This window comes from Hungatella effluvii, assembly GCF_003201875.1.
Lineage (GTDB): Bacteria > Bacillota > Clostridia > Lachnospirales > Lachnospiraceae > Hungatella > Hungatella effluvii.
The window spans coordinates 230,685-426,090 of record NZ_QJKD01000005.1; the positions used below are offsets into that span (position 1 = coordinate 230,685).

At 50.0% G+C, this 195,406-nt stretch carries 170 protein-coding genes and 3 tRNA genes (1 of these 173 running past the window's edge); 33 read left to right on the forward strand and 140 right to left on the reverse strand.

The genetic code is table 11. The features are described from left to right. The 11 genes from DFR60_RS11500 to DFR60_RS11550 form a co-directional block, all read right to left on the reverse strand. Window positions 1-479 carry the 5' end (the start) of a nucleotidyltransferase domain-containing protein gene (locus DFR60_RS11500; protein ID WP_110323036.1) on the reverse strand. It extends 559 nt beyond the left edge of the window, so 479 of the gene's 1,038 nt are visible here — the first part of the coding sequence; it begins with the start codon at window positions 477-479; the stop codon falls past the left edge of the window. A 126-nt stretch (window positions 480-605) separates the two neighbouring features. Continuing rightward, window positions 606-1,820 carry an ATP-binding protein gene (locus tag DFR60_RS11505; RefSeq protein ID WP_110323037.1) on the reverse strand — a complete coding sequence of 405 codons (1,215 nt, stop codon included), beginning with the start codon at window positions 1,818-1,820 and terminating at the stop codon, window positions 606-608. 224 nt (window positions 1,821-2,044) lie between these two features. Then, window positions 2,045-3,700, reverse strand: a complete 1,656-nt coding sequence (locus DFR60_RS11510) for a plasmid pRiA4b ORF-3 family protein (protein WP_110323038.1) — start codon at window positions 3,698-3,700, stop codon at window positions 2,045-2,047. Window positions 3,701-3,837: 137 nt separating this feature from the next. Beyond that, the gene (locus DFR60_RS11515) at window positions 3,838-4,239 is read right to left on the reverse strand and encodes a ribosomal maturation YjgA family protein (RefSeq protein WP_110323039.1); all 402 of its coding nucleotides are present in this window, start codon (window positions 4,237-4,239) and stop codon (window positions 3,838-3,840) included. Window positions 4,240-4,408: 169 nt separating this feature from the next. Beyond that, window positions 4,409-5,485, reverse strand: a complete 1,077-nt coding sequence (locus DFR60_RS11520; protein ID WP_110323040.1) for a M24 family metallopeptidase — start codon at window positions 5,483-5,485, stop codon at window positions 4,409-4,411. A 34-nt stretch (window positions 5,486-5,519) separates the two neighbouring features. Further along, window positions 5,520-7,091: an AbgT family transporter gene (locus tag DFR60_RS11525; protein WP_167437580.1), complete on the reverse strand. Its 1,572-nt coding sequence runs from the start codon at window positions 7,089-7,091 to the stop codon at window positions 5,520-5,522. A 33-nt stretch (window positions 7,092-7,124) separates the two neighbouring features. Then, window positions 7,125-8,465, reverse strand: coding sequence for a CoA-disulfide reductase (locus DFR60_RS11530; RefSeq protein ID WP_110323042.1), 1,341 nt, complete (start codon window positions 8,463-8,465; stop codon window positions 7,125-7,127). Then, window positions 8,462-9,793: a cation:dicarboxylate symporter family transporter gene (locus DFR60_RS11535; RefSeq protein ID WP_110323043.1), complete on the reverse strand. Its 1,332-nt coding sequence runs from the start codon at window positions 9,791-9,793 to the stop codon at window positions 8,462-8,464. Before DFR60_RS11535 ends, DFR60_RS11530 begins: the two co-directional genes overlap by 4 nt. 16 nt (window positions 9,794-9,809) lie before the next feature. Beyond that, window positions 9,810-11,087: an L-cysteine desulfidase family protein gene (locus tag DFR60_RS11540; RefSeq protein WP_110323044.1), complete on the reverse strand. Its 1,278-nt coding sequence runs from the start codon at window positions 11,085-11,087 to the stop codon at window positions 9,810-9,812. A 354-nt stretch (window positions 11,088-11,441) separates the two neighbouring features. Continuing rightward, a complete protein-coding gene (locus tag DFR60_RS11545; RefSeq protein ID WP_110323045.1) occupies window positions 11,442-11,864 on the reverse strand; it encodes a penicillin-binding protein in 423 nt (140 codons plus the stop codon). A 25-nt stretch (window positions 11,865-11,889) separates the two neighbouring features. Beyond that, window positions 11,890-12,579 (reverse strand): helix-turn-helix transcriptional regulator, encoded by a 690-nt coding sequence (locus DFR60_RS11550; protein WP_243005047.1) that lies wholly within the window; start codon window positions 12,577-12,579, stop codon window positions 11,890-11,892. Window positions 12,580-12,637: 58 nt separating this feature from the next. Here DFR60_RS11550 and DFR60_RS11555 point away from each other — a divergent pair, with 58 nt between their 5' ends. The 6 genes from DFR60_RS11555 to phoU all read left to right on the forward strand — a co-directional run bounded on the left by DFR60_RS11555 (window position 12,638) and on the right by phoU (window position 18,890). Beyond that, window positions 12,638-14,023 (forward strand): uracil-xanthine permease family protein, encoded by a 1,386-nt coding sequence (locus DFR60_RS11555; protein ID WP_110323046.1) that lies wholly within the window; start codon window positions 12,638-12,640, stop codon window positions 14,021-14,023. Window positions 14,024-14,555: 532 nt separating this feature from the next. Continuing rightward, entirely contained in the window at window positions 14,556-15,488 is a 933-nt protein-coding gene (locus DFR60_RS11560; protein WP_110323047.1) for a phosphate ABC transporter substrate-binding protein, read from the forward strand. A 95-nt stretch (window positions 15,489-15,583) separates the two neighbouring features. Beyond that, window positions 15,584-16,519 (forward strand): phosphate ABC transporter permease subunit PstC, encoded by a 936-nt coding sequence (pstC, locus tag DFR60_RS11565; RefSeq protein ID WP_110323048.1) that lies wholly within the window; start codon window positions 15,584-15,586, stop codon window positions 16,517-16,519. Continuing rightward, complete coding sequence (pstA, locus tag DFR60_RS11570; RefSeq protein WP_110323049.1) at window positions 16,512-17,417, forward strand: phosphate ABC transporter permease PstA; 906 nt, start codon at window positions 16,512-16,514, stop codon at window positions 17,415-17,417. Before pstC ends, pstA begins: the two co-directional genes overlap by 8 nt. Further along, complete coding sequence (gene pstB, locus DFR60_RS11575) at window positions 17,417-18,181, forward strand: phosphate ABC transporter ATP-binding protein PstB (protein ID WP_110323050.1); 765 nt, start codon at window positions 17,417-17,419, stop codon at window positions 18,179-18,181. Before pstA ends, pstB begins: the two co-directional genes overlap by 1 nt. 46 nt (window positions 18,182-18,227) lie before the next feature. After that, window positions 18,228-18,890, forward strand: a complete 663-nt coding sequence (gene phoU / locus DFR60_RS11580; protein ID WP_110323051.1) for a phosphate signaling complex protein PhoU — start codon at window positions 18,228-18,230, stop codon at window positions 18,888-18,890. 246 nt (window positions 18,891-19,136) lie between these two features. On the opposite strand, the gene DFR60_RS11585 is transcribed toward phoU, so the two are convergent. From DFR60_RS11585 to DFR60_RS11630, 10 genes are all read right to left on the reverse strand, one after another. Further along, window positions 19,137-21,368 (reverse strand): YARHG domain-containing protein, encoded by a 2,232-nt coding sequence (locus tag DFR60_RS11585; RefSeq protein WP_110323052.1) that lies wholly within the window; start codon window positions 21,366-21,368, stop codon window positions 19,137-19,139. A 205-nt stretch (window positions 21,369-21,573) separates the two neighbouring features. Next, window positions 21,574-22,713: an N-acetylglucosamine-6-phosphate deacetylase gene (gene nagA / locus DFR60_RS11590; RefSeq protein WP_110323170.1), complete on the reverse strand. Its 1,140-nt coding sequence runs from the start codon at window positions 22,711-22,713 to the stop codon at window positions 21,574-21,576. Between the two features lie 230 nt (window positions 22,714-22,943). Further along, window positions 22,944-25,421 (reverse strand): histidine kinase dimerization/phospho-acceptor domain-containing protein, encoded by a 2,478-nt coding sequence (locus DFR60_RS11595; protein ID WP_110323053.1) that lies wholly within the window; start codon window positions 25,419-25,421, stop codon window positions 22,944-22,946. Then, a complete protein-coding gene (locus DFR60_RS11600; protein WP_110323054.1) occupies window positions 25,393-26,106 on the reverse strand; it encodes a response regulator transcription factor in 714 nt (237 codons plus the stop codon). The genes DFR60_RS11595 and DFR60_RS11600 overlap by 29 nt, the downstream gene beginning before the upstream one ends. Window positions 26,107-26,468: 362 nt before the next feature. Next, window positions 26,469-27,773 carry a TRAP transporter large permease gene (locus DFR60_RS11605; protein ID WP_110323055.1) on the reverse strand — a complete coding sequence of 435 codons (1,305 nt, stop codon included), beginning with the start codon at window positions 27,771-27,773 and terminating at the stop codon, window positions 26,469-26,471. A 3-nt stretch (window positions 27,774-27,776) separates the two neighbouring features. Beyond that, window positions 27,777-28,307, reverse strand: coding sequence for a TRAP transporter small permease (locus DFR60_RS11610; protein WP_055657798.1), 531 nt, complete (start codon window positions 28,305-28,307; stop codon window positions 27,777-27,779). An 11-nt stretch (window positions 28,308-28,318) separates the two neighbouring features. Continuing rightward, window positions 28,319-29,347 (reverse strand): TRAP transporter substrate-binding protein, encoded by a 1,029-nt coding sequence (locus DFR60_RS11615; RefSeq protein WP_110323056.1) that lies wholly within the window; start codon window positions 29,345-29,347, stop codon window positions 28,319-28,321. 551 nt (window positions 29,348-29,898) lie between these two features. After that, complete coding sequence (locus DFR60_RS11620; protein ID WP_110323057.1) at window positions 29,899-30,672, reverse strand: sugar phosphate isomerase/epimerase family protein; 774 nt, start codon at window positions 30,670-30,672, stop codon at window positions 29,899-29,901. Window positions 30,673-30,703: 31 nt separating this feature from the next. Continuing rightward, window positions 30,704-31,045 (reverse strand): hypothetical protein, encoded by a 342-nt coding sequence (locus DFR60_RS11625; RefSeq protein ID WP_110323058.1) that lies wholly within the window; start codon window positions 31,043-31,045, stop codon window positions 30,704-30,706. A gap of 37 nt (window positions 31,046-31,082) precedes the next feature. Then, window positions 31,083-31,937: a hypothetical protein gene (locus DFR60_RS11630; RefSeq protein ID WP_110323059.1), complete on the reverse strand. Its 855-nt coding sequence runs from the start codon at window positions 31,935-31,937 to the stop codon at window positions 31,083-31,085. An 861-nt stretch (window positions 31,938-32,798) separates the two neighbouring features. Between DFR60_RS11630 and DFR60_RS11640 the strand changes: the two genes are divergently transcribed. Then, window positions 32,799-33,749 carry an Rpn family recombination-promoting nuclease/putative transposase gene (locus DFR60_RS11640; protein ID WP_110323061.1) on the forward strand — a complete coding sequence of 317 codons (951 nt, stop codon included), beginning with the start codon at window positions 32,799-32,801 and terminating at the stop codon, window positions 33,747-33,749. Window positions 33,750-33,834: 85 nt separating this feature from the next. On the opposite strand, the gene DFR60_RS11645 is transcribed toward DFR60_RS11640, so the two are convergent. Both DFR60_RS11645 and DFR60_RS11650 read right to left on the reverse strand, forming a co-directional pair. Continuing rightward, on the reverse strand, window positions 33,835-34,782 hold the full coding sequence (locus DFR60_RS11645; RefSeq protein ID WP_110323062.1) for a 3'-5' exoribonuclease YhaM family protein: 948 nt from the start codon (window positions 34,780-34,782) through the stop codon (window positions 33,835-33,837). Between the two features lie 59 nt (window positions 34,783-34,841). Next, on the reverse strand, window positions 34,842-36,158 hold the full coding sequence (locus DFR60_RS11650; RefSeq protein ID WP_110323063.1) for a S1C family serine protease: 1,317 nt from the start codon (window positions 36,156-36,158) through the stop codon (window positions 34,842-34,844). A 168-nt stretch (window positions 36,159-36,326) separates the two neighbouring features. On the opposite strand from DFR60_RS11650, the gene rbr reads away from it, so the two are divergent. The 3 genes from rbr (at window position 36,327) to DFR60_RS11665 (ending at window position 40,615) form a co-directional block, all read left to right on the forward strand. Further along, on the forward strand, window positions 36,327-36,920 hold the full coding sequence (rbr, locus tag DFR60_RS11655; protein ID WP_002601930.1) for a rubrerythrin: 594 nt from the start codon (window positions 36,327-36,329) through the stop codon (window positions 36,918-36,920). A gap of 220 nt (window positions 36,921-37,140) precedes the next feature. Further along, window positions 37,141-39,540, forward strand: coding sequence for an endonuclease MutS2 (locus tag DFR60_RS11660; RefSeq protein WP_110323064.1), 2,400 nt, complete (start codon window positions 37,141-37,143; stop codon window positions 39,538-39,540). A 364-nt stretch (window positions 39,541-39,904) separates the two neighbouring features. Further along, the gene (locus DFR60_RS11665; RefSeq protein WP_002601932.1) at window positions 39,905-40,615 is read left to right on the forward strand and encodes a response regulator transcription factor; all 711 of its coding nucleotides are present in this window, start codon (window positions 39,905-39,907) and stop codon (window positions 40,613-40,615) included. Between the two features lie 95 nt (window positions 40,616-40,710). Here DFR60_RS11665 and DFR60_RS11670 read toward each other — a convergent pair whose 3' ends face one another. The 10 genes from DFR60_RS11670 to DFR60_RS11710 form a co-directional block, all read right to left on the reverse strand. Next, a complete protein-coding gene (locus tag DFR60_RS11670) occupies window positions 40,711-42,270 on the reverse strand; it encodes a sulfatase family protein (protein ID WP_110323065.1) in 1,560 nt (519 codons plus the stop codon). A gap of 56 nt (window positions 42,271-42,326) precedes the next feature. Beyond that, complete coding sequence (locus DFR60_RS11675) at window positions 42,327-44,285, reverse strand: glutaminase domain-containing protein (RefSeq protein ID WP_110323066.1); 1,959 nt, start codon at window positions 44,283-44,285, stop codon at window positions 42,327-42,329. A gap of 19 nt (window positions 44,286-44,304) precedes the next feature. Then, the gene (locus DFR60_RS11680) at window positions 44,305-45,723 is read right to left on the reverse strand and encodes a sulfatase-like hydrolase/transferase (protein ID WP_110323067.1); all 1,419 of its coding nucleotides are present in this window, start codon (window positions 45,721-45,723) and stop codon (window positions 44,305-44,307) included. Window positions 45,724-45,767: 44 nt separating this feature from the next. After that, window positions 45,768-47,405 (reverse strand): extracellular solute-binding protein, encoded by a 1,638-nt coding sequence (locus DFR60_RS11685; protein ID WP_110323068.1) that lies wholly within the window; start codon window positions 47,403-47,405, stop codon window positions 45,768-45,770. A 37-nt stretch (window positions 47,406-47,442) separates the two neighbouring features. Further along, window positions 47,443-48,318 (reverse strand): carbohydrate ABC transporter permease, encoded by an 876-nt coding sequence (locus DFR60_RS11690; protein WP_110323171.1) that lies wholly within the window; start codon window positions 48,316-48,318, stop codon window positions 47,443-47,445. Between the two features lie 26 nt (window positions 48,319-48,344). Beyond that, the gene (locus DFR60_RS11695) at window positions 48,345-49,286 is read right to left on the reverse strand and encodes an ABC transporter permease (RefSeq protein ID WP_110323069.1); all 942 of its coding nucleotides are present in this window, start codon (window positions 49,284-49,286) and stop codon (window positions 48,345-48,347) included. A 149-nt stretch (window positions 49,287-49,435) separates the two neighbouring features. After that, a complete protein-coding gene (locus DFR60_RS11700; protein ID WP_110323070.1) occupies window positions 49,436-51,721 on the reverse strand; it encodes a helix-turn-helix domain-containing protein in 2,286 nt (761 codons plus the stop codon). Between the two features lie 31 nt (window positions 51,722-51,752). Continuing rightward, window positions 51,753-53,117: a sulfatase family protein gene (locus DFR60_RS11705; RefSeq protein ID WP_243005063.1), complete on the reverse strand. Its 1,365-nt coding sequence runs from the start codon at window positions 53,115-53,117 to the stop codon at window positions 51,753-51,755. Beyond that, the gene (locus DFR60_RS30880) at window positions 53,033-53,209 is read right to left on the reverse strand and encodes a hypothetical protein (protein WP_243005064.1); all 177 of its coding nucleotides are present in this window, start codon (window positions 53,207-53,209) and stop codon (window positions 53,033-53,035) included. Before DFR60_RS30880 ends, DFR60_RS11705 begins: the two co-directional genes overlap by 85 nt. Window positions 53,210-53,257: 48 nt before the next feature. Beyond that, window positions 53,258-54,721, reverse strand: a complete 1,464-nt coding sequence (locus tag DFR60_RS11710) for a sulfatase family protein (protein WP_110323071.1) — start codon at window positions 54,719-54,721, stop codon at window positions 53,258-53,260. Window positions 54,722-55,279: 558 nt separating this feature from the next. Here DFR60_RS11710 and DFR60_RS11715 point away from each other — a divergent pair. Further along, window positions 55,280-55,693, forward strand: coding sequence for an entericidin EcnAB (locus tag DFR60_RS11715; protein WP_110323072.1), 414 nt, complete (start codon window positions 55,280-55,282; stop codon window positions 55,691-55,693). Between the two features lie 209 nt (window positions 55,694-55,902). Beyond that, window positions 55,903-57,309 (forward strand): sensor histidine kinase, encoded by a 1,407-nt coding sequence (locus tag DFR60_RS11720; protein ID WP_110323073.1) that lies wholly within the window; start codon window positions 55,903-55,905, stop codon window positions 57,307-57,309. A gap of 87 nt (window positions 57,310-57,396) precedes the next feature. Here DFR60_RS11720 and DFR60_RS11725 read toward each other — a convergent pair whose 3' ends face one another. The 11 genes from DFR60_RS11725 to DFR60_RS11780 form a co-directional block, all read right to left on the reverse strand. Continuing rightward, window positions 57,397-57,891, reverse strand: a complete 495-nt coding sequence (locus tag DFR60_RS11725) for a tRNA (cytidine(34)-2'-O)-methyltransferase (protein ID WP_110323074.1) — start codon at window positions 57,889-57,891, stop codon at window positions 57,397-57,399. A gap of 7 nt (window positions 57,892-57,898) precedes the next feature. Beyond that, the gene (locus DFR60_RS11730; RefSeq protein ID WP_110323075.1) at window positions 57,899-59,068 is read right to left on the reverse strand and encodes an aminotransferase class I/II-fold pyridoxal phosphate-dependent enzyme; all 1,170 of its coding nucleotides are present in this window, start codon (window positions 59,066-59,068) and stop codon (window positions 57,899-57,901) included. Continuing rightward, window positions 59,065-59,547: an Lrp/AsnC family transcriptional regulator gene (locus DFR60_RS11735; RefSeq protein WP_006771113.1), complete on the reverse strand. Its 483-nt coding sequence runs from the start codon at window positions 59,545-59,547 to the stop codon at window positions 59,065-59,067. The genes DFR60_RS11730 and DFR60_RS11735 overlap by 4 nt, the downstream gene beginning before the upstream one ends. Window positions 59,548-59,588: 41 nt before the next feature. Then, entirely contained in the window at window positions 59,589-60,152 is a 564-nt protein-coding gene (locus tag DFR60_RS11740) for an AIR synthase-related protein (RefSeq protein ID WP_002601952.1), read from the reverse strand. Between the two features lie 12 nt (window positions 60,153-60,164). After that, window positions 60,165-61,733 carry a VanW family protein gene (locus DFR60_RS11745; protein ID WP_110323172.1) on the reverse strand — a complete coding sequence of 523 codons (1,569 nt, stop codon included), beginning with the start codon at window positions 61,731-61,733 and terminating at the stop codon, window positions 60,165-60,167. A 44-nt stretch (window positions 61,734-61,777) separates the two neighbouring features. After that, window positions 61,778-61,888 carry a hypothetical protein gene (locus tag DFR60_RS11750; protein WP_002601954.1) on the reverse strand — a complete coding sequence of 37 codons (111 nt, stop codon included), beginning with the start codon at window positions 61,886-61,888 and terminating at the stop codon, window positions 61,778-61,780. A gap of 14 nt (window positions 61,889-61,902) precedes the next feature. Beyond that, window positions 61,903-62,610 carry a 3'-5' exonuclease gene (locus DFR60_RS11755; RefSeq protein WP_110323077.1) on the reverse strand — a complete coding sequence of 236 codons (708 nt, stop codon included), beginning with the start codon at window positions 62,608-62,610 and terminating at the stop codon, window positions 61,903-61,905. Between the two features lie 167 nt (window positions 62,611-62,777). Then, window positions 62,778-63,434, reverse strand: a complete 657-nt coding sequence (nth, locus tag DFR60_RS11765) for an endonuclease III (RefSeq protein ID WP_110323079.1) — start codon at window positions 63,432-63,434, stop codon at window positions 62,778-62,780. Window positions 63,435-63,495: 61 nt separating this feature from the next. Beyond that, window positions 63,496-65,241 (reverse strand): B12-binding domain-containing radical SAM protein, encoded by a 1,746-nt coding sequence (locus tag DFR60_RS11770; protein ID WP_110323080.1) that lies wholly within the window; start codon window positions 65,239-65,241, stop codon window positions 63,496-63,498. Between the two features lie 7 nt (window positions 65,242-65,248). Continuing rightward, window positions 65,249-65,743 carry a deoxycytidylate deaminase gene (locus DFR60_RS11775; RefSeq protein ID WP_025529060.1) on the reverse strand — a complete coding sequence of 165 codons (495 nt, stop codon included), beginning with the start codon at window positions 65,741-65,743 and terminating at the stop codon, window positions 65,249-65,251. Between the two features lie 77 nt (window positions 65,744-65,820). Next, window positions 65,821-66,912: an L-threonylcarbamoyladenylate synthase gene (locus DFR60_RS11780; protein WP_110323081.1), complete on the reverse strand. Its 1,092-nt coding sequence runs from the start codon at window positions 66,910-66,912 to the stop codon at window positions 65,821-65,823. 290 nt (window positions 66,913-67,202) lie between these two features. On the opposite strand from DFR60_RS11780, the gene asnA reads away from it, so the two are divergent. Beyond that, on the forward strand, window positions 67,203-68,210 hold the full coding sequence (gene asnA / locus DFR60_RS11785) for an aspartate--ammonia ligase (protein WP_110323082.1): 1,008 nt from the start codon (window positions 67,203-67,205) through the stop codon (window positions 68,208-68,210). A 213-nt stretch (window positions 68,211-68,423) separates the two neighbouring features. Next, on the forward strand, window positions 68,424-68,777 hold the full coding sequence (locus DFR60_RS11790) for a hypothetical protein (protein WP_110323083.1): 354 nt from the start codon (window positions 68,424-68,426) through the stop codon (window positions 68,775-68,777). An 85-nt stretch (window positions 68,778-68,862) separates the two neighbouring features. Here DFR60_RS11790 and DFR60_RS11795 read toward each other — a convergent pair whose 3' ends face one another. From DFR60_RS11795 to DFR60_RS11820, 6 genes are all read right to left on the reverse strand, one after another. Continuing rightward, window positions 68,863-69,558 (reverse strand): N-acetylmuramoyl-L-alanine amidase, encoded by a 696-nt coding sequence (locus DFR60_RS11795; RefSeq protein WP_110323084.1) that lies wholly within the window; start codon window positions 69,556-69,558, stop codon window positions 68,863-68,865. A gap of 64 nt (window positions 69,559-69,622) precedes the next feature. Beyond that, window positions 69,623-71,068: a metallophosphoesterase gene (locus DFR60_RS11800; protein ID WP_110323085.1), complete on the reverse strand. Its 1,446-nt coding sequence runs from the start codon at window positions 71,066-71,068 to the stop codon at window positions 69,623-69,625. A 32-nt stretch (window positions 71,069-71,100) separates the two neighbouring features. Continuing rightward, window positions 71,101-72,762, reverse strand: coding sequence for a glycosyl hydrolase family 18 protein (locus DFR60_RS11805; RefSeq protein WP_110323086.1), 1,662 nt, complete (start codon window positions 72,760-72,762; stop codon window positions 71,101-71,103). Window positions 72,763-72,940: 178 nt separating this feature from the next. Beyond that, a complete protein-coding gene (locus DFR60_RS11810; RefSeq protein ID WP_243005048.1) occupies window positions 72,941-73,219 on the reverse strand; it encodes a hypothetical protein in 279 nt (92 codons plus the stop codon). 15 nt (window positions 73,220-73,234) lie between these two features. After that, window positions 73,235-73,867, reverse strand: coding sequence for a hypothetical protein (locus DFR60_RS11815; protein ID WP_110323087.1), 633 nt, complete (start codon window positions 73,865-73,867; stop codon window positions 73,235-73,237). Window positions 73,868-73,927: 60 nt separating this feature from the next. Next, window positions 73,928-75,394 (reverse strand): serine/threonine protein kinase, encoded by a 1,467-nt coding sequence (locus tag DFR60_RS11820; protein WP_243005049.1) that lies wholly within the window; start codon window positions 75,392-75,394, stop codon window positions 73,928-73,930. A 205-nt stretch (window positions 75,395-75,599) separates the two neighbouring features. Between DFR60_RS11820 and DFR60_RS11825 the strand changes: the two genes are divergently transcribed. Then, window positions 75,600-76,319, forward strand: a complete 720-nt coding sequence (locus tag DFR60_RS11825; RefSeq protein ID WP_110323088.1) for an adaptor protein MecA — start codon at window positions 75,600-75,602, stop codon at window positions 76,317-76,319. Window positions 76,320-76,394: 75 nt separating this feature from the next. On the opposite strand, the gene DFR60_RS11830 is transcribed toward DFR60_RS11825, so the two are convergent. The 14 genes from DFR60_RS11830 to DFR60_RS11895 form a co-directional block, all read right to left on the reverse strand. Then, on the reverse strand, window positions 76,395-77,285 hold the full coding sequence (locus DFR60_RS11830) for an alpha/beta hydrolase fold domain-containing protein (protein ID WP_110323089.1): 891 nt from the start codon (window positions 77,283-77,285) through the stop codon (window positions 76,395-76,397). 31 nt (window positions 77,286-77,316) lie between these two features. Continuing rightward, entirely contained in the window at window positions 77,317-78,711 is a 1,395-nt protein-coding gene (locus DFR60_RS11835) for an MATE family efflux transporter (RefSeq protein ID WP_110323090.1), read from the reverse strand. 9 nt (window positions 78,712-78,720) lie between these two features. Next, window positions 78,721-79,185: a MarR family winged helix-turn-helix transcriptional regulator gene (locus DFR60_RS11840; protein ID WP_110323091.1), complete on the reverse strand. Its 465-nt coding sequence runs from the start codon at window positions 79,183-79,185 to the stop codon at window positions 78,721-78,723. Window positions 79,186-79,595: 410 nt separating this feature from the next. Further along, complete coding sequence (hydA, locus tag DFR60_RS11845; RefSeq protein ID WP_110323092.1) at window positions 79,596-81,023, reverse strand: dihydropyrimidinase; 1,428 nt, start codon at window positions 81,021-81,023, stop codon at window positions 79,596-79,598. Continuing rightward, the gene (gene agaF, locus DFR60_RS11850; protein ID WP_110323093.1) at window positions 81,020-81,421 is read right to left on the reverse strand and encodes a PTS galactosamine/N-acetylgalactosamine transporter subunit IIA; all 402 of its coding nucleotides are present in this window, start codon (window positions 81,419-81,421) and stop codon (window positions 81,020-81,022) included. The genes hydA and agaF overlap by 4 nt, the downstream gene beginning before the upstream one ends. Then, the gene (locus DFR60_RS11855; protein WP_110323094.1) at window positions 81,418-82,242 is read right to left on the reverse strand and encodes a BtpA/SgcQ family protein; all 825 of its coding nucleotides are present in this window, start codon (window positions 82,240-82,242) and stop codon (window positions 81,418-81,420) included. The genes agaF and DFR60_RS11855 overlap by 4 nt, the downstream gene beginning before the upstream one ends. 7 nt (window positions 82,243-82,249) lie before the next feature. Next, complete coding sequence (locus DFR60_RS11860; RefSeq protein ID WP_110323095.1) at window positions 82,250-83,209, reverse strand: IF-2B domain-containing protein; 960 nt, start codon at window positions 83,207-83,209, stop codon at window positions 82,250-82,252. A 34-nt stretch (window positions 83,210-83,243) separates the two neighbouring features. Then, entirely contained in the window at window positions 83,244-83,999 is a 756-nt protein-coding gene (locus DFR60_RS11865) for an amidohydrolase family protein (RefSeq protein WP_110323096.1), read from the reverse strand. 14 nt (window positions 84,000-84,013) lie between these two features. Continuing rightward, window positions 84,014-84,859: a PTS system mannose/fructose/sorbose family transporter subunit IID gene (locus DFR60_RS11870; RefSeq protein WP_002601978.1), complete on the reverse strand. Its 846-nt coding sequence runs from the start codon at window positions 84,857-84,859 to the stop codon at window positions 84,014-84,016. Continuing rightward, a complete protein-coding gene (locus tag DFR60_RS11875; RefSeq protein WP_002601979.1) occupies window positions 84,859-85,602 on the reverse strand; it encodes a PTS mannose/fructose/sorbose/N-acetylgalactosamine transporter subunit IIC in 744 nt (247 codons plus the stop codon). Before DFR60_RS11875 ends, DFR60_RS11870 begins: the two co-directional genes overlap by 1 nt. 16 nt (window positions 85,603-85,618) lie before the next feature. Then, a complete protein-coding gene (locus DFR60_RS11880; protein WP_002601980.1) occupies window positions 85,619-86,104 on the reverse strand; it encodes a PTS sugar transporter subunit IIB in 486 nt (161 codons plus the stop codon). Window positions 86,105-86,222: 118 nt separating this feature from the next. Further along, the gene (locus DFR60_RS11885; RefSeq protein ID WP_243005050.1) at window positions 86,223-87,032 is read right to left on the reverse strand and encodes an amidohydrolase family protein; all 810 of its coding nucleotides are present in this window, start codon (window positions 87,030-87,032) and stop codon (window positions 86,223-86,225) included. Beyond that, on the reverse strand, window positions 87,019-87,792 hold the full coding sequence (locus DFR60_RS11890) for a GntR family transcriptional regulator (protein WP_110323097.1): 774 nt from the start codon (window positions 87,790-87,792) through the stop codon (window positions 87,019-87,021). The genes DFR60_RS11885 and DFR60_RS11890 overlap by 14 nt, the downstream gene beginning before the upstream one ends. A gap of 246 nt (window positions 87,793-88,038) precedes the next feature. Further along, window positions 88,039-88,239, reverse strand: coding sequence for a DUF1858 domain-containing protein (locus tag DFR60_RS11895; protein ID WP_002601983.1), 201 nt, complete (start codon window positions 88,237-88,239; stop codon window positions 88,039-88,041). A gap of 235 nt (window positions 88,240-88,474) precedes the next feature. Between DFR60_RS11895 and pflB the strand changes: the two genes are divergently transcribed. The 5 genes from pflB to fdxA all read left to right on the forward strand — a co-directional run bounded on the left by pflB (window position 88,475) and on the right by fdxA (window position 92,184). Further along, window positions 88,475-90,517: a formate C-acetyltransferase gene (gene pflB, locus DFR60_RS11900; RefSeq protein ID WP_110323098.1), complete on the forward strand. Its 2,043-nt coding sequence runs from the start codon at window positions 88,475-88,477 to the stop codon at window positions 90,515-90,517. Window positions 90,518-90,548: 31 nt separating this feature from the next. Beyond that, window positions 90,549-90,818, forward strand: coding sequence for a hypothetical protein (locus DFR60_RS11905; protein ID WP_110323099.1), 270 nt, complete (start codon window positions 90,549-90,551; stop codon window positions 90,816-90,818). Window positions 90,819-90,844: 26 nt separating this feature from the next. Next, a complete protein-coding gene (gene grcA3 / locus DFR60_RS11910) occupies window positions 90,845-91,096 on the forward strand; it encodes an autonomous glycyl radical cofactor GrcA3 (protein WP_002601986.1) in 252 nt (83 codons plus the stop codon). 51 nt (window positions 91,097-91,147) lie between these two features. Next, window positions 91,148-91,918 (forward strand): pyruvate formate-lyase-activating protein, encoded by a 771-nt coding sequence (gene pflA / locus DFR60_RS11915; RefSeq protein WP_002601987.1) that lies wholly within the window; start codon window positions 91,148-91,150, stop codon window positions 91,916-91,918. Window positions 91,919-92,013: 95 nt separating this feature from the next. After that, on the forward strand, window positions 92,014-92,184 hold the full coding sequence (fdxA, locus tag DFR60_RS11920) for a 4Fe-4S ferredoxin (protein ID WP_002601988.1): 171 nt from the start codon (window positions 92,014-92,016) through the stop codon (window positions 92,182-92,184). Between the two features lie 69 nt (window positions 92,185-92,253). On the opposite strand, the gene DFR60_RS11925 is transcribed toward fdxA, so the two are convergent. From DFR60_RS11925 to DFR60_RS11970, 10 genes are all read right to left on the reverse strand, one after another. Then, on the reverse strand, window positions 92,254-93,654 hold the full coding sequence (locus DFR60_RS11925; protein WP_110323100.1) for a glycoside hydrolase family 1 protein: 1,401 nt from the start codon (window positions 93,652-93,654) through the stop codon (window positions 92,254-92,256). Between the two features lie 86 nt (window positions 93,655-93,740). Further along, window positions 93,741-94,637 (reverse strand): ROK family protein, encoded by an 897-nt coding sequence (locus DFR60_RS11930; RefSeq protein ID WP_110323101.1) that lies wholly within the window; start codon window positions 94,635-94,637, stop codon window positions 93,741-93,743. A 1-nt stretch (window position 94,638) separates the two neighbouring features. Next, window positions 94,639-96,513, reverse strand: coding sequence for a beta-N-acetylhexosaminidase (locus DFR60_RS11935; protein WP_110323102.1), 1,875 nt, complete (start codon window positions 96,511-96,513; stop codon window positions 94,639-94,641). Between the two features lie 13 nt (window positions 96,514-96,526). Then, on the reverse strand, window positions 96,527-98,008 hold the full coding sequence (locus tag DFR60_RS11940; RefSeq protein ID WP_110323103.1) for a sulfatase: 1,482 nt from the start codon (window positions 98,006-98,008) through the stop codon (window positions 96,527-96,529). A gap of 3 nt (window positions 98,009-98,011) precedes the next feature. After that, entirely contained in the window at window positions 98,012-101,176 is a 3,165-nt protein-coding gene (locus tag DFR60_RS11945) for an alpha-mannosidase (RefSeq protein WP_110323104.1), read from the reverse strand. A gap of 3 nt (window positions 101,177-101,179) precedes the next feature. After that, window positions 101,180-101,947 carry a response regulator transcription factor gene (locus tag DFR60_RS11950; protein ID WP_110323105.1) on the reverse strand — a complete coding sequence of 256 codons (768 nt, stop codon included), beginning with the start codon at window positions 101,945-101,947 and terminating at the stop codon, window positions 101,180-101,182. Window positions 101,948-101,952: 5 nt separating this feature from the next. Further along, entirely contained in the window at window positions 101,953-103,545 is a 1,593-nt protein-coding gene (locus tag DFR60_RS11955; RefSeq protein ID WP_243005051.1) for a sensor histidine kinase, read from the reverse strand. A gap of 321 nt (window positions 103,546-103,866) precedes the next feature. Beyond that, window positions 103,867-105,393, reverse strand: coding sequence for an ABC transporter substrate-binding protein (locus DFR60_RS11960; RefSeq protein WP_110323107.1), 1,527 nt, complete (start codon window positions 105,391-105,393; stop codon window positions 103,867-103,869). A gap of 80 nt (window positions 105,394-105,473) precedes the next feature. Continuing rightward, window positions 105,474-106,403, reverse strand: coding sequence for a carbohydrate ABC transporter permease (locus DFR60_RS11965; RefSeq protein WP_002601997.1), 930 nt, complete (start codon window positions 106,401-106,403; stop codon window positions 105,474-105,476). 50 nt (window positions 106,404-106,453) lie between these two features. Next, window positions 106,454-107,398 carry an ABC transporter permease gene (locus DFR60_RS11970; protein ID WP_110323174.1) on the reverse strand — a complete coding sequence of 315 codons (945 nt, stop codon included), beginning with the start codon at window positions 107,396-107,398 and terminating at the stop codon, window positions 106,454-106,456. A gap of 317 nt (window positions 107,399-107,715) precedes the next feature. Here DFR60_RS11970 and DFR60_RS11975 point away from each other — a divergent pair, with 317 nt between their 5' ends. The 3 genes from DFR60_RS11975 to DFR60_RS11985 all read left to right on the forward strand — a co-directional run bounded on the left by DFR60_RS11975 (window position 107,716) and on the right by DFR60_RS11985 (window position 111,739). Beyond that, on the forward strand, window positions 107,716-109,209 hold the full coding sequence (locus DFR60_RS11975; RefSeq protein ID WP_110323108.1) for a sulfatase-like hydrolase/transferase: 1,494 nt from the start codon (window positions 107,716-107,718) through the stop codon (window positions 109,207-109,209). A gap of 87 nt (window positions 109,210-109,296) precedes the next feature. After that, window positions 109,297-110,991, forward strand: a complete 1,695-nt coding sequence (locus DFR60_RS11980) for an AAA family ATPase (RefSeq protein ID WP_243005052.1) — start codon at window positions 109,297-109,299, stop codon at window positions 110,989-110,991. Between the two features lie 19 nt (window positions 110,992-111,010). Further along, window positions 111,011-111,739, forward strand: coding sequence for a gamma-glutamyl-gamma-aminobutyrate hydrolase family protein (locus DFR60_RS11985; RefSeq protein WP_110323110.1), 729 nt, complete (start codon window positions 111,011-111,013; stop codon window positions 111,737-111,739). Between the two features lie 20 nt (window positions 111,740-111,759). On the opposite strand, the gene DFR60_RS11990 is transcribed toward DFR60_RS11985, so the two are convergent. From DFR60_RS11990 to DFR60_RS12070, 17 genes are all read right to left on the reverse strand, one after another. Continuing rightward, window positions 111,760-112,644, reverse strand: a complete 885-nt coding sequence (locus DFR60_RS11990; protein ID WP_025531855.1) for a DMT family transporter — start codon at window positions 112,642-112,644, stop codon at window positions 111,760-111,762. 78 nt (window positions 112,645-112,722) lie between these two features. Then, window positions 112,723-114,657, reverse strand: a complete 1,935-nt coding sequence (locus tag DFR60_RS11995) for a BglG family transcription antiterminator (RefSeq protein WP_110323111.1) — start codon at window positions 114,655-114,657, stop codon at window positions 112,723-112,725. 30 nt (window positions 114,658-114,687) lie between these two features. Next, on the reverse strand, window positions 114,688-115,503 hold the full coding sequence (locus DFR60_RS12000) for a PTS system mannose/fructose/sorbose family transporter subunit IID (protein ID WP_002602003.1): 816 nt from the start codon (window positions 115,501-115,503) through the stop codon (window positions 114,688-114,690). After that, window positions 115,496-116,284 (reverse strand): PTS mannose/fructose/sorbose/N-acetylgalactosamine transporter subunit IIC, encoded by a 789-nt coding sequence (locus tag DFR60_RS12005; RefSeq protein WP_110323112.1) that lies wholly within the window; start codon window positions 116,282-116,284, stop codon window positions 115,496-115,498. The genes DFR60_RS12000 and DFR60_RS12005 overlap by 8 nt, the downstream gene beginning before the upstream one ends. A gap of 18 nt (window positions 116,285-116,302) precedes the next feature. Beyond that, window positions 116,303-116,782 (reverse strand): PTS sugar transporter subunit IIB, encoded by a 480-nt coding sequence (locus DFR60_RS12010; protein ID WP_002602005.1) that lies wholly within the window; start codon window positions 116,780-116,782, stop codon window positions 116,303-116,305. Window positions 116,783-116,800: 18 nt separating this feature from the next. Next, window positions 116,801-117,220, reverse strand: coding sequence for a PTS sugar transporter subunit IIA (locus DFR60_RS12015; RefSeq protein WP_110323113.1), 420 nt, complete (start codon window positions 117,218-117,220; stop codon window positions 116,801-116,803). A 152-nt stretch (window positions 117,221-117,372) separates the two neighbouring features. Beyond that, on the reverse strand, window positions 117,373-118,464 hold the full coding sequence (locus tag DFR60_RS12020; RefSeq protein ID WP_110323114.1) for an SIS domain-containing protein: 1,092 nt from the start codon (window positions 118,462-118,464) through the stop codon (window positions 117,373-117,375). A gap of 287 nt (window positions 118,465-118,751) precedes the next feature. Then, a complete protein-coding gene (locus DFR60_RS12025) occupies window positions 118,752-119,420 on the reverse strand; it encodes a helix-turn-helix domain-containing protein (protein WP_002602008.1) in 669 nt (222 codons plus the stop codon). Between the two features lie 525 nt (window positions 119,421-119,945). Beyond that, a complete protein-coding gene (dnaB, locus tag DFR60_RS12030) occupies window positions 119,946-121,283 on the reverse strand; it encodes a replicative DNA helicase (protein ID WP_029467553.1) in 1,338 nt (445 codons plus the stop codon). Between the two features lie 12 nt (window positions 121,284-121,295). After that, window positions 121,296-121,742, reverse strand: coding sequence for a 50S ribosomal protein L9 (gene rplI, locus DFR60_RS12035; RefSeq protein WP_025531337.1), 447 nt, complete (start codon window positions 121,740-121,742; stop codon window positions 121,296-121,298). Beyond that, entirely contained in the window at window positions 121,742-123,802 is a 2,061-nt protein-coding gene (locus tag DFR60_RS12040; protein WP_110323115.1) for a DHH family phosphoesterase, read from the reverse strand. The genes rplI and DFR60_RS12040 overlap by 1 nt, the downstream gene beginning before the upstream one ends. 263 nt (window positions 123,803-124,065) lie before the next feature. Then, window positions 124,066-124,563, reverse strand: coding sequence for an NADH-quinone oxidoreductase subunit NuoE family protein (locus DFR60_RS12045; protein WP_110323116.1), 498 nt, complete (start codon window positions 124,561-124,563; stop codon window positions 124,066-124,068). 155 nt (window positions 124,564-124,718) lie between these two features. Continuing rightward, window positions 124,719-126,914, reverse strand: coding sequence for an alpha-galactosidase (locus DFR60_RS12050; RefSeq protein WP_110323117.1), 2,196 nt, complete (start codon window positions 126,912-126,914; stop codon window positions 124,719-124,721). 31 nt (window positions 126,915-126,945) lie between these two features. Further along, window positions 126,946-127,614: a YesL family protein gene (locus tag DFR60_RS12055; RefSeq protein WP_243005053.1), complete on the reverse strand. Its 669-nt coding sequence runs from the start codon at window positions 127,612-127,614 to the stop codon at window positions 126,946-126,948. Between the two features lie 49 nt (window positions 127,615-127,663). Further along, the gene (locus DFR60_RS12060; protein WP_110323119.1) at window positions 127,664-128,488 is read right to left on the reverse strand and encodes a carbohydrate ABC transporter permease; all 825 of its coding nucleotides are present in this window, start codon (window positions 128,486-128,488) and stop codon (window positions 127,664-127,666) included. A 17-nt stretch (window positions 128,489-128,505) separates the two neighbouring features. Beyond that, the gene (locus tag DFR60_RS12065) at window positions 128,506-129,417 is read right to left on the reverse strand and encodes a carbohydrate ABC transporter permease (RefSeq protein ID WP_110323120.1); all 912 of its coding nucleotides are present in this window, start codon (window positions 129,415-129,417) and stop codon (window positions 128,506-128,508) included. Between the two features lie 26 nt (window positions 129,418-129,443). Beyond that, complete coding sequence (locus DFR60_RS12070) at window positions 129,444-130,718, reverse strand: ABC transporter substrate-binding protein (protein ID WP_110323175.1); 1,275 nt, start codon at window positions 130,716-130,718, stop codon at window positions 129,444-129,446. A 324-nt stretch (window positions 130,719-131,042) separates the two neighbouring features. Between DFR60_RS12070 and DFR60_RS12075 the strand changes: the two genes are divergently transcribed. Continuing rightward, the gene (locus DFR60_RS12075; RefSeq protein WP_110323121.1) at window positions 131,043-131,891 is read left to right on the forward strand and encodes an AraC family transcriptional regulator; all 849 of its coding nucleotides are present in this window, start codon (window positions 131,043-131,045) and stop codon (window positions 131,889-131,891) included. A 27-nt stretch (window positions 131,892-131,918) separates the two neighbouring features. On the opposite strand, the gene DFR60_RS12080 is transcribed toward DFR60_RS12075, so the two are convergent. Beyond that, complete coding sequence (locus DFR60_RS12080; protein ID WP_110323122.1) at window positions 131,919-132,662, reverse strand: sialate O-acetylesterase; 744 nt, start codon at window positions 132,660-132,662, stop codon at window positions 131,919-131,921. A 23-nt stretch (window positions 132,663-132,685) separates the two neighbouring features. Continuing rightward, window positions 132,686-133,069, reverse strand: coding sequence for a LytR/AlgR family response regulator transcription factor (locus DFR60_RS12085; protein WP_110323123.1), 384 nt, complete (start codon window positions 133,067-133,069; stop codon window positions 132,686-132,688). 297 nt (window positions 133,070-133,366) lie between these two features. Between DFR60_RS12085 and DFR60_RS12090 the strand changes: the two genes are divergently transcribed. The 4 genes from DFR60_RS12090 to DFR60_RS12105 all read left to right on the forward strand — a co-directional run bounded on the left by DFR60_RS12090 (window position 133,367) and on the right by DFR60_RS12105 (window position 135,784). Continuing rightward, complete coding sequence (locus DFR60_RS12090; RefSeq protein ID WP_110323124.1) at window positions 133,367-134,230, forward strand: AraC family transcriptional regulator; 864 nt, start codon at window positions 133,367-133,369, stop codon at window positions 134,228-134,230. 22 nt (window positions 134,231-134,252) lie between these two features. Then, window positions 134,253-134,732 (forward strand): hypothetical protein, encoded by a 480-nt coding sequence (locus DFR60_RS12095; RefSeq protein WP_110323125.1) that lies wholly within the window; start codon window positions 134,253-134,255, stop codon window positions 134,730-134,732. Window positions 134,733-134,768: 36 nt separating this feature from the next. Next, window positions 134,769-135,278, forward strand: a complete 510-nt coding sequence (locus DFR60_RS12100) for a GyrI-like domain-containing protein (RefSeq protein WP_243005054.1) — start codon at window positions 134,769-134,771, stop codon at window positions 135,276-135,278. Window positions 135,279-135,520: 242 nt separating this feature from the next. Next, a complete protein-coding gene (locus DFR60_RS12105; RefSeq protein WP_110323126.1) occupies window positions 135,521-135,784 on the forward strand; it encodes a hypothetical protein in 264 nt (87 codons plus the stop codon). Window positions 135,785-136,043: 259 nt separating this feature from the next. Here the strand turns inward: DFR60_RS12105 and DFR60_RS12110 are convergent, their stop codons facing one another. The 9 genes from DFR60_RS12110 to DFR60_RS12150 form a co-directional block, all read right to left on the reverse strand. Continuing rightward, entirely contained in the window at window positions 136,044-137,774 is a 1,731-nt protein-coding gene (locus tag DFR60_RS12110) for a carbon starvation CstA family protein (RefSeq protein ID WP_110323127.1), read from the reverse strand. A 334-nt stretch (window positions 137,775-138,108) separates the two neighbouring features. After that, window positions 138,109-139,632: a bifunctional metallophosphatase/5'-nucleotidase gene (locus DFR60_RS12115; RefSeq protein WP_110323128.1), complete on the reverse strand. Its 1,524-nt coding sequence runs from the start codon at window positions 139,630-139,632 to the stop codon at window positions 138,109-138,111. A gap of 2 nt (window positions 139,633-139,634) precedes the next feature. After that, entirely contained in the window at window positions 139,635-140,444 is an 810-nt protein-coding gene (phnE, locus tag DFR60_RS12120; protein ID WP_110323129.1) for a phosphonate ABC transporter, permease protein PhnE, read from the reverse strand. Between the two features lie 15 nt (window positions 140,445-140,459). Further along, window positions 140,460-141,281, reverse strand: coding sequence for a phosphonate ABC transporter, permease protein PhnE (gene phnE / locus DFR60_RS12125; protein ID WP_110323130.1), 822 nt, complete (start codon window positions 141,279-141,281; stop codon window positions 140,460-140,462). Beyond that, window positions 141,278-142,036: a phosphonate ABC transporter ATP-binding protein gene (phnC, locus tag DFR60_RS12130; RefSeq protein ID WP_110323131.1), complete on the reverse strand. Its 759-nt coding sequence runs from the start codon at window positions 142,034-142,036 to the stop codon at window positions 141,278-141,280. The genes phnE (DFR60_RS12125) and phnC overlap by 4 nt, the downstream gene beginning before the upstream one ends. Window positions 142,037-142,135: 99 nt before the next feature. Continuing rightward, window positions 142,136-143,257, reverse strand: a complete 1,122-nt coding sequence (locus DFR60_RS12135; RefSeq protein WP_110323132.1) for a phosphate/phosphite/phosphonate ABC transporter substrate-binding protein — start codon at window positions 143,255-143,257, stop codon at window positions 142,136-142,138. Window positions 143,258-143,298: 41 nt separating this feature from the next. Further along, window positions 143,299-144,273: a LacI family DNA-binding transcriptional regulator gene (locus DFR60_RS12140; RefSeq protein ID WP_110323133.1), complete on the reverse strand. Its 975-nt coding sequence runs from the start codon at window positions 144,271-144,273 to the stop codon at window positions 143,299-143,301. A 166-nt stretch (window positions 144,274-144,439) separates the two neighbouring features. After that, window positions 144,440-145,657 (reverse strand): tryptophan synthase subunit beta, encoded by a 1,218-nt coding sequence (gene trpB / locus DFR60_RS12145; protein ID WP_002602050.1) that lies wholly within the window; start codon window positions 145,655-145,657, stop codon window positions 144,440-144,442. A 96-nt stretch (window positions 145,658-145,753) separates the two neighbouring features. Further along, complete coding sequence (locus DFR60_RS12150) at window positions 145,754-147,976, reverse strand: DNA topoisomerase III (RefSeq protein ID WP_110323134.1); 2,223 nt, start codon at window positions 147,974-147,976, stop codon at window positions 145,754-145,756. A 387-nt stretch (window positions 147,977-148,363) separates the two neighbouring features. Between DFR60_RS12150 and DFR60_RS30885 the strand changes: the two genes are divergently transcribed. Beyond that, entirely contained in the window at window positions 148,364-148,765 is a 402-nt protein-coding gene (locus DFR60_RS30885; protein WP_243005055.1) for a hypothetical protein, read from the forward strand. Window positions 148,766-148,884: 119 nt separating this feature from the next. Beyond that, window positions 148,885-149,085 (forward strand): hypothetical protein, encoded by a 201-nt coding sequence (locus tag DFR60_RS30890; protein WP_243005056.1) that lies wholly within the window; start codon window positions 148,885-148,887, stop codon window positions 149,083-149,085. Between the two features lie 137 nt (window positions 149,086-149,222). Here the strand turns inward: DFR60_RS30890 and DFR60_RS12160 are convergent, their stop codons facing one another. The 4 genes from DFR60_RS12160 to DFR60_RS12175 form a co-directional block, all read right to left on the reverse strand. Beyond that, window positions 149,223-150,308, reverse strand: a complete 1,086-nt coding sequence (locus DFR60_RS12160; RefSeq protein ID WP_025531349.1) for an acyl-CoA--6-aminopenicillanic acid acyl-transferase — start codon at window positions 150,306-150,308, stop codon at window positions 149,223-149,225. Between the two features lie 36 nt (window positions 150,309-150,344). Further along, window positions 150,345-150,803 carry a hypothetical protein gene (locus tag DFR60_RS12165; RefSeq protein ID WP_002602054.1) on the reverse strand — a complete coding sequence of 153 codons (459 nt, stop codon included), beginning with the start codon at window positions 150,801-150,803 and terminating at the stop codon, window positions 150,345-150,347. A gap of 97 nt (window positions 150,804-150,900) precedes the next feature. Next, window positions 150,901-151,689, reverse strand: coding sequence for a DUF3100 domain-containing protein (locus DFR60_RS12170; RefSeq protein WP_002602055.1), 789 nt, complete (start codon window positions 151,687-151,689; stop codon window positions 150,901-150,903). A 240-nt stretch (window positions 151,690-151,929) separates the two neighbouring features. Continuing rightward, the gene (locus DFR60_RS12175) at window positions 151,930-152,826 is read right to left on the reverse strand and encodes a LysR family transcriptional regulator (RefSeq protein WP_110323135.1); all 897 of its coding nucleotides are present in this window, start codon (window positions 152,824-152,826) and stop codon (window positions 151,930-151,932) included. 258 nt (window positions 152,827-153,084) lie between these two features. Between DFR60_RS12175 and DFR60_RS12180 the strand changes: the two genes are divergently transcribed. Both DFR60_RS12180 and larAH6 read left to right on the forward strand, forming a co-directional pair. Beyond that, a complete protein-coding gene (locus DFR60_RS12180; protein WP_110323136.1) occupies window positions 153,085-154,266 on the forward strand; it encodes an NAD(P)-dependent malic enzyme in 1,182 nt (393 codons plus the stop codon). Between the two features lie 4 nt (window positions 154,267-154,270). Beyond that, the gene (gene larAH6 / locus DFR60_RS12185) at window positions 154,271-155,524 is read left to right on the forward strand and encodes a nickel-dependent malate racemase, LarAH6 family (RefSeq protein WP_110323137.1); all 1,254 of its coding nucleotides are present in this window, start codon (window positions 154,271-154,273) and stop codon (window positions 155,522-155,524) included. Between the two features lie 100 nt (window positions 155,525-155,624). Here the strand turns inward: larAH6 and DFR60_RS12190 are convergent, their stop codons facing one another. Then, entirely contained in the window at window positions 155,625-156,068 is a 444-nt protein-coding gene (locus tag DFR60_RS12190) for an EFR1 family ferrodoxin (RefSeq protein WP_243005057.1), read from the reverse strand. A 231-nt stretch (window positions 156,069-156,299) separates the two neighbouring features. Next, window positions 156,300-157,190: a helix-turn-helix transcriptional regulator gene (locus DFR60_RS12195; RefSeq protein WP_110323138.1), complete on the reverse strand. Its 891-nt coding sequence runs from the start codon at window positions 157,188-157,190 to the stop codon at window positions 156,300-156,302. Between the two features lie 83 nt (window positions 157,191-157,273). Here DFR60_RS12195 and DFR60_RS12200 point away from each other — a divergent pair, with 83 nt between their 5' ends. Then, entirely contained in the window at window positions 157,274-158,398 is a 1,125-nt protein-coding gene (locus tag DFR60_RS12200) for a glycoside hydrolase family 88/105 protein (protein WP_110323139.1), read from the forward strand. On the opposite strand, the gene DFR60_RS12205 is transcribed toward DFR60_RS12200, so the two are convergent. The 32 genes from DFR60_RS12205 to DFR60_RS12355 form a co-directional block, all read right to left on the reverse strand. After that, a complete protein-coding gene (locus DFR60_RS12205; protein ID WP_110323140.1) occupies window positions 158,390-159,928 on the reverse strand; it encodes a response regulator transcription factor in 1,539 nt (512 codons plus the stop codon). The two genes, DFR60_RS12200 and DFR60_RS12205, sit on opposite strands and share 9 nt — an antisense overlap. Then, a complete protein-coding gene (locus DFR60_RS12210; RefSeq protein WP_110323177.1) occupies window positions 159,925-161,706 on the reverse strand; it encodes a sensor histidine kinase in 1,782 nt (593 codons plus the stop codon). Before DFR60_RS12210 ends, DFR60_RS12205 begins: the two co-directional genes overlap by 4 nt. A gap of 29 nt (window positions 161,707-161,735) precedes the next feature. Further along, complete coding sequence (locus DFR60_RS12215) at window positions 161,736-162,806, reverse strand: Gfo/Idh/MocA family protein (RefSeq protein ID WP_110323141.1); 1,071 nt, start codon at window positions 162,804-162,806, stop codon at window positions 161,736-161,738. A 20-nt stretch (window positions 162,807-162,826) separates the two neighbouring features. After that, on the reverse strand, window positions 162,827-163,723 hold the full coding sequence (locus DFR60_RS12220) for a Gfo/Idh/MocA family protein (protein WP_110323142.1): 897 nt from the start codon (window positions 163,721-163,723) through the stop codon (window positions 162,827-162,829). 1 nt (window position 163,724) lies between these two features. Continuing rightward, complete coding sequence (locus DFR60_RS12225) at window positions 163,725-164,825, reverse strand: Gfo/Idh/MocA family protein (RefSeq protein ID WP_110323143.1); 1,101 nt, start codon at window positions 164,823-164,825, stop codon at window positions 163,725-163,727. A 314-nt stretch (window positions 164,826-165,139) separates the two neighbouring features. Beyond that, on the reverse strand, window positions 165,140-165,979 hold the full coding sequence (locus tag DFR60_RS12230; protein WP_110323144.1) for a carbohydrate ABC transporter permease: 840 nt from the start codon (window positions 165,977-165,979) through the stop codon (window positions 165,140-165,142). Further along, complete coding sequence (locus DFR60_RS12235) at window positions 165,979-166,914, reverse strand: carbohydrate ABC transporter permease (RefSeq protein ID WP_110323145.1); 936 nt, start codon at window positions 166,912-166,914, stop codon at window positions 165,979-165,981. The genes DFR60_RS12230 and DFR60_RS12235 overlap by 1 nt, the downstream gene beginning before the upstream one ends. A 21-nt stretch (window positions 166,915-166,935) precedes the next feature. Further along, on the reverse strand, window positions 166,936-168,375 hold the full coding sequence (locus tag DFR60_RS12240) for an ABC transporter substrate-binding protein (protein ID WP_110323146.1): 1,440 nt from the start codon (window positions 168,373-168,375) through the stop codon (window positions 166,936-166,938). 224 nt (window positions 168,376-168,599) lie between these two features. Next, the gene (locus DFR60_RS12245; protein WP_110323147.1) at window positions 168,600-170,648 is read right to left on the reverse strand and encodes a GGDEF/HDGYP domain-containing response regulator; all 2,049 of its coding nucleotides are present in this window, start codon (window positions 170,646-170,648) and stop codon (window positions 168,600-168,602) included. Between the two features lie 30 nt (window positions 170,649-170,678). Further along, the gene (locus DFR60_RS12250) at window positions 170,679-171,035 is read right to left on the reverse strand and encodes an Hpt domain-containing protein (RefSeq protein ID WP_110323148.1); all 357 of its coding nucleotides are present in this window, start codon (window positions 171,033-171,035) and stop codon (window positions 170,679-170,681) included. 212 nt (window positions 171,036-171,247) lie between these two features. After that, window positions 171,248-175,165: a carboxypeptidase regulatory-like domain-containing protein gene (locus DFR60_RS12255; RefSeq protein ID WP_278321384.1), complete on the reverse strand. Its 3,918-nt coding sequence runs from the start codon at window positions 175,163-175,165 to the stop codon at window positions 171,248-171,250. Window positions 175,166-175,198: 33 nt separating this feature from the next. Further along, entirely contained in the window at window positions 175,199-177,028 is a 1,830-nt protein-coding gene (locus DFR60_RS30895; RefSeq protein WP_243005059.1) for a right-handed parallel beta-helix repeat-containing protein, read from the reverse strand. A 54-nt stretch (window positions 177,029-177,082) separates the two neighbouring features. Beyond that, entirely contained in the window at window positions 177,083-177,934 is an 852-nt protein-coding gene (locus tag DFR60_RS12260) for a carbohydrate ABC transporter permease (RefSeq protein ID WP_110323149.1), read from the reverse strand. Window positions 177,935-177,937: 3 nt separating this feature from the next. Continuing rightward, window positions 177,938-178,831, reverse strand: coding sequence for a carbohydrate ABC transporter permease (locus DFR60_RS12265; protein ID WP_243005060.1), 894 nt, complete (start codon window positions 178,829-178,831; stop codon window positions 177,938-177,940). Between the two features lie 102 nt (window positions 178,832-178,933). Next, window positions 178,934-180,319, reverse strand: coding sequence for an ABC transporter substrate-binding protein (locus tag DFR60_RS12270; RefSeq protein ID WP_243005061.1), 1,386 nt, complete (start codon window positions 180,317-180,319; stop codon window positions 178,934-178,936). A 165-nt stretch (window positions 180,320-180,484) separates the two neighbouring features. Next, window positions 180,485-181,993: a response regulator transcription factor gene (locus DFR60_RS12275; protein WP_110323152.1), complete on the reverse strand. Its 1,509-nt coding sequence runs from the start codon at window positions 181,991-181,993 to the stop codon at window positions 180,485-180,487. Between the two features lie 2 nt (window positions 181,994-181,995). Next, the gene (locus DFR60_RS12280) at window positions 181,996-183,750 is read right to left on the reverse strand and encodes a sensor histidine kinase (RefSeq protein ID WP_110323153.1); all 1,755 of its coding nucleotides are present in this window, start codon (window positions 183,748-183,750) and stop codon (window positions 181,996-181,998) included. Continuing rightward, window positions 183,713-185,779, reverse strand: coding sequence for a glycosyl hydrolase 115 family protein (locus tag DFR60_RS12285; protein WP_341457945.1), 2,067 nt, complete (start codon window positions 185,777-185,779; stop codon window positions 183,713-183,715). Before DFR60_RS12285 ends, DFR60_RS12280 begins: the two co-directional genes overlap by 38 nt. A 183-nt stretch (window positions 185,780-185,962) precedes the next feature. Beyond that, complete coding sequence (gene rpsR, locus DFR60_RS12290; RefSeq protein ID WP_002602079.1) at window positions 185,963-186,229, reverse strand: 30S ribosomal protein S18; 267 nt, start codon at window positions 186,227-186,229, stop codon at window positions 185,963-185,965. 45 nt (window positions 186,230-186,274) lie between these two features. Next, window positions 186,275-186,727, reverse strand: coding sequence for a single-stranded DNA-binding protein (locus tag DFR60_RS12295; protein WP_006771650.1), 453 nt, complete (start codon window positions 186,725-186,727; stop codon window positions 186,275-186,277). A gap of 22 nt (window positions 186,728-186,749) precedes the next feature. Further along, window positions 186,750-187,037 carry a 30S ribosomal protein S6 gene (gene rpsF, locus DFR60_RS12300; RefSeq protein ID WP_002602081.1) on the reverse strand — a complete coding sequence of 96 codons (288 nt, stop codon included), beginning with the start codon at window positions 187,035-187,037 and terminating at the stop codon, window positions 186,750-186,752. Window positions 187,038-187,190: 153 nt separating this feature from the next. Further along, a complete protein-coding gene (locus DFR60_RS12305; RefSeq protein WP_110323155.1) occupies window positions 187,191-187,388 on the reverse strand; it encodes a DUF951 domain-containing protein in 198 nt (65 codons plus the stop codon). 24 nt (window positions 187,389-187,412) lie between these two features. Next, window positions 187,413-188,402, reverse strand: a complete 990-nt coding sequence (locus DFR60_RS12310; protein WP_110323156.1) for an aldo/keto reductase — start codon at window positions 188,400-188,402, stop codon at window positions 187,413-187,415. 73 nt (window positions 188,403-188,475) lie between these two features. Continuing rightward, complete coding sequence (locus DFR60_RS12315; protein ID WP_110323178.1) at window positions 188,476-189,207, reverse strand: NAD-dependent protein deacylase; 732 nt, start codon at window positions 189,205-189,207, stop codon at window positions 188,476-188,478. Between the two features lie 208 nt (window positions 189,208-189,415). Beyond that, window positions 189,416-190,054, reverse strand: coding sequence for a type I phosphoribosyltransferase (locus DFR60_RS12320; protein ID WP_055657990.1), 639 nt, complete (start codon window positions 190,052-190,054; stop codon window positions 189,416-189,418). A gap of 89 nt (window positions 190,055-190,143) precedes the next feature. Continuing rightward, on the reverse strand, window positions 190,144-191,196 hold the full coding sequence (locus tag DFR60_RS12325) for a GNAT family N-acetyltransferase (RefSeq protein WP_110323157.1): 1,053 nt from the start codon (window positions 191,194-191,196) through the stop codon (window positions 190,144-190,146). Next, complete coding sequence (locus tag DFR60_RS12330; RefSeq protein WP_110323158.1) at window positions 191,193-192,119, reverse strand: DUF2156 domain-containing protein; 927 nt, start codon at window positions 192,117-192,119, stop codon at window positions 191,193-191,195. The genes DFR60_RS12325 and DFR60_RS12330 overlap by 4 nt, the downstream gene beginning before the upstream one ends. 47 nt (window positions 192,120-192,166) lie before the next feature. After that, window positions 192,167-192,574, reverse strand: coding sequence for a hypothetical protein (locus DFR60_RS12335; RefSeq protein WP_110323159.1), 408 nt, complete (start codon window positions 192,572-192,574; stop codon window positions 192,167-192,169). Between the two features lie 108 nt (window positions 192,575-192,682). Next, window positions 192,683-194,575 carry a sensor domain-containing diguanylate cyclase gene (locus DFR60_RS12340; protein WP_110323160.1) on the reverse strand — a complete coding sequence of 631 codons (1,893 nt, stop codon included), beginning with the start codon at window positions 194,573-194,575 and terminating at the stop codon, window positions 192,683-192,685. A gap of 239 nt (window positions 194,576-194,814) precedes the next feature. Continuing rightward, window positions 194,815-194,885 (reverse strand) — tRNA-Cys (locus DFR60_RS12345). Window positions 194,886-194,930: 45 nt separating this feature from the next. Then, a tRNA-Glu gene (locus DFR60_RS12350) sits at window positions 194,931-195,002 on the reverse strand. 47 nt (window positions 195,003-195,049) lie between these two features. Beyond that, window positions 195,050-195,122, reverse strand: a tRNA-Asn gene (locus tag DFR60_RS12355). Window positions 195,123-195,406: the final 284 nt, after the last annotated feature.

Sequence of the window (195,406 nt, forward strand, 5' to 3'; positions counted from 1 at the left end):
TCCTCCGAAGCCATCCGGTCCCTTGCCAGCGCATTCTGAAGCCGCCTAAGCTGCTGGTCCGCATATCCCCCGAAGGACTGGATCGCCCTCTTTGAAAGGAATAAACGGCGATTGGCAAGAAGCTCCCTCCCGATCGGGGATAAATACAAATAATGCTCTTCATTCAGCCCCAACAGCTCACAGGTATTGGGATTGCACTCCAGCAATAGCCGTATGATCTTGTTAAACGCATAGATCACCGTATCCGTATTCTCATCTGTATACTGGTCATAGGAGGTCATTCCAATCAGATCGGACCTCCTGTTTAATGTCACGCCCCTGACATCGATGTCACTGTTCTCATTGTTGGTTCCATAGGAATAACTGCCCGCCAGCCCCAGCAGGATAATATGTTTTCCCAGGTGGGGATCTGTTTTCAAAAAACCGTACTGCGGTTGTGTCAGAAGCTGCTGTGTTAAATGCTGCTCTGTTTCACTCATGGGGTTCCCCCTTTCCTGCATATATAATACTTATAGTATAACTGCTCCCCGGAAAAATGCCAACAAGCGTTTAAAAATACCCGATTTTTCCATATCCGGGAACCATCGGGTACTGCATAACCATATCTATTCACTTTTCTTTAAGAGCCATTCAAGCACATTTCTTTTTTTAATTCCTTCATAATCCACATTGTTAAACAATTCATCCAGTGTTAAGAGATACTTGGGATAATTGTCCTGGATTTTTCTGAGAGGTGCAAGTTCCCTTTCCAGAGTCGATTCCTCCAATGTGGTTGCCGCCACCTGATAATAGATGGTTTCCTCCGGACTTATCGCCACAAAATCCACTTCGCCGTCATTCAACTGTCCGACATAAACCCGGTACCCGCGGCGCAGCAGCTCCAGATAAACAATATTTTCCAGAATGTGTCCCACGTCGCTGTCCTTTCCACGCACAAGGACGTTTCGCAGACCGATATCGACCGCATAGTATTTGCTTTGCTGCGTTAAATACTGTTTCCCCTTTATATTGTAACGCCCCGCCTCGTATAAAAGAAGGCTGTCGGTCAGACCGCGAAGATATTTGTCCACAGTTTTCTGATCCACTTTTGTCCCCTGCGATTTCAGCGTATTGGCTATCTTTGTGGGGGATACCAGATTCCCAATGTTATGCAGCATAAATTTTGCTACATTTTCCAAACTGGTAACATCAGATATATTGAGCCTGGCGACCACATCTTTCAAGAGAACCGTGTGATAAATATCCATCAGATACTCTTTTGCATCCCTTTGTTCCAGTCCCAGCCTCGTAACATACGGAAATGAACTAAATTCCAGATACCTGGCAAACTTCTGCTGCATGGAAAGGCCGGTCTCGGTCAGAGCACCACAGAATTCGGAAAAGGAAAGAGGCAGCATCTTAAGTTCCACATATCGGCCAGACAGAAGTGTCGCCAGTTCTCCCGACATAAAGTATGCATTAGAACCTGTAATATAAACATCGCAGTTTTCCTTGATGAAAAGACTGTCCACAGCTTTCTCAAAATTAGCTACATGCTGAATTTCATCCAGAAATATATAGTTCATCTGATCTGGAAGCAAGCGCTCATTCATATAATGATACAGTTTTTTATAGTCTGTCAAATCCTCGTAATCAATATTCTCAAAATTGAGCATGGTAATCTGCTCCTGGCGAACACCGTCATTCAGTAAATAACTTCGGAAAATATCAAACATCGTCGACTTTCCACAACGGCGCACCCCTGAAACCACTTTTATAATCTGCCGTCCTCTCCATCGGATCAGCCAGTCTAAATATTCAGAACGGTTAATTCTCACCATATGTCTCCCCCTCTCATACATCTCATTATATCCATTTTAATCCTAATTTATTCCACAGTCAACAAAAGTTAGGATTTAATTCCTATTTTTTTAATTTTCATATCTTTTAAGGATTATTTTCCTGATTATTCTTAAAAAAGCGGAAACCGCCTTCTTCAATCCGGCCGTTTCCGCTTTTCCACACATTATCTTCTATTTTTCCAATCCCATCTCAATACCATTTCCTACCGCTTCTTCCCGCAGCACTTCTTATATTTCTTCCCGCTTCCGCAAGGACACGGATCGTTAGGATAGATTTTCTGAACGTTCCTGCGCGGTTCCGCGGCCTGACTGAAGCCTCTGGTCACCATCTCATGGGGCGTATACCCGCGGTTCAGCACCATGCGCGTGCTGTTCCACACATCCATGATCTGGCTGGTGAACTTCTCCAGTTCCTCCTGCCCGCGGAATATGACTCCATAGGTCTCAAGCTCGTCTACCACGGTCTGCAGATCGGAGCCGACGCTGATGGCAGACTGGACATCCCGTAAAATATACGGGATCCGCTCGTCCCCGACACCTAATTCTTTTGTTAAAAATTCTCCAAAATGCTGCAGCTCCCTGCTCATCAGGAACCCGCCGTTGTCAGCCATCCACTCGATTTCCCGCAGATTCGGAATGTAGTAAGGGACGTTCCGCTGTCTGCTGTACAGTTCGTCATACGACTTCTGCTCAGCCAGCACACAGTCCACGAACCGGCCTTCGATCAGTTCCACCTCGGGACGGGCCGCATACAGCATCCTGTATGCGTCTGTCAGTTCCGCTTCCGTCAGCTTTTTCGCTTCATACTTATTGAATATCTCCAGAACCAGGGAGGCCGGCGTCACCGCGTACAGCGAGTTGGCGGCGCACAGATAATCTCCGATGCGGCTGATACGCCTCCTTACCGCCTGAAACGCCTCCGTATTGATTGCTTCATACGCCTGCTTCACATCGTCGGCTACTGTATAGAGTTCAGGGCTCATCTCCATTGTCACATAGCCCCCGGCATAAAGATAATCCATATTTTCCTGTTCAAAATAGGGGATATGGCCTTCTCCCTGCAGAACCTGTTCAAACAGCCTGATCTCTGCATCTCTCGCACATACAAAGTACTCGCTCATCACCTCCGGGCAGAGCATGTATTCCGCCGTCTTCCGGATCAGTTCTTCCTTTTTAAGCTTCGAATAACCGCTTAAGCCGTGGCGTTTTGCCAGCTCTGTGATACTCTCCTTGTCGTAAAAACGGAAGATATCGGCCAGCTTTACCCCCTCCTGCTCCGGCATACTGCCATCGGAGAAAACCAGCTGTTTAAGCGCTTCATTGACCAGGTCCGCGTCATACTCGCGCATTCCCTGGCTCTCGGCCCACTCTTTATAATCAAATCCATTTTCTTCGTTATACGCGGCCAGTCTCTGCGGGTCCGCCAGCGTATCCAGAAGCTGATAGTATCCGCAGATTCCTCCACAGTCCTCCGGTATGACGTCGCCCTTATACTTCGTCACCCGCGCATACGGCTCTGTATCTTCCTCCAGAACCTTTTCCACCTCGACAGTATGTTCCCAGTTATCTCCCAGATCGTATGTATATGTAAATTTCTTCGTATCAGCCACCAGTTCATCGATAACCGTACCGCTGGAGATGGTTCCGGGCATATCAAAGTCTTCCTCCACCCTGTCGTCTCTCACCCGAATTCCAATTGTACGGAACTCAAACTCATAGAGATGGTAATCCGACCAGCAGAATACGGCCTGAATAATCTGGTGCAGCTGCTCAAACGTAATCCCCTGCGGAACCAGAACCCTTCTCCAGATTGGTGGTTTACTCCCTTTTATAACGATCTTGAACTGATAAGCTCCCATGAAAATTTCCTCCTGCTTTAAATAAAGAGTCCTGCGCCTCATCTCACATATAAAAACGGCGCCATGACAATTTACCACAAATCTACTGCTCCTGTCCAGTCTATTCGCATATTTTTCTTCGAACTGCACGCTCCCGGTTACAATTCACGGGCCACTGAAGGTCTCCGCTCCCAGACACACAAAAGCAGGCAGCCGGCCGCGTAACAGGCCAGATCCTTCACGTCAAACACCGAACCGAGTACAATTCTGGCAAATCTGCTGCCGGACAGCCCCAACAGCGTCACAAGGTCAAAATACTGAAGCACCTCCACGCATGCCGCGAATAAAAATACGTAAAGCGGCATCAGCCGCACCTTCACCGGGACAAAGATTCTGACGAAACAGTATACCACGAGAACCACCAGCATGTCCCCCACATAGGGACGTATCACTTTGTCGTGAACGTACAGGGCAATCAGCGTTTCCACCGCCATCAGCACCAGAAACGCCGCCCCGTACAACAGACGCAGCTTCTTATTTCTCTCTGTCATTTCCCTCATCACGAAAGCCCCTTTCCTCTTCATATGTACTATCATAGCGGAGAACATGCATGATTGCAACAAAAAAGAATACCGCAGCAGTTTCACGCTTCCGGCCATCTCCGGCCAGCCGCTTCCCTGCTGCGGTACTGTGATTTTTATCCTATTTCCATTCTCTGTAACAGGAGCATCATCCGATGATCTCCATCTCCTTGGAATCCCGGTTCAAGCTTACGGCGCCGTCCGCCGTAATCAGCATCAGATCCTCGATCCTTACCCCCAGCTCGCCCGGAAGATAGATTCCCGGTTCACAGGAAAAGATCATGCCCTCCTGCACAATGTCCTGGTTCGCGGAAGAGACATCTCCTGCGTCATGCACCTCGATTCCAATGCAGTGGCCAAGACGATGTGTAAAGTACGGGCCGTACCCTGCCTCCGTGATGATGTCCCTTGCCACCTTATCGATCTCGCAGAACTTCATGCCCGGCTTCATGGCCGCCTGTGCCGTTAAATTAGCCTTCTTGACGATCTCGTACACTTCCCGGCCCTTTTCACTGGCGCTCTTATAGAAAAACGTTCTGGTCATGTCGGAGCAGTAGCTGTTCTTCTTGCATCCCACATCGAAGAGCACGCAGTCTCCGTCTTTTAACACGGTTCCATCCGGCTTATGATGGCCGATGGCGGCATTGGCCCCAAAGCTTACCAGCGGGCCGAAGGAAGGCCCTTCTGTCCCCAGTTCCTTGTAGATCGCGCACATTCCGGCAGCGACCTCCAGCTCCGTCACGCCCTCCTTTATGAGACCGCGGAAGCGGGCCATGGCCTCGTCATTTAACCGGGATGCCAGAATCATCTTTTCTTTCTCTTCCCCGTCCTTGATCCGGCGGGCTCCATCCACACATTCGGAGGCATTTTTATAGGAGGAACCGGCTCCAAGTTCCATCAGCTCCAGAAGGAATCTGGCCGCCATCTTCTTATCGATCCCCAGCGGCTTCTCATGGTCTGTACAGTCCGCTATCATCCGACAGGCCGGGTCCGTATCGGAAAACCACACCTTTTCGATTCCGATATCGCCGTCCACGGTAAACAGTTTATTGATAAACAGCTTATTGTTTCCATTTTTATTTAAATACAATGCCAGCAAACGTTCATTGGGCAGAATCCATCTGCCGGTCAGATAAAAGACCGACGGCGGATCGCTGATGATCATCTGCTCCAGCCCCATCTCTTCCATATTATGTAAGACGCGGCCTACTCTCTCTTCAAACATATTCCTTCCTCCTTTGTTCCCTTAGAGTACTCCCTTAAACTCCGTAGAATACAGGCGCTCCCGGTCCTAACGGCAGGCCGATGATCATCCAGACAGCTAAAAGCAGAGACCAGAAGAATAAGAATGCCATAGAGTACGGAAGCATGGAGGAAACCAGCGTTCCCCACCCGGTATCCTTGTCGTATTTCTTCATAATCGTCAGGATATACGGAATCCATGCGATAACCGGGGCGATGATATTGGTTGTGCTGTCACCGATCCGGTAAGCCACCTGAGTCAGCTCTGGAGATAATCCCATCTTCATAAACATCGGCACGAATACCGGGGCAAAGATGGCATATTTCGCGGAAGCGGAAGCCATAAACAGGTTCACAAAGCCCGCAACCAGGATAAAGCAGACCACAAGAACTACGGAGTTGACATTTAAGCTCTTTAACAGCTCCGCGCCCTTAAAGGACAGAACACGGCCGATGTTGGTATAGCTGAAGTAATTGGTAAACTGGGCCGCTACGAACGCCATGGCCACGAAACCGGATATGGAAGCGATGGCCTTATTAAAGGAAGACACCACATCCTTATCGGATTTAAAAGTACCGCACAGTTTTCCATATACAAAGGAAGGAATGAAAAACAGCAGGGTGAACAGCGGAATGATTGCATTCATCAGGGTGGAACCATCAATTAAGCTGCCAGTCTCCGGGTTTCTCATAAAGGAATTTTTCGGAATACAGCAGATAACGTAGAAAGCCACGATTCCTACGAATACCCAGTTAGCCGCCTTCAGTGCCTTCTCTTCCTTAGCGGAAATGCTGTCGGACGCCTCGATTAAAGTTCCGTCTCCATTTTCCTTATACGGCCCAAGGCGCGGGATGATCACACGCTCGGTGATATACGTTCCCACAATGGTAATCAGAATGGTCGATACAATCATAAAAAACCAGTTGCCCAACGGTGTAACCGTATAGGACGGATCCAGCGTCTGAGCCGCCGCGGTGGAGAAACCGGATAATGTGGCATCCGCGGAACCGATCAGTAAGTTTGCGGAGAAGCCGCCGGATACACCGGCAAATCCGGCTGCGATACCTGCCAGGGGATGCTTTTTGTACGCCTTGAAAATCATGGCTGCCAACGGGATGAAGACAACGTAACCGGCATTTTCCGCCACGTTTGTCATGACGCCGATAAAGACGACCATCGGAGTCACCAGAGCGGCCGGCGTCACCTTGACCACCTTGCGGATCAGACCGTTTAAATAGCCGGAGCTTTCCGCCACGCCGATACCCAGCATGATAACGATTGTAAAGCCCAGCGGCGCATAGCTGGTAAAGTTGGTAACCGCGGAGGTCAGCATATACTGAAGTCCCTTAACGCTGAACAGGCTGACAATGGATACCGTGGCCTCCTCCACCGTTCCGCTGCCTGAATTGTACATTTCACCTGCGGCGCTCCACCCAAGGGCTGAACCGATACCGGAGACGATAACTACTGCCACTGCCAGATAAAAGAATATGGTGAGCGGTGTCGGGAGTTTGTTCCCTGCGACTTCGATCTTATCCAGAAAGCGCAGGATCCAGGAACGTTTTTTTGTCTTGGTTGTGTTTTTCATACTTTCTCCTTTATACATTATATTATTTACTGCCTATTTCGCAGTATTTGACGCGATCAGCGCGGCATCCCATACGCCGGAAAACGGCGGGGAATAACACAAATCCATAAATCCCATCTCATCCACAGTCAGTCCGGCGTAAATGGCGATGGCGTAATAATTGGCCCTCGGAACCACAATCCCCTGTCCGTACGTCTCCGCCCCCAGGATCTTTCTCGTACCGGCGTCGTAGATCAGCTTGATATTCAGCTTCTCCGTGCCGTAATAGGAAGCGTAACTGTTTCCCGTAATCATGTGAGCCTTATAGTTAAGGCCTCTGGCCTTCGCCTCCTTCTCGGATAAGCCGACCTTGGCCGCGTCGATACCGAACAGCCGCAATGCCGAGCTTCCAATCAGCTTAAATGGCTTCGGCTGCACACCTCCCAGGATATCGCCGATGATTCTGCCCTGTTTGTTGGCATTGGTTCCCAAAGGCGCATACAGATAGTCGCCGGTAACTGCGGACTTCATAATGCTGCAGTCCCCTGCCGCGTAAACGTCCGGGATACTCGTCTCCATCCGCTCATTCACGCAGATCGCCCCGTTTCCGGCCTTCTCCACATTGGTGATAAAGGATGTGGCCGGTGCGATTCCCGCGCTGTTGATCACCATATCCGCCGGGATCTCTTCGGTCTCTTCCCCGCGCCGCAGTACGGCCCGTACGATGCGGCCGTCTTCCTCGACCAGACTCTGCACCATGGTTCCCACGCGCACGGTCACGCCGTTTTCTGCAAGCTCGGCTTCCAGCGCCTCACTGATCTCCGAGTCAAAGGCCGGAAGCACGTGCTCAGCCAGTTCCACGACCGTGACCTCTTTGCCGTAATGTCTGCACGCCTCGGACAGCTCCAGCCCGATGAATCCGGCTCCAACGATGACCACATGGCGCTGGTTCTCATCGAATAACGCCTGTTTCACTCTGGTTCCATCCGCCACGTCGCGGATCTCGAATAAATTGCTGTAAGAACGGTCGAACGGCGGAAAATGGCGCACCCCCGCTCCGCTTCCGATCACCAGCTTGTCATAGGTATCGTCAAACACCTCTCCGCTCTGCAGATTCTTCACGGTCACGGTCCTGGCGTCCGTATCCACGGCCGTCACCTCATGGCAGGTCTTTACCGGAATCCCGCTCTTCGCAAATTCTTCCGCCGTCCTGGCGATCAGTTCCTTCCCCTGTTTGATATGATCGGAAATATAAAACGGGATTCCGCAGGCGCCGAAGGATACCTCTCCGCCTTTCTCATAAACCACGATCTCAACCGCGTCGCCCAGAAGCCTTTTTAACTTGGAGGCCGCCGACATTCCGGCGGCAACTCCGCCGATAATCACTGTTTTCACTCTCTCACCCTTCTTTCTACGATAATCGCATTTGTCATACAGCCGGTTACATTAATGAGTGTTCTCGGCACATCGCCGATGGGATCGATGGCAATCATCGGTCCGAGACCGTTCACCGCGCCTGTGATTCCGCTGCCCATCACGGCTCCGAATTCCGCCATGGTGGCCGTACCCGGAACACCGGTAATTCCATAGGAGACCAGCACGATCACCACCACCAGACCGAACACCAGCGCCGGTGTCATGGTAAGTCCGCTTAAGCCTGCGGCAAATACCGCCGCCATAGCCGGGAACATGGCGCCGCATCCCTGCATTCCTGAAGAGATGGCGTAGGCGGATACCTCGTCGGTAATCTCCTTTTTAAGTCCCAGTCCGGCCGTCAGCGCTTCCTGCGCATCGGGGAGGCAGGCGGAACCGGAACGGGTAACCAGCGCCTTTTTCATCGCCGCCTTTCCCGCCCGGAAAAATGCCGCCGGGCTCACACCGGAAACTGCGCACAGAATGATCTGTACAGCCAGCATGGCCAGAGAGGCCGCGCAGAGAACTGCCAGCATCTTCACCAGCATCAGGAGAAACGCCGGGCCATACGCCGCTGTAAACGCCGCCATGACAGCGGCCGCCCCCATGGGCTTGTAGGCGATAACGGCCTTGCACACACTCGTAATCACAGAGAAAGCGGCATCTGTAACGTCCAGAAACGGCTTTACCGTATCCATATATTTACCGGACATTCTCCGGGCTGCAATGCCAATCAATACGGCAAACACAAAGATTCCCACCACATTGCCGGTAAGGAAATCGAAACCGATTCCCGATGGAATCAGATGCGCAATCGAATCGGTGATCTTCTGTCCCTCCCCGATCTCCCAGGAAAAGACCGCAGTATCTGCTCCCGGCGCCGCGCCCACTCGAAAGCAGAGGCCAAGGCAGGCGCCAATCAGAGCGCTGACCGCAAGCATCAGCGTATTGACCCATTTCTTCCATTTTATCAGCGGCGTCTCTGTCTTTACAAGAGGCGTATGGATAACAAGACGCACCCCTGCAACAAAGATGACCGGAGCGATCAAAAGCTGAAACAGGGAGACGTATCCGTTCCCCACCAGGGAAAACCAGCGGCCCAGATCCGCGGCATATGCTCCTGTGCGGCCGGATAATCCCCATACGATCAGCCCGTATACGGTTCCAATCCCTGTTCCGATCAGCACGCGGGCCGCAAATGTAAATTTTTTCTTCGGCAGGCGGCTGATTCCGAACAGCAGACCGAAAAACACGATCACTCCCGCCAGGCTCTCCACCCTCGTTAATCCTAAAAACTCTATTATATTCATGAATGGTTCCTTTCTGTCAGCATTCCGTCATAATACGGATTATTTCCTTATCGGTCTCTCTCATTCCATCTTTTCCGAGACGGCCCACATTAGTGATGGTATTTTCCACTCCCTTGGACACGATGCCGTCGCCGCCTTTAAACTGCTGACCATTGATATACATATAGTATCCCATAATTCCGGCATCCACCGCGGCTGCGATCTTACCCGCACAGGAGGGCTTGGCGCCGTCACAGATAATGCCCGACACGATGGCAAGGCCGTTGACAAGGGTGTGGGCGATGGTCTTATAATCGGCCCCCAGCAGGAATGCGATTCCGCACCCGGCCCCGCATCCCGCGCTGACCGCTCCGCAGTAGGCGGACAGACGGCCGATTCCCGTCTTCTGGTGGATCGTGATTAAATTCGAGAGCACAAGAGCGCGGTAGAGTTCTTCCTCACTGGAGCCCAGTTCTTTCGCATACTCAATCACAGGCAGGGAAGCGGTCATACCCTGATTCCCGCTTCCAGAATTGATAATAACGGGAAGCTCGCATCCGCTCATACGGGCGTCCGACCCGGCCGCTGCGGCCGCCCTTGCCCTGACGCGGATATCGTCGCCGTAGGCCTTTAACAGGACACTGCCGATATTAGCACCCCAGTCGTTCTGAAGGCCGTCCTCCGAGATCGCGCTGTTATAGGCGATCTGGCGCCCTATGACGTCTCTCACGTCCTCCAAATCCACTGTTTTGGCGAAATCGTAGATATCTTCCACATTTAAGAGACTCCGATCCGCCATCTGCGCCTCCCTGGCGGCCACGGCTCCCACCTTGTAAAGGACCTCTCCATCTTTCTCGATCAGCACAATATTCGTATGATACCCGGCGATCCGCACTTTCACGCAGGAACCGCCACCGGATACCGTCACCACCATGTCGAGGATCTCCTCCGTCTCCAGCGGCCTCACAGAGATCTCCGCATTCTGTAAATACGCCTTAATCTCTTTCTTCTGTTCCTCCGTCACGCCTGCGATAACTTCCAGAATCCTGGAGGCATCCCCTGCTGCAATGCCGGCCGCCGCCGCGGCTTCAATGCCCTTTAATCCGCCTGTGTTGGGAACAATGACACTCTTTACATTTTTCACTATATTGCCGCTGGCTTCCACCACACAGCGTTCGGGAAGGCAGCCCAGTACCTCTCTGGCTTTCGCCGCGCAATAGGCCAGAGCAATCGGCTCCGTACAACCCATGGCAGGCACGAGTTCCTCTTTTAGAATCTGTACATAGGTCGAATACTGAATTCCGGTACGTTCCATGATTTCCCTCCGATTGGTTTATGTATTTTTTATAATTTTATAAGAAAATTTTAACGTATTTTGATCGATATGTCAATGAATTTAATAAAGTTTTTTTATCGTAATAATAATTTATTTTTTAAATCATAAAAATCATTCCTGCAAAAAAAAGAAATCCGGAAATGCTGCTTTCCGGATTTCTTCCCTTTTGAAATAAAGAGTCCGGCTCGCCGGACTCTCGCGCCGGAGCGCGGTCGCTTCAGCGGCCACACTTCCTTAGCGCGAAGTGCGCCTCCTCACGGAGGTTTTTTATTTCATAGGACAACTGTCCTATGAAATAAAAATAATTCACTGCTGTTTTCCTGATTGCCTTTTTTATGTATTAGCCAGGTTTTTCTTTTTACTCCCAAAGGACGACAGAGTCATAATCAGCATACCAAACGATGCGATTAAACATGCAAAATAGAGGAATGCAACAGGTGTGGAAGTCTTTACTCCCTCGATATTCGCATACAGCTTTTCATTAGATAAATAGGCAGTTACGGTGCGGCCTGGTATATAGGGAGCGCTGCTGTGGGTATTTTTCAGTTCATATTCCTTACCGTAATACGATACAAAGACTTCGTACTGCATCTGTCGTTTTCCCAATATCTTCTTATATACCGTTTCGGAGCTTATCACCTTCACCTCAACCTCTTCGTATTCCACATCGGAATTGTCAACAACGCCATGGAGAACCACCGTCGCTATAATACAAAGCACTGTTGCAATCATCAGTATTACTGTTTTCTTACTCATTTAGAATCCCCCTCTCATGTTCTTCTTACGCTTTTTTCTGAATTTTGGACTGATAACGGTAAACACTGGCCTCGGAACAGAACAGATATTCCGCCACTGCTCCTACAGCTCCCTTTAACTGGAACAGGCCGGCACGGTTCAGTTCTCCGATAATCTCGATCTTCTCCTGCTGCGTCAGACGCTCCCTTACCTTAGGCTCACTGGAACCCACGACTGAAATGACGGCTTTTTTCATCATATCTCCGATTACGTCCTCAGAAAAATTCTCCACAGGGCCTGAGCAGACGATTCCGGCATTAACGCCCTCACTCATCATCCCAAGACCGCTCAACTGGCGGAGACTTTCCATTACCTGCTCATACGGCGTCATGTCAATATTGACACAAAGCTGTCCCACAAGCATTCCTTCCTCCCGGATAAAATACGTCGAAGAACGCAGCCTCTTATCAGGTGCCGCCTTCCCCTCATAGTTCACTACGTAATCCTTTTCTTTCCATTCTTCGTTCGCCAGTATGGACAAAGTAAAATCCGTGATAGGCGCTCCAATCGTACGGCCGCTGACGTGTCCATTGGCAATGGCAATAATATCATGGTCCGGTTTGCGGCAGTCTCTCAGCACGACCTCCGCGTTCTCTCCCAAAACCTCTCCCAGAAAATCAACCAGTTTTTTATAATAATCCAGTATGTCCAATTCTATAATTCCTTTCCCCAGCATTCAAAACTCTTTTTCATTATAACAGAGGAAAAACCGTTCCGCAACCGATTCCGCCTGCCTGGACGGAAAGCTGCCGCTTAAAACAGCATTCCCGCTGGGCCTTCAGCATGTTCTCGCCATGTTCGCAGGAAACTTAACACCAATCCTTTTAATCGCAGGCGCATGCGGAATTACGGCCGGTTCTCCGGAACAGGTGGCAATTCTACAGAACGCCATGCTGGTAGCCGGTATCGTCACACTGGTTCAGCTCTTCTCCATCGGTCCGGTGGGTGGCAAGCTTCCGATAGTCATGGGTACCAGCTCCGGTTTCATCGGTGTATGCCAGAGTGTGGCCGGCGTCATGGGCGGCGGTGTGGTCGCTTATGGTGCTATTCTCGGCGCCTCGCTGCTCGGCGGATTATTTGAGACTGTACTGGGCTTTTTCTTAAAACCTCTGCGCCGTTTCTTCCCATCCGTTGTTACCGGTACGGTCGTTCTCTCCATCGGTCTCTCCTTAATCAGTGTCGGAATCGGTTCGTTCGGCGGCGGCAGCAGTTCCAAGGATTACGGCTCTTTAGAGAACTTATTTCTGGGCTTTGTCGTTCTCTTAAGCATCGTGCTGTTAAAGCATTTTTGTAAGGGATTTGCAAGTGTATCTTCTATATTAATCGGCATTATCATCGGCTATGTGGCGGCGGCAGTCATGGGCTTCCTTCTTCCCAATACCTTCACCTTCACAGACCCGGTTACCGGCGCTGCGGCAGAAATGACGAAGTCCTGGGTTTTAAACTGGAATAAGGTGGCGGAAGCCAGCTGGTTTTCCGTTCCGAAGCTGATGCCTGTAAAGCTGGTATTTGACGCCCGCGCCATTATCCCGATCGGAATCATGTTCATCGTAACGGCAGTTGAGACCGTAGGTGATATCTCCGGTATCACAGAAGGTGGTATGGGACGGGAAGCCACAGACAAGGAACTGGCTGGCGGCGTTATGTGCGACGGCCTCGGTTCTTCTTTTGCAGCACTCTTCGGCGTGCTTCCCAACACCTCCTTCAGCCAGAATGTAGGTCTGGTGGGCATGACAAAGATCGTCAACCGGTTCGCCATCGCAACCGGAGGCGTATTCTTAATCGCCTGCGGTTTATTCCCAAAGCTGGCGGCTATCGTTTCCATCATGCCTCAGAGTGTACTGGGCGGTGCCGCTGTCATGATGTTTGCATCGATCGTAGTAAGCGGTATCCAGTTGATCACAAAGGAAGAGGTCAACACCAGAAGCATTACAATCGTATCTGTAGCACTCGGCCTCGGCTATGGCCTTGGTTCCAATGCCGGAGCCCTTACATACCTTCCGGAACCGGTGCGATTAATCTTCGGCGGTTCTGGTATCGTGCCGGCTGCCCTGGTGGCAATCATCTTAAATGTATGTCTTCCAAGAGAATCGGCCGCAGAAAAAACAGCTAAAAAATAAGAGCAGGAAGTCAGTGACGGCCTGCTGTTATAAAACGTAAAAGGAACGATAAATGCCGCATGCAGAACCACTTTCGGTTCTGCATGCGGCATTTTCATCTATGTAAACTGTTCGTAATAATTTGGCGAAGCCGGCCACATCAAGCGCGCTTATCTTTATGACCATGGCTTCTTCTATGTTCAATCCCTCTCGGGCTTTCTGATACCTATCATACACGGCAAATGTGTCTAAAATTTGTTGTTTGCCTAAAGCCTTTCTAAAAAGTATGAAAAACTCTTTAACATTTTCATAAGTGAATCTAATTCTGCAACTTTACACATCTTTTACAAAACCTATACTAAATCCTGATATCTTCTGATTCAATTCCTTAGTATACTCCAGATGTCAGATAAAAGTCAAAACCCCCGCCGCAGGCGGCAGGATTTTTGACTCTCGCGGCAGTCGCCAAATGGACGCGCAAGCGTGTCCGTTTAGCTCGTTGCTCGCGGAAATAAATGTAAGAAATCATATCAGAAAAAGAGGAGAGTCAATTATGAAAAAGAATATGGTAAAAACACTTGCACTTGCCGGAATGGCAGTTTTAACAATGGGAGCCCTGGCTGGCTGCGGCAGCAATACAGCCGAGTCAACCGCGGCGCCAACCACCGCACAGTCAGAGGCTGAGGCGACCACAGCAGGTACTTCCTCCGCTGAGACAACCACCGCGGCTCCTGCGGCTTCCGCAGACTTAAAGGGTTCCATCAGCATGGTAGGTTCCACCTCCATGGAAAAATTTGCAACCGCGCTCAGCGAAATCTTCATGGAAAAGTATCCGAACGTAACGGTTCAGGCCGAATTCGTCGGCTCCGGCGCCGGAGTAGAAGCAGTAAATAACGGCTCCGCTGATATCGGCAACTCTTCCCGTGATTTAAAGGACGAAGAGAAAGCTAACGGTATCGCCGAAAACATCGTAGCCATCGACGGTATCGCAGTCGTTGTCGATCCGGCCAATGCCGTGGAAGACTTGACGAAGGATCAGCTGACCTCCATCTATAACGGTACAATCACCAACTGGAAAGACGCAGGCGGCGCAGACCAGCCGATCGTAGTCATCGGCCGCGAGTCCGGTTCCGGTACAAGAAGTGCTTTTGAGGAAATCCTCGATGTCGCTGACGCCTGCAAATACAGCAATGAGTTAGACAGCACCGGCGCAGTTATGGCAAAGGTTGCTTCCACACCAGGCTCCATCGGATACGTTTCCTTAGACGTTCTGGATGACACGGTTAAGACCTTAAAGCTGGACGGCACAGAAGCCACTGCGGATAATATCAAGGCTGGCACCTACTTCTTAAGCCGCCCGTTCGTTATGGCAACCAAAGGAGAAATCTCCGAACAGAACGACCTGGTAAAAGCATTATTTGACTACATCTACTCCGATGAAGGCACCGAATTAGTGAAATCCGTTGGTTTAATCCCGACAAAATAAAAGCCCAACGGCTGAATCAGACATCATAAAAAGGGACGTAGAAGGCGATCAGACACTACGTTCCTTTTATCCGCATATATGAAAGGAGCCATCTTATGCACCCGAAATCTTACTCCATCTTTGCCGGGCGCGGCAGCAAATCCGCGGTGGAACATGCGGCGCAGATTATCTTTACCGTCTGTGGTTTCTTTGCCGTCCTGGCGGTCGCTTCCATCACGATTTACATGATCATCAGCGGTACCCCCGCTCTCTTTAAAGTGGGAATCGTCGATATCCTGTTCGGCACCGTCTGGAAACCGGAAGCCGCAGTCCCCGCCTTCGGTATCCTCTATGTTATCCTGACTTCCATTGCCGGAACTGCTCTCGCCATTTTAATCGGAGTTCCCATCGGTGTTATGACGGCCGTTTTCCTCGCTGAAGTGACGCCGCCAAAGCTGGCCGGTATCGTTCGCCCGGCGGTGGAACTGCTGGCCGGTATCCCCTCCGTCATCTACGGCCTTCTGGGAATCCTGATCCTGAATCCGCTGATGTATAAGCTGGAACTTAAGATTTTCGAGGGCTCCACAACCCACCAGTTCACGGGAGGCGCCAATTTGATCTCCGCCGTCCTGGTTCTGGCTCTGATGATTCTCCCCACAGTCATCAACATCAGTGAATCCGCTCTCCGCTCTGTTCCCAGAGAGCTGCGAAGCGCCTCCCTGGCCCTGGGGGCCACAAAGATTCAGACAATCTTCCAGGTCGTGCTCCCTGCGGCGAAATCAGGTATTATTACTGCCATCGTACTCGGCACCGGCCGCGCCATCGGTGAAGCCATGGCGATCAGCCTTGTATCGGGAAGTTCGGTTAATTTCCCCCTTCCCTTCAACTCCGTCCGTTTCCTGACGACGGCGATTGTTTCGGAAATGTCCTACTCGGCGGGCCTTCACAAGCAGGTGCTCTTCACCATCGGCCTCGTCCTGTACGCATTTATTATGATCATCAATATTTCTCTGACCAGGCTGTTAAAGAAAGGAGATGTACAGCATGACTAACGAAATCGCAGTTCCTCTTCACAAGGATACCGTCATCAAAAACAGCATCTGCCGCAGGCAGACGCGGGTTTCTGACTCCATACTCACGTTTTTGATCTATTTAAGTGCATCCATATCCATCCTGATTCTGGTCGGTATCATGGGGTACGTGTTCTTTCGGGGAATCTCACAGATCAACTGGGAATTCCTAAGCACCGTTCCCAGCACGATAAAGGGCACCTTCGGAATCCTGGGAAATATCGTCAATACCTTATATATCGTCGTTATCACGCTGCTCATCGCCACCCCACTGGGTGTGGGAGCCGCCATTTACTTAAATGAATACGCAAAGGGAGGCCGCGCTGTCCGCCTCATCGAATTCACCACGGAGACGCTCTCCGGTATCCCCTCCATTATTTTCGGCCTGTTTGGCTACGTATTCTTCGGTACGACACTGGGTTTAGGTTATTCCATTTTAACCGGCGCCCTGACGCTCTCCATCATGGTCCTGCCGCTGATCACCAGAACCACGCAGGAAGCGCTTAAGACAGTTCCCGACAGCTACCGCTCCGGCGCACTGGGAATCGGGGCCACCAAATGGTATATGATCCGCACCATTCTGCTCCCAAGCGCCATGCCCGGCATCGTGACCGGAATCATCCTGGCCATTGGCCGGATCGTAGGTGAATCCGCAGCCCTTTTATTTACCGCGGGAAGCGGCTACTTACTGGCAAAGGACTTTTTCGGAAAAATCTTTGAATCAGGCGGAACGCTGACTATCCAGCTCTACCTCTCCATGCAGAAAGCCAAATACGACCAGGCCTTCGGCATCGCGGTGGTTTTGCTCCTCATCGTCCTCGCCATCAACGGCCTTGCCAAATATTTATCTCACAAATTCAACACGGAGGTTAGAGAATAGTGAATACCAGTACAGTAAAAATAGCAACCGACAGCCTGGACTTATATTACGGCACCAATCACGCCTTAAAAAATGTCTCCATGGAGCTGTATACCAATAAGATTACCGCATTCATCGGCCCCTCCGGCTGCGGAAAGTCCACATTTTTAAAGACTTTGAACCGTATGAACGACCTTGTGCCCAATGTGAAGATCGAAGGCGAGGTTCTGCTGGACAACGAAAATATCTATGACCAGAGAGTTGATACCACCCTTCTCCGCAAAAAGGTAGGCATGGTATTCCAGCAGCCGAACCCATTTCCCATGAGTATTTACGACAACGTGGCCTACGGTCCCAGAATCCATGGAATTCACAGCAAATCGGAGCTGGACGACATCGTGGAAAAGAGTTTAAAAGGCGCGGCCCTCTGGGATGAGGTGTCCGACCGTCTAAAGAAATCCGCCCTCGGCTTATCCGGCGGCCAGCAGCAGCGTCTCTGCATCGCCAGAGCCCTGGCCGTGGAGCCGGAGGTGCTTCTGATGGACGAACCGACCTCCGCCCTCGATCCTATTTCCACGCTGAAAATTGAGGACCTGATGGATGAGCTGAAGAGCAAGTACACGGTAGCGATCGTGACCCATAACATGCAGCAGGCCACCCGAATTGCCGATTATACCGCATTTTTCCTGGTTGGCGAGGTGGTTGAATACGCGCCCACCACGGAACTGTTCTCCTCTCCAAAGGATTCCAGAACTGAGGACTATATCACCGGACGCTTCGGCTGATCCGGTTCAACTTATGTAAACTTAATTCAGAAAGGATTTACTTAAAATGACGACAAGAATCAATTATGACCACGAGCTGACGCTGTTAAACGATGATATCAAGCAGATGGGATATATGGTGGAGTCTTCGATTGAACAGTGTTTTATCGCATTTGAGAACCAGGATTTCGAAAAAGCAGAGGGAATTATCCGGGGCGACCGCACCATCAATGATTTAGAGCGCTCCATTGAGGCCCGCTGCCTCTCCCTGATTCTCCGCCAGCAGCCGGTGGCCGGCGATCTGCGGGTCGTATCCAGCGCTTTAAAGGTGGTCACGGACTTAGAACGAATCGGTGACCACGCCTCCGATATCGCGGAACTTATCCTGCGCATCCGGGGGGAGCACATCTACCATGTGGTGCGTCACATTCCGGGAATGGCCATGGCCGCCCGCGAGATGGTGCGAAGCGCCATAGACGCCTTCATCTCCCAGGACATCACCGCCGCTAAGACCATCGAAAAGCAGGACGATATCGTGGATGAACTGTTCACCAAGGTAAAAAACGATGTAATCGATCTCCTGAAGCAGTCCGCTGAGCACGCCGACCAGTGCATCGATCTTCTGATGATCGCAAAATACTTAGAACGCATCGGCGATCACGCCGTTAATGTCTGCGAATGGACGGAATTTGCGAAGACGGGCGCTTTGAAGAACGTTCGGATTCTGTAGGGTGGATTGGAAGAAGGTATCTGATGTCTGTGTCAGAAGCGTGGACTGAATACGATTTGACTGCGTGGCAAAACGGGGGCATCGCCAAATGGCGGCACCCCCGTTATACTTTATACCCTTCGTTTCCTTCAACATTCTATGGCTGCATACAATTTCCCCTTTCATGGTAATATTGTGATCTATATTACCATGAAAGTAAAGTGTCTGTTGCATCACTTTTATTTATACGGGCTGACCGGTCCGCCGTCAGTCACTGGTATAGTATCCCATTAGAAATTTCGCACACGGTTCATCCTGATAATTGTATACATAAAGATAATTGCCCGATGTCCGGGTATAGAAGCATTCCTCGATAGTCGAGACAGTCCCGGACGCACTGCCGGATTCCAGCGTCTTCACCAAAACACCATCCCGGTATATGTAATCGCTGGAGGTGGATGCCCCCTCCGGATCATAGACAGATAAATAGGCCATATGATCGTTCACAATAATCGGAAACATCATGATCTCCTTACCTCCGGGCAGCTTACTCTTATCGAACTCGAAGAGACATTTTCCCCTCATATCATAATAATAGTTCCGGCTGCCTTTCTCGATCACGGCTATATTTTCCTGAAATTCAGTACCAAACATGGAGATATTATCCGAAGTCACTTCCAATTCCATGGCAATCTCCGGATTGTGCTCCATGAACTCCTTCACATCGTAGTAGAGCTCCCCGCAGCCCTCTCCTTCCCATATTTTCTCATCCGACTGCACGCCTTTTTCTGTGATTGTTCCATTTTTATCCGCATAATCATAGGTATAATGCCACTCCCCCGATACGCCCGACTCTACCCATACCGCATGTTCCAGCCCATAGCCATCTTTTGTGATAAAGATATCGCTGTACACCGGTTCACAGACCCAGCGTTCCTCTGCGATGGAATAGAGGCCGTAATTGCTGGTCAGAGTATCCTGCATGGTGAGCAGGCTGCGGCCGTCCCACACCATAAACGGGGAAACCGCCTGATTATCCACATGACGGATAAATTTCATCAGATTCATGGAACGGTCGAACACGGCGATTCCATTTTCGCCGTAAAGGTAATCCCCATCTGCAAGTATGGCTTCACCCTTTGAAAGAGGAATTTCCGCCTTAAATACCTCGCCCTCCCCTTCAAACCCCTGGGGAAGCGGCTTCTTCACATCCCGGATACCCACGTAGCCCAGAGTATTGATCAGCGCCTGGCCGTCATCCGACGTGAGCCATTCAAAGAGACGGTATGCGTTTGAGTCCTTCGGTTCATCTTTCCGGACTGCTGCGTAAAAATCGCTGACATAGGGATAGCTACCATCCCGTATGGTATCGCTGGAGGGCATCACGCCGTCGACCGCCATGAACTTCAGTTCCGGCTTCTGATACATGTTTTTTGCATAGTAGTATACGGAATAACCGAGGGCTTCTCCCGTGTTATCGTAGGCAGAGACCTTTTCGATCAGCTCTCCCATCTCTGAAACCACATAGTCCTGCGGCGCTTCCGCCATGGCGGTTCCCTTCATCACCAGCTTCTCCATGAGATTCTGGCTGCCGGAGTTCTCAGGCCTCTGAAACGCCCGTATAGCCTGGCTGCTGCCTCCCACCGCCTTCCAGTTTTTAATTTTACCGGAATAGATATCGATCACCTGCCGCCCGGTCAGGGATTTTACAGAATTCCCCTGATTTGCCATAAAGACCAGCGCATCCCGGCCGATCGGTCTGATAATTAGATTGTCGCCCTCTTCCTTCAGCCGTTTCTTCACGCTCTCACCAGGCTCATAGGCTATAACGAGATCCGTTTCCTGCCCCCAGATCAGGTTTAAATACGCCTGGGTCGTCTTGTCATGCTCTATAAAGCGTTCCGCCTCCTGCTCCGTGGCTCCCGTTGCAAGGCGGTATATAGCCTGTGACAGTGGAATCGTCGCGGTGGAACCGTCGATTTTCGGAAATTCTTCTCTTCCCATCTTCGGACACGTCACCATCTCTGAGGGGGCGTTCTCTTCGGCCTCCTTTACCGCGGTCAGATTGCCGGTTTCCGACTCATTCAGCACGCGGTCATCGAAGGCGTCCGCCTCAACAGATGGCTGATACCACGATTTTCCTGAAAAATACGTATTCAAATCATCACTCTTAAACCTGCGCCCGTGCCTTGCATAGATCTCATTCCTGGCAATGCGGAGTTCTTCCCTGGTGAGGGCTTGAAGCTCCTCCTGCGTATAGATATGAGTCTGTGCGTCCGGAAGAATATAATCATCGTCCCTGCTCCCTACAGAAAAAGCTGGGGCCTCTTCGGCGGTCTGGCTCTCCTTCTCCTGTTTCGTACTCTCCTCTTCACTGATACCGGACGTTACCGTCTCCGGGGCCGTCCCGGCTGGTTTCTGCTTATTGCCGCAGCCCACAGTTCCCAAACCAATGAGAAAGGCCAGGGCCACGGGCAGCAAATGAACTTTTTTCTTCATATCACACCTCGTTCGCGTAAACTATCATTTCCCTGCTTTTCTCCATCATACCATAAAGTCATTTTACCGTCATGATTTTGCAGAATGTTCTGAAATTCGTAAGAAGTATCACAGGCAAACCTTTCTTTAGCCCCGTGACGAGCTAAAAAGAGGCCGCGGTATCCTGAAATACCGCAGCCTCCTCTTACAATCTTATCTCATTCTATTACAGCATCGCAGTTCCCCTGCAGTACGTCTGTGCCACATCGTAATTGTCTTCCAGCACGACGAGGTCGGCGTCATAACCGGCCACCAGTTTTCCCTTCCTGTCATCCACGCCGAGACATCTGGCCGGATTGATGGTACAGGAATTAAGGGCCTGATCAAATGGAAGAAGCGCGTCCTCAACCAGAATGCGGAGACCGCGGTTCATGTACAGCGTGCTTCCTGCGATCGTATCGGTGCCCTTTAAATAGGCAAGTCCGCTCTCACTGATCTCGATATCGTGGCCGCCCAGCTGATAGCTTCCGCCCGGAGGGCAGTGCTTTGCACGCAGGGAATCCGTCACCATGATGACAAAATCGCGGCCCTTTGCCGTAAAGTAATTGTTCAGCGCTGCCAGATGGGAATGGCAGCCGTCACAGATAATCTCTCCATAGATATCCCTTACCCGGAATGCAGTTCCCACAAGGCCCGGCTTTCTGTGATGGTAAGGCGTCATGCCGTTGTATACATGCGTCATGGAGGTTGCGCCATTGGCTATGCCCATCAGCGCCTGCTCATAGGTTGCAGAGGAATGGCCCATGCTGACCACGACTCCGGTCTCCTTACAGTATTTTGTCAGAGCAAAATCCACGTCATGCTCCGGAGCCAGCGTAATGTATTTAATCAGCCCTTTCGCAGCCTCCTGATACCTCCGGAACTGGTCAACGGCCGCCTGTGCGATCGCCTCCGGCGGCTGGGCTCCCTTATAATCCATGTCGAGATACGGTCCCTCAAAATGAATTCCCAGGATCTCCGTTCCCTCATATCCCTCTTCCACGACTGAGGCCACATTAGCCACTGCCTTCTCCAGGACATCCGGCATCTGGGTTACCGTGGTTGGAAGAATGGAGGTAACTCCTTCCTCCGGTATATGTTTCATCCAGTTGCGTAAGCCCTCCGGCTCTCCGTCATTGGTATCATATCCATAAGCTCCATGGGTATGCACATCGATAAACCCAGGAACAATCCTTTTGGTTCCATAATCCTGATCCACGGATCTTTCGCCGTATTCGCGGACAGCAGTGATCTTTCCTTCTGCGACCTCGAGCTGAGCTGGTATAAACTGGCCTGCGATCCAGACCTTTTTACTTTGTATTATCATGACCATACACCCTCTCTTTCTTATCACCGGCAGTCATCTGTCCGGCTATCCTTAGTATAACCAGTTCCCATCTCTATTTCAAGACCATTTTGAAAATAATTTTCAAAATTAAATTGGAAATAAAAAATGCGGTCCAGCAACCGGAAATTCTCTTCCCTGATGCCGGACCGCGTGCTCAAAGACTCTTTTATGTGTCTTCTTACATTCTTCTCATATCCTTACTTATATTATTACATCTCTTCTTCGTCGTTTTCCTCGATTGGATTCCGCTCCACCGGCCACCGGATTATAATGCGGAATAAGTCCGCCTCTACCTCTACATTCATCTTGCCATTCTGCAGTTCCACGAAACTCTTAGCGATCGCCATACCCAGGCCGGAGCCTTCCGTGTTGCGCGACTGGTCGCCGCGAACGAAACGTTCCGTTATCTCCTCCGGGTTAAAATTAAGCTCATTGGCCGATACGTTCTTCATAGTGATAACCACTCCGCCGTCGTCCCGTTTCATATCGATATACGCTCTGGTATTCGGCATGCCGTATTTCATGATATTGGTCAGCAGATTGTCAAAGATCCGGTACGTCTTCTGGCTGTCCAGCGGCAGAACGATCTTCTCGTCCGGCAGATTCCACCGAAAATCAATGGTAGACTCCTCGATCTTATCACTCAGCTCCAGACTTACCTCTTTTAACAGGCTTACAATGTCTACATCCACCAGATTGAGCGTCACATTGTTGCTGTTGGCCTTGCTGATTTCAAACAGATCCTCAATCAGGGATTTCAGCCGCATGGACTTCTGTTCCAGTACGTCAATATAGGCTTTTCTCTGTTCGGGCACTGCGTTGTCATCCTTCAACAGATTTACATAAGTAATAATTGCTGTCAGCGGCGTCTTTAAGTCATGGGACATGTTGGTGATCAGATCCGTCTTCATCTTCTGACTCTTAACTTCTTCATCCACTGCCACTTTAAAGCCGCTCTGAATCTTCTGGATCTCCGTCTTAAACGGTTCAAACACACCGAGATCTTCCGAAATCGTCACATCTAAATTTCCTTCAGCGATCTGATTGGTTGCCTTTAACAGGATTCTGTATTTCCGGGTTAAATCCCGGTAGTATTTGCGCAGCACCAGGAACAGCACGATCGAATAGATGATCAGCGCCCCGATTCCAAAGAACCATAAGCTGCATAATACCGCCAGAATAATAAAGTTCACACCCACGATCTTAAATATCGTCCTGTCTGAGTTATCCTGCAGGTTGATACTTCCCAGAAAGTTGTAAATTCTGCGGCAGAGCCCTGCGCACCAGCCATAGAACAGCCCGCATAAGGTTCTTTCCCTGATGTATCGCTTAAATCCAATGTGGAACACATCTCTCATACACAGAACGGCCCAGTAAATGATCGCAAACGGGATACACCACCAGAACACATTCCACAGCTTCACCATTATATCTGCTGCCTTCGGCAGGAAATTCGCACGGATCAGACCGGAATACAGACTTCCATGGTTCGTCACAGCCACCAGGCTGGTCAGACTGTAGCCGAAGCCTATGCCTCCCGCACCCACACCGAGGACGATCCCCAGCGGCGCACGCAGCACCTTGCTGTCATCTGCCCGCGTCACATCGAAGCAGGATAACAGGAATGCGGCCAATGCCACAAAGATTCCCAGCCCGGCAAATACCTGCGCTACTCTTCCTGAGTTATAATAGGATCCCCAGGATGAACTTCTGGCCAGAGAATACTCCGCCAGCTGCTGTTCCGTCATGGCATAGGCGAAGCTAATATTCTTCGGATTTGACAGTTTGAACTGTGGTTTACTGCTGTACTGTTCCCAGTAGTACTCTTCCATGGGATCGACTTCCCCGAACTTCTGGAGAATGTTCAGCAGATACGTGGTATCCTCTCCGCCCAGCTGCATCACATCCATGCGGCCATGCTCATCGTAATGCATCACAACCCGGAACACGTAGCTGTCATCGCTTAAGATGTTCCTGTCCTTTGCATAATTCATCAAAATGCTTCCGTTCTCGTCCAGCACCTGAAAATCAATGGCATTCCTGATGCTTCCGAAATACCGGTTCCAGCTTTCATACTCCATCATACAATTCTGGCGGAGATTGCGTAAGTATTCCTGACGCTCCTCGGCCATATAATTTTTTTCCTCGTCTGTGAGGTTCTCATAATCCTCATCTTCCAGAAAAGAGGCGTTATCCTCTCCCCAAAATGATGCAGTCCCGGGAACGTTGGTTCCCGGCGCATTGACTGCCGCCGTGCCGTTTTCTCCTTCGGCGGAAACAGTTCCTTCCATACCGGCAGTATTTTCACCGGGTCCGGTGGAACCTTCTTCCGGTACCGGTGCCGTTTCGTTTTCCGGACTCACTGCACCTTCCGCAGCCGCAGCCGTCTCTTCCGCGTATCCGTCCATGCTTCCGTTTTTCAGCTCATAGGCGCCTTCCGGGAAGAAATGCTCGAACGGTGAAATCACCACACCGTTGGCATACTGATACTCTTCCAAATCCAGCACGTAGTTGCCAAAGACGAGGTGGCGCAAAAACGCCTGGTCCTCATACGCGGGTTCCTCATGGCGTCCCGCCTCTTTTTCAAAAAACGGGTACAGTCCCGTCATGATAACAGCCGCCGCCACTACAATAAGAAAGGACAGCAGCGCGCTGATTCTATGCCTGTTTTTCAATTTTATATCCAACTCCCCACACCACCTTTAAATATTTGGGTTCCTTCGGGTTAATTTCAATCTTTTCCCTGATTTTTCTCACGTGTACCATGATGGTGTCCGTGTTGATCGCCCGCTCATTCCAGACGCGTTCGTATATCTCTTCCGCGGAGAAGACCCTTCCGGGATTCTTCATCAGGAGAGCGAGAATCTTAAATTCGATCGGCGTCAGCTTCGCCGGCTTTTCGTCCACCATGACTTCCACGGTATCCTCGTTAAGCTCCAGTCCGCCGATAATATAAATGTTGCTCTTTTCCTTCTGTTCCTTTGCCTCCAGCATATCCAGATACTTTCTGTACCGTCTCAGCTGGGAATTTACTCTTGCAAGCAGCTCCATCGGAGTAAATGGTTTCGATATATAGTCGTCGGCACCGATATTCAGTCCCATGATCTTATCGACCTCCTCCGTCTTCGCGGAAAGGATAATAACCGGAAAGTCGTATTTTTCTCTCAGCTTGACAGTCATGGTAATGCCATCCATTCTCGGCATCATCACATCCACGATAGCCAGATGTATTTCTTCCTGATCCAGAATCTTAAGGCCCTCGATTCCATCGGCCGCCTGGAATACGTCATAGCCCTGGCTCTTTAAATAAATCTCGACTCCTTCTCTAATTTCCTTATCATCTTCTACCAGCAGAATGTGATTTGTTTCCATGGTATCTCTCCTCGCTTTCGGATATTTTATGGTCCATACAGATTCAAACTATAGTATATCATGAACGCCGGATTCCTAAAAGACCCGCCTGACGTTTTATCATGATTGGTACCGCGTTAAAGAGCACTGCCCGCATCTCTGTATTATGCCACAAACACGCATATTTCTTCCCTTCCTGCCTGCATTACTAGGATATATGGGCAATCTTAAAATGAACGACGTGTAAAACGAAAGAAATTCTAAATCTTTTATTTAAAAATGTCCGCCGCCGGATAACCGGACACGGAACCAAAAGAAACCGCCTGTCACACCAGCACTGTGACAGACGGTTTTTACTGCATAAAACCATATTTTATATCTTGTTATTTGACCAGCCCGGCCATCGTCGGAAGCGCCATGCTGACAGCAGGAATATACGTTACCAGCACAAGGCCCACCAGGATAGAGGCATAATACATGACCATATAAGGCATAACCTTGGCAAGTGACGTCTTTCCAACCTTAATCGCCACAAACAGCGTATTGCCTACAGGCGGTGTAATATTTCCAATACAGAGGTTGTAGACCAGAATCAGTCCGAAATGAACCGGATGCATGCCAAAGGTCTTGACAATCGGAAGAAACAGCGGCGTAAAGATCAGGATTGCCGGAGTTACATCCATAAAGGTGCCGGCAATCAGCAGGATCACATTCATAATCAGCAGGATGATAATCGGGCTGTTGGTAAGACCCAGAAGTCCTGCCGAAATCGCCTGCGGAATCTGGGTAAATGCCATAACCCATCCGAGAATATTCGATACGCCGATGAGGAATACGATCATACCGCTCATCTTTGCGCTGTCCACCAGAATTTTCCAGAAGCTCTTCCATGTAATATTGCGGTAGCAGATGCCCAGCACCAGCGCGTAGACAACGGCGATAGCCGAGCCTTCCGTCGCGGTGAACACGCCTGCGATAATGCCTCCGATAACCACAACAATCAGGGAAAGCGCCGGGATGGCTTTTAAGGTAGCCGCGCCCAGGTTCTTCCAGTCAAATTTCCCCGGAGTTCCCTTATATCCCTTTTTCCGTGCAATGATAACCGCCACAACGACACAGCAGATTGCCCATAATATTCCGGGTATGTAGCCCGCCAGGAACAGGGCCGCCACAGAGGTTCCGCCTGAAACCAGCGAATATGTGATAAGAGCGTTTGACGGCGGGATCAAAAGTCCCGAGGGAGCGGAGGCGCCGTTGGTAGCCGCACACACCGCGCGCTCATAACCCTGTTTGTCCTCGCCTTCCTGTACCATGCTTCCAACCGCTGCAGCCGCTGCCGATGCGGAACCTGAGATGGCTCCGAACAGGGCGTTGGCCCCGACGTTGGTCACCAGAAGAGCTCCGGGCAGTTTTCCCAGGATTGCCAGCACAAAATCTACCAGCCGCTTGGCAATTCCCCCCTGATTCATCAGGTTGCCCGCCAGGACGAAGAAGGGAATCGCGGTCAGACTGAATTTACTCATACCCACAAAGGTTCTCTGCGCCGCGGTCAGCACGGATACATCCAGAGTCACCATCTGAAGGATCGCCGCCAGCGCGGAAATACCAATCGCATAGGAGATTGGAACTCCTGCAACCAGGAATACCGCCAGAACGAAAATAATGATTGCTAAAGATTGGATTGCCATAGCTTATGCTTCCCCCTTTTCCAGATTTTCTACCAGGGTATCTTCCTCGCTGGTCGGCAGCACAGGAATGTTTCCCTTCACGATATCGTAGATGTTCATAGCAGTATAAATCATGTTAAGAACTCCGCTTAAAGGGAGTACAATGTAGAAGATACCGATGGCCACACCCAGAGAGGAGGTCATCTGCCCCATGGCAAGGCTGGTAATCTGCATACCGCCGTACACCAGGATTACTGCTGAAAATACAAACGCTACGATCTCAGCGAAAATGGAAAATCCCTTCTTCATTGCCTGCGGCATGCGCTCCACCACGACAGGGATATTCATATGTCCCCTCTCACTCGTGATCAGACTGGCTCCCAGCAGGGACATCCAGGCAAATAAGTAGGAGACCAGCTCCTCCGACCATGTGGACGGATTTTTCAGGATATATCTTGTAAATACCTGCCAGCAGGTCAGGATAACCATAGCCAGAAAACTGATGCCTGCAAGGCCGTTTAATAGTTTTGTCAATTGTTTTCTCAACTGCTTCATCTCATTTCCCCCTAATTCGTTTCCGCAGGATACTCTGCATTATACATCTGGATCGCATCATAGATCGGCTGCAGTGCCGGATTGTTTTTCAGCACGGTGTCATGAAGCGGCAGACACGCCTCCACAAATGGTTTCTGATCCGGATAGATGAAATTCACATTCTGCTCGTTCTGCGCGCGGTCCTTGGCATTGGCCACAGCCTTTACCCATTCGTCCCGCTCAACCTGATTTACCAGCTTGAAGCCTTCCTCGAATACCGCCCGGTCTTCGTCGGACAAGCTTTCCATAAAGGCGTTGTTGCCGATTAAAATATCCGGCACCATCTGGTGCATATCGTAGGAGTAATATTTACAAACATCGCCGTGTCCGTTATCCGTTAAAGCCATCTCGTTATTCTCTGCCCCGTCGATAATTCCCGACTGAAGCGCCGTGTAGACATCTCCGAACCCCATAGGCGTCGCGGAGCCGCCCAGCAGTTTCATCATCTCGATATTGGTAGGCGACTGCTGCACGCGGATTTTTAATCCCCTCAAATCCGCAGGACTCTCGATCGGTCTGTCAATGGTGTAAAAGTTTCTCGTTCCCGCATCCAGCCACGTCACCGCAGTAAATCCTGCCTTTTTTGTGGATTCATAGATCGGTCCCGTCACTTCCGGATCATCCATCACGTGGTGATACGCCTCCGGACTTGCAAACAGATACGGCAGATTAAAAATCTCATAATTCTTGCTGAATGTCTCCAGAATGGCATTGCTGGCCACGCAGAAATCAATTGCTCCCGTCTGTGTCAGCTGTACCATGTCGGTCTGGGATCCCAGTAACTCGCTGGGATAAACCTCCACCACATACTTGTCGCCCAGCTTGCCGCTTATGTAATCCTGAAACGCCGTGAGCGCAATATGAGTGGGGTGATTGGTAGACTGGTTATGGCCGATTCTTATCGTCCTCTTTTCCTGATTTCCTGCGCATCCGGTCACCGACAGACACGTAAGAGCTGCGCAACATACAAGAGCCAGTAACTTTTTCAACTCTTTCCTCATTGATAAATCCCTCCTGTTTTTTTACAGAGTACTCTCGGAAACTCCTTGTGCTCAGATTTGTGAGATGATTTTTCGTCAGATGTGCACAAATTTATGAGGCGTACACGGCGTGTACGTTGAATAAATTTGTGTGCATATGGCGGAAAATCAGCCACAAAGATGAGTGCAAAGGAGTTTCCGAGAGTGCTCTTACACTGGCAAACTGCCTCATCAGCAGGTTCCGCAAGAAACATACCATATTAAAAAACGTTTGAAAATACGTTACGGCAATGCTTAACATCACTTTAACTTAAAAAGTAAAATCTTGTCATAAGAACGGTTTTTAAGTTAATATTTTCCACCTGTCCGGTCAGTCCCCGCCACGCGGCACTGGCTTCCGGAGTTTTATAAAACCGCGCCCCATATAAGTCAGAATGATTTCCGCACACCAAAAACGGACCGGAAATCATTCTGCTGATTCCGGTCCGCTGAATTTCAATCTATATATATGATCTTAATTTACGCTGCTGACATGAAGTTTGTTCTGATGTTTCCTCACGCGCCCCGGCGGATTATTTCCGAATCCATGCCACGCTCTTTGTCAGCGCCTCTATCGTCTTTGTTTCCAGAACCACTCTGGCTCCTGCCTTCTCCGCCATGGAAAGCCGTTCCTCCAGATCAATCTCTCCATCCCCAAACGCCAGATGGCAGCTCTTTCCCTGCGCATCGTGGCCATGCATGTGAATCAGCCGGTCTTCATGCGCCTGATAAAAGGGAATATCCACATTTCCCGCGGCATGGCTGTGTCCAATATCCAGTGTCAGTCCAAAACACGGCTGCTGCAATAAAAGTTCCAGTGCCTGCTTCTCATGTTCCATAAATCCTTCCGTATTCTCAACTGCCATGTGTATAGCCGCGTCACCGACTGCGTCCCTGCACATCTCTCCAAATTCCGTAATATGTTCCCGATACTCCTCTTCATACCGCTTAAACAGAAATTCCTTTCTGCCCGGCAGCGTGAGATAGATTCCCTTTGCAAGGTGCATATTGATCACTGGCGCTCCAATGGCCTTCGCCAGTTCGATTGTCTCTACAGCAGTCTCCAGATACGCCTGCCGGACTTTAGGATTAAAATCGCAGACATTCAGATTCTCATCCAGATGAATCGTAAAATACAGATGCTCCTGATCCATGATCCGCCGCAGCCGTTCTGCCTGGAGTTCCGGCAGCTGACACTGAGGGAAATTCATATTCAGTTCTATAAAATCCAGTCCCAAATGGCTGCACAGCCGGGCACACTCCTCCAGAGTGTCCGTCTCCATTAAAAACGGCATCCCATACTCCATATCCGCTCCTCCCGCCGGTGTACCGGTCTCCTTATTCAAATGTCTGAATCACTTCAATCTCACCCACAATATGGCGGTTAAACTCCGCAAGCTCCTCCGCTGGTATCCAGTATTCCATATGATAGGACGCGCCAACCTGATGCGGTTCAAAACGGGATATGTACTCATCTTCAACCGCAAACCTTGTAACATACCCTTTAAAACCCGAGTTCGCATCCTTCGTATTCCATCTTCCTGCGATTTCCCCCGCATAGCGGGCGTTGAGCACCGGATAGAAAATCGGCTGCTCCGGCAGTCTGGGCGGAAAGCTTCTCCAGCCCGCCTGTTTAATCAGTACCAGCTCCTTTTCGCCCACAGGCCTGAATAATTCCATACTCTTTTACCTATCCTCTCTGATCCGAATATCTCTCTTAGTCATTCTTATAGCAAAACAAACCGATGCATCCGGAATGGTGAAACATCCAGACACGTTTCATTGGAAAACTGATGATTATGGCGTCTGTATCAAAAAACAGTTCCGAAAATATATGCTGATGGCAGCTTACAAGCTGTTCCATATTCTCCGCCTGTAGACGAAATGGTCCAAACCCGTCTTTATAACAGATATCCGTGATGACATACAGTTCCCCGGCCGGCTCGCACAGCCCGGTTAAACGTAAATACAATTCTTCGTCACTTAATCCTTCGTAATCCGGCACCGGTATCATGGCCGTTCCTGGGACATTGATATCATCTACCCCGAATTTCATTCGGCAGACCGCCCCATCCAGTTCCTCCCGAAATCGCTCCCTCACCTCACGCCAGGTTTCTATCTGATACAGCATCCCGCTGCTTCGTCTTTCGTTCTCTTTCACTTCTTTCTTTGCTTTGGCCTTCATTACTTCTCTGTTCAAGACATCTTCTACCTCTATTTCCTTACAGTAGAACCGGATATCTCCCTCCTCGAAGGCAAAAATATAGAAATTACGCCGGTCACCGAAGGCATGATCCTCGCTGCATTCGATCTCAAACCCGCTGATTTCCGTAGACTGTGCCAGAAAGAAGGAAGTGACATCCCGAAAAAGAAGTGTCACCCGGTATTCCTGATCCTGCGACTCCATAACCAGCCGAAGATTCTGTATTTCCCACCACTCCTCATAATCGTAATCGCCATAAAGATACAGCGAATGAATTTTACTCAAGCAGCTCCAGCCATAAAACTCCGGCTTGAGCCCCAGTAATTTTTCTATGCCCTTTATTTTATGAAATGTTTCTCCAAAAGTCATGAGAAAATGCAGTGCCTCCTCTCCATGCCGCGGTCCTGTGCGATGTGATTCCAGGTTATGTTTTAATGTCTGCTATGCTGTCTGCTTCATCATTTGCTTTGCTGTCCATTTCTCGCCCTGTTTTATCCAGTTTAGCATGGATGACAGAAGGATTCAACTCATCGTTCAGAAACCAGTTTGGGAATCTTTATCATATTTATGCGACAGTAATATTCGATTCTATCCAAGCAAGTCTACATAAATAAAGAGCCCGAAGAAATATTCTGTCTTCTCCAGGCTCTTTTAATCCGCTTAATACCATTTGAGTTTCTGCCAATCTCCAACTTCCAGTTTCCCATTGAACCCAGGACACCGTGCAGTTACACCTCACCCACGTCCCGGACGCCCTCCATATATCGTTTTAACCTTTCTGAATCAGAATATTTGTTTCCACAATTCTGCTGAATCTCAACTGCAACCTCATGTGCAGTACCATCATTGATTACATACTCCAAATTGATATTTTTCTTACCCTTCATACAATAATCTGATCCTTTCTTGTTCTTATTAATACGAGTTCTATTAATATAAGTTCTAATTAATACAAGATATGATGGTATTTTACACTAAACCGGCAGTTTTTTGAACATACCTAAAGTACCATTTCATAATCTGCTGGAGTTTGCAGTAATCCAATTTCAGATATTTTTCACCACACAGCAACGTTTTTCTATTGTCATCAGAACCAAACCGTGGTATACTAAAAACACATTCTATATGGAAATTCATTTCCATCAAATCACTCATGTATATCTGGCGCATCTGCCGGCATTTCCATGATAAAACCTGTAGAAATAGTTCAATTTAGAAAGGGATAGTGGTGTGGCCAGACAGGATTTTTATATAAAAAAACTGCTGCAGGACCGGGCCCGTTTTGCGGACCTGTATAATGCCGAGATCTTTCATGGAAAGCAGATTCTGAAAGCAGAACTGTTGTCGCCGGTATCTTTGGAATCCGGAATCGTCATAACTGACCGCAATGGCAGACGGCAAACGATACAAAGGCGTCGTGATGTTGCGATGAAAGCCTCCTTAGGAGCCTGCTTTATCGCAGCGTGCTGCGAGGCTCAGGGGGAGGTACACTACGGTATGCCTGTCCGAGTTCTGACTTATGATGCGCTGGATTATACGGAACAGCTTACGGACATTCAAAAGGAACACAGGAAAAAGAAAGATCTTACGAAAAGTCCGGAATTTTTATCCGGCATCACCCGCCAGGATAAACTCGTCCCCATACTTACACTGGTCCTCTACTGCGGAAAAGATCCTTGGGATGGCCCCAAAAGTCTCAGCGATATACTGGATTTAAGCGGACCTGAGGAGTGTATTCCTGATCTTCTTGCCGCCCTCCCCGACTACCGCATCAATCTCGTTGATATCCGAAACATCGAAAATCTGGAACATTACAAAACAGGTTTACAACAGGTCTTTGGTATGTTAAAATATAGTACAGACAAAAGTAATTTTTACAACTATATGACGTCAAATCATGACCAGATATGCCAGCTGGACGATGACGCCCTGACGGCAGTCATGGGCCTTTTAGGAGAAAACCGGCGGCTGATGAGGCTCTTAGCCGCTCCTGGACGAGAGGAGGAGTATACCATGTGTAAGGCAATCGATGATCTGATTGCAGATGGAAAGAAGGAAGGCGAACTTCGTATGGCCAGCCTTATCTCCATCCTTTTAAAAGAGAACCGTCTGGATTTAATCGCGCAGATCACGGTGAATGAACCGCTGCGCAGACAGATGTTCCAGCATTACCATCTGTAAAAGAAAGGAGCTGCGGCCACATATCTCGGGCCGCAGCTCCTTTCGGAAATGCTTTTTATGTACACATCATTCTTTCCGTATCTCTTTAAGTCTCCGATGTCTTTCTCACATTCGTCTCCAACAGCCGGTTAAATCCAAGCCAGCCATTGTTATCACCAGCGCCCTTTAACACCTCGATCATGGTCTCCATCTTCGCATCGGTATTATCCGCGAAGTTTAATGCCAGCGCTTCCAAAAGGGCCGGCTTCTTCGGTGAACCGTATTCCAGTTCTCCGTGGTGTGCCAGAATACAGTGCTTCAGCTCTGTGGCCGCCTTCACCGGGAAATCCGGAATTGTGCGAATGCGCTCCGATACCATCTCCGTACCGATGATGATATGGCCCAGAAGCTGGCCGTCATCCGTGTAATCATTTTCCGGGAAAACAGAGAGTTCCTTCGTCTTACCCAGATCGTGAAACATGGCCGCCGTGAGCAGCAAGTCGCGGTTGATTAGCGGATAGTAGCCTGCGTAATAGTCACACAGCTTGACGACACTCAATGTATGTTCCAGAAGGCCGCCCACAAATCCGTGATGGACGCTCTTGGCCGCAGAGTGGAACTGAAACGCCTTTGCAAAAGCCTTATCTTCCACGAAGAAGCTTTCCGCCAATTTTCGATAATATGGTGTCCGGATGGATTTGATAAATCTGGTCAGTTCCTCATACATCTCACCGATGTTTTTGGAGGACACTGGGAGATAGTCTCCCGGTATGTATTCGCTTTCTTCCGCTTTTCTGACACGCTTCACATTCAGCTGGTTGGAATTCTGGAACATGGTCACATCCGCGTCAATGTAGACGTAGTCCATGGTCTCAAAATTCCCTACTCCCGGCGAATTTAAGTCCCAGATTTTTGCATCGATGGTACCGGTCTTATCCTGTAAAATTAGATTTCCGTATTCTTTGCCGGCTTTGGTCAGGGCAATCTGCTTGTTCTTGCATAAGTATACATCCGATATATGCAGCCCTTCCCGAAATGTTTCTATATATCTCATTGCTCTCCTCCATATCCTTTTATGAGTGCTCTTTATAAGCGTCACAGAAGCCAGGAAGATTACCTGGCTCCTATGGTTATCTGATATTCAATCTCTTTATATTCATCTCTGCCGCTTCTGAGTACCGTTACCGGCAGAACCTCTCCCGGTGTCGCCGCTTCCAGCTTCACCTGGAAATCCTTCATGGTTACGATGCTCTCACCGCCAATAACCGTGATAATGTCTCCGCACTGGATGCCTGCGTTATAAGCAGGACTGTCTGCATTCACATCCACTACATAGACACCGAGCGGCATGCCGCTCTCGTTCATGATCGCACTCACTTCCTGTCCTTTGATGCCAAAGTATGGGAATGCGTTGCCGTTGCTCATCTTCTCCAGAATACTCTTATAGTCAGAGATTGCCATGGCAACGGTCATATCTTCGCTGCCCTCGCTCTTATATTCATCTGTCACCCAGCCAATGATCTGACCGGCCGTGTTCATAAGAAATGTTCCGGTCCCTGCATTGCTCTTTAAATCGGAGTATATGATACGGGTCATTCCGTCCGTCATCTGAACATTCTTCGCGATATAGGATACAGCGCCATAGCCGGTAGAATGCACCATGCCGGCCGGTCCGCCGATTGCGATGACCAGATCGCCCTGTTTCACGGAATAAGAATTCCCCAGTTCAATAGCCTTGACCTCTTCTAAAAGCGCCCTTCCCAGTTCCGCAGTCGGAACGCTTACAATCGCCATGCCCGACAGCTTATCTGTCTGCCTGATCGTCCCCTGAACCTCCGTACCATCTGAAAATGCCACCCGGATGGAATCTGCCGCCTCTACTGCGCCTTCCGGTGTCAGCACCAAAAGTTCTTCATTGGCTGAAGAGATAACTGCCCCGGCGTAAAGACCTGAATTCTCGACCGGATTATTAAACCAGTCTGTCTGTGTCTTAACGGAATGGACCGTCACGATTCCTTTATCCGCTTTTAATGAAACGGCTCTCAAATTCCCGTACAGGGTATTCAAATCATCTATGCTGAACGGATACTTTTTCATCGCTGACTCCAAAAGATCCTCGATAGGCTCGGACTCCTTCGTCGTAGCCTGAGTGGTCTCGGGCTCTTCCGCCGCTGTCGTATCCGGGTCATCTTTCGGGATTGTTACCGGAGTGGTCTCCCTTGTGGTTTCTTTACCAAGGTATTTTTCCGCCACCGGCCTGGAAACAACAAAAGTAACTGCAGCAACGATTCCGAAAAGGGCCGCAGTTAATAAAAGGGCAATCGCTCTTCTCATGATCTCTCTCTTTGTTCTGGGCTGTTTCACAATTTTCTCGCTGATAAAACGGCGCGGTTCCGTCTTTTTATCATCTGGCCCGCTTTTATCCGGCATACACACCCTCCTTTGCAGAAGACCTAAACCTATTATACGTTTCTTCTCTGTTTTATGCAAGGAAAAGATAAGAAACGCTGTGAACTGTACCAATCTACTGGTATAGAATCTGGAATTTGAGGGACACTGTTGGTATCACATGAAAAATTATCCAAGGAGGACTTTACAATGAACGATTTAAAAAACAGCGAGACAGTCAAGAATCTGATGCGCGCGTTTGCAGGTGAGAGCCAGGCCAGAAACCGCTATACCTTTGCAGCCAGCCAGGCGAAAAAAGAGGGCCTTCCGGTTATCCAGGCCGTATTTTCCTATACCGCAGGCCAGGAGAAAGAGCATGCAGAGATTTTTTATAATTATCTCAAGGACTTAAAGGGCGAGACCATTTTTATCGACGGCGGTTATCCTGTGGATTTATACGATCAGACCGTTGATTTATTAAAGGCCGCGCGCCACAATGAGTATGAGGAATATCAGGATGTGTATAAGAATTTCGCTGAGGTAGCGAAGCAGGAGGGCTTCCTCCAGATCAGTTCTTCCTTCTCCCTGATCTCTGAGATCGAAAAAGTGCATGGAGACCGCTTCCAGATGTTTGCCGATTACATGGAACAGAACAGACTCTTTGTATCCGATGTGGAAACCGGATGGCTCTGCTTAAACTGCGGCCACATCCAGCGCGGCTTCGAGGCTCCGAAGGCCTGTCCGGTCTGCCATCATGAGCAGGGATATTTCGTCCGCGTGGAACTCTCACCATTTCTCAAGTAAAATACCCGTCGTAAACGGGAGTATAGCTTCCTGAAGCGGGATTTTCTGACTCACGGTTTCACTGGTATATTTCTCGTTGCTGTATCAAAACTAAGGGATTTATTTGATTGCAGGCCGTACTGTGTTTATGATATACTGTAATCACTACTGCCCATACGGGTGTCTGCCAGAAGTCAGTCTGCCATTGTCTGATATTAGTTAGAAACAGAGAAAGGGAATCATGAATCAGAAAGCATTAAGAACGTTAGAATACGATAAAATTATAGCTCAGCTGGTAGAGTACGCTTCCTGTGAATCGGGAAAAGAACTCTGCCGCAAGCTGGTACCTTCCATCGACTACGATGAGATCGTCACCGCTCAGCGGGAAACCACCGACGCGGTGACCAGGGTACGCCAGAAAGGCGGCATTTCATTCGGAGGCGTCAAAGATATCCGCGCCTCCTTAAAACGGCTGGAGGTGGGGAGTTCACTCGGTATCGTGGAACTTCTCTCCATCAGCACCTTACTTACTACCGCGGCCCGGGCCAAATCATTTGGACGCCATGAGGATTCTGAGCTTCCGGAGGATTCGCTGGAACAGCTTTTTGCCGTACTGGAACCTCTGACCCCGGTAAATACGGAGATCAAGCGCTGTATCCTTTCCGAGGAAGAGGTCAGCGACGACGCCAGCCCGGGTCTTCACCACGTCCGGCGCTCCATGAAGAACATTCATGATAAGATTCACACGCAGATGAATTCTATCCTGAATTCCAACAGAACTTACTTACAGGACGCAGTCATCACCATGCGTGACGGAAGATACTGTCTCCCCGTCAAATCCGAACACAAATCCAATGTCCCAGGCATGGTTCACGACCAGTCTGCCACCGGTTCCACTCTTTTCATCGAACCCATGGCAATCTTAAAGCTGAACAACGATCTGCGCGCGCTGGAAATACAGGAACAGAAGGAAATTGAGATGGTACTGGCCGATTTAAGCAATCAGCTGGTCCCGTATCAGGACGAATTGCTGGCTGATTTCCAGGTTCTCACAAAACTGGACTTCATCTTTGCAAAAGCGGCGCTCTCCCGTCACTATCAGGCCAGCGAGCCGCGTTTTAATAAGAAGGGCGTCATCCACATTAAGGATGGCCGCCATCCGCTTTTAGACCCGTCAAAGGTTGTTCCCATCACCGTACATCTGGGAAGGGAATTCGATCTTCTGGTCGTTACAGGCCCCAACACGGGCGGTAAAACGGTTTCTTTGAAGACCGTAGGACTATTTACGCTGATCGGACAGGCGGGCCTCCATATACCGGCTTTCGACGGTTCGGAGCTTTCCGTTTTTGATGAAGTGTTTGCAGATATTGGAGATGAACAGAGTATTGAGCAGAGCCTCAGCACCTTCTCCGCCCACATGACCAATATCGTACAGATTCTAGGTCAGGCCGACAGCCGCTCGCTCTGCCTCTTCGACGAGCTGGGGGCCGGAACGGATCCGACCGAGGGCGCGGCGCTTGCCATCGCTATCCTGTCATTTTTACACAACATGAAATGCCGTACCATGGCAACCACTCACTACAGTGAACTGAAGGTCTTTGCCCTGACCACGCCGGGCGTTGAAAACGCCTGCTGTGAATTCAATGTGGAGACGCTGCAGCCCACCTACCGCCTTCTGATCGGTGTCCCGGGCAAGAGCAACGCCTTCGCCATCTCATCAAAGCTGGGACTTCCCGATTACATTATCGAGGATGCGAAGACCCACCTGGAGGCCAAGGACGAAACCTTTGAGGACCTGCTTACCCATCTGGAACAAAACCGGGTTACCATCGAAAAGGAGCGCATTCAGATTGAGTCATACAAGATGGAGGTAGAGCAGCTGAAGGCCAGGCTGACGCAGAAGGAAGAGCGTCTTGACGAACGGCGTGACAAGATGATCCACGATGCCAGAGAAGAGGCTCAGCGGATTCTGCGTGACGCCAAGGATACCGCCGACCAGACGATCCGCCAGATCAACAAGCTGGCTTCCGAATCGGGTGTCGGAAAAGAGCTGGAAGCAGAGCGGGCCCGTATCCGCGGCAAATTAAAGGAAGTGGATTCCTCACTGTCCTTAAAGAACCAGGCAAAAGAGCCGCAAAAGTCCATCGATCCGAAAAAGCTGAAACTCGGCGACGGCGTGCGCGTTCTCAGTATGAACTTAAACGGAACGGTGAGTTCTCTTCCCGGTCCCAAAGGGGATCTGTATGTACAGATGGGAATTCTCCGTTCTCTCGTCAATATAAGCGATCTGGAGCTGTTAAATGAGCAGTCCGTCTCAGGCCCGACTCTTGGAAACGGCAACGGCAGGAAAAAGACAGGAAGCGGAAGCAGTTCTACCCGTATGTCCAAGTCTCTGTCTATCTCACCGGAGGTCAATCTGATCGGTATGACTACCGACGAGGCCATTCCAGAACTGGATAAGTACTTAGACGACGCCTACCTGGCGCACCTGCCTCAGGTTCGTGTCGTACATGGGCGAGGCACCGGAGCGCTCAAGAATGCGGTCCATAAGCACTTGAAAAAACTGAAATACGTCAAAGATTTCCGGCTGGGTGTATTCGGCGAAGGGGATTCCGGCGTAACGATCGTCACTTTTAAATAGGAATCTATTGCTGTTCCCGGCCCCGCCATCCTTTGCTTCCCGGTCTGCCCCGGCTGGCTCATGCGGCTTTTCCAGTTCCGGTTTCGGGTATAAGCACTTCTAAACGTGCAGAATTTTTCTAAAAACCAGAGGAAATCCCCAAACTCGCTGCGCTCAAACAGGTGGGGATTTTCTCTGAACGAAAAATTTTGCGCGTTAAGAATTGCTAAACACTCCGCCGAATGACAATGAGGGGGACTCTCCGCTACCCTGCAAAGTCACAGGAAAAGCCGCATGAGCCAGCCGGGGCAGACCGGGAAGCAAAGGACGGCGGGGCCGGGAACAGCAACGGGAATCTTGAATACAACGCAAGGAGGATTTGGCTATGGCAGAAAAGCAGAGAATATTGATCGTAGACGATGATAATAACATCGCCGAATTGATTTCTCTTTATTTGACGAAAGAATGTTTTGAAACGATGATTGTAAACGACGGTGAGGAGGCGCTCCGGGTATTTCCGGAGTTTAAACCGAATCTGGTTCTCCTCGATCTGATGCTTCCGGGCATGGATGGCTATCAGGTCTGCCGGGAAATGCGGGCTCAGTCCCCGGTTCCCATCATCATGCTGTCCGCAAAAGGCGAGGTCTTCGACAAGGTGCTGGGCCTGGAGCTGGGCGCCGATGATTATATGATCAAGCCCTTCGACTCGAAGGAACTGGTGGCCAGAGTCAAGGCGGTGCTTCGCCGTTACCAGCAGGCCGCGGTGCCGGCGGCTGCTCAGACCGACCAGCAGGGCGATTACGTGGAGTATCCCGATCTGATTGTAAACCTGACGAACTATTCCGTCATCTATATGGGCCATTCCATCGAGATGCCGCCGAAGGAGCTGGAGCTGCTTTACTTCCTCGCTTCCTCGCCAAACCAGGTATTTACCAGAGAGCAGCTATTAGACCACATCTGGGGATACGAATACATCGGAGATACCAGAACTGTGGATGTACATATCAAACGTCTGCGGGAAAAGATTAAGGATCACGCCAACTGGGCGCTGACCACCGTGTGGGGTATTGGTTATAAATTTGAGGTGAAACGGTAAGGTATTTGAAGTAAAATAGTAAGAAATTTGATGTATAACAGCAAAATATTTAATGGGAGGATGCCAGGAAACGGCATCCTCCCATTCTCATTTATTCAAACACGCTCCAGTCCCCGGCTCCCAATCGCCTTCATCCTTCGCACTCCCATATCTTCACAAGACCACTCCTGATACCAGTAGCCTTTCGGATGCACCTTTGTTCTATAGCGTTTATGGGGTACAGGGAGAATATCTGCGGCCTTCAGCATGGCCGCCGCCAGTTCCGTCAGGAGTTCGTTTTTCACGCCCTGCATATCCGGCTCTTCCCAGAGATTGTAAAGCTCAAAGGGATCCGTTTTTCTGTTATAGAGATACCCCGATCCCATCATATCCACCTGGATGTGATACGTCCCCTTCCACAGCGCCCGCACCTGCCCGCACTGGGTCCAGGTGTTGAGACAGTCGAAACGGTCCCATTCCGGCGATACTGTATCTTCGGCCGGCAGCGTCAGTCCATCGTGCTCGTTCCAATACTGTCCGGAAAAACCGCTCTCCGCATAAGCAGTATCGAATTCCCGCTCCGGGATGTCACTGTTTTTCAGAAGCGGAAGGAAGCTTTTGCCCTGGCAGCCCAGCGGAGTCTCCAGTCCAAGCATATCGCACAGGGTTGGTAAAATATCAACAAGACTTACGAAACACGAACCGCGCCTTCCCTGAGGGACAATATCAGGCCCTTTCAAGATCATGGGAATATGGGTCAGCACATCCGGCAGATCCGGCCCCTTCCGTATTAATCCATACTCGCCGACGAAATCTCCATGGTCCGACACGTAAATGACAATGGTATTCTCCTCCAGCCCCCGCTCTCTCAGTCCCTCAATCAGACGTTTTACCTGATCGTCGATCAAACGCAGCATTCCGTGGTAATTGGAACGGGCGCGGAGAATTCTTTCTTCAACAGATTCTCCCAGCACCTTCTCCCACACGTTCCGGATCCATGGATAGCGATCCCCTTTCTCTTCCAGATTCTCTGTCGTACCGTGGAGAGGCGGAAGCTGCTCGGGAGGGAACATGTCAAAATACGGTTCGGGCACCTGATACGGGTTATGAGGCTCCGCAAATGAGACCCAGGCGAAGAACGGCTCGTGATCCAGGCTGTCTATGAACTGAAGCGCTGACGATACGTTTCGATACGGATGCTGAACCTCGACGCCTCCGGGGGAGGGAACGTGCGTCTCCATATGATGCGTGGAGTTTAAGAAATCGGCAAATTCACATTCATCGGGCGTCGTATTGACTTCCCCTTCATTACCAAGATGACCCGTACACTCATGGAAGTCGAAATCCTCTGAACTGCGGTGAGAATGATTTTTTCCGCAGAGGGCCGTCACATACCCATTCTTCTTCAATACATCCAGCAGATCCTCCGTATACAGGGCGTCCTGGAGGTTATGATTGGTTCTCACCTGATGGCATTCGCTGTACCGCCCCGTCATCATGCTGACTCTGGCCGGCATACAGGTGGGATTCGGCGTATAAGCATTTTCAAAATCCACGCCGCCCTTCGCCCACTCATCCAAAAATGGCATCGTGTCCAGCTCGTATCCACAGCCCTTACGCAGATCAGCCCTCTGCTGGTCCGTCATGATAATAATAACATTTTTCTTATTTTCCATTCCTAACCTAATCTTTCACGGCGCCGATCACGGGACGTACAAAAGCTTTTCTTCTTCTATTTTTTAAATCTCTCCATAAACATCGGCATATAGATTCCCCCCTGGACGCTCCTGGCGATAAAGTGGCAGTATCGGCCGCTCACCGTATCGTACCAGTCGGAAAATGGAACCCGGCTCTCTGTCTCCCTTACATAGGCGGCCACCGGCGCGGTCAGCGCCTGAAACATCTCCTTGTCTTCTGCCATGGAAGCGCACCAGAGTATCCAGTCACTCTTCGTATAGCTGCTCCTGCTGTCCAGCGGAGTCCCATACTCCCCGCATTTTTCGACATACCACGCCAGGTCGCCGGATATGATATCCCCGGAGAACAGCGGATCACCGAAAAAGCGGTCCCAGACGAGATTGTATTTTAAGCTCCAGGAATCCATGTCTCCAAACGTCAGTGCCGTGTGGCCTTTTCCCCCGGCCGTCGTCTCCCAGACCGCAGCCATCGCAGCCGCCTGGCTCCGGTATCTCATCGACTCACTGTCCTCTCCCAGAAGCTCCAGGATTCTGGCGTATGCCTTGATTCCCATGATCGCCTTGACGGCCAGATTCGTATTATGAGCCAGATGGCCGGCAAAATCATCGGTACAGAGCTGTTCTCCCGGGTCCGCTCCGTAGGTGAGCAGATACTCCGTCCACGTCTTAAGAAGTCCCTGATATGGCTTTGCAAACTCCGCATTTTTGTCTATTTCACAGCAGGCGGCCGTCATGATCAGCATATTTCCGCATTCCTCTACGGGCATCTGAAACTTCAGATCGTAGACATCACACGGCGGATACTGGTAATAGGGCGGAAATACGGCTCCGTTGGCCTGTAGGTACTGCTTTCCCTTTTTCTCCGGATTCAGCCCGTAAACCTGTCCCCACGCATACGGGTAGCGGCCCACATCATGCGGCGCAAAGTCATACTCCCACACGTCACAGGAGGCAAAGCGGAACACCGGCCGCAGCATCCCTTTTATGTAATCCGTGCTGTACATGAGGAACAGCGGTACTGACGGATAGCTGACATCGGCGGTACCGATGCATCCGTTGGAATCATTTTCCTTGGACAGGAAAATCAGATTTCCGTCCTCGTCCTCAATCAGCTTATGGGCCGCCACCGCCTGGCGGTAGCTGAGACAGCACAGGAGCTCATAGTCCTCTCCTCCCATCTCCCTTGCCCGCTCAGTCAGGCTGCGGTCCAGATCCTCGCTCTTTTTCAGCACGTCCTCCCGCTCATCAAGGCTGGCTCCGATGGCGTCAAAAATCGTGGGATATTCCTTAGTCCAGTAAGCCTTTCTCCACTGGCCGAAATAGTTGATGGAGACAAGGTCGTCGTAGGCCGCCACGATTCCGCCGCTCTCCGACTCCGTTCCCAGTTCGATGATTCCATCCAGCCGCTCCTTTTCGCTGTCATAAGCAAATCGGGCCTCCGGGCCACGGCCGGCCAGATATAAGTACCCCCAGTCGATGGTCGTGTGATCTCCGCTGTGCCCCAGCGGGGTCTGGAATGCCTTTCCCATGACGCCATAGCGGAATTTCTCTGTCTGCTGCACATCGCCGTTTACCGGTCCGTCCGTAAATTTCACAAGATCGGAGGAAAAAGCAAATACCACGCGGACGCCGGCAGGTTTCTTCCGGGAAACGGTGACATCAAGATACGTGCACGGACGCGATACCAGCAGCAGATCGTCAAGCAGCAGCGGAGAAGTAAACCGTACCTGCATGGTGATCCATTCATTTTCAAACTGATATTCCGTGGACGTCGGTGTGACGGACAGCCCCGTCTGGCCGATCGTCTGACTGAATTCAGGGTCACCCATAAAACAGTAAGGCGTTCCGTCAATCACGACGTAACCGCGGATCGCCTGGCGTGCTCCGCTCCAGTGGGAGGTATCGCAGTCATTTAAATAGTCTCCTCCCGACCAGATACTGAAATATGGATCGTGTACAATCAGCGGCACACTCGCTGCTCTTTCTATTTTCATAATTAAAGTTCCCCTTTCGCTATATGGCTGCGGTATGTCTGATGATTCTGTCTTCTACCCAGTGCTCCCGGTAGTAGGTATTACTCTCAAAACGGTCTCCGACCGCCTCCATTCTGGAATACATCCGCCTCTTTAAGTCCTCCATCCGTTCGCGGTATTCCGGATCTCCGGCCAGATTATTCCTTTCATACGGATCGTTTTCAAGATCGAATAAAAACTCCTGTTGGTCGGAGCGGTATACGGCATACTTATACCTCCGGGTCCGGAATGCCCGCCATTCCTGCCCGTCCCCCCAGGCCGCGGTAGGCCCGGTACACATCATAAGCGCGCCGTCGTCTCTGACCTCCTCTCCCTTTACCGCCATGCTGAAATCTTTTCCTTCCGCCCCCAAAGGAACGGGAAGGTCCATGAGCGACAGAAGGGTCGGCATAATATCCACCGTGTTCATGACACAGTCTCTCCTGACATTTTTCTCCAGATGTTCCGGCCACCGGATGAGCATCGGCACCCGGACTGCCTCCTCATAGAAAATATTCTTCGCTCTCCTGCCATGGGCCCCGAACAGCTCTCCGTGATCGGAGGTAAAGACGATGATGGAGTTCTCTTCCAGGCCGAGGCGGCTGACCGCCTCCTTCAGACGGCCGATATTGTCATCTAAATTGGCAGTCATGGCATAGTATACCCTCATCCATTCGGGGAGGCACTTCCTCTCCTCTTCGCTTAAGCGGGCCCACTGGTCGGCGTGCGGATCGTTTTCCGGAAGGTAGTTGGGCGGATAATCGAAATCCGTATGTGCAAACCTCCTTAAGCACTCCTCGGGCACATTATCCGGTTCCCACGGATCGTGGGGCGTGCCGATGGATAAAAACAGTGCAAAGGGGGAGTCCCCACGGGCCAGCCGTTCCAGCTGGTCTATGGCCATATCGGTCTGGGCGTCCGGCTCGTATTTGTCATAGTAAATCTTTTCCGGACTGTCCAGATGATAGTAGGCTGTCCCCACGGAATACTCATGGCGGAAATTATAGGCTGCAAAATACCCGTTAAAGCCCAGCCGGTCCCTGCCCTTTGGAATATAGGAGTTTTTCGGATCGTAATGGTTGCCCAGCTCCGACGCATACATATGCCATTTTCCGATGTATGCGGTCTCATAGCCATTTTCATTCAACACGTCCGCAAAGGTGTGATGGTTCGGATTCATCCGGATCTCATTGATCACCATCCCCGTACTCGTCGTATATTTTCCCGTAAACAGTGAGGCGCGGTACGGCGCGCACACCGGATGGCCGCTGACCATCCGGCACAGATCCGTGCTCTCCGCACACAGCGCGTCAATGTTAGGAGTCTGGGCTCTTAAGTCTCCCGCATAGCCCAGGCTGGAGTAACGAAGCTGATCTGCAAAAATGTATATCAGATTTGGCTTTTTACTTTCTCTGCTCATTGGAACCTCTTTCTCTACTATTTTGCTTCCTCCGGCGAACCGCCCTATTTCACTTCCTTCGCCATATAGGCATCGAGTCCATCCTGCTTTAACTGCAGCGCTTCGTCAATTCCCATTGATTTGATGGTCGCGCGGAAATTATCGAAATTATCCAGCGGCTCCGCGCCCGTGATAAATTTCAGGGTCATCTCATCGATATAGGTATTGACCGGAGTCATAATTTCCCCCAGTCTCTGCTGCTCATCCTCCTCCAGCTGGTATGGCGGAAGCTGAAGGCTGCTGTCGATCTTATCATCATCCGACCATTTCATACGGATTGCCAGGGCTCCCTCACTCTTTAAGAGGTTCGCATGGCACTCGACATCGGGGTAGTTGATCTTCGGCGCAAAATGTACCTTGTAAATAAAGCTGGCTTCCTCTGTTCCAAACTTTGGATTGTTGAGCATGGTGTCGTTATACACCCGCTCGTCTCCCTGCCAATTCCAGTTGACACCTTCCACGCCCCAGTTGTAGAGATTGGCGCCTTCCTCCGTGTAGCCGTAATTTAAAAATTTCATGGCGGCTTCTACGTTCTGACAGTCCTTGCTGATGACCACCGTGGACTCGTGCTCCCGCGTTCTCGGCCATACATTGTAATCCTCCCAGTGAAGCTGCTGTCCCTCTTCCAGCCTGATATACGGAGCCGACACGACTTCAAAGCCCTGTCTCTCGCCGCGGTTGAAGGTGGCAACGGTTGGCGCAAGATAGGTACCGATCTGATCCGTGTCAAACAGCGTATTGGCCTCCGCGTCCTTGATGCTGCTGAAATCCTTGGAGATATAACCGCTGGAATACCACTTGTTAATCAGGGTCAGATAATCCTTAAAGCCGTCCTCCAGAGGCGCACACTTGACGACGCCGTCTTTCTGGAAGAAGTTATTATCTTTATTGTAATAAACATCAAACAGGCCTTCCAGCTGTACCTCATATCCGAACTTATCCAGGAGATAAGGAGTCATTCCCTTCGCCTTGATCTTTTCAAACATGGCCTCGTAATCCGCCACCGTTTTCGGGATATCACAGTCCAGTTCGCTCAATAAGTCCTTCTTGAAGACCCATCTGCGGAAAGGCGGGTCGGCAACGGGCTTGCAGTTGTTGAAGCTCACAATATGGCCGTTGTTATCGGTGGACTCCCTGTAAAACTCTTCATTTTCCGTCAACACCTTATAGTAGTCCGGCGCATACTGGGGAACCAGCTCCGTCAGATCTTTAAACACACCGTCTCTCATTCCCTGAAATTCTCCGCCCGCATAGCGGTCCGCGTAGGCGATGATATCGGGAAGCTTATCCCCCAGGAACAGCAGATTAAATTCTTCCTGTTCCTGTCCGATCGCCGGATGGATAAATTCAATGTTGATACCCAGACGTTTCATGGCCTCCTGATACGCCACATTGTCATTGTCGCCAGTCACGTATTTTGCCGCGCTGCTGCCAAATGGAACCCAGTAAGTCAGGGTAACCGGCTCACTGCTGTTCCCGTCTTTTCCCGCTTCCGGGGTCTCCGTACTCTTCGTCCCCTCTGTTCCTTCTGTTTTCGCTTTTTCGGTCGATGCCGCGGTACCTGCGCTCTGTGCACTTCCGCATGCGGTAAGTCCTAACATTGCAGCCGCCAGTGTCAAGCATACGATTTGTTTCTTTCTCATTTTTGATTACCTCCCAATCAATAATTTTTACCTTCTTTTACTCTTTTACAGACCCCATCATCACACCCGACATAAAGTATTTCTGCGCAAACGGATAGATAAACAGAATCGGGACCGTCGCAACCACAATCGTGGAATATTTGACGATTTCCTCCAGGAACATCGCATCCGTATCCATCATGCTGTTTCCGCCGGATGAATTGGCGATCAGAATCTCCCGCATGACAAGCTGCAGGGGAAATTTGCTCTTATCTCTCAAATAAATCATGGCATTAAACCAGGAACTCCAGTGCGCCACCGCATAGAACAGCACCATAACCGCCATCGTCGCCTTGGACAGCGGCAGGATGATCTTAAACAGAATCACAAAGTCATTGGCGCCATCCAGCCTGGCGGACTCCTCAAGGCTGACCGGAATCGACTGGAATGAGGTCTTCATAACGATTAAGTTCCATGTGGATATGGCCCCGGGCAGAACTATCGACCAGATCGTATTATAAAGGCCCAGCCCCTTCACCAGAAGAAAATTCGGTATGAGTCCCGCATTAAAATACATGGTAAACACGATCAGCAGCGTGAGCGGCCGCTTCAGCATGAAACCTTTTCTGGACAGCGCATATGCCCCCAGTATGGTAAGGAACATATTGATGGTTGTTCCCACCAGCACATATACGATGGTATTTACATAGCTGGGCAGAATATTGGGATTCTCGATCACCACCCGGTACCCCTCCAGGGAGAATCCCAACGGCTTCAGGATGACCCCCGTGTGCCTCATCAGTTCGATGGGATCACTGAAGGACGCCATGACCACATGCCACATGGGATAAAGGCAGATCAGCCCCATGAGACCCATCAGGACATATACCATAGCAATAAAGATTCTGTCTCCCAGAGATTTTTGTTTCTTCATTCTTCTCTCCTTTCCGGAAACATGCCCTACCACAGGCTTTCTCCTGTCGCTTTTCTGCTCAGACGATTTGCCAGCACGAGAATCAGCAGATTGACCGCCGAGTTAAACAGTCCCACCGCCGTACCATAGCTGTAATTGGTCAGTTCCAGGCCCTGGCGGTAAATATAGGTAGAAATGATATCCGCCGTTTCATATGTAAGCGGGTTGTAAAGGAGAAATACCTTCTCAAACCCCATTGTCAGAATATTTCCGACTCTCATAATCAGCTGAACGATAATAATCGGCACCAGTCCGGGAAATGATACGTAAAGCATTCGTTGAAACCGGCTGGCCCCATCGATGGTGGCAGCCTCATATAAGCCGGGATCAATGGTGGAAAGAGTGGCCAGATAGATGATGCTTCCCCAGCCCGCCTCCTGCCATATTCCGCTTAAGACATACATCGGCCGGAACAGCTTTGCATTTGCCATCAGATTACTTCGCTCCACGCCGAAAAGGGCAAGGAAGTCATTAAAGATTCCATCCGACCTGCTGAACGTCAGGAGCAGGCTGCACATGACGACAAGCGATATGAAGTGAGGCATATAGCTGACCGTTTGTACCAGCTTCTTGTAGGGACGGCACTGTATCTCATTAATAAGAAGCGCCAGGATGATCGGCACCGGAAATGCCAGAATAATCTGCAGTATATTCAGAAGCAGCGTATTCCGGATCAGCCTCCATGCGTACGGCCCGGTAAAGAAATCAATAAAATACTTCATGCCTACCCATTTGCTCCCGGAAATCCCAAGCGCAGGCTTAAAATTCTGGAATGCAATGACGATTTTGCTCATGGGACCGTAGCAGAATACCGCATAATAGATGACTACCGGAAGGAGCATCAGATAGATATAGCGGTATCGGATAAAATCCTTTTTCAGCCTTACGGCAAATGCCTCCTCCTGCTTTCGTTTCTTTTCCCTCCTCATAATACTTCCCCTCTCATTTCCTGATCTCTCACGTTTCACTCCTCCTTTCTGCCCACAGTATAGAGGATGACCTTCTTCCTTTCAATTTGTGATTCCGTTTCCATATGTAGCCCTGTACCTGCGGGGATATGTGCTTTTTAAGCAGTATGTCATATTCTCATCTTTTCCCTGTACTGCCCCGGCGTCACGCCCTCATAGCCCTTAAACTTTCTGACGAAATTGGCGACATCGATATATCCGATCTCCGCCACGATCTCTTTAATCTGTTTATTGCTGTTCACCAGCAGCTCCCTGGCCCGGTCCATCCGGATCATGGTGACATACTGGATAAAAGAGCAGCCCGTCTCCTGCTTGAAAAACCTGCTGAGGTAATTGGAGGATACGCCGAACTCATCCGCGACGCTCTCTAATCCCATGCTGCTGTCGCCGTAATGGCAGTTGACATAATCCAGTATTTCTGATCTGCGCTCATTGTTTCTGCTGTCCTTAAATTCGGCGAACTGGCGGCACATCTCGATCGTAAGGCCGGCCATCTTTTCGCGGAATTCCGGCAGACTCTTAAAGGTGATCAGCTTCTTCAAATCCACATTCTTCAGTTCAAAGCCCTTTAGCTGGTCCAGCGTCTTGATCGTGATATTGATGATATCGAAGCAGAGGCACTGTGTGATGACGAATGATTTCAGCGGTTCGATCTCTCCAATCATATTGTCCAGCGCCTTTAAAGCCGCCTCCTCATTAGCCTGCTTCAGACACTGAATAAACAGGGCCTGTTCCAGAATGGGATACTGGATATTCTGTTCCTCGTAACCGATCTCCTCAAACAGAATTACCTTCTGATTTCCCAGCATATGGTAATCCGAAGCGATAGCCGCGGACTCCAAAAAAGATCGGTTTATATCCATGACATCTTCGTAGATTCTTCCTATATAAAAGGGGATGGAAATCTCATGACGGGTCTCCAGTTCACGGCATAAGTGGTCTGCCACGGACAGACGGATATCCACATTTTTCTCCCCCGCGGTCCGCTCCTCGCAGTTGACAATCACCGCGATTCCGTTGTCCTTCAGCATGTCGAGGCCGTAGACGTGGATAAATGGCTGCATAAAACCGGCCAGAACCGTCATAATGCGGAGATTTTTATCTTCCTCGAAGCTGTCTTCCACGGGAATCGGAAGCAGGATCACGAAATTATAGCGGTAGCTTAAGTTAATATTTGCCGATTTCAGCGTCGCCTCCATTTCCTCTGAAGTTTTAAATTTGCCTTTTAGAATCCGCCTCAGACAGGAGGCCACCACCATGGGCCTCTGACGGTTTAAAAGTGCGCTCAGCTCTTCATTTTTATTTTGCACATCGGCCCATTTATTTGTGATGATCTCAAATTCATTAATTCCTTGCTGCTCCTGATCTGCCATGGTGTCCTGATCCACAATCTTCTGGACCAGCTTCTGAATCGGCTTGTAGTTACTCTGTGACAGCACGAGGGAAAGCAGAATTCCACCTATAAACAGGACGGCAATCAGGAAAATATACCAGGAGGCAAACTCACTGCTCGACTGATAGAATTTCTTACTGTCCGTGATCGACACCACCGACAGGCCGGAATTTGCCGAAATCTCCCTCATAATGATAAAGGAACCTCCATCCACCCGTTCTTCTACCAGCTTCCCTCCAGTTCTCCTGTACTTTATGGCCAGATCGTCAAGCGCCTTTCGGCTTAACCCGGAACAGTTCTCCTGGCCGCATTGAAACAGTGTTAAATACCGTTCATTGAAAATATAGATGGCAGAATCCGCCGTATAATACGTTTTTATCAGCGCATTCAGGGAATCGGAGTCAAACCCGAAGCCAATGGTGGCAATCGGAATATTGTTCATATACGGAATCGGATACAGAAAATAAACAATGGACGATTCTTCCCCCGCCCGCTTCCCTTCCCCAATCTTGAGAGAACGGTCATCCTTAACCGAATTTATGGTTCCGAAAAATGAAGCCTCGTTTAAGTCTCCGTACTGGTTCATGTCCTTTTCAAATTCGGAGTAAGGAATCTTCCCATCCATTGTGTAAACAGATTTATCCCCTCTTAAATAGAGAATTGGCTTTACATCATTTTCCGTGTCCCCCACGATTTCCGAATATGTCATCAGCTGAGAGGCCACCAGTCCCTCATCGATCTCCGCCCGCTCGTACCTGACATCATTCAACTGTTCCTCTATCTCACTCCCTGAGAAATGATACGCGGCGCTGTTCATCTTTTCCGTCACATAGTCCAGCTTCTGGAGTACCTGCGACAACATGGCTGAATTGGATTTCTCCAGTTCTTTTCTCTCCGTCATGCGGTTTCCATAATAGAAAAACGCCCCCAACACCAGAAGCGGAATCACCCCGATAAAAATATAGGAATAAAACAGCCGCTTTCTCCAGCTCATTTTTTTCATAGTTCCCCTCCTATCCCCCCTCAGCCCAATATCAGGCCAGCACCGATGGGATCATATGTTCAAGCATCTTCTCTTCCAGATGCGCTGCCTCTGCCTGATATTCCGGCCAGCTTACCCGGTTATCAAACTCATGAGGATCTTTCATTAAATCGATCAATTCTCTTTTCTTTCCATTTTGGCGCTGCAAATGGATGTATTTTTTCCGGCCGTCGGTCACCGCCATAAATCCCTCGCCCTCGGCAAACGTATACTCCCGGCTCCACGCGCTGTCCGCCAGATCGTTTCCGTCGCAGCAGATCTGCCTGCCGCCTGCCGCCCCCAGGCATGTGGGGAGAAAATCCGTGGAATTCACCAGCCGTTCCTCTACAGCCCTTTTACGATTACCGGGATAACGGATTAGCAGCGGTATTCTCCACACTTCATCGTAGGCACACATGTTTTTTCCCCACAGGCCGTGATTGCCCAGCATCTCCCCGTGGTCTGCCGTAAACAGGATGAGCGCGTTGTCCCCATATCTCTGCCTGACCGCGTCCACAATCTTTCCCACCTGGTCATCAATCAGCTTTACATTGGCGTAGTAGCTGGTTCTCATGCGCTCCCAGTATTCTTCTGTGTAGCTGCGGCAGCCTTTTCCCTTCGCCGGTCTGGCGCCGTCGATAACGGTTCCGTTACCCCCGCCGTAATAGCTGTCATGGTGAATCCGGTCCGTCCCGGCAAACTCCCCCTCCCGCCGGATTCGCTCCGGCAGCCTGGACCGGTCGATTCTGTCTACATACTCCTGCGGGGCGTCGAATGGGAAATGTGGACCGCTGAAGGAAATCCAGGCAAACAGCGGTTTCTTCTGATCGTACCTGCGGATAGATCCAGCGGCCTGATCTCCCACCCATGCGTCGGGATGCCAGCAGGCAGGCCCCGGAAACGGAAACACCTTCTGGTACTCCGGGTTCCATACGGCCTCCCGGTACGGCGTTAAGTATCCCGCACGGTCCAGCTCCCTGCTGTAATCGTCACAGAACCAGGCGGACACCTGTTTGTCATCCTGAAGCCTCAGCTCATCAATTCCCAGCGATTGATAGTACTCCCGGAATTCTTCGTACGGAAGCATGGCGTCCGGCATTGTCCGGTCATAGGGAACCGGAGCAAAATGGCACTTTCCAAACAGCGACGTATGATACCCGCTGTCCTTTAAGGCCAAAAACAGGTTATCCCTTCCAGTATTGAGCGCACACTTCCGAAAATTGCTGTACGCCCGGTTCCGGTGCGGATAGAGGCCGGACAGCATGGCGCACCGGGCAGGCAGGCACCACGGGCTTACCGTATAGCACCGGCTGTAGACAGTTCCCTCTTCCGCCAGCCGGTCGATATGGGGTGTTTGAATGGTTTTCCGCCATAACAGCCCAGAGTGTTCCTGTTTAGCTGGTCGCATGTGATCAGGATAATGGCGGGTTTCGCTTCCTTTAAGCCAAGTTCGTTTTTTTCTGCTGTCATACTTCCTCCTCCAGAGCGTGTCTAAAATTGCATTTCGTCAGACACGCTCTAAGCCAGAATGGCTGGAATCACATGTTCAATCATCTTTTCACGAAGCGCCGCCAGGGCCTCCTGGTATTCGGGCTGTGCGATCCGGTTTTCAAACTCGTCCGGATCTTCCCGCAGGTCCAAGAGCTCTCTTCCGTGTTCCCTGCCCTTCTGTACGTGGACATACTTATATCTCCCATCCGTGACAGCCAGATATCCCTCTCCCTCCGCAAAGGTGTAATCCCGTTCCCAATCCGGATCGCTTAAGCTTCTGCCGTCGCAGGCCGGTATCACGGCCCCCGCCGCCTCCAGGCACGTCGGCAGGAAGTCCACGGAGTTCACGAGCCGCCGGTCCGCCGTCCCCGTCTTTTTGCCCGGGTACTTCACCAGAAGCGGAATATGCCACACCTCGTCGTACGCGCAGTTATGTTTTCCCCACAGCCCATGATCTCCCAGCATCTCCCCGTGGTCGGCGGAAAACAGGATCAGGGCATTGTCCCCGTATTTCGCTTTGACGGCATTTATAATCTCTCCGACCTGGTCGTCGATCAGCTTTACATTCCCGCAGTAGCTTCTTCTGAGCCGGTCCCAGTATTCATCGGTATAATTTTTGCACGCATGGCCGTCAGCATGGCCGCATCCATCGATGTTGCTGTTTGGGCCTCCAAAGTAGCTGTCGTGATGAATCCGGTCTTCCCCGTCCAGTTCTCCTTCCCTCTTAATAAGCGGCGGCAGCCCGGCCATGTCCACCTGACTCAAATACTCCTCCGGCGCATCGAAGGTATAGTGGGGGCCGCTGAAGGATATCCAGGCAAACAGAGGCTTTTCCTCCTCATAGCTGTGAATATACTCCACCGCCTTTCTGCCGGTCCAGGCATCCGGATGCCAGTCTGCCGGTCCAGGGAACGGGAAGACCTTCCTGTAGTCCGGATTCCACACCGCATCCCGATATGCTTTTAAATATCCGGCCTGATCCAGCTCTTTGCTGTAATCATCGTAGAACCAGACGGATACCTGTTTGTCATCCTCCAGCTCCAGATGATCGATCCCCAGACTCTCGTAATACGCTTTGAACTCCTCATACGGCAGAGTCCGGTCCGCCCGCGTCTCCGAGTAGGGAACCGGTGCAAAATGGCATTTTCCAAACACGGAAGTGCGGTAGCCGCTTTCCCTCAGCGACTGGAACAGGTTGCTGATTCCCGTATCCAGCGCACACTTGCGGAAATTGCTGTAGGCGCCGCTGTTGTGCGGATAACGGCCTGTAAGGATCGAGCACCTGGACGGCAGGCACCAGGGGCTGACGGTATAGCAGTTCTCATAGTTCGTCCCCGCTTCCGCCAGACTGTCGATATGCGGCGTGGTAATCGCTTTCCCTCCGTAACACCCCAACGTCTTCCGGTTCAGTTCATCGCAGGTAATCATCACGATCGCCGGCCTGTCTTGTCTTTCGCTTTTCTCCATATCTGCATTTTTTTCCATATCCATCGTTACCATTCCTCCAGTCATCTGACCAATTGTATTACTGTATATCTTAACAAGGAAGAATTGCGCTTACAATTTGTAACTCCCTGTCAATATGTAGGATGCCGGTCCGTGGATATGTAGTTTAATTTCAATATGTATTCTTTGTTCCCCTCCTGCTTTTCTGTTATGTTCCTGCAGCAATGGATTCGCTGGTGGATATCTGTGCGGCAGATCAGAATTCCAGAGATACAGACTTCTTTTTAGAAAGACAATTTTAAGAATACCATACTATTATTTGAAAAAGTTATTTTGAATAAAATCTTTCCGTATTTTTCCTCTTTCCCCCATATCTTTCCGTTATCCACACTCTTCATCCCCTTTTTTACGTTTTCCACATACCGGTTCGCACAATTTTCAGATATTAACAATTAATCCACAGACATTTCCACATTATTGTGGATAACTTTGCCCGCCTTGTCGATCAGTGGCTGAAACATTTTTTTCCATCCTTTGCAACTTTTTACTTCTCTTTCACGTCTAATTCTCTGTAATTAAAAAAACATCATATGGAGGATTATTATGAAGAAAAAATTATTAATCATCGCAGCTGTCCTGGTATTCGCATTATCTGCGGCCGCATGCTCATCGAAAAAAGAAGCGGCTGCCCCGACTACATCTGCAAAGACTGAAACTACCGCCAGCACAACCACCAGGGACGAATCCGGCTCTGCCGATTCCGGATCCGATTCCACAGGAGATTCCCAGAGCAGCGAAGGTACTGTAACCGGAGTTGTGGAGGAAAACAAAGGCTTTATGATTACCATTGTTGCGGAAGAAGGCGAGGAAGCGTACGTCTTCCCACTGGATGATACACAGAGTGAAGAGTACAAAGACATCAAGTCCGGAGATAAAATAACCGTGAGCTATACCAACGGACTGCCTACCCCGGACAACCTCGATACCGTTGTCACCGATATTCAGCCTGCAAAATAAACGGATATTTCCGAACCAAGTTAATGCTCCGCCAACCGGGACCACTGCCGGAAGGGCGGAGCATTTGTTTTGTTCTATAAAAAGTAATTTACGTAACAGTCTTTCTCCCTGTCCCTTTAAAATCTGTAGTGACTTAATGGCCAAAAAGTATTATACTTAATTTATCATATCGAACGATACTTACAGATCAATGAAAATGGAGAATCACAATGACTCATTCCCTTTATTACAAGTTTATTCTCGGCTACCTGGTATTCGGCCTGTTAGGTTTTGTCTCAATTGCCACCCTGTCTTCCCGGATGACGGAGCGCTACCTGATCCGCGAACAGGCTGATTCGCTGTACGATGAAGCCAATCAGATCGCCTCCACCTACAGCGGCATGTACCACGGAAAAGACATGGATCTGATCTCATCCTACCCTCAGCTGGTGGGATCCGCCCATTACCTCCACGCCCAGATCTGGATCATCGACCGCCAGGGAAAGATTGTGGTGGACAGCGACCAGTCAGAGCGGACCGGCCGGGTCATCGACCGCTTCGATCCCACGGCGGCCGGCAACAAGTCGTATACCATCGGCACATTCTATGACCAGTTCACCTATGATGTACTGAGTGTCCATGCCCCCATTACCGGGAATTACACGACTTACGGCTATGTGGTCATCCATATGCCGCTCTCTGTTCTGCAGAATACGAGAGATGGTATTTTAAATATTGTATACATTACACTCGCTGTGGTATTCGGCCTCTCCCTGATCATCCTTCTCGTCTTTACAAAGACGGTATACTTCCCACTGAAAAAGATCACGGCGGGCGCCAACGAATACGCTCAGGGGAATTTAACGTACCACATTGATGTGAATACCAGAGACGAGATGGGATATTTAGCGGCCACCTTAAACTATATGTCAGATGAGTTGAACAAGATGGAGGAATACCAGAAGACGTTTATCGCCAATGTATCTCATGATTTCCGTTCCCCGCTGACATCCATCAAAGGATACTTAGAGGCCATTCTGGATGGCACCATCCCTCCGGAGATGTATGAAAAGTATTTAACCCGGGTGATTACAGAGACCGAGCGGTTAAACAAGCTGACGCAGGGAATGCTGACGCTGAACACGCTGGACAGCAAGGGCTATTTAAACCGGACGAATTTCGACATCAACCGGGTAATCAAGGACACAGCGGCGTCCTTTGAGGGAACGTGTGAGGAGAAGAATATCAACTTCGACCTGACATTCTCCAACAATATTCAGATGGTTTACGCCGATCTCGGGAAGATTCAGCAGGTCATGTACAACCTGATCGACAATGCCATCAAATTCAGCCACCACGATTCCACCATCTATATCCAGGCTTCCGGAAAATACGAAAAGATCTTTATCTCCGTAAAGGACACCGGAATCGGTATCCCGAAGGACAGCATAAAGAAGATATGGGAACGTTTTTACAAGTCTGATTTATCACGTGGAAAAGATAAAAAGGGAACCGGCCTTGGCCTGGCGATCGTAAAGGAGATCATCCAGTCTCACGGCGAGAACATTGATGTGGTCAGCACAGAGGGCGTCGGAACAGAATTTATATTCAGCCTTCCGAAATCTACTAATCTTTAATAAAACAGAAAAAAGGAGGGCTGAATGACTCAGCCTTCCTTTTTTCTGTTTATAATACCTGCTCTTATCCTATACACGCTGTCATACTTACTCTTTCCAATGCAGATGGTGCAGCTGCCCCTGCATGGTCATCTTCTCAAACCCGTTCTGTCTAAGCGCCTCATACAGCACAATCGACACTGAGTTTGACAGGTTCAGCGAGCGTATGTCTCCCCACATGGGAATCCGCACACACTGCTCCTGATTCTCCAGGAGAATATCCTCCGGAATTCCGGCGCTCTCTTTCCCAAACATCAGGAAACAGTCCGGTTCATACTCCACGTCCGAATAAACATGAAGCCCCTTCGTCGTAGCCATATAAATCTTTGCTCCCGGATTCCTGTCCAGGAAATCCTGGTAATCACAGTAAACCGTCACATCCAGCTTATCCCAGTAGTCCAGTCCGGCCCTCTTGATCAGCTTGTCATTCAGTTTATATCCCAGCGGCTCGATGAGATGAAGCTTCGTCCCCGTGGCCACACAGGTTCTTCCGATATTGCCGGTATTGGCCGGCATCTCCGGTTCCAGTAATACAACGTTCATATTGATTCTATGCCTTTCCGTCCAGTCTCTTCACAAAGCGTTCCATACGTCCCAGCGCCTCTTTTAAACTCTTTAAGGAGTATGCATAGGAGACACGCAGATAACCTTCTCCACAGTCACCGAACGCCGTTCCCGGAACGACAGCCACCTTCTCCTCCTGGAGCAGCCTTGTAGCGAACTCATCGGACGTCATGCCGAAACGCTTAATGCTGGGGAATGCGTAAAATGCGCCGTTGGGCTCAAAACACTCCAGTCCCATCTCCTTAAACGCGTTCATAAGGAAACGGCGTCTCTGGTCGTATGACTCCCTCATCATCTGTACGTCCTTGTCACCATCCCGCAGCGCCGCAACGGCAGCGTACTGGCTGGTGGTCGGCGCGCACATGATGGCGAACTGGTGAATCTTTAACATCTGTTCCAGAATAACAGCCGGTGCGGCCAGATAGCCGAGACGCCAGCCTGTCATAGCGTAAGCCTTGGAAAATCCGTTAATCAGCACGGTACGCTCTTTAAGGCCCGGGAATGATGCAATGGTGGTATGCTCCATTCCATACGTCAATTCCCCGTATATCTCGTCTGTCAGAACAAAAAGATCCTTCTCGATGACGATCTCCGCGATAACAGCCAGCTCCTCCGCGGTCATTACTGCGCCGGTTGGATTGTTCGGGAACGGCAGAACGAGAATCTTCGACTTCGGGGTGATATACTGAAGCAGTTTTTCCTTTGTCAGCTTAAAGTTATCCTTTTCCTCCAACGGAATCGGAACCGGAACACCGTTGGCCAGAATGGTGCACGGCACGTAGGAGACGAAACAGGGCTGGGGAATCAGCACTTCGTCACCCGGGTCCAGCATGGCGCGCAGAGCCACGTCAATGGCTTCGCTTCCGCCCACCGTCACCATCACCTCATGATCCGGATCGTATGTAACATCAAAGCGTCTCTTTAAGTAGCTGCTGATCTCAACCTTCAATTCTCTCAAACCGGCGTTGGACGTATAGAATGTGCGCCCTTTCTCCAGAGAATAGATTCCCTCTTCCCTGATATGCCACGGAGTCTCGAAGTCCGGTTCACCGACGCCCAGGGAGATAGCGTCCTTCATTTCACTTACAATGTCAAAAAATTTACGGATTCCTGATGGCGGAATCTCTACGATTCTTTCAGATAATGGATTTCTCACGGGGTAATCAACATCCTTTCATCCTGCGTCTCTTCAGCGAGTACGGTGCCATGATCCTTGTATTTTTTAAGTACAAAGTGAGTTGCTGTGCTTAATACGGATTCCATCGGGGAGAGCTTCTCCGAGACAAACTGTGCTACCTGTCTCATGGTTCTTCCCTCGATAAATACGGTAAAGTCATATGCGCCTGACATTAGATAAACCGCTTCCACCTCGCTGTACTGGTAGATGCGCTCCGCGATCTTGTCGAATCCCATGCCTCTCTGCGGTGTTACCTTAACTTCGATTAAGGCAACCACTTTTTCATCACTGGTATTGTCCCAGTTAATCAGGGTATGGTAACCGCAGATGATATGCTCTTTTTCCATCTCGGCGATCTCATTGGCGACCGCGGCCTCACTTTCCCCTAAAAGAACCGCCAGATCCTTCAAGTCGATTCTGCTGTTTTTTTCAATAACCGCCAATATCTTCTCTCTCATAACCTTACCTCCTGATTAAAATGATTTATTATAATGATTGCTTATAATACTTTATGAATCTCATCCTCCGCGGGCCGGTCTAAGTAACCGGAGCTTTCCCCATGGCGGATGATTCTTCCGATTCCTTCCGTCACCCGTCCAATCACCGCGGCATGGATTCCTTCCCGTTCCAGGGCCAGAACCATCTCACCGCCGTTGTCTGTGACAAAGAGCAGGCAGCCGTCCGAATAAAGACGGTACGGGTTCAAATCGTACCGCTCGCAGACCTCAATTGTCTCCTGTTTGACAGGAATCTGGCGCAGTGAAAATTCGATGCCCGTCATGTATGCCCCGGATAAATTCCAGAGGGCGGAAAGTATTCCGCCCTCCCCTGCCGGTTCACACTCCGTGGCTCCCAATGCCTTCCACCGTTCCAGATTCCCACTCAGTGTTCCATCTTCATTTTCCATAATCCGGTCTAAGTAGCCTTTTGTAAACCACTGAAGCAGCTCTTCGCGCTTCTGCCTCACGATCGCAATCGTACCGGCATATCCCGCGTATCCCGCCACCACCAGATTCTGTCCCGGCCGCATAAGGCCGGTGTTATCTCTTTCAATCTTTCTCATACCGGACTCCCGTTACCCGGCAGGAGCCGGATCAACTGCTTCAGGTACTGGCACAGGGGCTGCCGCCGCTGCTTCTGGCGCCGGAGATGGTTCTGATGCCGGAGACGGACTCTGCGTCCCTGCTTCCGGCAGAGTCACGCCCGGTCCTCCGTCCTCGCCTTCCACCGGTGCCGGCGGCGTCTCTGGTGTCGGTGTCTCCACCGGCACTGTCGTCTCCTCAGGAAGCGGTACGGTCACTGCCGGTGCCGCCGGACCAACCTTCACAATCGCCTTGGAAGCATTGTATGTGTCAGTATGCAGAATCTCTTTGCTCTGCTCCACGCCATCTACATAGACGTATTTCCACAGTCTGGACTTATAGCCCCTGTGAGCGGACTGAACCTGTTTCCTGGCGCCCGGTGCCATGGTCGGATCCACCTCTTCCTTCGGCGCTCCGGGATCCATGGTTGCGAGGGTTTCGGACACAAATTTAAATGTCCGGTTTGCAGGTCTTGTCTCTTTCCCATAGATGGTAAAAGTCAGCGTTTTGCCTGACGTATAGCCCTCCACGTAAATCGGAGTGCCGTAGTTATTCGTAATCTTTAAATCCTTATAAGTACCGGCGATAGCCGCGTCTTCCGAGGGTTTTACATACGTAACGATCATTGAGTGGTTTTGTCTCTGCGTAATCTCCAGTTCTGCGCGGAGAGACGCGTTGTAAAGCGTCGTGGAAATCTGGCATACGCCGCCTCCCACACTGTCAACCACCTGACCGTTTTCATAAGCGGCCGCAGTGGCATAGCCGTTGGCTGTCGTAAACGGATGCATGCATTCGTAACCGGACAGCGTCTCGCCCGGCATCAGCACATGGCCATTGATCTTGCCCGCTCCCACCCGTAAATTGGTTGCACGGGAATTGCCGCTGCTGGAGAAATCCGTGGAAAAGGTTCCCAGCACATCCTGAATCGTTGAAAGCGCTTCCGTTGTAACGTTCGGCTGAGCCTCCGTCACTGCCGCAGTCACCGTCACCGGTTCCTTAAGACCTCCGGAGATCGCCTCATCGAGGGCTGCTTTCGTCGCCCCTGCATCCACACTCTTTCCAACCACGGCGGGAGTGACGACAAACGCCCCATTCTCTCTCGTGATCGACGCATCCTTTGGCTCTGCTACGACAGAAGCACATTTTTCCTCTACGAATGCCGCCACCTTTCCATCGTCAAAAGCTGTCTCCAATGGAATAACGACATGGTTATGTTCGATGTCTTTCAAGTTTAAATAACGGTGGATTAAATTCCCTCCCGTTACGGATGCCGCGGCCTGGTTTACCGCGTCGGTATTGGACCAGTGAAAGCCCAGTTCCTTCGCCGTAGTATCCACGGACTCCCCATCCACTACCAGCGTAATCTTCTGATTCTCCATCTCGCCCACAAGGCTCTGGATCTTTTCGCTGGCTTCCTCTTCTGTCATTCCCCCCAGACTGTATTCTCCTACATAGAGACCCTCCGGAAGGGTATCAGCCCGCGACGGTGCCGGAAAGGCCAGTGTCAGTCCCACCGCCAGCGCCATGGCCGCAAGGCCTGTTGCCAAGTTTTCGTTTTTCATAATCATTCCTCAATTTTCAAGTTGCTGCCTGCTGCTTCCTTCTCCTACCGGACCAGCATCATCGGCAGTACCATAGCTACGATCAGCAGAATTACCACTGCGATAAGGACTATGGAAACTACCTTCCTGTTTTTTTTATCGTTAAAGTTAATCATGATATTCACCTCTCTTATATTCTTCCGTACTGTGCTATGATTTTATCCGTAATTCTGGAGATTTCATTGCGGGTTAAGTGGTCAATTTGCACAGTTAAGCCTATTTTATGATATTTTATTAAATCCTGCAAGTGTTCTTTTTGCCTTTTTGAGGCTGGCTGCTCCTTTTTTACATTATAAATAAGATTTTCTTCGGAAAATACGTCCGGGCGCTCCTTTCCGAACCTCTTTTTCATCGCCTGATAAAGCTGGTGCGCCGCCATCGCATCGGCCATGGCGCGGTGCGTTTCCTTCTGTTCCACTCCAAACCACCCGCAGGCAGCCTTTAAATTCTTCTTCTCATCCTCCGGCATAAACAGCCGGACGAGTGTCAGCGTATCGATACCTGCCCGGGCAAATTCTTCTCCCTGATTGACCGCCGCTCTCTTCAAAAAACTGTAGTCGAAAATGATGCGGTGTCCCAGAAGCGGCAGTTCCCCTGCAAAGTTCAAAAAGCCGGGAAGCACCGCATCGATTCCCCGCGCATCAGCCACATCCCGGTCACGGATTCCCGTCAGCGACTTCGTCCTCGCCTCCAGCAGACGGTATGGGTTTACAAACGACTCAAAATCCGCCGTTATCTCGCCCGCCTCGACCCGCACAGCCCCTATTTCTATAATTTTATCCCGTTTCGGATCCAGCCCTGTCGTCTCCAAATCCACTGCCACATAGGAATTTACCATCTTATCCCCCTACTGATCTGCACCAGTACAGCTTTGCATTAATAACACAGTAACAGTGCTTGATATCCTCGTCAGGTGTGCGTCTGCAAAGCGACGGCGTAGTGGACCCTACGTCTAGCTTTGCAGGCGTGCTCCTGGCGCGGATAGCGAGTGCTGTTACTGTGGAATTAATGCAAAGCTGCACTGGGACAGTACTCCCGAAGGAAGCATTCCTTACACTTCGGGCTTCGCGCAAAACAGATACTCCGTCCCAGCGTGATAATCTGGATATTCCAGAGAATCCAGTGCTCTTTCGGCAGTACCTTCATAAGCTCCATCTCGATCTTCTCCGGATCCTCCGCCTTCGCAAATCCCAGCTTTCTGGATATCCGCTTTACATGAGTATCCACCACGATACTCGGCTCATTGTAAATATTTCCCCGGATGACATTCGCCGTCTTCCTGCCCACGCCCGCCAGGCTGGTCAGTTCCTCGATGGTCCCCGGCACCTCGCCGCCAAACCGCGTAACCAGATCCCGGCAGCAGGAGATAATATTCTTCGCCTTCATGTGGTAAAAGCCGATGGAGTGGATATCATTCTCCAGCTCCTTTAAATCCGCATTCGCAAATTTCTCTAAGGAATCGTACTTTTTAAATAAATCCGCTGTCACGATATTCACTCTGGCGTCCGTGCACTGCGCGCTCATAATCACCGCAATCAACAGCTGCCACGGGGTCTCGTGGTTCAAATAGCAGACGTATTCCGTTCCGTATTCCTGGTCAAGGGCCGCCAGCACATGATCCACACGCGCTTTAAGCTCCGCTTTTGTCTCTCTCTTTGCCATATTCATCTCCTCTTTGTATCGATGCACTCTATCCATTCACCATAGCTGCATCAGTACACAGTCAGTGAAAGAAATCCTCAATCACATAAGCCGCCGCATTATAGCTCAGTGGATCCCGTTTCCTGTAGTCAAACAGCACCGCGGTCTTCCCCGCAAATACCTCGAGATGAGCCATTTTAATCAGCTGTCTCGCCTCAAAGCCCTCGTATCCGCCGCTTAAATAGCGGTGCTTCACCGCCTCTTCTGCGAAGAATTCCCGCACCTGATCCTTAAACGGAGTCTGATCCTCGGCGAAATCCGGGCGGCTCTTTAAATTCTCCCTGAGATACAGGTCATATACCATGAGCCGTCTGTACACCGCCGCTTTCCCCGGAATGTGTTCCGCCACAAAGCCGTCTAAAATCTCATATCTTGCCATACGGCTGTGGCTGGCCCCCGTCAGCGTATGAGACTCATAGTACTCCGCCAGATCAGAGAACAAGTCAAACGGCGTCTTATATTCCTTCACCAGTTCCTTCATGGTGACGGTAAACTGTCCGCTGTTCTCATAGACCTCCACCATCTCTTCCACGCCCTTTAGTTTAAGCAGGCTTCCATAGTCGAGCCATTTCGTGCCCAGCACCTCGTAGGGCTGCTTTGCGCTGTAGACCAGGCCGTAGGCTTTTGCATTTTCAGCCATAAACGAACCCTTCAGGACCTTTAAAAAGCCCAGCTGCAGCTGATCCGGCTTCATCTCATAGACCTCGTTAAAGGAGTTCCGGAAGCTCTCATAGCCCTCGTAAGGCAGACCCGCAATCAGATCGAGATGGCAGTGGATATTGCCAAACCCGTGTATGCGTTCCACCACCGATTTGAGGCGGTTCAAATCCGTCTTCCGCCTGATCTCGCAGATGGTATCCGGATTCGTACTCTGTACACCTATTTCCAGCTGAATTAATCCGGGACGCATCCCCGCCATCAGCTCCAGTTCCTCCTCATCGAGCAGATCCGCGGAGATCTCAAAATGGAAATTTGTCACCCCGTTATCATGCTCTGTGATGTGGCGCCAGATCTCCATGGTATGCTTCTTGCTGCAGTTAAAGGTTCTGTCCACAAACTTCACCTGGGGAACCCTGCGCTCCAAAAAGAAATCCAGTTCCCGTTTCACCAGCTCCATGCTTCGGAACCTGACCGACTTGTCCAGAGAGGATAAACAGTAGCTGCAGGAAAACGGGCACCCCCGGCTGCTCTCATAATAAACAATCTTATGCTCAAAATCATCTAAATCTTCATACGGAAATGGAATAGCGCTCATGTCCATCGCTTTTTTCAGGGGACGGATAACCGTCTCCCCCTTCTCATTCCGGCAGGCCACTCCGTCGATTGAAGAAAAATCCCTCCTGCCGTCCGCGTAAAGCTTAAGCACCTCCAGAAAGGTCTCCTCCCCTTCTCCCATCATAATACCGGTAACTCCCGGCTCCCTCTGCAGGACATCCGCCGCATCATAAGAAACCTCAGGACCTCCCAGCCAGATCTCCACTTCGGGGAGAACTAACGGAAGGTCCCGCACCAGCTCCATAACCCAGGATATATTCCAGATATAGCAGGAGAAGCCGACCATATCCGGCTTTCTTAAATAAATGTCCTTTAAGATATCCCCCATCTGGTTATTGATCGTATACTCTCCCAGCTCCACCGAGATTTCCTGCTTCCCAAAGGCGTCAGAGGGATCACGCTCCATCTGTCTCTCCGCATAGGCCTTCAGGCTGTAAATCCCGGGGTTGGAATGAATATATTTGGCATTCAGCGCCGCTAGCAAAAACTTCATAGTTTATCTAAACCTCGATTTCTATCTTCCGGCCTGTCGGCTGATACTGGTAATACCGCACCCCTGCCGCGTTCAGCATGCGCTTGGAGGCATTGACCGCCGGTGTCCCGTCGTACTTATCACTGCCGTAGACGATCGTCTTGATCCCCGACTGGATGATGGCCTTTGCACATTCATTGCACGGAAACAGCGTGACATACAACTTGGATCCCTCCAGACTGCCGCCTCTGTAGTTTAAGATAGCGTTTAACTCGCTGTGGGTGGAGTAAAAATATTTTGCGTTATACGGATCGTCCTTCTCGTGTTCCTTTCCCCAGGGAAATTCATCGTCGGAGCATCCCTTCGGAAATCCATTGTATCCCATGGACAGGATCTTGTTATCCTGGCTTACGATACACGCTCCCACCTGTGTGCTGGGGTCCTTGGAACGCTTTCCGGATAAAATGGCAACTCCCATGAAATATTCATCCCATGTAATGTAATCTTCTCTCTTCTCAGTCACTGACATGATCTCCTCCTTGTTATGAGCACTTAGCGGACGTCTTTTGGCCGCTTACGTGCGATACATGTCACTGGCACTTAGTGAGGTCTTTTCGAGCTTAGTGCAGTGACTTTAATCATATGGTATCCCGCCGCCTTCTTCAGACGGTTCATAATCGCCTGTCCCAGATGGTCGGCCGAAAAACTCTCTGAATAGATGTAATCCGCCTCCAGATCATCAAATTCCCTTAGTACAGCGTATAAATTATGGGCAATAGTCTCCTCCCTGGCGCGCAGCCCCAGGCTTCTCACCATGCCATCCGGGTACAGCTCCATGGTCTCGTCCGTGCAGATAATTCCCACGCGGTACCCCGCCTCCAGCTTCTTCCCGGCCAGATGGTTGATGGTGCGGACCACATCGGCGGCCGTCCCTTCAACCAGGGTCAAATCGGCCTTCGGCGCATAGTGCTTATACTTCATTCCTGGCGCCTTCGGCTTCACATCGGCGTTCATCGGGCCGTCACCGGTAATCGCCGGATCGAGGCCGATCTCCATGCCCAGCACCTCGCTGGCCATCTCCTGTGTGATGGCTCCCGGGCGCAGAATCACCGGAATCTCCCCGGACACATCGATAATCGTGGATTCCACACCGATTCCCACAGGTCCGCCATCCACGATCATGTCGATCTTTTCGTTCATATCCTGCCATACGTGATCCGCCGTCGTAGGACTGGGCCGTCCAGACGTATTGGCGCTGGGAGCCGCTACCGGTACACCGGCAAGCCGGATGAGCGTCATGGCCACCGGATCGCTGGGCATGCGGACCGCTACGGTATCCAGTCCTCCTGTCGTGCCGTATGGAACGGCGTCACTCTTAGGAAATATCATGGTCAGCGGTCCCGGCCAGAATGCCTCCATCAGCTTCCCCGCCGCCTCCGGAATCTCCGCCACCAGGGGCTTCAAATCAGAAAAATCCGCGATATGTGCAATCAGCGGATTGTCCGAAGGTCTTCCTTTTGCTGCGTATATCTTCTTTGCCGCTTCCTCATCGAGAGCATTTGCCCCGAGCCCATACACGGTCTCCGTCGGAAATGCCACCAGACCGCCTTCCCGTAAAATCTCCGCCGCTCTCTCCAGCTTTCCCGCGTCTATCCTGTGCGTATCTTCTATTATAATTCGTTCCGTAACCATCTTTCTCCGCTCTCTTTTCTCCAGTACTGCGCTGCGCAATTAACGGTAAATAGCGGGTGCTATATTCACTGTTAATTGTGCAATGCAGTACTGGCTTCTCTCAGACAGGGGCTTTCCCCCTGCATACTTACTGCTTATCATAGCACAACCCTAAGTCGCATGCAACTTTTTACTTGACTTTACAGCTTTGGTTCAAATTTACTTTTTACTGCAATTCATCCTTGTAATACTTGCGGAATTTCTGTAATAATGATACCATAAAAGGGATATTATACCGGGAGGACAATGAAATGGCACTCATCATACCAGAAAACTATGACCCCCATCTCACCGTACGTGAGACGCAGGAGGCCATCAAATACATACGTGACACCTTTCAGAAGGAATTTGGAAGGGAAATGAACCTGGAAAGAATCTCCGCCCCCCTCTTTGTGGAGAAGAGCAGCGGTTTGAACGACAACCTAAACGGCGTAGAGCGCCCCGTCCAGTTTGACATAGCCGGAATTCCGGGCGAAACCGTCGAAGTCGTACACTCTCTTGCCAAATGGAAACGAATGGCTCTTCACGAATACGGCTTTCTGCCGGGCGAAGGCCTCTATACAAACATGAACGCGATCCGGCGCGACGAGGACCTGGATAATCTTCATTCCTGCTATGTAGACCAGTGGGACTGGGAAAAGGTCATCACGAAAGAGAACCGTACCATCGAAACATTAAAAGAGACGGTCCGCACTATTTTCAAGATCATCAAGCACATGCAGCATGAGGTCTGGTATAAGTACCCGAACGCTGTCAACCATCTTCCAAAGGAGATCACCTTCATCACGTCCCAGGAGCTGGAGGACCGCTATCCCGACAAGACTCCGAAGGAGCGGGAGAATTTAATCACCCAAGAGTACGGCTGCGTCTTTTTAATGCAGATCGGCGATAAGCTGGCCAGCGGTGAGCCTCACGACGGCAGAGCCCCTGACTACGATGACTGGCAGTTAAACGGAGATATTCTCTTCTGGTTCGAGAACTTAAACTGCGCCCTGGAGATCTCCAGCATGGGCATCCGTGTAGATGAGAAATCCCTGGAAGATCAGCTCCGGAAGGCGGGCTGCGAGGACCGCCGTTCTCTGCCCTACCACCGCATGCTCTTAGAGGGACAGCTGCCTTACACCATCGGCGGCGGTATCGGCCAGTCCCGTCTATGCATGCTTCTCCTAAACCGCGCCCATGTAGGCGAGGTACAGGCAAGCATCTGGCCAAACGACATGATCGAGGAGTGCCGGCAGCATAAGATATTTTTGCTGTAGCCGGATACATACGCTTCCACTCCCTGCCAAACAGGAAGAGCGGGCGACAAGGAAGGAAATTGGCTCACGGATATAATGGAGTCTCCTTCCGGTTGCCAGCTCTTCCTTTTTTTGAGCCATATTTCCAGGCCCTAAAACAGGGCTTGTGTCAAAAAACCGCTCCGCTGAATATTATGATATTGTAAGTAAATATTTTAGGGGCGTAATTTTATCATGAATCTGCAGGGAAAAGATTTAGAATTATTAAAAGAAGAGGTATTAAGATCTCTTGAAGGAAAATCAGACTATGAGAAACTCGAACTATTAAGAAAAAATTTTAATATCGATTGGGACATGCCCAGATGTGGAGAGCGCAGATCGTGCAAAACGTGGTATGCTCAGGTTTTCACGTATTGCAGTACAAGCGAGTTAGAGGAAGAACTAAATTTTTTCTTATTCCTGATCGACCTTTTCGGCCGTATCTTCGGTTTTTGCTTCAACCATGAGAGTACCGTATATTTGGGCTGTATTTGCCCATGTGGAAATAAACAGACCATCTTGTATTATACAATTGCATTTAGAGACTGATCCATTTGCCGTCATTGGACAAACTTTTAAAGCGGGTTCAAACTATCTGAACCCGCTCTTCTCCATGACCAATTTTCAATTATCATTATCTTCCGTTCAAATACTCCATGATACCCATATGTATCGTCCAGGCCAGCCGGTCCTGATACTCCTCGGAATTCAGCATGGCCGACTCATTCCAGTTAGACAGGAAACCGCACTCCACAATGACAATCGGTGTCTTCACATGGAGCAGGAGGAAATAGTTGTCGTTGGCCTTGGCTACTCTCGTATTCTTGTCGCCCAGGACGAAGTCAAACCGCTTCTGCAGCGTCTCCGCCAGCTTCTTTCCCTTCTCCGATCCCTTGTAGTAGAACACCTGGCCGCCTGAGATTCCTTCCTGATGATAGCTGTTCTGATGGATGCTCACCGTCAGCGCCGGACTCGTCTCATTGATAATCTGACAGCGCCGGTTCATGTCCGCCATCTTTTTCTTGCTGTCCTTTTCCGTATAGAGCCCCTGGTCGTCTTCACGTGTCAGGACCACCTGGACATCGGAGGCTTCCAGATAGGCCTTCACCTTCCTGGCAATCTTTAGATTAATATCCTTCTCGAGGCTGCCATCCACTCCGATTTTCCCGGGGTCATTGCCTCCATGGCCCGCATCGATCACCACGACCGGCCGATCTTTCCCGGAGATTACGCTGACTCCCGCCGCCATCCGGCCTGCCTGGCGGGATACGACATAGACCATAACCAGCAGCAGTACCGCCAGATACGGTTCCAATTTTGATAGTTTCACTTTGCCTGCCTGATTCGTATTCTTATTGAATTATATCTCCCGGCAAAATAAAAAAGAACCAACTTTATTTTACTTCCAGCGAATTATAGTCTTTTGTGGCATCCCTGACGATCGATTCTAAGTACTGGCTTAAGATACTGGGGTATCCATTCTCCCCCCACAGCTTGTATCCGGCCTTTTCCGTAGCCTTATCCTTTATCTCCACGGCCTTTCCCGCATAGCAGGCAGAGTTGATCTCCGCGTATACCTTTGCCATCTGATCCTTCTGGCGCTTCGTAAGGCTGTCAAAATTATTCATGCGTTCAAATTCATCCTGAGCCTGATTGTAGAATACCCGGTTCAGGAATTCTTCCGAGTACGCTTTAAAATTCAGCAGGTTCTTATCCGTACTCCCCTGTTCCTTCGCCCAGGCTTCCATATCGAGAGGCACTGTGTGATACTTAAAGCTTCCGTCATCTCCGTAATCCAGCATTCCATACTGGCATGGCGGTGTCGCCAGCGAGCTGGTGACGATCTCATAGATCCCGTAGTCCTCATCTTCACGCATAAAATGCTGCACATGGAGATGGCCGCTTAAAAATAAAGGCACATCCCAGCTGTCCAGCTGATCGATCAGCTGCTCGCTGTGCTCGATGGTACAGTCCTCCACATAGACCTCGCTCTCATCCAGCAGATTATGGTGCCCCACAGGTATCACATTCATGCCCAGATCCCAGGCATCCTCCATCTGATCTTCAATCCAGTCGTACGTCTCTTCCTGAATCATGCCGCCGACCTGATTATATGGCGCATACTGGCACGTATCCAGCATCAGCGCCCGGTTATAGTCATCAATCTGATATACGTAGCTGAGCGACGCAGAATCGCGGCTCACCGCTTCATCATATCCGAAATCCTGGTAAATCTCCGCGAAATCCTCCGGGCCGATGTGCGACGTCCCCAGAGCCTGCGCGCCTGTAAACTGTGCTGCTGCGGTGTTGTTGATATCGTGATTCCCCGGAATCACAATGACGGGGATTCCCGCGTCCTCAATCTCTTTCAGCTTTTTTGCAAAATCAAGATGGCTGTCCCTCTCTCCGTTCAGGGTTAAGTCCCCTGACAGAATCACGAGATCCGGATCCTCTTTCTTCACCGCTTCAATGAACGCATCTGTGATCTCCCATATGTAGTTTACGACTTTTCCGTCCCCGTGTTCCACCTTATACTTGAATCCGTCTCCAAAATCCGTCAGTCCGCGGGAGAGATAATGGATATCCGAGGCCAGAAGAATACGGCAGCCTTCCTCAAATTTCTGCTCCGGCGGTGCTGCAGTGGGGTCTTCTACCTCGTGGGGAAATTCCTCAATGGTAGGAGGCGCCGTCGTCTCAGCCGGTGTCTGAGGAATCTCCGCGCTTTCCGTCTCTGCCGTACTCTCCGGTTCCGTCACCGTCTCCGACACCGGGCTTTTTAAGGAACACCCGGTCATAATCGTACAGATCAGCGCCGCATACAATGCTGTTCTCTTTTTCATAACTCTGAACCTTCCTGTCTCTTTGCGATGTTCTACTCCTGATCCATCCGTATCTCATCCCACAGTTCGGCGGGCTCGAAGCCAAGCTTCCAGCAGGCAACTCCAGCCAGATCATACTTCCTGATCAGATCCATCTTAAGCCCTATGGAACGTTCTTCCTCCATCCAGACTTTTTTTGTCCCCTCCTCAGTCTTCAGTTCCCCATAATACTGTCCCAGCTCCTCCTGCCAGTACAGTTCCACATTATTCTCCACGGCCCATTCCTTTGCTTTGGCGATACCCAGAGCTACCGATGACGTCTTTCCATCCGCGGCCTCGGTCCAGACCCTGGTATACAGCGGAATGGCATTAATCAGCTTTTCCTTCGGAACCTGTTTTAACGTGTTTGAAATCCCATCATTTACATAGCCGACCGAAGCTACTGATCCCGGCTCGCCGCCGGCGTAATGCTCGTCGTACCCCATAACGATGACATAATCAGCCACAATTCCCTGTTCCTTCCGGTTATAGAACTCATTGCCGGCATAGGGAACGTAATTATCCACGGACAGCACGATTCCCTCTTTCCGACAGGAAACAGACAATTCTCTGATAAACTGGATATAGTGAACCCCGGCTTCCTTCTTAATCCCCTCGAAATCCAGATTCAGTCCGTCCAAACCATACTGCTCCACCTCAGCCATCAGCTTCTCAATCAGCTTCTGCCGTGTGGAGGTCTTCGAAAGCAGAACCTCTGTCTGCACGTTGCCGCTGAAATTATTGATCAGGGCCCACACCTGGAGTCCCATGTCATGGGCTTTCTGTACATACGCAGCATCCGCATAGGAATTGAATCCGCCTTCGTTGTCGGTCAGCTCATACCAGGTCGGGGAAATAACATTCAGCCCCTTTGTATTGGCAATCAGATTATCAAAGGAGGCGTTCCCCTCCGGTTTCGTGACCTGGTGCCACGCCATGCATACCGGTTCATCTAGAGAGATATTCTTATAGACCGGAGCCACAAATGTGCTCACCGGCGCCTCGCTCCGGCTCTCGCCCAGACGCTTATGCTCCACATATCCGATATAGCCGTCCGGGGTCCGCACCTTATCCCACTTCTCCATAGTCTCCAGCACGGTCACCTCAGACCCTTTCTCAACCCTGGTGACGATCGGGCTCTTGATTCCGCCCTTTTCCCGGACATTTCCCTTGCCGTCCGCCACGGCCTTTGTCTCCTCCGACCAGTCGTTATTTACGAAAATGCGCTTGTGTTCGGCCAGATCAAAGACGTCAAGCCGGATATCCGTATAGTTGGCAATGAGTCCCAGCGACAGGTAGACACCCTCGTCATTCACCCAGATCAAGGGCTTTCCCGAGCTTCCCTTTGTAGAATGATCCGCATAGACAATGGACTCCGGAAGCGCGTAAACCAACAGCTTTTCATTATTATCCCAATAAAATCTTTCGTTAAGTTTTTCATTTACCCATTCGATTGGAAGATAGGTCTGTTCTTCTATATAGATTCCCTTTGCTTCCTGAAGCTCATTATTCAGAAACACCGCCACATTGTCACCGCTTACACCCAGCAGCCTGCCGATGTCGGCCTGTTCCTTTGATGGTGTATATCGTTCAACCAGCCGGATGCCAAAAAACCCGGCAATTACCAGAACAATCAGTCCCAGTGCCACTAGAAATGGCACCACTCTCCTTTTCATTTGCATTCCTCCTGTAATGGATGTAAGTCATAAAAGCCCCTTTGGATTATACTATACCACACTTCAACGGGAAATTGCTTACATTTTCATTACATTGCAAAAATTCCCCTGTCCCGCCCTGGCGCGCCGTTTCCCTGGCTGATGGCTGAAGATGGTATCCGCGCGCCCCATGTTTGATTCATTTGTGGTAGACCCTGTCAAACCGGATCTCTGTCAGTCTTCCCGTCTCGTCATCTGAGACAAAATCGGCCATATAAAAAGAATTGTCCTCCCTCGCCTCAAAAATACGGTTCCAGTCCGGTTCAGTGCATACCTCGCCGTCTATTACGATGGGAATTCCCCGCTCACGGTAACGTTTCAGGCCTGCTATGTAACTGTCTTTTCCATTTTCATTCATACCGCCCTCCATGTGCAGAAGCGGCAGGTTAAGCTTCCACAAGGCTTCTGTTCGTGACACATCGTCCTCCTGCCGCTATAAAATCTGCTGATAAAATTCCATGACAGTTTCTGTGACAGTAAAGGCATCTACTGAAACCGGAACCCGCCGGATTGAAAGTCCGAGCTCCTTTTCCATATTCTTTCTGGTCTCCTCGCTTCCGAACACTGCGAGAGTCTCCCAGCCCGTACCGGCCCTCTTCCATGCACCGACGGTATCCAGAAACACCCTTGTCTGCCACTCACTTAAGCCTGCGAGAAGAAATTGCCTGTCACATCTGAAAAATTCCTCCTGATTTCCTCCGGCCGCGGCCCCGTAATCCACAATTACCTCCTGATAACCGAGTTTTTTGCACAATACCAGGGTCTCTGTCCCCGCATTCCGGTAGTAATCCACGTCCAGAATGCGGAAGCTTCCGCAGCAGCCGCTGTTCTTTTTTCCAAGACAGCTCTCCTCCAGCCGTTCAAACGCCCCGTGGTCATTCCACTCGAGCACCGCACACCGCCTGCGGCAGATACCGGTTAAGTACCCGGCCATCGTGACCGCAGTGTGGGTCACCCCCACAGCCGGCCCCGCCCCGATCAGCCCAATCAGACGCTGTTCTGCGAATGCCGCGCCTTTTCGGGACGCCTTTGTACGAATGAAATGTTTTCTATGACTCGTTCTCATGTGCTTCACTCCTGGCTTTTCCGGCTGTAGTCCGTAAAAACCTGACTGCTTTTCACCAAATTAGACTTTGTTCCGCAGAACCCCAACTGCGTTCCGCAGAAACCCGACTGCATGTTTTCGTAAGGGAACCCGAAGATTTCTCCGTCTCCCCACCGCATACTCTCCCACGTCCAGCGCAAGTTTCAGCGTATCCAGCACCTGACAGTAAAATCCTCTCGTGCCTTCATACGCTCTGAACGGGTCTGCAAAATACGGCGCCCGGAAGCAGCGGCTCCGTTGGATCCCCTCCGGCGGCTTTACCCTCGCAGATTCTGCCAGGTGATTATAGACCGCCGCATAAGGTATCCGGCATTCCGACACGCGCTTCAGAGCAGACGATGCCGCTTCCCGGCTCCACTCCCGGCCGTCGCAGACCAGGATCAGCGCATCCGGTTCCGCAGCCAGAGCCGCCTCCACCTCATGCCCATAGTCGGCAATCATAAGGCCGCAGGAGGGCACGGGAAGCTTAACACCCGGTCCGTAGGCCGGCTTCCACACAAAGCCATGGTACTGCATCAGGCCGCAGCGGTCCCTCAAAGCACTCGTAAAGGTACCGAGCCCCGCTCCCATGCCGGATCCATTTCTTTCTTCATACAGATTGGGATAACCAAGATTTCTAAGACAGACTGACAGGCCGACGGCTATATGAGTCGTTCCGGCCCCCGCTTTGCTTCCCGCAAGCGCGATCATAAGAGGTGATGGTTGTAGACAGGCGTTTGCAGCGGCTCCCCTTTGCTCCAGCTGCTTTAACCGTTTGTTCAGTTCTGATGCCGAGGAAAAACGTCGTTCCCGCTTTTCTTCCAGGCAGGTCCGGATGATGGCGGCAAGCTCCGGCTTCATCGAGGGCACCGTTTCATAGGGCACCGCCGGAAACGTGCCGGTATAAAGATAATGGAGGATCACACCAATGGCATATAAGTCTGTCCGTTCATCCAGCTTTCCGTTTTTTTCGTACTGCTCCGGCGCGGCGCATCCGACGGTTCCATACCGGTCCGCGGCCGCGTTTGCCTCATCCGTAAAGGCGGCATGGTCAAAGTCGATCAGCTTCACGGTCCCATGGCACACCAATAGATTCCTCGGCTGTAAATCCAAATATAACAGGGGGGTTGTTCCTGCGAGATGCAGGTAATTCATGATGTCAGTAAGCTGGATTCCATAACGGATGACCAGCCTCTGCGGCAGATAACCCTGGCTTTTTACCAGGTCATAGAGAGATTCTCCTTCCAGATACTCTTCGATTAAATAACTGTAATTCTCGTCCTCTTCTACATCGTATACAATAGGGATTCCCGGATGGCGCAGCTCCTTCAGAATTAATGCTTCGCGCCTGAACTGATCATATTCCAGAAAACTCTTCGGCACGCGCTTGATCGCGCGGTTTTCGGAAAGTCCAAGATGAACCGCCAGAAAAACGGTTCCAAGACGGCCGGTCCCAAGGATACGGCATAGCTGATATTTTCCAAACAAAACGGTGCTTAATGTTCCCACCTCCTCTTTGCCTGTCCAATATCGCCTCTTAAAGCCTATTCTAATCTATCATACCCATTTTTTCAACCATTTTTCATAAATCCCTTAAATTTATATAAATTTTTTCACATAGTAATTGCCTTTTGGTTATATTATATAGTATAGTTATGTTGAGGAAGTATGTAAACAATCATTCAACATATTTAAAAGAACAGGAAGTGATCCTATGAAGATAGAACGTATTAATGAAAATCAGATTCGCTGTACACTGACCAGTTTCGATTTAAGTGTCCGAAACTTGAATTTGGGCGAACTGGCTTACGGCAGTGAAAAGGCCCGCAGTCTGTTCCGCGAGATGATTCAGAAAGCATCTAACGAAGTGGGATTTGAAGCCGAAGACATTCCTCTCATGGTGGAAGCGATTCCGCTGTCCAACGAAAGTGTTATGCTCGTCATCACCAAGATTGAAGACCCCGAGGAGCTGGATACACGTTTTGCCAAGTTTTCCCCCATGACCGACGATGATCAGGACTCCATGTTAAACGATCTGGCAAGCGAACTCTTAGAAGGTGCTGACGGTCTTCTGGGACTCTTAAGCGCAGAGAAGAAAGATAAGGAAGAAGCTCCCGCTCCAAAAGAGGAGGCAGCAGCCAAGACCATGAGGATTTACTGTTTCCAGAGCCTGGACCAGATATCGGAGGCGGCCCGTGCCGTTGGACAGGTCTATGATGGAGAGAATACATTATATAAGAAACCGGAAGTGAGACAGTATTACCTCGTCGTGAAGAATACATCGGAGAGCTCACTCGACTTCAGCCGTGTCTGTAATATTCTTGCGGAATACGGCACCAAGATCCGGCAGGATTACGCTTCAGAAGCGTACTACAGGGAACATTACGAGGTGCTGATTGAAGGCCATGCCCTTCAGTCTCTTGCAAAGCTCTGACCCGTCCCCTTTGATTCATAGTACTTCATCACACAAAGAATAACCCGGAGGCACATCGTGTCTCCGGGTTTTCTTTTATTCAGCCTCCAACGCCTCCTGGAAGAAGCCGGCTATGAGATCCAGCGTCACATCGGTTTCCCTGCACGGAATCAGAATCCAGTCGTGGCACATGCCAGCCGCCTTCCGATAGACGAACTCCGTACCGCTTACCTTCTCCATCTTCTCTGTGAGCAGTTCGCAGTCCGGCGTCAGTATCTCCTCCTCGCCGGAAAACATCAGAACCGGACCCAGTCCATCCATGTTCCCGTAGATCGGGGATACGAACGGATCCTCTATATCGAGGCCCCCGCAGTAGCGTTTTCCGGTCTCCATCAGCTCTTCCACCGGGAGTATATGCTCCGTCTTTCTGGCGATCTTGATCTTCGGGTTCGTCAGGCTGATATCCAGCCAGGGAGACACCACCGCTGTTCGTAATGGCATGGGGCAGCCGCCCCGATCGCGCAGCTCCTGTAAAAACGCCAGGGCCAGTCCGCCTCCGGAAGAGTCCCCAAACAGGAAAAACAGATCGTCCGGATATTCACTCACCAGTCTCTCATAGGCTTCCATGAGAATGATCCGGACATCCACCGCCGTATATTCCGGACAGAGGGGATACTGGAAAACCGATACCTTCATGTGATCGAGAAGCGCGAAACGCTCCGCGATTCTCCGGTGGTGTTTCCCCGGTTCCAGGGAATACGCACCGCCCGGAAGCATCAGGATATGGCCCCTTCCCGGGTAGCTCCCATTGATGGTAACGCCTTTAAATCCCCTGATATCCCAGTTTTTCACCCGCACCTTCTTCGTAAAGCGTACAATGTCCAAAGCCCCCGTGTTTCTGGGTGGATTCTGAAGATTTTCCGCCATATTTCTGTCCGCCTTACAAAGCCGGGCCAGAAATCCCGCCATCGATGCCTTAAAACTCATGTTCTTCGTCTCCTTCGTAAACGCGCGTCTGTCACGCTTCCGACGCGCTGCACACCTTATTTAACTTTCTCAGTTCATAGACAACAAACAGGCTCACAATCACCGCCGATGCAACGTCTGCGATTGGTCCCGCATAAAGGATTCCGTCCAGGCTGAAGGTCAGCGGAAGAATCAGGATCAGCGGAATCAGCAGAAGCAGCTGGCGCAGCATGGACAGAACCGAGGCCTTGAGCGGCTGTCCCGTAGACTGGAAATAGCTGGTGGATACAACCTGAAATCCAGCCGTAAAGATACCCAGCATGTATATCTTCAGACACTTAATTGCAAACTGCGTAAATTCTATATCCTGTGTTCCAAAAAGGCTCAGAATCTGACCCGGGAATATCTGACAGGCCAGCCAGCCGAGTATGGAGACCACGGTAGCCGCTGATATTGCCAGTAAGTACGTTTTTCTCACACGTTTCGGCTGGTTCGCACCTTTGTTAAAGCCGAGAATCGGCTGGGAGCCGATACCGATGCCGATACAGATGGAAATCAGAATCATGCTGATCTTGTTGACGATACCCATGGCGCTTAAAGCCACATCACCGCCGACTGTCGTCTGGTTTCCATAATACACCAGAGAATTGTTCATGACAACCTGTAAAATAGTGGATGCCACCTGAGTAATACCACTGGAGATTCCCAGCGGAAGCGCCCGGACACAGATTTCGCGGTCGAGGCGGAAGGTCTTCCTGCGAAGGCGCATATTTTTACCCTTTTTCAGGAAATAAACGACCAGAACGACTGCGGAAATGATCTGAGAAGTGATCGTTGCGACTGCCGCACCGCTGACTCCCCAGTGGAAAACGAAGATGTAGATCGGATCAAGGATCGTATTTAAAACAGCTCCAACCAAAAGAGCATACATGGAGAGCGCCGGGCTGCCATCTGTTCTGGACATGTTGCTCAAGACAACGGAAAGCATGTTAAACGGAGTACCGATCAGGATGATAGAGGTATACTGTCTCGCATACTCCATTGTATTGACCGTGGCGCCGAAGATCTTCAGCATCGGGGTCATGAACAGGAATCCCAGCACCATGATAACCGCACTGGAGATCAGGGTCAGGATAAAGACCGTTCCCAGCGTCTTTTCTGCATCCTCTTCCCTCTTCTCACCCAGCTTGATAGCCGCGTACGCACTGCCGCCGGCTCCCAGAAGAGTGGACATGGCCAGAATGATCGTCACGATCGGAAAAGCGATGGTCGTCGCCGCATTGCCGAGATAACCGATTCCCTGTCCGATAAATATCTGGTCTACAATATTATAAATGGAGTTTACCAGCATCGAAATGATGGCGGGCAGCGCAAACTGCCCAAGAAGCACTCCAATTGGGCGGTATCCCAGTGGATTGCCCTTTTTTTCTACTTTAGTCTGTTCCATAAAATTAAATCATTCCTTTCCTTTGTTCGCGATAATATGCCTGTATGAATTATCCGCCATGCGGATTAAAAATGCCTCAGCCGAGTCGCGCTCCTCTTCTGTAAATCCCTCCAGCATAACCTCCGTCAGAAAATCCACGCTGTTTCTGGTTATGTCCACAACCATTTTCGCCTTTTCCGTCGCGTAAATGTGGCGGACACGCTTGTCCTCACCATCGGTTTCCGTCCGCACATACGCCTCTTCCTCCAGCTTCTTCACCGCCCTGGTCGCGGTTGCTTTGTCGAAGCTTCCGTTGGAAGCCAGCTCCTGCAGGCTGATTCCGGGATTTTTAAAAATCTGCAATAAAAAAAACTGTTGTCCACAGCCTATTTGATAAGAGGATAATTCATTTGCAAAATAAATGTTGCTTAACCTCTGGAGAATCGAGATATACTTCCCGATTTCCCGGTGTTTGTTCACGTCTCCCACCCCCATATTCCTCCTGGCTCTCTTCCTGCCGGACGGAGTCATTTCGCTTTCAGCGCTGCTGTATATGGTAACATAAAATAGTTGCGTATGCAACTATTATTTTCAACGCGGTTTCTTCAGCCTTGTTAATCAATAACTGATATCGTACCGCCGGATGAATGAAAAGGCAGGCGGGGACTGACAAGGAAAAGTATGGTGATCTAGAACAAAAGCAGTGAGGAGCCAAGCCGCCACACTTTCTGTTTTCCGGCGAAAGAAAAAAGCATTTGTAATTCATGGTAATCATTCCTGACAAAGCTTAATCTATCATATTTCTTCTTTTGTGCCAATGCGGCTGAATATCTTTTCATAAAGGCATGAATAAAGACGGGCAAAATACTGCCCGCCTTATATCGCCCGTCTCAGATTAAGCTCATTTATAATGCATTAAAAAATAAATAAGGGTACTTCTGTGCCCATAGAGCCGGCCTGTAATGCTTATACGCAGCAGCGTACGGCTTTGCATAGATCCGATGTCCACAGCCCCTACTTCCGGTAAAGCGTCCGTTCTCTGCAACCAGCATCCCCCTTAGAAAAACCTGTTCCGGGCGCCCTGTCATTTCAAAGCCTTCAAACGTCTCATAGCCAATGCCTTCCAGATTATCCTTCTGCGTTATAATTCCGCGATAATCCGGGTCATATATCACGAGATCCGCATCAAATCCGGGAACAATCTGTCCTTTATTCGCAAGTCCTGCGTTTTTTGCCGGGGTGGTGGCAATCAGATCCACAAACCGCTGTTTAGATATACGCCCTTTGGCCACTCCCTGACTCCATAGCACTGAAATCCGGTTTTGAACGCCAGGGATTCCATTTGGTATTTTTGTGAAATCCTCCAGTCCCTCTTTTTTCTTTTCAAAGCCTCCGACCAAAGCACAGTGGTCCGAGCTGACTGCATTCAGCCAGCCTCTGTCTATTCCTTCCCACAATGCCTCCTGATGCTCTTTTGTTCTAAGGGGCGGCGCACAGACGTATTTTGCGCCTTCAAAATCCGGCAGAGCAAGATAAGAGGTATCCAGCACCAGATAATGGGTACATGTTTCCCCAAAAACAGACTGTCCTCCGGCATAGGCCTCCCTGACTGCTTCCATAGCGCCTTTCGTCGATACGTGAACAATAAAAAGAGGTACATCCGCCACTTGCGCCATAGCAATTGCATGACGAACTGCATCCTCTTCCGTAACCGGCGGTCTGGAGTAGGAATGGTTAACCGGTGCGAGATGCCCTTCTGCCTTTAATCGCTCTGTATAAAATGATATCATATCCGGATTTTCCGCATGAACCATCATGGTAATTCCGTGGCGTTTACTCTCATTCATCACCTTAAGGATTGAAATGTCTTCCATGAAGAAGGGAGTTCCTTTGTATGCCATAAACATCTTCACACAGGATACACCATGTTTGGGAAGCTCTTTTATCTGATCCGGCGTATCCGGCTGCATATCCATCACCATGGAATGAAAACCAAAATCCACACAGGATATGCCGGAGGCCTTAGCCGCATGTTTTTCAACTGCTGTTCCCAGAGAATCGCCTTTCTCCTGAGGGACAAAGTCAACAATGGTTGTCGTCCCTCCGACTGCTGCCGCCTCTGTTGTCTCAAACAGTCTTCCCCCGAAAGAGCCAAAATGAGTATGTTCATCCACACCTCCCGGGAAAATGTACTTGCCGGACGCATCAATCATATCATCGGCCAATTGATCCAGGTTCTTCCCAACGGCCATTATGGTTTCTCCATCAATCAGAATGTCTCCCTTAAATTCGGATTCCGCAGTCAAAACTGTACCATTTTTTATCAGCTTCATAGCATGTCCTTATGAAATCGAACGATTTGCTCTTTTCCTGCTTCCATGGAAGACTGAATAAGATCTTCACTGTCGTCAGAATTCATACGCCGGAAGATCAGTTCCACCAGCATTGGCACATTTGTCCCTGAAATAACATTCAGCCTGTCATCCGAAACAGCGTAAGTAACGGCTGATTTAAACGGAGAACCGCCGGTAATATCCGTCATAATTACTATTTTTTCACAGTCCTTCAGATTATTCAGCTTTTCCCTGAAGTCATTCTCCAGCGCTTCCTGTGATTCTCCCTGCAGAAAATCAATATACTCATAGTTTTCCGGTTTTCCAACCACCAGCTCCAGCATGCTGGTAATACCCGACGCGAAATTCCCATGCCCCGCAACAATGATTCCTATCATAACTTCTCCTCATCTCTGCTGTTTTCACGCAGTTTCCGAGCTGTCTTCACACCTTCCATGAACTGTCCGGCCCGCTCCGGGTCAATTGGATTTCTCATGTTTCCATTTTTCACCCATGTTCCCACACTGACACCGTCGTAATACTGCAGAATCTCGCTGATATTATCCCCGGTTGCGCCGGAACTTAAGAAAATGGGAATTTTGCTGCCCAGACGTTTTCGTACACTCTTAATAATTTCAATACTCTCTTCGCAGCTCTGTCCCCCCAAAAAGAGCCCGTCTGCAAATGCGTTCATCACTGTGTCCCATGCATTGTCAACAATGCTCTTTCCCGCCAGCTGTTCATAGTGAACTTCCTGTACATCCGCATAAACCGGAATATGGGACCCGATCCTTTTCTTAAACTGGCAGATATCCACGCACTGTGCTTCCAACATACCGGCATATCCGACTTCCACTCCGGTATAGGTGTGCTCCACCCGGATAAAATCTGAACCTGCCGCAGCTGCCACTGCCAACGATGCTACTCCATCCCAGTTGACCAGAATCCCCTGTATCATATCCGGGTATTTTCTTCTGCACTCCTTTGCCAGTGCGGTCATATAAGCAACCGTCTCCGGGAGTGCCTGCTGCCGGACAGGCGCATCGTTCCGGTTCTGAATAATATATCCGTCAAAACCATTGGCCTGAATCATCTCAATTTCTTTTAATGACACAGCCACAATCTCTTCAAACGGCATTCCATCATGCCGAAAACTTCCCGGAAACGGCTCTGGCTGTATCATGGCCAGTGCCACTGGAAATTCTTTACCACACATCATACCGCTCTCACACCTCCTCTAAAAAACGCGCATATTCCATCGCCTCATGAAAGAAGGCAGAAGACGGAATAATCCCCTTCTCGGTAATTAATGACCGGATGTACTCCGGAGCAATTTCCAGAAGCTTAATTCCTCTAAAATCCACCCGTTCCTTCGCCTCCATATCCCACGCTCCTGCCAATCGGGGACCATAGTCAAACGGCATGGGCGACAACCTGTTATATCCATAGACAGGCCGTGTATCCACCTTAATCATCGGAGTCAGAACATAAAGAGGTATCCCGATCTGGCGGCACAGAATAGCCAGTATATCCGACCCGACTGTATTAAAAACCGTACCGTCAGGATAAACGGTTTCCGCCCCCATGAATGCTGCCTGACACTTTTTTAAAGCAACCAGCATCGTTGTATCAGGAATAAAATGGACCTCGTGCCCCGCTTCTACCGCAGTTTTTACGAAAGGCCGCCCCCCATCAAGCGCCCGGCTCTCCGGTATATAGATGGTACGTTTTCTTCCCAGTTCTGCCACAAAACGATCCACGGTACTGGAATAGTCAAAAATCATAATCGTATCCAAGTTTTCCGCAATATGAACACCATAAGAGATCAGTGTGTCCATATCCTTTGCGGCCTCCGCTCCGTAAGCGTTAATCCGATTTGCAATACGCTCCCGTATCTCCCGTTCCCCTGCGTTCTCAAGCTCAGCCAGGCCTTTTATATAATAGCGGATTGCGTTATAAATCGCCCGGCTCTGCTGCCCTCTTGTTTCCATAAAGAAGCGGGCTATTTCTCTCACCTTATAGAGAACGCTTTTTCCATTCTCTGACTCGTCCTCAGCAGTCAAAAGCATAATTTCCCCTATCATACGAATATGATTATTAGCACCGAGGACGCGGCTGTTTACGATATCGTCAAACAGTTTGGACGACTGGTTATTCAACAGTTGTCGCACTTCTTCTTTATTCATGATACTCCCTCTTCCCTATTTATATTGTAGCCAGCTACCCAGCCGTGCCTCCTCCTGCCTTCGAAAAACAGGAAAGCAAACGCTCTGCGTTCTTGCAGAACATGCACTCCTTCAGTTCTTCAGGAAGCTTAAGTAAATCAAAGGTATGAACCGAGCATACCGTCAGCTTATCCGGATAGTGGCTTCCAAAGAGAAAACGTTCCTTCGGTATCTGACTGAAAGCCTTTCTCAAAATAGGAAATTCGTACATACAGGAGGTTTCCACCATCAGATTCTCATATTGGGGAACGAGTTCCACGCAGCCATAGCCAAAGTCCGTGGTTCCCATATGAAGAAGAACCATCGTCATATCGGGATGGCGTTTGGCATAATACGCCCATTGCGCCGGCATAGTGCGGCAGCCCCAGCCCGTGAATACATTCACAGGCATGTGGTTTGCCGCCGCTATTTCGATAATCGTGTCAAGAACCGGCATAGTCTCCGGATAGTAACAGTGTTCCATAGAATCCAGCTCGATGGTTTTAAAGTATCCGGAAGCCGCAATTCGCTCCATCTCTTCAACACAGCCGCGTTCCTTCGGATTAATCACTGCAGACCCAATGATCCGTTCCGGATTGGCTTTTACCAGCTCTGCCACTGCGTTGTTCTGCTCTCTCGCGGAAAATCCGGCAAGCGCAGATACCACACGTTTATCAATCTGGTTTTCCTCCATGTCCTGAAGCAATGCAGCCGTATCATATTGATTTGTATCCCGATCCCATTTTATATGGGAATGATAATCAATAATCATCTTTTACTCCTTAACTATCCTAAGATTCCAACCGCATATCCGGCAATACCTACCAGCATGGTAACCAGCATCAGAACTACCGGATTCATTTTCTTCTTGTCCATCAGCCACAGCATCAGAAGCGTATACAAAAGCGGAAGAATGCCCGGAACGATCCCATCCAGAGTGGACTGAAGGCTTACCACCGTCTCTCCGGCTTTGTAAGTCCACGGAACGTTAATCGTTACAAACTTGTACACAAAACCACCAATAACTGCGTAAGCGGCAATTCCCGCCAGTCTCGTCATCTTGTCGATCAGACCAGAACTCTGCATGGCACCGACAAATTCAACACCTTTCTCGTAACCTTTAAAAATGCCAAAGTAACGGAGAAGCTGACCTACGCCTGCCATAACAAGGACAAAGAGCAGCGGCCCCACCATACTGCTGTATCCGCTGGCAATCACCATGGATACTGCCAGGCCTGCAATAATTGGACGCAGTGTTCCATGGTAAAGGGAGTCACCAATTCCCGCCAGCGGACCCATGAGCGCTGCCTTTATGGCGTTGATGCTGACCGGATCAATGTCATGCTCATTTGCATTGCGCTCCTCCATGGCCGCCGTTACACCGATGACGAAATGGGAAAGCCTCGCCTCTGTCAGGAAAAGCTCTGTATGACGCCTGTACGCTTCTTTCTTATCTTCTTCATTCTTATATACCTTTTCAATCACCGGCATCATGGAAAACGCAAAGCCCGGCGCCTCCTGCTTTTCGTAGTTAAAGCCGCTTACAAATGCCTGGGAATAGATATACATTTTCAGCAGATCTTTTTTGTTAAGTTTTGTTAAATCGTTATTTACAGTCTGATTTCCTGCCATTATGCTACCTCCCTGTCCATTTCGCGATAATAGGCCATAGCCACACATACAACTGCAATCAGTGTGATTCCAATCGGATTAATATTCAAAAAGCTGGAGAAGAAAAATCCAATCAGGAAATAGTACCAGATATGTTTCACATTAATACACTTCAGCAGCAGTGCAAGTCCGACAGCACCAATCATTCCGCCGCCTACAGCCAGACCGTCAATAATAACCTTGGGAATTGCATTGATAATTGCCTGGACCGGTCCTGCGCCTAAATAGATTGCCAGGAAAACAGGTACAGAAAACAGTACGAAATTGAATACATTCGGCAGAATAAGGCAGTTCATGGTAATCCCCGTTCTGCTCCCTCGCTCGACAGCGGCCTCAAGCCTGTGCTGAGTCCATACACATAGCACCATATTTCTGAAGTACATGCCCATCTGTCCTAAAATTGCAAGCGGAAGCGCGGTTGCCAGTGCGACCTCGGTGCTGCCTGAAATACAGGCAAATGCAGTTGCAATAATTGTGCTGAATGTCTCCTCCGGCGGAAGCGCCGTACCGACAAATACCTGACCCAAAAACATTAGCTCAATAGTACAGCCTACCATCAGACCCATCTTTAAATCCCCCATGATCAGTCCGATAATCGGTCCTATTACAATTGGTCTGTATGTAAAGAACTGTGTACAATACTTATCAAAAAATGTCAGCCATGTAACCAGCGCTACAAGGACAGCTTTCACTAACAAACTCATACGTTTCTCCCTTCTCCTATTTGGAAATGAGTGCAAGTCCATCTATGGACTTATCATTTGGTACCGCCCTCACATCAAGTCTTATATTTTTTTCTGCAATCGCCGTTAAATTTGCTATATCCTCAGGCTCTACGTAAATATAAGGCAAAAGGCGTTTTCTCCCCACCGTTGAACGGGCATTACTGATATTCCCCACATTAACACTCTCAATATAAAAGCCCCGTTCAAATAAATCTAATGCCGTTTTCGGATTCCTTACGATCAGCAGTACTTTTGTATCCGACTGATCTGTCTTTAAAAGCTCGGCCGCTTTTTCAACTGATACAATTGTCAGTTTGATTTTCGCAGGAACTGCCAGCTTCAAAAGCATCTGCTGAGTCGGGTCCTTTGCCGCCATATCGTCGGCCACAAGGATCTCTCCAGCTTTCGAGTCCGATATCCACGCTGTTACAATCTGTCCATGAATCAGCCGGTCATCAATTCTCATGTGTGATACAACCATGATGCTGCTCCTTCCTCGTTACGAGCACTTGGCGGACGTCTTTTGTCCGCTTACGTGCGATACATGTCATCTCCGCTTAGCGATCGCTATGAGCACTTAGCTGCTGTCTTTTAGCAGCTTACGTGCGATGCATTTCATGTGACTTAGCGAGGTCTTTCACGAGCTTAGTCACATGATGGTCTTCCACGAGCTTAGCGGAGTGGCTTTTCCATAACTTCTCGGCGTTCCTGTAAAATACTAACTCCAACTCCGATTCGTTAAGCCCCAAATGATACAACTTCTCGATTTCAATATTGGTCGGTTTATATGGCCAGTCGGTTCCAAACAGAATTCGTTCCGGTCCCAGAACCTCCACTGCTTTTCTAAGTATGTCAATTTCCATATTCGCTGACGTCTCTACCCAGAAGTTATCCAGATCCCGGATTGCCTCGATACAGCTGTATCCAAACTCCCGGCCGCAGACATGGGTAAATACAAACCGCATATCCGGCCTTCGCTTCGCATGTTCGATCCAGACAAACGGTGTACACAAAGGGCTTGCGCCTCCATGAATCTGAATATGAACTCCATATTTTCCGATCTCATCAATTACAGGACCCAGACTCGGGCAGTTCTCTACTGCGTAGCCGTGCTTCCATGACATGAACTTTACTCCGTTCATCTTCATGTCTCCCAGTGTCCGGTGAATCTCTAAAAACGCATCCGGAGCCTTGGGATCAATATCCGCGTAACCTTCAACAATACCCGGATACTGGCACATGGCTTCATAAACAAGGTCGTTCTGCGGCCTCATACCGTTTCCTGATAAAGAACAGATACCCACTTTTGTGATTCCAAACTCACCCAGCTCCTTTACCAGCTGATCCGCATTGTTCGCGTCTCCTGATCTGGTCTTCCCCAGATGTGAATGGAAATCATACCTTTTCACCCGTATTTCCCTCCCCTCTTACATTGGTAATATGAATATAGTATTTGTAAGAATCCGACAAGTAGGAATTCTCCGAAAATTCCACCGGTCTTCCGTTCATGTCATATGTAACCCGTTCCTTGTAGACCAGAGGCTTGCTTTCCTCCAAAAACAGTTCCCTTCGAATCTCAGAAGTCGCCATCTTTGCTTCCACGGTCTCATCTGCGCTCCCAAGTACAATTCCATGCTGTTCTAAGTACTCATACAGCGACGTCGTAGAATCAAAGTCCTCTCCCCTGAGTGCAAATCCCAGACGGCCGCTGACATACGTCTCATTCAGAGCAATAATCCGCCCGTTGAGCAGCCTGAGCCGCTTTAGAGAGTAAACCTTTTCCCCAGTTTCCACCTGAAGCATCTCTGCAATCTTAACGCTCGCCTCCACTTCCTTGCAGTGCAGAATGATAGAGCCCGGTTTATCCCCCTTGACCTTCGCATCACCGCTGAAGCTGTTGAATACAGACATATCACGTTCCTTTTTCTGCGGGCATACAATCGTTCCACGCCCTTTCCGCTTAATCAGATAGCCATCATGTTCCAGATCTGATATCGCTCTGCGAACTGTAATCCTGCTCACTTCAAACATCTCCTGCATTTCTTTCTCTGACGGAATGATCTCATTCTCTTTATAAAAGCCGTCTGCTATCCTTTCTTTTATATAAGAATATAACTGCTGGTGAATCGGTACCTTAGAATCCTTATCAAGCCTGATGGATTGTTCCATATGCTCCTCCTTGTCTGTGATGTTATAATAACATGTTATAACATGTTTGTCAACATCTTTATCTATTTCGTATATTTTTTCATGATATTATTTTACCATATATGGAAAATAATTACAAACACGTTAAACTTATCATAACAGGCAATCCATCCCTCCATCTTGTTATAACGTATAAATGATTTTTGTTGCAAAATAAAAAGCACCGGCCGTCTCAAAAAAAACGGCCGGTGCTCCTATAAAGTTTTTCTATCTATCAGCAAGAACTTCATTAATCTGATTAACCAGTGTTTCACAGTCAATTCCATGAACCATACATGCTTCTTCCAAAGACTCACCCTGAGAAGCCGGGCAGCCAAGACAGTGCATGCCAGCGCGCATTAAAATCGGTGCAATGCAATCATCCATCTGGATCAGAGCGCCAATTAACATATCTTTACTAATCTGCATCGTGTATTCCTCCTTTAAAAATGTACATACTGTTTCTATAATATAATACTTTTCTTCCGAAATAGCAAGGGATTGTCCAGCCATTTTTGTAAAAATTTTATCATTACAAGGACTTGACGTGTATACAGTATTCAACTATAATATATTCATACAAAAGTTGTATGAATTATAACTTTTGGCAGCACTCGTTCATTATTTTTACTTATAAATAAGCAATCAACGGAGGTACAACATTATGAGACCAGAGTGGAGAGATTTTAGCGGCGGCGTCTGGGAAAGAGAAATCAATGTCAGAGACTTTATACAGAAGAACTACACCCCCTATGACGGCGATGACACCTTCCTCGCAGGTCCGACCCAGGCTACAAAGGATTTGTGGGCCCAGGTTATGGATTTGACCGTAAAAGAAAGAGAAGCTGGCGGTGTGCTGGATATGGATACGAAAATTGTTTCCACCATCACCTCCCACGGCCCAGGCTACCTGGATAAAGAAAAGGAGCAAATTGTAGGTTTTCAGACAGATAAGCCATTTAAGCGTTCCTTACAGCCATACGGCGGTATCCGAATGGCCGAGAAGGCATGCGCGGACAACGGCTATACCATTGATCCGGAAATCAAGGAATTTTTTACCGTTCACAGAAAGACACATAATGCAGGCGTATTCGACGCTTATACCGACGAGATGCGCGCCTGCCGTTCCAACCACATCATCACCGGCCTTCCGGATGCGTATGGCCGCGGCCGTATCATCGGCGACTACCGCCGTATCGCTTTATACGGCATCGACCGCCTGATCGAGAACAAGGAAGAGCAGAAATCGACCACACGTACCATCATGTACTCCGATGTTATCCGTGAGCGTGAGGAGCTGTCTGAACAGCTGCGCGCACTGGGTGAGTTAAAGAAGCTGGGCGCTATCTACGGTTTCGATATCTCCAAACCGGCGACTAATGTTAAGGAAGCGATCCAGTGGACATACCTGGGCTATTTAGCGGCTGTCAAGGAGCAGAACGGAGCAGCAATGTCCCTGGGACGTACCTCCACCTTCATCGATATCTATGCACAGAGAGATTTGGCAGAAGGCACCTTCACAGAAGAAGAGATTCAGGAATTCGTGGATCATTTTGTTATGAAGCTTCGTCTCGTAAAATTTGCCCGTACACCGGAATACAATGAACTGTTCTCCGGAGACCCGACCTGGGTGACAGAGTCCATCGGCGGTGTCGGCATCGACGGACGCCACATGGTCACAAAAATGTCCTACCGTTATTTACACACCTTACAGAACTTAGGAACCGCTCCGGAGCCCAACTTAACGGTTCTCTGGTCCACCAGACTTCCGGAAAACTTCAAGAGATTCTGTGCCAAGACCTCCATCGAGTCCTCATCCATCCAGTATGAGAACGATGACCTGATGAGAGTCACCCACGGTGACGACTACGCCATCGCCTGCTGTGTTTCTTCCATGCGTGTCGGCAAGGAAATGCAGTTCTTCGGCGCCCGCGCCAACTTAGCGAAGTGCCTGTTATACGCGATTAATGGCGGTATCGATGAGGTAACGAAGAAGCAGGTAGGTCCGAAGTACCGTCCGATCACCTCCGAATATCTCGATTACGATGAGGTAATGGAGGCATACAGGGACATGATGAGATGGCTGGCCCGCGTTTACGTGAACACCTTAAACATCATTCACTATATGCATGACAAATACTCCTACGAGCGCGTACAGATGGCGCTCCATGACAAGAAGGTAACACGCTGGTTTGCAACTGGTATCGCCGGCTTATCCGTAGTGGCCGACTCCTTATCCGCCATCAAATACGCAAAGGTCAAGACCGTGCGTGATGAAAACGGCATCGTCGTGGATTATATCGTGGAAGGTGATTTCCCGAAATACGGCAACAATGACGACCGCGTTGACCAGCTGGCCAGCGAGCTTGTTCACACCTTCATGAACTACGTAAAGGGCAATCACACCTACCGCGGTGGTATCCCGACCACATCGATCTTAACCATCACCTCCAACGTCGTATACGGCAAGAACACCGGCGCGACACCGGATGGCAGAAAGGCGGGCGAGGCATTTGCGCCAGGCGCCAACCCGATGCACCACCGTGACAGCCACGGAGCCGTTGCTTCTCTGGCTTCCGTTGCAAAGCTTCCATTTAAAGATGCGCAGGATGGTATTTCCAATACCTTCTCCATCGTGCCCGGTGCGCTCGGCAAGGAAGATCAGATCTTTACCGGCGATCTGGAAGTGGATTTAGACAACATTTAACTGAAGACCTGTTAAGGAAGGAAGTGCTTTTATGGCAGCCCCTGACGAAAAAAAGATTGACGATATCATCGCCATGCTGGATGCGTTTGTATCCGGCGGCGGCGGTCATATGAACATCCGCACGGCCTCAGACGGAACGGTCAGCGCGGATACCACCACCTCAAAGACCGTCACCACCATGAATTCCTTAGACTGTGCCGCCGGCAATCTGGCCTGCAACGTGCCCACCCTGTTCGAGGGTATGGACACCGATGAGGAGGACCCGGAAAACAGTGCGACGGATTTCTCAGACAACTATTAAATACACCATTACAGGAGGAAAAAAACATGGCAAATACAAACATCAGTGACTCTCAGATCGACAACTTGGTATCCCTGTTAGACGGCTATGTACAGGAAGGCGGACACCACTTAAACGTCAACGTGTTCACCCGCGAAACCTTACTGGACGCTCAGAAGCATCCGGAAAACTATCCGCAGCTGACCGTGCGTGTATCCGGCTATGCGGTTAACTTCATTAAGCTTACAAAGGAACAGCAGGACGAGGTTATCTCCCGTACGTTCCACGACGCGATCTAAAACGCACATGAAATACGTTCCATTTTCATAAGAAAGGCAGGCGCTCTCCGCATGACGACAGGTCAGATACATTCGATTGAAAGCTTCGGCACCGTTGACGGGCCGGGCATCCGCATGGTAGTCTTTACGAAAGGCTGTCCCATGCGCTGCCAGTACTGTCACAACCCTGACACCTGGTCGTCAGGCGGGGGCACCTCCATGACGGTCTCTGAGATCCTGAGCCAGTATGAGGCTTCCCGCCCGTTCTACCGAGGCGGAGGCATCACGGTGACCGGCGGAGAACCTCTGCTTCAGATGGAATTTGTGACGGAATTATTCGAGGAGGCACGCCGGCGGGATATCCATACGTGTCTTGATACCTCCGGCGTCACCTTCCGGGACGCAGATACGGCATACTTAGAGCAGCTGGACCGGCTGCTCGCCTCTACCTGCCTCGTTATGCTCGATTTAAAGCAGATTGACGACGAAAAGCACCGGCTGCTTACGGGCCGCCCAAACCGGAATATCCTGCAGTTTGCAGAGTATCTCGATCAAAAACAGATCCCCATGTGGATTCGCCACGTAGTGGTACCGGGGATTACGGACAACGAAAAAGACTTATACCATCTGGGCCGTTTTATCGGAACACTGAAATACGTGAAGGCCCTGGATGTCCTTCCCTACCACGATATGGGCAAGGTAAAATATAAGAATCTCGGCATGATTTATCCATTGGAGGATGTGCCGCCGATGTCAAAAGAAGGCGCCGTGGCTGCAAAGAAAATCATACTTCACGGCATCAAAGATGTGCGCACTGGAGCCCCGGATCTTTTCTGCTCCTAATTTTGAACAAAAACTACATCATTTTCCACTTGAATAATTTACATTTATAGTATAGAATATAGGCAAATGTATAGAATATAAGGAGGTAATTTATTATGGCATATGTTATTAGTGATGCATGCGTAAGCTGCGGAACATGTGAAGGCGAATGTCCAGTAAACGCGATTGCTGAGGGCGACGGACAGTACGTTATCGACGCTGATACCTGTATCAGCTGCGGAACTTGTGCTGGTGTATGTCCTACAGGCGCTATTTCTGAGGAATAATTAAATACATAAAGGAGCATGATCGATACCAGTCCGGTATTTGGCCATGCTCCTTTTTGTTTTGCAGATTTATATTTCGGTATGCAGAGAAAATCCGCCCTGTTCCGCCGTCACCCGGAACCATCTTCCCGATTTCTTTACCGTAAGCCGGCAATTGTCCTTTCTATCCACTCTTATCATGCCATACCGGTTCTTATATGCATTCTTCCAGGACCAGCAGTCAAAGGGCGCCCATAAGTGGTATCCGAAGCAGTTACAGCCCTCCACGATAGCCTTATGAAGCCAGATTAAATGATCCCGTATGAATTCAATTCTGTAATCGTCCTCCACGATGCCATCCACGCCGATGAACTGCTCTTCGTTTTGCACGCCCATACCATTTTCCGATAGGTACCAGGGAATATTGCCGTAATTGTCGCGCAGTTGGATGGCGATTTCATAGACGGCAGGCTCATATATCTCCCATCCTCTGGAAAAATTCATCTTCTGTCCTTCATAAGTATATTCTTCAAAATACTTTTCCGGCATGAGGGGACCAGTAAACGGACTGCTCCTTCTCGTAACCCGCCTCGGATGGTAGTAATTCACTCCGAGAAAATCTACCGTATTGGCGCGGATCACCTCTAAGTCCTCCGCCTGAGCCTCCGGGCAGATTCCCTCCTTCTTTAAAAGCTCCACCAGGGCGTTTGGATACTCTCCTTTTAAGGAAGGATCCAGGAAGGATTTGTTGAACAGCAGATCGGCAGTTTCCGCACTTCTTCTGTCTTCTGCATTCTCCGGCTCTTTGCAGTAGGTAGGCGTTAGATTCAGCACGATACCGATCTGCCCCTTCCCGCCTCTCTTCCGAAACTCCTTAACCGCCATACTGCTGGCAAGCTGAAGATGGTACGATACCAGGGCCGCCCTTTTCGCATCACAGACAGCCGGATAATGATTCTTATAAAGATAGCCGCCCTCCGTTATGACAATCGGTTCGTTAAAGGTAAGCCACCGTTTTACCCTGCCTCCAAACAATTCAAAGCATTTTGCTGCGTACGCCGCAAATGCCTCCGCCGTTTCCCTGTTCTCAAAGCCTCCCTTCTCCACCCAGTACATGGGCAGATCAAAGTGATGGAGACAGAGAATCGGCTCGATCCCGCGGCTTAACAGCTCGTCAATTACCGAATTGTAAAACTCCACACCCGCCTCATTTATGGTTCCCTCACGGTCTTTTATGAGCCGGCTCCACTGAATCGAGGTGCGGTAGGAGTTCATGCCGATCTCCTTCATAAGTCCGGCATACTCCTTATATTTGTGGTAGAAATCCGAAGTCACGGCTGGTCCCACACCGTCGTAAAACAACTCCGGGGCCTGCTGAAACCAGTAATCCCATTCCATCTCCGCTTTTCCGTCTCCCGGAAAGCTGCCCTCCGACTGGGGGCCGGAACAGGCCGCGCCCCATAGAAAATCTTTACTGAACTGATACTCCATTGAAACCTCCTGCAATACTGTATTGTTGTAACAGTTCAGACGGCTCAGCGTCCGTTTTTGCACCAATTTTCCCGCCGTCTGAACTGTTACGTATATAAATGGCAGTACAAAGCCCCGTACAGGTTCGCCTTATTCCCAAACCGGCAGGGGACGATCTCCGGTATCAGAAATCCAAACTCCGCATCCTCCGCCAGCCGTTTCATCCGCTTATAGATCTCCGGAATAACAAAGGGCGCCTCGCTGATACCGCCGCCCAGCACGATCAGCTCTGTGTCCAGCGTAAACTGGATCTGAAACAGTCCGACAGCCATGGCCTCGTAAAATTCCTCCACCAGCCGGACCGCATCACCGTCCCCGGCTTTGGCCAGACGGAAGAGTTCCCTGCCATCAGCACTTCTTCCCGTCAGCGCCTCGTATCTTTTCGCCTGATTCACCATCGTACAGGAACTCCACGTCCGCCTCTGTTCCCCTTCCCGGTTCACCAGATAGTTGCCGAACTCGCCTGCATTATTGGACTTCCCCCGGTATACACGGCCATCCAGAACGATGGAACCGCCGATTCCGGTGCCGCACACCACGGAGACCATATTCCGCCTGCCGGCCGCCGCCCCCTTCCACAGTTCACCGAGCGCGGCGCAGTTGCCGTCATTTTCAATAGAGACCGGAAGTCCGTTTAAGCGGCGGCTGACCGCTTCGGTAAACGGGAAGCCATGGATATACGGGATCGCACTGATCCCCCCTACCACGCCCGTGCGGATGTCCACGGCTCCGGGAGAACTGACAGCAATCCCCGCAATACGTGAATCTGCCGCGTTAAGTTCCGCCTGCACCGCCTCATACACCCGCCCCATCTCCTCAAGCATTCTCTCCATGCCTTCCTTCGGCGTCGGGAAGGAACCCGTACTGTCAAATTTCCCTTCTTTATCTGAAACCGCAAATTTGACAGAAGTTCCTCCCAGATCAAAAATCAGGTAAAGATCCATTTTATCTTCGCTCCCTCAAATAATCTCCATACCACACTATGATCTCCTGAATCCTTCCAAGCTCCGATTCCCGGCTCACACTGCGGTACAGCTCCTTATAATGGTACAGCCACACCTCCAGACGCTCTGAGAGCGTCCAGGTATCCGGCATAACGTCATACTCCGCGCCGTAATCCCATTTTGTGATTACCTTTCCCAGCTCGTTAAACAGGCCGATCCCTTCAACGGCTATGACATATTTCTTCACCATTTTTCGGCTTCGTCTGTCCATGTGGGGCAGAAGTCCGTACAGCTCTCCGGTAATTTCTTCGAGACGCCGGTTCTTTTCATCGACTCCCTCCATGGATTCCATGTGTTCCTGTAAATACTGCCTGTGGTCGGCGTCATATTCCGGCGCGGCGCCTGTCTTAAGCTCCTTAAACCGGACCGCCATCTCCCATGTGAAGCCATGAAGCTCCTGGGTCTTTGCCAGCATACCCACCAGCTGCCCGGTGGAATCATCGTATTCCAGGATTGAAATCTGGCGGTTCATCTCTTCCCATGCAGGGGGCTGTACATTCCAGGAGCACGCGGCCCCGTAAATCATCCCCGGTATGCTGAATTCCGGATGATTGATATGCAGGAAATCTCCCCAATCCGTATTCAGCACTCCGACCGCCTCGTATTTCCGTGCGTAATCGCACATGATTTTTATATTGCAGTACGCGTTCTCATACAAAGGAATCAGATGGTTCCAGCCGCATACACCCGGGCAGAGATACTGGACCGCTCCGGCCGCATCGAGCGCCCTCGTCTCATCCTCCCTCTGGTTTTTCGCGTATCCCCAGTTTAAGCAGATGGTATCCGCCGGAAGCTCCTTTAGAAGCTCCGGCTCTCCGGCAATGACGTCGCCCCAGAACATGGGCCGCTTTCCGCAGGAAATCACGCATTCACACAAATCCTTTACGTAATTGATATAGAGTCTGTGAATCCCCAGACTCTCTTTCAGACCGCTGCTCCTTCCTTTTCCCAGATCAAAGGTCTCATCGGCACAGATATTGAACTGGCAGGAAGAGAACAGGGCCGCGAATTCTCTGATCTTTCCCTTGATGAACTCCAGGCTTTCCGGCGAAGACACGTTGATCGTATGGTGGTGCATCCGCCCCCTCAGCGAGAATGGCATGGATTCTGAGCCTTCCAGCTCACACAGATGGCTGTAATGCTTCGAGCCCAGGATTTTGTACAGATGCCCGAAGGTGGACAGGGAAGGGACCAGCTCGATCCCGCGGTCGTGACAGTACCGGTCCAGCTCCAGAATATCTTCTGCAGTCAGCGGCGTGTCATCTCTCCATATTTCGCTGAAATCACGAAACAGGAATGTGTGCTCGATATAAAGCTGCATCTGGTTCAGCTTATAACGCGCCATCCGGTCGGCCAGTTTTTTCAGCCAGTCAAGCTTTGGCACCCTTCCTCTTGTGACATCGTGGTAAAAGCCGCGGTTTCTAATGTCCGGCCTGTCGTGAATACTCATTGCCGGAAGTACGGCGCCCTGCTGCCCTGCCATTTGCAGGATCGTCTGCATTCCATGCCACAGCCCTTTCTCACCGCCGGTGAGAATGATCCCTTCCGGCCGGATTTCCAGAGTATATCCCTGGCCCAGTACATCCTCCGGCCCCAGCGCCTCCTCTCGGCGCAGAATGATATCCCCGTCTCTTCCTTTTCCCCTGGTCAGAGCCGGCCGATAACCGGTCTCTTCCTCCAATGCATCTAAAAAGAGCATTGCCTGCTTTGTCAGAAGCGGTCCGCAGGACTCATCCAGCACCAGATAGCTTCCATAGCCTATCGTAAACTCTCCATCTCTTCTTTCAGCCTTTTTCGGCTGCGGTATTAAAATCATCGGTTTTCTCCTCTTATTCCTGTCCCCTAAACTCTTCTCTGTACTGTTCCTTAAGAAGCGGAATCCCGTACGCTCTCCCCGTCTCCTCCAGCCGCTTTTCATACGCTTCCAGGCGGCCTCTGCAGTGCTCCGGCCCACCTTCCCGCATCACAGTCCACATGGGATCACGGTCTGAATCGGACTGCTTCATCATCCGCTCCGTCCATTCTAAAAGCATCCGCGCCCCGCGGCCGCAAAGCTCCGGCTGCTCTTCCGCCAGATTATGCAGCTGATGGGGATCGCAGTCCAGATCAAACACCATCTCCTCCGGCAGGAGATGGTATCCTCCGTGGATAGTGCGGATATAGATATAGTGGTCAAACCGGACGCTTCGCTGGCATACATGGGCGCACTGGGTCAGCACCGCCGCGGATCTCCCGCACTCTTTTCCACCCAACAGCGGTTCCTTGAAGGAGACGCCGTCGTACCGGTAGTCCCCAAAGGTCTCCGTGCCTAAAAGCTCCTTCACCGTGGGGAGCAGGTCCGTATTGTCATAAAAGCCCTTGATGCGGCGTCCGCCTTCGGTCCCCGGCCATTTAATAATCAGTGGAATATGGCATACCGGCTCGTCGGCCATGCCGTGTTCTCCATAGACCCCGAATTCTCCCAAATCCTCTCCGTGGTCTGCGGTAATGATAATCGCCAGATCGTCTCCGTAAAGCCCGTGCTCCTTAAGCCACGCCACGATCAGTCCAATATTGTCATCGGTGAACCGCACACTGTCATCATAGAGGTCAATAAAATGCTTCGCATCGCCCCTTGTCTTCAAGCTGCCGGGATGCTTCGGCCAACGGCTGAAGGTCTCGTCATTCCACATATTGATTTCATTGGCGCCGTGAGGGCCGATGTGCCGCAGATGTTCCTCAAAAATCTCATCCGTAATCCAGTCGTCCGGCAGAGGCTCATCCTGAAATCTGCTCTTTATCCCCTCCGGGGTGCGGTACGGCGTATGCGGGTCCCAGTAATGGACGTGAAGAAACCAGTCCTCCATCTCCCGGTTCCTTTCTAACCAATTAAGGACTGCCGGTGTGACCATGTCCGCCGACTCCCCGCCCCGGAGTCCCGGATTATAATACTCATCCAGGCCGGAGAGAAACCACCAGGCCGAGTGGCGCTCCGCAAAGCTGGAAAATGAGACTGTGTGGAGTCCGGCCCTCTTAAACTGCATGAAAAGCCCATTCTCCGACACCAGATCCGTAAAGCTCCGCGACTCGCCCTGAAGCCGTAAATCCGCCGCCGTACCGCCGTGTCCCACAATGCCGTTATGTATTCCGTAAAGCCCGGTCACCATCGACGCTCTGGAGGGAAGGCAGGGGGCATTGGGACAGTAGTACCGGTCAAAGCACACACCATCTTTCGCAATCCCATCCATAACAGGCGTAGTATTCCGCCCATAGCCATAGCAGCCCATATGATCGGCTCTGAGTGTATCAATGTCAAACAGAATTACTTTCATCGCTTAAAACACCACCTTATACGTCTTAATCTCATACGGCTTAATGACAAAGGAAAAGCCATCCCGGTCAATCATAAGGCCGCCTGCCTCGTCAACGGGTTCTTCCAGCAGGTTGCATTCCGTCACTGTCACCGGGGCACAGGAAAGGCTCACTTTCGCGTTCACCCTTTTATTCCGGCTCTCGTAGAGACGCAGGATGATGCCGTTTCCATCCTCGCTCTTCTTCACGGTCTCCAGGACCACGGAATCCCCCTTCACGCCTGCGAATCCATAGGATTCTCCGGGTATTCCTCCGTTTACCGCCGAAAGCGGCTGGTTTAAATCCGCAGCTTCCTTCTGGGTATCCGCCTCCCTCCACGTTCCCTGATGAGGATACAGCGAATACGTAAATACGTGCTCCTCGTTGTCCGTGTCAGGATTCGGTTCGATGCCCGACTTGATCAGCGTCAGCTCTATACAGCCCTCACGGACAGAATGGCCGTACTTACAGTCATTTAACAGACTGACCCCATATCCGCTCTCCGATACGTCCATCCACTTATGGCCGCAGCTCTCAAAACGGGCTCTGTCCCAGCTCGTATTGGTATGGGTCTTTCGCACCACGTTGCCGAACTGGATGTCAAACGCCGCCTCGTCCGTATGGACATCTACCGGGAAGCCTGCCTTTAACAGGTACTGGTGCTCCTTCCAGTCCACCCAGGTGCTAAAATCAATTCTGGGGCTGTGGGCATAGAATCGGATATCCTGTGTCATGCGGGAATGCATGAAGCTACGGTTCACTGTGATCTGCAGACACAGCGGCCCCTCTGACGTAACTGCAATCGACGCCGGCTCATCCAAATCCCAGTATTTCTCCGTATAGAACACATCGATATCCCAGTTATCATAATAAATCGGCTTATCCTCGTAGATCCTCAGACGGTTTCCCGCCTCGCCCGCCTTCCATACCTGACGGTTCTCCGAAAAGTCAAGAAGGCTCGTAAAGCTTCCATCCGCCGCCATATCCACTTTTGCAAACGGCGTAGTAATCACGAAGCCATCCGCGGTTTTTAAGACGGAAAACGGCGTATCTCCGCCACTCTCTGCAGCGCTGTTTTCCACGACGCCCCCAGCCGCCTCGTCAGCCGTACCGCTGTCCGCTTCCCGCACCGCGCCATACACGGAGTATCCCTTGGAGGGAATCTCCCCCGTCAGGGAATACCACAGGCCGCCGATCTCCTGGCTGGGAAGCGCCTCCCCTTTATCTGTCAATGATGTCACCCCATCCGGAAGAACCGTCAGGCTCCTGCGTGTAAATCCCAGCGTATTGAATACGGTCACGCCGTCTCCGGCACCCGCCACGGCTTCCTTCCTCTCTTTGAGCAGACGGCCGCCTTCCTCCGCGACCTGCTCATACTCACGCTTCGTCACCTCATAGACTTCCTTAATTGACGATCCCGGGAGAATATCGTGGAACTGGTTTAACAGCACCATTTTCCACAGCCGCTCCAGGTCCTCCGCCGGATAGGCCGCTCCCCTTTTCTCTGCCAGCACGGCCAGCAGCTCTAAGTCCATGAGAAGCAGCTCGCTCTTTCTGTTTGACCGCTTATTCCTGGCCATGGACGTATACGTTCCCCTGTGGTACTCAAAATAAAATTCTCCGGTCCACGTGTGGAGCCGCCTGCTGTCCTTCACCCGCTCGGAAAGCTCTGTAAAGTAAGTGAGGGAGCTCTCCTGGCGCACCTTCGGTATGCCGCGGATTCCCTTTTCCATCCTCCTGCCCGTCTCCAGCATCTCCCTGGTTGGGCCGCCGCCTCCGTCGCCGTAGCCGAAGGCCACCAGAATATCATGGTTCATCTCTTTATTCTGATAGCGCTGCCAGCCGCCCATGATCGCGTCCGGATGCAGGATGCCGTTATAGGTGGTAAAGAAGCGATCCACGCTCTGCCCTACTCCCAATGTCGAGATGAAATGGGTCAAAACCTTCGTCCCGTCGATTCCTTCCCACAGAAGCGTGTCGTCCGGCACCTTGTTAAACTGGTTCCAGGAGAGCTTCGTCGTCATAAAATAGTCGATCCCGCATTTCTTCATGATCTGGGGCAGGGCGCCGGAATAACCGAATACGTCCGGAAGCCACAGCACCCGGCTGTCCACGCCGAATTCCTCTTGAAAGAACCGTTTGCCGTATAAAAACTGGCGCACCAGACTCTCTCCGCTGGTTAAGTTGCAGTCGGCCTCCAGCCACATGCCGCCCTCCGGCTCCCAGCGGCCTTCTGCTGCCCTTCTCTTAATCTCCTCATAAAGCTCCGGGTACCGTTCCTTCACAAACGTATAGAGGACCGGCTGGCTCGACATGAACCGGTATTCGGGATATTCGTCCATCAGCTCCAATACCGTGGCGAAGCTGCGGGCCGCCTTCTCCCGGGACTGGGCAACCGTCCACCACCACGCCACGTCGATGTGGGTATGCCCGATGCAGGTGGCAATCACCGTATCATCACCCGCCAGGTCCTCATACAGCGCCTTTGCGATATAGGCCCGCGCCGCCTCCACCGAGCGGTAGAAATCGTCGGAGAAGACGTCCCGTAAGTCCAGAAGGCTGATCGTGTCATTTAACACAGTCAGGATATCAATGGCCGTCTTTCCCTCCTGATCCATCCGGTCCATGGCCCATAACGGCACCTGGATATCATAATAAAGATCCTTAACCGGTTCTGACACTTCCTCCACATCTGCCATCAGACGAAATTCCGGATGAAGGGTGCCTGAATACGCCTGCAAATCAACCGTCACCGTCTCTCCCGCCGTCGCCGCACGAGAAAGCAGGACCTCCCTGTGGTTCATATCGGCGCCCTGTACCACCTCTCCGTTCAGGAACACGAGAAACTGCGGATTCTTGGCATCATCCCACTCTTCAATCTGGGTACGGATGCGAAGCCATAAGCCCTTCCCGTCATACTCTTCCGGTACCGTAAATACGGTTCGGAACCAGTAATGGCGGTCCGGCCCGTACCAGTGCATCAGGCGGCTGTCAAACGTTTCCCAGTCTTCCTCCGCCCGATCGGCTTCCTCCGGCCGTAAAAAGAAGCCTTCCTTCACCTTCCAGTCATCCAGCTGAAATTTCCGGACAACCATTAATTTTTTTAGTTTATTGGCGATTACCTCCGCCCTCTCCCTTGCAAAAATCATATGTCAATTCCTTTCTGAGCCCCGTATTCTCATCTCGGACGGGGTGGTATGGTAATATTGGTTGAATTGCTGGTAAAAATAATTCATATTCGTGTAGCCCACAGAGGCCGCGATCACCGCGATCTTCTCATCACTGTTCACGATCTGCTCCCTGGCCATACAGAGCCGGTAGCACATCAGGTATTCCGAAAACTTCATTCCCGTTTCCTTGATGAATATCTGTCCCAGATACGTGGAATTCATGCGAAACTTATCGGCTATGATCTTCAGCGAGATATGGCCGCCGTACTCGGCCGCCACCATCAGAACAATCTTATGGATCAGAGGCGACATGGCCTCATATTCTATCTTCAGGATGGGATCACCGTTCTTCTGCTCCGCCTCCGGCAGCGTGCCGTGAAGTTGTTCCATGATGACCTTGCGGATACACGCTTCCAGCTCCTCCGCTCCCACCGGCTTCAGCAAGTAGTCCAGCGCTCCGCAGCGGAGGGCCTCCCTCACATAGTGAAAGTCATCGTATCCGCTCATCATGATGTAATTGGAATGAATGCCAAGGCCGCTTAAGCACTCGATCAGCTCATATCCCATGTCATTGCCGATTCTGACATCTACCAGACAAATATCCGGATTCCAGTCTATGATGTGTGACATGACCTCCAGAGATGTTTTTGCAGTCCAGATCCGCCCCACGCCTAATTTCTCCCAGTCCAGAAGGCGCTTTACGCCCTCCAGGACATTGGGCTCATCATCTACAATCAGAACCGTAACCATGCGGCCTACTCCTTTCCCGGCAGCGCCGGAAGGAAAATATCGATTTTCAATCCGCCTGCCGCCTGATTTTCAATATTCATCGAGAACGCTTCCCCATAAAAATAGCTGAGCCTCATATAGACATTGCGCAGTCCGATATCGGCCCCGGGGTCATCCCCGCCTTCCACCATATTCTTCCTGATCTCCAAAAGGCGGTTCTCCGAAATCCCCCGGCCGTTATCCGACATGGTAACCAGGATTCCATCCGCTTTCTTAACCGCTTCCAGCATCAACAGATTAAATTCACTCTCCTGGTCCATACCGTGATTGAAGAAATTTTCCGCCAGAGGCTGAAGCCAGAAGGCGATGGTATCTGCATCCTTTGCCTCCTCCTCAATATCCACCCGGTACACAAAGGTATCCGAGAAACGGAGGGACATGAGTTTTAAATACATCTCCAGAACCTCCACTTCCTTTTGCAGAGGAATCACCTCCGGACAGCGGATCAGAGTCCGGTAGAGCCTTCCCAGCCCCTCAATGGCCTCCGCCGTCTCCCTGTCCTTTAGTACCAGCGCTCTGGCCCTTATGCTTTCCAGTGTATTATAAAGGAAATGCGGATTAATCTGATGGCGCAGCGCCCTCATCGCCGTCTCCTGCTGCTTCAGCTTCAGCAAATACTCCTTGCGGATATATCCGTCCAGTTTGACGCTCACCTCCGACAATGCGTCGGCAATCAGCGTGTATTCATTGTAGTGGCCGCCCCGCTTCATGACCATGGTTCCCACCTCTACAAAAGAACCGTGTTCCATGGTTTTGAGCATATCCATGATATGGGAGAGAAACCGGGCCTCGCCCTGCAGATTGAAAAAGGCAACCATGACAGCCCCGGCGGCCAGCACAAGGACGGTCACGGCCAGCGTCGCGGCTCCCGCCCCGTTCGCCCGCCAGAGAGAGACGATGTCCACTGCCGATATGTACTCACTGTCCCCGGATGAGTTGACGAATTCAAAATAGAAAACCGGAAGCCTTCCTTTCCATAGAAACCAGCCTTGAAACGCATCCTTTTCGGAAGCCGTCAGAATCCACTCCCGCTCCCGTTCTCCCTTTACATTTTCATAGGATATCATTTTCCCCTTGATCAGGGCCCAGTCATACGCCTGGCTGCTTCCCTTGTAAATATCCTTCGATGAGCCGTAAAATGTCAGTGTTCCGAGACTCTTCATGACAGAATCCGGACTCCTCACTTCAAAGGATTCCAGCACCGTATCCCTGTCCGTCCTGTCGATCAGCTGCCATTCCCCTCTCAATCCATACGTTACCCTCATATTCCCGGAGAGATTATCCAGCCATATGATTTTTAATCCCTCCGGCGACCGGACCGTAACCGCGTTTACTTTCAGCTGGCTGTTGACAAACAGCTTCCGCATGTCACCGGGCAGCCAGGCGATCTGCGTGTTGGAACGCGCGCTGTTCTCCTCCCTGAGTCTCGTATAATCCTGCTCGCTGGTGCTTTCAAACAGAGTCTTCGTATCCTCCATCAGACTCGGCTTTGCATAAATGCCGTTCACATAATTTTCTAACTGTTCCGACCTGTCTCTTTTCTGCTGCTCCAAGGTCATAAAACTGGCTTGTACCTCCTGCCACCGGTTATCCGCCCATATGTTTGTAAAAAAGCAGAGTGCGAAAATCAGGCAAAACAGGGATATAAAAATAATAGAACAGACCGTGCCTGTAAAACGCCTTCTGTATACACTGATTTTCAAGAATGAACCTGATGTCTTTTTCATAAGCTTTTCCTTCTGTCCGTTCGTTGTCTTTTCTGCCGATTATTAATTATACAGTCGTTTTCTTCGATTCACAAGCAGATGCCATTAGCCGCATCCGGTCTGTTCGATATCTTATTCTATATTCTGTTCTATATTTTGTTCTGCATTTACTTATCAGTTATAAAACTCATTGATCTGCTTCTGCGCCTCCTGGATGACTGTATCAAACCCTGCGGCCTTTAATTCCTGGATCACGGCCGGAACCGCTGTCTCCGGGTCCGAAGCGCCGGTTAATAAGTCGTATTTGTACTTCTGCCATACGGTCAGGCAGTTGGACATCTCATTCTGAATATTGGTCAGATCGAGGGAGAAACCTAAGCAGGAAGAGGAAAACGCTTCCTCGTTCTGTTTCTTTACCTGATCCCACTGATCCGGGTCCGCATCCTCCGTAATGGACATGTTGAAGAAGGTTCCCTGCGTATAGGCGGCCAGCGGCCAGGTATCCGTCTGCTTCTCAATCACGCCGTCCCCCACATATTTGAACGTCTTATCCGGCACACCGTATGCCAGCATATCGCGTAATTTGGAGTCGGTATTCACGAGCTGCAGGAATTTCAGGCACTCATCCTTATATTTGGAGTTAATGGAAACGGCGTTCATGGAGCCCTGGATGGTATCGGTAGAATAGAGCGGGCCGAATACCTTAAACGCATCGTACTTTTCCACACCGTTTAATACCTGCCATGTGGCAACCGCGCTGGGCCATCCCTGTGCAGAAGAAAACGGAAGCTTCTTCTGCGGCTCGGTCAGAACATTCGCATCCGGATTGATGATGCCATCCATATACCATTGATGAAGCAGCTTTAAATTCTCCATGATATCCGGCTGCTCCAGAGTACAGATCACCGTTCTTGTCTGGTCATCTACCTTCACGCCAAGGGGCTGCAGACCGGAGGTCAGGCCGTCATATTCGTTAAAGAATCCATTAAAGGGGCTTCCCTGGGACATCTGAAGCGGATAGAAGCCCTTGCCCTCTCCCTCCTTCATATCGCGGAACGGTTTATCTAAGTCCTGCATCGTCTTGATCTGATCCAGATCAATGTTGTACTTCTGCACGTACTGATCGTCAAAATACCAGAACTGTGCCATGGACGAATCCTTATAGGTGGGAACGGAATAAACCTTTCCTCCAATGGTCACGCCCTTCCAGAGCTGCTCCGGAATCATTTCATAAAGCTCCGGCGCCACCGACTGGAGCTTGTCGGATATATCTTCGAACGCGCCCATTTTCACAAAACGGCTGTAATTCGTATTGTTTACGAACATCATGTCAAAATACTCGCCTGAGTTGATGATGGTGTTCATCTTCTTCTCGTAATCGCCCCATCCGGCCACCTTCAAATCCAGCTTTACATGGATCTTCTCCTCCAGATACTCGTTAATCGCTGCAATATCCTGATCAAAATCACTGGGCGTGGTTCCCCCCACGGTCCAGTATACCAGAGTCGGAATGTCTCCCCCGGCTGGATCGGCCGCAGCCGTATCCTTCGCAGACGCGCCATCTTTTTCCGCCGTGTCTCCCGCGGGAGTCCCCGTCTCTTTCGTATCTGTCTTAGCCGCGCATCCGGTTATGGTGCCGACGGCCAGCAGAGTGGCCAAACCGGCCGCAGCCGCTTTTTTCCATACATCTGTTTTCTTCATAAACAATCCTCTTCTTTCCTGATTATTCTATTATCAACGGGAAACCCGCCTGATAAGCAGTTATTAAAATACGGGCGCACTCACCCTTTGACGGCTCCGACCGTCAGTCCGGAGATAAAGTATTTCTGGAAAAACGGGTATGCACATGCGATTGGCAGTACAATAATGACCACAATCGCCATACGGGCCGCTTCCTTTGGCATATTTGCAACCATATCCGCCATACTCGCACCCATGGTGGCGGCGTTCTGCGCCAGCATGTTGATATTGGTCATGATGGCATTTAAAAGTGCCTGCAGGGAGTAGAGACGCTGGTTGTCGATGTACAGCATGGACTGATACCAGTCATTCCAGTAGGCAAAGCACAGGAACAGCCCAATGGTTGCGATAACCGGCAGGGAGATGGGAAGCACGATCTGAAAGAAAATCTTAAATTGGGTGGCCCCATCCATCTTGGCCGATTCGATCAGTTCCTCCGGTATGGTTGTCTTAAAGAACGTCCGGCATATGACGACGTTAAAGGAAGATACCGACAGAGGCAGAATCAGCGCCCACAGAGTATTCTTTAAATGCAGAAACTGGGAAACGATAAAATATGTAGAGACCAGACCTCCGTTAAATACCATGGGGATGAAGACCAGCATGGTGAGAAATCCGTTCAGCTTGTAGTCCGGCCTGGATAACACGTATCCCATCAAGGTGGTGAGAAGCGTTCCCAGGGCGGTTCCCACGATCGTAACAAACAGGGATACTCCCAACGCCCTGATGATCAGGGCCCCCTGCTTCAGCAGATAGCCATAGCCATCCAGAGAAATAATCTTGGGAATCAGCCGGTAGCCGTAATCGGTGATGGACTGCTCCGCGGAGAAGGAGATCGAGACCACCAGCACCGCCGGTATTACACAAATCAGGGCCAGAATCAGAAACATGATATTTAACAGAATATTAGCCCTCGCGGATATCCTGTTGAAGCTCTGCACGTCTGCCGCTTCCTTATTTTTTTTGGACATATTCTTCCTCCTGTCTAATGAATGAGTGATAGTAGCTTTTCAGACACGTTTTAGATCATCGCACTCTCCCGGTCAACCTTGCGCACTACGGCATTGGCCAGAAGAATGGTGATGCATCCGGCAACGGACTGGACGAATGCGGCCGCCGAGGCCATTCCCGTGGTCGATGACATGAGCTGTTTGTATACAAAGACGTCCAGTGTATACGTTACATTGTACAGGGAATTAGAGTCTCTGGGTACCTGATAGAACAGGCCGAAATCCGAATAAAAGATACGGCCCACCGCCATGATGAACATCATGATAATGACAGTCCGCATGAGCGGAAGCGTCACCCACTTCATCTGCTGCCATACGCTGGCCCCGTCAATACAGGCGGCCTCGTAATACGTCTTGTCGATTCCGGTAATGGTAGCCAGATACACGACCATGCTGTAGCCCAGATTTTTCCAGAGATACATAAAGATTAAAAAGCCCGGCCACAGCTTGGGAACCATGTACCATTGTTTGGGATCCTGGCCCAGGCCTTCCATTAGATTGTTTAACATCCCTTTGTCAAAGCTTAAGAAGGCCCACACCAGAGCGGTTACCACCACCCATGACAAGAAATACGGCAGAAACATGGCCGTCTGAAATACCTTCGCCATGCGCTGGTTGTGAATCTGCCCGATTAAGAGCGCCATGGTTACAGGAACCACAATGTTTAAGATAATGAAGGTGATATTATAGAGAATGGTGTTTCTGAGTATCATCCAGATATCGCCGGACGAAAACAGGAACTTGAAGTTGTCCAGTCCGCACCACGCGCTGGTAAGAATGCTGTGTAGAAATCCCCCGTTGATGGTATACTTTTTAAACGCAATAATAATACCAAACATGGGCAAAAACGAGAAGAGCAGGTACCAGACCGCGGTTGGAAATGCCAGTATGGTCAATTCCGTGTCATCCCTGTTCCACTTCCGCTTTTTCCCCGGCTTCTTTTTCAAATCTGCCATAAAATATGCCTCCTTTTTCTTTTTCATTGTTCTTTTTCATATCTAAAAAATATTATAATCTATGCATTTTTACTTTTCTATCTATGATTTCTTATATAGTATCCTGTAAATGTTAGGTATATCTGAAATTTTATTGTTTTATTTTTGTGCATTATGCACAATTATTTTCTTTCTATTTCCTCTCTGTCACAGTTTTTTATCTCACATTTTTGCAGGTATATCTAACGTTTATGAGATAGACAACCTTCTCCGTATTTTTTATACTGAACTCAGAAATGAAACCGACGCGGTACTCAAAGAGAGAGGAAGAACCCATTATGAATGCACAGCAAGAAATGCAGCAAAAAACGAAAGACAATATTCTGCTGATCACCACGGACCAGCAGCGTTTCGATACCATCAACGCCTGGGGAAACCAGAGTATCTTCACACCGCACATAAATTATATGGCAGCCATGGGGACCAGCTTTACCAGCTGTTACGCCTCATGCCCGATCTGTGTCCCCTCCAGGACCACTATCATGACTGGTATCGAGGGTTACGAAAGCGGCGTCGTATCCAACGCGGACCACAGGGCATTTATGGAAGCGCGGACAGCAAGGCGGCTGACGCTTCCCGCCATGCTTACGGACGCCGGTTATCAGACATGCGCAAAAGGAAAGATGCATTTTGAGCCGGCCAGGGCCTGCTACGGCTTCGAGCATATGACCCTGCCGTTGGACTACATGCGCGCCTGCGACAAAAGGGGCGACCGGGTAAGGCCCAAGGTCCACGGCATCGGTGAATGCCTCATGGAGCCTGTGATTTCCACGGTGGAGGTCAGGGACAGCATGACCTCCTGGATCGGGGATGAAGCCATTGATTTTATCGAGACCAGAGATCCCCTGCGCCCGTTCTTTCTCTGGACCAGCTTCACAAAGCCGCATCCACCGTTCGATCCCTGCCGCGATTTCTGGGAACTGTACCAGCAGATTTCCATGCCGGAACCGGTATACGGGGACTGGTCCCACTCCCTCGAAGACACCCCCCAGGGCTTTCTGGCCGGTTCCTACGAAAATACGGATATGCATCTCTTCGGTCCCCAACAGATTGCGGCCAGCCGCAGGGCATACTATGCCTGCATCACCCAGGTGGATTACCAGCTTGGCCGGCTGTTCGGCGCGCTGAGAGAACACGGTCTCTTTGAAAACACCTGGATTCTCTTTACCTCCGACCACGGAGAGATGCTGGGCGACCATTACATGTCCCAGAAGAACCTCTTTTTTGAGGGCTCCGCCCATGTGCCGTTCATCCTTGTTCCTCCAGCCGGGCGCAGCATCCCCCACAACAACCAGGTGGATGGCGTCATCACGCTGGCCGATGTATTTCCCACCATACTGGCTATGGCCGGACTCATACCTCCAGAGGATGGAAGCGGAAAAAACCTGCTGCCATTTCTCAGTGAAAAGGGACAGAAAGAAAAGAGATTCTACGGAGACAGCCTTCATACGAATTTCTGTGTGATGGAAGACCGGAAAAAGCTGATCTATACGAGAATTGGCAGCAGTATGCTGCTGTTTGATTTAGAAAAGGATCCCATGGAACGCCATAATCTGGCGGACGATCCAAAATACAGGGAAATCAGAGAGCGGTTGTGGAACTTATTAATCAGCCACGTAAAGAAAACCGCTCCCCAGGTATTAAAACCGGGAAGCGGCATAGACAATTCCGATACTTTTATTTCCATTCCCGCCCCCCGTTTTCCCGGAGACATGCCCGGACGGTGGCTGGGATTCCATTACCATGATTATACGGTAGATACGTTTCATTGAGCAGGAGGGAAACCAAAATTCTTATCTTGTGTTTCTATCCGGAAAAGTATATAATTTTTATATGATTTCGGAAGGAGGCTTTCAATTATGATAAGACCATTACCCGTAGGAATTGATGATTTTGAAGAAATCATAACAAAAGGATACTATTACGTGGATAAGACCCTATTCATCAGGGATCTGCTTGATAAAAAAGGAAAAGTGAATCTTTTTACGCGTCCGCGCCGTTTCGGGAAGACACTGACGCTCAGTATGATTCGATATTTCTTTGAAGATACCGGGACTGAGGCGGCAAACAAAGGAAACCGGACCCTTTTTAACGGGCTGAAGATCAGGAAGCAGGGAGAACTGTATACGCAGGAAATGTGTGGCTATCCGGTCATAAGCTTATCACTGAAGTCTTCGAAACAGCCTGACTGGGAGCTGGCATACGGCTGTCTGAAAGAAGAGATCGGCCGGGAATATCTAAGGCACCGTGATGTAACGGACTCTCTGGACACGGCTGAACAACAGAGACGGTTTGAGGATATTATGAACCTGCGGGGAAGCCGGCAGGACTTTATTACTTCGATTCGCTTTCTCTCAGACTGTCTGTATCTCCATTGGAAAAAGAAAGTGATTATTTTGATTGACGAATACGATGTACCTCTGGAGAATTCTTATTTTTCCGGTTTCTACAATGAGATGGCCGGTTTTATCCGCTCGATCTTTGAATCCGCTTTAAAAACAAATCCGTACCTGGAGTTTGCAGTGGTTACCGGCTGCTTAAGAATCACGAAAGAATCCATTTTTACCGGGCTGAATAATCTTGAAATGATTTCTATACTAAATCCTGCTTATGATGAATACTTTGGGTTTACACAGGAGGAAGTCAACGAAATGCTGCAATTCTATGGCTTATCTGAAAAGCGGGACCGGATCAGAGAGTGGTATGACGGCTATCTGTTTGGCAATACAGAAGTATACAATCCATGGAGTGTCATGAATGATGTAAAAATGATGACAACGGATGTCAATGCCCTGCCATCGCCCTATTGGGCAAATACAAGTTCTAACAGCATTGTACACAACCTGGTCGAGAATGCGGATACCTCTGTAAAGAGTGAATTAGAAGACCTTTTAGCGGGAGGCACGATTGAAAAACAGGTTCATGAGGATATAACGTATGACAGTGTGTACGACTCAGAGGATAACTTATGGAATTTCCTTTTCTTTACAGGCTATTTAAAATTAGTATCCCGCAGGCTGGAACAGGAAAAACAGTATATAACCATGGGCATACCAAATCTTGAAGTCAAATATATTTACAGTAATACAATAGAAAACTGGTTCCGCGTTAAAATCAAATCAAGAGACTTATCCGTCCTGTATCAGGCCATGCAGGATGGGAATGTGGAAGTCTTTGAGAGGGAGCTGTCAAGGCTGCTAAAGGAAAGTATCAGTTATATGGATGCGAAGGAAGCCTTCTATCACGGCTTTTTGCTTGGAGTTCTGAGCAATATGAGTGACTACATCGTAAAATCGAACCGCGAGAGTGGAAATGGCCGTCTTGACATTACAGCAAAGAGCCTTGATGACAGCAAGTCTCCGATTATCATAGAACTTAAGGCCGCCGAGACCTTTCAGGAAATGGAGGCGGCATGTGACAGGGCCGTGATGCAGATTGAGGAAAAGGAATACGATTCCTGGGCGCTGGAAGAAGGATATACAGAAGCACTGGATTATGGAATTGCATTCTTCCGGAAACGCTGTAAGGTAAAATTGAAACGCCATAGATTTTAAGCAGAATTGAGGTATTACAATGAAAAAACCACTAATCGGTCTTACGCCCTCCCACAACACGGACAACAACGACATACAGATGCGCCCCACCTACATAAAGGCTCTTACGGCCGCCGGCGCCATTCCTGTCGTGCTTCCGCTGACTTCGTCTGAGGACGACTTAAGGCAGCTTGTAGACACGCTGGACGGCTTTCTCTTCACCGGAGGCCCCGACGTCCATCCCTTCCTGTTCGGAGAAGAAACTTTAGACCGCTGCGGCAGCGTTTCCGCTGAGAGGGATCAGATGGAACTGGCTCTTCTCCCCCTGGTGATGGAGACCGGCAAGCCCATTCTCGGCATCTGCCGCGGGATACAGCTTTTAAACATCGGCCTGGGCGGCACCATCTGGCAGGATATTCCCAGCCAGGTAAAGAGTGATTTCCCGCTGGCCCACACCCAGCCCTTCGCCTACGCGCTCCCCTCCCACACCGTGACCTTGCAGCCCGACAGCCGTCTGGCCAGGATCGCGGAAACGGAGACACTGTCCGTCAACAGCATGCATCACCAGGCAGTCAGGGATGTGGCCCCCAGCCTCGTCGCCTCGGCCCGTTCCTCCGACCAGCTGGTGGAGGCGGTGGAGATGCCGGATTACCCGTTCTTCATCGGCGTCCAGTGGCATCCGGAGTATCTATGGGAGAAAAATGAAGCCGCCGCCAGACTCTTTTCCGAGTTTGTCAAGGCGGCGGCTGGTAGTGCATTGCGTAATTAACCGTAATGCACTACAGGAACTTAGCGCTTCTTCCCCGCAGCCGCGATCAGCACCACGCTGAGCAGGATGCACAGACAGCCCGCGATCTTTCTCGCGGTGAACAGTTCGCCGAGGACCAGCACTCCCAGGATCACGCTGGTGATCGGCTCCAGTGTGGACAGTATGGCCGCCGTAGAAGCGCCCGTATACCGAATTCCCAGCTGGAATAAGCTGATCGCTCCCACAGAGGCACAGATGGAGACCAGGAATGCAAACAGCCACGCCTGGCCGGTTAAGTGAAGCGCCAGCTGGCCGGTCACGCCTCCGTAAATTCCCGATAAGGCGGCGCCGAACAGGCATAAGTAAAACGACAGCTTAAAATAGTGCATGTTCTTGATCCCCGACTTGTCCATAACTACCATATGAATGCTGTAAAACAGGCCTGACAGCAGCGCCAGAAAGATTCCGGTGCCGCTTCCCGTGGCCGCAGAAAAATGTTCCAGGAACAACACGGTGCCGGCCGCTCCGCAGAGCAGAGCCAGCACCTTTTTTATCGTGATCCCCTCCCGGAAGATGAGGACACAGCCCGCGGTAACCAGCACGGGATAGATAAAATGAAGCGTGGTGGCCATTCCCACCGGTATGTATGAGTATGACATATAGAGCGTCACCGTCGTTGCGAACGCCCCGAAGACGCCGCACACAGCCACCGGCATTCTCCAGGCAGGTTCCACTTTAAGCGGGATTCCCTTTATTTTTAAGATCAGGAACAGGATCGGCAGGGACAGCAGACAGCGCAGGAACGTCATCGTGATCCCGTTGGCCCCGCCGTCATAAGAGATCCTGGCCAGGATGGGCGTAAATCCGAATATGACGGCAGAGGCTGCCGTAAATATAATTCCTTTATATACCTGGTTTTTCAGCATGGCAATTCTTCCTTTCCGGTGCAGAGCTGTCTGATCGCAGCTGTTCAGACGGCTCATCTACTCGACCAAAAAAACGGTCTAGAAGCAGAGCTTCAGACATTCTTCCGTAATGTCGCCGCAGAACACGTCATAGCTCTGTGTCTTTAAAAAATGTTCCACTTTTTCCGGCGATGAGGCCCAGTTGGAGACAATACGGCAGAGCAGCGACAAATTCTTGTCTCCGTCCCGCTTCGTTTTGATCATCACCAGAACTTTGATAATATCCTGTTCCCACAGAATAGGCGTTTTTAAGATGCAGACGTAACAGCCCGCGTTCTTTAAAATTCTTCCCAGGTCCTGGATATGGGCGATCCCGTTTCCCACCTCGTTGGCCCGGAAAGCATTCTTCCAGTCCAGCTCCGTGGCGATCAGGCCGCGCCCGGCCAGACATCGGTACAGGTTCTCCATGACCTCATCCCGATTCCGCCCCTCCAGTCCGAACATGCCGAATTCCGGCTTTAAATACTGCTCGATCTGTACCTGCTCCAGCTTATATTCCGCGATCGCACTGCAGACCTCGCTGGTGGAATCGCCGTCCTGTATCTCATAATACGGCAGATTCCCCGGCAGCCGGTAGTCGCTCACATAGATCAGATACTGAAGCTGGTTCAAATAGCCGTTATTGTGGTATTTATCCATCCATACCAGCTCATAGCCGTCCTTCGGAAGGCTTTCCGAAAGCTCGTTATAATAGATCAGCGCCTCCGAGAGCCCTAAGTCCCCGCAGAAACCGATCTTAAACTTTTTTCGCTTCTCATGGGTGCTGATAATCATGTTAAACGCCGGCACCAGATACGCGAACTCATTATTGTCCATCTGCACTCCAAACAGCTTTTCTATGATTCCGCTGGCGGAGTGAGCCACCTTGGTGGCAAACAGATAGCGGCGCAGATTCTCAAACAGAAGCGGATTTCTAACGATCAGATGCGTTCTGAGCCTTAAGACCATGGGCTCAATGCTGGTATATAAAAAGTCCAGAAACACAGGATCATCGGTAAAATCCAGTTCAAAATTGTCCTTCACCTCCCGCAGGATCTCCGCCACGCACTGCTTTAATGTGGCGTGTTCCTCGGAGCCGACAGGCCCGCTGTCCGGCATTTTCTTACTCAGGATATGGAGGGCAAAATACTCCCGCTCTTTCTCAGAAATCGATATGGAATAGAGTTCTTCCAGTTGATCCGCGACCTCCCCTGCCGCGTACCGCTCCCTCACATAATTCACCGTCATGGTACCGCCCGGCAGCTCCCCGATGCCGCATCCGGCCCTCATGCGCAGCACACTGACATACATATGACTGGCCAGATCCACGGCCAGAAACGGTGACAGCCTGATCTTATTGGCCCGGCACGCCTCCCAGACGATCCGGACCAGTGTCTCTCTCTGAGCATCCCAGTCATACTTTCCGCCATCTGCCCTCCGCTGAACCATAACCTGAAGCTTGTCATCGTACCGGAAGAAATATTCCGCAATACAGAGGCGCTTGTCCAGCTCATCACCGGCGACACCGATTCCCCTGCGCAGATTCACGTCGATCTCCAGACGGAACTTGGCAAGAAGGGTGCGGGCGCGGTTCAAGTCCTGGGTAAGGGTTGAACGGCTGATGTAAAACGTGTCCATCAGCTCCTCCGCCTTATAATACGGCTTTCCGATCAGCAGCTTGTTGATGATATAGATGACTCTCTGAAAATTATACCGGAACACTTCGCCCTTATTTTTCCGCAGATTGGCCCGGAGCGCCTTCGACAGCCCATCCATGTCGGAGCCGTCTCCCACCAGCAGGCGGTAGCCGTAGGACCGTTTCGATTCGATCTCCACGCCGTACTCCTTTAAGAAGCTCTGAAGCTCCTTTAAGTCGTACTTTACCGTGCGCACAGAAACCCCGGCTGCTTCTGCGAGAGCAGCCGAGGTTACGTACGTTTTCCTGCCTAGCATCGTTTTTATCATGATGACATATCTGGTTCTTGCCTCAACCATGAGCTTCTGACCTTTCCGGGTTCGCCAGGATTAAAGGATGTGAAGAAGAGAACCTATCACACCTACTGCGATTGTAATCAATAAGATTGTAGTTGATTTGCAGCCTTTTTTCAAGAGGCCAAACATCGCCAGGGTGTAAAGTAACGGAAGCAGCAATGGGAAAATCTGATCTAAGTATCCCTGAAGCTCAAACGCCGTCTCCCCAATGGTAAAGGTGAGCGGGGTTTTCATCGCAACCATGGAGGCACTCATGGCGCCGATTACCATAAGGCCGACGATTGACGCGCCCTTGGAAATCATTTTTAAGATGCCTGCGCTCTTCGAGTTGCTCATTAGGCCTGCGCCAAACTGATAGCCCAGCACTGTGCCGTAGTAGCGGATCAGGAGATGCGGAACGTTGAAAATGATTAAGAACAGAATCGCGCCCAGAACGCTTCCCTGCTGTGCCAGAGATAAACCGATACCTGCGGCGATGATTCTCAGTGTACCCCAGAAGAAGGAATCGCCGATTCCGGCTAACGGGCCCATGAGTCCTACCTTCACGTTATTGATGATATCCTTGTCAAAGTCCTTGTTCTCACTGGCTTCCTTCTCCATGGCTGCTGTAACGCCGCTGATTACGGATACCATATGAGGTGTGGTATTAAAGATCGCCATGTGGCGCTTTAAGGCTTCCGCCTGTCCCTCTTTTGTCTTATAGAAACGTTTAATCGCCGGCCACATACCCACAGAAAAGCCCAGGGCCTGCTGCCTTTCGTAGTTATAGGAGGCCTCCAGCAGGAATGAATTCCAGAACAGGCCATTTACCATTTTTTTGTCTTCGGCAGACATTTTTTGCTTACTCATCGAACAAATCCTCCTCTTCCTCTGAACTTACGGCTGCAGCCGCTGCTGTCCCATTTCCTGACGCGCCCTTTTCATAGCAGATCACAAAGGCCAGCACGACTCCCATGATGGTCACCGCCATAATCGGCAGATTCAAATAGGATATCAGAATGAAACCAAATACGAAGTAAATAGCATTGCGTTTCTCCATCATCGGAAGAAGGAGAAGTGCGAAACCGACTGCCGGAAGGAGTCCGCCCGCTACGGAGAGACCATTTAAGATTACCTGCGGAATATTGTTTACAAACGCCTCAACCGCCGGTGAACCGAAGAGCAGAGCCACAAAACCTACTACGAAATACATGAAACACTGAAGCAGAAGACCGCCAATGTTTAATGCGTGCAACTTTTTGATGTCTCCCGCCTCCGCTAACTTCATGGCAAGATCCATGAACCAGCTTCGGATAATGAACACGATAACCTTTAATGACTGGGCCAGAATCGCGATAGGAAGTGCCAGAGCCAGAGCGATATCAGCTCCCTGTCCGGACTGGATCGCAAACGCCGTTCCAAGTCCCGCGCCGACTAATACATCCGGCGGAACCGCAGCTCCGATCTGAATAGCGCCCATAAATACCAGTTCCAGAGTGGCTCCCACCATGACACCGGTCTGTAAGTCTCCCAGCAGTGCACCGATCACCGGTGATACCACGATCGGCCGGATCACCATAGGTGTACCGCCTAATTTTTCCAGGAACCACAATACTGCCATTGCGAGTCCAACTAAAATTGCTGCCTGCATAATTTCATTTCCCCCTTTTTAAAATTTCTTACGTAAGTCCGCATACTTTGCCATTGCCGTGGACGGTACTTCCTGAACCTCGATGGTATATCCCGCAGAAGCTATCTCATCCAGGTTCCTTAAGTCCTCCTCATCCACATAAACGGCCTTGGAAAACAGTTTCTTACCGTCCGCCATCTGAATTCCGCCTAAGTTGACGACTGGCTTCTCCTCCAGCTTCTTTAAAAGGCCGTTGGCATCGGCCGGACTACCGCAGATTGCAAATACTTTCATGTCCTTCAGTTTCGGGTTATTGATCAGCTTCGCCGCTTCCTCCACGCTTCTGGTGGCCAGCTTCACGCCTTCCGGGCAGCACATCTTGATAACGCCCTTCCGAAACTCGTCTGCCGCGGCCGCATCGCTGGCGATTACGATGGCGTTATAGCTGAGCGCCGATTTCCAGCTGTAGGCTACCTGGCCGTGCAGAAGTCTGTCATCAATTCTTAATTTTACTATCATATCGATATCCCCCTTCTATTAGAAATCAAAGTCATCTGATGAATCGACGGCGTCTTCCATTTCCACAACCATGAGCTGTTCTCTGGCCTGAGCCACCGTGTTCTTCAGCTGATCCGCCGTAATAGGAGCATCCCCATCCAGCATAGTGACAAGTTCCAGCACCAGCGGCAGATTCGCCCCAGTGACAATCAGGCTGTTCTTCAGCCGTTTTCCCATGATTTTCTGGTTCACGCTTCCAAAAAATGCATCTGTGATTACCAGAACCTGATCTCCCTCTCCGAGAGATTCCGCATAGTCGTCTATCTGTTTTTCCAGAGGTGTTTCCGTGACAAATGCGTTAATACAGGTGATGTCTTCCCGCTTCCCCATAATCAGGGACAGCGCGCTTTCCAGGCCATCCGCAAATCTTGCGTGAGCCGCGATGAGCATTCGTTTCATTTCTTTTCCTCCTCGTTATGAGCGCTTAGCGCCTGTATTTTAGGCGCTTACGTGCGATACATGTCACTGGCACTTAGCGAGGTCTTTCACGAGCTTAGTGCAGTGGCGCGTTATGAGCACTTAGTGAGGTCTTCCCCGCTTAGTGCAGTGACTTATAAAGTTTTTGTGATATACTGGCTGACTACCGCGTTGACGCCTCTGTGTAAGTCTCTTCCGCGGTCATCCGCCATCCGGTAAGCAAGCACCTGGAACACGGTCACGTACTCCAGACCGAAGAACCAGCGGCTGGCCGGGCTGATGGATAAGTCCCGTTCTTCCAGCGGTTCCTCTCCTACCAGGGCGCAGAAACCGATCTGCTCCTTAATGAAGCGGGCGATTGCCTTCGCCTTCTCGTCGTCCTCTCCCCGGTGATGTAAGATAAGGAAGAGAGTCGCGTCATCAAAAGAGTTCTGAGGGCCATGGATAAACTCTTCCAGCTCGAAGCTTCTGGTCATCATGGGAACCATCTCCATAACCTTAATATCCCCTTCATTGACGATTGGATACAGGTCTCCGGTTCCGGCCATCATCATTTTGTTTCTTCTTAACAGTGAGAATTTATTGGCCTGATACCACGTTTCCGTCGCTGCTTCCACAGCCGGCAGATTCTGGATCATCGCATCGAAGTCCTTTAAATATCCTGCTTCTGCTTCCGCCGTCACCTCTCCATTATAGACGCCTGCCGCAAGTCCCAGCAACCAGCAGACAGCGGCTGAGGTGGAAAATCCGATGGTGCGGTACATAAATTCCTCCTGTCCGCATCCCATATCCAGGTGGAAACCGGCCATCTTTGCGATGGACGCTTCCGCATCCGCGGTGATCGCCATACACGGCCTGTCCGCATTTTTAATCTTCTCCAGGGCCTGGTAAACAAGCTTTGTCTCTCCTCCCTGGGAAATTACCACATATACCGTCGAATCCGTATCACCTGCCTCCCGGCTCAGTTCCGTATCGGCTTCATAATTTACAAATAAATTCGGATACTTGAAATCCGTCTCTATTCCGCACTGATTTTTAATAAACAGCTTCGCTGTGTGGGCACTGTTGTAAGAGGACCCGCTGGCGATAAACACGAGGCGGCGAACCTTTTTGATCCCGCTCTCAGACAGATAATCCGCAATATTTTTCGCGCGTTCCGGATAACTGTCCCTGATTCCCTTCAGACATTTTGGAATCCTTTCAATACAATCTAATACAGTTGTCATATCCTGCACCTCCCTGACAAGTCACAGTATAGTCCTTTACAAAAAAGTATTCAAATTGTATTTTTGCACTATATAAAGTGCAAAAACAGGCATACTTCCGAAGTACTGTTCTTTTTTCAGCCAAACTCCCTTTGCATAGTGTGCGCAAAAGCGGCCTGACCATTCGAGTCACGCCGCTTTCATACATGTATTACCATTATTCTGTTTTTCATCTCTGTATCTTCCTTATCGTAAGCTTTATCATCTTGTTGTTTACTTGTTTTATCTGTGGATCCTACACTGCCGCGTTAAAGCTTCTTTCCATTTCTCCCAAACTTCTTTTTCCGGTTGAAAAACGGAATCTTTGAAGCCGCGGCCTCGGCACGCCCTTTGTTATCTTTCTGATACGAACGGAGAAGCTCGTCCAGCTGTTTGAAACGCTCTTCTTCCTTCTCATCCTTCACTCTCATCAAATATTCCAGCTCTTTTACCACCTTGTCATTCACGATACTGCTGACATCCTGGCTCAGCTGTTCATTGTTGACCTCCAGGGCCCGTCCAATGATGTGATTCATGATTTCCTGGAACTGCTCCATCTTCTCCTGAGCAATGATTACCTGCGCTGTGCTATGTACTTCAGCAAGTCCCGTCTCTCCGTCTCCGCTGTCTGTGACTACCGCGCTCTCTTTTAACGCCCGCGTCACCGATTCCTCCAGAAGCTCGTCCGGTATCACCGGATCTTTTCCGTCTTCCATGATTTTATCAAGCGCTGTCTTGATGGCTTTTAACTGGTATCCTTTTTCCTTCAGTTCCTTGATCTGCTGGAATAAACGGATGTGTGCTTCGGTGTAATACCGGTGTCCCATCTCATTTCTTGGAATCGCAAGCTCAAGCTCGTCCTCCCAGTAGCGAAGTACGTGGGACTCTACATCCACCTTTTTAGATGCGTCCGATATTAAGTAATGTATCTCAGCCATAGCTATATCCTCTCCTTTGGTTCGTATAGTTTCATAACTTACTATTTATATCTTATGCGGCGGTGAGAGGGATTATGATTCATTCTGAAAAATATTTTTTAAGATCTTCATAATCTTTCTTCGCGGCTTCGACCACTTCAGACATCATCCGATAGTCGAAAGCAGCGCATGGCAAACAGCAGAAAACGACGCTAAGCAAATGGAGTGGAACAATGCAGGGGAGTGCTTTGCTTTAGATTTTTTTTGAGGGCAGGTTGATTTTATGATATGACGAGCTGGACGGGGCGGAACGCCCGTCGGCGCGTGGATGATGGTTTTGGAGGTGGGAAACCCGCAGGAGCCAGGAATCCGAATCAGGAAGGTTCTGCTCAGACTGTACCTGATCCAATACCGCAGAAGAACCTTCCTGATTCGGATTCCTGGGGGGCGTTCGCCCCATAGAAAATGAGGGATGGGCCGCGCGGAAAACAAACTCAAATTGCGAGCTTGTTTTCCGCGCGGCCCATCCCTCATTTTCTATCCTGCTCATTGCTTGGCCATGTTTGCGAATTTCGTAAACTCCGGTCTCCATACTAAATTAACCGTTCCAATTGGACCATTTCTCTGCTTCGCAATGATAACTTCCGCAATATTCGGCATATCCGTATCTTTATTATAATAATCATCTCGATAAAGAAACATAACAACGTCCGCATCCTGCTCGATTGCTCCTGACTCTCGTAAGTCGGACAGCATCGGACGGTGATCCTGCCTCGTCTCACACGCTCGGCTTAACTGCGACAATGCGATTACTGGCGCGCTTAATTCTCGGGCCAGAGCTTTTAAGGATCTTGAAATCTCTGAGATCTCCTGCTGACGGTTGTCTCCGCCGCCTTTTCCACTTCCGCTCATCAACTGTAAGTAGTCGATGATTACAACGTTTAATCCATATTCCAGCTTCATCTTTCGGCATCTGGAACGCAGTTCCATGATCGAAATACCCGGCGTATCATCTATGATCAGTTTGGAATTGCCGATGACACCGATTCCTTCTACTACCGCATCCCAGTCCGAGTCCGACAGCGTTCCGGTTCGAAGCTTCTGGGAATCTACGTTGGATTCCATCGCTAACATACGGTTTACCAGCTGCTCCTTTGACATCTCCAGACTGAATACCATACACGGCAGACCTTTTTTTACAGCAATATGATCAACCAGGTTCAGTACGAACGCCGTTTTTCCCATGGAAGGACGGGCCGCAATCAGGATGAAGTCGGAGGGCTGCAGGCCCGATGTCTTGTAATCCAGATCGATGAAGCCTGTCGGGATTCCCGTTACGGTTCCCTGGTTTTTGGAGGCTTCCTCGATTTTTTCGAGAACGTTCATCGCAACCTGACGGATGGGGACGAAATCACCGGAATTACGGCTCTGTAATAAGTCGAATACCGTTTTCTCCGTCGTCGCCAGGATTGTCTCCAGCGGCTCTTTTCCTGCGTAACACGTGTTGGCAATGTCTTCGTTGACCTTGATCAGTCTCCGCAGGACCGCTTTCTCACGCACAATGTTCGCGTACGATTTGACGTTGGCCGATGTTGGCACCGTCGTGATGATGTCCCGCACGAAGTCGAGACTGCTTACCTCGGGCGGGACATCCTTTTCCTTTAACCGGTTCTGAAGTGTGATTAAGTCTACCGGCCTGTTTTCATTGAAAAGCTCTACCATGGCCTCAAACATGACTCCATACTGGTGCTGGTAGAAATCATCGGCCGTTATGATCTCGGAAGCCGCTATAATCGCTTCCCTGTCCATCAGCATGGAGCCGATTACCGACTGCTCCGCCTCCACACTGTGAGGAAGTACCCGCTTGATCAGGGCGTCATCCATGTCTTAAGCCTCCTAGCTCTCTACTACTTTAACAGCAAGCTTCCCGGTCACTTCTTTGTGCAGCTTGATCGGGACCTCATGCACTCCAAATGTCTTAAGCGGCTCTGGAAGAACCAGTTTCTTCTTGTCGATATCCAGGGACAGCTGACTCGCGATGGCTGATGCGATCTCCTTTGAAGATACGGAACCAAACGCCTTTCCGCCTTCTCCCGCCTTGATGGAAACGGTGATGGAAGACTTCCCAAGCTTTTCTGCAAGCTCCCTTGCCGCTGCCAGCTGCTCTGCTGCCAGTCTGGCCTCATTGGCCTTCTGAAGCTTTAAATCATTTAAGTTCTTCGGAGTTGCTTCAATTCCCAGCTTTTTCGGGAGAATAAAGTTTCTCGCGTATCCGTCATTGACCTTGACAATCTGTCCCTTTTTTCCAAGTGTTTTTACATCCTCTAATAATACTACTTCCATTATGATATATCTCCCTTCTCTAACATGTCTCTGATGACTTCCTTGACACGGTTTCTCGCTTCCTCAAGACTCATGTCCTTCAGCTGCGCTCCCGCGATGGTCCGGTGGCCTCCGCCGCCCAGCTTCTCCATCATGACCTGGACATTCACCTCGTCGATGGAACGGGCGCTTAAGTAAATCGTGTTGTTGTAGAACGTCATAACGATAGACGCCTTCATTCCGGCTATGTCAAGCAGCTCGTTCGCCGCCTGGGCGCCCACAACCGTCGGGCTTTCAATGCCCTCGGACGGGCATGTGCTGATCGCAAAACAGCCCTCAAATATCTCCGCCTCCCTGACCGCCTCCGCCTTGGCCTTATAATCGTCAAGATCGTCGCGGAACAGTTTGCGGACACGCACAACATCGGCGCCGTTTCTCCGCAGGAACGCGGCGGCCTCGAAGGTGCGGACACCTGTCTGGTTCGTAAAATTGTTGGTATCGATCACGATACCGGCATACATCGCGTCGGCTTCGGCCGATTTGATGCGGATTCCGTCGGCGATGTACTGCAGAACTTCCGCAACCATCTCACACGCAGAAGACGCATACGGCTCTACATAAGAAAGCACCGCGTTGTCGATGATCTCACTGCTCTGACGGTGATGATCCAAAACCACAATGGTCTTGACCAGCTTAAGAAGCTCCGGTGCATCGGTGATGCTGGGGCGGTTTACATCCACCACCACGAGGATGGTGTTATTGTCCACTAAATCGGCAGCCCTGGCGCCGGTCATGAAAATATCGTCCGGGTATTCGCTGTTGCCGGTAAAACGGTCCATCATCGGCTTCACCGAGGAAGTCACTTCGTTGATAATAATGTTGGCCTTCTTGTTCATGGCCGTGGCAATCCGGTAGATGCCGACTGCCGCGCCGAAGGAATCCACGTCCGTCAGGCGGTGCCCCATAATCAGAAGTCGGTCCTTCGTCTCCATCAGCTCGCGGAGGGCATGGGCCTTCACACGGGCTTTCACACGGGTGGTCTTCTCCACCTGCTGCGCCTTGCCGCCGAAGTACTGAATCCGCTCCCCATCCTTTACCACAGCCTGGTCGCCTCCGCGTCCCAGAGCCATATCGATGGCGATACGGGCGTAGTCGTAGCTCTGGCTGTAACTTTCCCCATTCATGCCGAGGCCGATGCTTAAGGTTACCGCCATCTCATTGCCGATGTTGACCGTCTTCACATCTTCCAGGATAGAAAAACGGTTATCCTTCAGTTCCTGAATATAGCACTGTTTGATCGCAATGAAATACTTATCCTTTTCCAGCTTCTTCACGATGCCGTTCATAGCGGTGATGTACTTGGTGATCTTCCGGTCGATCAGTGCGGTTAAAAGAGAACGGCGCACCTCTTCCACACTCTCCAGCGCCTCCTCGTAGTTGTCGAGATAGATGAGGCCGGCCACCATCTTCTGGTCGTTGACCATCTGCTTATAAGTAAGAATCTCCGTCTCATCGAATAAATAGACCGCGATCAGCATCTGACCCGCATCCTCGGTACCGATGGCATCCGCTATGTCCTCGATGGAATCCTTCATGTAAACGGCCTTCAGCTGAACCTGATACTTACGGTCACTGCACGTGCAGTGGAGCACCACGGAGCCCTCCTCTAAATCCAGGACCTCCTTTGTGATCTCCGGAAAAATCGATGATAAGTATTTCCTCGTATTTTTAAATGGCTTTTCCTCGCCCAACACTTCTGCCAAAGCAGTATTCCCCCAGAGCAACCGGCCGCTCTCATCCGCAATTCCGTACGGAAGCTCCAGGTCGGTAAGCAGCTGTTTCTGCATCCAGGAATATTCCGCAGAAAATTCCACCAGGCCGTTTAGCAGTCGTTTCTTTCTGTAGGTGTAGATCCACAGAGCGATTCCGATATATAGCAGCGTAAACACAGCCATAATAATCCCGGCCGTCACGCTGACCGCTCCGATTATCGCATTCATGATAATCAGCATCGCCGATAAATATAACGGCCACTGCATATAAGCCCTCAGCTGCCCCTTTACTTTTATTTTTTCTTTCATATCTGTCTCCTTAGAATATAGGTTCCGCAGGCAGAGCGGGGCGCGCCTCCATACGGAACATTTTCATATTATGGGGCGTGTTGTCCCGCAATATGAAAAAAGGGTTCTTTTTTCGCTATTTTAATATTATAGCATAGCCTCTCTGGTTCGTCTATGATAATGGGGCAAAAAATCAGGGACTGCCCCGCCGGAGTTCCCACTTATGAATAAGTAAGAACCCGGTGTGCCAGTCCCATTCTGCCTGCTTTTTCCTGTTACAGCCGTCAGTATTTACTCAGAATTGAGGCGACCTCATCCGGCTTTACGTGACCGTAGGAATCGCTGTCCACCATCAGATTCGGTGCGGTTTTGCACTGCTTTAGGCATTCCTTCATCATGATCTTAAACGCACCGGACTCTCTCGTCTCCACCGCCTTCAGCACCGCTTCAAACACTTCAGCGGAACCCTTGCCGCCGCAGCGCGCTCCCGTGCAGACAGTGATGCAGTGTCCGTAAGGCGCCTTCTTAAAGCTGGGATACAGTTTGATCAGCTGTAAGAGAAGCGTTTGCTTCACGCCCAGTGCATCTGCCATCGCGCCGGTCTTCTCCGATGGAATGTATCCGTACAGTTCCTGCACCTCCCGAAGCATCTCCACGATATTATCCTGGCTCTTCGCATCCTTCTGGCCGCCATAATAGTCCACGATTTCCTGCCACTGGCGTTCCTTCTGCTCTTCTTCCTCCATCTGAATTCTGAATTTGTTTCTGTCCATGTCATTCATCAGCCCTTTCCCGCCTGTCCGGCATTACGCTCCCATCATACCAGATTTCGTTCTATATTTCTATCCTTTCCTATTTCTGCCTGCCTATTCCCGGTCGGCGGAAAGGATGGAAAAACAAAACGGGCGGTCCGTATCGGACCGCCCGTTCTCTATATTCAGCCTATCTCCTTAAACTCCATCTGCGCCGCCGGATAATCGCCCATAATCATCGGAATGGATATCCCGGCGTTCATCAGCGCGCTGCCGCTGTAGATACGGCCATCTTCCTCCAGGCGATACCGTTTCTCCGGGTCAAGGCCGCGAAGCTTAAACCAGAGATCGGGGGCATTGGCCCTCACATGGGTGATCACCAGATTAATCAGAGTCCTCGTCTTATCGCCGGATACAAACTGCCACGCGGTGAAATCGGAATCTCCCTGCGGGCTGGCGAGCCGGTAGTAATCCCCGTTGTGAATGAGGTCATAATACCTCTTATAGTCTTCCACCTGCGCCTTCACCACTTCTTTTTCATCCTCTGTCAGGAGATTTAAATCCATCTCATAACCGAAGCTTCCAGCCATGGCCACCACGCCGCGCGTCGCAAGCGGTGTCCTTCGTCCCGTCTGATGGTTCGGTATAGCCGATACGTGGGAACCGACGGCCGAAATCGGATAGAAGAACGAAGTTCCGTACTGAATCTCCAGCCGCTCGATGCCATCCGTGTCGTCGCTGCACCAGATCTGCGGTGAGTAATACAGGATAGCCGGATCGAAACGGCCGCCTCCACCGCTGCATCCCTCAAAAAGGATATTGGGAAATGATGATGTAAACCGCTCCATCAGGTCATAAATGCCCAGCACGTAGCGGTGGTAAACCTCGCCCTGGCGTTCTTTCGGAAGAACGGCGCTGTAGACATCGCAGATACTGCGGTTCATATCCCATTTCACATACTCGACATTGGCGCTCTTTAAGACCGAGGAGATCGAATCGAATACGTAGTCCCTGACCTCGCTCCTGGACATGTCGAGCACCAGCTGATTCCTGCTTCTGCACGGTTTTCTGCCCGGAATCGTTAATGCCCAGTCTGGATGCTCCCGGTACAGACGGCTGTCCTCATTAACCATCTCCGGCTCGATCCAGATACCGAATTTCATGCCCAGATGATTAATGCCCTCAACCAGTCCTGTAAGGCCGCCCTTCAGCTTATCCGTATTGACGAACCAGTCCCCAAGACCCGCGTTGTCACTGTTCCGGCTGCCAAACCAGCCATCATCCAGCACCAGCATCTCGATGCCCAGCTCCGCAGCCTGTCCTGCAATGGAGAGAATCTTCTCTTCATTAAAATCAAAATAGGTAGCTTCCCAATTGTTGATGAGGATGGGACGCCTGGCAAACTTATATTTTCCCCTGCACAGATTGTGTCGGATAATGGAATGAAAGTTGGCTGACATGCGTCCCAGGCCGCTTCCGCTGTAAGTCATCATGAGCTGAGGCGTATCGAAGGCTTCTCCCGGCTCCAGCAGAAACTCAAAGGATTCCGGCTGGATACCGCATGCAACCCTCACGGAATCCATCTGATCCATCTCGATCTCCGCGGAAAAATTGCCGCTGTAAATCAGGGAGAGACCGTAACACTCTCCGTGTTCCTCGGTCGCATCAGGAGAGCACAAGATCACACCCGGGTTGTGCTGATGGCTGGAGGTACCTCTCCGGCTTCCCACCTCCATCGTCCCATGCATCAGCGGAAGGCGCTCCAGCCTTCGTTCCATCGCGTGCCTCCCGTGGAAATGAATCACTTCCCACGCTCCATTCGGCAGTTCCAGGCAGGCTGACATCATCTTTTCCAGCCTGACCGCTCCGTTTCCGCCATTGATGATTCTCGCGGAGCGGGCGATGATATCGCGGTCCGCAAACACGACGTAGTACAGTTCCAGTTTCAGGGAGGACGGCGAATCTTCCATGGAAATCACCAGAGTCTCTCCCATTTCATCCTCATCGAACAGGCACGGAAGCCCTGGAATCTTATGAGCCCCCTCCCTGATCTCACAGGAGACATAGCGGAAATCAGCGGCCCGCGTTCCGTCCGCCTGGCACACGTCCACACAGTTGTTGCGGTAATCTCCGATACCATAGGAAGGAAATTCCTGAGGCAGCGTATCCAGGGAACATGTTCTGTCATCCCCCGCGTCATAGGGGTTGCCGGAAAATCCGACATCTCTTCTGTTCAGCAGATAATCCATGGTGCAGTCTTCTACCCTTGCGCCATAATAGAGATGAAGCAGAATCCCGTAATCGCCCACTTTCATCTGATAAGTCGTCTGTTTCGTCTGCAGCGTGATTACCTGCTCCGCCTGATTCATTATGATAGCCATAACCTGATCTCCTTATATTGTTTTATGTTATTCAGCCTTCCCGCTCCCACGCGCCGCTCTGTGCGGATTCCATCACAGCTGCCTTGAGATGCGGCTGAAACAGCCTCAAGTAAAACCATGCGTTGCCATATGCCGTCAGTGAAAATCCACACATGAGCCAGATCAGAAGGTAGACGGGAAAAAGCTTCGCATCCACCATGGTAAAGTACATCGGCAGGCATGTAATGGCAGCCGTGGCAATCAAGTATCCCGGCTTGTGAAAGGCAAAATAGAATGCATGGGCGGCCAGCCTTCCCAGGGTATTGGAAAATGCGGCAATGACCGGAAATATATATAACAGCAGCACTCCCGTAATCAGCCCGATACCAATCAGGCTGAAGGAAAGGAACGTGGAGGAGGCACTTTCCGACAGGAGAAGCCATTTCCCTTCGATGAAAAGAAGGACTCCCACTGCGGCCAGAACCGCCCAGATGGCCGTCGCCTGAATGAAGTTCTGCTTAAAGCTTTGAAAAAATGCTTTCCAGACCGTGACATCTTTATCCTTATGGAGTTTTAACGCCGTGTAATACATGGCCGTGGTCGAGGCCCCGATCGTCACGATAGGGAGACTCGTCACAATCCAGAGAACATTCAACGCGATCATGTTTCCCAGGAATCCGAATATCTGCCCGAAAATACTGTCTTCACTCAATATATTCATCGTTTTCCACATCCCTTTCTCTCTCAGCCGTTATCCTGTAGTTTTTATCCTACAGCTTTCCGCCGGAAGTTGCAATTCCTTCAATAAACTGTTTCTGGAATATTAAGTAGATCACAATCATCGGCACACAGGCCAGCAGGGAAGCCGCCATTAACTGCGGATAATTGTTCGTGTACTGTCCCTGCATCTTTGCCAGCGCGGCGGACAGGGGCATCACCGTCTTGTTGCAGATCATGGGCCACATTAAATCCTTGTAGGCAAATACCGCGGTAAAAATACCGAGCGCCACCATGCCAGAGCGCGTTAGAGGCGCCATGATATATAAAAATGTCTGACCAATATTACAGCCGTCCAGACGCGCCGCCTCTTCCAGATCCTTCGGAAGTCCCAGATACGCCTGCCGCAGCAGAAACGTTCCAAATGCAGTCACAAGTCCCGGGAAGATCAGGGCGAACACGGTGTCTAAAAGCCCCATCTTACTTACCATTAAATACTGAGGTATGATAAAAATCTGTCCAGGCACCATCATTTGAAACAGGACCAGGGAGAACATGAAGTTCTTTCCCTTGAATTCCAGCCTTGCAAACGCATACGCCGCCATCGTCGCCGTGAGAACCGCGGCCGCCACACGGCCCACAATCAGCAGGATGGTATTGATATACAGCTGCAGAAAATCCATATTTTCGATAACCGTTTTAAAGTTATCCGTCTGCCATACAGCCGGGAAGATGACGAACGGATTGACAGAAGTTGCTTCTGTTGAGGTCTTAAATGCGGTGAGCGCCATCCAGATAAACGGCACGAGCATTGTGATGCTTACCAGGATCAAAACAACGTGAATCGATATGGCCGCCGCTTTTTTCTTTTTTTCCATGTTTCGTCTCCCCCTCTCTAATTATAATAAACCCATTTTTTCTGTGCCTTCATCTGGAATACCGTAATAATCATAATGATTGCCAGCAGCACCACAACGATGGTGGAACCAAGGCCCTTATTGTTCTGAACAAAGGAATACTGATAGAATAAGTAGACCAGGGACTGCGTCTTTGAAAGCGCCGGATTATTTCTGTCCATAACCATGAAGATTAAATCAAACACCTGAAGCGCGCCGATCACTCTGGTCACTGTCACAAAGAAAATGGTAGGCGACAGAAGCGGTACTGTGATATGGAAAAACTGGTAGATTCCACTGGCTCCGTCGATGTTGGACGCCTCATAGTAATCCTTCGGAATCTCCTGGAGCCCTGATAAAAACAGAACCATGTTATACCCGATGATGGACCACACACCGATGACGCCGATGGAATAGACGGCGATATTCGGATTGGAAATCCAGTTTATGCTGGTTCCGAACACATTATTTAAAAGGCCGAATTCCGAGTTAAAAAGCCATCTCCACACCATGGCGATCGCCGCAGGGGCCGCAACCATAGGAAGGAAGAAAATTGTACGGTAAGCGGCCCGCCCCTTCATCTTTCGGTTCAGCAGCACGGCCAGAACCAGGGCGATGATGATGGAAAACGGTACTTCCACGATGGCGTATTTGAATGTATTAAGCAGTGACTGCCATACCTCCGGGTCCGTTAAGACCCTTTGGTAATTGGCCAGGCCGATAAAGATGTTGCCCTTTCCGAAATCGCCTGTCTTGAAGAAGCTCTCATAAATAGTTTTGATAATCGGATAGATATTCAGTACAATCAGCCCGATCATGGTTGGCAGGATAAACGCCCAGCCCCACAAAAACTCATTCTTTTCCCGGCTGGTAATCTTTCTTTTTATTTTCAATTCTGTTCCCTTTGCCACAGAAATCCCTCCTTTTCGTATGGGCCTTACTCATCTGCCAGCATCTGATCCATTTTTTCCGCAATTGTATTACATACTGTACTCATATCCTGGTTCCCTGACCATGCTTCTTTTAATTCGGCCGTCATCATGTTCCACCATACCAGAGTGCTTCTGGAATGCGGACGGAACACGATATCGCTGTTCATCATATCCAGATACGGCTGTAAATTAAATTTATCCGTGTTTTTTACCCAGTCGTCCGAAACACCTTCGTAGGCCGCCATGGTAACACCAAGCTGTGCCTGCTTTAACTGCATATCCTTCGTTCCCAGGAATTCGATCAGCTTCCATGCCGCTTCCGGATTCTTCGTGCTGGCACTTGCCGCCCATCCTAAACCATTGTATAAAGAAACACGTTTTCCCGTCTCAGCATCCTTTGGAAGAACCGCTACATCACAGTGCTCTGATATGTACTCATTGTCCTTAAACGCGGCCACCATCCAGGAACCCTGGGACAGCATGGCAATCTTGCCGGAGCCAAGCAGTACGTCCGTGCCGGTCTCAGACATGACGGTTGCCGGCGGCATTGCATTTTTCACCAGTTTATCAACAAATTCCATAGCTTTGATGGTATTCGGATCATCAAAACCGGATTTCTTCATATCCTCTGAGATGACATTACCGCCCATGGAGTAGATCACGTTCATCCAGCCATCCTGCTCGTTGGAAGGGTTCATGGCGATTCCGTACTGGCTTCCGTCGTCCTTTGTCAGCTTCACCGCTGCGTCGTATAAGTCATCCCAGGTCCAGGTATCATCCGGATAAGCGATTCCGGCCTCGTCGAACATATCCTTGTTGTACCATAAGGCAATGGTATCGATATCCTTTGGAACCGCGTAGGTCTTTCCGTCGTACTGGTACATTTCCTTAATGTCAGACGGGAACTTATCCATCTCCAGCTTTTCGCTGGCCGCTACCTTATCTGTGAGATCCAGAAGAATGTCGTTGGACATGTACTTGGTCGCCTCGTTGGAATGCATCCAGAATACGTCGGGCATATCGCCGCCTGAGGCTCCCGCCTCTAAGAGAGTCCAGTAGCTGTCCCATGTGATTACCTGTAAATCCGTCTCGACTCCGGTCTCCTTCGTGAAATCAGCGAGAATCTGATCCAGTCCCGGCTTCTGTCCGTTATCCCAAATTGCTACATTTAGTTTTCCGCCTGCGTCTGCAGCCTGTGTATTTCCCGCTTCTTTCTTATCGCCTGATGAAGAATTTCCGCCGCCGCACGCCGTTAAAGATACCGCCATGGTCGCCGCCATAGTAAGTGCTATACCTTTTTTCCACAATTTGCTCACTTTAATTTCCTCCTTGCAATCCTGATTTGTTCTGAGTTTTCGTTATTATTACCAGCTTATTTTCTTCATCGGCCAATGAATTTTTCTTTTATTTGTGCACATTTTGTATTTATGTCTTCGTTTCTGTGACTATATATTAGCACATTGCCACTCTCACCGTAAATGGAAATACCCTGATACAAATATACCAAAATGCCTCCTTGTGCGAAATATCTTGAAGTCACCACGCATTTGGGTATATAATGTTTATAATTAATTCCCAGAAATCCCAGGAGGGGAGGTGCTTTTTTGTCTAATTTTTCGTTTGCTCTCTTTACCGATAAAAATTTCGTCGACTGTACCCTGTTTCAGTACGGATGGGAGAAATGCGATCCGCACCACTCCTTCGGTCCGGCAGCGCGCAATCATTACCTGTTTCACTACATCATTTCCGGAAAGGGGCTCTTAATATCCACCGACAGCAGTAAAAAAGATACGGAATACCATCTTCACGCCGGTCAGGGCTTCTTAATCTCGCCCGGCCAGACCAATACCTACATCGCCAATTCCCTGGACCCGTGGGAGTATGCGTGGGTGGAATTCGACGGCTTAAAGGCGCCGGAAATTATTGCCCTGTCCGGACTGTCCTTCGATCTGCCGGTTTACAACAGCAATAATCCGGCCATGGAACAGGTCTTAAAAGACGAGATGATCTATATTGCCGGCCATACAACCGAATCTTCCTTTCATTTAATCGGCCATTTATACCTGGCTCTCGATGCACTGGTCAAGTCCTCCAACCGCCGCATGACGGCTGTAGGCGGCCAGCTGAAGGATTTTTATGCCCGGGAGGCGGTCTCATTTGTGGAACACAACTACCAGAACGATATCACGGTGGAGGACATCGCCGCCTTCTGCAACTTAAACCGCAGCTATTTCGGCAAGATCTTTAAGGATGTCCTCTCTATTACGCCGCAGGAATTCCTGATCCGTTTCCGGATGGCAAAGGCCTGCGAGTACATGGAGACGACCAATCTTCCCATTGGAGAGATCAGCGCACGGGTCGGTTACCCCAGCCAGCTGCATTTTTCCAGGGCCTTTAAAAAAACGTATGGCCAGCCTCCACGGGAATGGAGACTGGCCAATCAGCATAAGTAAATTCACAGTAACAATTCATTTTCTGTTTTATTTCAGGATTTCCCCAGTTTGGGCTCCCCCCTCTTCCCCTGCCAGATTATACGCCTCCTGCTTATAATGGTAGGAGTCCTTCATCAGGCCCCTGTCGCGGAATGTGCGGAAGGACCGTGATATCATGTAAATGGTTTCCACGGACTCCGCCAGCTCCTCCTGGGCCTCCTGCATGGGAACGTAGAGATCCGGCAGTTCTCTGTGGTTCCCGATCTGAATCAAAAAAATTCTCTCAACGCCCAGCGCCTGAAAGGCTTGGAATAAGGTCAGCGTCTTCTCTTTGTATTCTTCCTTCGTCATCCCATTGTCCGCATCCGTACATCCCTGACACCAGACCATCCCAATTGAATGAACAGCGATCTTCTGAGACTCCGCAAAGCTTACACATGCCTGAAATCTCGCCGCTGCGTCCTTAAAATACGGAGTATCCGGCTGCCATTCCAGGATGCTGGAACCGCCCTTGGAACACGACACTGCGATAACCGGCCGGCCCGTTTTCCGAAAACACGCATTTACAAACGCAGCAGCCATGGAACCGGTCTTCATGCCTGGTTCCCAGACCCCTCCCTCACGGTTTTCATTTACTCCAAATGGTTCCGCAAGCGGCACCAGTCTGTCCGGCTCCGTCACCGCCCGGTATTCCCAGGCCGCCCCGGGCAGCACCTCCGGCGCCAGCTGAGCGTCGCCGCGTCCGGCCATATTGCTCTGTCCCATAAATAACAATATATCTGCTTCCATCATAAGTCCTCTCCTGTTCCAATCGATTACAGAACCTTCCGGGCATTCCTCTCGCACCGGAAACGGTTTAGCATATCTACAATCTGCCCTCTCGTATACGGCTTAATGATAAAACCGAACGCACGAATCTTCCACGCCTCCAGAGAGAACCCCGGTATCCCGGATAAAAGCACTACCTCCGGCGGATCCGGAAGCTGATATATCTTGGATGCCAGCGTGATCCCGCTGATATCCGGCATAACCACGTCGGAAAATACGATATCCACCGGATTCTCCTTTACATATTGAATCGCCGCAATCGCTTCGCCGAAGCTGCCGCATAGCTCGACGTCCTCCATCTCCCTTAAAATTCTGGAAATCTTCTCCAGAAGCTCCTCTGAATTGTCCACTACAATCGCCCTGATACTCATAACCCCTCCTGATTTTCATCTAAAAAGAAGCCCCGGAATATCGCTATTCCAACAGCCTCCGGTAATCAAAATTATTTCCTTTGTTAAGAAATACGATACCATAAAAATGGGAAGAAGTCTATCTTTATGATAAATTAGGTTGCAATTCGCGGCCCCACCGCAGGCCTTCGCCGTCTGGCTCTGCCGGTGGGGCCGCGAATTGTAATAAATTATCTATCCAGTACCAATAATAAGAGGAAATTAGGTTTTATAAATGGTAAAATAGAAAAACAACCAGGAAGGCGGAGATCACTTAAAATGGAATGGAACGAAAAATTACAAAGAATCATCGATTATGTGGAAGACCATCTGCAGCGGCGGGAAGAACCCATTGATGAAAACGTGGTATCGGACATTGCGGGCTGCTCCTTTGGTTTCTTTCAGAAGGTCTTTTCCTATATGAATGGAATCAGTTTTTCCGAGTACATCCGCTCCAGAAAACTGACGCTGGCCGGCTATGACTTAAAAAGCACGGATTTAAAGGTGGTTGATATCAGCTATAAGTACGGCTATGCCTCGCCGACCTCCTTTACGAAAGCCTTCCAGCAGTTTCACGGCATAACGCCCAAAGAAGCAAGGGATGGCCGTTCGGAATTAAAAATAGCGCCGAAGATGCAGATATCAAACAGACAGCAGTATTCGTGGCATATCGACCAGAAAGAGTCTTTCCGGCTTATCGGTATAAGCAAAACATTTTCCTGTAAAAACGGAGAGCACTACCTCCAGATCCCCAAATTCTGGAGCGAATGCCATGTGCGGGGCGATACGGCGAAACTGATTTCGCTGGACCGCGGTAATCCGAAAGGAATCTTCGGTCTGTTTACCGATTTTTGTGAACAGCACAATGAGACGGTCTACTCCATCATGGTAATATCCGATCAGGAAGCGCCTCCGGGATTTGACGAGATCGTCATTCCCCCGGCCGCATGGGCCGTCTTCGACTGCCATGGTAAAATACCGCAGTCCATACACCATGGCTGGAAGTATCTTAACGAGGAGTGGCTTATAAAGTACCCCTTTAAGCATGCGCCCTGTCCCGAGTTGGAATGGTACAGCGACGGGGATCAGACCAGCGATACGTATAAGGCCCAGATATGGATACCCATTATAGAAGAGCGATGAAAATAAAAAAAGGAGCGGTGTTATGAGCGAAAAATATACATTTGATGATTTTTTATCCACTGTCGGTGGAGAAAATCAGGAGTTTGTAAGGGAACTGCATGAGGAGTTAACGAAACTCGGCTGCAAAACAGAGATAAAACAGGCAAAAAGCGGCTATGTCGTTTCCTGCCTTCAGAATAATAAGACGATCCTCAACTACGTATTCCGCAAAAAGGGACTGATGGTCCGCATCTATCCAAACCATCTGGCGGACTACATGGAGGTGTTCGACACCATCTCCGACGAGCTGGCAAATGCCCTCCAGGACGCGCCCGTGTGCAAACGCCTGTTGGACCCATCCGCATGCAACTCCAAATGCGCCATGGGCTACGACTTTATCCTGAGAGGCCAGCGACAGCAAAAATGCCGCAGCAGCGCATTCCTGTTTTTGCTAAAAAACGATAACAGGGCTTTCGTAAAAGCACTGCTGTTAAACGAGGCAAAGACAGCCGTACAAGCTTAAAAATACGTAATTTCTAACCGGAAAGGAATAACAATTATGAGAAACATGGAACCGCCGTTTCGAATCGAGAAAAAAGACAGTTTCCGCGTTGTCGGTCCTGCCATGCGCACAACGAATCAAAAAGGGCAGGGAAGGAAAATGATTCCCGCACACTGGGCGGACTTCAAAGCGAAAGGACTTGAGAAGGACTTATTATCACGGGCGAATCAGGAACCTTACGGCCTGTTCGGCATTAATATCTATAACACCGATGAAGCCGATCCGCGGATATTCGATTATCTTATAGCGGTATCGAGCGATACGGAGGCGGGGGATACATTTTCGTCTTATGAAATACCGGCCAGAACCTGGGCCATCTTCCCCTGTACGCTTGAAACGCTTGGAAAAACGGAAGCGCAGGCCATCACAAAATGGCTGCCGAAGTTTAAATATAGACCGTTAAATAAAGGCTACATAACCGGCCGGATGAAATCAAACGCACCGGATCTCGAGTATTATGGAGAGAATGGCCTTGTGGAGGTCTGGATTGCGGTGGAGAAAAAGTAAAGCAACGGTGAAAAATCCCATGAGAAAAAACGCTTTCAGGTACACAGCCTGGAAGCGTTGGGGCTCCAGGAGATACTCAGCCAGCTTTAACACTTTCTTCATAAAACATCTTCAGATTTTTTTAAGCGGATATATATCTTGTGCCAGGAACAGATAACCGACGTTATCTGGCCAATCAGGTAAGGGGAAAATAGACAATTTTAAGAGATGGTGTTACAATAGAAGGAGAAAAGGGGGATGTTATGAAGAATTTTTTTTCCTTTGAAACAATGTATGTTAGAATAACTTTTATAATAATACTACTAACAACATACTTAGTACCCAGACATGGCGAACTCGATGGATTTGGCTATCCATTTGCATATATAAATTTTCCATCTGGCAGAGTGGGAATAACTATTTTCAGATCAACATATGTGAATATCCTGTATCTGTTTTTAGATTTTATATTAATATACATGGCTGTAAAAATTTTCTGTGAGGCAGCAAAAAAAATATTTAAATAGCACCCTATTTCTGCCGCTCCCGGAAATAGTATTATTCAGTTGGTTCATCCTCATACTTATGAGGATTTTTTTATGCCTCTTCACAGAAAGTTTTACTGCTATATGCCCTATCCTGCTAATTGGAGACGGCACTTTCCCTTTTACAGCTTTTTGTGTCTACATTATCTAAAAAAAGAGGGCTGGAAAAACGGAGTCAGATCAACTCCATTTTTTTCACAGCCCCTTTCATGGTAATGCGGCGTCCACACCCGCAGATTATTTATGCAACTACTTCACCCGCAGTCTTGTCTGTGTCTGCGGTCTCTGTATTTTCTGAAGTCTCATCTTTTCCAATCAGCTTCTTAATCCCTTCAAAGGCTACGATCACGCCCAGAATCAGAAGAAGCACTGCGAATACCAGCTGCAAGGCATTGCCAAAGACAAACTGGCCGGAAAGCGCGGTCACCAGCTCTGTGATCTTTAAAGCCAGAGCCGTAAATGTGACGCCAAGCATGATCACCATCGGCCCCCAGAGCATAGCGCCCTGGCGTTTTGTCTTCTTTAAGAATACGGCGCAGGCGATCAGGGCCAGTGCGGAAAGCAGCTGGTTGGCCGAACCGAACAGCGGCCAGATACTGGCGTAACCGGCACGGGAAAGTGCGTAGCAAAGTACCAGCGTCAGGATAGTGGCAAAATATTTGTTAGTCAGAACCTTGTTGAGCGCAGTCTGATTCTCCGGAGCGACGCTGTCGTCTGTAAAAAATTCCTGGAACGCGATACGTCCCACACGCGCTACGGAATCGAGACTCGTCAGCGCAAACGCCGAAATCGCCAGGGTGATTAACGTATAGCAGACCGACTCCGGAAGCCCGAGGCTTGTCAAAAAGATGGAAATGGCCTGTGCAAACAGCTGCGGCGGCGTTCCTGCCGGAAGTCCTTCCTGTGTGGCGACGAATCCGGCCGCAATCAGCGCCGTAATGGCGAGAAGGCTTTCCAAAAGCATGGCTCCGAAGGATACCGGAAGCATGTTCTTTTCATTTTTAATCTGCTTGGAGGCCGTTCCTGAGGCGACCAGAGAGTGAAAGCCCGATACAGCGCCGCAGGCGATGGTGACGAACAGCGCCGGGAATAAGTAGGAGACGCTTCCGTTAGCCGCGGTCAGCTTAAAGGCTGTAAAGGATGGCAGATTCATAGAGGGATTGTATACACAGATGCCAAGCACCGATCCCACGATCATGGCGATCAGCAGATAGCTGTTTAAGTAGTCACGAGGCTGCAAAAGCGCCCACACCGGCGTCACACAGGCAATGATCACGTAGATAAATACGAAAATCAGCCATGCGCTCTGTGGAATATAGATGGGGAATGCCAGTCCCATACCTACGGCCAGAACGAGAAGTGCAATCGCAAACAGCGTGTTAAGCATCTTAGGAAATCTCGTGTATTTTAAATAGAACCCCAGTCCCACTGCAAATACAATGAACAGTAGCGACGTCGTCGCAACCGCACCGTTGGCAGTCACTGTGGCTCCATTTGTGTCAAAACCGTTGAAGGTTCCCGCCACGATATCAGCAAACGCCGCTACAACCAGTATGGAGAACAGCCAGGTAAACAGCAGAAACAGCCGCTTCCCAAGTTTTCCAATATACAGTTCGATGATATAGCCAATGGAACGGCCCTTATTTTTCACGGATGCATACATGGATGCAAAATCCTGTACCGCGCCGAAGAACACACCGCCCAGCAGAATCCAGAGCATAACAGGAAGCCATCCGAACATCGCCGCCTGAATCGGACCGTTAATCGGCCCCGCGCCGGCAATCGATGCGAACTGGTGGCCAAATACCACGTTGGTATCGGCCGGAACGTAATCCACACCGTCCTCCATCTCATAAGCGGGCGTTTTGGAATCCGGATTGACGCCCCATTTCTTTGCAAGATACCTCCCGTAGATCAGGTACGCGCCGCCCAGCACTGCGACGGCAAGTATCATCATTGTCAAGCCATTCATACTCTGTCTCTCCTTTTTCTTCAACCAGACCAATTCCTCCTGTGTCTGGTCAGAAGTTCTGGAGAAAAAAGAAACGCCCCTTCCGCTGTTCGCTTATTACCGCCTGTCGGGCGGCAGTCATGCGGCGCGGTAAGCCCCGTCTTCATCCGCAGCGCTTCTTCCAGTCGGGAAGGCGCCAGGGACAAATTTTCACTTTTTTCATTCCAAACCTCTGATGAAATGGAGTTTATCACTTTACCATATAGAAATCTATAAAAAGTTTATACTTTTTTTATACTTTATTTACATATCTTTTATAACTCCCGGTTATATAAATTCAGGGAATTGACTGCCGTTACCATACCACGGAGAGATCGCTCCTTGTTTTAATCTGCACAGTCTCATGCTCTCTTAAATACTGAAGGGCCATCTGCGGCACCTCGGAGCCGATCCGTTTCACCACCCGGCATTTGCGGTAGAAGTCATAGCCGCCTGTCCCGCTGGCACGGTAATCGCTCATGCAGAGCGTAAGCTTCCGGCCGTCAATGGGTGCCCCGTCATACAGCAGCTTCGTCACACGGTCTCCCACCGGTCTGCGCAGGTCAAACTCACAGGAAATGCCGGCAAAAAAGTCGTAATTATAATGCTCGACCTTAGGCTTTAAAAATACGTCCGAAATCCGCACTTCTCCGTTTTCCACAGTGAAATATTCCGCACACCGTTCCAGCGCCTTCTTCATCACCGTTTCATCCACTTCCAGGACCACCAGCGTATTGGCAAACGGGTACACAGACACGATATCCCGTGTCGTCACACGTTTCGCCAGTCCCATCGGTGTGTTCCCCAGCCCCACACAGGAGATATCCGCTCCTGAATATTCCAGCTGGAGCTGGTTAAAGAAATCGGCTACCCTGGAGCCCTGAAGCGCCATCGCAAGCTTGGACTGCCGGGGAATATCCTCCTCCAGGCTGCCAGCCTTCTCGTCAAGCCACTGCTGGACCTTCTGCTCCAGCGGAAACAGGGACCGGTACGGTTCCTCATCATGAATCTCTCCCGCCGGATTGATCGAGGCCGAGACGGACACTTCTCCATCCTCACAGGCGATTTCCAGCTTTGCATAGCAGACCGCATTTGCCGGAAGCTGCAACGTTGTAGTCCCATTTATCTTCCTGGCAGGCACCATCATGTGCTGATGAGCGGTCAGCAGCACGTCGAAATCCAGCTCCCGAAGGATCCGGCATCCCACATTTTCCCCGCTCTCACTCAGCAGGTCTCCGGTTTCCAGATCACATTCATAGCCGCCGTGATAGATGCACACCGTCACATCCGAGATCGCCTTTAAGCGCTCCAGTTCCCGTTCTGCCGCCGAAAAGGCGTCGGTCACTTCCAAATCTCTCATATGCTCCGGCTGTTCCCACACATTGACAAAATCGGTTACCACACCGGTTACTCCCAGCCGCAGACCATTTTCCATGGTAAATACCTGGCTGGATATCACTCCCAGGCGGCCTTTCCGGTCTCGGACATTGGCACAGATGCAGCGCGCGTTTAAGGCATTTAAATGATACTTCAGATACTCATATCCGAAGTTAAAATCATGATTCCCAAGAGTCACTGCGTCGTAACCGCCGGCGTTAAAGACGTCCGCAATGGCATGTTCCGCCTCCAGGCCTTCCTTCCTGCCCGCGGACAGGTAAATGGCCATGGGGGACCCCTGAAGCGTGTCGCCCCCGTCCAGGACCAGCGTATTCCCGTCCTTCTGATAATTGGCCATGCAGTTTAGCAGTCCGGCCGGCTTCTCGCTCCGTTCCGTGTATGCAGAAGGGAAAAGATATCCGTGGACATCTGATGTATAATAAATTTTTGCTGTCTTTCTCATGTTTATCCTCTCGTCAGTTTTACCCTGATTCTCGTGGAAATGTATTCCACAATCAGAACCAGCACAATCAGTCCCACCAGAATAGCTCCTGCCTCGTTCCAGCGATAGGAATTCATGGCGAAGATCAGTGGTGCGCCGATACCGCCCGCGCCGACCAGACCCAGCACAGTGGCATCTCTTAAATTAATATCAAAACGGTAAATGACCGTCGATGCAAAATTCGGAATCAGCTGAGGCAGAATTCCATACCTGATCTTCTGCATCGTATTGCAGCCGCAGGCGTCCAGGGACTCCAGAATTCTTATGTCCAGATCCTCGATTGCCTCAATATACATCTTGGACACCATACCGATGGAACACACCGACATGGTCAAAAGTCCCGTAAATGCCCCCGGCCCGCTGACACGGATAAACATCAGTCCATAGACGAAAGCCGGCACGGTACGGATTGCCATGATGGCCATCCGGCTCAGCCAGGCGATGGGCGCCGGCATCAGATTCGATGCGGACAAAAACGAAAACGGGATAGCCAGTACCGCGCCCACCAGTGTGCCCAAAAAAGCGATGCAGACGGTCTCCAGAAGAAGGTAGGGCACGCCCTGCATGGTAAAGTTAAAGAGCAGCTTCGGATCGGGATGGAAGATTCCCTTTAAAATGTTTAAGGCGATCTGTCCGCCGTTTGCTCCGCCTCCCGTGAATTCCACCGCGGAACCGGACCATACGATCAGGGCCACCACGATCACCGATATCACAATCTGGTACACCGTGCTGCGCGGACGATCTTTATATGCTTGTTCAATCTGTTTGTTCATTTTCCGCTCTCCCCTCTATACCAGTTTTTTCCGGCAGTAACGGCTCGCCGATTCGATGATAAATACCGTAAGAAACAACAGGACCAGAATCATGCCGACGCTGGAATACTCTCTCCAGCCCAGCTTTTCGTTCAGGATCAGCCCCAGTCCGCCCGCGCCCACGTAGCCGAGGATCGCGGCGTATCGGACATTTCCCTCGAAACAGAACAGGCCATTGGAAATGTAGGAAGGAAGCACCTGCGGAATAATCGCGCTGACAAATGCGCGGACCCGCGTAGCCCCGATGGCTTCCACTGCCTCGAAGGCGCCCATATCCACCGTCTCGATCTCCTCATACAGGATTTTCCCCATATAGGCGAATGTAAAAATGGCGATCGCCGTGGTTCCTGCCAGAGTGCCCAGTCCGAACACATAAGTGGCGATCAGTGCGGTTACCAGCGTAGGAAGCGTTCTCACAATACTCAGGAACAGCCTCATGACACTGATGACCAGCCTGCTTTTAATCACATTGGTGGAGGCTGCCATGGCAAACGGAATAACCAGCACCGCGCCGACCACCGTACCTAAAAGCGACATTTTGATGGTATCGAAAAGCGGTTTCCAGATCTGAGACATATAGGAGACCCTCGGCGGGATCATCATGCCCAGTATAACAAAAAACTGATTTCCCCTCTCGGCCAAAACCCTTAAGTCAAATCCGGTTATCTTCACGGAAATGGCCGTCATAATCAGCAGGATAACCGCAACGAGAGGCAGACGCGAAGCCGGTTTTTCGATCGTCTTACCATTGGAAATCGTCATTTTCTTCGGCGGAAAGACCTTGTCGTATAAACTCATCCGGCCACCTCCTGCTCCAGCTTCCCTTCGTAGATATTATTCAGGATCTCTTCATTGACATCGGATACGGGGCCGTCATAGACGATCTGGCCCGCACGGATGCCGACCACGCGGCTGGCGTACGTGAGCGCCAGTTCCACGTGGTGAATGTTAAGAAGGATGGTGATGTTCATTTCTTTATTAATCCGCTGAAAATCCTCCATAACCTGTTTGGCCGTTACCGGGTCTAAGGATGCTACCGGCTCATCCGCCAGGATGATCTGCGGATCCTGTGCCAGGGTTCTCGCCAGAGCCACTCTCTGCTGCTGCCCGCCGGAGAGCTGGTCCGCGCGCACAAACGCCTTGTCCAGAATCCCTACCTTATCCAGCGCCTCCAGGGCCGCCAGCTTGTCCTCCTTCGGATAGATCCCGAAAAGGGCCCGGATAAAGGAGAGATCCGGCACCTTTGCCATCAGCACATTATTGATGACCTTTGTCCGGGTCACTAAGTTAAAGGACTGAAAGATCATGCCGATCTTTCTGCGGAAGCGGCGGAGTTCTTTCCCTTTCAGCTGCATCACATCGGTTCCGTCCACAGTAAGCTTCCCCTCGGTGATGTCGTGCATCCGGTTAATGGTCCGCAGAAGCGTGGATTTCCCGGCGCCGGAAAGGCCAATGATCGCCACAAATTCTCCCTGCTCGATCTTTAAATTGACATCCTTCAGTGCGTTAAAACCATTGGGGTACGTCTTTCCTACTTTATCAAATTCAATCATGCTCCTACCTCGACTTTAGTATTTTCTCATGGAAACCCAAAAGGAGACGCCGTAAACCATATTTCTTTACGGTGCCTCCTTAATAATCGTGCTTATCACTTATTTGGCATTTAATTCCTGAATCATCTTCTGTGCTGCGCGCTCATTATCGTAATCGGAAGACTGTGCAGGCTCATATCCCATATGGCTGTAAATGGCGATTACCTTCTTGCCCTCTTCCGTCTTTCCAATGTTGATAAAGGCATTCTGAATGGCTGTCTTAAAGGCGTCATCCATAATCTTGGAAGTCTTGCTTACGCTGACCGTATCGTTATAGATTGGAGGAGTTACACCGATCACATTCGTCTCTTCCCAGATCGATCCGCTTCTTCCATACTCGGAATTCCACTTTTCCTCATAGTCTCTGCGGGCGTCTGCGTATGTACAGAGGACATCCACCTGTCCGGAAGCCAGTCTTGCAAATGCGCTGCCGTAAGAATCGGACTGAACCGCATGGCCAAGATCCAGAATGTTCTTCTCAAAGTTCTCCTGAAGCCATAAAGACGGATAGATATATCCGGCCGGTGATGAGGAAGACATCACGCTCCAGTTGGCACTGCTTAAATCATCAAAGGTCAGAGCCTCTCCGCTGTTAACCTTCTTTGCCAGTTCCTGTCCTTTTTCGGATGGCCCTGCAATCATCAGCGCACGGTAGGAAGTAACCTGCTGGTCTGTCGGCTCTGTCGCCTTGCCGTCATTCCAGTCCTTGGCGCTGTCGGAATTCTTGCTCAGTCCATCACGGGTTGCTGTCAGGATGACATCCGCTCCGTCGTCATAAAGCACATAAGTACCGCCTGGAATCAATCCGATATCCGCCGTTCCCGCGGAAAGTGCCTCGCCTACCGCCTCATAGCTGGTTCCCACTGTGATAACCACATCACCGATATCATATCCTTCCTTGGCGAGTTCTGTCTTTAACATATCCTTTAATGGTTCTGTTGCCGTTACAATCTCTTCCGGTTCTCTGGAAGGAACGAAGTATACGTTCAGTTTGTCAATCTTCTTGTTTTCCGCCGCAGTCGTCTGTTCTTCAGCCGCTTTTTCCGATGCTCCGGAAGCGGTTGTCTCCACTGCAGCCGTCGTATCCGCCGCAGTCTCCTTCTGTCCGCCGGTACCTGAACATCCACTGACCATAGCTGCGCAAAGTGCAATTGCCATCATTACAGAAACTGATTTTTTCATAACGCTCTCCTTTACCTGATCCATCTTCTCTGGGGTTACCGTTATGCGCTGTCGCCAACCTCTAGCTTGGTGGGAAGATAAATTGTCATGTTGTCGCTGCGTCCGCCCTGGATCTGTTCCAGAAGAAGTTTAATGGCTGTCTGCCAGACAATCTCCGGAAACATCCGAACCTTGGTGTACGTCGGCCACTGGGATTCCAGTGTCTCGATGTCCTTGTAGATCACCACGGCCACATCCTTGGGTACCCGGAGCCCCGCATCAAGAAATGCCTCCAGCACCCCCTCGGCCACCTCGTCGCTGCCTAAAAGCACCGCTTCCGGCAAATGCCCCGACGCTGCCGCCTGTCTTGCAAGCTCGTATCCGCCATCCCGGCTGAAGTCTCCGATAAAGAAGTGATTCTCATCGTAACAGCCCCGCTCCCGGAAGGTCTCTCTCAAGCCCTCCAGTCTCCGGTAACCGATGCGCAAGTCTCCCTCTTCATAAAGTCCGCCTATGTACCCGACACTCCGGTACTGCTTTCTGTCCAGAAGATAGTCTAACATCTCCCGGATTCCCTTTGTAAAGTCCATGACGATACAGTCGTACTCGTAGTCCTTTGGATCCGAATTAATGAACACGATGGCAAAGCTCTGCATCCGCAGACTCTCCATCTCCGACTCGGAGAAGACACCAAAGGCGATGATTCCGTCGTAATGTGACGGTGCCGCCTTGTCCATACGTACAAACTTCACGTCGTTCTTTCCCGCCATGGTCTTTGCAATGCAGTCCAGAGAAGAAATCCGGATATTCGGCCTGTCCTTCCTGATGATGTGCCAATCCGCAACTCCTATGACAATTTCCTTTTCTTTCTGCGCATGCCGCATTCTGGGTGGGACATAGTTTAATTCGTGGGCAATTTTAAATATCTTCTTTCTTACTTCAGGACTTACCACAATGGTGTCATCCTGATTCAGCACACGCGATACCGTCGTACTCGAGACGCTCGCCAGCTGAGAAATTTCTTTAATTGTAGCCATGTTTTACATCCTCACCTTTCAATTTTATTATAGTTCCATTATCTTCCAGAGTCAATGAAAATAGTAAATATTTACTGAAATTTTACCTAGAAATAAAGCGTTCTTTACAAATCAAAAAGGGAGACCGTTTACAGGCCTCCCCTCACTGTACGTGGCAGTCTCACAGTTAATCTAAAAACTGATCGCCATATCCATAATGTTCCACCACATAGTCGATATCCTTATCGCCTCTGCCGCTTAAGCACACCAGAATCGATCCCTGTCTCATCTCTTTCGCCCTGCGCATCGCGTATGCCACGGCGTGGGAGCTCTCAATCGCGGGAATGATTCCCTCGTAGCGGGACAGCTTGAAGAAAGCTTCCATGGCCTGCTCGTCGCTGACTGTCTCGTATTTCACACGGCCCAGGTCATGTAAAAATGCGTGCTCCGGTCCTACCGACGGGTAGTCCAGACCGCTGGCAATAGAATATACCGGCGCCGGTTCTCCGTTTTCATCCTTCAGCATGATGCTCTCAAAGCCATGCATGATGCCCTTTTCTCCAAACTTCATGGAAGCCGCGTGGTCGCCTAACTTCTCGCCTCTGCCTAAAGGCTCCACGCCGGTAATGTCCACCGGATCATCCAGGAATGGAATGAACATACCGATGGAGTTGCTTCCGCCGCCGACACAGGCGCACACCTCGTCCGGGAACATCCCTGTCATCTCATAAAACTGGTCTCTCGCCTCGTATCCCACGACCGACTGGAAATCACGCACCATCAGCGGGAATGGGTGCGGGCCCAACGCGGAACCGATACAGTAGATCGAGTCCTTATAATTCTTCGCATATGATTCGAAAGCGGAATCAACCGCTTCCTTTAAGGTCTTGAGACCGTGTGTCACAGGCACCACCTTGGCGCCCAGAATCTTCATTCTCGTCACATTGGGAGCCTGCTTCGCAATGTCAACTTCCCCCATATGGATCTCACACTCCAGGCCAAAGAAAGCCGCAGCCGTGGCCAGAGCCACACCGTGCTGTCCTGCTCCTGTCTCCGCGATCAGGCGCTTCTTTCCCATGAATTTCGCCAGAAGGCCCTCGCCCATGCAGTGGTTTAACTTATGAGCCCCCGTGTGGTTTAAATCCTCTCTCTTTAAATAGATCTGGCAGTTGCCGATGCTTTTGGAGAGACGCTCGCAGTGGTAGACCGGCGTCGGTCTGCCCTGGAACTCCTTCCTGATTCTCCGCAGTTCGTTGATAAACTGGGAGGAGTGGCAGATCGTCTGGTACGCGTCCGCGATCTCCTCAAAAGCGGGGATCAGTTCATCCGTTAAATAAGCGCCTCCATAAGGGCCAAAACGCCCGTCTTTGTCCGGGTAGTTCTTCAAATATGTCCTGTAATCCATATCCTTCTCCTTTATAACTGTTTTTGTTAGCCGCTAAGTGTTTACAGTATAGCATAAATAGGGAGCGCATGAAAGACTTGCGGCGTTACTATTCCATTATTTCTTCTTATCCAAATTTAATTTTGCAAACGCATCCGCAAACGCTGAGTTGATCGGCGCCTCCGCCTCCTTCTTCTGCTGGTTTAAATATTTTGCCACATCCTTTTTCGATACGCCTGCGCCCTCTTTGGCCCGGCGTTCCTTGAAGGACGACAGTTTTTCCTTATAACCACACTTGCATACGAATATCTGGCTGTCTCCTTTTCCACGAAGCTCCATCTTCTTATGGCAGACCGGGCAGCGTGCGTTGCTGGTCCTGGCTACGGTTTCCCTGTGGCCGCATTCCCTGTCCTGACACACCAGCATCTCGCTGTTCTTCCCTTTTACAAGAAGCATCCGCTTGCCGCAGACAGGGCATTTTGTATTCGTCAAATTATCGTGGCGGAACTGGCCCTCTCCGCTTTTAATCTGGGAGATCAATTCATTGGAGTAGGAACGGATATCCTTCATAAAGGCGGCTCGCTTCAGCTTTCCATCCGCAATTTTCGAAAGCCGCATCTCCCAGTCGGCAGTCAGTTCCGGTTTTCTCAAATCCTCCGGAACCAGGGTGAGAAGCTGTTTCGCCTTGGAGGTCAGGCAGATGTCCTTCCCCCGTTTCTCCAGTAAGAAGCTGGAGAACAGTTTCTCAATAATATCTGCTCTGGTGGCGACGGTACCCAGACCGCCGGTCTCTCCCAGCGTCTTCGCCATGGCTTTATCCTTCGATTCCATATAGGCGGTAGGATTTTCCATAGCGGAAAGCAGCGTCGCCTCGTTAAATGGAGCCGGCGGCTTCGTCTTTCCTTCCGTCATTGTGACGGCAAGCTTTGGAATCCTGTCCCCTCTCTTTACATCCGGAAGTTTCTGCGCGCGTATCTCCTGCCGCTCCGACTCCTCTCCGTCATCCTCATCGTCATCCTGCCCCTCATAGATCTCCCGCCATCCGGCGCTCTTTACGATCCTGCCCTTCGCGGCAAAATTTTCACCGGACAGCTCTACCGTAAGCTCCGTCTGCTCGTACTCGAAAGGCGGATAGAGAACGGCGATGAATCTTCGCACCACGAGGTCATAGATTTTGCGTTCCTCCACAGTCATATGGTCCAGCTGTACGAACTGCTCCGTCGGTATGATGGCATGGTGGTCCGATACCTTCTTATCATCCACAAAAGACGGCTTAGCCACAATCTTCTGATTCATCAGGCGCCCGGCCAGTTTCCGGTACGGGCCCACGCCGCAGGCCTCCAGGCGCTCCTTGATTGACGGTACGATATCCGAGCTCAAGTATCTGGAATCCGTTCTGGGATACGTCAGGACCTTGTGATTTTCGTAAAGCCGCTGCATGATATTGAGCGTTTCCTTGGCCGAATAATTGAACTTCCGGTTTGCCTCCCGCTGAAGCTCTGTCAGATCATAGAGCTGCGGTGCATACGTCTTCTTCGGAATACGCTTTACCTCGGTTACAAGCCCCTGGCCGCTGCCTGCCTCGATCTTCTTCATAATTCCTTCCACCCGTTCCTTATCAAAGGCGCGGAAGCTCTTTGACTTTTCGTCGCGCCACGTCAGCGTGAGCGGTGGCGTCTGGCTCTTTGCAGCAATTCCGTAATAGGGCTTCGGCACAAAATTCTTAATCTCCTCCTCCCGGCTGGCGATGATTGCCAGAGTCGGGGTCTGAACACGGCCGCAGGACAGCTGCGCATTGTACTTGCACGTCAGAGCTCTGGTAGCATTGATACCCACCAGCCAGTCTGCTTCCGCCCGGCACATGGCGGCATCGTAGAGATTGTCGTATTCATGGCCGTTTTTCAGCTTCGCAAATCCGTCCTTAATGGCCTTGTCCGTAACAGACGAAATCCAGAGTCGCTTGATCGGCTTCCGGCATCCGGTTTTCTCCAGGATCAGCCTGGCCACCAGTTCCCCCTCCCGGCCTGCATCTGTGGCGATAATGATCTCGCCCACATCCTTCCTCTGAAGCTGCGCCTTGACCGCGCTGAACTGTTTTCCCGTCTGTTTGATCACTTCCAGCTTAAACTGCTCCGGCATCATGGGAAGGTCTTCCATCTTCCACGTCTTATACTTCGGGTCGTAATCTTCCGGGTCCGCCAGCGTCACAAGATGCCCCAGCCCCCAGGTTACAATATATTGATCGCCCTCCAGCGCGCCGTTTTGATTCCTTCCGCAGCGAAGGACCCTGGCAATATCACGCGCCACCGACGGCTTTTCTGCAATTACTAAAGATTTCATTCTTATTTATTCCTCCTGACTGATTCCGGTGAATCTCTGTCCTCCTATTTTGGTGAACCTCTGTCCTCCTATTATAAGGAAATGCGGGGGAAATTGCAACGTGAGGATGGAAAAACAGCTTGTCCCGGGCCGCCTGTCCATGATATACTACTATCAGAAAACCGATGATAGCCTTTATAAGAAGCTATCGCCACAGGAATCCGGTTTCTGTCCGCATTCCTTTCTGCCCAATTCACCAGGCGTTCTACGTCCGTTCGGACTTAAGAATTCCCATATCACCAAAAATCATTGTAAATAATACCAGAAAAATAAGCAGGGCTATTGTCTGTTTTTTAAAAAAATATTATAATGGAGATAGGTTCTTATATAGCTGGAAACGGAGGCTATATGAGCAATACGAATGATGCAGGCGGCTCCAAAGATTTACCGGACAACTTTCCGGCAGAAGATCTTGTCTTAAAGAGCGCCATGCAGTTTTTCGGAGATGAACTGCTGTCATACTTAAAAATCACTGCGGAACCGGTGACAGTCGGCCAAACGGAATTTGTCCATCTGGAAGCGAAGCAGCTATATGAAGACTTTAACTTCATTAAGCCTGACCAGAGCTGGATTCATCTGGAGTTTGAGAGCGACAGTATCAAGGAGGAGGATCTGCGCCGCTTCCGCAGTTATGAAGCAGTCACCGCGTATATCTGTCACGTCGATATCACGACTTATGTGATCTGTTCATCAACCGTAAAGGAAATCTTGTCAGAATTAAAGACCGGATTATTCTGGCAAATCAGCTGATCACTAAATCCGGCGCTCTATCAGAGACAGATTTAAAAAAGATGCAGGCAGTCCTGTATACACTTGCAAACAAGTTTCTGTCAAAAGACGATTTAAACCAGGTAAAGGAGGTGCTATTCATGACACCATTAGGTCAAATGCTGGTGAAAGATGGATTTGAAAAGGGCATAGAAAGAGGCGCCGGCGCTCTGATTTCCATTTGCCGGGAAACAGGATTTTCCTATGATGATACCCGTAAAAAGCTGATTGAAAAGCTGGAACTGGATTCCCCCGCCGCAGTCAGATATATGGAAGAATTCTGGGGCCGGACCTCTGTCTGATTCCTTAAAAGGCCGCCTTGATATCACGACTGCATAAAATAATCTCACCGAAAAAAACAGCGGCAGGAAGAGCCACTAAGGCTCTCTCTGCCGCCAAAAGTCATACGCTTTTGCATAGATCCAGACACTTCTCTGACCTATATCCGATACTTCTCATACTCCAACTCACAGGGATTTCCCTTGCAGAACAGGATCTCGCCCTTTGTCAGATTAATAATCATGGAGAATACGGTTCCCATCCGCAGTCCCTTTTCCAGCTTCTCATCGTCGTGACGACAGATACTGGAAGGATACTCCACGTGGTCCGTTAAAACGGCCTTGATATCTTCCTCCGAAATTTCGCTTCCTTTCTTTCGAAGCAGTTTATCCGCTCTTCCCAGCCGGACAAAGGAATCCGTAAACTTACGTTTCCCCATATCCTTTCTCGGCAGAATTGGGAGCCTGCTGCTGATAAAATGATTGGTGTGGACGATGATTCCATCCTTCGGATAGAGCACGTCAAACTCTTCATTTTCAATCTCAATATCCACACATTCCCCGTTCTTATGGCCGATCATGAAGTTGGCGCAGCAGCCCAGCTGAAATCTGGTAGCTGCCTTGACTGCCTCGGCCAGCGTCTCACAGTCCAGAATCCCTCTCATGGCCATGTGGAGCGGAAGCCCCTTCGGCGCCTGGTCTGTGGACAGCGCATTTAAGTACAGACCTACACCAGCGCTGTTAAATCCCGTCTTTCCGATAATTCCCGCCTCAGTTACCATAAAGATGGTGGGCCTGCCGTTTTTTTGTGTGATCTTCATCATAATCATGGACTCTCTCTGGCTGGTCTTCCAATCCCAGTTGTGAGCCAGGAACGCATCTCCGCCCGCTCCGGCATCGCTGCTGATTCCGATGGAGGTACAGCCGCCGTCGGCCTTGTCGAGTTCATTTCCCACAAATACAAGCTCACTTCTGCAGTTTAAAGCCAGAATATCTTCAAAATCCAGTCCGGACCCTTCTGCAACACCGCGAATCTCCTCCAGATAATCCGGATTGTAGTCCCGGATTACCTCGACAAATCTGGTAGACAGCTTCTTTGCCCTGGACCACTCCAGATTCGAGTAATCCATAAACATTTCCTTATAACACTGGATGCTGTTTAAAATCTTATCCTTAAAAAGCTCTCCGTGCTGAAATCCAATCTCAAACGGTGTACCCTCAATTTCTACATATGGAAAATTCCCCATTCCATTCTTCCTCCTGCTTTCCTCTATTTTTCACGTTTACAGAATGTTTCCGAGAACCTGTGCGATTCCTCCGGAGACCAGGAACGTACCAAAGATAACCAGCAGGGATACCACGATTCCCTTCCAGCCGATCTTTAAGAAATCACGCCAGTCTCTGCCCACGATAACGCCCGCATAGGCCAGAATCGGTGTAACGGTAGCCATCAATGACACCTTGCCCGCCCAATAAACCACGAATCCGGAAATCGGAGAAAACGGCATTGCCACGATCATTCCGATTAAAGCGATATAGGCTACCGCCGGTAAATTACCAGGAACGAAATGTTTCACTGTCAGGCCTGCCAGACTGATCAGGCCGAATATCAGCATGCCCGGAAGAGACTCTATGAATCCTCCGTCATAGCCCACAATATTACAAACGGTTGCAAGTATGGCAACCACAAGAAATGTCATTACCCAATCCATAAACATCCCAGAAAATCTTTCCTTCTCCATACGAAACTCCTCCTTATTTTCCCTCTATTGTTCTATTATTTTGGTGCGGCCCTTCACGCCTGTCACACATTGTGCCAGGCCCAATCCAATGGGCGGCCTATTTTCCCTTTTTCATCGCCTTATAGATCACATTGCCCAACGGTACTGTGATAAATAATCCCAGATAAACAGAGATTGAGGAAGATATAACGTTGCTGATGCTTGCAAATGCGGTCAGTGTATCCGGATTCGCAGAAGGCGCGGCTTCCATAATTCCTGCCAGGCCGGCTGTCATCATCGATGCGCTGCCGGCGCCGACGGCCATGGCAGTCGCTTCCGGGGTGAAGATTCCCAGGCTCACAAAGAGCGGCGGGATGATACTCATGAAGATGGTTCCGAAAATAGTTCCAACGATATAACAGGTCATAACGCCCTTAAACTCGGCCGAGTCCGCCCCGAACATATCGGAAATCAGCGCCACGTTTGGTTCACGGCTCATCGCGTGGGTCATGCCGACGGCCTCTCTTCCCATGCCAAGAAGGAGAGCAATCGGAAGTGCGACCAGAAGTGTGCCGATATTTCCCAGATTCTGCAGAATCAGAACCGGACCTGCACTGATTACCTGTTCAATGGAGCCGCCGCTGGTGATTCCCAGCTTTGCCATCAGAAAGGCAACACTTAAGGTCAGCATGGCAGAACCCGTGGCCGCCTGTTTTTCTTTTACGAATTTGATAGGTTTGATCAGATATACGACTAATACGAAAATCATGGAATACAGTAACGGAAGCAGCGTAATGGTAACGCCTCCCAGCGGTATCCGTATGGGACCGACGAGTTCGGCCAAAACGCAGCACAACAGAATAACCAGATGAAACTTGTAATCTCCCCATATTTTATCAGCAAACATATGAAACCTCCCAGACATTATTTTTATTTTTCTTTACACCTCTCATGATCTGTCAGAACGCCCACCGCACTGTACAGACTCCTTTGTTTCTTCCCCTTCAAGCACTTTCCATTTTATAGAATCCTGCGCGATCTGTAAAATAACATTTAATTATTTCATCATAACTGAAAATGACAGGAGAGAGCCGAAATACAGCTCTTTCCTGTCCATTTCCTTTGTCTTTCCTATCCGGTTTTATCCTCATTCCTTCACACACTTCAGTCCGTATTTCCGGCAGTGTTCCTGGGTAAACCGGATAAAACAGTTGATGTCCTGGTATACCTTCCCGTTCTTCAGCCACACCATCTCAATATCGGTCTCCATAGGTGGGTCCAGCGGGATTCCGGTTATATCCTCTTCATTTTCGACGATCTCCCGGAACAGAAAACCAGCCGCCATCCCGTTCCGGATCAGCTGAAGCTGCGTATAGAGCTGCTGCGTCGTCCACATGACACGGGGTGTACAGCCATTTTCATGGAAGCGCTCCAGCACCTTTTCCCTTACATGGAAGCTGCTCTTAAACATCACCACGGGTTCCAGCGCCGCATGTGCTATGGATACGCACGGCTCACCAGCCAGCGGGTGATTCCGGTTCACACAGAACAGGAGCTCGCTCCTCTGAAGCTTGCAGAACCCCAGGTTCGTAAAGTCCGTGTTCATGCCGCTGACAATGATTACATCCACCTTATCCTCCTGAAGCATCCTTCTTAAGGTAAGGGAAGCCTCATCATACAGCTCCAGCTCGATCTCCGGATGGGCGGAGTGGAAGTCCTGGATCAGCCGGAACGCCATCACACTGATCATCGGCGGAAGCCCGATTCTGATCAGATTTTTCTGCGTTCCCAAGTGGTACATTTTCTGCGTCAGAGCATTGGCCCTGCTCAGCAGCTCTTCCACCTCCAGGAGAAACCAGGCGCCTTCCTTCGTCAGAATCAGCCTCTTGTCCACTCTCTTAAACAGCTTGACATGAAACTCTTCCTCCAGTTCCTTGATCGCATTGGAGACGGCTGGCTGGGATATATGAAGCGTCTCCGCCGCTTTTGTGATTCCATTCTGTGCGCATACCTCTCTGAAATACTGAAGCTGATGTAATTTCATACCATTCTCCCTCTCCAAACTTCCTGCCTTATATCATTCTATGTCCATTCATATTATTTATTAATAGTAAGACCTGACAGGCTTCATTTCAAGTATTGTTTAATTTTTATCAAATTTTCGCCGATTTTTCAAAACTTTTAGTTATTATCTCATCATTAATTATTATTTTACAATACCTGCTTTTCTCCCTTATGATAGAGATATGAAAAATCTCTCTGCCCTTCCCCTTAAGCAGACAACACACTGGAGGGTGAGAAAATGAATTATGCACAGGAATCATTAGAACTGCACCGGAAGCTGAAAGGGAAACTGGACATCGTTTCCAGGCTTCCTATTACAAACAAAACAGATTTATCGCTGGCCTATACGCCGGGAGTCGCCCAGCCCTGCGTGGAGATCCACCGTAATCCTGAGGAGAGTTATGAACTCACCGGCCGCGGAAACTTAGTAGCCGTCGTCACAGACGGAACCGCGGTACTTGGCCTCGGTGATATCGGTCCAGAAGCCGCCATGCCTGTCATGGAGGGTAAATGCATCCTGTTCCGGGAATTTGCCGGAGTCAATGCATTTCCCATCTGTCTGGCTACAAAGGACGTGGATGAGATCATCCGGACCGTGGAATGCATGGCCCCCACCTTTGGCGGCATCAATCTGGAGGACATTTCCGCCCCCAGGTGTTTCGAAATTGAACGAAGACTGAAAGAGCGGCTTTCCATCCCTGTCTTCCACGACGATCAGCACGGGACGGCCATCGTCGTGCTGGCAGGTCTCATCAACGCATTAAAGCTGACCGGAAAGAAGAAAGAGACTGCTCGGGTCGTGATCAGCGGCGCCGGGTCTGCCGGAATCTCCATCTGCCGCCTCCTCATGTCTCACGGCTTCCGTGACATCGTGATGACGGACAAATGCGGGGCGCTGGCCCCCGGAGAGTCCTTTATGAATCCGGCCCAGCAGGAGATGGCCGCTGTCACCAATCCGCACCAGGAACGCGGTTCGCTGGAGACAATTATCAAAGACAAAGATATCTTCGTCGGAGTATCGGCCCCCGGGATTGCAACATCGGCCATGATCTCCACCATGGCACCGGATTCCATCGTATTTGCCATGGCTAACCCGGTTCCCGAAATTATGCCGGACGAGGCGAAAGCCGGCGGCGCCCGTGTTGTTGCCACCGGACGCTCCGATTTCCCGAATCAGATCAACAACCTTTTAGCCTTCCCGGGAATCTTCCGCGGAGCGCTGGACGTCAGGGCTTCCGATATCAACGAGGATATGAAAATGGCTGCCGCAGCGGCTATCGCCGGTCTGGTGACCGATGAAGAGCTGTCTCGTGACTGTATTATTCCGAATCCACTGGATAAAAGAGTCAGCGCTGCCGTCGCCAGAGCCGTAGGAGAAGCGGCGGTCCGCAGCAAAGTCGCACGCAAAGTGAGGAACTGATTGTATGAAACTGAAAATAGGCTTCGGCACCACCCCACAGATTGTGGAGCTGCCTGATAAAAACATAGACGGAATTCTCTATCCCAATGAAGTAACCGTCGCCACCACCGGGGCGGAGGAAGTGAATCGTTCACTCTCCCATCCGATCGGAACACGTTCCCTGGAGGAGATTGTAAAAGGAAAGGAAAGAATCGTCATTGTAACAAGCGATATCACACGCCCCATGCCCTCTCACGTCGTTCTCCCGCAGCTGTTGGAACGCATGTATGCTGCCGGGGTTAAACCGGAATCGATAACCATCGTATTTGCCCTCGGCAGCCACCGGACACAGACGGAGGAAGAAAAGCTCCATCTCGTCGGGGAATCCGTCTACCGCCAGGTGCGCTGTGTCGATTCCTCGGAATTTGATTTCGTTCACATGGGCACCACGCCCGGCGGCACCCCCGTAGACATCTGCCGTCCTGTGGCAGAGGCGGACTGCCGTATCTGTCTGGGCAACATCGAATACCACTATTTCGCCGGATATTCCGGCGGAGCAAAGGCTATCATGCCGGGAGTCTCCACAAGGGCGGCGATCCAGGCCAACCACTCCCGCATGGTCAGACCCGATGCGTGCGCTGGCAAGCTGGAAGGCAATTCCCTCCGGAAGGACTTGGAGGACGCTCTTGCCTGCTGTCCGGTTGACTTTATTGTCAATGTGGTTCTGGATGAAACCAAGCAGATCGTCTACTCCGTCTGCGGAGATATCATCACGGCCCACAGGGCTGGCTGCCGCTTTCTGGACCGTTTTTACCGGAAAGAGATCAGCCGCAAGGCAGACATCGTCCTGGTATCCCAGGGCGGTGCTCCAAAGGATCTGAATCTCTACCAGACACAGAAAGCCCTGGAAAATGGTAAATACGCGGTAAAAGAGAACGGAATCATCGTCCTGGTTGGCTCCTGCCGGGAGGGCATGGGCGAACGGGTCTTTGAGGAATGGATGCTCGGCGCGGACCGGCCTTCCGACTTAGTTAAGCGCATCGAGACCGATTTTCAGCTGGGCGGCCATAAGGCCGCGGCAATCGCCATGGTTCTGGAACATGCGAAGGTATTTCTCGTCTCTCACATGGAGGAAGAATTTGTCAGAAATATATTTATGACACCGTTCTCGTCCGTTCAGGAGGCTGTCGATCAGGCCTTTGAGGAATTAGGGGCGGAGGCTTCCGTACTCGTTATGCCGTTTGGTGGATCTACGCTTCCGGTGGTTGAGGATTTGTAAGAATGAACTGCTGGTCACATTTGCAGAAACAATTATATAAATACACAAAAACGCATAAACATCCTAGTTATGCGTTTTTGCGTTCAGAGCCAAACGCTCTCTACAAATAGTTCTTTATATCGCACTGCTCAACCACCCGCTTTCCCAGCAGTGTGATTGCCTGCACCGGACACTGGTTGATACAGCGGTAACACATCGTACATCGCTTTCCCGGCACAGCCGTTTTATCCTTTACCTGAATATTTTCCATAGGGCACAGGTTGGCACACATTCCGCAGCCAATACACCGACCTGCGTCTATCTTCAGCTTATCAGTATATTCCTTTGTCTTATAAAAGAAATACAGCCTCTGCCCAAACAATCCGGCCAGATGCCAGAGAACCCCAAGGCCTTCCCGGGGCGGTTCCCCGCATTTTAAAGCGGCAGCGGCCTTCTTTATTTTGCTGCCGGCATTCACTACCAGCTCCCTGTTTTTCTCCAATGGCCTTTTTAAAGCTCTCTCATCGCCGATGCTGTCAGGCATCTTCAAATAGATCCCAACCATCCTTTTTCTCCTGATCCCGATCGTTCAACCGTTTCTATACGTTTCCAGCATATCACAAATCCACGCCCCTATCCAGAAGGGATTAAAAAGCGTAGTGCCGGGAGGCTCTAGCACCTGACCACAATATAGTTTGATTTTCCACTCGAATCCGCAATATCTGATAACATAAAATCTTTCATACATGCTACAATGTGACCGTGATAAAAAAGTGCATAAACAACGGGCCGGCGTTTACGGTTTGCTCGTCGGTCCGTTGGTATACGTCACCGTATTCATTGTTTTTCTATACTTCAAGGGAGACATGGTCATATACGTTTTGAACACCTTCTCAAAATACGTGATACTCTCGTATCCAAGCTTATGGGCAATCTGCTGCACGCTCAAATCCGTCTCCTCCAGCAGCCGCTTCGCCTCCCTGATGCGGTGAATATTCAAATACTCACTGATGCCGTAACCCGTAATTTCCTTAAAGGTGCGGCTCAAATAATATTTGCTGATATAAAACTGGTCGGCCAGCAGATCCAGCGTTATCGTTTCATCAAAGTGCTCCGAGATATAGTCGGCCACCGCGTAGATATTCTGGTATTTGGAAGGCGCGCTCACATCCGTATGTTCAATGGCCGGAGTATGATTTTCGCGCATAAAACGAATAAAATACTGGATAATTTCCGTCTCGATCATGGCCCTGTAATTTCGTTTTCTGCTGTCAAATTCTTCCTGAAGCCTGATATAGAGGTCGATAAACTCCCTCTGCTGCCTTTCGTTCAGCGGAAATACCCCATAGTGCTGGTGAAAAAACTTAACCAGGTTCAGATTCGGGAACAGCCGGTCAAATTCCTTCATTTTATCCCGCTCCACATAGAGGATAATGCGGTCATGGCCGATTTCCTGTTCGCTGTTCGCCGTGGTCATATGAATCGAGTTTTCATCCACCAGAATCAGTGATCCGCCTCTTACCAGATAAGAACGGTTGTCAAAGAAGAAACGCCGTTCCCCTTCCAGCAGATAGAAGATCTCATACTGGTTGTGGAAATGCTTTCCATGCATATTAAAGTGACCCTTGCGTATCATTCGTTCCAGTTCAATGCCATCGGTCCTGGCGTAATAGATAACGGCTTCCATGCCTCGTCCCTCCTGTCTGCAGCATTTGGAACCATTATATAATAAAACCCATTAATTTTCTATAAGAAAGGAGTCTCCTACTCATGCAGGAACTGAAAAAAGAAGAAATCACCCGAAAGCTTGACCTGGTCGTAAATAAGCTCTTAACGCTCGGCGGCCCTGAAAATGAAACAGAACTGGAGAACGGGGGCGAAAGCATCGGCTTCTTCCGCCGTGACTTCGGAATCAGCGAATGGGACTGGCCGCAGGGCGTCGGCCTATACGGTCTCTACAAGATCATGATGGTTGAAAAAAAGGACGAATACCGCGAGTTCTTATGCAGCTGGTTTAAATGCAACATGGCCGAGGGGCTTCCGTCCCGCAACATCAACACCACCACTCCGCTGCTGACGCTGGTACAGCTAAACGAAATCTGCCCTGATCCGGAATTTGAGTCTCTCTGCTTAAGCTGGGCCGACTGGCTGATGCGCTGCCTCCCCCGCACGGAGGAAGGCGGCTTTCAGCACGTGACCAGCGCCAACGGCGACCGCCTGGGCGTCCGTTTAAATGAAAATGAAATGTGGATCGACACCCTGTTCATGACCGTTCTCTTCTTAAACCGAATGGGCCAGAAATACAACCGCCAGGACTGGATCAGCGAGTCCATTCACCAGGTACTCTTACATATCAAATACTTATACGACAAGAAAACAGGACTTTTCTACCACGGCTGGACGTTTAATACGCGCGATAATTTCGGAGGCGTCTTCTGGTGCCGCGGCAACAGCTGGTTTACCGCGGGGATTCTGGAGTATCTGGAGATGTTTAAGGGCAGCCTGGATGCGGGCGTCCGGGAATTCATTGTAAACACTTATAAGAGCCAGGTCCGTACATTAAAGAAGCTGCAGAGCCAGTCAGGATTGTGGCATACCGTACTCGATGATCCGGCCAGCTACGAGGAGGTCTCCGGCTCCGCCGCCATCACCGCGGGGATCTTAAAAGGAATCAAGCTTGGTATCCTTGATGATTCCTATCTGGACTGTGCCTGGAAGGGCATCCGGGCCGTCATGAATAATATCGATGAGGAAGGCACCGTACTGAACGTGTCAGGCGGTACCGGGATGGGGGCTGACAGGGAACATTACAAAAAGATATTGATCGCGCCGATGGCTTATGGACAGTCACTTACGATTTTGGCTTTGATTCAGGCGTTAGATAATTTAAAATGATATTTTCACATTCCCCATCGCCCTCTTATACTCGCTCGGCGTGCATCCGCAGCAGGAACGGAAGACCTGGCTGAAGTAGTGAGGATTTTCACCGAAGCCGGTGGCTTCGCACAGCTCGTAGACCTTGATGTCTGGTTTTTCTGCGATCAGTTTTTTAGCGCGGTCCATGCGTAAGTCCATGACGTACCGTGTAAATGCAATTCCGGTTTCTTTCTTGAAGAGCTTGCCGAAATAGTCCGGGTGGATGAAGAGAACCGTTCCGGCTACTGCGGCGATGGAGAGTCCCTCGTCGCTTAAATGTTCGTGTACATACAGCATGGCCTTTTGCACGGTACTGCTGAAGCTGGCCTGGTTCTTCTCTGACCTGTCGGTCTCCCACTGCGTTAAAAGCTGGCGAAGCATGGCCGCCAGACCGTTAAAGTCGGTGCGGGCACTCGTCATTAAGAGCCTGACGATTCCGGTTTCCCGAACGTGTTCATTCGTGTATTTGGCCAGAAGAAGATAGAGTCTGGCACAGTAGGTCCTTGTTTCTTCCGGAGACTTGTTTAAGCGCCTCAGGTCGTATATCACATCTTCCATTTCTGTCAGAGCCAGCTCCGCATTTCCGTCCTTTACGGCCTCTTCCAGCGCGTTAAAGCAGGGCTCCCCTTCTACGGATTTCGTTTCTTCTTCGGATAAGATACAGAACTTGTCGTAGTAGAAACGGTATGAGGAAATTCTGGTCAGGAGGCTGTAGCGATCTGCGAGACAATCCCCGGAGGTAACCGGAATCCAGGATACAGAAAACGGGTATTCGTTTTTATCACTCCATTCCCGGATTCCCGACAGGAGACGGCCAAAATCCATTGTTTCCTGATTTACCGCAAATACAACGTGGCCCATAAACAGCGTGACGACTGCCCTGCTGTCCCGGCGGGGTCCCAGGACGATCTGTTTTATGTTTTCCAGGAGTATATTGAGACCTCCCAGATTTTCTTCCTCCCTCTCGCAGGGAATACACTCCGCCAAGATATAACCGGAGCCCAGAAGCCGGTCAAGACGGCCGTTGTCCGGCCCCCCCAGCAAGCCGTTTTCCAGCTGCTGGGCATTGGCATCCCGGATCGTCTGTTTTACAGTACCGCGCAGCATCTCTTCCTGCTGCCGGGCTTCCTTTTTTTCTTCTATCTCATGAAAAATCCTGGTGATTGTATCACTTAAATCCAACTGGGAAATAGGCTTTAACAGATAATCAGAAACACCGTAATGGATAGCCTCCTTCGCATAGGCGAAAGAATCATAGCCGGACAGAACCACGGTCGGTATGTCCGGGTACACTTTTCTCATCTGAGAGATAAATTCCAGGCCGTCCATTTCCGGCATACGGATATCTGTAATGATCAGATCAAACCGGCACTGCTCCATTAATTCCAGAGCCTGCAGGCCCGTCATGGCGGGCACAGGCTCAATATCCAGAGAAAGCCAGATCGGCAGTCTCATAATTCCATTTACTATGATGCGTTCATCGTCTACAATCAGTGCCCGGTATTTCAACTGCTTTCACCTCCTGGCTGGCAGATACACAGCGTAATCCATGTTCCCCGCCCTTTTTTTAAGTCAAAAACCCCGCTGCGGGCATCGGGGGTTTTGACCCTCGCGGCAGTCGCCAAATGGACGCGCCAGCGTGTCCGTTTGGCTCGTTGCCCGCGGGAATAAATCTTTAACCCGCTGCCGGTCCCTCCCAGCATCTGAATCCGCTCCTCGATATTTAACAGGCCGATTCCCGTATTGCCAGGCACCCGCCGCTCTCTGATCTGTGCCAGGATCTGTTCCGGAATCCCCGGCCCGTTATCCCAAATGCAGAGAATCAGGCGGTTTCCCTTCCTTCTGGCCCTGATTTCAATCAGACACGGCTTCATGGTAACCTCAGCCGCGTATTTCACCGAATTTTCCAGGATCGGCTGAAGAGAGAGTTTGGGAATCTTCATATCCATACACTCTTCCGGAATGGTGAACGCCACTTCCAGCCGTTCCTCCAGCCGTATTTTCTGAATTGTTACATAGCACGATAACAGTGTCAGTTCTTCCCTCAGCGGGATTAGATACTGCTGCTGTTTCGTCGCCTCGCGGAAGAGAGTCGCCAGCGACTGAACCATACTGGATATCTCAGGCCGCCCGCTGTCCATGGCCAGCCAGTTAATGGCATCCAGCGTATTATAAAGGAAATGGGGATTGATCTGCGCCTGAAGGACCTTGATCTGGTACTCCTTCTCCTTGATTGTCCTTAAGTAATTATCTTCCACCAGCCGTCCGATCTCTCCCGTCATGAGGTTGAAGTTAGCCGCCAGTTCCTCGAATTCCATAATATCCGTATCCAAAAGGTCTCTGTCAATCTGTACCGAAAAATCCCCTTCCTCCACCGCTTTCATTTTCTTGCTCAAAAATGCGATAGGAGCCGTTATGTGATGAACCACACGGGCCGTCGCCAGAAATGACGCAATCAATATGAATAAAATAGCCGCTGTAAAGAATATCATCAGCGTGTTCGTTGATGTCATCATCTCTTTGTATCTCTCATACCCCAGATACGTAATCCCGGGAAATTCAGACTCCCCCTCGGTCCTGAAATACCGTCCGGAGCCTCCATTTTTTTCTTTTCTCACAGAATCCAGCAGCACCGGGCTGTCAAAGATTCGTTTGTCTCCCGCGTAAATAGGATTTTCATGGTAAAAAATTACGATATTGCCCTTCGCAAGGCTTCCCTGCCTGCTCTCCGCCATCATCTTATCCAGATTCACACGAATCAGTATCATGCCCAGCGGGCGGTGTCCCCCAAACGGGGTGTCATAGAGTTCCCGGCCATAGAGCAGTTCCTGGCCATTCCCCCGTTCCAGCCACACCGGCTCCGTTCTGGAAGAGCGTTCCTCCATAAGAAGCCTGATTTTCTCCTGCTCCTCCTCTGTCAGGTTGTAGTCCAGGCTTCCCGTCGCGTACTGGCGTCCCTCTAAGTCTGTTACAATAATGGAGACTGCGTCATTTGCCACCAGCGATCCGGTAATCAGGCGGTAATACAAATCATCTACCAGTGCGTAGCGGTCCTCCCTCTCCTGGTTTACCGCCCGCAGCGCCTCCTTCACCGTCTTGTCATTCATGATGTTAAAAGCGATGTTTTCGACAAAATGAAGCGTGTTTTCTATATTCGAAAAGGAGGCTTCAAATACATTAGAAGTCTCCGTCTCCATATCCTGGCGGTAGATGCGCTGTGACAGAATCACGCCGGCCCCCGCGATCAGAAAAAATATAATAATATCAATCCACACGAGCTGCATCATCTTATGATGCAGCCCTCTTTCCTTCTCCTTTATGACTTCCTCCCTCTGACACGGCATCCCATCTGCGCAATCATAACCGAATGAACCGCCGATGATCCGTCAAATAAATCTTTTTTCTCTTCCGGTATCTCTCCCCCGCTTACCACATGAAGAAACAGCTCCAGCTCCTCCCGCAGAGAGACCAGAATATACTCCGGAGGCCGTTCCTCCGGGGATCCGTAGGAGATACCGCCGTCGGTTCGGGCAAACAGCTCGCAGATCGCCCTCGCGCTCTTCTCATCCTCAAACAGCGGAAACTGCGTCTCCCCCGCATCGCTGATCACACGAACTTCGGCGCGCTTAAAATCGATCACCGCTCCCGCTTTCGTGCCGTTAATACGGATAAAATGGTTTCCCACCCGGAAACCCGAGCCATACTGAAGCGTTGCGAATGCATTTCCGTTAAAGCTGGCGGTCAGCAGGAGCACATCGTCCTCATCTCCGAACTCTGCCCCGCGGTGCCCTAAGTTTCCTCCCACCGCGTACATCTCCGTAGGCACTCCCATGATCCACTGCATAATATCAATCTCATGAATATGATGGAATAGATGGCCTCCGGATTTCTCCTGCATCTTCTTCCAGCTCACTTCCGCCTTTTTCTGCTCCCAGCCGGTACGTTCGATATGCATGGTGAGTATATCACCGAAAAAGCCATCCTGAATCATCGCCTTAACTCTGGCAATTCCCTGATAAAAATGCATGATGTGACCCACCATCAGCGTTACCTCTGCCTTCCGGCACGCTTCCACCATCTCTGCGGCATCCTCTGCGTTCAGTGCAAACGGCTTTTCACAGAAAATGTGCTTTCCCGCTCCGGCCGCCGCCAGTACATGCTGATGATGCAGATAGTTCGGCGTGGCAATGATCACGGCGTCGATATCCGCATTTTCCATGATCTCATCGACAGAGGAAGCCCGTGGGCAGCCCAGCTCCCGGCTTAACCGCTCCGAACTTTTTCCGGGACTGTAAACCGCCGCCAGTTGGGCGTCCTCCCTCTCCTTTATGGCTCTGGCAAATTCTGCCCCGAAATAGCCGCAGCCCAAAACACCTATTCGTATCATCTATTTTATCTCTCCTTAATTTATAATACCACTTCCCGCCCGGTCGTGAGGCTCTCACATGCGGCCTCCAGAAAACGGACCACCTCTGTCATCTCCTGCCTCGTAACGGGACTCTGTCCGGTATCGAACATCCGGATAATCTGTTCTACCAGACACTCATAATACCCTCTCTTGTCCTGGGATACATCGATAAACACACTGCCGGATTCATGAAATATGGTTCCTCCGAAGTTGCCGTTTCCACATCGGTTTCCCCGGATATTTCCGATTCTCCCATCCTTCCAGACTCCGGTGATGATATCATGCTCACTGGTATGGATGACGGAAACCTTGCTGCATCCCGTCCCCATGGTCCTGTAAAGCATGTCCGCCATGTGGACCCCATACCAGAAATACCCCGGCTGCGTAGCGGTAAACGGCATAGGGCCGAAGAAATCGGCTCCAATCACAGAATGCCACTCACACTGCTTCAGTGCGGCTGTAAGGCCGTCCGCAAAGCGGAGAGAGGAAGTAGATAAAACCGGTACTCCATACTGTTCCGCCAGCTTGAACATCTCTCTGCAGTCCACCGTATTTAACGCAAACGGTTTATCAACATAGATTGGCTTCCCAAAGCAGACCATCTCCTGAAACTGCTCCAGCCGCCTTCTTGCGTCAACCTGTTCCAAAAAGACCGCATCTGAATTTTGCATCACCTCCGCTATGGATGAATATAATTTTACTCCCCAATCGCCGGCAACTTCTTTGGTAAAATTCTCCATCCGGTCCCGGCTCATATCAAAATCCTGTGATACAGGGCCCGGATACGCTGCGGTCACCGGATGGCCGCCAATATGAAACGCTTCCTTCTCCCCATTCAGGATTCTTGAAAACTGAACCGCATGGGAAGAATCCAGCCCTATGATTCCCAGCTTCATGCTATCTCGCCTCCAGTCTGACCGGCATCCCCACGGCCACGGACTCCCTGGCTCCGTCCAGTACCTTTACACAGTTTAAGGCTGCGCTTCCATCCAGCAGCGTCTCACAGCCGGGAGCTGCGTTCCCGGTTCTGACCACCTCATCAAAACACATCAGTTCCTTATAAAATATGGTTTGCATCCAGGAAGAGGTCTTCATTCCCGGCTTACCAAATCCCTTCCCCGCGTCCGTTCTGTTTTTTCGATACCCGTTCCTGCGTTCCTCATCCTCCGCCTCATTTTCCTGCATGGGATACAGCGTCTCCCCCCGGTCATGTTCCAGGCGGACAAAGGAATTTTTAAAATCCATCAGAATTCCACCCATCTTTCCCTGAAGCTTTACAAAGTGATCTCCCAGGCGGAATGCGGAACCGATTGTCAGGGATGCAAAACCACCTCCCGGAAGCTCCATATTCAGAAATATGGCATCCTCCTCATCTCCGCAGCCATCTCCGTGATGGACCAGATTCTTCCCTTTTGCATATACCGAAACCGGAAGACCGGCCAGCTGGCAGATTAAATCCACCTCATGCATGTGGTGGTACAGATGACCTCCGGAGATTTCCTTCGTCTGTTTCCAGCCTATGGTTTTCTGAGGCCCCGCCCAGTCCGTATGAACGGCCTCAATCATAAGCAGCTCTCCGATCTCTCCCGCGGCCAGCAGCGCCTTCGCCGTCTGGACACCCCTGATAAAATTGGTTGTATGCGCGGCAAAAAAATGTACCCCCGCCTTCTCCGCCGCATCAAGCATCTCTTTCGTATCTTTTAAACTCAATGCCACAGGTTTTTCACAGAACACATGCTTTCCGGCCTCTGCCGCAAGGATGGCAGGAGCCACATGGCTGTTATTGGGAGTCGTGATGATTACGGCCTCCACTTCCCTGTTGCTGCACAACTCCTCGATTGTCGGAGCCGCATAAGCCCCCGTGTCCCGCACAAACGCCTTCGAGCGCTCGTAATCCAGATCAAAGGCCGCTGCCAGCCGCGCCCCCGGCAGTCCCGCAAGATTATCCGCGTGGATGCCACCCGCATATCCGCATCCGATAATTCCATATCCAGCCATTTTCTTCTCCTCTCTCCAGCTTTATTTGTAACAGTTCAGCCTCCGGCGGCCTTTGCTGCCCGGTCTGTCCCGGCTGACTCATGGGGCCTTTCCTGTGACTTTGCAGGGGATTAGCAATTCTTAATGCGCAGAATTTTTCGTTCAGGGGAAATGCCCACTTGTCTGAGCGCAGCGAGTTTGGACATTTTCTCTGGGTTTTAGAAAAATTTTGCACATTTAGAATTGCTTATCCCCGAAACCGGAACTGGAAAGGCCCCATGAGCCAGCCGGGACAGACCGGGCAGCAAGGGCCGGTGGAGGCTGAACTGTTACCTTTATTTGTCTGCCCCCGCGGTAAGCCCCCCTACAATGCTCTTCTGTATAATCGAGAAAAACACGATCGACGGAATGACGACCAGAACTGACGCCGCCATCATATCTCCCCACTGAAGCGTCTCCATACCGCCCTTCAGGGAGTAAAGGCCCACGGAAACGGTCTGCTTATCCCCGCTGCTGATAATCAGAAGGGAGTATAAGAATTCATTCCACGCGTTAATAAATGCAAATATAGCCGTAGCTACCAGCCCGGGCGCCACCAGCGGAAGCGCGATGTGGAGAAACACCCCCGGCCTTCGGAGTCCGTCTATCAGGGCCGCCTCCTCGATATCCTTTGGCACCGTCCGAAAGTAGCTGACCAGCAGGTAGGTACAGAAGGGAACGGTAAATGACATATAAGCCATTAATAATCCCGGCAGCGTATTGGCAAGCCCCAGATTCGACACCAGGATAAAGTAAGGGATTGCCAGCAGAATCGGCGGAAACATATAGGTCATCACAATTACTCTCGTCAGAATCTTCTGTTTCCTGCCCCCAAACCGCGTAATCGCATAGGCGGCCAGAGAGGAGATCGTCATGCCCAGCACCGTGGACAGCGACGAGTAGAGAAGACTGTTCCCCACGTATATCAGAAAGTCCGTCTTATGAAGCAGATCCTTAAACCAATACAGTGAAAACCGTTCCGGCAGAAGGGCCGCCGTGTTGCTGACAATCTCAAACTGTCCCTTAAAAGAGGCAAATATCACGATAACGAGCGGTCCTCCCGCCAGCAGTACCGCGGCGGTAAGAATCACATAGGACAGTATGGTCCATCCGTTTTTATGCAGTCTCGCTCTCATCACGCCACCTCCTCTTCCCAGTGGTCTAATATCTTAAAATAGATCAGACAAGCCACCGTCAAAAACAGCAGCAGCAGAATGGTCACAGCCGAAGACCTTCCCAGGGAATACAGGGTCCACCCCATGCGGTAGGCGAAGATCGGCACCGTTTCCGTGGAGGTTCCCGGACCTCCTCCTGTCAGGAGGAATATCAGGTCAAAGCTGTTAAAAATCCAGATTGTCCTCAGAATAATGAGCAGTCCCACTACGACCCTCACAAACGGCAGCGTAATAAATCGAAATCTCTGAAACGGGCTGGCGCCGTCAATCTGGGCCGCTTCGTATAAATCTTTGGATATCGTCTGCAGGCTCGCCAGAATATTAATGGCAAACAGGGGGACTCCAAACCACACATTGATCAGGCTCACCGTCAGCATGGCGATCTTCGGGCTGGCCAGAAACTGAATCGGCTGTGCAATCAGATTCCAATGCAGCAGCTTGGCATTGACGATCCCATATAGATCATTTAAGAGATAGGACCATGTAAAGGTAACGATAATCATGGGAAATGCCCACGGGATCAGCACCAGCGTTCGGAACATCCCTTTGAACCGGCTGATTTTATGAAGTGACAGAGCCACTATAAATCCGAAAAACAGCTGCAGAGACAGTGAAATCACGGTGTATACAAGGGTGTTCCACAGCGCGTGGTAAAACTCCGGATTCTGCAGAACCGACACGTAATTGTTAAACCCGACGAACTTAACCGCTTTTCCCAGCAGGCTCTTATTGGTAAAGCTGTAATACACACTGATACATATCGGATATGCCAGCAGCAGTATGGTCACGAGAAATGCCGGAGTAATGAAAACCCCGCACATATGGCGGTCCACAAAATCCGCTATCCGGTCCCTGACACTCTTTCCGGCGTTTTGCCGATCCCGGTATTGCCTCATAAAATTCCTCCTGTAATGCTATTATTCCATCAAGATCTCAATCGCTGCGTTCAGCTTGTCATTCGCTTTCTTCGCAGCCTCCTCCGCCGGAGTCCCGTTCAGCACGATATCCTGCAGACATTCCTCGATAATGCCCTGACTGGTCAGCGCCGAGGCCGCAGGCGTAAGGCCATAGTCCATACCGATAAAGGTTCCCTTCTCAATCCCTTCCTGGATGTACTCAATCTCTGTCTTGAATTTCTGGATAGTCTCATCATCATAGAATTCTGCTGAGTTCGCAGCTTCCGCCGTCGCCGGCAGCTGGCCGCCCGGAATCAGATGCAGGAAATCAATATAGCGTTCCTTTTCAAAATGGAACTTGATGAAGTCATATACCGTTTCCGGGTACTTCGTCTGATTCCATCCCATCAGACCAATGACAAATGTGGTAGCTCCAAGATTTTCCCCATCCGGTCCCGTAAACGGAACCGCTGCTATCTTATCCAGAAGCTCCGGTGAATTCTGTTTGACTCCATTGATATGGAAGCCCGATCCAAATGCAAACGTCGATTTTCCCTGGAAGAATACGTCATTCTGCTCGGAGAGCCCATAGTTTACGGAGCCTTCCGGAGAGCCTGCCTTATAGAGGTCCGCCATCAGCTGGATTGCCTTTACCACCTTCGGATCGGTTAAATTCCCTTTATTATTTTCTGTAATTAACGGAGCTCCCTCCGCCTTTGCAAAGCAGCTGAGAAGCTGTGCGCACATCTGGTCGTTTTTAGACATGGCAATGGTAAATCCATATCTGTTCGGCGGATCTGCCACCGCAGACACCGTGCTTAACAGCTCATCCCAGTTTTTCGGCACAGACAGATTTTTTTCCTCCAATACGTCCTTGCGGTACCACATGACATAGGAATGAAGGTAATAGGGAATCCCCAGAACCGTGTCCCCATCCGTAAAATTCTCCAGTGGTTTTCCAAGGAAATAGTCCTCTCCCAGCGCATCGATCAGAGGATTCATGGGCAGCACCGCCCCCGCCTGATTAATTGCAAATAAGTTGTCCGGATTTACGCTGCTGACATCCGGAAGCGCTCCGGCCGCCAGCCCCGCCGTCCATTTCTGAGTAAATACATTCCACGGATACACCTCTACATTGATGGTCACATTTGGATGTTCCTTCATGTACTCGGCTACCAACTCGTCGATATAGTCTTTGCGTGCCCCTTCTGTAAATGTATGCCAGTATGTAATCGTCTTTTTCGTTGCATCATCGGTAATGGCTGCCATGGGGTCGGAGGTCTCGCTCTCCTGTACCTCCTGCCCCTTGCCTGCGTCCGCACGTTCAGCCGCTGTACCTCCCGCCATACCTTCCGCCGCCGAAGTCCCTGTCTCTTTCTTCCCGTTTCCGCTGCTGCACCCCGTCATTACTGTCGCCGCCGCAAGTGCTGCCGCCACAATCAGAGCTATTCTTTTTTTCATAATCGCCTTTATCCTTTCTTTTTATTTGGGAAGCTTCCTCATCTGTTTCTATTTTAACAGACACTCTTTGCCAAGTTAATTCAAAAATCAGACATAAATAGTAAAATTTCCGAAATACCAGAGAGTTTTTATATCATAAAAACAACGTTCCCATGAAATAAAAAGAGTGGAACCTCCGGTATCTCTCCGGAAATTCCACTCTTCTCGCCTGGCTCACAGCTTCCTCAATTATCCATCGGCGAAAGCACAGATAAATAGCCCTGAATTGTCTTGTCATACAGGCAGAACTGATTCCTGCCATTCTTCTTTGCTGAATAAAGCGCCTGATCTGCGCAGTGGAACAGCACTTCGTAATCTACTCCGTTCTCCGGACAGCGCGCCACGCCCATGCTGACAGAGATCTGGAAACCCTGGAAGGAATCGGTCAGGGAACGGAAGATGCGCTCGATCTGCGGCATCACATTGTCACGGTATTCCACGAAAATCAGGAATTCATCGCCTCCGACTCTGGCTGCGACATCATCCCTTCGGATATTCTGCCGCATCTTCTGGGAAATGTACTTTAACACCTCATCCCCGAAGATATGGCCGTGCTGGTCATTGGCAAACTTAAAGTAATCCACATCGATCAGGATCATGGCATACTCTTTATTCTCTCGCTGGACTATCATATTCTCAATCATTTCCTTGGCCGCCTTGTGATTATAGAGGCCGGTAAGAGAATCCTGGGAGGCCAGGCGCTTTAAATTGGTGAGTTCCATCTGCTCCTCGTGGATATCGATGAATTTACCGATCGTTCCGGAATATAAGGTATCCTCGTCGGAATCCCAGATCGTGCGCGCCACAACCTTGAACCACCTCGGTTTTCCCTCGATGACAACCTGATAGCTTCCGCTGAACACCGGCCCTCCCGGAGTGGTCGCACGAAGCTGTTTCTTTAAGTCCGCAAAATCACTTTTATTAAATACCCTTGCAAGTTCTTCATTGTGCTCCGGATGGGCGATCAGCTCCGGAATTCCCAGGTATTTCGCTCCCCACTCAGATACTTCCAGAAGATCCGAATGGATATTGTATTCAAACTGAACCTCCTGCGACATGGAGGCAAAGAAACGGTACTTAATCCGCTCCTGCTCCAGAAGCATCAGCGTCCGGTTCGACGCACGCAGTTCATTATGGGACTTCAGTTCGGACGCAATTCCCTCCATCTCAATATCTGACATCCCGTCCAGCGAGTGTAAATCAAGCTCCTTCAGGATGCGGTCCCCCACCTCCACGAGACATTCCAGCAGGAGCGGGTTAAATGCCCCGCACTCCCCGTTTAAGATCATCTCCATGGCCTTTTCGTGGCTGTAGGCCGACTTGTATACACGTTCGCTGGTGAGCGCATCATAGACGTCTGCCACCGAGACAACCTGGGCCGCAATGGGGATCTCATCTCCCTTAAGCCCGTCCGGATACCCGTTTCCGTCATACCGTTCGTGGTGCCAGCGGCAGATATCATGGGCCACCTGGATCAGCTTTTCCGTCTGACGGTTCGGCGCATTTTTCAGGATCTGCGCTCCGACGGCCGAATGGGTCTTCATGATCTCGAATTCCTCCGTTGTCAGACGGCCGGGTTTATTCAGAATCTCCTCAGGGATGGATATCTTTCCGATATCGTGCAGAGCCGACGCATTGACGATCAGAGCGATATCCGACAGCGACAGGTGGATCTTATCGGTCTTCTCCAGCAGCTTCTTTAAGAGCATCTCCGTGATCACGCGGATATGCAGCACATGGAGCCCGCTCTCTCCGTTACGAAACTCGACGATGTTGCTCAGAATCTCGACCATCAGGAAATTATTCTTCTCCTTATCGATGATCTGCTCCGTCACCATGCCTTCCAGAATCTTCTGCTTCGTATAGAGCATGAGCATGTTGCTCACACGGCGCAGCACCGTCTTCTCATCAAATGGGCGGCTGATATAATCGGCCGCTCCCAGGTCATAAGCGTGTTCAATATAACTGGAGGACGTCTCTGCCGAAATCGTAATGACTGGAATGCTCTGAATCCATCCATTTCTGTTCATAATCGCCAGAACCTCGAATCCATCCATCTCCGGCATCACGATGTCCAGAAGAATCAGCGAAAGATCGGCGTGGTACTGGTTCAGCAGGGAAACTGCCTCCACGCCGTTGGACGCTTCCATAATATCATACTCGACAGACAGTATGTCCGCCAAAAGGGAGCGGTTGATCTCCGCATCATCCACTATTAAAATTTTATTCTTCATTTATCTTTTTTCCTCGCGTATCTGGCGCAATTAATCGTTTTTCAGCATTTGAATCGCCTGAATCGTCTGACCGTAATCGTCTTTCACCCGTTCAAAGAGAGGTCCCGCCTCTTCGCTCCAGCCGCCGGCCCGCAGAGACTCGGTCAGCGCGCTGCTGGACTCGGCAAGCCTGGTAATCGACAGATTCAGGCAGATCCCCTTCAGCGTATGGGCCGCTCGGAAAGCCGCCTCATAATCACTCTCCTCCACCGCCTTAACCAGCCCGGCAAAGCTTTCATCACCGGGAAATTTTAGCAAAAAACGTGCGACTCTTTCTTCATTCGCCAGACGGCGAAGAACTTCTTCATAATCGGCGCCTATCGCCTCGTAACATTCCTTTACCGTCATCGAAATATCCTCCTGATCCTGTAACCTTAAGTCTTTCTAACTGTTATGATAAAACGCTTCTCATCATTTGTCAATGAAGGAACCTTCATTCCTCATTTATTTACTGATTTCACAGATAACATCGGAAAAACAAACGTTTTTATAGTAAAACGCGCAGGAAAATAAAAGCTCCCGGGAAGTATCCGCTTCCCGGGAGTCCATGTTCCTATCTCTTAATCAGGGCGCCAGACGCCGTCTTCTCCGATCCGGTATCCGACCGTTACCACAGTGTCTTTAGCCATACTGCCGTCGCTGTTTAAATAATACCAGTTTCCATTCCACTGAACCCATTGGTCTGCGGCCATCGCTCCCCCGCTTTGCAGGAAGTACCACGTTCCCCGGTCCAGTATCCAGGCATCAGCCGCCATGGCGCCATCTGCCCCCAGATAATACCAGTGGTTCTGATCGAGTACCCAGCCGACTGCCATGTATCCCTGATCGCCGAAATAATACCATTTTTCATTGATACGGGCCCAATCCGATTTCACAAAACCGCCGTCCAGTGTCTCAAACCACCAGCCATTCTCATTCTGTTTCCAGCTTCCCTTTACCGTATCGGGCAAAACCGACCGGACCACCGGACTTCCACTGCTGCCATGACTTCCGCCGCCATTATTACTGTTGTTACCGCCTCCGTTGTCATTGCCGCCATCGTCATTGTCGCCGTTGTCATCATCTCCGGAGCCGTCGTCCTCCGCCTTTACTGTAACGGTAAATTTTGCTGTTTTTCCTTTATAGGATACCGTAATTGTTTTAATTCCAACCGCCGCTGAATCGAATCCGGCCAGTTCATACTCCGTGACGGCGGCCTTCGTTCCGTCTTCATAGACAGCGGTAACTACCAACCCGGAAGCGTCAAACACCTCATGAATCCGGTACTCTGTTTTTTTCGGCTGAACCGTAATTTCGATTCCGGTTAAATTAGCCTCTTTGGGATTGGCAATTACAAACGTACTGAAGCTTCTCACGAAAAAGTGCAGGAAGCCGCCGCTGATCTCCGGATCAATCACTTCAATACTGCCATCATCCAATACGTGATAGATGATGAGATCTGCCTTATCGATCCCCTCCGGGATCTTTAAGGTCATATAAAGCGGAATATCCGGCTGAAGTTCTTCTCCATTCACCAGAAGCTTGATTTCCATCGCCGCCGCTGCTTTGGTCTCCGGGATGTCTTCCGGAAGCTTCGTTCCCGTAATTCGGGGAACGATCGTAAGATTCCCCTGGCCAAGCGGAGCATTCAGCAGCGCTCCGGCCACCTCCGCACCTTCCGTCAGCTTCGAATCGCCCTCGACTCGTATCGTGATACCGGGATATGCATTTTTAAGCAGTGCTTCGAGCTCTCCCATACGGTCCGCCATATCTTTTGTCAGAACCGTATGTTCCGCTCCCATTACATCAAGGAACACTTCCTTAGCCCCATCGACTGCTGCAGCCTTCTCCTCTTCCGTCACATAGGCCACATTCTCTTTGTTTAATATCTCCCTGGCCCCAGCCACGGACTGCTCCAGAACCGCGTTCTTTAATATATCTTCACGGTTTGTTACCGTAACCGTCACATCAGTCGTAAACGTCCTGTCTTCTCCGTCTTTATCCGTTCCCTCATGACTGACTGATATCTTTCTGGTTCCGGTTTTGGTCAGCTCATCTGTATCATAATCATAATCTGTAATGGTTTCTTTATAATAGACGGCGTTGCTCCCGCTGGCCTTCATGGTCCGTTTTACTACCATCCCCTCCGGATTAAATACACTTCCCGTCTCATAGACCGTCTTCTTCGGCTGCTTTGTCACCGTAATTCCCGTCTCGTAATATTCCAGTTCCTCATCGTAGACGGTTACCGCCACGCTGTCCTCCAGATACCGCTCCTCTCCCTCGCTGTCGGTCCAGGTATAGCGTATTGCCACCTTCGTGTCACCTGGCTCTGTAAAATCACCGATGGCGTCGTATTCCCCATCATCCAGTATTCTGACCTCCGCCGGCGCTGCATTGCTCGCCGTGGCTTTCATGAGAAGGCGCACTTCCATGCCATCCGGCTGGAACGCTTCTCCGGTTCCATATACAGTCTGTTCCGGCTGTTTCACCACCTTAATGCTCTGAGGTTCCATGGTATCCCAGTCGTAAACGGTAATATCAAAGGCGGCTTCCAGCGTCATGCCGTCTTCCGTCACATAAGAAACCGTTACAGGAACGGTTCCTGTCTCCGACGTATCCGGCATATTTACCGCAAACTCGACCGCGTCAAGCCCGCGTACCCGCTCTCCTTCACAATAGGCCCCGACCGTCAGTCCTTCGAAATCAGGTTCTTCCCCTCTCTCGTAGACAGTTTTTACAGGCAGCGTATCAATCTTGATACCGTCAATTACACAGTTTCTCGTAACAGTGACAGTATAATCCGCAAAGCTGGTTCCGTCTGCCGATGCGACTCCGATCTCTATGACATTAACACCTGGCTTTAACGGAATCACCGGATCCGTCACGTACTGGTTATTAACCTTGATTGTCACCTCATTGCTCGCCTGAACCGTCTCATACTGCAGTGTCACACGGCGCACGTCTGACGGCACGTCTCCTTCGTATTCCATAGTATTAAAATCAAATTCAGGAGTTAAAGTGACGCCCTCCATGGCAAGACTCGTTAAATAGGCCAGTCCGGATACATCCTCTTTCAACAGATTCAGCTGATAACTCTCCTCTGTCTCCCCATCCTCGGCCAGAACGGTTATGCGGAGCGAATCACCAGACCCGGATACCGGCACGGTAACCGCACCCTTTGTGGCATCCTGGTCTCCAACCATAATCTTTCTGGCGAAAATGCTGCTGGCAGTCGGCTGTACCTTCACCTCACTGCTGCCGAAAGGGATTTCCAGCTCATAAATATTGCCGCCCTTCCACTCCGCCTCTTTTCCATCCACGCGGATTCCTGAGATACCCGCGTCATCGTAATCCATGGCAGGCCCGGTACAAACCTTAAAATAATCGATCAGTAAGTCTCCAACATTTGTTCCACTGGAGAAAAACTCGAACCGGTCAATATTTTTTCCCTGTGTCCGGAGTGGCTGATCGGCCAGCTTCGGAACATTCATGTCGTTTACATAAAAATCAAAGGTGTTGGTATCCAGGTTAATGACATTCCTGATAATATCCCATTCGTTCTTTGTATACCCCTGAACATTTACCGTGCTCGAAGAGCCCTTCTTATTATGGGTAATAATATTTCCTTTCGAAAGGGCGAAGGTGCCGATTGCATTGGAACTGCCCGTCGGATCTCCCGTTTTGAAATCCGCTTTGTTAAAGGAATACATACCAAACTGATTGGCAGATGCAGACTCCATTGTCCGCTTCACTCTTGCCTCCACCGTAATAATTCCGCTTAGATCATACTCCTTCTTTGTATAAGCATAGAGGCTGTAGGTGCCGGTTTTCGCCATCTCCAGATACTTGTTTCCATTCGCCTCCGCCTTAATCTGCAAAGATGCCTTAGACGCGTCCGCAGCGGAGATATCGGAAACCTTCCATACATCGTTTCCGCTGCTGCTGTTTGTAAACGCGCCCGTATCATATTGATCAAATAAGTCTGCAATGAGGTACGTCGTTTTTCCGACCTCCTTGGAAAGAATCAGATTCACTTCCGCAGCGGCGGCTGGCATTACATTAACCTCTTCTGCGGTCGCTGTCGTGTACCCCTCTTTCGAAGCAGTCACCACATATCCGGTTCCTATTTTCACATCCGTCATCTCATAGCAGCCGTCGTTTCCGGTTTTGGCAGTAAATACCAGGTCTCCCAGCGATGCGGTTACGGTCACGCCCTGCAGCGGCCCGGACGAATTTGATACACAGCCCTTCATACTGCCCACGTCTGACAGACTCTCTCCCAGCTTCAGCTGTACTCTCGTCACCGCCTTCTCTTCCACTGTGATATCCGGTGTCTCTCCGTCCAGATAAATCTCTTTGGATATCACCGCCGTATACGATCCCGGCTTCACACCCGCTATGGCAAAGAATCCCTGCTCATCCGTCACTGTGGTGTAATCCGTATTCTTTAACTTTACTGCGGCTCCCTTCATGATATTTCCGTAAGGGTCTTCCACGTATCCGTTTAAGATTCCGCTGCCCGCTTCCCCCTAATACTCGAAGATTCCCATATCCGGTTCCCCGTTAAACAGGGAAGCTCCGGCGAAATCTCTTCCCGGATTTGCAGAAATAGACAGAAGCGGATCATCTTCCACCTGGGTTCCTGCATTCAGAAGAGGCGATTCCGGTTTCAGTCGCAGCTTTAGAAGCTCCACTCCCACATCATCTCCGTCTCCCGTCAGTCCGCCTTCAAACATCGGATCACCGCATACCGCACGGGTCTCCTGCTCCGGCGCCTGTACTCCCTTTCCATAATAGCAGTTGCTGTCATAGGAGGTAGAAGCCCCCTCACCGATTCCGACGCTGGTTGTAGTCTTTGCAGTATTGTAGAAAATATTATTGTTGATGTAGTGCATGTTTCCTGATTTATTTAAATAAACACCATTGCCCCCTGATGACTCGATAAACGGCAGATTAGACTTCTCAATTGTATTATAGAGGATGTTGTTGTAGACATAATTAACACCCTTATCCCCATGTGGATTGATATACCGTTTCTGTGCATCCTTAACTACATTGTAGCGGACCACGGATGTTCCAAAGATAAAACCGCAGAGAAGTATCCCATCTCCCGTGTCGTGGATGTAGTTATACTGGATCAGGATATTGGTGGACGCCTTATCGGGATCTATGGCATTGGAATCCGCACCCCCGGCTTTTACCCTGGTCTTGTAAACTTCATTCCTCTGTACGGTCACATCATCCGCATAATACATCTCTATACCGCACGTACCGGCTTCCTTGGAGATATTTCCCTCCACAACGGCACCCTGCACGCTGGTCAGATAAATGGTATTGCAGGCATAGTCAGAATTTTCCTGGCTCAAATAGTTGTCGCGTATGGTGACGTTCGTATGCGGCTTCCAGTTTTCACAGTAATAATTATCTGCGGCATTGCCCTTCCCCTCTTCTCTCGACGCCCAGTGTTCTCCGCCGGTATCGGCGCCCTTCCACTGCTTTACAATAATGCCGCCAAAGGAATTGTTATTGACTACGTTCCGCTCAACCGTAATATCGTGAAAAACCGTCGGCTGGTCTGTAGCCGGTTCCAACACCTCGAACAGGATTCCGCCCGTTCGCTTCGACTTATCCCATCCCTGTTTCCCCAGAATTCCCGGCTTTCCATTGTTGTCACCGCTGATCCAGGCACATACGCCGGTCACGTCATGAACGTATAAATCGTGCAAATAGTAATTGTATAAGTCGCCTCCGTCCTGACCGGCAATGCGGATGCCCCTGACATCCTTTAACTTATTTCCATTCTGGTCGTTCATGGCGCCGGTGAATCCGGCTGCCGTATTGGTAATCTCCAGATCTGAAAGCTCCCAGTACTGCTGATTATAGAGCGATACCACTTCGGGAACCGCCGCATTTCCGGTCAGCTTCGGTTTCTCCCCATCCCCATAGGCGCCGATGACGATCGGATTTCCCTCCTCACCGGACCCCTTCGGGGAAAGCGTCTCCTCTTCCCATACGCTTCCGGCCTTCAGCAATATCCGGTCTCCCGGCTGAAAGGTTCTGTTATTCACCATTTCAAGGCTCTTCCACGGCTTATCTTCCGAGGTTCCCTCATTTTCATCATTTCCGGCCTCAGAGTCGAGATAATAGGAAATACCTGCTCCCGCTTCTTCTCCATAGTCCCTGGATACAAGAGCCTTTCCTCCTGTGACCAGGCGTTCACCATAAGCCTTCATCTCCCTGTTTCCCGCCAGATCCACGATCTCACTGCCATCGTATGCAGCCATCTTTCCTGCCGCTGCTGCCGGAACCGGGAACAGCGTGCTGAATACCACGGCTCCCGATACTATACATGCTGTCATTCTGGTCTTCCATCGTGATAAGCTGTACAATTTGTTATCCCCCTTTTATTTTATTTATCCCTTAATCCCATCCATGGCAATCCCATCCACCAGATACCTTTGGAAAATAATAAAGAACACCACGATTGGAATCAGTGAAACCACTGACATTGCAAACAAACCGCCATAGTTGTTGTATGAGTTCGGATCCAGATACATATTGAGCGCAAGCGGAATCGTATATTTCGTCGACGAGCTCATGAAGATCAGCGGCTGAAAGAAATCCTGCCAGATCCAGTAAAATGCAAAAATAGAAGAGGTGATAATGGCCGGCCGCACAATCGGAATCAACACCCTGACGAGAGTCTGAATCTTACCGCATCCATCGATTTCCGCCGCCTCGTCCAGCTCTTTCGGAATCCCCTGGAAGAACTGAACCATCAGGAAGATAAAAAACGCTCCTCCGAAGCACCACGGCAGGATCAGGGCCACCCGCGTATCGATTAAATGGATTTTCTTCAAAATGATATACTGCGGAACCACCATAACCTGTGCCGGTATCATCATGGTCATCATCACACATCCGAACCAGAAATTAGAGAACCGGAATTTCAGTCTGGAAAATGTATAGGCCGCCAGCAGGGAGGAGAGCACGCATGTGATGGTCCCCACAACCGTCACCACCATGGAATTCATGAAAAACGTGCTGAAAGCCACGCCGCCGATTCCCGCAAATCCGCTGGCATAGTTCTTCGCCGCGTCCCAGACTTCAGGGAGCAGGGAATATGTATTGGTAAACATTGTTTCGTTGCTCTTAAAGGAGCTGGCCAGCAGCCACAGGAGCGGGTATATCATAAAGAACCCCAGTATACACGCCCCGGTGTGAAAAATCACTGAACTCAACTGTCTTTTTCTCTTCATTCCCATGATTTATTCCCTCCCGGCTTCATAGTAAACCCAGTTTTTCTGAGTCTTAAACAGGATTACGGTAAATACGGAGACAATCGCCACCAGCACCCACGCCAGCGCACAGCTGTATCCCATATCAAAATACGTAAACGCACGGCGGTACAGGTACAGGACGTACGATAAGGTGCTGTCTAACGGTCCGCCATCCGTGATGACGTAGCTCTCCGTAAACACGCGGAAACCGTTGATGATCTGAAGAATCAGATTGAAGAAAATGGTCGGCGTCAGCATCGGAATCGTAATCTTCCAGAAGGTCACGAAGCCGTTCGCGCCGTCCACCTTTGCCGATTCATAGAGTGAGCCCGGAATCTGCTTCAGTGCGGATAAAAAGATCAGCATGGAAGAGCCAAACTGCCAGACGCCCATAAGAATAATAACGTACAGCGCCGTCTTCGGATTACCTATGAGGGATGTCTTCTGCGCGATGCCAAAGACACCCAGCAGCGTCATGATAACGCCCTTATTACCGAAAATCTGTTTCCATACCACGGACACTGCGATGCTGCCGCCGATGATGGATGGAATATAGTAAAGCGTCCGGTAGAGCCCCAGTCCCTTGTGCTTCTTGTTTAACAGCATTGCCACAAACAGCGCAAACGCCAGACGCAGAGGCACTAAGAGCAATACGTATAAAAAGGTCACTTTTAACGCCTTATAAAAGGTCTTATCCTGTGTAAACGCCCGCACATAATTGGCGGCCCCGATAAACTGCGGATCGTTCAGAAGATTGAAATCCGTAAAGGAGTAGTAGATGGAGATACACATGGGAATCAGCCACATCCCGATGAAGCCCACCAGCCAGGGGGCAAGCAGCAGATACGCCACTTTATTGTCTTTATATCTTTTCTTTATCAAAGTAGTCACCTCAGTCTTTTAAAAAGGGACTGTCACAATGTCTTGTGCAATCCCTTTGTCTTCATTTCCTGAAACGTGTCTGAATATGTTTTCTTCCACGCCTTAGTTATTTCTCACCAGTATGGCATTTGCTTCCTCACGGAAGGTCTTAGCGGCCTCTTCCGCCGAAACCTGACCGTAGAATGCGCTGTAAGCCGCGTTCTTAAAGGCTTCGTTGATCTCGGACATACCGATCGGGTCCGGAGCAGGCGTCTCGCCGCAGATATCGGCAGTGATATCTAAATAGTTGAACATTTCTTCCTGCTGCGGATTTAATTTGCCGGTGGATTTCATGTGTTCTCTGACTGCGGATGATGCCGGAGTTCCTCTTTCCCCCATCATAATGTCGTTGGCTTCCTCGGAGTTTACGAACCAGTTGATGAACTCAGCCGCCTCTTTTTTATGCGCTGATGTTTCGGAAATGGTCAGGAACATACCTGGTTTATTCCAGAGGCCTTTATACTGGCCATCATCGGATAATGGAAGGGAGGTGATTTTCAGCTTATCATTCACGGAAGATACTTTGTTGGCATAGTTATTCCATTCCGTAATGGTAGCGCCTTCACCCGTCACCACCGGGCCTGCTTCCTGCCCCAGTGTCTGGATTGCCGCATACTCGTCCGGATTCGGAACCGCGCCTGCTGCCATCAGCTCCGACCACATATTTAAATAGTCAATACAAACCTGGTCGTCATCGTAACCGAGGGATTTCTGATCATCGCTGAATAAAGATGCGCCATGCTGTCTTACCCAATAATTAAACAGGTTGGTATCATCCACAGGGCCGGTCGCTGAACCCAGCTTTCCTGTCTTATCTTTCACGGTCTTACATAAGTCAATAAAGTCACTCCAGGTCCAATCCATGGAAGGAACCGCCACACCGGCCTCCTCCAGCACTAAAGGATTATATCCCATTGCGAGAAGGGAACTGGAATACACGAGTCCGACTGTCTTTCCGCCGATCTCACCGGACTTCATCAGGTTTTCATCAATACTGGAGGTATCGATGGTGCCGTCTTCTATATATGGCGTCAGATCCGCGATGGAGCTGTTCTTTGCATAGGTACTGATATAGAGATAGTCCATCTGAACGATATCCGGCATGGCTCCTGCGGCCGCCTGAGTCGCCAGCTTGTCAAAGTATCCGTCCCAGCCGGAGGGAACCGCTTCGAATTTTACATTCGGGTGAAGCTCCGTATACTTATCCAGAAGCTGCTGTGTCAGTTCGTGCCTCGTCTGCCCGCCCCACCAGGTAAACTTAAGTGTTACATCTTCACCATTAGAGGAAGCTGCTGCGGTCGTGCCGCCAGTAGATGTGCCTCCTGTGGTTGCGGCCTGCGTCGTATCAGCCGCACTTCCTTTCGTCTTATCCGAGCTTTTGCATCCCGTTGCCGACAGTACCATCATTCCAGCGAGCCCCAGCGCCAGTAAACGTTTCATTTTTCTCATAACCATTTCTCCTTTATCTCTATTTTTAACTCTCAAAGTTTCGGTGCACACCTTGTTTATGCTGTTATTCTACATGATTTGAAACAAATAAAAAATGGAAAAAGCCGTCATCCCAATTGAAAAAAGCCGACTTTCTCCCATGCGGAAAAGCCGGTTTTTTTCAAATTACGCCTGTTTTTGTATATAATCCTTGTAGTCGGAAGGGGACATTCCCACCAATTTTCGGAAGGTCTTGGAAAAATACTGGCCATCCGCCGGGTACCCCACTTCCTCCGCAATCTGAGAAAGCTTGATCTCCGGAAAATACCAGATCAGCCGTTTCGCCAGTTCAATTCTGACATTTAAAAGATAAGAAGAATACTTCTGTTTCATGCACTTGGAAAAGACACGCCCGAAATAATCCTGATTCATGTACAGTACTTCCTTCGTCAGCCACTGGATGCTCAGTTCCTGGCTGCTGATGTTCTGATAGATTCCCAGCAGAATATCGCGTATGCGCCGCTCTTCCTTATCTCCGCCCGGATGAAGCCCCTGCTTCTCACTGATATAGTCGGCCAGAAGCTTCAAAAGCTCCCTGTCGTCCTCCTCCTTCACCCACCGTTCATTGTCCTCATCCTCATAGAGCATGTCAAGCACATACAGGATGGCCGCTTCCTTTCTCCCGGCCAGATCGCCTCTGAGCCGCATCTTTACGAATCCCAGATACAGCTCAAACAGGATGGCGTCATAGGATTTCGCAGCCCTCAAAGCCCGGTAGTTAATCAGCATCAATTCCTCCCTGTTGATATCCTTATAAAATCCATGCCACAAAGCGTCCGTGTCCGCGTCGATCTTTCCCATCTTTAAGAGCCCCGAGACCTCCTCATAGAGGCCGTGTATCTGCTCCCAGCTTCCGCGGCTGGAAACCGCTGTCTGAAGCGGGCTGGAATCAAACTTCTCATACTCCTTTTTCACCTTCACTATGACGGGCTGAATCTCATCAAATACACGCCCATCCAGCAGAAGCAGCACATCGTTGCGGATAGACGTCACCAGAAGCACGTGACTGCTTCCCAGCAGCTCCGTGATAATGTTCGTCACCACAAACTGTTCCAGATAGTCAAACCATTTTTCCTTATGAAACGCCAGAAGAAAAACCTCTCTCCGGAAGATCCCGCAGTCCCCCAGATACGCCTCGAAGTCCTTATGGATATCTTCCCGGTTCAGCAGCACATTGCGGAACATCTGCTCCCTGGCTCTCGGAGCCAGCCGCTTGACCTGGGTCCGCATATCGTCCTCTTTCCTCTTCTTCTCTTCCCGGACCTTAAGCTCCTCCGTCACTTTGCCAATCACTTCCACGATCTTCGCCTCATCACAGGGCTTCAGTATATAGTGGCGCACGCCCAGCTCCATGGCTCTGCTGGTATACTCATACTCTCCGTAGCCGGAAAGCACAATGAATACAATATCCGGAAAATCCTCCCTCGTCTTCCGGATCAGCTCAATTCCATTCATGACAGGCATCTTAATATCCGTAATTACGATATCCGGCATCTGATTCTGGATCTCCTCATATCCCTCGACACCGTTCCATGCGGTTCCCGCCAGACTTATCCCGTACTTTTCCCACTGGATAAAATCTGCCATTCCCTCTCTCTCCACATCCTCATCGTCCACGATCAGAAGCTTATACACGTCTATTTCCCTCCATATTTCGGAATTTCAATCCTCACAACGGTTCCCTTTCCGGGCTGGCTGGTTATCTCAAATACTGCGTCAGAAAAGATCAGGTTCAGCCGTTCCCTGATATTTTTAAGTCCGATCCCATTTCCCTTTGGCACCATGGTGAAATTCCTGACGGTTTCCAGTTCTTCCTCCGTCATACCCGGCCCGTCATCCTCCACCTCCAGGGTCATGGTCTGCGCCTCTTCATTTTCCTTTACCCGCACCAGAATCCTGCATTTATTTAAGGAATTGTCCACGCCATGGTTGATCGAATTCTCCACCAGCGGCTGCAGAATCATCCGCGGCACGTGATACGCCTCCAAATCACCCTCTGCCTCCACGAGAAACTCAGCCCTTCTCCGGTACCGGACCTTCTGAATATCAATATAATGCCTTGCCAGCTCCAACTCCTCCAAAACCGTAGCCAGCTGTTCCTTCCTAAATGCCGCCCGCAGCAAATCTCCCAGCGAGATCAGCATCTCAGACGCCTCCTCATTCTTCCCCGACCGTATCATCCAGTTAATGGAATTTAAAGTATTATAAAGGAAATGAGGATTAATCTGCGCCTGAAGCGCCCGGTACTGCGTATCCTTCAGCAATATCTGCTTCTCATAGTTTTCATGAATCAGGACCATGATCTTATCCAGCATGATCCGGAACTCCTGGGTCAGGATTCCTGCCTCGTCGCCGCGCTTCTCTCCCTCCAGATACTCCTTGGCCTTCTGAAACTCACCCGCTTCCACGATCTGAATCGAATCCGTCAATCTGTTAAGCGGTCTGGTAATGGCCGTGGAAAGCCGTTTCAGGATCAGCATCGCCGCCACAAACAGCACGAGAAATCCGCCGATCAGACAGTAACGGACCATGGTGTTCATAAAATAAATGGAGCTGTACGGAAACATGTTTACATACGTCCATCCCGTCTCCGCCGATGTAAGCTGACAGAGAAAATACTTTCTCCCCTCCAGATTTATGATCTCATAATCGCTCTCCGGCAGCACCTGCCTGATTTTCTCATACAGACCGTCCTCGCTCTGATAGATCAGGCCGGAGTCGCTGGTCACACACAGGCTGGAAACATCAGTTTTCAGCTGATTTAAATGCTTCTCGATCAAGACCCGGATATCCGATACAAAGATCAGACTTCCCAGATAGTCAAGGCTGGCATCGATGTGTTTGCGTATATCCCTGCCGGAGACGAGATAGGGAAATTCCTCCGTAGGATTCTCATAAACGTAGGCCCCCTTCGCCTTATCAAATTTTTCCAGCAGGCTGTCGTAAATCCCCACCGGCAGTTCCACATACCGTTTCCCCACCTCATATCTCGTCAGAAATTTATCCGTATAGATAAATTCCGACACCAGCTCCGCAGACAGCGCCTCCGTGGTCAGCCGGCTTCGCAGCTTCGACATCTGAAACGAGTATTCTGCCTTGTTCTTTGCACTTTTTATGACCGACAGCTGATTTTGAATCTCGTAATCCATCGCCAGGTCGAAGGACAGCTCTTCCACCTTTTTCAGCTCTCCGTCCACCCGCTCTGTAAAGAAATTCAGTTCCTCCAGCGACTTCTGGTAAAGCTGGCCGTCATAGATACTCAAGGTAACCTGCATGGCAAGCAGCGTGATACCGCACAGAATTCCGAATATGGCCGCATAGACCACCATCATCTTTCTGGCAAGGCTGGTATTCCTAAACCGTTCCACCCACTGATCCCAACGCTTTCTCATCACTTTCCCGCTCCTTCATCGCCTGGTAAAGTTCCTGATCCGTCATATGGTTCTCCATGTTAGTGATGAGAACCACCCGCTTATCTTCCTTCGAATAGGTAACCTCCCTCTGCCACTCATAGAAATGAGGGCCGTCCCCTAAATTCCTGATATATCCCATCAGCCGTCTCAGACAGTACGCAGTCTCCTTGACATCGCAGAGACAGTCATTTTCGTAAAAGCCCTTCCATTTTCCGTGTTCCCGTGCTCTCATGGACCGGTCCGCCGCCTCATACCAGTCCGCCGCCCTGCCGAACAGATAAAACGCCCGCAGATACTGTTTACCGGCATACGCCTCATAACCGTCACAGAAGGACACAGCGCCTCTCAGACAGTACGTATGTAGTTTTACCTGCAAGAGAAGAGAATCCTCCAAAAGAGAACCCGCCTGCTCCGCCATCCGGCTGCATGCTTCCAGAAGCGGTTCAAATGCATTTCTCCCATTTACAACCGTTTCCCGGTACAGTTCCATCTGTTCTTCCAGACTCTCTCCCGGGGCAAACCAGTTAAGCTCCGGCTCCGGTCTCTGTCCTCCATCCGCCATGATGCGGCAGACAAAATCCCTCGTTACGTAATTATAAAACTGGTCGCCCGCCCGCTCGTCCTCCTCTTTTCCATACGGAACCGTACACTTAAAATACGCTTCAAAGAGATCCGGGAGAGACGCCAAAAGCTCCTTCCCGTCAATCCGCTGTCCATAGGCATAGTAAGACTCCATATAACGCCTCCTGTGTTCCGCTGCGGTGAGCGAATTTCCTCTCCACAGATTCCCAATAAAGTCCAGAGGATACACATGGGGCTTTACATTAGAACAGTTGACAACCCATAGGCTCTTTATTCCACAATCATACGCTATTTTCAATTCTTTTTCCACAAATTCCATAGAATTTGGCAGCATGGTAATATGATTCGCCGCCTGCAGGTCGTAAAAAGAGACGTGATAATACGTTCCATGGTTCCCATCCCTTAATTCTGCGGGAGGCAGCGCCGGCACTCTGGGATTGTGGTTCCCCTGTCTTCTCGATACCATTTTCCCGTAACCATTATCGGCCCAGATGGTAATCACATCCTCCGGCAGAGTCAGAAGGCCCTGCTGATACAGTTCCATCGTTTCCCCATAGAGATTCGTACAGAATACAGGATTCTTCACATGCTTCTTTACCAGCTCGTACTGACGCACCATCAGACTGCTGATTAAATCCCCCCGCTTCTTCGGGGTATCATACTGCGGATCATCATCCCAGAAAGGCCGGTCTCCCTGACCCCGGAATCCGATATTCCAGATAACACGGTAATCCTTCTGCCTCCGGATTCCCTCCTCCCACAGGCTGTAAAAGAGCTCCGGATATTCCGCAAAGGAGGGGGTCTTATCCGGATAAACCCGTGCAAACATCTCAGCTCCCAGCGGTTCCGCGTGATGATGAGTAATCCAGAGCCCCATATCGGCCGCCAGTCCCATATAAATCTTGGAATTCGCATCAGTACCCGGTATTACTAAATTTCCTCCGAGCCGCAAAAGCGCCTCAAATGCCATCTCCCACGGATACTCCCTGCTCACTCCGCCATCCCAGCGGCTGATCAGCACCTCATCGTTCAGAAACCAGCCTCTGTATTTCACCGGATATGGAGACGACTGGATCGTTCCCACCGGGACCTCCACATACTTCCGCTTTTCGAATTTCTGATCATTCCAGAACCATAACGGCAGAATCCCCATGTACGCCTCGCTCAAATGCAGCAGCGCATACACAAATCCCAGTTCATCCCCCGCGCAGACTACCAGCCGTTTTTCCTCAACCAGTATCCTGTACTGTTCCGGATCCATGGATTCCTCGCAGAGCCTGATCCCGCCCCCATAAACAGAATCCCCTTCAATCACCAGATCCAGATCCCGGTAAAACCGCTCCACCGCTCGTCTCACTGGAACTCTGTCCTTCATCGTTCCGATGTCTACCGTAACGCTTTTATCCAATAAAAATGTTCCCATCATATCCTCCTTTACCCTGAAAAATTCTATTGTATCTCCACTCCATTATAGGAAAATACACGATGGGCGTAAATGGAAAAAAACCGTAAACACACTTGGAAATTTCCGACTTTTCTGCAAAACAAAAAATGAGACCCCATAATTTCTTACGGAATCTCATTCGCAAAATCCTTATAAAATAAGGGTTTATTCCATTGTGTAAGGCATAAGAGCGATGTGTCTTGCTCTCTTGATTGCAACGGTAAGTGCTCTCTGATGCTTTGCACAGTTACCTGTAATACGTCTCGGAAGAATTTTTCCTCTTTCAGAGACATATCTTTTTAATTTATTTACATCTTTATAATCGATGGTGCCGTTCTTCTCACCACAGAATACACATACTTTTTTTCTTCTGCGCATGCCGCCTCTTCTGAACTTGGCGCCATCAGCTTTATCATTCTTATTATATGCCATTGGTACTACCTCCTGTTAGATTTTGTTGTTTCTATCCCTGCAAGTTTAGTTGAATGGAAGTCCTTCGTCTTCGACTCCATCCGGGATATTCATAAATCCATCACCGATTGCGGAAGACGGTGCCGGTCTGGATGTTGGCTGATAGCCGCCGCCCTCACCGGAAGCCGCGCCCTTGCTGTCGGCGAATTCCTGATCGTCTACAATGATATCGGTCGTGTAAACTTTGATACCGTCCTTATTCGTGTAACTGCCAGTCTGGATCCTTCCGGAAATCAACACTCTCATGCCCTGGCGGAAATACTTCTCGGCAAACTCACCTGCTCTGTCAAATGCGACACAGTTGATGAAATCTGCGGTCTGCTCGTTGCCGTCCTGGTTTCTGCGGCCTCTTCTGTCAACAGCAAGAGTATATCTTGCGATGGCCATGGCGCGCTCGCCCTGGGAATATCTTACTTCTGGATCACGGGTCAATCTACCCATCAGGATTACTCTGTTCATACGATCACACTTTCTTTATCTATTATGCCTCTTGTCTTACGCATAAATATCTGATAACTGGTTCCATAATACGAATGCGTGATTCTAACTCATTCGGTGTTGTGGAATCGCCATCAAACTGGATGAAGTAGTAGAATCCCTCTTTCATCTTCTGAATTTCGTAAGCTAATCTCTTCTTACCCCATTCGTCGATGTTGGTTACAGTACCGCCAAAACGAGTGATATAATTTGTAATCTTCTCGATGGCTGCTGCTCTCTCCTCATCTTCGAGCTTTACGTTAAGAACAACGGCTAACTCATACTTGTTCATGCTTGTTTACCTCCTTGTGGTCTCTGGCCCCTGCTTTCAGTTTCAGGAGCAAGGAATTTAATGTGTCACGGATTAATATTTTATCAGAAATTGGCAGGAAAAGCAAGTACTTTTTCCCGTTTTCCTACGATTTTACGACATTTCCGGAGCTTCTTACCGTTTTTCCGCCCCATCCGCTCCCTTCAGCCCTCTGACGTTCTTCTCCACCAGCTTTCTGGGAACCATAATCATGTGGCCGCAGCCCATACATTTCAAACGAAAGTCCGCGCCGACCCGCAAAATTTCCCATTCACTGCTGCCGCAGGGATGCTGTTTCTTCAGTTTTACAATGTCTCCGACTTCAAAATTCATCTCGTTCTCCCGTTATCAGTATCCTTATTTTAAGATCTCGTCAATCGCCTTTAACTCATCTGCCGAAAACTCCAGATGATCGAGACACTGAACGCTGTTCTCCAGCTGTCTCACACTGCTGGCCCCGATCAGTACGGAAGTCACAGCCTTCTCCCGAAGCACCCATGCCAGCGCCATCTGGGCCAGCGACTGATTCCTGCTCACCGCGATCTCATTCAGCCTGCGGATCTGATCCAGCTTCTCCTCTGATAAATAGCGGTCATTAATCGTAGTTCCCACTCTGGAAGCTCTTGACCCCTGCGGGATACCATTTAAATACTTATCGGTCAATGCGCCCTGCGCCAGAGGACTGTAGCAGATACAGCCCACGCCGTGCTCCCACATAGCTTTAAACAATCCGTCTTCCGGGGTTCTCTCGAACATATTGTAGCGCGGCTGCTCGATGAGACAGTGTACGCCCATATCCTTTAACATAAGGACCGCTTTCTCTGCCTCCTGCTTCGAATAGTTGGACAGGCCCACGTACAGCGCCTTGCCCTGTCTCACAATGTCCCCCAGCGTTCCCATCGTCTCCTCCAGCGGTGTCTCCGGATCCGGTCTGTGGTGATAGAAAATATCCACATACTCCAGCCCCATCCGCTTTAAGCTCTGATCGAGACTGGCCATTAAATACTTCCTGGATCCCCAGTTTCCGTACGGTCCCGGCCACATATCGTATCCGGCCTTTGTGGAAATAATCATCTCATCCCGATAGGTTCCCAGACCGCGTCTTAAAATCTCTCCAAAATTCTCTTCCGCTTTTCCAGGCGCCGGAAATCCATAGTTATTCGCCAGATCAAAATGCGTCACACCCAAATCAAACGCCCTGCAAAGAATCGCTTCCTGATCCTCAATCGGCTTTTCCAAACCGAAATTCTGCCATAACCCGAGTGAAACCCTTGGAAGTTTTACTCCGCTTCTTCCACAGCGCTTATAGTCCATCTTCTCATATCTGTCTTCTGCTGCCTGATACATAGTTTTACGCTCCTTTATTCTGTCATATTTTATCTGTTTTCTGCATTGCTTACATTTAGATTTGCAACCCCATTTACACGCCCGCCGCGTCTCCCAGCACCTCTCCCAGCTGCCCGCTGATCACCAGATCAGCACGGCCGTCCATAGGGGTAACCGTCTTATTAATCAGAACCATCCGTTTTCCTCTATAATAATCGATCAGTCCCGCGGCTGGATAAACCGTAAGCGATGTGCCTCCAACGATCAGCATGTCCGCCCTGGTGATATATGCTACCGACCGGCTAAGCACCTCCTGATCCAGACTCTCCTCATAGAGCACCACATCCGGTTTAATTGTCCCTCCGCAGCTGCACCGCGGAATTCCATCCGGTTCGTCCATATTTAAAATGTCTTCCAGACTGTAAAACTTTCCGCACCGGGTACAGTAATTCCTGTGTACCGATCCATGAAGCTCGAGGACTTCCTTACTGCCCGCTGCCTGATGAAGACCGTCAATATTCTGAGTGATAACAGCCTTTAACTTTCCTTCCGCCTCCAGCTTTGCCAAAGCCAGGTGTGCCCGGTTCGGCTCTGCTTCCGGAAACAGCATTCTGTTTTTATAAAACCGGTAAAATTCCTGGGGATTCTGCCTGTAAAAGCTGTGGCTGATAATCGTCTCCGGCGGATACTGATACTGCTGGTGATACAGCCCGTCCACGCCTCTGAAATCCGGAATCCCGCTCTCCGTAGACATACCGGCTCCACCAAAAAATACGATCCGGCTGCTCTCCGAGATCCACTGCTTCAACTGTTCCTGTGCTTCCATCTCTTCCGTTCTCCCTCCCGTCCTGTAAATCAGGGCCGCCACTGCACTCTGCCATGCAATTCCGGTCCGGTACTGGAACTCAGACGGGGTGCCGCAGACTGGATTCTTCCAAATCCGCCTGCGGCACCCCGGATCGTTTCAAAGTATACTTCCTATCAGTGGTGAATACCGATTTTTTTCCGCCTGCACTGCTATTCAGCTTGTTTTATTAAAGCTTCGAATATCCGTAACCGTTTACAAGGGCATCCAGCTTGATTCCCTTCTTGCAGTATGGGCATTCCCGGAAATCATACGTCTGATAATCAGGAATATCACGCTCCCTGAATACAGAGTTCACAGGCATCCCATCCAGTTCCCCGATCGCACTGAAGATGGCCGATATTCCCTGGAGTTTTCCTCCATAATACTGAATACACTCGACTCCCTTGTTGATCGTCTTTCCCGTTGTCACGGAAGCCATCAGAAGAATCACATTCTTACCGGTTATCATGGGCTGAATATTGTCACGGAAAATCATCTGGCTGTTACTGTTGTACTCCGGAGTCACAACGTAAATTGTCTGATGCGCATTCCTTGACATAACTCCTGCCTTTGTCAGTTCCTCCGCCAGATAGGCGCCTACCACATCCATGCCATCCAGGCATACGATGGTATCCACAAACGTGTTATACAGGTAAAGTCCCACTAAATCACGGGCGACCTCCTGTGCCTCACTAACACGTGTCTTCAGCGTTGTCATATCAATGTAGTAGTTGATATGAGAATGGTTGGTTGCGAAATGTCCCGGCACAACCTTGAGCGGTACGTTACATCCTGGAGCCTGAAGCTTGATATATCTGTTTTCCATAGAAACCTCCCCTGCTGCTGTTTTCTTTATTATACTACAGAAACAGGACTTGTTACAAGGAAAATCTATTAGTTTTGCACAACGCGGTACTAAACTACCTCATCGAAATAAACACCGTTTAACGGCCTGATTCTTTCCGCCATACTCCGGCGGTTTTCCGGCATCTGCGGCATTTTGTATCCGAAGAGCCAGGCTGTCATCTCCGCAATTCCCAGCGACAGATGCGGCTTCACAAGAGTCCCCTCCGTCATCCGAGTCACTCTGGAGCCATTCTTATCCAGCTTCCAGCGGAAAATGCCGTCATTCTGGCGTATCTGCCCGTCCGAGACCTCGATCATAAGTTCCATCTCACTAACCTCCGAGTCCTCTTTTAACCGGATCACAGAGACAAACTGCTCCAGATTGATGATTCGTCCCATCATAAGAGGCTTTGGCGGGGCGATCTCCTTCACATAGTCCGGATGCACCAGAAGCTCCCTCTGTTCCATCTCTCCGCCACCATAATAGGCGGAAATACCGGCCAGCCGCTCCCTCTCATCCCTCGTTCTCAAGAGTACCAGATCGCCGTCGGCACTTCTCACCTCCCGGCACAGAGACCGGTAATACTCCTCGTCACGCATCGTATAGACCTCATAATGCTTTTCGAGGCATTTGCCCGCAAATCTGGCCGCCTCCTCGCATTCCTCCGTCCGCTGTTCCATGAGGGCCCGTCCGCTCAGACGCATCATGCCCTTTTCACTCAAAGTAAGCTGCGGCTGATCAAAGATATAGGTAAACTCAAACGGCAGATAAATAGCCGGATCCACCGGATGCAGAAAGCAAAATCCCATCTTTTCCATATACATATCGGCAAATATCCTGGACAGCAGGCGGCTCATATACCCCTGGTGACGCCATGCCGCCGCGGTAGCCACCCCGGCGATATAGTCGATCCTCCAGATGCGGTCCTTAACCACCACATCAAACGGATTCCGGTGGAGCATGGCCACGATCTCATTGTCCTCCTCCGCCACGAGAATCTTGTTCCGGCGGGTCTTCTCCGCATAGTAAAAATCCACGAATGACTGGGAATCTTCCACAAAGATCTCTTCCCACAGCTTCCGGCTTCTGCTTTTCTCTTCCTGTCTTAAATAATGTATCATCCTTTAAAGTCCTTCTGTTCTATGCTGTATTTTCTGGCAAAGTCAATGGGATTATAGGACATCTTCGCTCTGCGCAGGCCTTCCATTCCCACGTCGTCCTCCCGGTTGACAAGCATCATTTCCTCCGGAAATGCCCTGACCAGAAACTCTCTGTTAATAAACTGGTAAAGTCCATTGATCTCCGGGTTGGCCTTCTCAATGTGAATTACCGCCATTTTTTCAAATTCATTATAGCTTCCTATCGTAAATGCTTCCAGCTTACCATCGATATAGACGCCGGCCATCCGGACGCATAACTGGGAACAGTTCTTCAAGATATCGTGAATTCCGTTCACCTCATAATCCAGCTGTGTACCGAACTCCGCGGCCTCCACCTTGTTTTCCCACCATCTGTCCAGGAACTCCCACACATCGTCCCGGTCAGAACAGCATAAAGTCCGGTACTCATACCGCCCTTCATACTCCCTCAAAAATGCATTCAGATGATTCTTTTTCTTATGCAGCTTCTTGCCGGCCAATGACCGCATGGCTGCAGCATCATACAAATAATCCTTTAAATCTTCCTGCTCCTTCACCTCAAACTTCTCAGGATCCAGTTTTAAATAGTTCACACCGTCCTCATCCGCCAGATAAATCCGAAATGGCTTTTTTAACACGGTATTAAAATATTCCACCATCTCATAAAAGTAATGGGACAGCTCCTCTTCCTTGCACATCGGCATGGCGCTGAAAGTAATGCCATCCTTTTCCATCAAAAACTGTACTGCTTTCTCATCGCTGATCGCGCATTGGATATGGTAAAAATCCCTCCAGATAAAACTGTCCAGAAACACACTGTCACACGTCTTATTGGGCCGCAGTGCGAAAAACGGCGTCACTCTCTCGATATCCTTTGCCTCTACCGGCTTAAACTGTAGATTCATAATAATTCCCTTCTGCATTAATATTGTCTTTCGTCTTATAATCTGATTTAACTCTTCTTAACAAAATCCGTATTGCACTTCGGACAGTGAATGCTGATTTTCCCTTTTCCTCTGGGAATCCGGATCTTCTGTCCGCAACTCGGACATTTATAGATATGGTATTCCTTCTTTTCCCGAATTCTAAACTTAAATTTGCGAAACTTTTCCATCACAGAATAGCGAAGTCCTTCAAACACCTGCTCTTCCTTATACCTTTTCCCGATATTCCTCGAAAACATCCGAAAATAGCAGAGAATCAGACACGCAAACGCCAGAATATCCACCCATGGTTTCCTTATAAAAATTCCAAGCAGCAGAAAGAAAAGTGAAACACCGATCAAAAACTGTCCCAGGCGATCCGCTCCATAGCGGCCCACCATAAATCCTGCAAACTTTTCCCTCCATTTATTCATCATATACTTAAACGCCTCTTTTCCTCATAATGACTTAACTATAATGAAGTCCCTGCAAAAAGTCAATCTCGTCAATTGATGTTTCACAATCTTTTTAGATTTTCCTGGGTATCACGCTATTGTATACCCATTTTTCCCCTTCTGTTTCGTCTGATAAAGCGCCGCATCCGCATTCTCATACAGCGTATCAAAATCATTTCCATCAATAGGGGCAATAGAAACTCCAATACTTGCGGACATCTCCCAGCTCTTCCCGCCTTCTGTGCATGTAACCCTCAGTGCATTCGACAGCTCCTTCGCCTTATCCTCAACCCATTCAGAGTCAGGCGCCGGAATAAACGCTGCGAATTCATCTCCGCCCACTCTTCCCAGCACATCATTTACCCGGAAATGCTTTCTGATGATAGAAGTAAACTCTCTGATACAGTAATCTCCAAATGCATGCCCGCACGAATCATTAGCCTGCTTAAAATTATCGATATCAAACAGAAAGAAGGCATAGACCCCATCCGCCGGTTTGGATAACAGAGCGGTAATTTCCCTTCCCGTTTCCATCTTTGTTAAGAAACCAGTCATCTCATCAAAAGAGGCACGAATTTCCTTTTCCTTCTCTGCATTAATATTTTTCCGGTACGTGAACATATGGATACATTCATCTTCCTGAGAAAAGAAGATATAAGCATCGATCCGCATCCAAAAATACCGGCTCCCATCCTGAGTAATCTTGAAATCATATCTTAAATGATTATTCCCCATTTCATACTGTCGGATAACATTTTCCGGAGTAAATGTGGAGACGTATCCCTCCCGGTACTCCTCCTTAATCTGTTTTTCCGCAATCACTATAAGTCCCTGGTCATAAGGCAGATCCCCCGCGCCCAGACTGCCAAAATACTGTTCTGTTAGTTTATTTGCATATCTGTTTTTCGTTATATTCAGTTCGTAGATATTATCATACAGCTGCTCTGTAGCCCTCTTAAACGCATCCTGCCGTTCTTCCATCAGCTGAGTAATCTGCCTGTTGAAATTGCGGAGCACCGTTGTTATTACTACCAGGACTGTAATAATAATCGCTATAATAATAACCCCTGTCTGGTACAGCCGATCTCTTATCTCACTTACGATAGCGCCGTTATTCTGTTCCACTACCAGATGCCATGACAGTTCTGGAATATATCTTGAAACCACATAGCTCCTTCCCTGGCCGCCCACCGCCGTATCCGACCATAGTTCCAGATTGGCAGAATCCTCCTTCCAGCCCAGCACCTGACTGCGGATACTCTCCTGCTCAAACGTCTGAAACCAGTCGATCCTGCTGTATCCCGTATGTTCAGAAGAGATCTCAATCACACCGTTCTCATCGATCAGACATGCATTCAAATGATATTTTTCTTCATAGCTCTTCAAAAACTCTTTTAAATAACTCACCCGCATACCGACTCCCACCACACCCAGGAAATCACGATCAGACCCATAGATCTTACAGTTTACAAACACCGTTATTGCATTGTCCGCTCCGTTTACCTCATCATTATCCACGTTCATGGAGTACTCAAGATCATCGTTCAGCATATCAAAATACCATATGTTCTCCGGGTCTCCCTCCGTCAGTATTCTGTCAATCCCATTGAAATTATAATAGCGGTTCGTCAGGGCCGATACCAGAAAGACTGAATCAAAGTCATACTTCTCCCGATAAGTCTCCAAATAATTCTTGATCGTCCATGCATACTGCTCGTCCTCTAAATGAGCTTCCTCGCCCTCCAAATGGGCCGCCAGAAGGCTGTCATGGGCCATGGTAAGGGAAATATTAACAGGCCTTGTAAACAGGGCTGCAAGCTGATAATAAATGCCCTCCGTCGTCAGAGAAGCCACCTGTTCGATGTTATTAAGCGAAGCCTCATAATTTGCCTGATAACTAAAAAACGCCGTCACCAGAAAACCACATACCAGGATCACACTGACCAGCAAATTTGTCTTTAAAAGCTCCCGATTCTTTTCCAAAACGAGCCTCCTTTATTTTTTTAATCCTGTATTGTTTTATTTTTAATACTTGTCTTATTTTTAACACTTACTTTTTTGACACTATAAATCTGGATTTTAGTATATCACATAATGCGTTGTCTAAATAGTTACCACTCCTGCCTCTTACAAAAATGGCCCTGTTCTTACTTAATTCAATTCAGATACGTCATCTGCAGACACAAAAAAATCCTGGAAAGTGAATTCCAGGATTCTTTGAGAGGCGACAACCAGATTTGAACTGGTGATCAGGGTGTTGCAGACCCACGCCTTACCACTTGGCTATGTCGCCGTAGATATTGTAAAAAGTTGAAGTTCTAATGAATTTCAACTTAAGTGACCCCAACGAGATTCGAACTCGTGTTACCGCCGTGAAAGGGCGATGTCTTAACCGCTTGACCATGGGGCCTAAGCTTTGCATTTCGTTCTCCTCATTTACCTTTTGAGTATCACGAACTCCCCGAGTAGGACTTGAACCTACGACAGCGCGGTTAACAGCCGCGTGCTCTACCGACTGAGCTATCGAGGATTATTATACCATGAGGTATCCTCTATTTCAAGGCATATACCCTCAAAACCACACATTGTACATATCTTTCATCCGTTCTTATTTCCTCTGCCATTTCTGACAGCCAAAACACTAAGTTCGTGAACAACCTCACTAAGTGTTTTGACATGCCTCGCACTAAACTCGAAACTACCTCGTTAAGTGCTCTGGCAACCTAAACCAACTTGGTTAAGCCCTCGACCTATTAGTGACAGTCAGCTACACATGTTGCCATGCTTCCACCTCTGCCCTATCTACCTCGTCGT

Excerpts from the sequence above, each read along its gene's own strand:
- DFR60_RS11505 (WP_110323037.1), bottom strand. The coding sequence starts at position 1,820 with ATGGTGAGAATTAACCGTTCTGAATATTTAGACTGGCTGATCCGATGG.
- DFR60_RS11510 (WP_110323038.1), bottom strand. The coding sequence starts at position 3,700 with ATGGGAGCTTATCAGTTCAAGATCGTTATAAAAGGGAGTAAACCACCA.
- DFR60_RS11515 (WP_110323039.1), bottom strand. The coding sequence starts at position 4,239 with ATGAGGGAAATGACAGAGAGAAATAAGAAGCTGCGTCTGTTGTACGGG.
- DFR60_RS11520 (WP_110323040.1), bottom strand. The coding sequence starts at position 5,485 with ATGTTTGAAGAGAGAGTAGGCCGCGTCTTACATAATATGGAAGAGATG.
- DFR60_RS11525 (WP_167437580.1), bottom strand. The coding sequence starts at position 7,091 with ATGAAAAACACAACCAAGACAAAAAAACGTTCCTGGATCCTGCGCTTT.
- DFR60_RS11535 (WP_110323043.1), bottom strand. The coding sequence starts at position 9,793 with ATGAATATAATAGAGTTTTTAGGATTAACGAGGGTGGAGAGCCTGGCG.
- DFR60_RS11540 (WP_110323044.1), bottom strand. The coding sequence starts at position 11,087 with ATGGAACGTACCGGAATTCAGTATTCGACCTATGTACAGATTCTAAAA.
- DFR60_RS11545 (WP_110323045.1), bottom strand. The coding sequence starts at position 11,864 with ATGAGTAAGAAAACAGTAATACTGATGATTGCAACAGTGCTTTGTATT.
- DFR60_RS11550 (WP_243005047.1), bottom strand. The coding sequence starts at position 12,579 with ATGCTGGGGAAAGGAATTATAGAATTGGACATACTGGATTATTATAAA.
- DFR60_RS11560 (WP_110323047.1), top strand. The coding sequence starts at position 14,556 with ATGAAAAAGAATATGGTAAAAACACTTGCACTTGCCGGAATGGCAGTT.
- pstC (WP_110323048.1), top strand. The coding sequence starts at position 15,584 with ATGCACCCGAAATCTTACTCCATCTTTGCCGGGCGCGGCAGCAAATCC.
- pstA (WP_110323049.1), top strand. The coding sequence starts at position 16,512 with ATGACTAACGAAATCGCAGTTCCTCTTCACAAGGATACCGTCATCAAA.
- phoU (WP_110323051.1), top strand. The coding sequence starts at position 18,228 with ATGACGACAAGAATCAATTATGACCACGAGCTGACGCTGTTAAACGAT.
- DFR60_RS11585 (WP_110323052.1), bottom strand. The coding sequence starts at position 21,368 with ATGAAGAAAAAAGTTCATTTGCTGCCCGTGGCCCTGGCCTTTCTCATT.
- nagA (WP_110323170.1), bottom strand. The coding sequence starts at position 22,713 with ATGATAATACAAAGTAAAAAGGTCTGGATCGCAGGCCAGTTTATACCA.
- DFR60_RS11600 (WP_110323054.1), bottom strand. The coding sequence starts at position 26,106 with ATGGAAACAAATCACATTCTGCTGGTAGAAGATGATAAGGAAATTAGA.
- DFR60_RS11605 (WP_110323055.1), bottom strand. The coding sequence starts at position 27,773 with ATGGCAATCCAATCTTTAGCAATCATTATTTTCGTTCTGGCGGTATTC.
- DFR60_RS11610 (WP_055657798.1), bottom strand. The coding sequence starts at position 28,307 with ATGAAGCAGTTGAGAAAACAATTGACAAAACTATTAAACGGCCTTGCA.
- DFR60_RS11615 (WP_110323056.1), bottom strand. The coding sequence starts at position 29,347 with ATGAGGAAAGAGTTGAAAAAGTTACTGGCTCTTGTATGTTGCGCAGCT.
- DFR60_RS11620 (WP_110323057.1), bottom strand. The coding sequence starts at position 30,672 with ATGGAGTATGGGATGCCGTTTTTAATGGAGACGGACACTCTGGAGGAG.
- DFR60_RS11625 (WP_110323058.1), bottom strand. The coding sequence starts at position 31,045 with ATGGAATTATTCAGGCCTGTGGGCGAAAAGGAGCTGGTACTGATTAAA.
- DFR60_RS11630 (WP_110323059.1), bottom strand. The coding sequence starts at position 31,937 with ATGACTTTTGGAGAAACATTTCATAAAATAAAGGGCATAGAAAAATTA.
- DFR60_RS11645 (WP_110323062.1), bottom strand. The coding sequence starts at position 34,782 with ATGAGATATATAGAAACATTTCGGGAAGGGCTGCATATATCGGATGTA.
- DFR60_RS11650 (WP_110323063.1), bottom strand. The coding sequence starts at position 36,158 with ATGCCGGATAAAAGCGGGCCAGATGATAAAAAGACGGAACCGCGCCGT.
- rbr (WP_002601930.1), top strand. The coding sequence starts at position 36,327 with ATGAACGATTTAAAAAACAGCGAGACAGTCAAGAATCTGATGCGCGCG.
- DFR60_RS11660 (WP_110323064.1), top strand. The coding sequence starts at position 37,141 with ATGAATCAGAAAGCATTAAGAACGTTAGAATACGATAAAATTATAGCT.
- DFR60_RS11665 (WP_002601932.1), top strand. The coding sequence starts at position 39,905 with ATGGCAGAAAAGCAGAGAATATTGATCGTAGACGATGATAATAACATC.
- DFR60_RS11670 (WP_110323065.1), bottom strand. The coding sequence starts at position 42,270 with ATGGAAAATAAGAAAAATGTTATTATTATCATGACGGACCAGCAGAGG.
- DFR60_RS11675 (WP_110323066.1), bottom strand. The coding sequence starts at position 44,285 with ATGAAAATAGAAAGAGCAGCGAGTGTGCCGCTGATTGTACACGATCCA.
- DFR60_RS11680 (WP_110323067.1), bottom strand. The coding sequence starts at position 45,723 with ATGAGCAGAGAAAGTAAAAAGCCAAATCTGATATACATTTTTGCAGAT.
- DFR60_RS11685 (WP_110323068.1), bottom strand. The coding sequence starts at position 47,405 with ATGAGAAAGAAACAAATCGTATGCTTGACACTGGCGGCTGCAATGTTA.
- DFR60_RS11690 (WP_110323171.1), bottom strand. The coding sequence starts at position 48,318 with ATGAAGAAACAAAAATCTCTGGGAGACAGAATCTTTATTGCTATGGTA.
- DFR60_RS11695 (WP_110323069.1), bottom strand. The coding sequence starts at position 49,286 with ATGAGGAGGGAAAAGAAACGAAAGCAGGAGGAGGCATTTGCCGTAAGG.
- DFR60_RS11700 (WP_110323070.1), bottom strand. The coding sequence starts at position 51,721 with ATGAAAAAAATGAGCTGGAGAAAGCGGCTGTTTTATTCCTATATTTTT.
- DFR60_RS30880 (WP_243005064.1), bottom strand. The coding sequence starts at position 53,209 with ATGACAGCAGAAAAAAACGAACTTGGCTTAAAGGAAGCGAAACCCGCC.
- DFR60_RS11710 (WP_110323071.1), bottom strand. The coding sequence starts at position 54,721 with ATGGATATGGAAAAAAATGCAGATATGGAGAAAAGCGAAAGACAAGAC.
- DFR60_RS11715 (WP_110323072.1), top strand. The coding sequence starts at position 55,280 with ATGAAGAAAAAATTATTAATCATCGCAGCTGTCCTGGTATTCGCATTA.
- DFR60_RS11720 (WP_110323073.1), top strand. The coding sequence starts at position 55,903 with ATGACTCATTCCCTTTATTACAAGTTTATTCTCGGCTACCTGGTATTC.
- DFR60_RS11725 (WP_110323074.1), bottom strand. The coding sequence starts at position 57,891 with ATGAACGTTGTATTACTGGAACCGGAGATGCCGGCCAATACCGGCAAT.
- DFR60_RS11735 (WP_006771113.1), bottom strand. The coding sequence starts at position 59,547 with ATGAGAGAGAAGATATTGGCGGTTATTGAAAAAAACAGCAGAATCGAC.
- DFR60_RS11740 (WP_002601952.1), bottom strand. The coding sequence starts at position 60,152 with ATGAGAAAGATTGAAAGAGATAACACCGGCCTTATGCGGCCGGGACAG.
- DFR60_RS11745 (WP_110323172.1), bottom strand. The coding sequence starts at position 61,733 with ATGAAAAACGAAAACTTGGCAACAGGCCTTGCGGCCATGGCGCTGGCG.
- DFR60_RS11750 (WP_002601954.1), bottom strand. The coding sequence starts at position 61,888 with ATGATTAACTTTAACGATAAAAAAAACAGGAAGGTAGTTTCCATAGTC.
- DFR60_RS11755 (WP_110323077.1), bottom strand. The coding sequence starts at position 62,610 with ATGGTAAATTCCTATGTGGCAGTGGATTTGGAGACGACAGGGCTGGAT.
- nth (WP_110323079.1), bottom strand. The coding sequence starts at position 63,434 with ATGGCAAAGAGAGAGACAAAAGCGGAGCTTAAAGCGCGTGTGGATCAT.
- DFR60_RS11770 (WP_110323080.1), bottom strand. The coding sequence starts at position 65,241 with ATGAAGTTTTTGCTAGCGGCGCTGAATGCCAAATATATTCATTCCAAC.
- DFR60_RS11780 (WP_110323081.1), bottom strand. The coding sequence starts at position 66,912 with ATGGTTACGGAACGAATTATAATAGAAGATACGCACAGGATAGACGCG.
- asnA (WP_110323082.1), top strand. The coding sequence starts at position 67,203 with ATGGCACTCATCATACCAGAAAACTATGACCCCCATCTCACCGTACGT.
- DFR60_RS11790 (WP_110323083.1), top strand. The coding sequence starts at position 68,424 with ATGAATCTGCAGGGAAAAGATTTAGAATTATTAAAAGAAGAGGTATTA.
- DFR60_RS11800 (WP_110323085.1), bottom strand. The coding sequence starts at position 71,068 with ATGAAAAAGAGAACAGCATTGTATGCGGCGCTGATCTGTACGATTATG.
- DFR60_RS11805 (WP_110323086.1), bottom strand. The coding sequence starts at position 72,762 with ATGAAAAGGAGAGTGGTGCCATTTCTAGTGGCACTGGGACTGATTGTT.
- DFR60_RS11815 (WP_110323087.1), bottom strand. The coding sequence starts at position 73,867 with ATGAGAACGAGTCATAGAAAACATTTCATTCGTACAAAGGCGTCCCGA.
- DFR60_RS11825 (WP_110323088.1), top strand. The coding sequence starts at position 75,600 with ATGAAGATAGAACGTATTAATGAAAATCAGATTCGCTGTACACTGACC.
- DFR60_RS11830 (WP_110323089.1), bottom strand. The coding sequence starts at position 77,285 with ATGAGTTTTAAGGCATCGATGGCGGGATTTCTGGCCCGGCTTTGTAAG.
- DFR60_RS11835 (WP_110323090.1), bottom strand. The coding sequence starts at position 78,711 with ATGGAACAGACTAAAGTAGAAAAAAAGGGCAATCCACTGGGATACCGC.
- DFR60_RS11840 (WP_110323091.1), bottom strand. The coding sequence starts at position 79,185 with ATGGGGGTGGGAGACGTGAACAAACACCGGGAAATCGGGAAGTATATC.
- hydA (WP_110323092.1), bottom strand. The coding sequence starts at position 81,023 with ATGAAGCTGATAAAAAATGGTACAGTTTTGACTGCGGAATCCGAATTT.
- agaF (WP_110323093.1), bottom strand. The coding sequence starts at position 81,421 with ATGATAGGAATCATTGTTGCGGGGCATGGGAATTTCGCGTCGGGTATT.
- DFR60_RS11855 (WP_110323094.1), bottom strand. The coding sequence starts at position 82,242 with ATGATGTGTGGTAAAGAATTTCCAGTGGCACTGGCCATGATACAGCCA.
- DFR60_RS11860 (WP_110323095.1), bottom strand. The coding sequence starts at position 83,209 with ATGAATAAAGAAGAAGTGCGACAACTGTTGAATAACCAGTCGTCCAAA.
- DFR60_RS11865 (WP_110323096.1), bottom strand. The coding sequence starts at position 83,999 with ATGATTATTGATTATCATTCCCATATAAAATGGGATCGGGATACAAAT.
- DFR60_RS11870 (WP_002601978.1), bottom strand. The coding sequence starts at position 84,859 with ATGGCAGGAAATCAGACTGTAAATAACGATTTAACAAAACTTAACAAA.
- DFR60_RS11875 (WP_002601979.1), bottom strand. The coding sequence starts at position 85,602 with ATGAGTTTGTTAGTGAAAGCTGTCCTTGTAGCGCTGGTTACATGGCTG.
- DFR60_RS11880 (WP_002601980.1), bottom strand. The coding sequence starts at position 86,104 with ATGGTTGTATCACACATGAGAATTGATGACCGGCTGATTCATGGACAG.
- DFR60_RS11890 (WP_110323097.1), bottom strand. The coding sequence starts at position 87,792 with ATGGAACAATCCATCAGGCTTGATAAGGATTCTAAGGTACCGATTCAC.
- DFR60_RS11895 (WP_002601983.1), bottom strand. The coding sequence starts at position 88,239 with ATGCAGATTAGTAAAGATATGTTAATTGGCGCTCTGATCCAGATGGAT.
- pflB (WP_110323098.1), top strand. The coding sequence starts at position 88,475 with ATGAGACCAGAGTGGAGAGATTTTAGCGGCGGCGTCTGGGAAAGAGAA.
- DFR60_RS11905 (WP_110323099.1), top strand. The coding sequence starts at position 90,549 with ATGGCAGCCCCTGACGAAAAAAAGATTGACGATATCATCGCCATGCTG.
- grcA3 (WP_002601986.1), top strand. The coding sequence starts at position 90,845 with ATGGCAAATACAAACATCAGTGACTCTCAGATCGACAACTTGGTATCC.
- pflA (WP_002601987.1), top strand. The coding sequence starts at position 91,148 with ATGACGACAGGTCAGATACATTCGATTGAAAGCTTCGGCACCGTTGAC.
- fdxA (WP_002601988.1), top strand. The coding sequence starts at position 92,014 with ATGGCATATGTTATTAGTGATGCATGCGTAAGCTGCGGAACATGTGAA.
- DFR60_RS11925 (WP_110323100.1), bottom strand. The coding sequence starts at position 93,654 with ATGGAGTATCAGTTCAGTAAAGATTTTCTATGGGGCGCGGCCTGTTCC.
- DFR60_RS11930 (WP_110323101.1), bottom strand. The coding sequence starts at position 94,637 with ATGGATCTTTACCTGATTTTTGATCTGGGAGGAACTTCTGTCAAATTT.
- DFR60_RS11935 (WP_110323102.1), bottom strand. The coding sequence starts at position 96,513 with ATGATTTTAATACCGCAGCCGAAAAAGGCTGAAAGAAGAGATGGAGAG.
- DFR60_RS11940 (WP_110323103.1), bottom strand. The coding sequence starts at position 98,008 with ATGAAAGTAATTCTGTTTGACATTGATACACTCAGAGCCGATCATATG.
- DFR60_RS11945 (WP_110323104.1), bottom strand. The coding sequence starts at position 101,176 with ATGATTTTTGCAAGGGAGAGGGCGGAGGTAATCGCCAATAAACTAAAA.
- DFR60_RS11950 (WP_110323105.1), bottom strand. The coding sequence starts at position 101,947 with ATGGTTACGGTTCTGATTGTAGATGATGAGCCCAATGTCCTGGAGGGC.
- DFR60_RS11955 (WP_243005051.1), bottom strand. The coding sequence starts at position 103,545 with ATGACCTTGGAGCAGCAGAAAAGAGACAGGTCGGAACAGTTAGAAAAT.
- DFR60_RS11960 (WP_110323107.1), bottom strand. The coding sequence starts at position 105,393 with ATGAAGAAAACAGATGTATGGAAAAAAGCGGCTGCGGCCGGTTTGGCC.
- DFR60_RS11965 (WP_002601997.1), bottom strand. The coding sequence starts at position 106,403 with ATGTCCAAAAAAAATAAGGAAGCGGCAGACGTGCAGAGCTTCAACAGG.
- DFR60_RS11970 (WP_110323174.1), bottom strand. The coding sequence starts at position 107,398 with ATGGCAGATTTGAAAAAGAAGCCGGGGAAAAAGCGGAAGTGGAACAGG.
- DFR60_RS11975 (WP_110323108.1), top strand. The coding sequence starts at position 107,716 with ATGAATGCACAGCAAGAAATGCAGCAAAAAACGAAAGACAATATTCTG.
- DFR60_RS11980 (WP_243005052.1), top strand. The coding sequence starts at position 109,297 with ATGATAAGACCATTACCCGTAGGAATTGATGATTTTGAAGAAATCATA.
- DFR60_RS11985 (WP_110323110.1), top strand. The coding sequence starts at position 111,011 with ATGAAAAAACCACTAATCGGTCTTACGCCCTCCCACAACACGGACAAC.
- DFR60_RS11990 (WP_025531855.1), bottom strand. The coding sequence starts at position 112,644 with ATGCTGAAAAACCAGGTATATAAAGGAATTATATTTACGGCAGCCTCT.
- DFR60_RS11995 (WP_110323111.1), bottom strand. The coding sequence starts at position 114,657 with ATGGTTGAGGCAAGAACCAGATATGTCATCATGATAAAAACGATGCTA.
- DFR60_RS12000 (WP_002602003.1), bottom strand. The coding sequence starts at position 115,503 with ATGAGTAAGCAAAAAATGTCTGCCGAAGACAAAAAAATGGTAAATGGC.
- DFR60_RS12005 (WP_110323112.1), bottom strand. The coding sequence starts at position 116,284 with ATGCAGGCAGCAATTTTAGTTGGACTCGCAATGGCAGTATTGTGGTTC.
- DFR60_RS12010 (WP_002602005.1), bottom strand. The coding sequence starts at position 116,782 with ATGATAGTAAAATTAAGAATTGATGACAGACTTCTGCACGGCCAGGTA.
- DFR60_RS12015 (WP_110323113.1), bottom strand. The coding sequence starts at position 117,220 with ATGAAACGAATGCTCATCGCGGCTCACGCAAGATTTGCGGATGGCCTG.
- DFR60_RS12020 (WP_110323114.1), bottom strand. The coding sequence starts at position 118,464 with ATGACAACTGTATTAGATTGTATTGAAAGGATTCCAAAATGTCTGAAG.
- DFR60_RS12025 (WP_002602008.1), bottom strand. The coding sequence starts at position 119,420 with ATGGCTGAGATACATTACTTAATATCGGACGCATCTAAAAAGGTGGAT.
- dnaB (WP_029467553.1), bottom strand. The coding sequence starts at position 121,283 with ATGGATGACGCCCTGATCAAGCGGGTACTTCCTCACAGTGTGGAGGCG.
- rplI (WP_025531337.1), bottom strand. The coding sequence starts at position 121,742 with ATGGAAGTAGTATTATTAGAGGATGTAAAAACACTTGGAAAAAAGGGA.
- DFR60_RS12040 (WP_110323115.1), bottom strand. The coding sequence starts at position 123,802 with ATGAAAGAAAAAATAAAAGTAAAGGGGCAGCTGAGGGCTTATATGCAG.
- DFR60_RS12045 (WP_110323116.1), bottom strand. The coding sequence starts at position 124,563 with ATGAATGACATGGACAGAAACAAATTCAGAATTCAGATGGAGGAAGAA.
- DFR60_RS12050 (WP_110323117.1), bottom strand. The coding sequence starts at position 126,914 with ATGGCTATCATAATGAATCAGGCGGAGCAGGTAATCACGCTGCAGACG.
- DFR60_RS12055 (WP_243005053.1), bottom strand. The coding sequence starts at position 127,614 with ATGAATATATTGAGTGAAGACAGTATTTTCGGGCAGATATTCGGATTC.
- DFR60_RS12060 (WP_110323119.1), bottom strand. The coding sequence starts at position 128,488 with ATGGAAAAAAAGAAAAAAGCGGCGGCCATATCGATTCACGTTGTTTTG.
- DFR60_RS12070 (WP_110323175.1), bottom strand. The coding sequence starts at position 130,718 with ATGGCGGCGACCATGGCGGTATCTTTAACGGCGTGCGGCGGCGGAAAT.
- DFR60_RS12080 (WP_110323122.1), bottom strand. The coding sequence starts at position 132,662 with ATGATGGAAGCAGATATATTGTTATTTATGGGACAGAGCAATATGGCC.
- DFR60_RS12085 (WP_110323123.1), bottom strand. The coding sequence starts at position 133,069 with ATGAGTATCAGGGCGATTGTAGTGGACAATTCAGAGGAGCTTCTGGAG.
- DFR60_RS12090 (WP_110323124.1), top strand. The coding sequence starts at position 133,367 with ATGGAATGGAACGAAAAATTACAAAGAATCATCGATTATGTGGAAGAC.
- DFR60_RS12095 (WP_110323125.1), top strand. The coding sequence starts at position 134,253 with ATGAGCGAAAAATATACATTTGATGATTTTTTATCCACTGTCGGTGGA.
- DFR60_RS12100 (WP_243005054.1), top strand. The coding sequence starts at position 134,769 with ATGAGAAACATGGAACCGCCGTTTCGAATCGAGAAAAAAGACAGTTTC.
- DFR60_RS12105 (WP_110323126.1), top strand. The coding sequence starts at position 135,521 with ATGAAGAATTTTTTTTCCTTTGAAACAATGTATGTTAGAATAACTTTT.
- DFR60_RS12110 (WP_110323127.1), bottom strand. The coding sequence starts at position 137,774 with ATGAATGGCTTGACAATGATGATACTTGCCGTCGCAGTGCTGGGCGGC.
- DFR60_RS12115 (WP_110323128.1), bottom strand. The coding sequence starts at position 139,632 with ATGAGAAAGACAGCAAAAATTTATTATACATCAGATGTCCACGGATAT.
- phnE (WP_110323129.1), bottom strand. The coding sequence starts at position 140,444 with ATGAACAAACAGATTGAACAAGCATATAAAGATCGTCCGCGCAGCACG.
- phnE (WP_110323130.1), bottom strand. The coding sequence starts at position 141,281 with ATGAGTTTATACGACAAGGTCTTTCCGCCGAAGAAAATGACGATTTCC.
- phnC (WP_110323131.1), bottom strand. The coding sequence starts at position 142,036 with ATGATTGAATTTGATAAAGTAGGAAAGACGTACCCCAATGGTTTTAAC.
- DFR60_RS12135 (WP_110323132.1), bottom strand. The coding sequence starts at position 143,257 with ATGAAAAAATCAGTTTCTGTAATGATGGCAATTGCACTTTGCGCAGCT.
- DFR60_RS12140 (WP_110323133.1), bottom strand. The coding sequence starts at position 144,273 with ATGGCTACAATTAAAGAAATTTCTCAGCTGGCGAGCGTCTCGAGTACG.
- trpB (WP_002602050.1), bottom strand. The coding sequence starts at position 145,657 with ATGGATTACAGGACATATTTGAAGAACTACCCGGACAAAGACGGGCGT.
- DFR60_RS12150 (WP_110323134.1), bottom strand. The coding sequence starts at position 147,976 with ATGAAATCTTTAGTAATTGCAGAAAAGCCGTCGGTGGCGCGTGATATT.
- DFR60_RS30885 (WP_243005055.1), top strand. The coding sequence starts at position 148,364 with ATGAGCAATACGAATGATGCAGGCGGCTCCAAAGATTTACCGGACAAC.
- DFR60_RS30890 (WP_243005056.1), top strand. The coding sequence starts at position 148,885 with ATGACACCATTAGGTCAAATGCTGGTGAAAGATGGATTTGAAAAGGGC.
- DFR60_RS12160 (WP_025531349.1), bottom strand. The coding sequence starts at position 150,308 with ATGGGGAATTTTCCATATGTAGAAATTGAGGGTACACCGTTTGAGATT.
- DFR60_RS12165 (WP_002602054.1), bottom strand. The coding sequence starts at position 150,803 with ATGGAGAAGGAAAGATTTTCTGGGATGTTTATGGATTGGGTAATGACA.
- DFR60_RS12170 (WP_002602055.1), bottom strand. The coding sequence starts at position 151,689 with ATGTTTGCTGATAAAATATGGGGAGATTACAAGTTTCATCTGGTTATT.
- DFR60_RS12175 (WP_110323135.1), bottom strand. The coding sequence starts at position 152,826 with ATGAAATTACATCAGCTTCAGTATTTCAGAGAGGTATGCGCACAGAAT.
- DFR60_RS12180 (WP_110323136.1), top strand. The coding sequence starts at position 153,085 with ATGAATTATGCACAGGAATCATTAGAACTGCACCGGAAGCTGAAAGGG.
- larAH6 (WP_110323137.1), top strand. The coding sequence starts at position 154,271 with ATGAAACTGAAAATAGGCTTCGGCACCACCCCACAGATTGTGGAGCTG.
- DFR60_RS12190 (WP_243005057.1), bottom strand. The coding sequence starts at position 156,068 with ATGGTTGGGATCTATTTGAAGATGCCTGACAGCATCGGCGATGAGAGA.
- DFR60_RS12195 (WP_110323138.1), bottom strand. The coding sequence starts at position 157,190 with ATGGAAGCCGTTATCTATTACGCCAGGACCGATGGCATTGAACTGGAA.
- DFR60_RS12200 (WP_110323139.1), top strand. The coding sequence starts at position 157,274 with ATGCAGGAACTGAAAAAAGAAGAAATCACCCGAAAGCTTGACCTGGTC.
- DFR60_RS12210 (WP_110323177.1), bottom strand. The coding sequence starts at position 161,706 with ATGATGCAGCTCGTGTGGATTGATATTATTATATTTTTTCTGATCGCG.
- DFR60_RS12215 (WP_110323141.1), bottom strand. The coding sequence starts at position 162,806 with ATGATACGAATAGGTGTTTTGGGCTGCGGCTATTTCGGGGCAGAATTT.
- DFR60_RS12220 (WP_110323142.1), bottom strand. The coding sequence starts at position 163,723 with ATGAAGCTGGGAATCATAGGGCTGGATTCTTCCCATGCGGTTCAGTTT.
- DFR60_RS12225 (WP_110323143.1), bottom strand. The coding sequence starts at position 164,825 with ATGGCTGGATATGGAATTATCGGATGCGGATATGCGGGTGGCATCCAC.
- DFR60_RS12230 (WP_110323144.1), bottom strand. The coding sequence starts at position 165,979 with ATGAGAGCGAGACTGCATAAAAACGGATGGACCATACTGTCCTATGTG.
- DFR60_RS12235 (WP_110323145.1), bottom strand. The coding sequence starts at position 166,914 with ATGAGGCAATACCGGGATCGGCAAAACGCCGGAAAGAGTGTCAGGGAC.
- DFR60_RS12240 (WP_110323146.1), bottom strand. The coding sequence starts at position 168,375 with ATGAAAAAAAGAATAGCTCTGATTGTGGCGGCAGCACTTGCGGCGGCG.
- DFR60_RS12245 (WP_110323147.1), bottom strand. The coding sequence starts at position 170,648 with ATGAAGAATAAAATTTTAATAGTGGATGATGCGGAGATCAACCGCTCC.
- DFR60_RS12250 (WP_110323148.1), bottom strand. The coding sequence starts at position 171,035 with ATGACGGTAAAGGAATGTTACGAGGCGATAGGCGCCGATTATGAAGAA.
- DFR60_RS30895 (WP_243005059.1), bottom strand. The coding sequence starts at position 177,028 with ATGACAGCATGTATAGTATCGGGAGCCGTGGTATTCAGCACGCTGTTC.
- DFR60_RS12260 (WP_110323149.1), bottom strand. The coding sequence starts at position 177,934 with ATGGGAATGAAGAGAAAAAGACAGTTGAGTTCAGTGATTTTTCACACC.
- DFR60_RS12270 (WP_243005061.1), bottom strand. The coding sequence starts at position 180,319 with ATGAGAAAAATGAAACGTTTACTGGCGCTGGGGCTCGCTGGAATGATG.
- DFR60_RS12280 (WP_110323153.1), bottom strand. The coding sequence starts at position 183,750 with ATGAGAAAGCGTTGGGATCAGTGGGTGGAACGGTTTAGGAATACCAGC.
- DFR60_RS12285 (WP_341457945.1), bottom strand. The coding sequence starts at position 185,779 with ATGATGGGAACATTTTTATTGGATAAAAGCGTTACGGTAGACATCGGA.
- rpsR (WP_002602079.1), bottom strand. The coding sequence starts at position 186,229 with ATGGCATATAATAAGAATGATAAAGCTGATGGCGCCAAGTTCAGAAGA.
- DFR60_RS12295 (WP_006771650.1), bottom strand. The coding sequence starts at position 186,727 with ATGAACAGAGTAATCCTGATGGGTAGATTGACCCGTGATCCAGAAGTA.
- rpsF (WP_002602081.1), bottom strand. The coding sequence starts at position 187,037 with ATGAACAAGTATGAGTTAGCCGTTGTTCTTAACGTAAAGCTCGAAGAT.
- DFR60_RS12305 (WP_110323155.1), bottom strand. The coding sequence starts at position 187,388 with ATGAATTTTGAAGTCGGAGACATTGTAAAACTGAAGAAACAGCATCCC.
- DFR60_RS12310 (WP_110323156.1), bottom strand. The coding sequence starts at position 188,402 with ATGTATCAGGCAGCAGAAGACAGATATGAGAAGATGGACTATAAGCGC.
- DFR60_RS12315 (WP_110323178.1), bottom strand. The coding sequence starts at position 189,207 with ATGGAAGCACAGGAACAGTTGAAGCAGTGGATCTCGGAGAGCAGCCGG.
- DFR60_RS12320 (WP_055657990.1), bottom strand. The coding sequence starts at position 190,054 with ATGGAAAACAGATATATCAAGCTTCAGGCTCCAGGATGTAACGTACCG.
- DFR60_RS12325 (WP_110323157.1), bottom strand. The coding sequence starts at position 191,196 with ATGATACATTATTTAAGACAGGAAGAGAAAAGCAGAAGCCGGAAGCTG.
- DFR60_RS12330 (WP_110323158.1), bottom strand. The coding sequence starts at position 192,119 with ATGAATCTACAGTTTAAGCCGGTAGAGGCAAAGGATATCGAGAGAGTG.
- DFR60_RS12335 (WP_110323159.1), bottom strand. The coding sequence starts at position 192,574 with ATGATGAATAAATGGAGGGAAAAGTTTGCAGGATTTATGGTGGGCCGC.